This window comes from Pseudodesulfovibrio sp. lm2024 (genome assembly GCF_051175575.1).
Lineage (GTDB): Bacteria > Desulfobacterota > Desulfovibrionia > Desulfovibrionales > Desulfovibrionaceae > Pseudodesulfovibrio > Pseudodesulfovibrio caledoniensis.
On sequence record NZ_CP195092.1, the window covers coordinates 1,702,501 to 1,925,826 of the forward strand.

General features: G+C 62.0%; 219 protein-coding genes, 5 tRNA genes, 2 rRNA genes, 1 other RNA gene and 4 pseudogenes (1 of these 231 only partly in view). 142 read left to right on the plus strand and 89 right to left on the minus strand.

What is annotated here, in order from left to right:
* The 3 genes from ACR42D_RS07795 to ACR42D_RS07805 all read left to right on the plus strand — a co-directional run.
* Window positions 1-694 (plus strand): 23S ribosomal RNA (locus ACR42D_RS07795); it begins 2,247 nt to the left of the window's first position.
* 66 nt (window positions 695-760) lie between these two features.
* A 5S ribosomal RNA gene (gene rrf, locus ACR42D_RS07800) occupies window positions 761-875 on the plus strand.
* A 769-nt stretch (window positions 876-1,644) separates the two neighbouring features.
* A complete protein-coding gene (locus ACR42D_RS07805) occupies window positions 1,645-2,280 on the plus strand; it encodes a TetR/AcrR family transcriptional regulator (protein ID WP_484566261.1) in 636 nt (211 codons plus the stop codon).
* A 319-nt stretch (window positions 2,281-2,599) separates the two neighbouring features.
* Here the strand turns inward: ACR42D_RS07805 and ACR42D_RS07810 are convergent, their stop codons facing one another.
* Window positions 2,600-2,998, minus strand: coding sequence for a Ros/MucR family transcriptional regulator (locus ACR42D_RS07810; protein ID WP_484566262.1), 399 nt, complete (start codon window positions 2,996-2,998; stop codon window positions 2,600-2,602).
* Window positions 2,999-3,340: 342 nt separating this feature from the next.
* Between ACR42D_RS07810 and ACR42D_RS07815 the strand changes: the two genes are divergently transcribed.
* The 11 genes and pseudogenes from ACR42D_RS07815 (at window position 3,341) to ACR42D_RS07865 (ending at window position 14,331) form a co-directional block, all read left to right on the plus strand.
* Window positions 3,341-3,748, plus strand: coding sequence for a hypothetical protein (locus tag ACR42D_RS07815; protein WP_484566263.1), 408 nt, complete (start codon window positions 3,341-3,343; stop codon window positions 3,746-3,748).
* 173 nt (window positions 3,749-3,921) lie between these two features.
* Window positions 3,922-4,080: pseudogene (locus tag ACR42D_RS07820) on the plus strand (MerR family transcriptional regulator); the annotation flags it as partial.
* A 120-nt stretch (window positions 4,081-4,200) separates the two neighbouring features.
* Complete coding sequence (locus ACR42D_RS07825; RefSeq protein ID WP_484568488.1) at window positions 4,201-4,809, plus strand: hypothetical protein; 609 nt, start codon at window positions 4,201-4,203, stop codon at window positions 4,807-4,809.
* 125 nt (window positions 4,810-4,934) lie between these two features.
* Window positions 4,935-5,363, plus strand: a complete 429-nt coding sequence (locus tag ACR42D_RS07830; RefSeq protein WP_071547183.1) for a hypothetical protein — start codon at window positions 4,935-4,937, stop codon at window positions 5,361-5,363.
* A 113-nt stretch (window positions 5,364-5,476) separates the two neighbouring features.
* Window positions 5,477-6,856: a bifunctional hydroxymethylpyrimidine kinase/phosphomethylpyrimidine kinase gene (thiD, locus tag ACR42D_RS07835; protein ID WP_484566264.1), complete on the plus strand. Its 1,380-nt coding sequence runs from the start codon at window positions 5,477-5,479 to the stop codon at window positions 6,854-6,856.
* Window positions 6,857-6,927: 71 nt separating this feature from the next.
* Window positions 6,928-7,012, plus strand: a tRNA-Leu gene (locus ACR42D_RS07840).
* Window positions 7,013-7,063: 51 nt separating this feature from the next.
* Window positions 7,064-8,548 (plus strand): trigger factor, encoded by a 1,485-nt coding sequence (gene tig / locus ACR42D_RS07845; RefSeq protein WP_484566265.1) that lies wholly within the window; start codon window positions 7,064-7,066, stop codon window positions 8,546-8,548.
* Window positions 8,549-8,816: 268 nt separating this feature from the next.
* Window positions 8,817-9,428: an ATP-dependent Clp endopeptidase proteolytic subunit ClpP gene (gene clpP / locus ACR42D_RS07850; protein WP_484566266.1), complete on the plus strand. Its 612-nt coding sequence runs from the start codon at window positions 8,817-8,819 to the stop codon at window positions 9,426-9,428.
* A gap of 2 nt (window positions 9,429-9,430) precedes the next feature.
* The gene (gene clpX, locus ACR42D_RS07855) at window positions 9,431-10,687 is read left to right on the plus strand and encodes an ATP-dependent Clp protease ATP-binding subunit ClpX (protein ID WP_484566267.1); all 1,257 of its coding nucleotides are present in this window, start codon (window positions 9,431-9,433) and stop codon (window positions 10,685-10,687) included.
* 107 nt (window positions 10,688-10,794) lie between these two features.
* Window positions 10,795-13,257, plus strand: coding sequence for an endopeptidase La (gene lon / locus ACR42D_RS07860; RefSeq protein ID WP_484566268.1), 2,463 nt, complete (start codon window positions 10,795-10,797; stop codon window positions 13,255-13,257).
* Window positions 13,258-13,347: 90 nt separating this feature from the next.
* Window positions 13,348-14,331, plus strand: coding sequence for an ADP-ribosylglycohydrolase family protein (locus ACR42D_RS07865; RefSeq protein ID WP_484566269.1), 984 nt, complete (start codon window positions 13,348-13,350; stop codon window positions 14,329-14,331).
* On the opposite strand, the gene ACR42D_RS07870 is transcribed toward ACR42D_RS07865, so the two are convergent.
* The 3 genes from ACR42D_RS07870 to ACR42D_RS07880 form a co-directional block, all read right to left on the minus strand.
* On the minus strand, window positions 14,328-14,870 hold the full coding sequence (locus tag ACR42D_RS07870) for a hypothetical protein (protein WP_484566270.1): 543 nt from the start codon (window positions 14,868-14,870) through the stop codon (window positions 14,328-14,330). The two genes, ACR42D_RS07865 and ACR42D_RS07870, sit on opposite strands and share 4 nt — an antisense overlap.
* 115 nt (window positions 14,871-14,985) lie before the next feature.
* On the minus strand, window positions 14,986-16,338 hold the full coding sequence (locus ACR42D_RS07875) for a M23 family metallopeptidase (protein ID WP_484566271.1): 1,353 nt from the start codon (window positions 16,336-16,338) through the stop codon (window positions 14,986-14,988).
* A gap of 178 nt (window positions 16,339-16,516) precedes the next feature.
* On the minus strand, window positions 16,517-16,948 hold the full coding sequence (locus ACR42D_RS07880; protein WP_484566272.1) for a CBS domain-containing protein: 432 nt from the start codon (window positions 16,946-16,948) through the stop codon (window positions 16,517-16,519).
* Window positions 16,949-17,115: 167 nt separating this feature from the next.
* On the opposite strand from ACR42D_RS07880, the gene ACR42D_RS07885 reads away from it, so the two are divergent.
* The 19 genes from ACR42D_RS07885 to ACR42D_RS07975 all read left to right on the plus strand — a co-directional run bounded on the left by ACR42D_RS07885 (window position 17,116) and on the right by ACR42D_RS07975 (window position 36,247).
* Window positions 17,116-17,757, plus strand: coding sequence for a protein-L-isoaspartate(D-aspartate) O-methyltransferase (locus ACR42D_RS07885; protein ID WP_484566273.1), 642 nt, complete (start codon window positions 17,116-17,118; stop codon window positions 17,755-17,757).
* A gap of 13 nt (window positions 17,758-17,770) precedes the next feature.
* On the plus strand, window positions 17,771-18,742 hold the full coding sequence (locus ACR42D_RS07890; protein ID WP_484566274.1) for a DUF368 domain-containing protein: 972 nt from the start codon (window positions 17,771-17,773) through the stop codon (window positions 18,740-18,742).
* Between the two features lie 47 nt (window positions 18,743-18,789).
* The gene (locus tag ACR42D_RS07895; protein WP_484566275.1) at window positions 18,790-19,677 is read left to right on the plus strand and encodes a P-loop NTPase; all 888 of its coding nucleotides are present in this window, start codon (window positions 18,790-18,792) and stop codon (window positions 19,675-19,677) included.
* Between the two features lie 10 nt (window positions 19,678-19,687).
* Window positions 19,688-20,278, plus strand: coding sequence for a CDP-diacylglycerol--glycerol-3-phosphate 3-phosphatidyltransferase (pgsA, locus tag ACR42D_RS07900; protein WP_484566276.1), 591 nt, complete (start codon window positions 19,688-19,690; stop codon window positions 20,276-20,278).
* 237 nt (window positions 20,279-20,515) lie between these two features.
* A complete protein-coding gene (locus ACR42D_RS07905) occupies window positions 20,516-20,794 on the plus strand; it encodes a hypothetical protein (RefSeq protein ID WP_484566277.1) in 279 nt (92 codons plus the stop codon).
* A gap of 2 nt (window positions 20,795-20,796) precedes the next feature.
* Window positions 20,797-21,120: an FtsB family cell division protein gene (locus tag ACR42D_RS07910; protein ID WP_484566278.1), complete on the plus strand. Its 324-nt coding sequence runs from the start codon at window positions 20,797-20,799 to the stop codon at window positions 21,118-21,120.
* Window positions 21,104-21,895 (plus strand): tetratricopeptide repeat protein, encoded by a 792-nt coding sequence (locus ACR42D_RS07915; protein ID WP_484566279.1) that lies wholly within the window; start codon window positions 21,104-21,106, stop codon window positions 21,893-21,895. Before ACR42D_RS07910 ends, ACR42D_RS07915 begins: the two co-directional genes overlap by 17 nt.
* Before the next feature lie 56 nt (window positions 21,896-21,951).
* Complete coding sequence (locus tag ACR42D_RS07920; protein WP_484566280.1) at window positions 21,952-22,740, plus strand: hypothetical protein; 789 nt, start codon at window positions 21,952-21,954, stop codon at window positions 22,738-22,740.
* 29 nt (window positions 22,741-22,769) lie between these two features.
* Window positions 22,770-23,801 carry a class 1 fructose-bisphosphatase gene (fbp, locus tag ACR42D_RS07925; protein WP_484566281.1) on the plus strand — a complete coding sequence of 344 codons (1,032 nt, stop codon included), beginning with the start codon at window positions 22,770-22,772 and terminating at the stop codon, window positions 23,799-23,801.
* Window positions 23,801-24,883, plus strand: a complete 1,083-nt coding sequence (gene tsaD / locus ACR42D_RS07930; RefSeq protein ID WP_484566282.1) for a tRNA (adenosine(37)-N6)-threonylcarbamoyltransferase complex transferase subunit TsaD — start codon at window positions 23,801-23,803, stop codon at window positions 24,881-24,883. Before fbp ends, tsaD begins: the two co-directional genes overlap by 1 nt.
* A 153-nt stretch (window positions 24,884-25,036) precedes the next feature.
* Window positions 25,037-25,357 (plus strand): thioredoxin, encoded by a 321-nt coding sequence (gene trxA, locus ACR42D_RS07935; protein ID WP_484566283.1) that lies wholly within the window; start codon window positions 25,037-25,039, stop codon window positions 25,355-25,357.
* A gap of 3 nt (window positions 25,358-25,360) precedes the next feature.
* Window positions 25,361-26,278, plus strand: a complete 918-nt coding sequence (trxB, locus tag ACR42D_RS07940; RefSeq protein ID WP_484566284.1) for a thioredoxin-disulfide reductase — start codon at window positions 25,361-25,363, stop codon at window positions 26,276-26,278.
* 8 nt (window positions 26,279-26,286) lie between these two features.
* Window positions 26,287-27,015: an outer membrane protein assembly factor BamD gene (locus ACR42D_RS07945; RefSeq protein ID WP_484566285.1), complete on the plus strand. Its 729-nt coding sequence runs from the start codon at window positions 26,287-26,289 to the stop codon at window positions 27,013-27,015.
* A gap of 34 nt (window positions 27,016-27,049) precedes the next feature.
* Entirely contained in the window at window positions 27,050-27,913 is an 864-nt protein-coding gene (locus ACR42D_RS07950) for a hypothetical protein (RefSeq protein WP_484566286.1), read from the plus strand.
* 2 nt (window positions 27,914-27,915) lie between these two features.
* On the plus strand, window positions 27,916-29,967 hold the full coding sequence (fusA, locus tag ACR42D_RS07955) for an elongation factor G (RefSeq protein ID WP_484566287.1): 2,052 nt from the start codon (window positions 27,916-27,918) through the stop codon (window positions 29,965-29,967).
* A gap of 72 nt (window positions 29,968-30,039) precedes the next feature.
* The gene (locus tag ACR42D_RS07960; protein ID WP_484566288.1) at window positions 30,040-30,510 is read left to right on the plus strand and encodes a DUF2062 domain-containing protein; all 471 of its coding nucleotides are present in this window, start codon (window positions 30,040-30,042) and stop codon (window positions 30,508-30,510) included.
* 262 nt (window positions 30,511-30,772) lie between these two features.
* On the plus strand, window positions 30,773-32,737 hold the full coding sequence (locus tag ACR42D_RS07965) for a methyl-accepting chemotaxis protein (RefSeq protein ID WP_484566289.1): 1,965 nt from the start codon (window positions 30,773-30,775) through the stop codon (window positions 32,735-32,737).
* Window positions 32,738-32,875: 138 nt separating this feature from the next.
* Complete coding sequence (locus ACR42D_RS07970) at window positions 32,876-35,161, plus strand: chemotaxis protein CheA (protein ID WP_484566290.1); 2,286 nt, start codon at window positions 32,876-32,878, stop codon at window positions 35,159-35,161.
* An 18-nt stretch (window positions 35,162-35,179) separates the two neighbouring features.
* The gene (locus tag ACR42D_RS07975; RefSeq protein WP_484566291.1) at window positions 35,180-36,247 is read left to right on the plus strand and encodes a protein-glutamate methylesterase/protein-glutamine glutaminase; all 1,068 of its coding nucleotides are present in this window, start codon (window positions 35,180-35,182) and stop codon (window positions 36,245-36,247) included.
* A gap of 124 nt (window positions 36,248-36,371) precedes the next feature.
* On the opposite strand, the gene ACR42D_RS07980 is transcribed toward ACR42D_RS07975, so the two are convergent.
* A complete protein-coding gene (locus tag ACR42D_RS07980; protein WP_484566292.1) occupies window positions 36,372-36,704 on the minus strand; it encodes a DUF190 domain-containing protein in 333 nt (110 codons plus the stop codon).
* 21 nt (window positions 36,705-36,725) lie between these two features.
* Window positions 36,726-37,100, minus strand: coding sequence for a fluoride efflux transporter CrcB (gene crcB, locus ACR42D_RS07985; RefSeq protein WP_484568451.1), 375 nt, complete (start codon window positions 37,098-37,100; stop codon window positions 36,726-36,728).
* A 49-nt stretch (window positions 37,101-37,149) separates the two neighbouring features.
* On the opposite strand from crcB, the gene ACR42D_RS07990 reads away from it, so the two are divergent.
* The 4 genes from ACR42D_RS07990 (at window position 37,150) to aat (ending at window position 41,204) form a co-directional block, all read left to right on the plus strand.
* Complete coding sequence (locus ACR42D_RS07990) at window positions 37,150-37,746, plus strand: class IV adenylate cyclase (RefSeq protein ID WP_484566293.1); 597 nt, start codon at window positions 37,150-37,152, stop codon at window positions 37,744-37,746.
* 80 nt (window positions 37,747-37,826) lie between these two features.
* Complete coding sequence (gene clpS / locus ACR42D_RS07995) at window positions 37,827-38,141, plus strand: ATP-dependent Clp protease adapter ClpS (protein WP_484566294.1); 315 nt, start codon at window positions 37,827-37,829, stop codon at window positions 38,139-38,141.
* Window positions 38,142-38,144: 3 nt separating this feature from the next.
* Window positions 38,145-40,466: an ATP-dependent Clp protease ATP-binding subunit ClpA gene (gene clpA / locus ACR42D_RS08000; protein ID WP_484566295.1), complete on the plus strand. Its 2,322-nt coding sequence runs from the start codon at window positions 38,145-38,147 to the stop codon at window positions 40,464-40,466.
* A gap of 45 nt (window positions 40,467-40,511) precedes the next feature.
* Window positions 40,512-41,204, plus strand: coding sequence for a leucyl/phenylalanyl-tRNA--protein transferase (gene aat, locus ACR42D_RS08005; protein WP_484566296.1), 693 nt, complete (start codon window positions 40,512-40,514; stop codon window positions 41,202-41,204).
* A 7-nt stretch (window positions 41,205-41,211) separates the two neighbouring features.
* Here aat and ACR42D_RS08010 read toward each other — a convergent pair whose 3' ends face one another.
* Window positions 41,212-41,691 (minus strand): hypothetical protein, encoded by a 480-nt coding sequence (locus ACR42D_RS08010; protein ID WP_484566297.1) that lies wholly within the window; start codon window positions 41,689-41,691, stop codon window positions 41,212-41,214.
* An 84-nt stretch (window positions 41,692-41,775) separates the two neighbouring features.
* Here ACR42D_RS08010 and uvrB point away from each other — a divergent pair, with 84 nt between their 5' ends.
* Genes uvrB through dapB form a run of 4 tightly spaced genes read left to right on the plus strand, consistent with a single transcriptional unit; the run spans window position 41,776 to window position 47,709 of the window.
* Window positions 41,776-43,779, plus strand: coding sequence for an excinuclease ABC subunit UvrB (uvrB, locus tag ACR42D_RS08015; protein WP_484566298.1), 2,004 nt, complete (start codon window positions 41,776-41,778; stop codon window positions 43,777-43,779).
* Between the two features lie 36 nt (window positions 43,780-43,815).
* On the plus strand, window positions 43,816-44,817 hold the full coding sequence (locus tag ACR42D_RS08020; RefSeq protein ID WP_484566299.1) for a potassium channel family protein: 1,002 nt from the start codon (window positions 43,816-43,818) through the stop codon (window positions 44,815-44,817).
* 23 nt (window positions 44,818-44,840) lie between these two features.
* Window positions 44,841-46,895, plus strand: coding sequence for an NAD-dependent DNA ligase LigA (gene ligA, locus ACR42D_RS08025; protein WP_484566300.1), 2,055 nt, complete (start codon window positions 44,841-44,843; stop codon window positions 46,893-46,895).
* Window positions 46,896-46,932: 37 nt separating this feature from the next.
* Window positions 46,933-47,709: a 4-hydroxy-tetrahydrodipicolinate reductase gene (gene dapB / locus ACR42D_RS08030; protein ID WP_484566301.1), complete on the plus strand. Its 777-nt coding sequence runs from the start codon at window positions 46,933-46,935 to the stop codon at window positions 47,707-47,709.
* Between the two features lie 460 nt (window positions 47,710-48,169).
* On the opposite strand, the gene cls is transcribed toward dapB, so the two are convergent.
* Window positions 48,170-49,603 carry a cardiolipin synthase gene (gene cls / locus ACR42D_RS08035; RefSeq protein ID WP_484566302.1) on the minus strand — a complete coding sequence of 478 codons (1,434 nt, stop codon included), beginning with the start codon at window positions 49,601-49,603 and terminating at the stop codon, window positions 48,170-48,172.
* A gap of 249 nt (window positions 49,604-49,852) precedes the next feature.
* On the opposite strand from cls, the pseudogene ACR42D_RS08040 reads away from it, so the two are divergent.
* Both ACR42D_RS08040 and ACR42D_RS08045 read left to right on the plus strand, forming a co-directional pair.
* Window positions 49,853-49,939 (plus strand): annotated as a pseudogene (locus tag ACR42D_RS08040) (hypothetical protein); the annotation flags it as partial.
* Window positions 49,940-49,998: 59 nt separating this feature from the next.
* Entirely contained in the window at window positions 49,999-50,433 is a 435-nt protein-coding gene (locus ACR42D_RS08045) for a hypothetical protein (protein WP_484568489.1), read from the plus strand.
* 72 nt (window positions 50,434-50,505) lie between these two features.
* On the opposite strand, the gene ACR42D_RS08050 is transcribed toward ACR42D_RS08045, so the two are convergent.
* Window positions 50,506-50,790: an Hpt domain-containing protein gene (locus tag ACR42D_RS08050; protein WP_484566303.1), complete on the minus strand. Its 285-nt coding sequence runs from the start codon at window positions 50,788-50,790 to the stop codon at window positions 50,506-50,508.
* A 431-nt stretch (window positions 50,791-51,221) separates the two neighbouring features.
* Here ACR42D_RS08050 and ACR42D_RS08055 point away from each other — a divergent pair, with 431 nt between their 5' ends.
* Window positions 51,222-51,947: a substrate-binding periplasmic protein gene (locus ACR42D_RS08055; RefSeq protein ID WP_484566304.1), complete on the plus strand. Its 726-nt coding sequence runs from the start codon at window positions 51,222-51,224 to the stop codon at window positions 51,945-51,947.
* Window positions 51,948-52,024: 77 nt separating this feature from the next.
* Here ACR42D_RS08055 and ACR42D_RS08060 read toward each other — a convergent pair whose 3' ends face one another.
* Entirely contained in the window at window positions 52,025-52,456 is a 432-nt protein-coding gene (locus ACR42D_RS08060) for an ACT domain-containing protein (protein ID WP_484566305.1), read from the minus strand.
* 26 nt (window positions 52,457-52,482) lie between these two features.
* The gene (locus tag ACR42D_RS08065; RefSeq protein ID WP_484566306.1) at window positions 52,483-53,787 is read right to left on the minus strand and encodes a phenylacetate--CoA ligase family protein; all 1,305 of its coding nucleotides are present in this window, start codon (window positions 53,785-53,787) and stop codon (window positions 52,483-52,485) included.
* Window positions 53,788-54,113: 326 nt separating this feature from the next.
* Here ACR42D_RS08065 and ACR42D_RS08070 point away from each other — a divergent pair, with 326 nt between their 5' ends.
* The 7 genes from ACR42D_RS08070 to ACR42D_RS08100 all read left to right on the plus strand — a co-directional run bounded on the left by ACR42D_RS08070 (window position 54,114) and on the right by ACR42D_RS08100 (window position 60,017).
* Window positions 54,114-54,701, plus strand: a complete 588-nt coding sequence (locus ACR42D_RS08070; RefSeq protein ID WP_484566307.1) for a nitroreductase family protein — start codon at window positions 54,114-54,116, stop codon at window positions 54,699-54,701.
* Window positions 54,702-54,732: 31 nt separating this feature from the next.
* Complete coding sequence (gene rsfS / locus ACR42D_RS08075) at window positions 54,733-55,107, plus strand: ribosome silencing factor (protein WP_484566308.1); 375 nt, start codon at window positions 54,733-54,735, stop codon at window positions 55,105-55,107.
* A 13-nt stretch (window positions 55,108-55,120) separates the two neighbouring features.
* Window positions 55,121-56,650 (plus strand): 2,3-bisphosphoglycerate-independent phosphoglycerate mutase, encoded by a 1,530-nt coding sequence (gene gpmI / locus ACR42D_RS08080; protein ID WP_484566309.1) that lies wholly within the window; start codon window positions 55,121-55,123, stop codon window positions 56,648-56,650.
* 2 nt (window positions 56,651-56,652) lie between these two features.
* Entirely contained in the window at window positions 56,653-56,895 is a 243-nt protein-coding gene (locus ACR42D_RS08085; protein ID WP_014320939.1) for a hypothetical protein, read from the plus strand.
* Between the two features lie 196 nt (window positions 56,896-57,091).
* A complete protein-coding gene (locus ACR42D_RS08090) occupies window positions 57,092-57,652 on the plus strand; it encodes a hypothetical protein (RefSeq protein ID WP_484566310.1) in 561 nt (186 codons plus the stop codon).
* A gap of 92 nt (window positions 57,653-57,744) precedes the next feature.
* Window positions 57,745-59,463, plus strand: coding sequence for a methyl-accepting chemotaxis protein (locus ACR42D_RS08095; protein WP_484566311.1), 1,719 nt, complete (start codon window positions 57,745-57,747; stop codon window positions 59,461-59,463).
* Between the two features lie 170 nt (window positions 59,464-59,633).
* Window positions 59,634-60,017 carry an OsmC family protein gene (locus ACR42D_RS08100; protein WP_484566312.1) on the plus strand — a complete coding sequence of 128 codons (384 nt, stop codon included), beginning with the start codon at window positions 59,634-59,636 and terminating at the stop codon, window positions 60,015-60,017.
* 113 nt (window positions 60,018-60,130) lie between these two features.
* On the opposite strand, the gene ACR42D_RS08105 is transcribed toward ACR42D_RS08100, so the two are convergent.
* Both ACR42D_RS08105 and ACR42D_RS08110 read right to left on the minus strand, forming a co-directional pair.
* A complete protein-coding gene (locus ACR42D_RS08105) occupies window positions 60,131-61,033 on the minus strand; it encodes a DMT family transporter (RefSeq protein ID WP_484566313.1) in 903 nt (300 codons plus the stop codon).
* A gap of 6 nt (window positions 61,034-61,039) precedes the next feature.
* On the minus strand, window positions 61,040-61,699 hold the full coding sequence (locus tag ACR42D_RS08110) for an LOG family protein (protein WP_484566314.1): 660 nt from the start codon (window positions 61,697-61,699) through the stop codon (window positions 61,040-61,042).
* Window positions 61,700-61,869: 170 nt separating this feature from the next.
* On the opposite strand from ACR42D_RS08110, the gene ACR42D_RS08115 reads away from it, so the two are divergent.
* From ACR42D_RS08115 to miaA, 4 genes are read left to right on the plus strand one after another with little or no spacing between them, the layout of a single operon-like run.
* Window positions 61,870-63,477, plus strand: coding sequence for an MBL fold metallo-hydrolase RNA specificity domain-containing protein (locus tag ACR42D_RS08115; protein ID WP_484566315.1), 1,608 nt, complete (start codon window positions 61,870-61,872; stop codon window positions 63,475-63,477).
* 2 nt (window positions 63,478-63,479) lie between these two features.
* Window positions 63,480-64,040 (plus strand): 16S rRNA (guanine(966)-N(2))-methyltransferase RsmD, encoded by a 561-nt coding sequence (gene rsmD / locus ACR42D_RS08120; RefSeq protein WP_484566316.1) that lies wholly within the window; start codon window positions 63,480-63,482, stop codon window positions 64,038-64,040.
* Window positions 64,028-64,555 carry a pantetheine-phosphate adenylyltransferase gene (gene coaD / locus ACR42D_RS08125; protein ID WP_484566317.1) on the plus strand — a complete coding sequence of 176 codons (528 nt, stop codon included), beginning with the start codon at window positions 64,028-64,030 and terminating at the stop codon, window positions 64,553-64,555. The genes rsmD and coaD overlap by 13 nt, the downstream gene beginning before the upstream one ends.
* On the plus strand, window positions 64,555-65,484 hold the full coding sequence (miaA, locus tag ACR42D_RS08130; RefSeq protein WP_484566318.1) for a tRNA (adenosine(37)-N6)-dimethylallyltransferase MiaA: 930 nt from the start codon (window positions 64,555-64,557) through the stop codon (window positions 65,482-65,484). Before coaD ends, miaA begins: the two co-directional genes overlap by 1 nt.
* Here the strand turns inward: miaA and ACR42D_RS08135 are convergent, their stop codons facing one another.
* Window positions 65,485-65,973 (minus strand): SixA phosphatase family protein, encoded by a 489-nt coding sequence (locus ACR42D_RS08135; RefSeq protein WP_484566319.1) that lies wholly within the window; start codon window positions 65,971-65,973, stop codon window positions 65,485-65,487.
* 155 nt (window positions 65,974-66,128) lie between these two features.
* Here ACR42D_RS08135 and ACR42D_RS08140 point away from each other — a divergent pair, with 155 nt between their 5' ends.
* Genes ACR42D_RS08140 through pgsA (ACR42D_RS08150) form a run of 3 tightly spaced genes read left to right on the plus strand, consistent with a single transcriptional unit; the run spans window position 66,129 to window position 68,547 of the window.
* A complete protein-coding gene (locus ACR42D_RS08140; RefSeq protein WP_484566320.1) occupies window positions 66,129-67,067 on the plus strand; it encodes a hypothetical protein in 939 nt (312 codons plus the stop codon).
* A complete protein-coding gene (locus ACR42D_RS08145; protein WP_484566321.1) occupies window positions 67,060-67,962 on the plus strand; it encodes a hypothetical protein in 903 nt (300 codons plus the stop codon). The genes ACR42D_RS08140 and ACR42D_RS08145 overlap by 8 nt, the downstream gene beginning before the upstream one ends.
* An 18-nt stretch (window positions 67,963-67,980) precedes the next feature.
* Window positions 67,981-68,547 carry a CDP-diacylglycerol--glycerol-3-phosphate 3-phosphatidyltransferase gene (gene pgsA / locus ACR42D_RS08150; RefSeq protein WP_484566322.1) on the plus strand — a complete coding sequence of 189 codons (567 nt, stop codon included), beginning with the start codon at window positions 67,981-67,983 and terminating at the stop codon, window positions 68,545-68,547.
* A 348-nt stretch (window positions 68,548-68,895) separates the two neighbouring features.
* On the opposite strand, the gene ACR42D_RS08155 is transcribed toward pgsA (ACR42D_RS08150), so the two are convergent.
* Entirely contained in the window at window positions 68,896-69,096 is a 201-nt protein-coding gene (locus ACR42D_RS08155) for a twin-arginine translocase TatA/TatE family subunit (RefSeq protein WP_371384984.1), read from the minus strand.
* Between the two features lie 242 nt (window positions 69,097-69,338).
* On the opposite strand from ACR42D_RS08155, the gene ACR42D_RS08160 reads away from it, so the two are divergent.
* The 11 genes from ACR42D_RS08160 (at window position 69,339) to ACR42D_RS08210 (ending at window position 76,935) form a co-directional block, all read left to right on the plus strand.
* Entirely contained in the window at window positions 69,339-69,710 is a 372-nt protein-coding gene (locus tag ACR42D_RS08160; protein WP_484566323.1) for a hypothetical protein, read from the plus strand.
* Window positions 69,711-69,726: 16 nt separating this feature from the next.
* Window positions 69,727-70,509: a hypothetical protein gene (locus ACR42D_RS08165; protein ID WP_484566324.1), complete on the plus strand. Its 783-nt coding sequence runs from the start codon at window positions 69,727-69,729 to the stop codon at window positions 70,507-70,509.
* Between the two features lie 16 nt (window positions 70,510-70,525).
* Window positions 70,526-71,206 (plus strand): HAD family hydrolase, encoded by a 681-nt coding sequence (locus ACR42D_RS08170; RefSeq protein ID WP_484566325.1) that lies wholly within the window; start codon window positions 70,526-70,528, stop codon window positions 71,204-71,206.
* 85 nt (window positions 71,207-71,291) lie between these two features.
* Window positions 71,292-71,609, plus strand: coding sequence for a YggT family protein (locus ACR42D_RS08175; RefSeq protein WP_371384988.1), 318 nt, complete (start codon window positions 71,292-71,294; stop codon window positions 71,607-71,609).
* A 23-nt stretch (window positions 71,610-71,632) separates the two neighbouring features.
* Window positions 71,633-72,136: a DivIVA domain-containing protein gene (locus ACR42D_RS08180; RefSeq protein WP_484566326.1), complete on the plus strand. Its 504-nt coding sequence runs from the start codon at window positions 71,633-71,635 to the stop codon at window positions 72,134-72,136.
* A 21-nt stretch (window positions 72,137-72,157) separates the two neighbouring features.
* Window positions 72,158-72,454 (plus strand): DUF167 domain-containing protein, encoded by a 297-nt coding sequence (locus ACR42D_RS08185; protein WP_484566327.1) that lies wholly within the window; start codon window positions 72,158-72,160, stop codon window positions 72,452-72,454.
* A 20-nt stretch (window positions 72,455-72,474) separates the two neighbouring features.
* A complete protein-coding gene (locus ACR42D_RS08190; protein ID WP_484566328.1) occupies window positions 72,475-72,705 on the plus strand; it encodes a DUF465 domain-containing protein in 231 nt (76 codons plus the stop codon).
* Window positions 72,706-72,708: 3 nt separating this feature from the next.
* On the plus strand, window positions 72,709-74,400 hold the full coding sequence (gene ilvB / locus ACR42D_RS08195) for a biosynthetic-type acetolactate synthase large subunit (RefSeq protein WP_484566329.1): 1,692 nt from the start codon (window positions 72,709-72,711) through the stop codon (window positions 74,398-74,400).
* A gap of 9 nt (window positions 74,401-74,409) precedes the next feature.
* Window positions 74,410-74,901, plus strand: a complete 492-nt coding sequence (gene ilvN, locus ACR42D_RS08200; RefSeq protein WP_319584637.1) for an acetolactate synthase small subunit — start codon at window positions 74,410-74,412, stop codon at window positions 74,899-74,901.
* 119 nt (window positions 74,902-75,020) lie between these two features.
* The gene (ilvC, locus tag ACR42D_RS08205) at window positions 75,021-76,010 is read left to right on the plus strand and encodes a ketol-acid reductoisomerase (protein WP_484566330.1); all 990 of its coding nucleotides are present in this window, start codon (window positions 75,021-75,023) and stop codon (window positions 76,008-76,010) included.
* Between the two features lie 352 nt (window positions 76,011-76,362).
* The gene (locus ACR42D_RS08210; protein ID WP_484566331.1) at window positions 76,363-76,935 is read left to right on the plus strand and encodes a DUF2179 domain-containing protein; all 573 of its coding nucleotides are present in this window, start codon (window positions 76,363-76,365) and stop codon (window positions 76,933-76,935) included.
* Window positions 76,936-76,961: 26 nt separating this feature from the next.
* On the opposite strand, the gene ACR42D_RS08215 is transcribed toward ACR42D_RS08210, so the two are convergent.
* Window positions 76,962-77,741 carry an acyl-CoA dehydratase activase gene (locus tag ACR42D_RS08215; protein WP_484566332.1) on the minus strand — a complete coding sequence of 260 codons (780 nt, stop codon included), beginning with the start codon at window positions 77,739-77,741 and terminating at the stop codon, window positions 76,962-76,964.
* Window positions 77,738-79,015, minus strand: coding sequence for a double-cubane-cluster-containing anaerobic reductase (locus tag ACR42D_RS08220; protein ID WP_484566333.1), 1,278 nt, complete (start codon window positions 79,013-79,015; stop codon window positions 77,738-77,740). The genes ACR42D_RS08215 and ACR42D_RS08220 overlap by 4 nt, the downstream gene beginning before the upstream one ends.
* 524 nt (window positions 79,016-79,539) lie before the next feature.
* Between ACR42D_RS08220 and ACR42D_RS08225 the strand changes: the two genes are divergently transcribed.
* From ACR42D_RS08225 to ACR42D_RS08245, 5 genes are all read left to right on the plus strand, one after another.
* Window positions 79,540-79,932, plus strand: a complete 393-nt coding sequence (locus ACR42D_RS08225) for a winged helix-turn-helix domain-containing protein (RefSeq protein ID WP_484566334.1) — start codon at window positions 79,540-79,542, stop codon at window positions 79,930-79,932.
* Window positions 79,933-80,080: 148 nt separating this feature from the next.
* A complete protein-coding gene (fdnG, locus tag ACR42D_RS08230; RefSeq protein ID WP_484566335.1) occupies window positions 80,081-83,122 on the plus strand; it encodes a formate dehydrogenase-N subunit alpha in 3,042 nt (1,013 codons plus the stop codon).
* 11 nt (window positions 83,123-83,133) lie between these two features.
* Window positions 83,134-83,868 (plus strand): 4Fe-4S dicluster domain-containing protein, encoded by a 735-nt coding sequence (locus ACR42D_RS08235; protein WP_484566336.1) that lies wholly within the window; start codon window positions 83,134-83,136, stop codon window positions 83,866-83,868.
* Window positions 83,869-83,942: 74 nt separating this feature from the next.
* The gene (locus tag ACR42D_RS08240) at window positions 83,943-84,857 is read left to right on the plus strand and encodes a formate dehydrogenase accessory protein FdhE (RefSeq protein ID WP_484566337.1); all 915 of its coding nucleotides are present in this window, start codon (window positions 83,943-83,945) and stop codon (window positions 84,855-84,857) included.
* Window positions 84,858-84,860: 3 nt separating this feature from the next.
* Complete coding sequence (locus ACR42D_RS08245) at window positions 84,861-85,649, plus strand: formate dehydrogenase accessory sulfurtransferase FdhD (RefSeq protein WP_484566338.1); 789 nt, start codon at window positions 84,861-84,863, stop codon at window positions 85,647-85,649.
* A 170-nt stretch (window positions 85,650-85,819) separates the two neighbouring features.
* Here the strand turns inward: ACR42D_RS08245 and ACR42D_RS08250 are convergent, their stop codons facing one another.
* From ACR42D_RS08250 to ACR42D_RS08285, 8 genes are read right to left on the minus strand one after another with little or no spacing between them, the layout of a single operon-like run.
* Window positions 85,820-86,380, minus strand: a complete 561-nt coding sequence (locus ACR42D_RS08250; protein ID WP_484566339.1) for a chalcone isomerase family protein — start codon at window positions 86,378-86,380, stop codon at window positions 85,820-85,822.
* A gap of 10 nt (window positions 86,381-86,390) precedes the next feature.
* Window positions 86,391-87,257, minus strand: a complete 867-nt coding sequence (locus ACR42D_RS08255; RefSeq protein ID WP_484566340.1) for an alpha/beta fold hydrolase — start codon at window positions 87,255-87,257, stop codon at window positions 86,391-86,393.
* Window positions 87,258-87,259: 2 nt separating this feature from the next.
* Entirely contained in the window at window positions 87,260-87,664 is a 405-nt protein-coding gene (tsaA, locus tag ACR42D_RS08260) for a tRNA (N6-threonylcarbamoyladenosine(37)-N6)-methyltransferase TrmO (RefSeq protein ID WP_484566341.1), read from the minus strand.
* 11 nt (window positions 87,665-87,675) lie between these two features.
* Window positions 87,676-88,623, minus strand: a complete 948-nt coding sequence (thiL, locus tag ACR42D_RS08265; protein ID WP_484566342.1) for a thiamine-phosphate kinase — start codon at window positions 88,621-88,623, stop codon at window positions 87,676-87,678.
* Between the two features lie 16 nt (window positions 88,624-88,639).
* Window positions 88,640-90,784, minus strand: a complete 2,145-nt coding sequence (locus tag ACR42D_RS08270) for an ATP-dependent helicase (protein WP_484566343.1) — start codon at window positions 90,782-90,784, stop codon at window positions 88,640-88,642.
* Window positions 90,785-92,083, minus strand: coding sequence for an alkaline phosphatase family protein (locus tag ACR42D_RS08275; protein ID WP_484566344.1), 1,299 nt, complete (start codon window positions 92,081-92,083; stop codon window positions 90,785-90,787).
* A 3-nt stretch (window positions 92,084-92,086) separates the two neighbouring features.
* The gene (locus tag ACR42D_RS08280) at window positions 92,087-92,968 is read right to left on the minus strand and encodes a DUF2156 domain-containing protein (RefSeq protein ID WP_484566345.1); all 882 of its coding nucleotides are present in this window, start codon (window positions 92,966-92,968) and stop codon (window positions 92,087-92,089) included.
* Between the two features lie 9 nt (window positions 92,969-92,977).
* Window positions 92,978-94,369, minus strand: a complete 1,392-nt coding sequence (locus ACR42D_RS08285; protein ID WP_484566346.1) for an MATE family efflux transporter — start codon at window positions 94,367-94,369, stop codon at window positions 92,978-92,980.
* A 214-nt stretch (window positions 94,370-94,583) separates the two neighbouring features.
* Here ACR42D_RS08285 and ACR42D_RS08290 point away from each other — a divergent pair, with 214 nt between their 5' ends.
* Window positions 94,584-94,973, plus strand: a complete 390-nt coding sequence (locus ACR42D_RS08290; RefSeq protein ID WP_484568452.1) for a response regulator — start codon at window positions 94,584-94,586, stop codon at window positions 94,971-94,973.
* A gap of 7 nt (window positions 94,974-94,980) precedes the next feature.
* On the opposite strand, the gene ACR42D_RS08295 is transcribed toward ACR42D_RS08290, so the two are convergent.
* The 5 genes from ACR42D_RS08295 to ACR42D_RS08315 all read right to left on the minus strand — a co-directional run bounded on the left by ACR42D_RS08295 (window position 94,981) and on the right by ACR42D_RS08315 (window position 99,147).
* Complete coding sequence (locus ACR42D_RS08295; RefSeq protein ID WP_484566347.1) at window positions 94,981-95,697, minus strand: energy-coupling factor ABC transporter ATP-binding protein; 717 nt, start codon at window positions 95,695-95,697, stop codon at window positions 94,981-94,983.
* Window positions 95,694-96,464, minus strand: coding sequence for a cobalt ECF transporter T component CbiQ (gene cbiQ / locus ACR42D_RS08300; RefSeq protein WP_484566348.1), 771 nt, complete (start codon window positions 96,462-96,464; stop codon window positions 95,694-95,696). The genes ACR42D_RS08295 and cbiQ overlap by 4 nt, the downstream gene beginning before the upstream one ends.
* Before the next feature lie 96 nt (window positions 96,465-96,560).
* Window positions 96,561-97,124: an HDIG domain-containing metalloprotein gene (locus tag ACR42D_RS08305; protein ID WP_484566349.1), complete on the minus strand. Its 564-nt coding sequence runs from the start codon at window positions 97,122-97,124 to the stop codon at window positions 96,561-96,563.
* Window positions 97,125-97,216: 92 nt separating this feature from the next.
* Entirely contained in the window at window positions 97,217-98,176 is a 960-nt protein-coding gene (locus ACR42D_RS08310) for an ABC transporter ATP-binding protein (RefSeq protein WP_484566350.1), read from the minus strand.
* A gap of 2 nt (window positions 98,177-98,178) precedes the next feature.
* A complete protein-coding gene (locus ACR42D_RS08315) occupies window positions 98,179-99,147 on the minus strand; it encodes an ABC transporter ATP-binding protein (protein WP_484566351.1) in 969 nt (322 codons plus the stop codon).
* Window positions 99,148-99,224: 77 nt separating this feature from the next.
* Between ACR42D_RS08315 and trmFO the strand changes: the two genes are divergently transcribed.
* The 4 genes from trmFO to traT all read left to right on the plus strand — a co-directional run bounded on the left by trmFO (window position 99,225) and on the right by traT (window position 105,334).
* Window positions 99,225-100,553: a methylenetetrahydrofolate--tRNA-(uracil(54)-C(5))-methyltransferase (FADH(2)-oxidizing) TrmFO gene (trmFO, locus tag ACR42D_RS08320; RefSeq protein ID WP_484566352.1), complete on the plus strand. Its 1,329-nt coding sequence runs from the start codon at window positions 99,225-99,227 to the stop codon at window positions 100,551-100,553.
* Between the two features lie 266 nt (window positions 100,554-100,819).
* Window positions 100,820-102,124 carry an O-acetylhomoserine aminocarboxypropyltransferase/cysteine synthase family protein gene (locus ACR42D_RS08325; protein ID WP_484566353.1) on the plus strand — a complete coding sequence of 435 codons (1,305 nt, stop codon included), beginning with the start codon at window positions 100,820-100,822 and terminating at the stop codon, window positions 102,122-102,124.
* A 313-nt stretch (window positions 102,125-102,437) separates the two neighbouring features.
* Window positions 102,438-104,576, plus strand: coding sequence for a S1C family serine protease (locus ACR42D_RS08330; protein ID WP_484566354.1), 2,139 nt, complete (start codon window positions 102,438-102,440; stop codon window positions 104,574-104,576).
* Window positions 104,576-105,334 (plus strand): complement resistance protein TraT, encoded by a 759-nt coding sequence (gene traT / locus ACR42D_RS08335; RefSeq protein ID WP_484566355.1) that lies wholly within the window; start codon window positions 104,576-104,578, stop codon window positions 105,332-105,334. The genes ACR42D_RS08330 and traT overlap by 1 nt, the downstream gene beginning before the upstream one ends.
* Before the next feature lie 54 nt (window positions 105,335-105,388).
* Here traT and ACR42D_RS08340 read toward each other — a convergent pair whose 3' ends face one another.
* The 7 genes from ACR42D_RS08340 to ACR42D_RS08370 all read right to left on the minus strand — a co-directional run bounded on the left by ACR42D_RS08340 (window position 105,389) and on the right by ACR42D_RS08370 (window position 110,576).
* Window positions 105,389-105,721 (minus strand): ferredoxin-thioredoxin reductase catalytic domain-containing protein, encoded by a 333-nt coding sequence (locus tag ACR42D_RS08340; protein ID WP_484566356.1) that lies wholly within the window; start codon window positions 105,719-105,721, stop codon window positions 105,389-105,391.
* 3 nt (window positions 105,722-105,724) lie between these two features.
* Entirely contained in the window at window positions 105,725-105,976 is a 252-nt protein-coding gene (locus ACR42D_RS08345; protein ID WP_484566357.1) for a glutaredoxin family protein, read from the minus strand.
* A 102-nt stretch (window positions 105,977-106,078) separates the two neighbouring features.
* The gene (locus tag ACR42D_RS08350) at window positions 106,079-106,963 is read right to left on the minus strand and encodes an amino acid ABC transporter permease (RefSeq protein ID WP_484566358.1); all 885 of its coding nucleotides are present in this window, start codon (window positions 106,961-106,963) and stop codon (window positions 106,079-106,081) included.
* Window positions 106,964-106,976: 13 nt separating this feature from the next.
* Entirely contained in the window at window positions 106,977-107,840 is an 864-nt protein-coding gene (locus tag ACR42D_RS08355) for a transporter substrate-binding domain-containing protein (RefSeq protein ID WP_484566359.1), read from the minus strand.
* Between the two features lie 154 nt (window positions 107,841-107,994).
* Window positions 107,995-108,807, minus strand: coding sequence for an amino acid ABC transporter permease (locus ACR42D_RS08360; RefSeq protein ID WP_484566360.1), 813 nt, complete (start codon window positions 108,805-108,807; stop codon window positions 107,995-107,997).
* Window positions 108,808-108,918: 111 nt separating this feature from the next.
* Window positions 108,919-109,560 (minus strand): dTMP kinase, encoded by a 642-nt coding sequence (tmk, locus tag ACR42D_RS08365; RefSeq protein WP_484566361.1) that lies wholly within the window; start codon window positions 109,558-109,560, stop codon window positions 108,919-108,921.
* Window positions 109,536-110,576 (minus strand): 3'-5' exoribonuclease YhaM family protein, encoded by a 1,041-nt coding sequence (locus ACR42D_RS08370; protein ID WP_484566362.1) that lies wholly within the window; start codon window positions 110,574-110,576, stop codon window positions 109,536-109,538. The genes tmk and ACR42D_RS08370 overlap by 25 nt, the downstream gene beginning before the upstream one ends.
* Window positions 110,577-110,723: 147 nt before the next feature.
* Between ACR42D_RS08370 and surE the strand changes: the two genes are divergently transcribed.
* Together surE and gap are read left to right on the plus strand one after the other, a co-directional pair.
* Window positions 110,724-111,476, plus strand: coding sequence for a 5'/3'-nucleotidase SurE (gene surE, locus ACR42D_RS08375; RefSeq protein ID WP_484566363.1), 753 nt, complete (start codon window positions 110,724-110,726; stop codon window positions 111,474-111,476).
* 91 nt (window positions 111,477-111,567) lie between these two features.
* Window positions 111,568-112,548 (plus strand): type I glyceraldehyde-3-phosphate dehydrogenase, encoded by a 981-nt coding sequence (gene gap, locus ACR42D_RS08380; RefSeq protein ID WP_484566364.1) that lies wholly within the window; start codon window positions 111,568-111,570, stop codon window positions 112,546-112,548.
* Between the two features lie 377 nt (window positions 112,549-112,925).
* Here gap and cimA read toward each other — a convergent pair whose 3' ends face one another.
* The 7 genes from cimA to ACR42D_RS08415 are packed head-to-tail and all read right to left on the minus strand — an operon-like array spanning window position 112,926 to window position 119,402.
* Entirely contained in the window at window positions 112,926-114,524 is a 1,599-nt protein-coding gene (cimA, locus tag ACR42D_RS08385; RefSeq protein WP_484566365.1) for a citramalate synthase, read from the minus strand.
* A 3-nt stretch (window positions 114,525-114,527) separates the two neighbouring features.
* The gene (locus tag ACR42D_RS08390; RefSeq protein ID WP_484566366.1) at window positions 114,528-115,757 is read right to left on the minus strand and encodes an aspartate kinase; all 1,230 of its coding nucleotides are present in this window, start codon (window positions 115,755-115,757) and stop codon (window positions 114,528-114,530) included.
* A 30-nt stretch (window positions 115,758-115,787) separates the two neighbouring features.
* Window positions 115,788-116,261, minus strand: coding sequence for a tRNA (adenosine(37)-N6)-threonylcarbamoyltransferase complex ATPase subunit type 1 TsaE (gene tsaE / locus ACR42D_RS08395; RefSeq protein ID WP_484566367.1), 474 nt, complete (start codon window positions 116,259-116,261; stop codon window positions 115,788-115,790).
* 16 nt (window positions 116,262-116,277) lie between these two features.
* Window positions 116,278-116,727, minus strand: a complete 450-nt coding sequence (locus tag ACR42D_RS08400) for a CBS domain-containing protein (protein ID WP_484566368.1) — start codon at window positions 116,725-116,727, stop codon at window positions 116,278-116,280.
* Window positions 116,721-118,271 carry an NAD(P)H-hydrate dehydratase gene (locus tag ACR42D_RS08405; protein WP_484566369.1) on the minus strand — a complete coding sequence of 517 codons (1,551 nt, stop codon included), beginning with the start codon at window positions 118,269-118,271 and terminating at the stop codon, window positions 116,721-116,723. Before ACR42D_RS08405 ends, ACR42D_RS08400 begins: the two co-directional genes overlap by 7 nt.
* A 25-nt stretch (window positions 118,272-118,296) precedes the next feature.
* Window positions 118,297-118,671 carry a holo-[acyl-carrier-protein] synthase gene (locus ACR42D_RS08410; protein WP_484566370.1) on the minus strand — a complete coding sequence of 125 codons (375 nt, stop codon included), beginning with the start codon at window positions 118,669-118,671 and terminating at the stop codon, window positions 118,297-118,299.
* A 5-nt stretch (window positions 118,672-118,676) separates the two neighbouring features.
* Window positions 118,677-119,402: a pyridoxine 5'-phosphate synthase gene (locus tag ACR42D_RS08415; protein ID WP_484566371.1), complete on the minus strand. Its 726-nt coding sequence runs from the start codon at window positions 119,400-119,402 to the stop codon at window positions 118,677-118,679.
* A gap of 179 nt (window positions 119,403-119,581) precedes the next feature.
* On the opposite strand from ACR42D_RS08415, the gene ACR42D_RS08420 reads away from it, so the two are divergent.
* Window positions 119,582-120,919, plus strand: a complete 1,338-nt coding sequence (locus ACR42D_RS08420; RefSeq protein ID WP_484566372.1) for a UDP-glucose dehydrogenase family protein — start codon at window positions 119,582-119,584, stop codon at window positions 120,917-120,919.
* A 73-nt stretch (window positions 120,920-120,992) separates the two neighbouring features.
* On the opposite strand, the gene ACR42D_RS08425 is transcribed toward ACR42D_RS08420, so the two are convergent.
* Window positions 120,993-121,208, minus strand: coding sequence for a hypothetical protein (locus tag ACR42D_RS08425; RefSeq protein ID WP_319584680.1), 216 nt, complete (start codon window positions 121,206-121,208; stop codon window positions 120,993-120,995).
* On the opposite strand from ACR42D_RS08425, the gene ACR42D_RS08430 reads away from it, so the two are divergent.
* From ACR42D_RS08430 to ACR42D_RS08480, 11 genes and pseudogenes are all read left to right on the plus strand, one after another.
* Window positions 121,185-121,523 carry a hypothetical protein gene (locus ACR42D_RS08430; RefSeq protein WP_484566373.1) on the plus strand — a complete coding sequence of 113 codons (339 nt, stop codon included), beginning with the start codon at window positions 121,185-121,187 and terminating at the stop codon, window positions 121,521-121,523. The genes ACR42D_RS08425 and ACR42D_RS08430 overlap by 24 nt on opposite strands.
* Before the next feature lie 11 nt (window positions 121,524-121,534).
* Window positions 121,535-122,035: a chemotaxis protein CheW gene (locus ACR42D_RS08435; RefSeq protein ID WP_484566374.1), complete on the plus strand. Its 501-nt coding sequence runs from the start codon at window positions 121,535-121,537 to the stop codon at window positions 122,033-122,035.
* Window positions 122,036-122,140: 105 nt separating this feature from the next.
* Window positions 122,141-125,626, plus strand: a complete 3,486-nt coding sequence (mfd, locus tag ACR42D_RS08440; RefSeq protein WP_484566375.1) for a transcription-repair coupling factor — start codon at window positions 122,141-122,143, stop codon at window positions 125,624-125,626.
* 9 nt (window positions 125,627-125,635) lie between these two features.
* Window positions 125,636-126,721 carry a peptidylprolyl isomerase gene (locus tag ACR42D_RS08445; RefSeq protein WP_484566376.1) on the plus strand — a complete coding sequence of 362 codons (1,086 nt, stop codon included), beginning with the start codon at window positions 125,636-125,638 and terminating at the stop codon, window positions 126,719-126,721.
* Window positions 126,722-126,815: 94 nt separating this feature from the next.
* Window positions 126,816-127,790 (plus strand): annotated as a pseudogene (locus tag ACR42D_RS08450) (SurA N-terminal domain-containing protein); the annotation flags it as partial.
* The gene (locus ACR42D_RS08455; protein ID WP_484566377.1) at window positions 127,787-128,755 is read left to right on the plus strand and encodes a RodZ domain-containing protein; all 969 of its coding nucleotides are present in this window, start codon (window positions 127,787-127,789) and stop codon (window positions 128,753-128,755) included. The pseudogene ACR42D_RS08450 and the gene ACR42D_RS08455, both read left to right, overlap by 4 nt.
* A 34-nt stretch (window positions 128,756-128,789) precedes the next feature.
* Window positions 128,790-129,548: a DNA repair protein RecO gene (gene recO, locus ACR42D_RS08460; RefSeq protein WP_484566378.1), complete on the plus strand. Its 759-nt coding sequence runs from the start codon at window positions 128,790-128,792 to the stop codon at window positions 129,546-129,548.
* A 13-nt stretch (window positions 129,549-129,561) separates the two neighbouring features.
* Window positions 129,562-130,431, plus strand: coding sequence for a glycine--tRNA ligase subunit alpha (glyQ, locus tag ACR42D_RS08465; protein ID WP_484566379.1), 870 nt, complete (start codon window positions 129,562-129,564; stop codon window positions 130,429-130,431).
* Between the two features lie 42 nt (window positions 130,432-130,473).
* Window positions 130,474-132,582, plus strand: a complete 2,109-nt coding sequence (gene glyS / locus ACR42D_RS08470) for a glycine--tRNA ligase subunit beta (protein ID WP_484566380.1) — start codon at window positions 130,474-130,476, stop codon at window positions 132,580-132,582.
* Between the two features lie 120 nt (window positions 132,583-132,702).
* Window positions 132,703-132,969, plus strand: coding sequence for a 30S ribosomal protein S20 (rpsT, locus tag ACR42D_RS08475; protein ID WP_484566381.1), 267 nt, complete (start codon window positions 132,703-132,705; stop codon window positions 132,967-132,969).
* 159 nt (window positions 132,970-133,128) lie between these two features.
* Window positions 133,129-133,977: an ABC transporter substrate-binding protein gene (locus ACR42D_RS08480; protein ID WP_484566382.1), complete on the plus strand. Its 849-nt coding sequence runs from the start codon at window positions 133,129-133,131 to the stop codon at window positions 133,975-133,977.
* A gap of 55 nt (window positions 133,978-134,032) precedes the next feature.
* On the opposite strand, the gene ACR42D_RS08485 is transcribed toward ACR42D_RS08480, so the two are convergent.
* Entirely contained in the window at window positions 134,033-134,707 is a 675-nt protein-coding gene (locus tag ACR42D_RS08485; protein ID WP_484566383.1) for a Crp/Fnr family transcriptional regulator, read from the minus strand.
* Between the two features lie 89 nt (window positions 134,708-134,796).
* On the opposite strand from ACR42D_RS08485, the gene ACR42D_RS08490 reads away from it, so the two are divergent.
* The 6 genes from ACR42D_RS08490 (at window position 134,797) to ACR42D_RS08515 (ending at window position 140,919) form a co-directional block, all read left to right on the plus strand.
* On the plus strand, window positions 134,797-136,128 hold the full coding sequence (locus ACR42D_RS08490; protein WP_484568453.1) for a 4Fe-4S binding protein: 1,332 nt from the start codon (window positions 134,797-134,799) through the stop codon (window positions 136,126-136,128).
* Between the two features lie 31 nt (window positions 136,129-136,159).
* On the plus strand, window positions 136,160-136,942 hold the full coding sequence (locus ACR42D_RS08495) for an ATP-binding protein (RefSeq protein WP_484566384.1): 783 nt from the start codon (window positions 136,160-136,162) through the stop codon (window positions 136,940-136,942).
* A 10-nt stretch (window positions 136,943-136,952) separates the two neighbouring features.
* Window positions 136,953-137,270, plus strand: a complete 318-nt coding sequence (locus ACR42D_RS08500; RefSeq protein ID WP_484566385.1) for a cupin domain-containing protein — start codon at window positions 136,953-136,955, stop codon at window positions 137,268-137,270.
* A 1-nt stretch (window position 137,271) separates the two neighbouring features.
* Window positions 137,272-137,934: a nitrite reductase gene (locus ACR42D_RS08505; RefSeq protein WP_484566386.1), complete on the plus strand. Its 663-nt coding sequence runs from the start codon at window positions 137,272-137,274 to the stop codon at window positions 137,932-137,934.
* A gap of 159 nt (window positions 137,935-138,093) precedes the next feature.
* On the plus strand, window positions 138,094-139,461 hold the full coding sequence (gene trkA, locus ACR42D_RS08510; protein WP_484566387.1) for a Trk system potassium transporter TrkA: 1,368 nt from the start codon (window positions 138,094-138,096) through the stop codon (window positions 139,459-139,461).
* Window positions 139,462-140,919 (plus strand): TrkH family potassium uptake protein, encoded by a 1,458-nt coding sequence (locus ACR42D_RS08515; RefSeq protein WP_484566388.1) that lies wholly within the window; start codon window positions 139,462-139,464, stop codon window positions 140,917-140,919.
* Between the two features lie 339 nt (window positions 140,920-141,258).
* Here the strand turns inward: ACR42D_RS08515 and nadB are convergent, their stop codons facing one another.
* From nadB to nadC, 3 genes are read right to left on the minus strand one after another with little or no spacing between them, the layout of a single operon-like run.
* Complete coding sequence (nadB, locus tag ACR42D_RS08520) at window positions 141,259-142,845, minus strand: L-aspartate oxidase (protein ID WP_484568454.1); 1,587 nt, start codon at window positions 142,843-142,845, stop codon at window positions 141,259-141,261.
* A gap of 26 nt (window positions 142,846-142,871) precedes the next feature.
* On the minus strand, window positions 142,872-143,912 hold the full coding sequence (gene nadA, locus ACR42D_RS08525) for a quinolinate synthase NadA (protein ID WP_484566389.1): 1,041 nt from the start codon (window positions 143,910-143,912) through the stop codon (window positions 142,872-142,874).
* A gap of 11 nt (window positions 143,913-143,923) precedes the next feature.
* Window positions 143,924-144,793: a carboxylating nicotinate-nucleotide diphosphorylase gene (gene nadC, locus ACR42D_RS08530; protein WP_484566390.1), complete on the minus strand. Its 870-nt coding sequence runs from the start codon at window positions 144,791-144,793 to the stop codon at window positions 143,924-143,926.
* A 159-nt stretch (window positions 144,794-144,952) separates the two neighbouring features.
* Between nadC and mgtE the strand changes: the two genes are divergently transcribed.
* Window positions 144,953-146,287, plus strand: coding sequence for a magnesium transporter (gene mgtE, locus ACR42D_RS08535; RefSeq protein WP_484566391.1), 1,335 nt, complete (start codon window positions 144,953-144,955; stop codon window positions 146,285-146,287).
* Window positions 146,288-146,355: 68 nt separating this feature from the next.
* Window positions 146,356-147,393, plus strand: a complete 1,038-nt coding sequence (locus ACR42D_RS08540) for an alpha/beta hydrolase family protein (RefSeq protein WP_484566392.1) — start codon at window positions 146,356-146,358, stop codon at window positions 147,391-147,393.
* A gap of 75 nt (window positions 147,394-147,468) precedes the next feature.
* Here ACR42D_RS08540 and ACR42D_RS08545 read toward each other — a convergent pair whose 3' ends face one another.
* The 7 genes from ACR42D_RS08545 to ileS are packed head-to-tail and all read right to left on the minus strand — an operon-like array spanning window position 147,469 to window position 153,768.
* On the minus strand, window positions 147,469-148,206 hold the full coding sequence (locus tag ACR42D_RS08545; RefSeq protein WP_484566393.1) for a protein phosphatase CheZ: 738 nt from the start codon (window positions 148,204-148,206) through the stop codon (window positions 147,469-147,471).
* Window positions 148,207-148,225: 19 nt separating this feature from the next.
* Window positions 148,226-148,744 carry a PilZ domain-containing protein gene (locus ACR42D_RS08550; protein WP_484566394.1) on the minus strand — a complete coding sequence of 173 codons (519 nt, stop codon included), beginning with the start codon at window positions 148,742-148,744 and terminating at the stop codon, window positions 148,226-148,228.
* A 17-nt stretch (window positions 148,745-148,761) separates the two neighbouring features.
* Window positions 148,762-149,205 carry an NIL domain-containing protein gene (locus tag ACR42D_RS08555; RefSeq protein ID WP_484566395.1) on the minus strand — a complete coding sequence of 148 codons (444 nt, stop codon included), beginning with the start codon at window positions 149,203-149,205 and terminating at the stop codon, window positions 148,762-148,764.
* 47 nt (window positions 149,206-149,252) lie between these two features.
* Entirely contained in the window at window positions 149,253-150,209 is a 957-nt protein-coding gene (locus ACR42D_RS08560; RefSeq protein WP_484566396.1) for a tetratricopeptide repeat protein, read from the minus strand.
* A complete protein-coding gene (locus tag ACR42D_RS08565) occupies window positions 150,206-150,430 on the minus strand; it encodes a PLD nuclease N-terminal domain-containing protein (protein WP_484566397.1) in 225 nt (74 codons plus the stop codon). The genes ACR42D_RS08560 and ACR42D_RS08565 overlap by 4 nt, the downstream gene beginning before the upstream one ends.
* Before the next feature lie 22 nt (window positions 150,431-150,452).
* Window positions 150,453-150,944 carry a signal peptidase II gene (lspA, locus tag ACR42D_RS08570; protein ID WP_484566398.1) on the minus strand — a complete coding sequence of 164 codons (492 nt, stop codon included), beginning with the start codon at window positions 150,942-150,944 and terminating at the stop codon, window positions 150,453-150,455.
* Between the two features lie 7 nt (window positions 150,945-150,951).
* Entirely contained in the window at window positions 150,952-153,768 is a 2,817-nt protein-coding gene (ileS, locus tag ACR42D_RS08575) for an isoleucine--tRNA ligase (RefSeq protein WP_484566399.1), read from the minus strand.
* Window positions 153,769-153,979: 211 nt separating this feature from the next.
* On the opposite strand from ileS, the gene ACR42D_RS08580 reads away from it, so the two are divergent.
* The gene (locus ACR42D_RS08580) at window positions 153,980-154,606 is read left to right on the plus strand and encodes a tetratricopeptide repeat protein (protein ID WP_484566400.1); all 627 of its coding nucleotides are present in this window, start codon (window positions 153,980-153,982) and stop codon (window positions 154,604-154,606) included.
* A gap of 85 nt (window positions 154,607-154,691) precedes the next feature.
* Here the strand turns inward: ACR42D_RS08580 and epsC are convergent, their stop codons facing one another.
* The 5 genes from epsC to ACR42D_RS08605 all read right to left on the minus strand — a co-directional run bounded on the left by epsC (window position 154,692) and on the right by ACR42D_RS08605 (window position 158,970).
* A complete protein-coding gene (gene epsC, locus ACR42D_RS08585; protein WP_484566401.1) occupies window positions 154,692-155,612 on the minus strand; it encodes a serine O-acetyltransferase EpsC in 921 nt (306 codons plus the stop codon).
* Window positions 155,613-155,622: 10 nt separating this feature from the next.
* The gene (gene cysK, locus ACR42D_RS08590) at window positions 155,623-156,543 is read right to left on the minus strand and encodes a cysteine synthase A (protein ID WP_484566402.1); all 921 of its coding nucleotides are present in this window, start codon (window positions 156,541-156,543) and stop codon (window positions 155,623-155,625) included.
* A 2-nt stretch (window positions 156,544-156,545) separates the two neighbouring features.
* The gene (nifS, locus tag ACR42D_RS08595) at window positions 156,546-157,742 is read right to left on the minus strand and encodes a cysteine desulfurase NifS (protein ID WP_484566403.1); all 1,197 of its coding nucleotides are present in this window, start codon (window positions 157,740-157,742) and stop codon (window positions 156,546-156,548) included.
* A gap of 3 nt (window positions 157,743-157,745) precedes the next feature.
* Window positions 157,746-158,600: a Fe-S cluster assembly protein NifU gene (gene nifU, locus ACR42D_RS08600; protein WP_484566404.1), complete on the minus strand. Its 855-nt coding sequence runs from the start codon at window positions 158,598-158,600 to the stop codon at window positions 157,746-157,748.
* A gap of 109 nt (window positions 158,601-158,709) precedes the next feature.
* Window positions 158,710-158,970: a DUF493 family protein gene (locus ACR42D_RS08605; RefSeq protein WP_484566405.1), complete on the minus strand. Its 261-nt coding sequence runs from the start codon at window positions 158,968-158,970 to the stop codon at window positions 158,710-158,712.
* A gap of 213 nt (window positions 158,971-159,183) precedes the next feature.
* On the opposite strand from ACR42D_RS08605, the gene ACR42D_RS08610 reads away from it, so the two are divergent.
* The 5 genes from ACR42D_RS08610 (at window position 159,184) to ACR42D_RS08630 (ending at window position 164,877) form a co-directional block, all read left to right on the plus strand.
* Window positions 159,184-161,322: an EAL domain-containing response regulator gene (locus ACR42D_RS08610; protein ID WP_484566406.1), complete on the plus strand. Its 2,139-nt coding sequence runs from the start codon at window positions 159,184-159,186 to the stop codon at window positions 161,320-161,322.
* A gap of 46 nt (window positions 161,323-161,368) precedes the next feature.
* Window positions 161,369-161,551, plus strand: coding sequence for a hypothetical protein (locus tag ACR42D_RS08615; protein WP_484566407.1), 183 nt, complete (start codon window positions 161,369-161,371; stop codon window positions 161,549-161,551).
* 151 nt (window positions 161,552-161,702) lie between these two features.
* A complete protein-coding gene (locus ACR42D_RS08620) occupies window positions 161,703-162,119 on the plus strand; it encodes an Hsp20/alpha crystallin family protein (RefSeq protein WP_484566408.1) in 417 nt (138 codons plus the stop codon).
* A 16-nt stretch (window positions 162,120-162,135) separates the two neighbouring features.
* Entirely contained in the window at window positions 162,136-164,643 is a 2,508-nt protein-coding gene (locus tag ACR42D_RS08625; protein ID WP_484566409.1) for a Lon protease family protein, read from the plus strand.
* Window positions 164,644-164,709: 66 nt separating this feature from the next.
* Window positions 164,710-164,877, plus strand: a complete 168-nt coding sequence (locus ACR42D_RS08630; protein WP_484566410.1) for a hypothetical protein — start codon at window positions 164,710-164,712, stop codon at window positions 164,875-164,877.
* Between the two features lie 54 nt (window positions 164,878-164,931).
* Here the strand turns inward: ACR42D_RS08630 and ACR42D_RS08635 are convergent, their stop codons facing one another.
* A complete protein-coding gene (locus tag ACR42D_RS08635; protein ID WP_484566411.1) occupies window positions 164,932-165,531 on the minus strand; it encodes an NAD(P)H-dependent oxidoreductase in 600 nt (199 codons plus the stop codon).
* A gap of 339 nt (window positions 165,532-165,870) precedes the next feature.
* On the opposite strand from ACR42D_RS08635, the gene ilvB (ACR42D_RS08640) reads away from it, so the two are divergent.
* Window positions 165,871-167,547, plus strand: coding sequence for an acetolactate synthase large subunit (gene ilvB, locus ACR42D_RS08640; protein ID WP_484566412.1), 1,677 nt, complete (start codon window positions 165,871-165,873; stop codon window positions 167,545-167,547).
* On the plus strand, window positions 167,540-167,818 hold the full coding sequence (gene ilvN / locus ACR42D_RS08645) for an acetolactate synthase small subunit (RefSeq protein ID WP_484566413.1): 279 nt from the start codon (window positions 167,540-167,542) through the stop codon (window positions 167,816-167,818). The genes ilvB (ACR42D_RS08640) and ilvN (ACR42D_RS08645) overlap by 8 nt, the downstream gene beginning before the upstream one ends.
* A 36-nt stretch (window positions 167,819-167,854) precedes the next feature.
* On the opposite strand, the gene ACR42D_RS08650 is transcribed toward ilvN (ACR42D_RS08645), so the two are convergent.
* On the minus strand, window positions 167,855-168,880 hold the full coding sequence (locus ACR42D_RS08650) for a glycosyltransferase family protein (RefSeq protein ID WP_484566414.1): 1,026 nt from the start codon (window positions 168,878-168,880) through the stop codon (window positions 167,855-167,857).
* Window positions 168,881-169,042: 162 nt separating this feature from the next.
* Here ACR42D_RS08650 and ACR42D_RS08655 point away from each other — a divergent pair, with 162 nt between their 5' ends.
* On the plus strand, window positions 169,043-169,888 hold the full coding sequence (locus ACR42D_RS08655) for a flagellin (RefSeq protein ID WP_484566415.1): 846 nt from the start codon (window positions 169,043-169,045) through the stop codon (window positions 169,886-169,888).
* Window positions 169,889-169,987: 99 nt separating this feature from the next.
* Here the strand turns inward: ACR42D_RS08655 and ACR42D_RS08660 are convergent.
* The 5 genes from ACR42D_RS08660 to ACR42D_RS08680 form a co-directional block, all read right to left on the minus strand.
* Window positions 169,988-170,063: transfer RNA gene (locus ACR42D_RS08660), tRNA-Thr, on the minus strand.
* A gap of 244 nt (window positions 170,064-170,307) precedes the next feature.
* The gene (locus ACR42D_RS08665; RefSeq protein WP_484566416.1) at window positions 170,308-170,814 is read right to left on the minus strand and encodes a hypothetical protein; all 507 of its coding nucleotides are present in this window, start codon (window positions 170,812-170,814) and stop codon (window positions 170,308-170,310) included.
* 49 nt (window positions 170,815-170,863) lie between these two features.
* Window positions 170,864-172,129, minus strand: a complete 1,266-nt coding sequence (locus tag ACR42D_RS08670; protein ID WP_484566417.1) for an RHS repeat domain-containing protein — start codon at window positions 172,127-172,129, stop codon at window positions 170,864-170,866.
* 237 nt (window positions 172,130-172,366) lie between these two features.
* A tRNA-Thr gene (locus tag ACR42D_RS08675) sits at window positions 172,367-172,442 on the minus strand.
* A 66-nt stretch (window positions 172,443-172,508) separates the two neighbouring features.
* Window positions 172,509-172,585, minus strand: a tRNA-Pro gene (locus tag ACR42D_RS08680).
* Window positions 172,586-172,851: 266 nt separating this feature from the next.
* On the opposite strand from ACR42D_RS08680, the gene ACR42D_RS08685 reads away from it, so the two are divergent.
* Window positions 172,852-173,394, plus strand: coding sequence for a chemotaxis protein CheW (locus tag ACR42D_RS08685; RefSeq protein WP_484566418.1), 543 nt, complete (start codon window positions 172,852-172,854; stop codon window positions 173,392-173,394).
* A gap of 48 nt (window positions 173,395-173,442) precedes the next feature.
* On the opposite strand, the gene ACR42D_RS08690 is transcribed toward ACR42D_RS08685, so the two are convergent.
* Both ACR42D_RS08690 and ACR42D_RS08695 read right to left on the minus strand, forming a co-directional pair.
* The gene (locus tag ACR42D_RS08690; RefSeq protein ID WP_484566419.1) at window positions 173,443-173,925 is read right to left on the minus strand and encodes a DinB family protein; all 483 of its coding nucleotides are present in this window, start codon (window positions 173,923-173,925) and stop codon (window positions 173,443-173,445) included.
* A 22-nt stretch (window positions 173,926-173,947) separates the two neighbouring features.
* Window positions 173,948-174,664, minus strand: coding sequence for a Smr/MutS family protein (locus ACR42D_RS08695; protein WP_484566420.1), 717 nt, complete (start codon window positions 174,662-174,664; stop codon window positions 173,948-173,950).
* Window positions 174,665-174,806: 142 nt separating this feature from the next.
* On the opposite strand from ACR42D_RS08695, the gene ACR42D_RS08700 reads away from it, so the two are divergent.
* From ACR42D_RS08700 to ACR42D_RS08715, 4 genes are all read left to right on the plus strand, one after another.
* Window positions 174,807-175,565: an ABC transporter ATP-binding protein gene (locus ACR42D_RS08700; protein WP_484566421.1), complete on the plus strand. Its 759-nt coding sequence runs from the start codon at window positions 174,807-174,809 to the stop codon at window positions 175,563-175,565.
* 21 nt (window positions 175,566-175,586) lie between these two features.
* Window positions 175,587-176,747, plus strand: coding sequence for a SufB/SufD family protein (locus ACR42D_RS08705; protein ID WP_484566422.1), 1,161 nt, complete (start codon window positions 175,587-175,589; stop codon window positions 176,745-176,747).
* A 151-nt stretch (window positions 176,748-176,898) separates the two neighbouring features.
* A complete protein-coding gene (locus ACR42D_RS08710; RefSeq protein WP_484566423.1) occupies window positions 176,899-177,468 on the plus strand; it encodes a TetR/AcrR family transcriptional regulator in 570 nt (189 codons plus the stop codon).
* Between the two features lie 21 nt (window positions 177,469-177,489).
* On the plus strand, window positions 177,490-177,945 hold the full coding sequence (locus ACR42D_RS08715; protein WP_484566424.1) for a metal-dependent hydrolase: 456 nt from the start codon (window positions 177,490-177,492) through the stop codon (window positions 177,943-177,945).
* A gap of 37 nt (window positions 177,946-177,982) precedes the next feature.
* On the opposite strand, the gene ACR42D_RS08720 is transcribed toward ACR42D_RS08715, so the two are convergent.
* Window positions 177,983-179,041, minus strand: coding sequence for a glycosyltransferase family 4 protein (locus tag ACR42D_RS08720; protein WP_484566425.1), 1,059 nt, complete (start codon window positions 179,039-179,041; stop codon window positions 177,983-177,985).
* A 12-nt stretch (window positions 179,042-179,053) separates the two neighbouring features.
* Window positions 179,054-181,132 (minus strand): succinate--CoA ligase subunit alpha, encoded by a 2,079-nt coding sequence (sucD, locus tag ACR42D_RS08725; RefSeq protein WP_484566426.1) that lies wholly within the window; start codon window positions 181,130-181,132, stop codon window positions 179,054-179,056.
* Window positions 181,133-181,276: 144 nt separating this feature from the next.
* On the opposite strand from sucD, the gene ACR42D_RS08730 reads away from it, so the two are divergent.
* Entirely contained in the window at window positions 181,277-182,050 is a 774-nt protein-coding gene (locus ACR42D_RS08730; protein ID WP_484566427.1) for a hypothetical protein, read from the plus strand.
* Between the two features lie 9 nt (window positions 182,051-182,059).
* Here the strand turns inward: ACR42D_RS08730 and ACR42D_RS08735 are convergent, their stop codons facing one another.
* Both ACR42D_RS08735 and ACR42D_RS08740 read right to left on the minus strand, forming a co-directional pair.
* Window positions 182,060-182,968: an exopolyphosphatase gene (locus tag ACR42D_RS08735; protein ID WP_484566428.1), complete on the minus strand. Its 909-nt coding sequence runs from the start codon at window positions 182,966-182,968 to the stop codon at window positions 182,060-182,062.
* A gap of 110 nt (window positions 182,969-183,078) precedes the next feature.
* Window positions 183,079-184,182 carry a tRNA nucleotidyltransferase/poly(A) polymerase-related protein gene (locus ACR42D_RS08740; RefSeq protein ID WP_484566429.1) on the minus strand — a complete coding sequence of 368 codons (1,104 nt, stop codon included), beginning with the start codon at window positions 184,180-184,182 and terminating at the stop codon, window positions 183,079-183,081.
* 50 nt (window positions 184,183-184,232) lie between these two features.
* Here ACR42D_RS08740 and ACR42D_RS08745 point away from each other — a divergent pair, with 50 nt between their 5' ends.
* The 3 genes from ACR42D_RS08745 (at window position 184,233) to ACR42D_RS08755 (ending at window position 192,833) form a co-directional block, all read left to right on the plus strand.
* Entirely contained in the window at window positions 184,233-185,108 is an 876-nt protein-coding gene (locus ACR42D_RS08745; protein WP_484566430.1) for a biotin--[acetyl-CoA-carboxylase] ligase, read from the plus strand.
* Between the two features lie 72 nt (window positions 185,109-185,180).
* Window positions 185,181-188,882, plus strand: coding sequence for a pyruvate carboxylase (locus tag ACR42D_RS08750; RefSeq protein ID WP_484566431.1), 3,702 nt, complete (start codon window positions 185,181-185,183; stop codon window positions 188,880-188,882).
* Between the two features lie 360 nt (window positions 188,883-189,242).
* A complete protein-coding gene (locus tag ACR42D_RS08755; protein ID WP_484566432.1) occupies window positions 189,243-192,833 on the plus strand; it encodes a PEP/pyruvate-binding domain-containing protein in 3,591 nt (1,196 codons plus the stop codon).
* 71 nt (window positions 192,834-192,904) lie between these two features.
* On the opposite strand, the gene ACR42D_RS08760 is transcribed toward ACR42D_RS08755, so the two are convergent.
* Window positions 192,905-193,204, minus strand: coding sequence for a hypothetical protein (locus ACR42D_RS08760; RefSeq protein WP_484566433.1), 300 nt, complete (start codon window positions 193,202-193,204; stop codon window positions 192,905-192,907).
* A 146-nt stretch (window positions 193,205-193,350) separates the two neighbouring features.
* The gene (locus ACR42D_RS08765; RefSeq protein WP_484566434.1) at window positions 193,351-193,740 is read right to left on the minus strand and encodes a flagellar protein FlaG; all 390 of its coding nucleotides are present in this window, start codon (window positions 193,738-193,740) and stop codon (window positions 193,351-193,353) included.
* A gap of 277 nt (window positions 193,741-194,017) precedes the next feature.
* Between ACR42D_RS08765 and ACR42D_RS08770 the strand changes: the two genes are divergently transcribed.
* From ACR42D_RS08770 to ACR42D_RS08785, 4 genes are read left to right on the plus strand one after another with little or no spacing between them, the layout of a single operon-like run.
* Entirely contained in the window at window positions 194,018-195,136 is a 1,119-nt protein-coding gene (locus ACR42D_RS08770) for a DUF342 domain-containing protein (protein WP_484566435.1), read from the plus strand.
* A gap of 3 nt (window positions 195,137-195,139) precedes the next feature.
* On the plus strand, window positions 195,140-195,892 hold the full coding sequence (locus ACR42D_RS08775) for a motility protein A (protein ID WP_484566436.1): 753 nt from the start codon (window positions 195,140-195,142) through the stop codon (window positions 195,890-195,892).
* 21 nt (window positions 195,893-195,913) lie between these two features.
* Complete coding sequence (locus ACR42D_RS08780) at window positions 195,914-196,678, plus strand: OmpA/MotB family protein (RefSeq protein WP_484566437.1); 765 nt, start codon at window positions 195,914-195,916, stop codon at window positions 196,676-196,678.
* 12 nt (window positions 196,679-196,690) lie between these two features.
* On the plus strand, window positions 196,691-197,443 hold the full coding sequence (locus ACR42D_RS08785; RefSeq protein WP_484566438.1) for a flagellar motor protein MotB: 753 nt from the start codon (window positions 196,691-196,693) through the stop codon (window positions 197,441-197,443).
* Window positions 197,444-197,508: 65 nt separating this feature from the next.
* Here the strand turns inward: ACR42D_RS08785 and ssrA are convergent.
* Window positions 197,509-197,894: a transfer-messenger RNA gene (ssrA, locus tag ACR42D_RS08790) on the minus strand.
* Window positions 197,895-198,336: 442 nt separating this feature from the next.
* Between ssrA and ACR42D_RS08795 the strand changes: the two genes are divergently transcribed.
* The 3 genes from ACR42D_RS08795 to ACR42D_RS08805 all read left to right on the plus strand — a co-directional run bounded on the left by ACR42D_RS08795 (window position 198,337) and on the right by ACR42D_RS08805 (window position 200,418).
* Window positions 198,337-199,170, plus strand: coding sequence for an AraC family ligand binding domain-containing protein (locus ACR42D_RS08795; RefSeq protein ID WP_484566439.1), 834 nt, complete (start codon window positions 198,337-198,339; stop codon window positions 199,168-199,170).
* A 6-nt stretch (window positions 199,171-199,176) separates the two neighbouring features.
* Window positions 199,177-199,782 (plus strand): LysE family translocator, encoded by a 606-nt coding sequence (locus ACR42D_RS08800; protein WP_484566440.1) that lies wholly within the window; start codon window positions 199,177-199,179, stop codon window positions 199,780-199,782.
* A gap of 237 nt (window positions 199,783-200,019) precedes the next feature.
* Window positions 200,020-200,418 (plus strand): desulfoferrodoxin family protein, encoded by a 399-nt coding sequence (locus ACR42D_RS08805; protein WP_484566441.1) that lies wholly within the window; start codon window positions 200,020-200,022, stop codon window positions 200,416-200,418.
* A 279-nt stretch (window positions 200,419-200,697) separates the two neighbouring features.
* Here ACR42D_RS08805 and ACR42D_RS08810 read toward each other — a convergent pair whose 3' ends face one another.
* On the minus strand, window positions 200,698-201,795 hold the full coding sequence (locus tag ACR42D_RS08810) for a hypothetical protein (RefSeq protein WP_484566442.1): 1,098 nt from the start codon (window positions 201,793-201,795) through the stop codon (window positions 200,698-200,700).
* A gap of 149 nt (window positions 201,796-201,944) precedes the next feature.
* Window positions 201,945-202,043 carry a DUF6538 domain-containing protein gene (locus tag ACR42D_RS08815; protein ID WP_484568455.1) on the minus strand — a complete coding sequence of 33 codons (99 nt, stop codon included), beginning with the start codon at window positions 202,041-202,043 and terminating at the stop codon, window positions 201,945-201,947.
* Window positions 202,044-202,489: 446 nt separating this feature from the next.
* Here ACR42D_RS08815 and ACR42D_RS08820 point away from each other — a divergent pair, with 446 nt between their 5' ends.
* Complete coding sequence (locus ACR42D_RS08820; RefSeq protein WP_484566443.1) at window positions 202,490-203,836, plus strand: hypothetical protein; 1,347 nt, start codon at window positions 202,490-202,492, stop codon at window positions 203,834-203,836.
* Between the two features lie 183 nt (window positions 203,837-204,019).
* Here the strand turns inward: ACR42D_RS08820 and ACR42D_RS08825 are convergent, their stop codons facing one another.
* From ACR42D_RS08825 to ACR42D_RS08835, 3 genes are all read right to left on the minus strand, one after another.
* Complete coding sequence (locus tag ACR42D_RS08825; protein WP_484566444.1) at window positions 204,020-204,526, minus strand: hypothetical protein; 507 nt, start codon at window positions 204,524-204,526, stop codon at window positions 204,020-204,022.
* A gap of 3 nt (window positions 204,527-204,529) precedes the next feature.
* Window positions 204,530-205,456, minus strand: a complete 927-nt coding sequence (locus ACR42D_RS08830; RefSeq protein WP_484566445.1) for a DUF4747 family protein — start codon at window positions 205,454-205,456, stop codon at window positions 204,530-204,532.
* Between the two features lie 101 nt (window positions 205,457-205,557).
* Window positions 205,558-206,007, minus strand: a complete 450-nt coding sequence (locus ACR42D_RS08835; protein ID WP_484566446.1) for a hypothetical protein — start codon at window positions 206,005-206,007, stop codon at window positions 205,558-205,560.
* 244 nt (window positions 206,008-206,251) lie between these two features.
* On the opposite strand from ACR42D_RS08835, the gene ACR42D_RS08840 reads away from it, so the two are divergent.
* The 8 genes from ACR42D_RS08840 (at window position 206,252) to ACR42D_RS08875 (ending at window position 211,422) form a co-directional block, all read left to right on the plus strand.
* The gene (locus ACR42D_RS08840; protein ID WP_484566447.1) at window positions 206,252-206,803 is read left to right on the plus strand and encodes a recombinase family protein; all 552 of its coding nucleotides are present in this window, start codon (window positions 206,252-206,254) and stop codon (window positions 206,801-206,803) included.
* Between the two features lie 459 nt (window positions 206,804-207,262).
* Entirely contained in the window at window positions 207,263-207,490 is a 228-nt protein-coding gene (locus tag ACR42D_RS08845) for a hypothetical protein (protein WP_484566448.1), read from the plus strand.
* A 10-nt stretch (window positions 207,491-207,500) separates the two neighbouring features.
* The gene (locus ACR42D_RS08850) at window positions 207,501-207,710 is read left to right on the plus strand and encodes a hypothetical protein (RefSeq protein ID WP_484566449.1); all 210 of its coding nucleotides are present in this window, start codon (window positions 207,501-207,503) and stop codon (window positions 207,708-207,710) included.
* A gap of 191 nt (window positions 207,711-207,901) precedes the next feature.
* Window positions 207,902-208,186, plus strand: coding sequence for a hypothetical protein (locus tag ACR42D_RS08855; protein WP_484566450.1), 285 nt, complete (start codon window positions 207,902-207,904; stop codon window positions 208,184-208,186).
* Window positions 208,131-208,511, plus strand: coding sequence for a hypothetical protein (locus ACR42D_RS08860; protein ID WP_484566451.1), 381 nt, complete (start codon window positions 208,131-208,133; stop codon window positions 208,509-208,511). The genes ACR42D_RS08855 and ACR42D_RS08860 overlap by 56 nt, the downstream gene beginning before the upstream one ends.
* Window positions 208,512-208,955 (plus strand): hypothetical protein, encoded by a 444-nt coding sequence (locus ACR42D_RS08865; RefSeq protein ID WP_484566452.1) that lies wholly within the window; start codon window positions 208,512-208,514, stop codon window positions 208,953-208,955. It begins immediately after the preceding gene.
* A 60-nt stretch (window positions 208,956-209,015) separates the two neighbouring features.
* Complete coding sequence (locus ACR42D_RS08870) at window positions 209,016-209,744, plus strand: hypothetical protein (RefSeq protein ID WP_484566453.1); 729 nt, start codon at window positions 209,016-209,018, stop codon at window positions 209,742-209,744.
* A gap of 535 nt (window positions 209,745-210,279) precedes the next feature.
* On the plus strand, window positions 210,280-211,422 hold the full coding sequence (locus tag ACR42D_RS08875; RefSeq protein WP_484566454.1) for a phage antirepressor N-terminal domain-containing protein: 1,143 nt from the start codon (window positions 210,280-210,282) through the stop codon (window positions 211,420-211,422).
* Between the two features lie 236 nt (window positions 211,423-211,658).
* Here ACR42D_RS08875 and ACR42D_RS08880 read toward each other — a convergent pair whose 3' ends face one another.
* The 4 genes and pseudogenes from ACR42D_RS08880 to ACR42D_RS08895 form a co-directional block, all read right to left on the minus strand.
* The gene (locus ACR42D_RS08880; protein WP_484568456.1) at window positions 211,659-213,134 is read right to left on the minus strand and encodes a site-specific integrase; all 1,476 of its coding nucleotides are present in this window, start codon (window positions 213,132-213,134) and stop codon (window positions 211,659-211,661) included.
* Between the two features lie 21 nt (window positions 213,135-213,155).
* Window positions 213,156-213,344, minus strand: a pseudogene (locus ACR42D_RS08885) (DUF6538 domain-containing protein); the annotation flags it as partial.
* A 145-nt stretch (window positions 213,345-213,489) separates the two neighbouring features.
* Window positions 213,490-213,566: transfer RNA gene (locus ACR42D_RS08890), tRNA-Met, on the minus strand.
* A gap of 93 nt (window positions 213,567-213,659) precedes the next feature.
* On the minus strand, window positions 213,660-214,451 hold the full coding sequence (locus ACR42D_RS08895; RefSeq protein WP_484566455.1) for an undecaprenyl-diphosphate phosphatase: 792 nt from the start codon (window positions 214,449-214,451) through the stop codon (window positions 213,660-213,662).
* Between the two features lie 134 nt (window positions 214,452-214,585).
* Here ACR42D_RS08895 and ACR42D_RS08900 point away from each other — a divergent pair, with 134 nt between their 5' ends.
* From ACR42D_RS08900 to ACR42D_RS08910, 3 genes are read left to right on the plus strand one after another with little or no spacing between them, the layout of a single operon-like run.
* On the plus strand, window positions 214,586-214,768 hold the full coding sequence (locus tag ACR42D_RS08900) for a hypothetical protein (protein WP_484566456.1): 183 nt from the start codon (window positions 214,586-214,588) through the stop codon (window positions 214,766-214,768).
* Window positions 214,769-214,777: 9 nt separating this feature from the next.
* Window positions 214,778-215,953: an LPS export ABC transporter permease LptF gene (gene lptF / locus ACR42D_RS08905; RefSeq protein WP_484566457.1), complete on the plus strand. Its 1,176-nt coding sequence runs from the start codon at window positions 214,778-214,780 to the stop codon at window positions 215,951-215,953.
* Window positions 215,950-217,083 (plus strand): LptF/LptG family permease, encoded by a 1,134-nt coding sequence (locus ACR42D_RS08910; protein ID WP_484566458.1) that lies wholly within the window; start codon window positions 215,950-215,952, stop codon window positions 217,081-217,083. Before lptF ends, ACR42D_RS08910 begins: the two co-directional genes overlap by 4 nt.
* On the opposite strand, the gene yihA is transcribed toward ACR42D_RS08910, so the two are convergent.
* The gene (yihA, locus tag ACR42D_RS08915) at window positions 217,084-217,665 is read right to left on the minus strand and encodes a ribosome biogenesis GTP-binding protein YihA/YsxC (RefSeq protein ID WP_484566459.1); all 582 of its coding nucleotides are present in this window, start codon (window positions 217,663-217,665) and stop codon (window positions 217,084-217,086) included.
* A 112-nt stretch (window positions 217,666-217,777) separates the two neighbouring features.
* On the opposite strand from yihA, the gene ACR42D_RS08920 reads away from it, so the two are divergent.
* From ACR42D_RS08920 to lolA, 4 genes are all read left to right on the plus strand, one after another.
* Window positions 217,778-218,236, plus strand: coding sequence for a type II 3-dehydroquinate dehydratase (locus ACR42D_RS08920; protein WP_484566460.1), 459 nt, complete (start codon window positions 217,778-217,780; stop codon window positions 218,234-218,236).
* Between the two features lie 50 nt (window positions 218,237-218,286).
* The gene (efp, locus tag ACR42D_RS08925) at window positions 218,287-218,844 is read left to right on the plus strand and encodes an elongation factor P (protein ID WP_484566461.1); all 558 of its coding nucleotides are present in this window, start codon (window positions 218,287-218,289) and stop codon (window positions 218,842-218,844) included.
* 86 nt (window positions 218,845-218,930) lie between these two features.
* Window positions 218,931-221,177 carry a DNA translocase FtsK gene (locus ACR42D_RS08930; protein WP_484566462.1) on the plus strand — a complete coding sequence of 749 codons (2,247 nt, stop codon included), beginning with the start codon at window positions 218,931-218,933 and terminating at the stop codon, window positions 221,175-221,177.
* 14 nt (window positions 221,178-221,191) lie between these two features.
* A complete protein-coding gene (gene lolA, locus ACR42D_RS08935; protein WP_484566463.1) occupies window positions 221,192-221,884 on the plus strand; it encodes an outer membrane lipoprotein periplasmic chaperone LolA in 693 nt (230 codons plus the stop codon).
* Here lolA and ACR42D_RS08940 read toward each other — a convergent pair.
* Complete coding sequence (locus ACR42D_RS08940) at window positions 221,881-222,636, minus strand: pseudouridine synthase (protein WP_484566464.1); 756 nt, start codon at window positions 222,634-222,636, stop codon at window positions 221,881-221,883. The two genes, lolA and ACR42D_RS08940, sit on opposite strands and share 4 nt — an antisense overlap.
* Window positions 222,637-222,646: 10 nt before the next feature.
* A complete protein-coding gene (yedF, locus tag ACR42D_RS08945) occupies window positions 222,647-223,261 on the minus strand; it encodes a sulfurtransferase-like selenium metabolism protein YedF (protein WP_484566465.1) in 615 nt (204 codons plus the stop codon).
* Window positions 223,262-223,326 lie beyond the last annotated feature (65 nt).

A 223,326-nucleotide genomic window follows, 5' to 3' on the forward strand; every position in this document is an offset into this window, starting at 1 on the left:
TTATCCGGTGTGGAGACAGTGTCTGGTGGGTAGTTTGACTGGGGCGGTCGCCTCCTAAAATGTAACGGAGGCTTGCAAAGGTTCCCTCAGGCTGATTGGAAACCAGCCGTTGAGTGCAAAGGCATAAGGGAGCTTGACTGTGAGAGAGACATCTCGAGCAGGAACGAAAGTTGGTCTTAGTGATCCGGTGGTTCCGAATGGAAGGGCCATCGCTCATAGGATAAAAGGTACGCCGGGGATAACAGGCTGATCGCGTCCAAGAGTTCACATCGACGACGCGGTTTGGCACCTCGATGTCGGCTCATCACATCCTGGGGCTGAAGCAGGTCCCAAGGGTACGGCTGTTCGCCGTTTAAAGTGGTACGCGAGCTGGGTTTAAAACGTCGTGAGACAGTTTGGTCCCTATCCTCCGTGGGCGTAGGAGAATTGAAGAGGGTCTGCCCCTAGTACGAGAGGACCGGGGTGGACGAACCTATGGTGTTCCTGTTGTCACGCCAGTGGCACTGCAGGGTAGCTAAGTTCGGAACGGATAACCGCTGAAAGCATCTAAGCGGGAAGCCAGCCTTAAGATTAGTTCTCCCTGGACTATATGTCCCTGAAGATCCCTTGAAGACTACAAGGTTGATAGGCTGGAGGTGTAAGCAACGTGAGTTGTTCAGCTGACCAGTACTAATAGATCGTGCGGCTTATTTAACAATTAATGGAATTCTCTCTTCCCCTATTTACTAATATATTCCGAACTCCGGTTCGCCAAAATTTTCTTGGTGGCCAAGGAGGAGGGGGTACACCCGGTCCCATTCCGAACCCGGTAGTTAAGCCCTCCATCGCCGATGATACTGCATGGTAGCGTGTGGGAAAGTAGGTCGCCGCCAAGGAATATTTCAAAAGCCCTCAGTCATAACGACTGAGGGCTTTTTGCGTTTGGGGTGGACGTTCTTTCCGAGGTTGCGGCGAGTGCAGGAGTTCGGGCGCGTTAACTCAATCGATGCCAATTTCCATGTAGTCTACGCCCGGCATATCCAGGTCGCGTACGCATTTATCCCTGGCTGAGGGGCTGGATTCCAGGAGAATGAAATTGCTGTTCCAGACGGTGCAGCGGCTCGTAGGTGGCTCCCCTGCGTGGTCGACCGCCGAGGCGATATCTTCGGCCTGGCCTATGTGTAGTGGATTCACCCGCCAGCCCGCCATGTGTCCTCGCGGACGGGTGTATGCCTGAATGTAGACGCCTGCGGATCGAGGCAGTCCATCGCTCTTGGGACGGATGGAGAAAATGTATGTTGTTCCGGAGGATCCGGTGAAAGACCATTCCTTTTGCCTGAACATGGTCGGCCGCCTTTGAGGTGAGAGTGGATTTGAACGCCGACGAAGTGACATCGTCCAACAAAGCCATGTCTTGCGCCATTCGAACATATTTTCGGTCACAGTCCAAGCGAACGCATGGGGCAGCCGTCATGCAGCTCTTCCTGTTGATGTACCGAAAAACCATGGGGTTCGTTACCTGGTAACTGTGCGGCGCTATATTCTAAAAAGAAGAACAGTCCGGTCGGTGGCTCCCTGGTGAACGGATGTGGAAATATCCTTGCCGGGGCGCCAAGTGTCTGAGATACTGTTTGTAGCCGGATTTTTTTAGCTTAAGGAGGGGTTATGGCGACTTTGAAGGCCGTTCCCAAGGTCATACCCATCCGGAACAAGGAAATTACCAAGGAGAAGCTGGTCAAGGCCGTGGGCAAGGTGCTCGCCAAGGTCGGGTTCCAGCGCTTGGGTGTCAATATGATCGCCCGTGAGGCCGGTGTGGATAAGAAGTTGATCTACCGGTATTACCAGGGATTGGAAGGGCTTGTGGCCGAGTATGGCAGGACCGTGGAGTTTTGGCCCACAGCCGAGGAATTGCTCGGAGAGGACGCCGAACGCATCCGGGCGATGTCCCCGGCCGAGCTGATGTCCCAGTTCTTCAGGCGGTACATGCGGGCCATCCTGCGCAGACCGCAGACCCTCGAGATATTGGCCTGGGAAGGCGTGGTGCGCAACGATCTGACCCGCGCCCTGGAAGAGGTCCGGGTCAAGACCGCTCTGGAGTTCTTCGAGTTGATGCAGACCGATCCGCCCGAAGAGGTGGACCTGACCGCGCTGGTCATGATCCTGGCTGCGTCGGTCAACTTCCTGGCCGTGCGCTCGCGCATGCACCGCAGCCTAGGCGGGATCGACCTGCAGTCCGAAGCCGGTTGGAAGCGGATTGAAGACACTCTGGATTTGATGCTTACTCGAACGCTCAAGCAGTAAAAAAGGCCCGGTTGTATCCTGGCTTTTTTGCTTTTATTAACGTGTAATAATTAAAATCCAGCCATTCGGTGACTGGTCTGCCAGCCCACAATAGCCGTCCACCTTGGTCGGCTTCGGCGAGGTCTGTACCGCCTGCAAGATCAATAGCCTTTGATGCGGGCCGCCGCGTTCATCTCGGGAGGGCCTGGTGTTGATGGCTTGCAGTCTGTTCGCGGCTGACACGCGCATTGCATGAGCCGTTGCGCTGTATCACATAAACAAGGGAGCAGCGGTGTAAGCCGCTACTCCCTTGCATCAATCCGGGATAGAGTGGAATGCTCTACTTTTTCTTGGCGGATGTTCTCTTGGTCCAGAGCTGCATCTCTTTCATCTTCTTGCGACGCTCCCGCTGCAGGGATTTGCAGACCAGGGGAAGTTTCTTCTTATATCCGTACTGCTCCCGGTATTCTTCCGGGGTCATGCCGTGGGTGGCCAGATGCTTCTTGGTCAGCACCTTGAAGGACTTGCCGCAGGCACAGCAGAGAATGGACTTTTCGCGGATGGCCTTCTGAGGATCGACGGCCGCGGGGGCACCGCTCTCGACCACGTCCCCTTCGGCGATGGCTTTGATGCCGGCGGCCAGTTTCTGTACCATGGAGGTGATTTCTTCCTCAGTCATGGTCCGCACACTTGCCTGCGCCTTCACGATCTCCAGTGCCTCTTGCAAGTAATCTTCCATAAGAGTCTCCTTGTTACTCGGACTTTTCGCGATACAGTTCCGAAGCAACTGCATCGGGTCCAATGTTGTAATGCTTAAGTGTCACCGCAGCTAAATCATATTCAACATACGGCGTCGTGTGTCAAGAAAATTGCAGATTGTTGAGTGAAAGAATAACGAATCTGGAGCGTATGGAACCTCAAAAAGGAAAGATCGGTCCTTGAACGTTGCTCACCCTTGATTCCTTTTGCAGGGTGAAGTATATGCTAAAACGTTGAGGCGGTAGTATCCAGTAAAGCACAATCAATGGAGAGTTAAATGGGTTCTGACGGACATAAAATCCATAAATTGGAGGCGGTTCACGTGGATAAACAGACCAACGCAGAGACCGCGCAGCAGGCTGCGCCAGCAGCGGCCGCCAGCGCCACCAGCCGGGACATGAGCAAGGTCGCTGTCATCGTCTCCCTGCTCGTGGTCGTGTTGCTGGTCATCTTCTTTTTCGGCATGAACAGGAACATCGCCGGGCTCACCGAAGAGGTGAAGAGCCTGGGCGCGCTACGTCAGGATGTCTCCCAACTCGACGACCGCATGGTCAAGATGGAGGAGGGCCTTCCGCTCCAGATGAAGCGGCTGCTCGCCTTGGACATGGTCAACGAGATGGCCATGAAGTCCGCCTATCTCGGCAACACCCTCGAGGACCAGGCTCTGCGCGAAAAGATGCAGGGCATTCTGCAGTCCCTCAAGGAAGTTCGCGGCGAACTGGAAAAGTAGCGGATCGCCACCGATTTCGATGCACCAAAGGTGCGGCGCTCAGTGCGCCGCACCTTTTTTCTGTTCACTGTGTTGATCAGTGTTGTTCGGTGTTGTTCGAAAATAGGTTGACATGGCGTTATATCGCCTATAATGTTCAATGAAATGATTAATGATCAACAGGGGCTGACGGGATGAGCAGGAAATTTATCAGTTTGCGCGAAGTGGGGCGGCGGTTGGATATACCGCCTTCTACTATCGTGTATTATAAGGATAAATTTGAAAGGTTCATCCCCTCCGAGGGCGGCGCCGGACGCCGGACGCGGTATCCAGTAGAGGTCTTGGAAATCTTCAGGAGGATTCGAAAGATGTTCAACGACAATTGGTCAACTGAACAAATTGAACAAGAATTAGCATTGAAATTTGGCATGTTAATGAATGATCAACAGTCTGATCAGGCATTTGAACAGCCTGTGTCCCTTGGCGCCATGCAGGACCTGGCGGGCGTGCTGTCGCGGATGTCCGACGTGTTGGACAACCAGTCCCTGTTCCGCAGCGAGATCCGTTCCCTGCGGGACGAAGTGGCCGCGCTGCGAGCCGAGCGCGAGGCCGAGTCGGCCAGGCAGGAGGAGGTCGTCCGCACCCTGCGGGATGAGGTCGCCTCGCTCAAACGCAGGTTGTCGGCAGGGCAGGGCGGCGGCTCAAGCATCGACTTCCCGCCCGCCGAGTTCCTGGCCAGCCCGCTGGTTATCGCCTCCGGGGGCGAGTTCCTCGGCGTGCAGGGCAAGGGCAAGCATTTTTCCCTCAAGGATTTCGTGCAGCTCATCGAGCGCAAGGAGTCGGCCACCGTGGCGGTGGAGACCTCTTGGAAGCGGCAGGACGGGCATTGGGTGCTCGTGGTACGCACCCGGGACGGCGAGGACGGGCGCGAGCAGAACATCGTCCTGGTGGCTAAGAAGACGGTCACGCCCAGCCGGAATACAGTCACGGAGATTATCCGCCTGAACATCGACGGCAACGACGCGCCCGACGCGCTCCTGCTCACTTTGTTCCGCCAATTAAGGACTGTTTTCAACGGGTAACGGCCGTAATTGTTTTAATGTTCTTCTAGAAAAACTCTTGATTGATTTGGCCGTTTCCTTTATATAGCTACTGCCAAATATACTATCAGGTACTAAGTTTCGCCGGTTCATTTGGAGGAGACGGTATGCCCCAGGTCGCTGCTAGAATTACCCATGATCAGGAAAAGTGGCTCAAGGACTATTTCAAGACCAAGAGTGCCGGAGCCGAGTTCATCCTGCCCTGGGCCGTTGACGTCTTTTTCAAATCCATCCGCAACGTGTCGAGCGATTTTTCCGTTGCCGAGCTCAAGACCATCCTCGAATCCCATAAGGAAGTGAAGCTGCTGCCCAACCAGTCCAAGCAGGCGTATCTGCTGCTTCGGGTGGAAGAGGCGTGCGACGAGCACAGCGTCCACATCCAGCATGGCGCGAGCAAGAGCAACCTTGAGGTGAAGCTGCGCCGTCTGACCGACCTGCAGGCCACCGCCCTGATGATCTGGGCCACGGCCTACTGGGTCAGCAAGGCCTGGAACGGCGTCTCCGTCGAAGACTACGTCAAGTTGTCCTGCGGTTGATCGGCGGCCGTGCGGCCGTCTTTGTTTTTCCCTCTGCGATTGTCGGATGCGGGTGTTGCCAGCCTCCGGCGATCGTTGTTTTTTGGCGGTGAGCGTTTTTCTGGAGGAGAACAATGGATAGAAATCCCTGCGTCCTGACCATCGCCGGGTCCGACTCCGGCGGCGGGGCGGGCATCCAGGCCGATCTCAAGACAATAACCATGCTCGGCGGGTACGGGGCCAGCGTCATCACCGCCCTGACCGCCCAGAACACCGCCGCCGTGACCGGCATCCACGCCCCGTCGGCCAAGTTCGTGGCCCTGCAGCTCAAGACCGTGCTCGACGACATCAAGGTCGACGCGGCCAAGACCGGCATGCTTTTTTCCGCCCCGATCATCGAGGCCCTGGCCGCGCTGCTGGAGAAGAAGACCTTCCCCCTGGTGGTCGATCCGGTCTGCGTGGCCACGTCCGGCGGCAAACTGCTGCAGGACGACGCGGTGGAGGCCATGGTGGACCGGATGTTCCCACTGGCCGACCTGCTGACCCCGAACCTGCCCGAGGCCGAGCTGTTCACCGGCATGAGGATCAAGAGCCGGGAGGACGTCTTCCTGGCCGGGAAGCTGCTCCTCAAGATGGGCCCCAAGGCGGTGCTCATCAAGGGCGGGCACACCGACTCCCTGGCCGTGACCGACTGGTACATGACGCCCGGCGCGGACCCGATCCCGTTCATGCAGCGGCGGGTCGACACGGACTGCACCCACGGCACCGGCTGTACCCTGTCCTCGGCCATCGCCACCGGGCTGGCCCGGGGGCTCGACATGGGCGCGGCCATCCTGCGCGGCCAGGAGTACCTGAACCTGGCCCTGCGCGCCGGATACCGGCTCGGGGAGGGGGGCGGCCCGGTCAACCACCTCGCGCCGTGGACCAGGGAACGCGCCCGGGGCGACGTGCTGGCCTCGGTGGACGATTTCGGCAGGCGGCTGGCCGCCAGGCCCGGACTCCAGGACATGCTGCCGCGCGGCCGGGCCAACGTGGCCGTGGCCGTGCCCTTCGCGGAGTCCGTTAAAGACGTGGCCGGATTTTCCGGCGGATTCATCACCACGGTCCGGGGCATGGTCGACGTGGTCGGCTACCCCGAGTTCGGGGCGTCGGTGCGCGCGGCCTCGCTGTTGCTGGCCGCCCGTCGGGTCCGGCCGGAACTGCACTGCGCCATGACCCTGGCCGGGGGCGAACCCGTGCTCCGGGCGCTCTCGGCTCTCAATATGGAAATAGCCTGGATGGATTGGGAAGGGCGGCCTGAATACGTCACCGATGAGGACGGCCGCTTCGAGGAGTGGGGCGGCCTGGAGGTTCTCAAGGCGCATGCGGACCCGGAAACGGTCCGCGCCCTGGGCGATCCAGGCGGCATGGGCCGGGAACCGGCCGTGTACGTGCTGGCCCCGGACATGGGAGAATTGACCGCCATTTTGCGCGGGATAGCCGACGAAATGACGGAAAACCCCGACGATGTGTAGATTTCCGCACCGGCAAGGCCCCTACAGGTTGACATATGCGCGAGAGCTTGCTTAAACAGCACGTTCTTTTTGCGGGCGTGGCGGAATTGGTAAACGCGCCAGATTTAGGATCTGGTACCTCACGGTTTGGGGGTTCGAGTCCCTCCGCCCGCACCACAAAATGCCATATTTACGCGCCTGCCCAGGCGTTTGAGGAGGATACGTCTCATGGAATACAATGTTGAAGAACTCTCCCCGGTGAAACGCAAGATCACCGTTGAGGTCCCCACAGAAGAGGTCAATGCCGCTCTCTCCGCCACCATCGCCCTGTATCGCATGCAGGCCGATGTCAAGGGCTTCCGCAAGGGCAAGGTGCCGTCTTCCATCATCGAGTCGAAGTACCACAAGCAGGTCTACGGCGAAGCGACCACCGATCTGATCAACTACCAGATCAACGAGATCATGAGCGGCTTGTCCATGCAGCCCATGTCGCGCATCGACGTGGATGCCGAGGAACTGGTCCGCGACGAGGACTTCAAGTACTCCATCGAATTCGAGGTTGCGCCCAAGCTCGATCTGCCCGAGTACAAGGGGCTGAAGGTCGAGGAAGTGGACGTGGTCGTCACCGACGAGGAGATCGCCGAGGTCGAGGGACGCATCCTCGAAAACAACGCCGAGGTCAAGGTCATCGAGGACGTCCGTCCGCCCAAGGACGGCGAGGTCGCCTCCGTGAGCTTCGGCGCCTACCGCGACGGCCAGATCGTCGAGGGCATCCAGGCCGAGAACTTCGACCTGGTCCTGGGCCAGAACCAGGCCCTGCCCGAGTTCGAGGACATGATCAAGACCCTGACCTCCGGCGAGTCCGGCGAGACCGACATCACCTTCCCGGCCGACTTCATCAACGAGAACCTGGCCGGCCAGACCGTGACCATGAAGGCCAAGCTGCACGCGGTCAAGGAGCGCATCAAGCCCGAGATGACCGACGCCGTGGCCCAGAAGGCCGGTTTCAAGGACGTCGAGACCATGCGCACCGGCATCCGCGAGTCCTACGCCTCCCAGCGCAAGCAGATGAACAAGGCGGCGGCCCAGAGCGAGCTGCTGAACTCCATCATCGGCAGCATTACGGAATTTCCGCTGCCTCCGGCCATGGTCGAGGATCGCATCGACCGTCTGCTCAAGGACCTGGAGTACCGTCTGGACCGCCAGGGCAAGGGCTTCCAGTCCCTGGGCAAGACCCCGGAGGAACTGCGTGAGGGCTTCCGCCCCGAGGCCGAGGCTTCAGTCAAGTCCGAAATCTTCCTGCTGGCCGTGGCCGCTCAGGAAGGGCTGGAAATCTCCCCCGAGGAGATCGAGGCCACCCTGTCCCAGCTGGCCATGCAGTCCCGCCAGCCCCTGCACGAGCTGAAGAAGTACTACGAGGACAACAACCTCATCGTGCCTCTGAAGGACCGTCTGCTGTGCGACAAGGCGTCCGAGATGATCTACGACGCCGCCGAGGTCAAGCTGATCCCGGCCCCCACCGCTGGCGAGGCCGCCAAGAAGGCTCCGGCCGAGAAGGCCGAGGCCAAGTCCGGCGGAATCCAGTTCAAGGACAAGGCCGAGGCCGTGGAATGGGCCGTGGCCAACCTGGGCCTCAAGGAGACCACCGCCAAGGGATACTCCCTGGCCAAGCTCCAGGAGCGCGCCGACAAGTTCGAGGCTGAACAGGCCTAGCTCTTCGCATCGATTCAAGACAAACGGCGGTCCGGGAGCTTCCGGGCCGCCGTTTTTTTGCACGCGCCCTTGACCTTGCCCCGCGGATGCCTATTTGGTTCCGGCAGCGGGAGAAGTTTCCCTTGTCCTCACAGGGGAAATATCTCATAATGAATGACGTAAAACTGAGTGGATACGGGTGTTGTGCGCCCGATCAAGGGTGCGTGGGGGCTAACGTTTTTCCTCCGGACATCCGATAACCCGCCCAAGAGCCTTCAAGGAGACATATATGGTCGCCATTCCGATGGTCATCGAAACTACCGGTCGTACGGAGCGAGCGTACGACATCTATTCCCGGCTTCTCAAAGACCGGATCATCCTGCTCGGCACCGCCATCGACGATCACGTGGCCAGCCTGATCTGCGCCCAGCTCCTGTTCCTGGAGTCCGAGGACCCGGAAAAGGAAATCTACATGTACATCAACTCGCCCGGCGGCGTAGTCACCGCAGGCATGGCCATCTACGACACCATGCAGTACATCTCCGCGCCGGTGGCGACCCTGTGCATGGGCCAGGCGGCCAGCATGGCCTCCCTGTTGCTCTGCGCGGGCGAGAAGGGCATGCGCTACGCTTTGCCTCACAGCCGTATCCTGATCCACCAGCCGCTGGGCGGCGCGCAGGGCCAGGCCTCGGACATCTCCATCCATGCCAGGGAAATCCTGCGCATGAAGGACGAGCTCAACGGGATCATGTCCCACCACACGGGCCAGTCCATCGAAAAGATCACCGCGGATACCGACCGCGATTATTTCATGTCGTCCGAGGAAGCCCTCGAGTACGGACTCATCGACAAGGTCATGAAGTCGAGAGCGGACGTGGACGAAAGCATCAAGGGTTCATAGCCATGACGACCGACAAGAAGAACAATTCACCCGACCTGTGCTGCTCGTTCTGCAGCAAGACCCAGGCGGAGGTGCAACGGCTCATAGCCGGGCCGGACGTATACATCTGCGATGAATGCGTTGCCCTGTGCAACGACATCATGGCCCAGGAGACCATCAGCGAGGAATTCGAGGATGGCCGCCTGCTCCCTCCGCAGGAGATCAAGGAGCTGCTGGACCAGTACGTCATCGGCCAGGAACAGGCCAAGAAGATCCTGTCCGTGGCCGTGCACAACCACTACAAGCGCGTTTTCTACGCCGCCGCCAACGCGGGCGCGGACGATGTCGAGATCGACAAGTCCAACATCCTGCTCATCGGCCCCACCGGCTCGGGCAAGACGCTCCTGGCCCAGACCCTGGCCCGGGTGCTCAAGGTGCCGTTCGCCATCGCGGACGCCACCACCCTGACCGAGGCCGGCTACGTGGGCGAGGACGTCGAGAACATCCTGGTGCAGCTGCTCCAGAACGCCGACTACGACATCGACGCGGCCTCGCGCGGCATCATCTACATCGACGAGATCGACAAGGTGGCCCGCAAGGGCGATTCGCCGTCCATCACCCGCGACGTGTCCGGCGAGGGCGTGCAGCAGGCCCTGCTCAAGATCATCGAAGGCACCGAGGCCAACATCCCGCCCAAGGGCGGGCGCAAGCACCCCCAGCAGGAGTTCATCCGCATGGATACCTCGAACATCCTGTTCATCCTGGGCGGCGCCTTCATCGGCCTGGACAAGATCGTGCAGCAGCGCAAGCAGGGCTCCGGCATGGGCTTCGGCGCCAAGGTCGAAGCCAAGCGGGAAATGGACCTGGGCGAGTTGTTCGCTTTGTCCGAGCCCATGGACCTGATCAAGTTCGGCCTGATCCCCGAGTTCGTCGGCCGCATCCCGGTGCAGACCGCCCTGGAAGAGCTGACCGAGGACGACTTGGTGCGCATCCTGACCGAGCCCAAGAACGCGCTGATCAAGCAGTACCGCAAGCTTTTCGAGCTGGACAAGGTGGAGCTGACCTTCACCGAGAACGCGCTGCGGGCCATCGCCAAGAAGGCCATCGAGCGCAAGACCGGCGCGCGCGGCCTGCGCAACGTGCTGGAAACCACCATGCTCGAGATCATGTACAAGCTCCCTGCCATGCCCGACGTACGCGAATGCGTGATCAACGCGGCCGTGGTCGAGAAGGACATGGACCCGCTCCTGATGTACCATCAGGAAGTAAAGTCCGCTTAGGGAACTTCTAATTGACATTCCGCCCGCGGGCCTTACTTGTTGTGCATCGGCGGTGTCCATTCCCCCCGCATGGGGGGACCGCCTTATTTTAACCCCCGGAGGAATCAATGCCGACCTTCAGCTTTGACGGCAAGAAATCCCCTGATTCCATGACCCTCCCGATGATGTCGTTGAGGGAAGTGGTCATGTTCCCGAAATCCATCGTCCCGCTCTTCGTGGGACGCGAGGCCTCCATCAAGGCCATAGAAACCGCGGTCGCCGACTACGGCAAGCAGATATTCCTGGTCACCCAGAAGAGCCCGGAGAAAGAGCATCCCGAAGCGGATGATCTCTACCGCATCGGTACGGTCAGCAAGATCCTGCAGATGCTGCGTCTTCCCGACGGCACCATCAAGGTGCTGTTCGAGGGCGTTTCCCGCGCCGCCTGGGACCCGGAAACGGACATGATCCCCTATGCCGACGAGGAGGGGGATTATCCCAAGGCCCGGTTCTCCGTCCTGGACGAGTCCGGCGACGAGACCGCCGAGGGCAAGGCCCTCATCCGCGCGGTCCAGGATTCGCTCGAGGAGTTCGGCAAGGTCAACAAGAAGGTGGCCCCCGAGGCCATCCTGGCCATGTCCACCATCAAGGACGCGGGCCAGCTAGCCGACCAGATCATGCCGCACCTCAAGATCGACTTCTCCCGCAAGCAGGAGATTCTCGAAGAGCTCGATCCCAACCGCCGTCTCGAACGCGTCTACGAGCTGCTGCTCGGCGAGATCGAGATCGTCTCCATCGAGAAGCGCGTCAAGGGGCGCGTCAAGGACCAGATGGAGAAGAACCAGCGGGAGTACTATCTCAACGAGCAGGTCAAGGCCATCAACAAGGAGATGGGCCGCGACGACGACCCGCAGGCCGAGGCGCAGGAGCTGGAGGCCCAGCTGGACGCCAAGCCCATGTCCGAAGAGAATCGCGAGCGTGTCCGCAAGGAAATCAAGAAGATGCGGACCATGCAGTCGTCCAGTGCGGAGTACACCGTGGTCCGCAACTACATCGACTGGGTGCTCGACCTGCCCTGGGACAACATCAAGGACGACAAGGACGTGGACATCGCCAATGCCCGCGCCATTCTCGACGAGGACCACTACGGCCTGGAAAAGCCCAAGGAACGCATCCTCGAATATCTGGCCGTGCAGACCCTGGTGGAGACCATGAAGGGTCCCATCCTCTGCTTCGTCGGCCCTCCGGGCGTGGGCAAGACGTCCATCGCCCGTTCCATCGCCCGTTCCATGGACCGCGAGTTCATCCGGCTGTCCCTGGGCGGCGTGCGCGACGAGGCCGAGATTCGCGGCCACCGGCGAACCTACGTGGGGGCCATGCCCGGCAAGATCATCCAGTCGCTCAAGCGCGTGAAGTTCAACAATCCGGTCATCTGCCTGGACGAGGTGGACAAGATGTCCGCCGACTTCCGTGGCGACCCGTCCGCGGCCCTGCTCGAAGTGCTGGACCCGGAGCAGAACTACGCCTTCAACGACCACTACCTGGACCTGGATTACGACCTGTCCAAGGTGTTCTTCATCACCACGGCCAACAACCTGGAAGGCATTCCGCTGCCGCTGCAGGACCGCATGGAGATCATCCGGCTGCCCGGCTACCTGGAGACCGAAAAGGTGGAGATCGCCAAGGGATTCCTGCTGCCCAAGCAGATCAAGCAGCACGGGCTCAAGCCCGATAACCTGAAGGTCTCGGACAACGCCATCCTGGACGTGGTCCGCTACTACACCAAGGAAGCGGGCGTGCGTAACCTGGAGCGCGAGATCGCCTCCATCTGCCGCAAGTCCGCCATGAAGATCGTGGAGGACCACGACCGCGACAAGTCCATCCAGATATCCAAGCAGAGCCTGCAGAAGATCCTGGGCGTGACCAAGTTCACCTACGGCGAACGTGAGGAAGAGGCCCAGGTGGGCGTGTGCAACGGGTTGGCCTGGACCCAGCTCGGCGGCGAGATGCTGCTGGTCGAAGTGGTCCTCATGCCCGGCAAGGGCAAGGTGGAGATCACCGGCAAGCTCGGCGACGTCATGCAGGAATCCGCGCGGGCGGCCGTGTCCTACATCCGCTCCCGGTCCGACCTGCTGGGCCTCAAGCCCGACTTCTACAAGCTCGTGGACATCCACATCCACGTGCCGGACGGGGCCACTCCCAAGGACGGCCCGTCCGCCGGCGTCACCCTGACCACGGCGCTCATCTCCGCGCTGCTGAACATCCCGGTGCGCAACGACTTGGCCATGACCGGCGAGATCACCCTGCGCGGCCGCGTGCTGCCCATCGGCGGGCTGCGCGAAAAGCTGCTGGCCGCCCATCGCGGGCTGATCAAGACCGTGCTCATCCCGGCCGACAACGAGAAGAACCTGCAGGACGTTCCCAAGGACATCCTCAAGGACCTCGAAGTCATCCCGGTCAAGACCATGGACCAGGTCATCGACAAGGCGCTGGAGGGCAATTCCAGGAACATCTGGGTGCGCAACCACGGCGAGGCCCCTGTGGCCGCCTGCCTCCTCAAGGAAGAGTTCCAGCGGCCCGCCCGCCAGTAGAACCCTGCATACGAATCGGAAACAAAGCCGGACGGTAATCTTGCCGTCCGGCTTTTTTCGTGTACTCTTGAGGGAACCTGGAGGTCACTCATGAGCGAACTGACGAGAAAGGAACGCGCCATGGGCGCGATAGTCGGCATGTACATCGGCGACGCCCTGGGGTTGGGCCCGCACTGGTATTACGACTTGAACGAGCTGCGCGCCGACTACGGCGACTGGATCACGGACTACCGGCCTCCCAAGCCCGGCCGCTACCACGACGGCTGTCAGGCCGGGGACGTGTCCCAGACCGGGCAGGTGTCCATGCTCCTGCTCGGGTCCCTGGCGGAGAAGGGCGGGTACGACGAGGGCGACTTCACGGCCCGGCTGGACGAATTCCTCAAGACCATCGACGGCACGCCGCAGGGTGGGCGGTATACGGACATCGCCATGCGCGAGGTCTGGCAGGCGCGTAAGGACGGCAAGCCCTGGTCCGAAGCCGCCGGGCTGTCCGATTCGGGCGAGGCCGCCGTGCGCGGGGTCATGCTGGCCGCGCGCTACGCCGACGATCCGCGCGGTTTGGCCGCCCACGCCATGGTCAACATCCATCTGACCCACGCCGAGCCGTTCGTGGCCGCGCAGTCCCTGGCCTTCATCCTGGCCGTGTGCCGCCTGATCCGGGGCAAGACCCTGGAGAAGTCCGGCAAGTCGCTCATGGGTTGGGCCCAGAAGGAAGTGGACCGGGCGCTCATCGACGTCTTCCTGCAGCCCGGCCTGGTGCATGAGGCGGCGGTCGACGCGGACATCCTGGTGGACCCGCCGGAGCGCATCGCCCAGATCTACGGCCTGGCCTGCCAGCTCGGCTTCATGGTCCCGGCGGCCTACTGGCTGTCCAGCCGGTATGCCGACTTCGAGACCGCCGTGCTCACGGCGATCAACGGCGGGGGAAACAACATGGCCCGCGCGTGCCTGACCGGGGCCCTTTCCGGGGCGCGGGTCGGCCTGCGGGGCATCCCCAAGCGGTTCGTGGACGGGTTGCGCGACCGGGACGAGATACTGGAGGGCGCGGAAAAGGTGGCTTCGGCCCTGGACTAGAGGCCCATCGTCGAGAGGGTGGAGGACAGGGCCTCGGTGCCGATTGCCGTGAGCAGGGCGTTTTGGCGGAGCATCTTCATGCCCGGATTGTCGCCCTTGCCCGTCAGCGGCTTGTTGTTGTGCACCGCCTCTTCGGGGTCCATGCCCCGGAGCTGGTACTTCTGCTCCCGTTCCTTTTCCTCTTCCTCGTCGGTCTTGCCGGGCATCTTGGCCGTCATCTTCGAGATGCGGGAGCGCATCTTGACGCCGGTGATCTTTTCCAGCTCGTTCTCGATGTCGCGGATGCGCGTCTTCTGTTCGTCCGTGGGATTGCCTTCGGCCATGGCCATGGTCTGGGCCAGGAGGTTCTGCAGGAATTGCACCCGCTGCTCCTCCTCGGGCGAGAGTTCCTTTCGGAAGGAGAAGGGCGAGCCCTCGATGGCGTTCTCTTCGGCCTCCACGGTTTCCTCGTCTACGGGCGAGATGTTCCGTGACCGGCTGAGCAGCCGGGTGGTCGCGGTGGAATCGGGCCAGGTGGTCGGATCGGTGGATATGTTCATGTCTTCTCCCGGGGGAAAGGATTGCCGCCCCCGGTAGCCATGCAGGAATCGGTCCGGAAAAAAGGTGCCCGAAAACGAAGCGGCCCGCTTGAGGCGGGCCGCTTTCTTCTCGGTATTACTGGATTTTCGAGGTGATGTTGTGCTTGATCCAGGTCCCGTCCCACCATTCGATAGGCTGGGTGGGCACGCCGCCCACGGTGATGCCGTAGTGCAGGTGGTCGCCGCCCGCCAGGCCGGTGGCCCCGGTGTGGGCGATGATCTGGCCCTTCTGGACCATGTCGCCGGGGTGCACGGCTATGGACGACAGGTGGGCGTAGAGGGATTGCAGCCCCAGGCCATGGTCCAGGACGACCACGTTGCCGTAGATGCCCAGGAAGTCGGCGAAGACCACCCGGCCGTCGTTGCCCGCCGGGACCGGCGCGTGCTGGATGCTGGCCAGGTCAAGTCCGAGGTGGGTCTGGTGGTCCACCTTCTTGCCTTGGTACATGTAGTCGCGGGCATCGGCGAAGCGGGCGCGGTTGGCCGCGTTGGGCAGACGCACGAACGTGCCGGACCAGAGCATGGTCGGGCTGGTCTGGCGGCTGAACTCCACCAGTTTGGCCCGGTTCTCCTTGCGGATGGTGTTGTTGATGTACAGGTACTGGTCAAGCGGCGAGCCCTGGTTGGGGACCAGCCCCTGGAATTCGGGGATGGTCTGCTCCATGAAGCTGTCGGACAGGTTGATCCTGTCCTGGCGGAAGGCGCGCGGGTTGGTGTGGTAGTTGAAGGACCGCTTGGCGCTGTTCCCGGCGGCGTCCGAGGCCACGATGAACGGCTGGAAGTCCTTGACCGGCACGTCCCACGGATGGGCGAACAGGCAGTAGTAGAGGAACTTGCCCCCGTTGCCGGGCTGCAGGTAGGCCGGGAAGAACCGCTCGCCGACCTGGATGCCGGTTTTGGCCGCCTCTTCGCTCAGGGCGTAGATCATCAGCCCCGCGCCGCCCTGGTTCAGGTTGTTGACCGGGGACTCCACATAGATGCGCGGCGGGGTCAGGTCCAGGGAATAGGTCTTTTCGGCCTTGCTCGTGCCCGCCTGGCCAAAGGGGTAGAGGGAGGCGTCACGGGCCGTGACCTCGATGGTGAACCGGCCCTCCTGCAAGGTTCCGGAGTCCAGGGGGATGTCCTCCTGGACCTGGAGGATGCCGCCCGGGTAGGTCTTGGCGGCCAGGGGGATGCGCTTGTCGCCCTGGACGGCGTAGATCTCCAGGGACTTCAGGCCGCTGCCCGGATCGTCCACCTTGACGGACAGGGTGGACCCCTTGCCCAGCTGGTCCGAGTCCGGGCCGATGGACACCACCGGGGGCGTGGTGTCGCGGAAAATCATGAAGGCCCCGGCGCAGAGGGCCAGGAGAACGATGATGGCCAGAAGGCCGCCCAGGGGCAGCTTGCCGCCGCTTTTCTTTTTAGTCAGGCTTGTGTCTTTGCTCATGGTACTTCCTGTGTGATTAAATCTAGACTATTTCTATAATACTCCCGGATAGGACACAAGAGAAGAAGGGGAAAAGTCCGCGCCCATGCCGTCGGGGCGGGGCAGGGGGAGCGAGAATCCCTGAAAAAAAAGCCGCATCACGAGGATGCGGCTTCGGTTTCGGGTTTGGCTCTCAGGGTCAGCTTTCCTGTTCCAGGCCGTCCATCAGGTTGATGGTCAGACGCAGGAAGTCGGCCTCGGTGACGATGCCGACCAGGCTGCCCCCCTCGACCACGGGCAGGCACCCGTACTTGTTGTTCAACAGGAACCGGGCCGCGTCCCTGAGGGAGGTCTCCGGCGTGACCGACGTGATGTCCGCGCGCATGATCTCGTGGATGGGGATGCCGGAATCGATCTCCTTCTGCGTCTCGGGGTCGAGATCGGCCAGTTTGGAGATGGTCGCGGCCAGGATGTCCCGGTGGGTGATGAGCCCGGTGAAGACATTGTCCACGGTGACGATGGGGATGTGCCGGATGCGTTGCAGGTCCATGAGCTCCCGGGCGCTGTGCAGAGAATCGTTCTCCCTGAGGGAGAAGACGGGGGACGACATGAGGTCTTTCACCTTCAGCATAACTCCTCCTAGGTCTACCTCCACAATCCGCCAACAGGGGAATTGTGTCAAGATTTCTGCTCCCTTTCCGCTTATTTCTTGGTCCCCGAGTTGACTTGGAGGGTAAAATCTGTTCAGCATCCCGCAGGTGTTTTCGTTCATGGAACGCCGTATCCCCAGGAGAGACGATGGTTGACCCGGTAAGGCTCAGGGAGCGCATGGTGCGCGACCAGATTCAGGCGCGCGGCGTGACCGACGAGCGCGTGCTTGCGGCCATGCGCGAACTGCCGCGCCATGTTTTCGTTGAGGAGGCCCTGGCCTACAAGGCCTACAGCGACGGGCCCCTGCCCATAGGCGAGGGGCAGACCATCTCCCAGCCCTACATCGTGGCGCTGATGTCCGAACTGCTCCAGGTGGAGCCGGGCATGAAGGTGCTGGAGATCGGCACCGGGTCCGGCTACCAGGCGGCGGTCCTGGCGCACATGGGGGCCGAGGTCTACACCGTGGAGCGCATCAAGAAACTGTTCCACGCGGCGCGCAAGCGGTTTCTGGACATGCGCATGTTCTCGGTCAAGCTCAAGCTCGACGACGGGACCATGGGCTGGCCCGACGAAGCCCCGTTCGACCGGATCATCGTCACGGCGGGCGGCCCCGAGGTTCCGGCACCGCTGGTGGACCAGCTGGCCGATCCCGGCCGCATGCTCATTCCGGTGGGCGGCTCCCGGCGCAGCCAGAGCCTGATCCTGGTGGAGAAGAAGGACGGCCAGGTCACCCGTGAGGACAAGGGCGGCGTAGCCTTCGTGGACCTCGTGGGCAGCCATGGCTGGTAGCGCGGGAGGCGGCATGGACGGCGACAGGATGAATTTCAGGGCGGCTTTCATGGCCAGCCCCGGTCCGCGGACCGCTCGCGAGGCCGCCATGCTCTGGCTCAAGGGGTTGTGCATGGGCGGGGCGGACATCATCCCCGGCGTATCCGGCGGCACCATCGCCTTCATCACCGGCATCTACTTCCAGCTGGTGGACGCCATCCGCTCCTTTGACGCGCGCTTCGTCAGCAGGCTGCTGCGTCTGGACCTGAAGGGCGCCCTGGCCGGGGTGCACGCCCGCTTCCTGGCCTGCCTGCTCTTCGGCATCCTGACCGCCGTGGTGACCATGGCCGGGGTCATGAATTTCATGCTCAACAACCACCCGGTGGAGATATGGTCGCTGTTCTTCGGGCTCATCGCAGCCTCCATCTTCGTGGTCGGGCGGGAGATCAAGCCGCTGAACTGGGTGAACGCGGGCTTCGTCCTGCTCGGGGCCGTGGGCAGCTATCTTTTGGTGGGCATGATCCCCGTGTCCACCCCCGAGTCCTCGGCCTTCATCTTCCTGTGCGGCTCCATCGCCATCTGCGCCATGATCCTGCCGGGCATCAGCGGGGCGTTCCTCCTGCTCATGCTGGGCAAGTACGAATACGTGACCAGAACCCTCAAGAACCCGTTCTTGTGGGATAATTTCGTGGTCATCGCGACCTTTGCCGCCGGGGCGGCGGTGGGCATCGTCCTGTTCTCCAGGGTGTTGCACTATCTGCTCAGCCGGTGGCACGCGGCCACGGTCAGCGTGTTGACCGGATTCATGATCGGGGCGCTGCGAAAAGTCTGGCCCTGGAAAGAAGTCTTGGAATCGGCGGTCATTCGTGGGAAGATGCATGTGCTGCGAACGCAGAACGTCCTGCCCGACGGCTTCACCGGGGAAGTGGCCCTGGCCGTGGGGCTGTTCGCCGTGGGCGTGCTCGTGGTGGTCGTGTTGGAGCGGTTGTCCAACCGCGTGAAATGAACGGAATCTCCCCCGGCGGGAGAGACAGATAAAGAGAGAATGCGGATATGAGTCAGTGCAGTTCGGGCTCCTGCGGAAGCGGGAGCGGCGGTAAGCCAAGCGCCAAGATGAAGATCCAGGACGAGATGATCAAGTCCACCCTGGAAAAGATCAAGTACAAGCTGTTCATCATGAGCGGCAAGGGCGGGGTGGGCAAAAGCTCGGTCTCGGTCAACGTGGCTGCGGCCCTGGCCGCCAAGGGGTACAAGGTCGGCCTGCTCGACGTGGACATCCACGGCCCTTCGGTGCCGACCCTGCTGGGCATCTCCGGCACCCTGGATATCGATCGCGGGTCGCTGATCATGCCCAAGGAATACAACGAGAATCTCCACGTAGTCTCCATGGAGTCCCTGCTCAAGGACCCGGATCAGGCCGTGCTCTGGCGCGGCCCCATGAAGACCTCGGCCATCCGCCAGTTCATCTCCGACGTGCAGTGGGGCGAACTGGATTTCCTGGTGGTCGATTCCCCTCCGGGCACCGGCGACGAGCCCATGACCGTGCTCAAGACCATCCCGGACGCCCTGTCCGTGGTGGTCACCACGCCCCAGGAAGTGTCCTTGTCCGACGTGCGTAAATCCATCAACTTCCTGCAGTACGCCAAGGCCCCGATCCTCGGGGTGGTGGAGAACATGAGCGGGCTGGTCTGTCCGCACTGCCACCAGGCCATCGACCTGTTCAAGAAGGGCGGCGGCAAGGAGCTGGCCGAGAAGTACGGCCTGGATTTCCTCGGGGCCATCCCCCTGGACCCGGCCACGGTGGTGGCGGGGGACCTGGGCGTCCCGGTGGTCCTGCTGGAAGAGGAATCCTTTGCGAAACGCGCGTTCACCGAGTTGGCGGGCACCATTGCGGCGGCCGCCCAGAGCAGTCTTGAGGCGGCCTCGACCACAAACACGTAAGGCGGGAACGATGGACAAGAAGAAAGTTTTCAATCTTCCCAACTGCCTGACCATGGCTCGGATTCTGGCGGCGCCCTTCATCGTGCTGCTGCTCTATTTCGAGATGTGGTTCCAGTTCAGATTCGGTTCCTATTTCGCCTTCGGCCTGTATTTCCTGGCCTGCATGACCGACTACTTCGACGGCAAGATCGCCCGCGGGCAGAACACCATCACCAACCTGGGCAAGTTTCTCGACCCCCTGGCCGACAAGCTGCTCATAGGCTCGGCCCTGATCATGCTGGTCCGGCTCGGACCGGGGTGGGGCGTGCCCGCCTGGGTGGTGATCATCATCATCTGCCGCGAGCTGGCCGTGACCGGCATGCGCGCCATTGCCGCCGAGATGGGCGAAGTGGTGGCTGCGGACCGTCTGGGTAAGCTCAAGACCCTGACCCAGTCCCTGTCTTTGGGCTTTCTGATCTTCCACTACCCGTTGTTCGGCTGGGACCCGCGCCCCACAGGCATCGTTCTGCTGTACATCGCGCTCGTCCTGACCGTGGTCTCGGGCGGCCACTACCTGTACAACTTCTACAAGAAGTGGATCGGCACCCCCAAGGAGGGCTGATCCGGCGGGCGGCCCCGCCCCTTAAGCGGGGCGAATCGCTCCGGGCGAGTCTAGAAAAAATCGAGACCCGCCCGGCCACAGCTGCCGGAGAGCCGTCGCAACCGTTTGTCTCCGCTGAGGAATTTCAGGGATGACAGGGGGATGCATACATGGTAGTTTTGTGTGCAGCATAACTGTACAAGATCTCGAAAAAAGGGTTAATAAGCGAAGAGAGACAAACATTTCTGAGAGATACCTATGTCGGATTCCAGCTCGGTCAAACATCTTGTCCGCATAACCAACTGCCTCCAGACCATCCTCGATCTCGAGTCACAGCTGGAGCAGTTGGAAAACGGCCACTCCCTTTTGGACGAATTCGCGGTCCTCAAGTCATTCCTCGAAAAGATCGATGAGGTCGAGTTGAGCGAATCGGACGTGGAGCGCATAGAGACGGCGACGTCGAACTTCCTTCGGGAGCTGCAGGGGCCGCTGGCCCGCCGCAAGTCCCGGACGAGGGCGGAGCGCAGGCTTCAGTAACCATGCGTGGCAGATTGATATTCGTGGCGCTGCTCGTCTGCATCAACCTCTTTTTGTTGACTAGGTTGATATGGAGCGACCAGGGCGTGTTCGCCTATCTGGAGCTGAAGAACCGGTACGAGGTCCTGCGCCGGAAGATCGAGACCGTGGACGCCAGGAGCCTGGACCTGAGCCAGGAAATCCGCAAGCTCAAGTCGGACAAGGCGTACCAGGAGAAGGTCATTCGAGAGAAGATGAATTTTGTCAAGAAGGACGAATTGTTATACATATTCCCGGATGAGAAGGACCAACCTCGCGGAGACACCGTCGATGTGCAAGAAAATTGAATGGTATCAGGAAGTTCTCTCCCTGGAACCCGGCTCCCGGGTTTTCTTCCCCCTGGCCAAGCTGTTCGTCGAGAACGGGCAGCCCGAGGACGCGGTCAAGACGCTGCGCCAGGGGCTGGACAGGCATCCCGATTACCTTGAGGCGCGCATGCTCCTGGTGGAGCTGCTGACCGAGCTCGACCGCGAGGCTGAGGTCCACGAGCAGCTGGAGCGGGTCATCAATCCCCTGCGCGACTATCCCGCCTTCTGGCGCGGCTGGGCCCGGAGCCTGCCGCCCGAGCAGCGCGATCTGGCCGTCTTCCTGATGCTGGTGGCCTCCAACCTTTCCGGCGACACCATCAAGTGGACCGACGTGGTCTTCGAGGGCATCGGCACCCTGGCCGGCCGGCTGGTGGGCGCGCCCCTGCCGCCGCCGGTGGATTGCCCGCCTCCCTTCAAGCTGCCCGAGCGCGAGCGGCCCCGTTTCGACGAGGAGGGCGGACGGCCGGACTTCCGGCCCGGCACCGGCTCCTTCCGGACCAAGACCATGGCCGACCTGCTGGCCTCCCAGGGCGACGTGGAGGGCGCACTTGAAATCTACCGGGATTTGTTGCAATCAACCGTGTCCGACGAACGGCGCGCCGAGCTCCAGGACCGGATCGTGCATCTGGAGCGCAACCGCGACGGCAACGGGCCGGACGCGGAAGCGGACGCCTTCAGCGTGCACGCCAAGAACCGGTTGATCAGCACGCTCGAGACCCTGGCCGCGCGATTCGAAGCCCGGGTCCAGGGCTAGCAAAACTGTAAGGGACGGCTCCGCATTGGGGCGCGTCCATGCATGAAAGCGGGAATATGCGATATCTATATTTGATCATCCTGGCCGCCGCCGCGTTGCTCGGCGGCTGCAGCGTGTGGGATTCCACCGCAGACTATACCAAAGAGACCTGGAAGAGCACGCGTGATTTCGTGGATCCGCCGCCGGTCATTGACACCGACAGCTACCAGTTCACCAATCCTAACCAGGAAAAACTGGCCAAGCTCATCTCCCCGGTGGACGGCCCGCTGACCTCCCTGATCCGATTTGTGGACGACACGGACACCATGCCCGGCATCGACTGGCTCGACCTGCTCATGGCCCGCTTCCCGTGGGTCGACCGGGTCCTGGTCACGGACGAGGAGGGGACCATCATCTTCATGCAGCCCGAGCTGCCGGTGAAGCGCATCAGCAAGCCCCTGGTCTTCGAAGGGGTCTGGCGGCAGGTCAGCCTGCTGACCGTGGTGGACTACTCCGATCTCGGCCCGGAGATGTACATCGGGCGGCCGTATTTCGACGACGTCCGTTTCGGCGGGCTCATCGGCGTGGGGTTCGATCCCCGCTCGCTCATGCGTCTGTGCCCGGACCCCAAGGCCCTGATCATCATCCATCCCGGACACAACGTCTGGACCCTGGGCGCGGACGTGGACAAGGACGCCCTGCTGGCCCTGGACTGGGAGGACATCCTCAAGAGCGAGGTCCAGGGGCAGGTCAAGGCTGGCAACCGGTACTACACCTGGTTGACCCGGTACGTTGGAAAGGATCAGTATATTTACGCTACGGAAAGCGTGGACCCCAACGCAGAGGGAAGCTGGTGGCCATTCTAGGGGCGCAAAACAAACGAGGGGGCAGGCAAATGTCGCAACAGGTAACCGTAACCGAGCATATTCTTCTGCATCAGAAGATGGTGCCTGGCGCAACCGGCCAGTTCACGCGACTTTTCAACGAACTCGTCCTCTCCGCCAAGATCATCGGCCGCGCCGTGAACAAGGCGGGGCTGGTCGACATCCTCGGCTTCACGGGCGACGTCAACGTCCAGGGCGAGGAGGTCAAGAAGCTCGACGAGTACGCCAACCGCATCCTCATCCACCGGCTGGCCAGGTCCGGCGTGCTCTGCGCCATGGCCAGCGAGGAGAACGCGGACATCATCGAGGTGCCGGAGTCTTTGCCGCGCGGCGAATACATCATCATTTTCGACCCTCTGGACGGTTCGTCCAACATCGACGTCAACGTCAACATCGGGACCATTTTTTCGATCTTCAAGCGCAAGAGCGACCCGGACGCGGCCCTCATGTCCAGCGACGTGCTGCAGAGGGGCAGCGAGCAAGTGGCCGCGGGCTACGTGCTCTACGGCTCCTCGACCATGCTGGTCTTCACCTGCGGCGACGGCGTGCACGGTTTCACCCTGGACCCGAGCGTGGGCGAATTTCTGCTCTCTCACCCGAACATCCGCATCCCGGAGCAGGGCAAGATCTACTCGGTCAACGAGGGGTACGAGCGGTACTGGGACCGCCACACCAAGAAGGCCCTGGCCTATTTCAAATCGCCCAAGAACGCCCTGCGCAAGCCGTATTCCGGCCGGTACATCGGCTCCCTGGTGGCGGATTTCCACCGCAACCTGCTCTATGGGGGCATCTTCATGTATCCCGCCGACCTGCGCGACCCCAAGAAACCCACGGGCAAGCTGCGGCTGACCTGCGAGTGCAACCCCATGGCCTTCCTCGCCGAACAGGCGGGCGGCATGGCCGTGGACGGCGTCAACCGGGTCATGGACATTGAGCCCGACCACCTGCACCAGCGCATTCCCTTCTTCTGCGGTTCGCGCAACGACGTCCAGGTTGTCCAGGAGATCTTCGAATCCGAGTCCCGGAGAAAGAAGAACCGCTGATGCTCATCCTCGGTATCGAGACCTCCTGCGACGAGACCGCCGTGGCGCTGGTCCGCGACGGCCGCCTGCTGGGTCAGGAACTGGCCACCCAGGTGGACACGCACGCCCTGTTCGGCGGCGTGGTTCCGGAGATCGCGTCCAGGGAGCATCTGCGCGTCCTGCCCCGGCTCTATCGGGAACTCATGCGCAAGACCGGTGTGAGCGCCGACGACCTGGACGGCGTGGCCGTGGCCCGTGGCCCGGGCCTGCTCGGCAGCCTGCTGGTGGGCGTGAGCTTCGCCAAGGGGCTGAGCCTGGCGTGCGATGTGCCGCTGATCGGGGTCAACCACCTCTGGGCGCATCTGCTCGCGCCCGGCCTGGAAGGGGAGCTCAGGTTCCCGGCCCTGGGGGTGCTCGTCTCGGGCGGGCACACCCACACCTACCTGATACAGTCGCCCACGGAGTTCGAGCTGCTCGGGCGCACCCTGGACGACGCGGCTGGTGAGGCGTTTGACAAAACCGCGAAGATGTTGAATTTCCCCTACCCGGGCGGGCGCTATATCGATGAGCTCGCCCAGGAGGCCGAACCGGACACGGGGTTGTTTCCCCGGCCGTACATCGACAACCCGACCCTGGATTTCAGCTTCAGCGGGCTCAAAACCGCCGTGGCCAACTTTGTCGCCGACCATCCGGAGCTGGTCTTCGAGACCATGGCCGATCCGCAGGCCGTGGCCGACCTGCCCGCAGAACGGCGGGAAGCCCTGGCAAGGGTCTGCGCCTCCTTCAACTGGAGCGTGGCCGACACCCTGCGCATAAAGGTGGAGCGCGCCCTGAAGCAGGCGGGCAAGGTCGAGAGTTTGATCGTGGCCGGGGGCGTGGCCGCCAACACGGGCGTACGCCGGGCCATGCGCGGCGTGGCCGAGGCGGGCGGGCTTGAGCTGACCCTGCCGGGCCTGTCCCTGTGCACGGACAACGGGGCCATGATCGCCCATGCCGGTTGGCTGCTGGCCAAAGCGGGCTGTCGGCACGGCCTCGATCTCGAAGCCATACCCCGGGGGCGTATCGTCCCGCTGGACTGGGAGCGGGCGCCTGTAGAGGCGTGACGGGAGTGAAAATTCCCGGCACTCCTTGACAGTAGGGTACATGCGGACCTATTTTAAATAAATTGCGAAAACAATTGCGGCATAGCGTCGCGCCGGCCTCGCCGGACCAAGAGAATACAAAGGCCGTTGGCCGAGCAAAAAAAGGAGAACTTCATGGCGAACCAGATCACCGACGGTAGTTTTGAACAGGACGTTCTGCAGAGCGACATTCCGGTCCTTATTGATTTCTGGGCCCCCTGGTGCGGTCCGTGTCGTGCCATGGGTCCCGTCATCGACGAGCTGGCCGAGGAATTCGACGGCCAGGTCAAGATCGTCAAAATGAACGTTGACGAGAACTCCGCCACCCCCGGAAAATACGGTATTCGCGCCATCCCGACCCTGATCCTGTTCAAGGACGGCGAAGTCGTCGACCAGTCCACCGGTGCCGTTTCCAAAAGCAGCATCAAGGAAATGATCACGAAAAAGGCGCTGTAATCGATGAAATCTTATGACGCCGTAGTCATAGGGGGCGGCCCGGCAGGAATGACGGCTGCCCTTTATCTTTTACGGGCCGGTGTGAAGACCGCCATGGTCGAGAAGCTGGCCCCCGGCGGGCAGGTTCTGATGACCTCGGAGATCGAGAACTACCCCGGTTTTCCCAAGGGTCTCCAGGGGTGGGAGCTGGCGGACAAGTTCGCCAACCATCTCGAGGACTACGACCTTCACCGGATCAACGACGAGGTTCGCGGCATCAAGGTCGGATCCCCCTGGCACACCATCGTGGTGGGCGAAGAGGAGATCCAGGCCAAGACCGTGGTACTGGCCACCGGGTCGCGCTACCGCAAGCTCGGGGTGCCCGGCGAGGACCGTCTGCTCGGGCGGGGCGTGTCCTATTGCGCCCTGTGCGACGGCAACTTCTTCCGTGGCCGCGACGTGGCCGTCATCGGGGGCGGCAATTCCGCCCTCGAGGAGGCCTTGTACCTGGCCCGGCTGGTGAACAAGGTCTACCTCATTCACCGGCGCGAGGACTTCCGCGGCCACCTCTGCTACCAGAACAAGTGCTTCACCCACGAGAAGATCGAGGTCATCCGCAGCAAGGTGGTCGAGGAGATCGTGGGCGACAGCGACGTGGAGGCCCTGGCCCTGCGCGATGCCGGCAACGGCGAGCAGTCCCGGCTCGAGATCGACGGGGTGTTCGTCTTCATCGGGTTCGAGCCGATCATCGACTTCGTCCCCGAGGACATCGAAATGGTCCCCAACGGCGTCGTGACCGACGTGGAGATGCGCACCAACGTGCCCGGCATCTTCGCGGCGGGCGACATCCGGGCCAAGCAGTGCCGCCAGGTGGCTTCCGCCGTGGGCGATGGGGCGACCGCCGCCACCGCCGCCTTTTCCTATCTTGAGACATTGGACTAGGAGTCCCCATGCGTCGAATACTGGCCCCCGTCCTTGTCGTCGTCCTCTTGTCCCTTTCGGGGTGCATCTGGATCGACAGCTATTTCCTGCCTCCGCCCGAGGATACGGCTCAGGAGCTGTACGAAGCGGGCATGGCGGCCATGGATGAGAAGGACTACGGGGACGCCCAGGATTACTTCTCGAAGCTCAAGGACCGCTTCCCGTTCAGTCCGTATTCCCTCAAGGGCGAACTGGCCCTGGGCGACGCGTACTTCCTGGACGAGGATTACATACACGCCCTGGATTCCTACAAGGAATTCGAGGCCCTGCATCCCAGCAACGAGAACATTCCCTACGTGCTCTACCAGATCGCCAACACCAATGTGTCCATGTTCAAGACCATTGACAGGCGGCAGGAGAACGTCAAGGAGGGGCTGGAATACCTCTACCGTTTGGTGGAGACCTATCCCAAGTCCCAGTACGCCGAGGCGGCCAAGGAGATGATTCTCAAGAGCCGCCGCATCCTGGCCGAGCACGAGATATTCGTGGCCGACTTCTTCTGGCGAACGGAGCAGTACGGCCCGGCCTGGCACCGTTACCAATACGTGGTGGAGAACTTTTCGGATATCCCGGAGCTGCGCGACTACGCCGTCAAACGGGCCGAATACTCCTATTTCGAGTACCAGAAGACCTTGTCCGAGGAAGAGCGCGAGCGCATCCAGGGGAGCTGGAAGCGCTGGATCAAGCAGTGGCTTTAGGCCCTGTCCAACCCTTCAACCTCCGGCCGTTCCCATGCCCGATCCCGTATTGCCTTTGTCCGATATGATTGGCGAGTCCCTGGTGGACGACGCCCTGTTCGCGGCGGCCTACGAGGAGTCCTCGGACCGGGAACGCGCCCTGATGAAGACCTGCATCGCCCGGCTGTACGACTGGTACGGCCCGCGCAAGGACACGGCCCGCGAGGTCGCCACGCGCTGGCGCGGCGGCTTTGCTTCGGTGGCCCGGTCCGCGCCCGTGGACTTCGCCCTGGTTCTATTCGGTGACTCCCTCGTCTCTCCGGCCCGGCTGCTGGCCGGGCTGGTGCCCGCAGTGGCCTGCGGCGTGCGCAACGTCCTGGCCATCCGGGTGGACGCTCCGGGAGACTGGGCGCGACCGTTGCTCACGGCCATGGAACTGGCCGGGCAGGAACTGGTGGCCGACCTGACCGGGGAGGGCGTGTCCGCGCTGCTCGACGACCTGGCGCAAGCCGGGGCCAGCGGGGCGGTCGTGGACCTGACCGGACGGCCCGGCCTGTGCGCCGGACGGAGCGGGCTGAGCGTGCATACCCCGTCCTTTGACCGGACGGCCGCGCTTTTCCTGGACGGTCCGGAGACCTTCGACCTCGAAGCCCTGGCCTTCATCCATCCCGACACCGCGTTCACCGCGTTCGGGGCCGACGTCCCTCTGGCCGGCGGATTCGTCCGGGGCGGGGAGGATTTCCGGGCCTTTCTGGACGCGGTTCATGACGTGGCTTTCGTTCCCGCCGACCGGATCGGCGACGCCCTGAATCGCGCCCGGCTCGTCTTCGGGCCCGGCCAGGAAGGGTGCTGGGTCTGGCCGGAGCTGCATCCCGAGTTTTTCCTTCATCACCGCACCGCCTGGACCATCGGAGACTGATCGTGAGCAAGAGCAACGCCCCTTCGGCGAAGGTTCTCGGCAACCTCCGCAATATCGGCATCATCGCGCACATCGATGCCGGAAAGACCACGTTGACCGAGAGAATTCTCTATTATTCCGGAAGGATTCACCGCATCGGCGAGGTTCATGAGGGCACGGCCACCATGGATTACATGCCCGAGGAACAGGAGCGCGGTATCACCATCACCTCGGCCGTGACCTCCTGCCAGTGGGACCCGTGCATGATCAACATCATCGACACGCCGGGCCACGTGGACTTCACCATCGAGGTGGAGCGCTCCCTGCGCGTGCTCGACGGGGCCGTGGGCGTGTTCTGCGCGGTCAGCGGCGTGGAGCCGCAGTCCGAGACCGTCTGGCGGCAGTCCGAGTCCTACCATGTGCCCAAGCTGGCCTTTGTCAACAAGATGGACCGGTTGGGCGCGGACTTCGAGGGCGTGCTCGACGACATGGTCCGCAAGCTGCGGGCCAATCCCGTGGCCGTGCAGTACCCCGACGGCGAGGGGCAGGAATTTTCCGGCGTGTTCGACCTCGCGACCATGGAGCGGCTCGAATTCGACCAGGGGACCAGCGGCGCGAATTACACCCGCACCCCGGTCAGCGAGGATCAGGCCGCCATGCTTTCGCCCTGGCGCGAGAAGCTCATCGAGGCCGCAGCCGATGAGGACGAGGAGATTCTCGACCTGTATCTGTCCGGCGAGGACGTGCCCGCGGCCAAGATTCACGCGGCCCTGCGCAAGGCCACCCTGGCGCGCAAAATCGTGCCCGTGCTGGTCGGCTCCGCGCTCAAGAACATCGGCGTGCAGCCGGTGCTTGACGCGGTCTGCCGCTACCTGCCCAGCCCGCTCGAGGTCCCGCCCGCCACCGGCGTGGACCCGGTTTCGCACAAGAAGAAGCATTTCGAGGTCTCCTCCAAGGAGCCCCTGTCCGCCCTGGTCTTCAAGGTGGCCATGGACTCCGGCCGCAAGCTGGCCATGATGCGCATCTATTCCGGGCGCATCGAGGCGGGCGGTGTCGTGTACAACGTCACCCAGGACCAGGACGAGCGCGTGGCCCGGCTGTTCCGGCTGCACGCGGGCCGCAAGGAGAAGATCGACACGGCGTTCGCGGGCGACATGGTGGCCGCGGCGGGCATGAAGTTCGCCCGCACCGGCGACACCCTGTGCGACAGGGAGTCGCCCGTCATTCTGGAGCAGATCGCGGATTACAAGCCGGTCATTTCCCTGGCCATCGAGCCGCGCAACACCGAGGAGGGCGAAAAGCTCGACGAGGTCCTGGACAAGTACCTCATGGAGGACCCGACCCTGGAGCTGACGCACGACGAGGATACGGGCCAGATCATCCTGTCCGGCATGGGCGAGCTGCATCTGGAGGTCGTCCTGGAGCGCCTCAGCCGCGAGTACAAGCTCGAGCCCCGCGCGGGTAAGCCCCAGGTGGTCTACCAGGAGACCATCGGCGCCAAGGCCAGGGGCAAGGGCGTGTTCAGCCGCGAACTGGGCGAGGTCATGCATTTCGGCGCGGTGGAGCTCTCGGTGGAGCCGCTCGAGCGGGACAAGGAGCGGACCATCTCGTTCGAGGTGGACTCCGAGGCCTGGCCCGCCGCCTGGCTGGAAGCGGTGGAGGACGGCATTACCGACGGGTTGCAGAGCGGCGTGATCCGGGGCTACCCGGTGCAGAACGTCCGCGTCCGGGTCCTCGGCCTGGAGCGGCGCGACGGCGAGTCGAGCCCCGTGGGCTACCGCATGGCCTCTGCCATGGCCCTGAAAGAGGCGCTGGCGCTGGCCGATCCCAAGCTCATGGAGCCGATCATGTGGGTGGAGATTTCCGTGCCCGAGGAGTTCGTCGGCGACGTGGTCGGCCTGCTCGGCTCCAAGGGAGCCAAGATCGAGAACATGATCGACCGGGCCGGGCTCAAGATCGTCCAGGGGCTGGCCCCGCTGGGCAAGCTGTTCGGCTTTTCCACGGACCTGCGTTCGGCCACCCAGGGCCGCGCCGGGTTCCTGATGAAATTCTCACGCTTTGACGTCTTGGAGTAAGTCTTGACCGAAAGGACTCCTCGCAGGTCGCCTTCGGACAAGCCGTCCGGAAGGTCCTTCCGGGATTGGTGGATGGGCAGCAAGCGCTGGATGCGGTACTGGTACCTGCGCCTCATGCGCCAAAACTCGTCGCCCAAGAACCTGGCCGCCGCCTGCGCGCTGGGCATGTTCATCGGCGCGCTGCCGATCATTCCGTTTCAGTCCGTGGTGGTCATCGCCCTGGCCTTTGTCCTGCGGGTCAATAAGCTGGCGGCCTGGCTGGCCACCTGCTACTCCAACGCGGTCACCATGGTCCCGTTCTACTACTTCCTCTTCCAGGTGGGCCAGGCGGTCACCCCCTTTCGGAACGTGGCCTTCGACCCCGACAAGCTGCGCATGGTCGACATGATCCATGCGGGCTGGCAGGTCTTCGGGGTCATGTTCGCGGGCGGCCTGGCCTTCGGCATCCCGGCCACCGTCGTCACCTATTTCATCTCCCTGTTCGCCATTCGCGGCTACCGCAGGAGGCGGGCCGTCCGCATCCTGCGCAAAAGGGAGCAGTAGCCTGCGGTCCGCCCCCTTTCCATTCCCGGCTGGAGGAGACGGACTTTTTCGGCCTATAATTGCCAATACCCCCAAAGAGGGGTAATGGTGGCCCGGTATATGTTTTTCAATTCGCCGTCCACTGCATCGCACGGGAGCCAGATGAATGCCGGTACGTCCAATGGTTAGAATGGTCTTGACGGGATTGGCGATCTGCGCTCTGTTCGCAGCCGCAACCCTCCGGGAAGGTTGGCTGTATTACGGTCTGGCGGCCGGTTGCGCCATGCTCGTCTGCATCGCTGTCGGCTTGCGCGGGGAACGTTCCGAGGCCCGGTTGAAGGCGGCCCTCAAACGGCTGGCCCAAGGCGGGGAGTTGCAGGAAGGGGACGGGAAACCGCTCGGCGGCGCGCTGGGTGCCCTGGCCCGGGACCTGGACGCTCGGCAGGAGGAGGCCGCATATTTTGAACGGGCCCTGCGGGCATTGGGCAGCCCGGCGCTTGTCTGCGACGCCACGGGGCGCGTCCGTCTGGTCACGGAGTCTCTGCTCAAGCTGCTGCGCAAGTCCGAGAAACAGGTGGTCGGCCAGACCGTCGGCCAGGCCCTCTATGACCGGGACCAGGGATCGGAGTCCGAGAAGGCCCTGCGGACCCTGAAGCCCGTGGCCGAGACCCTGGACCTCGAGCTGTGGGACGGACGCACCATTCCGGTCCAGCTTTACGTGAATATCATCTATGACGGCTCGGGCGCGCCCATCGGCGCGGCGGCCTCCTTTCTCGACCTGTCCGAACAGGCGGCCCGCCAGTTGGAGATCAAGGAGCAGCGTGAGCGCATGAAGCAGGCGGGCGAACGCGTCAGCGCCCTGGCCGAACACGTGGCCTCGGCCACGGAGCTGCTGTCCGCTTCGGCCGACGAGCAGGCCCAGGGCGCGCAGAAACAGCGCCGCCAGACCGCCTCGGTGGCCGCCTCCATGGAGGAGATGACCGGCACGGTGCTGGAGGTTGCCCGCAACGCCTCGGTGACCTCTGAGGCCGCGGGCGAGGCCAACACCTCGGCCTCCGAGGGCGTGGCCATGGTCAACGACGCGGTCTCGGCCATCAACCAGGTGGCCGAATCGGCCCGCCAGCTGGGCCATGAGATCGGCGAGCTGGACTCCCAGGCCGGGGCCATCGGCCAGATCATCAACGTCATCAACGACATCGCGGACCAGACCAATCTGCTGGCCCTGAATGCGGCCATCGAGGCCGCCCGGGCCGGAGAGGCGGGGCGCGGTTTTGCGGTGGTGGCCGACGAGGTGCGCAAGCTGGCTGAAAAGACCATGGACGCCACCAAGGAAGTCGAGAACGCCATCATCGCCATCCAGGCGCGCTCCAAGGAGGCCACAAGCTCCATGCAGGCCACCGCCGCCAAGGTGGACGAGAGCACGGCCCTGTCCAACCGCGCGGGCGAGGCCCTGCAGCGGATCATGGACAACATCGGCGACATGGTGAAGCGCGTGGCCCAGATCGCCACCGCAGCCGAGGAGCAGTCCTCGGCCGCCGAGGGCATCATGCGCAGCGTGGAGGACATCGCCGCCATCGCCGAGGACGCGGACGAGGCCGCAGGGCAGGCCGCCGGGGCCACCCGCGAGATGGCCGATCTGGCCCGGGAGCTGCTCGGCGTGTCCCGCGAGTTCGGCAGCGGCAAGGTCGGGGCGGTCGACAGACTGCGCCACTCCGAAGGACGGATGAAGGGCGTCTTGCCCAAGCTGGCCCAAGAATACGTGCACGAGACTTTCGGCGACAAGGTCTACGAAGCCATGCAGGCGGAGATGGGCGATCCGGTCTTTCTGTCCGGCGACAGCTATCCGGACCAGGCCCTGCGTCAGATGGCCGAGTTCGCGGCCGACAAGGCGGGGCAGACGGTCCGTGAATTTTTCATCGGACTGGGCCGGTATACGGTGGTCCGTTTCAACGAGCTCTATCCCGGCTATTTCAAGAAGGACTCGCTCAAGGAGTTCTATCTGCGCATGAACGAAGTCCACGCCCAGCTGACCAAGGCGCAGCCCGGCATCAAGCCGCCCAGATTCGCCTATGAGGACAAGGGCGACGTGCTGTTCATGAACTACCGTTCCAGCCGGGGATTGTTCGAGTATTTCGAGGGAATTTTGCTCGGTGCGGCGGATTTCAAGGGCGAACGGGTGGAGATCGCCGTGAAGCCTTTTGACGAGCAGTCGGCGCGGGCCGAGATCAAATTCCTCGGGCACAAGTAATCGCCGCCGTTTTGGAAAAGATTATAATGGTCTATTCCGCTCTTTCGAGGTGATATACTGTCAGTACGCCGCAAGTGGCCAACCTAATCGATTCATGCTGTCGAATGTTTGTGAATCCGACGTGAGGAGAGTGGCGGAATGTCAGGAGACGACCTGAACAGACAGATATTCAAGGAGGAGGCCTACGACCTCCTTATAGAACTCGAGGGAGCCCTGCTCGAACTCGAGGAAGCTCCGGACGACATGGATCTGGTCAACCAGATCTTCCGGGCCCTGCACACCATCAAGGGATCCGGCTCCATGTTCGGGTTCGAGGAGATAGCCGCGTTCACCCATGAGGTGGAGACGGTCTTCGACATGGTGCGCAACGGCGACGTGCGGGCCACCCCGGTCCTGTGCAGCCTGGCCCTGCGTTCCCGCGACCAGATCCGGGCCATGCTCGACGCCGAGGACGATGAACCCGTGTCCCCGGAGTCCATGCAGGACATCCTCGAGGGCTTGCGGGCCTTTGTCGAGGGGACCAACGAGGCGGCCGGGACCGGTGCCGCACAGGCCGGTCCGGACGAAGAGCCCTTGATCGATCTCGATATGGAAGCCGAACTCGAGCCGGAACCCGAGGCCGAACCCGTTGCCGAACCTGAAGCAGAGCCCGAAGCAGAGCTCGAATCCGCGCTCGACGCGGACCTCCATCAATATGCCATCACCCTCCGGCCTCTGGGCGCTCCCGTCGACGCGGACGCCGTGGAGGCGTTCTTCGAGGAGCTGGAACGGCTCGGCACCCTCCGCATCGAGTCGGGCCATCGCGACACCGGCCAGGGCTGGGAACTGTCCCTGGAGACCGAGGCCGTGCAGGAGAACTTCCAGGACGTGTTCTTTTTCCTGGACGCGGACCTCAAGGTCAATATCGAGGAAAAGGGCGCATCCGCCGTCCCTGCGGCGGTCGAGGAAAAGCCCGCACCGGTCGAGCCCGCACAGGCCGCAGAGACTCCCGAGGAGCGCAAGCCGGCCTCACCGGAGTCCAGCCCTCTGGACGATGACGAAGAGTCCGTGCACATCCCCAAGATCGGCGAGATGCTCGTGGAGAGCGGTGACGCGACCTACGCGGACGTGGCCGAAGCCCTGACCTCCCAGAAGGGCGGCGTGAACAAGCCGCTGGGGCAGATCCTGTCCGAATCGGGCAAGGTTCCGGCGACCAAGATCAACAATGCCGTCAAGCGGCAGGGCGAGGCGCGGGAAAAGGTGGTCCACAAGAAGCGCGAGGAGGCCCTGAGCAGCATCCGCGTGGCCGCCGACAAGCTGGACTACCTGGTGGACCTGGTGGGCGAGCTGGTTATTGTCCAGGCCCAGATCACCCAGGTGGTCAGCGAGAAGCACGATTCGGCGCTGACCCTGCTGGCCGAGGAACTGGAGCGTCTCAGCGACGAGCTGCGCGATTCCACGCTCGGCATCCGCATGCTGCCCATCGGCACCTCCTTCAGCAAGTTCCGCCGACTGGTGCGCGATCTTTCGGCCGACCTGGGCAAGCAGATCACCCTGTCCACCAGCGGCGCCGAGACCGAACTGGACAAGACGGTCATTGAGCGGCTGGGCGACCCCCTGGTCCACCTGTTGCGCAACTCCATAGACCACGGCATCGAGCAGCCCCAGGAGCGCCAGGCCAAGGGCAAGCCGCCGCAGGGCAACATCATGCTGTCCGCCGAGCATTCGGGCGGCGAAGTGCTCATCCGCATCACCGACGACGGCAAGGGCATGAGCAGCGAGATGATCCGCGAGAAGGGCATCGAACGAGGCCTGATCTCCAAGGACGCCGAACTGACCGAGAAGGAGCTGCTCAAGCTCATCTTCGAGCCTGGTTTCTCCACCGCCAAGGCCGTGACCAGCGTGTCCGGCCGGGGCGTGGGCATGGATGTGGTGAAGAGGGCCATCGACTCCCTGCGCGGGACCATCGACATCGACTCCAAGCCGAACGTGGGCACGACCATCACCATCCGCCTGCCCCTGACCCTGGCCATCATCGATGGGCTGCAGGTCCGGGTGGAGGACGAATACTACGTCATTCCGCTGTCCCTGGTGGAGGAGTGCGTGGAGCTGTCCCGCAGCGAGGTGGAGGAGGCCGGGTCCGAACAGCGCATCCTGCATCTGCGCGGCGAGATCGTCCCGTACATCCACATTCGGGAATGGTTCGACATCGAAGGCGAGAATCCGCCCATCGAGCAGATCGTCATCACCGGCGTGGAGGGAAGCCGCGTCGGCATCGTGGTGGACACGGTCATCGGCGAGCATCAGACCGTCATCAAGAGCCTCGGTCGCGTCTACAAGGACGTGGAGGGCATATCGGGAGCGACCATCAAGGGAGACGGTTCCATTGCGCTCATCCTGGACGTACCCAGCCTGGTGCGCCGGGTCGTTGCAGAATCCAGATAGCATTTCAAGAGGTTGCAGATGCGCAAGATTCGAGTTCTCATAGTCGACGATTCGGCCGTTGTGAGGCAGACGCTCGAGGACATCCTGTCATCCGATCCCCAGATCGAGGTCATGGGTACCGCCGTGGACCCTTACGTGGCCGCAGAAAGGCTCAAGAAGGAAGTCCCGGACGTCATCACCCTGGACATCGAAATGCCGCGCATGGACGGACTGACCTTCCTGCGCAAGATCATGAAGCAGCGGCCCATCCCGGTTGTCATCTGTTCGTCCGTGGCCGGGGAGGGCACCAACACGGCGCTCAAGGCCCTGGAATACGGCGCGGTGGAGATCATCACCAAGCCCAAGGTGGGCACCAAGAAGTTTCTCGAAGAGTCGAAGATCCGGCTCATCGACAAGGTTAAGGCCGCGGCCATGGCCGGGACCAGGCGCATCCGCCCCTCGGCTCCGCCCATGCAGGTCAAGCCCAAGCTCAGCGCGGACGCGGTCATCCCCATGGGCAAGCCCACAGCCATGTCTCCAACCGAAAAAATCTGTCTGGTGGGTGCGTCCACCGGCGGCACCGAGGCGCTGCGCGTCTTTCTCGAGGCCCAGCCCGTGAACTGCCCGCCCATCGCCATCGTTCAGCACATGCCCGAACACTTCACGGCGGCGTTCGCCAACCGGCTCAACGGCATCTGCCGGATCAACGTCCGGGAGGCCAAGGACGGCGACGCCCTGATGCGCGGGCTGGCCCTGGTTGCGCCGGGCGACAAGCACATGCTCCTCAAGCGCACGGGGAACAGGTATTACGTGGAGGTCAAGGACGGCCCTCTGGTCTCCCGGCACCGTCCCTCGGTGGACGTGCTGTTCCGCTCCGGGGCGCGCTATGGCGGGCCCAACGTGGTGGCCGCCATCATGACCGGCATGGGCGACGACGGCGCCAAGGGCATGAAGGAGCTCAAGGATACCGGGGCATACACCATCGCCCAGGACGAGGCGAGCTGCGTGGTCTTCGGCATGCCCCAGGAGGCCATCAAGCAGGGCGGCGTGGACAAGGTGCTGTCCCTGGAAAAGATCGCGCCGGAAATTGTCAGGGCCTGCGGCTGAGCCCGCGGTAAGGGATAGGTCCAACGGACGCGCCCCCGGGGAATCTCCTCGGGGGCGCTTTGGTTTGTGTCCGGAAACTCTTGGTTCGGACGCCGGATTGCCGGTGTGTAGGGCCGCCCGCTGCCTAGCTGTGGCGGTAGGCGATGACGTCCACCGGCTCCCGGGTGACCATGCCTTCGTTGAGCATGGCGTCGAGCTTGTCGAGCAGGGGCTTCAGTTTGTCCGGGTGGTCCACGATCTCCACGACCACGGGCAGGTCCTCGGACAGGCGCAGGATTTTGGTGGTGTGGATCAGGCTGTTGGCCCCGAAGCCCATGAGGCCCCGATAGACCGTGGCCCCGGCCAGGTTCATTCCGCGCGCGGCGTGCACGATGGCGTCGGCCAGGGGCTGGCCCTCGAACTTGTCGTCCTCGCCGATGTAGATTCTGATTCGCTCCGCTTTTTCGAGCAGTTTCATGGCGTGCTCCCGATTGGTTGGTTAGATCAGGCGGCCCAGGGCGATGCCCGCCAGGACCAGGATCAGCCCGACCACGGACTGTCCGACGACGTTGGCCATGGCCATGGCCATCTGCCCGGACTTGACCAATGTGGCGGTCTCGAACATGTAGGTGGAGAAGGTGGTGAACGCGCCCATGAACCCGGTCAGGATCAGGAGCCGGGCCCCGCTGCCGGGCAGCAGGCGGTTCTCGAAGAACCCCCAGACCGCGCCGAAGAGCAGGCAGCCGGCCATGTTCACGATAAAGGTGCCCGCAGGGAATTCCCCGCCCGCGATGCGTTGGGCCACGCCGGACAGATAGTATCGGCCCAGCGCTCCGGCGGCGCCGCCCAGGGAGATATAGAGAATTTTGGTCAGCATTTTGATATCCTTGGGCAAGGTATATCAACACAAGGAGAGAAAGCCAATGGCGCTGGAATGCGAATTGAAATATCTGGAGGCCGACCTGGCCGATCTGGCCGACCGGCTGCGTCTGGCCGGGGCAAAGACTTCGGGCCGCTACTTCGAGGCCAACACGGTCTTCGACCGGCCCGACCGCTCCCTGAAGCGCGACGGCATCCTTCTGCGGCTGCGCGAGAAGCAGGGCAGGGCGGTGCTCACGGTCAAGCGTCCGCCCGAGGCCCCGACGCCGTCCGCGCTCAAAATCTTCGAGGAGATCGAGACCGGGGTGGACGACGGCGCGGCGATGGCCGGGGCCCTCGAAACCTTGGGGTTCGCTCCCGCCTTCCGCTACGAGAAGGTCCGGGAGAAATGGCGGTACATGGACTGTTTTATCTGCCTGGATCGCCTGCCCTTCGGGGATTTCGTGGAAATCGAAGGGGATGAGCCGCAGGTTCTGGCTTGCGCCGCAAAACTGGGCCTGAACGCGGCCTGCACCACCAAGGCCACCTACCACGGCCTGAATATCGAATACCGCGTGGCGAAGGGGCTGGAACCGGACGAGAATTTCGTGTTCGAGCCCGGGGAAAGGGCGGCCCTGCTTGACGAACTTGAGAAACTTTGACCGTCGGCCCTCGACAGCCGGGTAAAAGGAATTTATATTGTCAGCTAGGAAATACAAAGGATTGGTGGAGTCAAACCGATATGAGCGACCCTTTTACCGGGGACCGTTTCGATTCGGAACTCCTTGGCCAGCATGAGGTCAAGGAACCGAAAAAGTATAAGGTCCTGTTGCATAATGACGATTACACGACCATGGACTTCGTGGTCGAGGTCCTGGTGCGCGTCTTCCGCCGGACAGAGGCGCAGGCGACGGCCATCATGCTCTCCGTGCACAACGAAGGGTACGGGGTGTGCGGCGTGTACACCGCCGAGGTGGCCGAAACCAAGGTGGACCTGGTGCACCGGCTGGCCAAAAGCGCGGGCTTCCCGCTCAAGTGCAGCATGGAAGGTGAATAGAATATGACGATGCTGAGCAAGGAACTGGAAAGTGCGTTGACCTCTGCGGTCAATGAGGTGAAGCGTCGGAACCACGAGTTCCTGACGCTCGAACACCTGCTGTACGCCATCTCCATAGGCGAACAGGGCGAGGAGATCCTCGAGGCCTGCGGCGCGGAGATGGAACGGCTCAGGGACCAGCTCGGGCGGTTTTTCGTGGAGAACATGGAGGCCCTGCCCGAGGGAACCGAATCCGAGGTCATCCAGACGCTCGGCGTGCGCCGCGTGTTGCAGCGCGCCGTGTGGCAGAAAAAGGCCTCGGGCAAGAACACGGTGGAGGTGGGCGACGTACTGGCCGCCATGTTCGACGAGGAGGATTCCTACGCGGTCTACTTCCTGCGCACCCACGACGTCTCACGGCTCGACATCCTGGAGTTCATCTCGCACGGCATGTCCATGAGCGAGGACTGGAACGATCTGGGCGACGACCAGCCGTCCAAGGCCGATCCTCTGGAGGGGCGGCCCGGCGAGAAGAAGAGCCCGCTCAAGGAGTTCACGGTCAACCTGACCGACCGTGCGGCCCACGGGCTCATCGACCCGCTCATCGGCCGGACTCCGGAACTGGACCGGACCATCCAGGTGCTCTCGCGGCGGCGCAAGAACAACCCCATCTTCGTGGGCGACCCGGGCGTGGGCAAGACCGCCATGGCCGAGGGACTGGCCCTGATGATCGTCGAGGGCAGGGTACCCAAGGAATTCCTCAACGCCGAGGTCTACAGCCTGGACATGGGCTCGCTGTTGGCGGGCACCAAGTACCGGGGCGATTTCGAGGCGCGGCTCAAGGGGGTCCTGGCCGAGCTCAAGCAGAACCGCGACGCCATCCTGTTCGTGGACGAGATCCACACCATAGTGGGCGCGGGGTCCGTCTCGGGCGGGTCCATGGACGCCTCCAACATCCTCAAGCCCCTGTTGCAGTCCGGCGAGATCCGCTGCATCGGCTCGACCACCTTCGAGGAGTACAAGAACCATTTCGAAAAGGACCGCGCCCTGTCGCGCCGGTTCCAGAAGATCGAGATCAACGAGCCCACGGTGGAGGAGACCATCGCCATCCTTAAGGGGCTCAAGCCGCATTACGAGCAGTTCCACGGGGTCAACTACACCCACTTCGCCCTCAAGGCGGCGGCCGAACTGTCCGAGCGGCACATCACCGACCGGTTTCTGCCGGACAAGGCCATCGACGTCATGGACGAGGTCGGGGCGCTGTACAAGCTCTCCGGCCGGCCGCGCAAGGGCGACCGCATCAAGGTGGCCGACGTGGAGAAGGTCGTGGCCCGCATGGCCCGCATTCCGGCCCGCAGACTGACCATGTCCGACCGCGAGCGGCTCAAGAGCCTGGAAAGCGACCTCAAGTCCGTGGTCTTCGGCCAGGACGAGGCCGTGGCGGCCCTGTCCAAGTCCATCAAGCGCTCCCGCGCGGGCATGCGCCAGGTGGGACGTCCCGTGGGCAGCTTCCTGTTGACCGGTCCCACCGGCGTGGGCAAGACCGAACTGGCCCGCCAGCTGGCCAAGGTGCTCGGTATCGGCTTTTTGCGCTTCGACATGTCCGAGTACATGGAAAAGCACGCCGTGGCCCGGCTCATCGGCGCGCCTCCGGGCTACGTGGGCTTCGACCAGGGCGGGTTGCTGACCGAGGGCGTGCGCAAGAAGCCGCACTGCGTGGTCCTGTTCGACGAGATCGAGAAGGCCCACCCCGACGTCTTCAACATCCTGCTCCAGGTCATGGACTACGCCACCCTGACCGACAACAACGGGCGCAAGGCGGACTTCCGGCACGTCATCCTGCTGATGACCTCCAATGCGGGCGCCCGCGAGATGTCCAAGGGGGCCATCGGCTTCAAGCGTGACGGGAACTCCGACCGCAAGGGCGAGGCCATGAAGGCCCTGGAGAACCTCTTCAGCCCCGAGTTCCGCAACCGGCTGGACGCCACCGTGACCTTCCGCTCCCTGGAGCAGCCGGTCATGGAGCGCATTGTGGACAAGTTCATCAAGGAGCTCAACGACCAGCTGCAGGACCGCCGCGTGGTGGTCGCCCTGACCGACGCGGCCCGGGCGCGGCTGGCCGAGCTCGGCCACGACACCGCCATGGGCGCACGGCCCATGGGCCGGGTCATCCAGACCGAGATCAAGGACGTCATCGCGGACGAATTGCTCTTCGGTTCCCTGACCAAGGGCGGGGTGGTCACCGTGGACGTGGCCGGAAAGAAAAAGAAGTCCAAGAAGATTCCGGTGGTCGGCGAGTCAGGGGAATTCGCGTTCTCCTTCGACGCCATCGGAGCCACGCAATAATCAATACACGGAGGGCGGCGCGGGCCGCCCTCCCTTTTGTCGCCCATGACCATCTACCGTCTGTTCGAAGAACCCGTGTTCCCCGATCCGGAAGAGGCCGATCCGGACGGGCTGCTCGCCGTGGGCGGCGATCTCTCCCCGCAGCGGCTGCTCAACGCCTACGCCAACGGCATCTTTCCCTGGTACGCGGAGAATTCTCCCATCCTGTGGTGGTCCACCAGCCCCAGGCTGGCGCTCATCCCGGACGAGCTGCACGTGCCGCGCAGCCTACGCAGGGTGCTCAACAAGGGGACCTTCTCCTTCACCCTGGACACCCGGTTCGAGGCGGTTATCCGCCGTTGCGCCTGCTGCCCCAGGCCCGAGCAGGAGGGCACCTGGATCGTAAACGAGATGGTCGAGGCCTACACCGCGTTGCACCGGCTGGGCTACGCCCACAGCGTGGAGGCGTGGCAGGGGGCCGACCTGGTGGGCGGGCTGTACGGCGTGTCGCTGGGCTCGGTCTTTTTCGGGGAGTCCATGTTCTACAACGTGCCGGACGCCTCCAAAGCGGCCTTCGTCGTGTTCGTGCGGCAGTTGCGGAAGTGGGGATTCACCCTTATCGACTGCCAGCAGACCACCCGGCATCTCCTGCGTTTCGGAGCGCGGGAGTTCCAGCGGTTCCGCTTCCTGTCCATGCTCCGCGAGGGGCTGAACGCGCCCACCCTGGAGGGGATGTGGCGGTTCGACGGCCAGGCGTGAGCCCGGCTCAGTCCTCGTCCGCCAGGGGCAGGTGGCGGCTTAGGTCGAAGTACCCCCTGAGGGGGAAGTCCAGGGGATAACTCGGGATTTTTTCGAACTCGATGAACCCGGCGTCCTTGCCCGGCTGGACCTCGGTGAATCCGGCCAGCCCGGCCGGGACCGGGAAGGCCAGCGGGTTGGACGTGATGGCCGTAAGCCTTGTGGAGTACTGTTCTTTCAGGTAATTGACGATGAGATCGCGCTCGCCCGCGGTAAATGATTCGAGGATGACCTTCCGGCCTTGCGGCAGGACGGTTTCCGGGGCCGAGGCGTCCTGTTCGATCAGTCCGGTGTAATCCGACTCCGCTTCCTCGGTTCTTTTCCAGCGGGAGCGGAACAGGTGCACCTCGACGTCGCGTCGTCCCTTGAAGCTCCTGATGACCATGGACAGGGAGTAGGCTCGCTCGCAGGGCAGGGGGCAGGATGGGGTGTTGATGGAGATATCCATAGCGCTGACTCCGGATCGCGGTTACAGGTTTTTTATAGTTACTTACGTGTTTTGGCGGGCCAGCTCAAGCCCGGGTGCGGAAGAATGCCGAATTTCAAACTAGTCAGCGAATATACCCTCAAGGGCGACCAGCCCCAGGCCGTGGCCGAGCTCATCAACGGGCTGAACTCCGGCGTGCGCGACCAGGTCCTGCTCGGCGCCACGGGCACGGGCAAGACCTTCACCATGGCCAACGTGGTGGCCCAGCTCAACCGCCCGGCCCTGATCCTGGCTCCGAACAAGACCCTGGCCGCCCAGCTCTATACCGAGTTCAAGGGGCTGTTCCCGGACAATGCGGTCGAATACTTCGTTAGTTATTACGACTACTACCAGCCCGAAGCGTACATGCCGCACTCGGACGTGTACATCGAGAAGGACTCGTCCATCAACGACGACATCGACAAGATGCGCCACTCGGCCACCCACGCGCTGTTGACGCGTCGGGACGTGCTCCTGGTGGCCTCGGTGTCGTGCATCTACGGGTTGGGCTCCCCGGATTTCTACGCCAAGATGGTCATTCCCGTGGAAGAGGGGCAGACCATGGCCATGGACTCCCTGCTGGCGCGCCTGGTGGAGATCCACTACGAGCGCAACGACTACGACTTCCACCGCAGCAGCTTCCGGGTGCGCGGCGACGTGGTCGAGATCATTCCGGCCTACAACCGCGAGAAGGCGCTGCGCATCGAGTTCTTCGGCGACGAGATCGACTCCATCACCGAAACCGACCCGCTCACCGGCGAGGTCAAGGACCACCTGCGCAAGACGGTCATCTACCCCGGCTCGCACTTCGTGTCCGACCGCGACAACGTGGACCGGGCCATCAACGACATCCGCGACGAGCTCCAGTCCCGGCTGGCGTACCTCAAGCGCAACAACAAGCTGGTCGAGGCGCAACGGTTGGAGCAGCGGACCATGTACGACCTCGAAACCATCGAGGAGCTGGGCTACTGCAACGGCATCGAGAACTACTCGCGCCACCTGGACGGGCGGTTCGAGGGCCAGCCGCCCGCGACCCTGATCGACTATTTCCCGGACGATTTCATCCTCTTCGTGGACGAGTCGCATATCGCCCTGCCGCAGGTGGGCGGCATGTACCGGGGCGACCGTTCGCGCAAGACCACCCTGGTGGACTTCGGCTTCCGGTTGCCCTCGGCCCTGGACAACCGGCCGCTCAACTACGAGGAGTTCCAGGAGCGCATCCACCAGGCCGTGTACGTCTCGGCCACGCCCGGCCCGCTGGAGCTGGACCTGGCCCAGGGCGTGGTGGTGGAGCAGATCATCCGGCCCACCGGGTTGCTGGACCCGGAGATCGAGGTCCGCAAAACGCAGGGACAGATTGACGATTTGCTGGCGGAGTGTAAGAAAAGGCAGGCGAAGGACGAGCGGGTTCTGGTGACCACGCTGACCAAGCGCATGGCCGAGGACCTGAACGACTATCTGAACCAGATGGGCGTCCAGGCCAAATACCTGCATTCGGACATCGACACCCTGGAGCGCATGGCCATCATCAAGGCGCTTCGGGAAGGCGAGTTTTTCGTTCTGGTGGGCATCAATCTCCTGCGCGAGGGGCTGGACATCCCCGAGGTGTCCCTGGTGGCCATCCTGGATGGCGACAAGGAAGGGTTCCTGCGCTCCACGCGCTCACTCATCCAGACCTTCGGCCGGGCCGCGCGCAACGCGGGCGGACGGGTCATCCTGTACGCGGACAAGGTCACGGACTCCATGGCCGCGGCCATGGAGGAGACCGAGCGCAGGCGGGAGAAACAGCAGGAGTACAACCGGGTCAACGGCATCACGCCGACCACCATCCGCAAGAAGGTGGACAACCTCTTCGGAGAACTTGCGGGCCATGGCGAGAAGGAATCCTCCATGGCCCTGGCCGCCGAGGACGGGGTGGACTACGGCGCGGACCAGAAGACGCTGAACAGGACGGTCAAGCGGCTGGAGCGCGAGATGCGCGAGGCCGCCAAGGAACTGGAATTCGAGCGGGCGGCGGAACTCAGGGACCGCATCGCCCGGATCCGCGAGCGGATGCTGGAGCTGGGGTAAGGGATGAAGGGTACTTTTCATCGACGGATGCTGCGCATGCGCGCCAGGCTGGGCTCCTTCTGGAGCATCGTCCTCGGCGTCATCTATCTCGTCTTGATCTTCCTGCTCGGCATCGGCTTCTACATGATCTACGAGCACTGGGACCTGGCCAGCTCCTTCTACATGGTGGTCATCACCCTCTCCACCGTGGGGTTCATGGAGGTCAACCAGCTCTCTCCGGAAGGACGCATCTTCACGGCCTTTCTGATCATGCTCGGGGTGGGCGGCTTCGTGTACATCGCGGGCGCGTTTGCCCAGGTGCTCATGGACGGGCGACTGCAAATCTTGTGGGGTAAGCACAGAATGATGAAGATGATCAGCAAGTTGAGGAACCATTTTATCGTCTGCGGCCACGGCCGCATCGGCAGCATCGTGGTCCAGGAGATCATGAAGGACGGCCACGACGTGGTGGTCATCGAGAACGATCCCGCCCTCATCGACAAGATGGAGCAGGAGGGCATCCTGTGTCTTGAGGGCGACGCCACCAGCGACGCCGTGCTCCTCAGCGCCGGGCTTCCCTACGCCAAATCCCTGATCTCGGCCGTGACCAGCGAGGCGGCAAACGTCTACGTCACCCTGACCGCCCGCCAGCTCAATCCGACCATCACCATCGTGGCCCGGGCAGGGGACAGGTCGCACATCTCCCGGCTGGAACTGGCCGGGGCGGACCGGGTGGTCCTGCCGCACTTCATCGGCGGCCTGCGCATGGCCCAGAGCGTGCTCCGGCCCACGGTGACCAACTTCATCGACCTGGCCGTGCGCGGCGGCATAGACCTCCAGATGGAGGAGTTGACCGTGTCGACCGGGTCCGAACTGGTGGGCAAGGACCTCATCGAGTCCAAGATCAGGCCTAACTTCAACCTGATTGTCATCGCCATCAAGAAGGAGTCCGGGGAGATGGTCTTCAACCCCGGCCCCAAGGAAGTCATCCAGGCCAACGACACGCTGCTGGCCGTGGGCAAGAAGACCAATCTGGCTGAACTAAGACATATTTTGTAATAATATCCAGGTAGAAAGAATACATGGTTCCTGAAAGCGTCGCCCGACGCGCGGCCGAGCTGCGCGAAAAAATCGAATATCACAACCACCGCTATTACGTTCTGGACGCCCCCGAAATCTCGGACCAGGAGTTCGACGAGCTGTTTCGCGAGCTGGCCGCCATCGAGGCCGAGCATCCCGAGCTCGACGATCCCAATTCCCCGACCAAGCGGGTGGGCGGCGAGCCCGCCGAGGGGTTCACGCCCTACGAGCACGCCCTGCGGTTGTATTCCCTGGACAACGCCATGGACCTGGACGCCTGGTACGCCTTCCACGAACGCGTGGCCAAGGGCGTGGGCACCTCGTCCGTGGCCTACTGGGCCGACCCCAAGATGGACGGCCTGGCCCTGGAGGTCATCTACGAGAACGGGCGGTACGTGCGCGCGGCCACGCGCGGCGACGGGCTGGTGGGCGAGGATGTGACCGGCAACATGCGCACGGTCATGAACCTGCCCATGACCCTGCACGGCGACGATGTTCCCGAGCTTATCGAGGTGCGCGGCGAAGTGATCATGTCCAACAAGGATTTTGCGGCCCTCAATGAACGCCAGCGGGAGAAGGGCGACAAGGTCTTCGCCAACCCGCGCAACGCGGCGGCCGGGACCATCCGCCAGCTCGACCCCAAGGTGGCCGCTTCCCGTCCCCTGCGCTTCATGGCCTACGGCGTGGGGCGCGTACAGTGGGCGGGCCGTGATTCGGATTGGGCCACCCAACAGGAACTCATGGAAGGGCTGCGCGAGCTCGGCTTCGCCATTCCGCCCGAGGTCAAGCTCTGCGCTTCGGCCAAGGAAGTGGCCGATTATTTCCTGGAACTCATGGCCGCGCGCGACACGTTGCCGTTCGAGATCGACGGCATGGTCGCCAAGGTCAACGAACGCGAGATGCAGGACGCGCTGGGCTACACCTCCCGCGCCCCGCGCTGGGCCCTGGCCCTCAAGTTCCCGGCGCACCAGACCAAGACCCGGCTTAACGCCATCCGCATCCAGGTGGGGCGCACCGGCGTGCTCACCCCGGTGGCCGAGCTCGAGCCCGTGGAACTGGCGGGCGTGGTGGTCTCCAACGCCACCCTGCACAACAAGGGATACATCGAGGAACGCGACCTGCGCGTGGGCGACACGGTGCTCATCCAGCGGGCGGGCGACGTCATTCCGCAGGTCCTGTCCGCCGATCTCGATCAGCGGCCCGACAACGCCGAGCCGTTCGAATTTCCCATGGTCTGCCCGGTTTGCGAGAGCCCGGCGGTGGAGGACGGCGAGCGGGTCATCTGTACCAACCCGGCCTGCCCGGCCAAGACCGTGCAGCGGCTCATCCATTTCGTGTCCAAGGCGGGCATGGACATGGAGGGCGTGGGCAAGCAGTGGGTCCGCAAGCTGGCCGAGGACGGCGTTCTGACCACCCCGGCCGACCTCTTCGCCCTGAAGAAGACCGACCTGCTCAAGTACGAGCGCATGGGTGACAAGTCCGCGGAAAATTTCATCAAGGCCATTGAAAAGGCCAAGGAAGAGGCCCCGCTCTGGCGGCTCATCGCCGGACTCGGCATCCGCCATATCGGCGAGCAGGCCGCGCGCACCCTGGCCGCTCGGTTCCGGAATCTTGGAGAGATGTTCGAGGCCTCCATCGACGAACTGACCAAGCTGGACGGGATCGGGGACAAGATGGCCGAGTCCGTCCTGGACTTCCGCGTGGATGCGGCCAACCGCGATATGATCGACCGGTTCCGCGATTTGGGCGTCTGGCCCGAAGGCGGGACCGTGGTCGAGGAGTCGTCCGACGAATTTCCGCTGGCGGGCAAGGTCTTCCTGTTCACCGGAACCCTGCCCGTGACGCGCGACGAGGCCCACGCCATGGTCGAGGCGCACGGCGGCGTGCCGGTCAAGTCCGTCTCCAAGAAGGTGGACTACCTGGTGGCGGGCGAAAAGGCCGGGTCCAAGGTCGCCAAGGCCGAGAAGCTCGGGATCGTAGTCATTGACTTCGACGCCTTCCAGGCATTACTCCAAGGTAAGACCGCAGCTAGGCAAAAGTCTCTTCTGGACTTTTAAGCATACGTTTTTTCAACACGAGACAAGGAGAGATACCATGACTGTCGACATCGTCATCCTGGGAGCCAAGGGCCGGATGGGCAAGACCCTTATCGATATGACCCTGGCCGACGACAAATTGAATCTGGTGGGCGCGTGCGAGCGCAAGGGCCATGCCGACGGCCTGAGCTACGAATGCGCCGTCTCCGACTGCCTCGAAGAGCTGCTGCCCAACGTGCCCGGCGCGGTGGTCATCGATTTCACCGCCCCCGAAGCCTCGGTGGCCATGTCCAAGATCGCCGCCAAATACGGCAATCCCGCGGTCATCGGCACCACCGGCCTGAACCCCGAACAGCAGGCCGAACTGGCCGAGTCCGCCAAGAAAACCCCGATCTTCTGGGCACCGAACATGTCCGTGGGCGTCAACGTGCTGCTCAAGTTCCTGCCCCAGCTCGTCCAGGCCTTGGGCGAGGATTACGATATGGAAATGGTCGAGACCCATCACAAGATGAAGAAGGACTCCCCGAGCGGTACCGCCCTCAAGCTGGCCCAGGTCCTGGCCGAGGCGCGCGGCTGGGATTACGACGAGGTCAAGCAGCACTGCCGTGACGGCATCATCGGCGAACGCCCCAAGAAGCAGATCGGCGTCCAGACCCTGCGCGGCGGCGACGTGGTCGGCGATCACACCATGTACTTCTTCGGGCCCGGCGAACGCATCGAGATCACCCACCGCGCCCACTCCCGCGAAACCTTTGCCGCCGGTGCCCTGCGCGCCGCCAAATGGCTGGCCCGGCAGAAACCCGGTAAGCTCTACGCCATGGCTGACATCTTCTAGGTCCTGGTCTTTACGGAATGTCCAAGGGAGTCTCTCGCGAGGCTCCCTTTTTTTGCGCGTGTGCCTCCGGCGGGCCCTCGCCGGGCGGGCGTCTTCGACGGCCAGGGAACCCTTTGGGAAAAGGGTTCCCTGGACCCTCCCAAACCTTTTGTGTCGCCTGCGGCGAAGAGCGGGGGCGAGGGGGCGGGGGATTTCGCTGAGAGAAGGGCATAGCTCGGCAGTGCGGTGTCCCGAAGAGTTCGCGCCGAACGTCTGCGGTACGCGGGAAGCCGCCCGGCGCGAACTCTTCGGGACGGTTGCCCACCCCGCCAGGAAGGACGAGGGGTAAGAATGGTCGAGAAGGCGGCGTTTTGAACTTTGCTGGAAAGGAACAGACTCATCGCGCTGCCGCCACCCGCGAAGCGGCATAAAAAGTTTAGTAGGGGAGATGGGGATGGGGGGCCGGGGGCGTCTTCCTCCCCTACAAAATGGGCGACAGCAGGCGGGCGAAGCGGATGATGGTTTGGTGGAGGATGTTTTTATCGTCGTATTCGTTGGGTCCGGTTTCGACGCAGTGGTTGAAGTCATCGAGGAACATGGCTTCGACTTCTTCGCAGAAGCCGGGATTTTCGATGAGCATGGTGATCTCGAAGTTGAGGCGGAAGGATCGGTTGTCGAGGTTGGCGGTGCCCACCCCGGCCAGGGTGTTGTCGGCCAGGAAGACCTTTTGGTGCAGGAAGCCGTCCACGTAGCGGAAGACGCGGATGCCGGGCTGGCCGAGTTCCTTGAGGCAGGCGAATCCGGCCAGGTAGACCATCAGGTGGTCGGGCTTCTTGGGCAGCATGATGCGCACGTCCACGCCGCGCATGGCGGCCATCTGCAGCGCCTTCATGACCGAGCTGTCGGGCACGAAGTAGGGGCTGGCGATCCAGAACCGCTTCTTGGCCGAGGCGATGGCCTGGATGAACATGAGCGAACAGTTCTCCAGGGCGTCCACCGGCCCGGTGGGCAGGGCCAGGACCTCGGCATCGCCCTGTTGGGCGGGCATGGACAGGTCCAGGGCCGGGACCTCGCTGGTGGCCCAGTACCAGTCCTTGCCGAAGCAGACCTGGATGGGCAGCACGGCCGGGCCGGAGATCCGGGCGTGGGTGTCGCGCCAGCCGCCGTAGCCGTTGTCCTTGCCGCCGAGGTATTCGGTGCCCACGTTATGGCCGCCGACAAAGGCGGTGTGGCCGTCCACGATCACGATCTTGCGGTGGTTGCGGAAATTGAGCTGGAAGCGGTTGCCCGGCCCGCGCGTGGTATGGAAGGGGTGGGCCTCGACCCCGGCGGCGCGCAGGGCCTCCCAGTAGGCTGTCGGGGTCTTGTAGCTGCCCAGTTCGTCGTAGAGGAAGCGGATGCGCACGCCTTGGCGGGCCTTGCGGACGAGCAGTTCCCCGAGCTCCTTGCCCAGGGCGTCGTCGCGCACGATGTAGAACTGGATGAGCACGTATTTTTCGGCTTTTTCGATGGCGGCGGAGATGCCCTCGAAGGTGGCGGTGCCGTTGATCAGCAGCTGGAGGTCGTTGCCGCCGAGAAAGGGCGATTCGGCCAGGGTCTCGAAGACCGTGCGCGGCAGGTGGGGCGCCTTGCGCTCGGACAGCGGAGGCACGGGCGGCACGTCGTGGCGGTCGCCGATGAGCCGCTGGAACTCTTCCCGGCCGGTGCGCATGGCGTCGACGTAGCCGTGGAACTTGGACCGGCCGAAGATCCAGTACAGGGGCAGGGAGACGATCGGGAAGGTGACCAGGGAGATGGCCCAGGCCACGGCGCCCTGCGGGGTGCGGGTTTCGCGGATGGCGATGAGCGCGGTGAAGATGCCGGTGATCTCCATGGCGGTATAGAACAGGCTGGCGAGGCCGAGCAGAAAGGACATTTCCCAGGATTCCATGGGAGTTATTGGTAACAGAAAACCACTGAAAAGGGAAAGCTTTGCTTGTCTTCGCCAAGGGGATGTGTTCAGGCTTATCCGGCAGGAGATACCACGGTGCAGGACAATCCCAAGCAACCGCCTCAGCGGCACCCCTTTCAGGACCGGCCCAACCGGACGCTGATCCGCATGGCTTTGCCCGTTCTCTTTTCCCTGGTGGCCGAGCCGCTGACCGGGCTGGCCGACACCGCCTTTGTGGCGCGCATTCCGGGCTCCGAGCCCGTGGCCGCCCTGGGTGTGGGCACCATGGCCTTTTCGGCCATATTCTGGGCCTTCACCTTCCTGGGCGTCGCCACCCAGACCGAGGTGGCGCACGGCGTGGGCAGGGGCGAGGAAGTTTCATGGGCGCGGACGACCGGGACAAGGCCCGTGACGTGGCCCGGCTGGTCTGCTGGTGGAGCTTCGGCACGGGCATGGTCCTGTGCGTGGCCATGCTGCTGGGCAGCGACCTGGTGGCCTGGCTACTGGTGCCCCCGGCGGCCTATGCCGTATTCGGACCGGGCTGGATCGTGGTCTCCCTGTCCCAGCCCATAGGCTCCCTGTCGTTCGCCACGGACGGCATCCACTGGGGCACCGGCGACTTCGCCTACCTGCGCAACAGCATGCTGGCCGCCTCTGCCGTGGGCGGGGCGTGCGTGCTGGCCGTGGAGTTCCTCAAGCCGCCGCAGGTGCTGGTTTACATCTGGCTGGCCTCGGCCCTGTGGACCTTCATCCGGGCGGGTTTCGGCCTGGTGCGCATCTGGCCCGGCGTGGGCGACGCCCCGCTCAAGGGGTAGGCGGCCGCAGAGCGCAAAAAAGACCCGGCGGCGGTGCCGACGGGCCATGCATGGTCGCTGTCGCGGGCCGGGTCAGTGCTCGGCCAGATAATTGAACATGAACTCGTAGGCGTTGCGCATCTCCTCTTCGAGATTGTCCATGAGCGTCATGGCCTTGTCCAGTTCGCCCGTCTTGCAGGCGTTTTCCAGCTGAAGGCAGCACTCGCGCACCCGCTCCACGCCGATGGTCGCGGCCCCGCCCTTGAGGGAGTGGGCCAGATGGCGCAGCTTCTCCACGTCCCCGGAGGACAGGGCGTCCTTGATGCTCTGGATTCTCTTGGGCTCCTGGGAGATGAACACGGTAAACATCCGCTTCATGAACGGACGACGATCCGCCATTGATTCCAAGAACTTGCTATCGACTATTTCCTTTCCCACCTAGTCCACCGCCTTTGTACGTACACCGATTTCACCGATCGGATTCTATCTGTATACTTTGATGGTCCGTTTTCGGCAACTGCTTTGCGTACAAAATGGAGAAGTCGATCAGCCGGGGGTGTAGAAGAACCGCCCGAGGCCGACGGTGAAGACGATGCTGATTATCATGTTTTCAACAGATTTTTGCAAAAAGACTTCCTTGTTCGCACAGCCTGTGGAAATACTGTGGAAACAATATAAATCTTCCTCAATGCGGGTTTATCCGCATCTATCTTTCGGATAAGGGTCATCTTCCGCATACAGATATCGACGTACCGGCGTAGGAGGTTCGGTTGTTCACAGTGATCCATAAGCGGCCTTTGGCGGCGGTTGTGTTGCTGGTCCTGGCATGGGCGTGCCTTGCGCGTCCGGTCGCGGCCGGTGATTCGGTCACCTTCGCCCTGTTCACCAGGGGGTGGCCGCCGTTCGAGATGGTCGTGGACGGCCAGGCCCGGGGAGCGGCCCTGGACATCTTCCGCGCCTCCATGCCCAAGGGCGTCGAGACCTTCGTGCTGATGCTGCCGGCCTCGCGCAGCGCGCTCAGGGCCGGGGAGGACACGGTCTACACGCGCCTCGAATGCAGGGACTGGATGGACAACGCCGATCTCTATTTATGGAGCGACCCCGTGCTGCGGCTGCGCACGGTGCTCGTAAGCAGGCGTACAAGCCCCCTGGAGTACCGGGGTGAGTCCAGCCTGTACGGACTGACCGTCGGCTGCATCAAGTCCTACAGCTATCCCAGTGTGGAGCCGCTGTTCGAGAGCGGCAAGGCGTACCGCTATGACGTGAACAGCGATGTGGTCCTGTTGCGCATGCTCAAGGCGGGCAGGGTGGACGTGGCCCTGTTCGACGAATACACGGCCCGCTGGATCATGCGCACCTCCAAGGAGATGAGCGAGGGCGATTTCCATGTCGCCAAACACGAACTGGGCAGCTCGGAGCTTCGTTTCGCGTTCAATCGGCACCCGGTCTGGGAGGCTCGCCTGCCCGAGGTCAACGAGCGCATCCGGGCCAACCTGGAGACCGGTGTCTATGACAGGATCATGGCCCGCTACTGACATCTTTTGGACCTCGGGCCGAAAAAAAGGGTGAGGGCATGACGCCTTCACCCTTTTTTTGCGCGGTTGCCGGAGCGCTACATGGCGTAGAGCTTGTCACCGGGGATGATGTTGATGTTGTTCTTGCTGAGCAGCTCGATGCCCTGGTCCGTGCGGTCGAAGCGGAAGATGAGGACCGCGGAGTCGCCGGACTGCTGGACGAAGGCGTACATGTACTCCACGTTGATGCCCGCGTCCTGGAGCATGGTCAGGATGCTGTTCAGGCCGCCGGGCTGGTCGTTGACCTCCACGGCCACCACCGAGGTGCGGCCCACGGTGAAGCCCGCATCCTTCAGCTTGGCCTTGGCCTTATCGAAGTCGGACACGATCAGGCGCAGGATGCCGAAGTCCGAGGTATCGGCCAGGGACAGGGCGCGGATGTTCACCTCGGCCTCGGAGAGGATGCGGGTGACTTCGGCCAGGCGTCCGGCCCGGTTTTCCAGAAATATGGAGAGTTGATCGACTTTCATGGTGTTCTCCTTGGCTTATTGACTGGTTAGTCCTTGTGGCGGTTGTCGATGATGCGCTTGGCCTTGCCCAGGGAACGCTCGATGCTCTTGGGCTCGACCAGTTTGACCTTGGCGGTGACGCCGAGGAATTCCTTAATGTTCTTCATTACCTTTGATTCCACACGCTGTAAACTCTTGATCTCGTCGGAGAACAGGGACTCGTTGACCTCCACCTGGACTTCCAGGGTGTCGAGGTTGCCCTGGCGTTCGATGATCAGCTGGTAGTGCGGGGTCAGCCCCTCGGTGTCGATGAGGATGGACTCGATCTGGGACGGGAACACGTTGACGCCCCGGATGATGAGCATGTCGTCGGAGCGGCCGGTGACGCGCTTCATGCGCACGGTGGTGCGGCCGCACTTGCACGGCGTGTAGTTCAGGGTGGTCAGGTCGCGGGTGCGGTAGCGGATGAGCGGGATGCCTTCCTTGGTCAGGGTGGTGAAGACCAGCTCGCCTTCCTCGCCCGGGCCCACGGGTTCGCCGCTGACCGGGTCGATGGTCTCGGCCAGGAAGTGGTCCTCCTGGATGTGCAGGCCGTCCTGGGCGTCGGCGCATTCGATGGCCACGCCCGGGCCCATGATCTCGGACAGGCCGTAGATGTCGATGGCTATGATGCCGAGCTTCTTCTCGATGTCGGCGCGCATCTCGTTGGTCCAGGGCTCGGCCCCGAAGATGCCGATGCGCAGGGGCAGCTCGCGGATGTCGATGCCCATTTCCAGGGCGGTCTCGGCCAGGAACAGGGCGTAGGACGGGGTGCAGCAGATGACGTCCGGGGCGAAGTCCTTGAGCAGGGTGACCTGCCTGCGGGTGGAGCCGCCGGACATGGGCACCACGGTGGCGCCCAGGGCCTCGGCCCCGTAGTGCGCGCCCAGCCCGCCGGTGAACAGGCCGTAGCCGTAGGCGTTATGGACCGTGTCAGCGGCGGACGCCCCGGCGGCCATCATGCACCGGGCCACCAGTTCGCCCCAGTTCTCGATATCGCGCTTGGTGTAGCCGACCACGGTGGCCGTGCCGGTGGTGCCGGAGGAGGAGTGGATGCGGACGATCTGGTCCTTGGGCACGGCGAACATGCCGAAGGGGTACTGGTCGCGGAGGTCCTGCTTGACCGTGAACGGCAGCAGGGAGATGTCCTTCAGGGTCTTGATGTCCTGGGGCTTGACGCCTTTCTCGTCAAATTTCTTTTTGTAGAACGGCACGTTGGCGTAAACCCGTTCGCACAGCGATTTGAGCCTGCGCAATTGGAGCGCTTCCATCTCCTCCCTGGGCAGGGTCTCGTTCTTCACGTCGTAGATCATCCCTTCATCCTCCTTGGGCGGCCTTTGATCGGCCAAGCTGTCCATATGAAAAAACCACGGTCTGATACAGCCCGTGGTCCGCTTGAGCGCCTTTCCCGCGCCGTTCCAAAAGCCACGAGCCTCCTAAAGGGAGCCCGTAAACCAGAAAAAGCGCGCAAATAGGTATTTTTGCATAGGCGAAACACTGCCCAATGTTCGAGTTTGCGTCAAGGGGTTTGTGGGCTTGAGGCCGGTCCGCGGGCGTTTGCCGGGCCGGGCGCGATTGTTGCGGACTGGCCCAAAGTGCATTACACAATCGGAGGTTAACAATCGACATCGGAGTTACTATGACATTCAGGGAATTGATGGAACGCAACCGGTCGCGGCGCAAGTTCGACGAGTCCCGGCCTGTGAGCGCGGACGAGCTGGTCGAACTGGTGGACCTGGTCCGGTTCATGCCCTCGGGCAGGAACCTGCAGCCGCTCAAATACATCGTCACCGCCGATCCGGCGCAGTGCGCCGAGATATTTCCGCTTCTGGGCTGGGCCGGCTACCTCGCCGACTGGAAGGGCCCGGCGGAGGGCGAGCGGCCCACGGGGTACATCATCATGCTTCTGGACAAGGACCTGGCCGACACGCCCCATTGCGACCACGGCATCGCCTGCCAGAGCCTCATGCTCGGGGCGGTGGACAAGGGGTACGGCGGGTGCATCATCGCCACGGTCAACCGCAGGAAACTGGCCGCGCTTTTCGACATCCCGGACCGCTATGAGATTCTCATGGTCCTGGCCCTGGGCGTCCCGGCCCAGGAAGTGGTCCTGGAATCGCTTCCCTCGGACGGCAGTATAAAGTATTGGACCGGCGAGGACGGCAAGCACCACGTGCCCAAGCGCGGGCTCGACGAGATCCTGGTGGGACGGTTCCCCAAGGATTGAGAGTGGTTCACGGTAAACATAAGGACATACATTGCTTAACAAAGACAAGAAATTCGCCGAAATGGCGAGCATCGACAAGGCCCGCGACGTGGCCAAATGGCTCGACGACAAGCAGGGCGAGCGGATATCCATCATCGACGTGTCGGGCCTGAGTTCGGTCACGGACATGATCCTGGTGGTCTCGGCCCGTGGCGTGAAGCACGCCCAGGCCCTGGCCTCCCACATCCTGGACAGGGCCGCCGAGGAGAACCTGGAGTTCCTGAGCATGGAGGGCCACAAGACCGGCGAGTGGGTCCTGATCGACCTGAACGACGTGCTCGTGCACGTCTTCCTGGACGAGCTCAGAGAGTTCTACAACATCGAAGGCATGTGGACCGAGGCTCCCCGCGTGGAGTTCGAGGCCTAACGGACTTATGGACATGGCCGAACCAAAGAAGACTCTGCTGCTGATACTGGACGGCTGGGGCATCGCCCCGGAAAGCGCGGGCAACTGCGTGCGCAACGCCGCCACCCCGCATCTCGACCGGCTCCTGGCCGAGTTTCCCTCTACCCGCCTGACCTGTTCGGGCCGCGCCGTGGGGCTGCCCGACGGCTTCATGGGCAACTCCGAGGTGGGCCACATGAACATCGGCGGGGGCCGCGTCATCTACCAGGACATGACCCGCATCGACATGGCCATCGAGGACGGTTCCCTGTTCGGGAACCCCACCCTCAAGGCGCTCATGGACAAGACCAAGGCCGGTTCCGGGCGGCTGCACCTCATGGGGCTGCTCTCGGACGGCGGTGTCCATTCACACCTGCGCCACCTGTTCGCCCTGCTGGACATGGCCAAGGGCGAGGGGGTCCCCGAGGTCCTCATCCACGTCTTCATGGACGGCCGCGACACGGCCCAGAAGGGCGGGCTCGGCTATCTGCGCACCCTGCGGGCCAAGCTCGACGAGCTCGGCCTGGGCACGATCGCCACCGTGTCGGGCCGGTTCTGGGCCATGGACCGCGACAAGCGGTTCGAGCGCGTGGAAAAGGCGTACCGGGCCCTGGTGGACGGCCAGGGCGTGTCCATCGACGATCCCATCGCGGCCGTGGAGGCGCGTTACGCCGAAGGCGAGTTCGACGAGTTCGTCAAGCCGAGCGTGGTGGCGGGCGTGGACGGGCGTATCCAGGACGGCGACGGCCTGTTTTTCTTCAACTTCCGCGCGGACCGCGCCCGGGAGATCAGCCGGGCCATCTTCGAAAAGGATTTCAAGGAGTTTGAACGTCCCCACGTGCCGGACCTGGCCATGTTCGCGACCATGACCCGGTACGAGTCTACCTTCCCCATGGACACGGCCTTCCCGCCCGAGGGCTACGAGGGCACTCTGGGCGAGTTCGCCTCGACCCATGGCATGAAACAGCTGCGCATCGCCGAGACCGAAAAGTACGCCCATGTGACCTATTTCCTCAACTGCGGGCGCGAGGAGCCGTTCCCGGGCGAGGACCGGATCATGATCCCGTCTCCGCGCGAGGTGGCCACCTACGATCTCAAGCCGCAGATGAGCGCCGACGAGGTGGCCGACACCCTGATTTCCAAGTGGGGCGAGTACGACCTGTGCGTCTGCAACCTGGCCAACCTGGACATGGTCGGGCATACCGGCGTCATGGAGGCCGCCCAAAAGGCGTGCGTGGCCGTGGACGGCTGCGTGGGCCGCATCGTGGACACGGTGCTGGCCAGCGGCGGCCGGGTACTGATGACCGCCGACCACGGCAACGCGGAGCAGATGCTTGACGCAAGCGGCGCGCCGCACACGGCCCATTCCACCAATCCGGTGCCCCTGGTCCTCATCGAGGAGGGACGCGAGGACGCGGTCCTGGAAGAGGGCATCCTCGGCGACATCGCAACCACCGTCATCGGCCTGTGGGGCATGGAGCCGCCCGCCGGAATGACCGGCAAGAACCTGGTACACAAGGGATAACAATGGCTGAAAGCAAGAAACCCCTGACCCCGGTAAAACCGGCGGCCATGGAAATGATCTTCCTCTACCCCTGTCCGCACTGCGGCCGGGAGGTCCCGCTCATCGCGCCGTCACGGCCCGCCATGGCCCAGTGCGACGCCTGCCGCGAGAACTTCCCCATCGTGCCGGTGGACGACCGGACCATCCGCTACCTCAAGCTCATACTGGCAGGGGGCAAGGCGGGCATCGACCCGGATTTCCTGTAGCGGGGCAAGCCCCCCAACGTGGAAACCGGGCGAATCGAATGCAACACAATCCCCTATGGCGTAGAGTCGTAGGGGATTTTTATTGCGGCCCCGAACGGGGCGGGCCGCATGGGAGGATGCAGGGATGTATGACGATTTTATGACAAGTGGCCGGATTCTGCGGGGTCGCGGGCAACGGACGTGCGGGTGGTTGTTTATGCTGACCGTCTTGGTCGTGTTCGGAACCCCGGTCTTTTCTTGCGCGGGAGATGTGGCCGCTGATGCGGACCGCTCCTTTACCATGGCCTTTCCGGCCGATTTCACGGTCTCCACCGATCCGAGCCGGTTGGCCGCTAAAAGCTATTTTCCCATGGACGACGGCTCCATGCGCCTGGGCGGCTGCTATGCGGGCGAGGCATACGCGGGCACGAATTTCGGCAGCGCCTGCATCGCGGTCTTTGTCTCGCCGGACGATGGACGGAATAGGGATTGCGCCCGGTTCGACGGGGATACCCTGTGCGGGGAAGAGGACGGGGTCAACGAGGCGGTCGTCAACGGCCTGCGCTTCAAGCGGGCCGACATGGCGGACGCGGCGGTGGGCCACCGCCTGGAGGCGCGGGACTACTGGATCGTCCGCGACGGGCGGCGGTACGACATCCGGCTTTCCGTGAGCTATACGGCCATCGAGATGTACACGCCCGGCGAAAAGCGGGAGTTCTCCCCGGAGGATTGCTGGTCGCGGCTGACCGGCATCCTGAACACCTTCTCCTTCCGGTAGGCGACCATCGACTCGCGGGTCAATTTGTGGCCCGCCTTTTGCTTGGATTCACCATCGTCTTTTATAGTCCGTATTGGGGAAGAAGAGGGATAATGCAGAAAAAAAGTATGTACTTGGCGGTGTTGGTGTGTTTGACAACGGTCTTCGGCTTGGTGTCCGGATCGGAATCCGCCTGGGCGTCGGACGGCGAGGTTACAATTCTGTCAGGGGTTATCGGGGGGGCGACCTGGGGGCTGGTGGTCCCCGGCGTGCTCGCCGTGGCCGCGTGCGCGGTCTGCGTCCTGCTGACCGACAAAGTTATTCACAACAAATATAGCGTGTTGGAAAAAGTTTCCGATCGCATGGCCAAAGGGCTCTCTCCTGTGGAGGTGCCCGAGGGCGGCAGTGACAATTTTGGCAGGATGGCCACGAATCTGAAACAGATCGTGAATTACATCGACGAGTTGGAAGCCAGAGCCGAAAAGAGCGAAAATGTAGCCAAGGAAGCCGAGGCCCGCGTGAAAGAGGCAATGGCCCAGGCGGCCCAGGCGCGCAAGCAGGGCGAGGCCGCCCGCTGCGAGGGGCTGCTGTCCGCCGCCGGGACCCTGGAGCATTCCGTCCAGGCCATCCGCGACCATTCGGCCACCCTCGGGGTGTCCACGGGCAAGGCGCGCGAAGGCGCGGCCGAGCAGCAGCGGCTCATCTCCGAGGCCGCCTCGGCCATGGAGCAGATGAACGCCGCCGTGGGCGAGACCGCGGTCAGCGCGGGAGCGGCCGCCGAGGACGCGGACAAGGTCATGGAGCGGGCCGAATCCGGTTCCGCCGTGGTCACGCGGACCATCGGCTCCATCAGCGCGGTTTCGCAGAATTCCCAGTCCCTGGTCGAGAGCGTGGCCGGACTCGGCTCCCAGGCCGAGGGGGTCGGCGCGATCATGGGCGTGATCTCCGACATCGCGGACCAGACCAACCTTTTGGCACTCAACGCCGCCATTGAGGCCGCCAGGGCGGGCGACGCCGGGCGCGGGTTCGCTGTGGTGGCCGACGAGGTGCGCAAGCTGGCCGAAAAGACCATGGACGCCACCCGCGACGTGGGCGTGGCCATCGAGGGCATTCAGGACCAGGTGGCCCGGACCATCGAAGGGGTCAAGGCCATGTCCGGCCTGGCCGACGAGGCCGCCGGGCTGGCCCGCGAATCCGGGTCCGCCCTGGAGCAGATCGTATCCCACTCCGGGACCAGCGCCGAGCGCATTGGGGCCATTGCAGCGGCCTCCAGCCAGCAGTCAATAGCCAGCGAGGCGGTCACCCGGACCATCACGGCGGTGCACGACATCTCCTCGGATACGGACGAGGGCATGGCCGATGCCGCCCGGGCTGTGGACGAGCTCAGCCGCCGCGTGGAGGAGCTGGCCGTCATGACCGGCGTGTTCCGGCTGGTGGGCAGCGGTCGGGTCCAGGAGATCATCGGCGTCCTGGCCGAATCCGAGGCGGTCCGTTCCGGGCGGCGCGAGCGGCTGGAGCAGGCCATGCGCGACGCCCTCAAGCGCAACGACTTTCTGGAGCTGTTGTACATCACCGACGCCGACGGCAGACAGCTGGTCAGCAACATGGGGGGCAAGGTCTCCGGCTTTGCCGAGGACGCCTCGGCCTTCGGCTCCAACTGGGCCGACCGGCCCTGGTTCAAGGGCGTGGCCGAGACCGGCACCTTCCACATCTCCGACGTTTACACTTCCTCGGCCTCGGGCCAGGAGTGCATCACCGTGTCCGGCCCGTTCTTCGGCCGGGACGGCCGGATGCTCGGCGTGATCGCGGCCGACGTGAGCGTGTCCGCCTAGGTCGGCGTCCGCTTTCCGCCAATATCTCGCTCCGGTTCCGGGAGCGGTGAATAATCGCCCCGGACGCGCGTCGTGTCCGGGGCGTTGCATTGTGCCCCTGACGGCACTATGGTCTGCCTACCGGCGCACGCGCCGACCGGATCAATCGATTGCAAAAACGAGGTACGACAATGATCACGACGAAGAGCAAACAAGACGATTATCTGACGGAATTCACGGACGGCGAACACGCGGGGCAGTGCGACGCCCCGGTGGGCAAGGGCGGCCAGGACGCGGCCTTCACACCGTTCGCCCTGATGGAGGCCTCCCTGGCCGGATGTCTGAATATCACCCTGCGCGCCTTTGCCAAGTCGCACGACATCGACCTGGGCTCCGCCACCGTGGAGACCTCGGTCACCCTGGTGCCGGGCGAGACCGGCTCCACCTTCGAATACAGCGTCAAACTGCCCGACGGACTGAGCGAAAAGGACACCAAGCGGCTGCTCGCGGCCCTGAAGGGCTGCCCCATCCACGGCCTGCTGAGCAAGCCCGTGGCTTTCGAACTCAAGGCGTAACAACCGGCAAGCCCGCGCGTTTCGGCGATCGCCGAAGCGGACGGGGATTATTAACTGCAAAAGGCACGCGATTAGATCGCGTGCCTTTTTTATTTTCGGACGGAGGGACGGCGTCAGGCGCGTTTTTTGGGGGAGTACTGCATCAGGGCGTTGCCCGCGATGATGAAGGCCAGGCCGACCACCGTGGCCGGATGGATGGTTTCGCCCACCAGGAAGTGGATGAAGACCAGGGAGAGGAACGGCGACAGGAAGATCAGGTTGGCCACCCGGGCGGTGCCCCCACCCTCGGGCCGGGCCGCGTATTTCATGGCCGTCAGCCACAGGGCGAAGGTGATGCCCATCTCGAACAGCCCCACGTAGGCGGCGGCCGAAAGCGGTCCGGCGGCGAGGGGCGGTAGCTCGGAGAAGAGCAGGGTGGCCGCCAGGATGAAGGGGAACCCTGTCAAAAAACTCAGGAGCAGTCCAGCCATGGGGTTGGCTTTGCTCCGGGTGTTGAAGATCCAGTACAGGGCCCAGATGACCGTGCTGCCCAGGGCCAGGGCCACACCCGTCAGGCTGGAGAAGCGCATGCCGAGCAGGTCGCCGTGGGTGGAGATGACCACCACCCCGAGATAGCTGAGCAGGATGGCAATAAGCGCCCTGGCCGAGAGCTTCTGGCCGAGCAGGGGCACGGACAGCAGCGACAGGGTCACGGCCCAGGTGTAGTTGATGGGCTGGGCCTCCTGGGCGGGTAACAGGTCATAGGCCTTGAACAGGATGGAGTAGTAGAGGAACGGGTTGAGCAGCCCGAGCAGGGCGCAGCGCAGCGTCTCCTTGCGGCCCATCCTGGTCAACTCGCCGAGCTTGCCTTGGAATAGCAGGATGGCCGCCAGGACCGCGATGGATACGGCGCAGGCGCAGAGCAGTAACTGCAACGGGTCGAGGCCGCGCAGGGCGATCTTGAAGGCCGAGGCCACGGTGGACCAGATGGACACCGTGGCCAGGCCGTAGAGTATGGCTTTCCTGCTGTCGATCACGGCGAGCTACACGATGACGTGCTTGCGGATGTAGCTGACCACCTCGTCCACGTCGTCGGTGACCTTGAACAATTCGAGGTCGCTTTCCTTACAGAAGCCGTTGGGGACCATCTGGTTCTTGAACCATTCGATGAGCCCGGACCAGAACTCGGTGCCGAAGAGGACGATGGGGAACGGCTTGATGCGGTGGGTCTGGATGAGCACCAGCGCCTCGGACAGCTCGTCCAGGGTGCCGTAGCCGCCGGGCAGGGCGACGTAGGCCAGGGCGTACTTGATGAACATGAGCTTGCGGATGAAGAAGTAGCGGAACTCGCTCTTTACATTCAGGAATTCGTTGTGCATCTGCTCCATGGGCAGGTGGATGTGCAGGCCGATGGATTCGCCGCCGTTTTCGAACGCGCCCTTGTTGCCCGCCTCCATAAGGCCGGGGCCGCCGCCGGTGATGACCGAAAATCCCGCCTCGGACAATGCCTTGGACAGCTCCACGGTCTTCTGGTAGAGCGGTTCGTCCTGCTGGACCCGGGCCGATCCGAACACGGACACGGCCGGTCCGATCTCGGACAGGTTCTCGAAACCGTCGACGATTTCGGACATGATCTTGAAGAGCCTCCAGGACTCGTGGATGGACAGATCGTCGATGAGATATTGCTTGGAACGATGAATCATTGCTTCTCCTGTGCGCACTCGGCAGAGGTTGCCTGGACACGGTTTATGGGGCATGTAGTCGGGGCGGCGGATGCAGGATCCCGCCGACTGCTTCATTACACTGATTTTGTTCCGTTCGGAAGGGGATTATATCCCGGCTTTCCACCGGAACCGCAACGCGAGGACAACGTATGAAAGTCACCTTCATGGGGGCGGCCCGCACCGTCAGCGGCTCCTGTTATATACTGGAATGCGGCGGGAAACGGTTCGCCGTGGACTGCGGCATGCACCAGGGCAACCGGGAGATCGAAAAGCGCAACTGGAACATCGACGCCTACGCCCCCAAGAAGCTGGATTTCATCCTGATCACCCACGCCCACATGGACCACACCGGGCTGCTGCCTGCCCTGGTGGCCAAGGGATACCGCAACCCCATCTACTGCACCGCGCCCACCCGCGACCTGCTGGAGATCATGCTCCTGGACTCGGCGCACATCCAGGAGATGGAGGCCGAGTGGGGCAACCGCAAGCAGCGCCGCACCGGCGGCGACATGATCAAGCCGCTGTACACCCTTGCCGACGCCGAGCGGACCTCGCCGCTGTTCGCGACCATCGAGTACTCCAAGACCTTCGAGCCCGTGCCGGGCCTCAAGGTGACCTACAAGGACGCCGGGCACATCCTCGGGTCGGCCTTCATCGAGATCGACTACGAGGAGGACGGCAAGCGGACCAAGGTGGTCTTCTCCGGCGACCTGGGCAGGCCCGAACAGCTCATCGTCAACGACCCCTCGGACATGGAGTGCGCGGACTACCTGTTCATGGAGTCCACCTACGGCAACCGCAACCACGTGGACGAGAAGGGCAGCCTGGACGAATTGGCCGAGGCCATCGCCTACAGCTACGGCAACCGCGAGAAAGTGGTCATCCCGGCCTTTGCGGTGGAGCGTTCGCAGCAGATCATCTATTCCCTGTTCCTGCTCAAGAAACAGGGCAAGCTGCCCGCCGACATGCCCATCTATCTGGACAGCCCGCTGGCCATCCGGGCCACGGAGATTTTCCGCAAGCACCCTGAATATTACGACAGTGAGACGCGGGAGTACATCCGCAACGGGGAGAATCCGCTGGATCTGCCCAATCTCCATTTCACCCAGACGCGCGAGCAGTCCCAGGCCATCAACGAGACCGAGGGCCCGGCCATCGTCATCTCGGCCAGCGGCATGGCCAACGCGGGCAGGGTCAAGCACCATCTCAAGCACAACCTGTGGCGTCCCGGGGCCAGCGTGGTCTTCGTGGGCTGGCAGGGCGTGGGCACGCCGGGCCGCAAGATCGTCAACGGGGCCGACAAGATCACCATTTTCGGCGAGGAGGTCCTGGTCAAGGCCAAGGTCTTCACCATCAACGGATTCTCCGGCCATGCCGGGCGCGACGAGCTCCTGGACTGGCTCGGGACCATGCAGGGCAAGCCGATCAAAATCATGCTCGTACACGGCGAGGCCGAGGTCCAGACAGAGTTCGCCAAGCTGATCACCGAGCGGTTCGGCTTCGAGGTGCATATCCCCGAGTACATGGAAGTCCTGGAGCTCGAACCGGGCAAGGAACTCACGCCCGTGGTGGACCTCGATGTGGCCCGGCCGCGCGTGGACTGGGAGTTCCTTCTGGCCGACTCCGAGACCCTGTACCAGGAGCTGCGCAACCGCATCCGGGACGTGGAGAAGCGCCCGTGGGTGGACCAGGCCGAGCTGCGCGACAAGCTGCTTGACATCAACCGCACCATTGTGGAGCTCGTCTCCGAGATGTAGCCGTGCGCATTGTCGGAGGCCAATACAAGGGGCGCAGGATACTGACCTGCGAAGGCCCCGGATACCGTCCAGCGACCATGAAGGTGCGCGAGTCCGTCTTCTCCATGCTCACGGCGCGGGGCGTGGATTTCCATGACGCGCGGGTTATCGACATGTTCGCGGGAAGCGGCTCGCTGGCCCTGGAGTGCCTCAGTCGGGGCGCGCCCACGGCCTGGTTCGTGGAGAAGAGCCCCAAGGCCGCCGCGCTCATCCGCCGCAATCTGACCGACCTGAAAGTGGATAAGTCCCGATACAGGGTGGTCTGCAAGGACCTTTTTAGTGTATTGTCCAAGGGCCCGGAAAGACCGTTCGACCTGGTCTTCATCGATCCGCCCTACGGCCGCGACCTGCTGGTCCCGGCCCTGACCAAGGCGCTTGAGAACGGCTGGATCGCGCGAGGCGCGCTGGTCCTGGCCGAGGTGGAGAGCGCGGTCGCCCCCCCGCAGGACGGGCCCGTGGGGGATATGGAATTGCTAACTGACCGGGAATACGGTCAAACCAGGATTTTACTATGGCGAAATTGAACCCCAGGCTGGCCGTTTACCCCGGCACGTTCGATCCTCTGACCATGGGCCATGTGAGTCTGACCCGCCGGGGGCTGAAGGTCTTTGACAACATCATCCTGGCCGTGGCCGAGAGCACGCCCAAGAAGACCCTGTTCACCGTGGGCGAGCGGGTGGCCCTGGCCCGGGACGTGTTCCGCGACGAGCCCAGGGTCACGGTGGCCTCCTTCGACTGCCTGCTCATCGACTACGTGGAGAGTCGGGGAGCCGGGGCGATCATGCGCGGCCTGCGCGCGGTCTCGGACTTCGAGTACGAGTTTCAGATGGCGCTCATGAACCGCAAGCTCAAGTGGGAGATCGAGACCGTCTTCATGATGACCGACTTCAAATGGATGTACTTGAGCTCCACCATCGTCAAGGAAGTGGCCCAGTACGGCGGCGACATCCGGGGGCTGGTCCCCGGTCCGGTGGCCACGGCCCTGTCCGTCAAGTACGGCGTCAAGCCCCAGGACTGGGGACACAACCACTACATCTGATGATTTCGCGGCCTCCCATAGTCTGCCTGCTCGGCCCGACCGGCACGGGCAAGACCGCGGCGGCCATCGCCATCGCGGGCCGCCTGCCCGCCAGCGTGATCAATTTCGACTCCCGCCAGGTCTACCGCGACTTCCCGGTCATCACGGCCCAGCCCGACGCCCAAGAGCGCGCCGCCTGCCCGCATCATCTCTACGGGTTCCTGCCCACGGAAGAGAAGATGACCGCGGCCCGGTTCGTGGAGCTGGCCGTGGACAAGATCGAGGAGGTGCGCGGGCAAGGACGGCTGCCCATCCTGGTGGGCGGCACCGGGCTCTATCTCCGCTCGCTGCTGTCCGGCATCGCCCCCATTCCCGAGATCCCCGAGGACGTCCGCAACAAGGTCCTGGAGCGTGTGGCAAAGGAAGGGCCCCAATCCCTGCACGCCGAGCTGGCGCAAACCGATCCGGACTACGCGGCCAAGATCCACCCCAACGATACCCAGCGCAACGCCCGTGCCGCCGAGGTCTACATGGCCACGGGCCGGACCATGACCTGGTGGCACACCGAGAGTGAGCACGCCCCGGCGCCGTACGACGCCCTCAAGGTGGGCATGCGCATCCGTCTGGCCGACCTTGAGCCGCACCTGGCCGCGCGCATCGACGTCATGCTCGAGCGCGGGGCCCTGGACGAGGCCCAGGCCGCCTTCAATCGCTGCCCGGACCCGGACGCGCCCGGCTGGACCGGCATCGGCTGCGCAGAGCTGCTCGGTTTCCTGCGCGGCGAGTTGACCATGGTAGAGGCCCGCGAGAAGTGGGTGAAGAACACCAGGGCGTACGCCAAGCGCCAGATCACCTGGTTCAACAAGGAAGAGGACATCCACTGGTTCGCGCCCGGCGAGAACGGGCCCATAGCGGACCTGACCGAAGGATGGCTCTCGGAGCGGGGCTGATCAGCTTCCGGCCAGAACGGCCAGTTGCGCCGGGGTCATGGACCAGTTCAGGGTCCCGGCGGGCTCGCCGGGTTCCAGGCTCAACTGCATGAGACCGCCGTTTTCCACGCGGACGTCCACCCCTTTTTTCGGCGACAGGATGGTCGAGGCCAGCAGGGCCAGGGAGGGCAGGTGACCGGTGATGAGGATGGAATCCAGCCCCACGTATTCGTTGATGAATCCGAGCGTTTCCGCAGTCGGGGTCATGGCCTTGACCGCATCCGTGATCACGATGCGCTCCACGGGGTAGCCGGTCGTCTCGGCCATGATTTCGGCGGTCTGGACGGAGCGGACCTTGGAGCTGGCAGCCACCAGTTCAAAGCGCAGGCCGAGGATGGCGGCGGCCCGGGCGGTTTTCTCCACCTGTTCGCGGCCCACCGGGCTCAGGGGCTGGTTCGGATTGACTTCCTTGGGCAGGCATGCGCCGTGCTGCATCAGATGGATAAGCATGTTTCGCTCCGGGGTTGTTGGCCGTATCCCGCTAGGCTACCACCGGACCCGCCGGGCGGCAAGCGGCTTGCGGAAATCCTTCAACCACGCTACATGGGTGAGGCCTTGGCCATCCCGGCCGTGCGAGGCCTTGAACACTTCAGGACAGTTATCAGATGTCGCTTCGAATATTTGTTCCCATCATATTGTCGCTTCTCGTTTTTTCTTCGCCCGCACAGGCCTTTGACGGGCTCGTGCAGACCCTCGGGAATGGCGGGACCATCGCCTGGGGCTCCGGCGAGCTGGCCGTGGTCCGGTCCATAGAGGGCGCGGCCACGGACGAATCCGACGCGGCCCTGTCGCCGCTGGCCGTTCGCAAGGCCGTGGTCCAGGCGCGCAAGCAGCTCCTGGACATGGTCCTGTCCGTGCGCATCGACGGCCATCAGACCGTGGGCGCGTTTCTTTCCGGGGACAGCGACCTTGCCGCCCAGGTGCGCGGGCTCATCCAGAACTCCCTGTACCGGGGGCCGGGCCTCTACGAGGAGGCGGGTACGGTCCGGGTGTCCGAGAAGCTTCGCGGGCAGCTGGCCGAGCTCATCCTGCCCAACACCATCCAGTTCCAGAGCACCATCCCGCCCAGGCTCTCCACGGCCACGGGGCAGGGTGTGGACATGCCGGACAACGCTCCCGAGGAAGTGGGCAGCGGCACGCGCGGCTATACCGGCGTCGTCATCGACGCGCGCGGCCTCAAGCTGACTCCGGCCCTGGCTCCGGTGATCTACGGGCAGGACGGATTCGGCGCATACGGGTATTTCCAGGTCGGCCGGACCAACGTGGCCGACAAGGGCATGGTCGCCTACGCCGTCAGCGACAACCCCAAGGTGCTGGCCGAACGGGTCGGCAACCGGCCGCTCATGGTCAAGGCCCTGAGCGCCTACGGCTCCTGGCGGACCGATGTGGTCATCGCCGCCTCCGACGCCCGGCTGGTCCGGGCCGTGGTCAAGACCGGTTCCATTGCGGACGGATGCCGGGTCGTCATCCTGGTGGATGCGCCGGAAAAGTCGCCCGAGAGCGCGGGCGCGGCCGTGAAGGCCGAGGGAGAGAGCGATGCGTAAGTATATATTTCTGCTGACCATTACCTGCTGCCTGCTGGCCGCATTGCCCGCCCTGGCCGGTCAGGTCCAGGTCTTCGAGCCCATGGCCGAAGGCATGTCCCAGCGCGACCTGCGCGACAAGGCGCGCGCCCAGGGATTCGCCCAGGCCGTGCTCGACGAGGCCCGGACCATGCTCGCGGACAAGCTCCCCGAGGCGCGCACCGCGCTGCTCAAGGAGTACCTCCTCGGCCATGCCGAGCCGTTCATCCAGGGCTACAAGGTCGTCTCCTTCCAGGACTTCCCCGAGGGAATGAGCCTGACCATGGACGTTCGGGTGGACCGCAGAACCCTGCGCGACAGCCTTACCGGCATGGGGCTCTTTGCCACCCTGGCCCAGGCCCAGCCCGCCACCGTGGTCTGGCCCGGCGATCTCACCGACGAGGAACTGCAGGCCCTGCATCATCTCATCAACCTGACCGGCATCGCGCCCACCGAGGGCGGTTCCCCGGTCTTCACCCTGGAGCGCGGCAGCGACAAGGGCACCTGGAAGTGCCACCTGTCCTACGACGGCCAGGAGTGGCTGGCCATCAACGGTGACATGGCCACGGCCTGGTTCACCCTCTGGCCGAGGTATTTCGACCGGCCCACGGCCCAGGCCGCCCAGACCGGCGGCGAGTCCCTGACCGTGACCGGCTGGTTCTCGCCCGACGGGGTGCTGGAGTTCGATCGCGTGCTGCACGGCTGGGACGGCGCGGTCCAGAACGCCCAACTGGTGTCCATGGACATGCAGCCCACCGGGACCGGAGCCACCTGGACCGTGTCCGTGATCAACCGCGCCCGGCTGGAGATGCTGCTCAACGCCTTCCTGCCCCAGCGCGGCCTGAGCTTCCATCTGGCCGCCGAGAACAGGGACTAAACCGGCGGGGAGGGGACCGTGTCGCGCGACGCCATATGGACCGTTCCCAATATCCTGACCATTGTCCGCATCCTGCTGACGCCGCTCTTTGTCGTGGCCTACGTGGGCGAGAACTTCAATCTCGCCTGGATACTCTTTCTCGTGGCCGGACTGACCGACGCCTTTGACGGCTTCCTGGCCCGGGTCTGGGACCAGCGCACCCAGCTCGGGGCCGTGCTCGATCCCCTGGCCGACAAGGCTCTGTTGGTCACGTCCTTCATCTGTCTGGCCGCCAAGGGCTGGATCCCGTTCTGGTTCGCCGTGCTCGTGGTCAGCCGCGACCTGATCATCGTCGGCGGCCTGGCCGTGCTCAACTTCCTCGGCGTGGACGTCAAGAACCGCATCCGGCCCATCTGGATCAGCAAGTTCAACACCGCCGCCCAGATCGTCCTCGTGGTCGCGGTCATGATCCACCGCACCTTCGCCCTGGATTACGGCTACCTGCTCGGCACCCTGGTCGCCATAACCGCCCTGTCCACCATCCTGTCCGGCATTGCCTACGTTCGCAGAGGCTTTGAGCTCTTCTCCGAAGAAGTCGAAGGGTAGGGGAGAAGAATGCCTCTCTCCTTCCCCCCTGGACCCCCCAACCCCTCTCTCTCTCTCCCAAACTTTTTGTTTGCGCTTTCGCGCGGTTGGAGGGGGAAGGCAGGGCAGCCACTTTTGAGGAGTGGGGATTGTGGAGGTAGATTGTTAAAGTGGAAGATGAAGAATCAGGGTGAGCGCAATGACCGCGAAGCGGCGCTAAAAAGTTTTGGAGATTCTTAAGAACCTTTCTCAAAAAGGTTCTTAAGCGGGTCCAGGGCAGCGCCCTGGCCGCCGGAGGCGCACACACAAAAAAGACCCGGTCGCAGTGGCAACCGGGTCTGAAGGGTCTCTGGATTGGAAGGCTGGCGGTTAGCTGTCCTTTTTCTCGTCGTCGGAGGGGGAGGATTTGGGGGTCACGTCGATTTCGTCAGGCTCGCTGGTGGCCTTCTTGAAATTGCTGATGGCCTTGCCGATGCCGCCGCCGATTTCCGGGAGCTTTTTAGCGCCGAAAATGACCAATACAATCAAGAGAATGATCAAGAGTTCCCAAACGCCGAATCCGCCAAACATATATAGCCTCCAATTGCGTGAATGACTTCACGATTATTTGTGTTAGAGGCTATACACCCGCCACCATGCCCAGTCAAGGACGGGGGATCATTTGCGTGGAGCGGCCCCGGTCCGAATCCGGCCCGGAAAAGGGCGGTTTGACTTTACAATTGAATGTTCGGGCCTTACATCTGTCCCATCGGCACTGGACGATCGGCCGGAGGAGGTTCGGTCGTTCCGCACGCAATGAACAAAAGGTAGGAATGGGTAAAATTTCCCGGTTGCCCGGCACGGACTGCAGGCACCATATCAACGGCCGCTGCCTGTACGAGGAGTGGCTCAATCCCGGATACACGAAGTCATGGCGCTGCCAGGTCACGGCCCGGTGGGAGTCTTCCTTTGACGACTTTTTGCGCCGCGCCGAGTATTTCGGCGTGGCGGAGGACGCGGTCCCGGACCTCTGGGGCCGCCAGTTCCAGCGTATGGCCCGGGACACGTTCCACTGCGGGATGTATACGTACAGGCAGGGCGCGTCCGCACCCGGCTGCGGCCACCATCTGGACGGGGTCTGCGTCATGGGGCTGCCCCGATGCCACGGGCGTTGCCGCCATTTCGGCCCGGCTACCGACGAATAGAACAAGGAGACCGAGCATGCTGCTGGCTTTTCCCTACATGCACCCCGAGCTGTGGTCCGGCGAGGACCTGGACGGACTGACCTTTTTCGATCCCGGCCTGGCCGTCGAGCCGGACCCGCACGCCTTTCGTCCCGAAGGGCTGCCGCTCGATCCGAAGACGGCCGGGGCGTTGATCAACGACTGCATCCGCTTCGGCGAGCAGTTCAAGGACCCGGGCGAGATGGCCTATTTCGGGGCCGTTACCGCCGACGATTTCTACGAGGGATCGTCCATGTCCATCCAGGCCCAGCTGTCGCGCCAGTTCGACGACGGCCAGGGGACCAAGCAGGAGCGCGAGACCCGCGAGGCCGCGTCCAAGGCGCAGTTCGTGCTGCTTCTGGCCTGGGCCTTCGAGGAGCGCATCCTGGAGCTGGCCGGTCTGGAAGAGGGCATCCGCGACGGCTGGGACGCCATGGACCGGACCATCGGCGTGGACGAGGAGGACAGCCTGGGCGAGCGCGAGACCGCCTTGGGCGAGACCCTCAGCCACACCGGGGGCACGTCCGACGGCCAGGAGGTTCAGCTGCCCTGGCAGCGCGTCATCGAGGCCCTGCCTGCGTTTGTGCCCGAGGACACGGTCCTGGTCTGCGCCGAGCCCGAGATATTCGAGGTCTGGGAAGAGTTCGGCATCGCCTTCGAGGAAGGGGAGGACGGCCTTTTGCGCGCCACGGCCCCGGCCTGGAAGTTCGGCTGCCGCCGCCGGGAGCCCCAGGGCATGCCCGCGGCCCTGAAACGACTGACCGTCGCAATTCTGAAGTAACCCCCGGAGAGGATACATGGCGATCGCCAACCCGTTGATGAATCCCCGTCTTGTCGAGGGCCTCAAGACCATCGTTTTCGACAACGACGGGGTACTGATCGATTCCTACGAGGCCAACATGGTCTATTACGGCACCATCCGCGAGAAGCTGGGCATGCCGCCCATGAACGACGCGGAGCGCTATTTCGTGCACTCGCGCACCCATGACGAGGCCGTGCGCCATATCGTGCCCGAGGACAGGCTGAAAGAGGCCTTCGCCATAGGCTCGACCATGAGCCAGGCGGACCTGGCGCCGTACTTCAAGCGTTCGGACGGCATCCGCGAGTTTCTGTGGTGGCTGCGCGGGGCCGGGTTCAACCTGGCCGTGAACACCAGCCGGGGCGAGTCCATGAGCCTGGTGCTCAAGCTCACGGACCTGGAGGGATTCTTCCACCCGATCGTCACCTCCCGCGTGGTCAGCCAGCCCAAGCCGCACCCCGAGGGGCTGTACCGGATCATGCGCACCCACGGCGTGCGCCCGGACGAGGTGGCCTACATCGGGGATTCCATCGTGGACCAGCGCGCGGCGCGGGCCGCCGGAGTGCGTTTCTGGGCCTATCGCGACCCCGCTCTGGAGTCCGATCTGTTCATCGAGGATTTCTGGGACATCCGGGCGGCCATGCAGCGCTGCTACAAAGGGTGTGCTCCAGCGTTTTAGGACTTGATTCTTGCATTCCTGTATGCGAAATTACCAACATTGATACTAATCTCCAGTGTAATGCACTGGGCTTTTTGGAGGTTTTATGGAATTTTTGGGCTCGTTAGTCCATGCGGCGGCCTTCGTCATCAGCGCCGTTCTTGAAATATATTTTTGGATTGTCATTGTTTCCGCATTACTTTCTTGGGTAAATCCAGACCCTTATAACCCCATTGTCCGTTTCTTGCGCGGCGTCACGGAGCCTGTCTTCTACAAGATCCGTAGCTGGATTCCTTTCGCCGTGGTCGGCGGTTTCGATTTGTCGCCGATCGTTGTCCTGCTCGCTATTCAGGTTTGCAAAATCGTAGTGGTCGCGAATTTAGAGAGATTGGCATTCTCCATGTCTACAGGCATGCCCATGTAGCCCTTTGACCAAGGAGGACCGAGGTGACCGTTTCCAAGATCGATTTGCTCAACAAGCAGTTTTCGCGCGGCCTGCTCGGCTACTCGCGCATGGAGGTCGACCAGTTCATGCTCGAACTGGCCGAAGTTCTGGGCGACGCGGCCGATGTGCAGAAGGGCATGCGCAAGAAGATCAAGCGGTTGGAGAGCGCCCTCAAGGAGTACCGTCGGCGCGACGAGACCCTGCGGGACACCCTCATGTCCACCCAGAAGATGGTCGACGACCTCAAGGTCGCGGCCGGGCGCGAGGCGCAGCTCATCCTGGACGAGGCGCGGGCCAAGGCGGACGACACCGTGCGCAAGGGCCACAACCGGCTCGCCCAGATCCATGAGGAGATCGAATCCCTGAAGCGGTCCCGCACCCAGTTCGAGGTCCAGCTCAAGGGCATGCTCAACGCGCATCTGGAGATGCTCGAACGCAGCGACCCCGAGCGGGAGAAGGTCGAGGAGATCGAGTCCAAGCTCAAGTACCTCAAGAAGGTCGAGTAGGGGGCGCGTATTTCACGGCCGGTGTTCGTCTCAAAGCGGGAGTCGGGGTGGTCCCTCGACGTCTGGGCCCAGCCGGGCGCCAGGAAGGACGAAGTCGCCGGCGAGTACCAGGGGTGTCTGAAGGTTCGCCTCAGGGCACCGGCGGTGGACAACAAGGCCAACAAGGGGTTGGTCGCGTACATCGCCCGGTTGTTGCGGTTGAAAAAAAGCCAGGTGGAAATCACCTCCGGACATACCAGCCGGAAGAAGAACCTGGCACTTAATACAGCGGGAGAGCCGGACTGGGGAAGTCTTCTTTCAGGCATGTCACCGCGTTAACCTGTAAAAAGGAGAAGCACATGGAAGCCAAGGACCTTGAACTCATCGAGAAGTACGGGGCCGAAGATACGCAACTCAAGGCTCTGTGGGATCAACATATCAATTACGAGAAAATGCTGGATAAGCTCGAGTCCAAGTCCTACCTTTCTCCCACGGAGATGCAGGAGATGAAGGAACTCAAGAAGAAGAAGCTGGCGGGGAAGACGACCCTGTCTTCGCTGCTCGAAAAATACCGCCAATTGGAGGCATAGCAAATGAAGTTGACCGGGGCCCAGATTCTGCTCAAGTGTCTGGAAGAGGAAGGTGTTGATGTCATGTTCGGTTTCCCCGGGGGAGCCGTGATTGACATATATGACGAGATACCCAAGTCGTCCGTGGAGCATATCCTGGTGCGCCACGAACAGGGCGCCATTCATGCCGCCGACGGTTATGCCCGGGCCACTGGCCGGGTAGGGGTATGCCTAGTCACCTCCGGCCCCGGTGCCACCAATACCGTAACCGGGATCGCCACGGCCTACGCCGACTCCATTCCGGTCGTCATTTTCACCGGTCAGGTACCCCGGGCCCTGATCGGCAATGACGCCTTCCAGGAAGTGGACATCGTCGGGATCACCCGGCCCTGCACCAAGCACAACTACCTGGTCCAGGACATCAACGACCTGGCCAAGACGGTCAAGCAGGCCTTCTACCTGGCCCGTTCCGGGCGTCCCGGCCCGGTCCTGGTGGACCTGCCCAAGGACATCCAGCAGCAGGTGGCCGAGTTCAGTTATCCCGAAGAAGTGTCCATGCGCAGCTACAAGCCGACCAAGAAGCCGCACATCGGCCAGATCCGCAAGGTGGTCAAGCTCCTCAAGAAGGCCAAGCGGCCGCTGATCTACTCCGGCGGCGGGGTGATCACCTCCGGTTCCCACGAGGAGTTGACCTGGCTCGGGCAGAAGCTGCACATCCCGGTGACCTCCACCCTCATGGGGCTGGGCGCGTTTCCGGGCGACGACGAGCTGTTCCTGGGCATGCTCGGCATGCACGGCACCTACGCCGCCAACATGGCGGTGAACAACTGCGACCTGCTCCTGGCCGTGGGTGCGCGGTTCGACGACCGCGTGACCGGCAAGGTGGACACCTTCGCCCCCAACGCGACCATCGTGCACATCGACGTGGACCCGACCTCCATCCAGAAGAACGTTTCGGTCCAGGTGCCCCTGGTGGCTGACTGCAAGCCCGCCCTGGCCGCGCTCAAGGCCGAGACCGAGTCCACGCTGGGCGAATACGACTGGGGAGCCGACCACAAGGAGTGGGTGGACAAGGTCCAGGGCTGGGCCAAGGAGCATCCGCTGACCTACAAGGACGACTCCGAGGGCATCAAGCCGCAGTACGTGGTCGAGAAGATTTACGAGATCACCAAGGGCGACGCGATCATCGCCACCGAGGTCGGCCAGAACCAGATGTGGGCCGCCCAGTTCTACAAGTACAAACGGCCGAACACGCTGCTGACCTCCGGGGGGTTGGGCACCATGGGCTACGGCTTCCCGGCCGCCATGGGCGCGCAGCGCGCCTTCCCGGACAAGCTGGTCATCGACATCGCGGGCGACGGCTCCATCCAGATGTGCATCCAGGAGATGATGACCGTGGTCTGCAACAAGCTGCCGGTCAAGATCGTCATCCTGAACAACGGCTATCTCGGCATGGTCCGGCAGTGGCAGGAGCTCTTCTACGAGAAGAACTACTGCGCCACCTGCATGGACGCCCAGCCCGACTTCGTCAAACTGGCCGAGGCCTACGGGGCCGCCGGTTTCCGGGTGACCGAGAAGAAGGACGTTGAGAAGACCCTGCGCGAAGCCTTCAAGGTGGACAAGCCGGTCATCGTCGACATTCGCGTGGAAAAGGAAGAAAACGTCTATCCCATGGTCCCGGCCGGAGCGTCGCTGACCGAGATGCTGTTGGTTTAGGAGGCCGTGATGAGCAAGCACACTCTTTCCGTGATGGTTGAAAACGAACCGGGCGTCCTGTCCCGCGTGGCCGGGCTCTTCTCCGGCCGCGGCTTCAACATCTATTCGCTGAACGTGGCCCCGACCCTGGAGAAGGGCGTCTCCCTCATGACCATCGTGGCCGAGGGCGACGACGCCATCGTCGAGCAGATCGTCAAGCAGCTGCGCAAGCTGGTACCCACCATTAAGGTCAAGGATCTCACCGAACTGAAGTCCGTTGAACGCGAAATGGTCCTGCTCAAGGTCAATGCCGAGGATTCAAAACGCGCGGAGATCCTGCGTATTGTTGACATCTTCAGGTGCAAGGTTGTAGACGTGAGCGTCGACGAGCTGACCATTGAGGTTACAGGCGACCAGGGCAAGATCGGCGCCATCGTCAATCTGCTCACCCGCTTCGGCATCAAGGAAGTCGCACGCACCGGCAACGTGGCCATGCGCCGCTCCATGCAGATCGACCTATAATTTGCAATCAGGCGACTCACCGGGCCAGGAGTTTTCTCCTCGCCCGGCTTTTTCGCATGTTTATATAATTCAAGCCGTTGTGTCCCAAGTGGGGCAAACAATATCGAGGAGAAACTCCCATGAAAGTGTATTACGAGAAAGATGCGGACCTGAGCCTTTTGAAGGACAAGACCGTGGCCGTGGTCGGCTACGGCAGCCAGGGCCATGCCCATGCGCAGAACCTGCGTGATTCGGGCGTCAACGTCATCGTGGCCCAGCGCCCCGGTGGCCCCAACTACGACCTGGCCAAGGAGCACGGCTTCGAGCCCATGTCCGTCGCCGATGCCGCCAAGCAGGCCGACATGATCATGATCCTGCTGCCCGACCAGTACCAGGCCGCAGTCTTCAAGAACGAAATTCTCCCGTACCTCGAAGAAGGCAACATCATCGCCTTCGGTCACGGCTTCAACGTCCATTTCCAGCAGATCACCCCGCCCGCGGGCGTGGACTGCGTCATGATCGCCCCCAAGGGCCCCGGTCATCTGGTGCGCCGCACCTTCACCGAGGGCGGCGGCGTGCCCTGCCTGGTGGCCGTGGCCGCCGATGCTTCCGGCAAGGCCACCGACATCGCCCTGGCCTATGCCAAGGGTATCGGCGGCGCTCGCTCCGGCGTGATCAAGACCACCTTCCGGGAAGAGACCGAGACCGACCTGTTCGGTGAGCAGGCCGTGCTCTGCGGCGGCCTGACCGCCCTGTGCAAGGCCGGTTTCGACACCCTGGTCGAGGCCGGTTACCAGCCCGAGATGGCCTACTTCGAGTGCCTGCACGAGCTCAAGCTGATCATCGACCTCATGTACGAGGGCGGCATGTCCATGATGCGCTACTCCATCTCCGAGACCGCCGAGTACGGCGACTACGTCACCGGCCCCCGCATCATCACCGATGAGACCCGCGAGGAAATGCGCCGTGTGCTCAAGGAGATCCAGGACGGCACCTTCGCCCGCAACTTCATCCTGGACAACCAGGCCGGGCAGGTCGGTCTGAAGACCATGCGCCGCATCGGCGCCGAGGCGCAGATCGAGGAAGTCGGCGCTCGCCTGCGCAAGATGATGAGCTGGCTCCAGAAGTAAGCTCGTCTCCCAATGGCTATTCAAAGGCGGTCCCGATCGGGGCCGCCTTTTTTGTGGTTTTTCATAGAAGAAGGGGGATGCCGCTTCGCGGCGGATTACAGGTGATTTCGCCTCCGGCGGGCAAGGGTTCGCACCCTTGCATCCCATGTTGCGCCTGCGGCGCGGCTTTATATGTATTTCCGGGCCGTTGGCGTGTTGGAGGAGATGGGGTGTTCGAGGGGCATTTACATACGTTTTTGTAGGTCGAAAACCGAGGGTGAAATTGTCACATTTTTACCCTCTTTTTTCTCTTGACCCATGGGTCAAAGATGAATAGTCCTCGCTCTCCAAAATCGAATTCGAGGGTGAGATAATGACTTTGGATGTCCTATTTCTCGGCTTGGCCATCTATTTCTTGGAGGTGATGGCCCTGACCATCGGCACTGTGCGGACCATCGTGACCATGCTCGGCGAGTCTCGCGCGGCCTTTCTTCTCGGCTGCCTGGAGATGACTCTGTGGGTTTTCGGGACCTCGGCGGTCATGACCAAGGTGGGCGACGCGCCCGTGCTCGGCCTGTTCTACGCCGTGGGCTTCGCCACGGGCAACGTGGTCGGTATCCTGGCCGAGAAGAAGCTGGCCCTGGGCAACGTGGTGGTGCGCATCATCAGCGCCTGGAAGGGCGGCGAGATCGCCGACGCCGTGCGCCGTGCCGGGTTCATGATCACCACCGTGGCCGGAGAGGGCTCCGAGGGCGCGGTCACGGTTCAGTTCGTGGTCTGCAAGCGCAAGGACATGAAGCTCGTACTGAGCGAGGCCCGGCGGGTCGATCCCGACCTGTTCTACACCTTCGAGACTGCGGGCGGCGCCAGCGAGGTGCCCAGCCCGTCCGAAAGCCGCATGGACAAGGTCCTGCGGCCCATCAGGCGGCTCGTCCCGCAAATCTGATCGTATTTTCCTGTCGGTTGCAGGGACTAGCGGGCGTTGGCCATGTCGCCGTGATGGCGGTGCAGGGCCGCGCCCAGCGCGCCCATGTGGTCGGGGTTGTCCGGGACCAGGATGTCCCGGCCGATCTCTCCGCCCACGCTCTTGGCCAGCAGGTCGAGCACGCACGGGTTGTTGGCCACGCCGCCGGTGAAGACCAGGGGGAAGTTCAGCCCCACCCGGCGGAGCATGTTGGCCGTGCGCTTGACGATGGCCTTGTGCAGCCCCAGCGCTATGGCCTCGGGCCGCTCGCCGCGCGCCATGAGCGAGGTGGCCTCGGTCTCGGCGAAGACCGTGCAGATGGAGCTGATCTCGGGCGGGTTTTCGCCCTTCATGGCGTAGGGCCCGAAGTCCTCAACCGGGATTTGGAAGACCCCGGCCGTGTATTCCAGGAATTTGCCCGTCCCGGCCGCACAGCGGTCGTTCATCTCGAATTTCAGGACCCGTCCGCCCGCCAGGGACATGGCCTTGGTGTCCTGTCCGCCGATATCGAGCACCGTGCGCGCCTCGGGGAAGAGGTGCGCAGCGCCCAATGCGTGGGCCTTGATCTCGGTGATGGTCGAGCACTCGCAGTCCAGGCCAAGCCGCTGGATGAGATTGCGCCCGTAGCCGGTCCCGACCAAGGAGGCGGGGCGCAATCCATCCAGCAGTTTGAAACACTGGGAAACGGGATCGAAGGTGGTGGGGAGCTTTTTCGCCTCCGCCACCACGCCGTCGATCAGGGTGACCAGCTCGATGGAGCGGGACCCTATGTCCAGGCCCGCGATCATGCAAGGGTCTCCACAAAGGCCTCGATGCGCGTCTTGAGCTGCTCCACGTCCTCCATGGAGTAGTCGGTCTCGATGGACAGCATGGGGATGCCTTCCACCTGCAGCGCCTTGTCCACCTTCATGGACTCATGGGTGTACGGCTGGCAGAAGAGCAGGCTGTAGTGGATCACGCCGTCGGCCTTGAGGTCCTTGGCCAGGCTGGTGATGTTGTCCAGCCGCTCCTGGTTGGGGGTGAAGCAGGCGCAGTCGATCTTCATGTAGCGGTCGGCGATGGCGTCGATCATCGCTTCCAGGGTATCGCCCGATTCATCCACCAGATCCCGCGAGTTGCGGGTGCCGATACACGATTCCTCGCCCACGATGACCGCGCCGGAGCTCTCCACCACGTAGGGCAGCTTCCAGTTGGGCACGGCCATGGGACAGCCAGAGAGCATCAGCCGGGGGGTGTTCGCCGGAGCCACGCCGTCGCCCTTGTCGATGCGCGCTTCCAGTTCGTCGCACAACTCGTTGATCTTGGCCGTGAACCGGACCGGGTCGTCGTAGAAGCTGATCTGGTTGACCAGCAGGGCGTCGCGGCCGGAAATGGGAGCCGGGGAGGCGGCTCGCAGGCGGGTCAGCCGCTGCAGGGCGCGGCGCTTGCCGTTGATGATCTTGATGCCTTCCTTCAGCTTCTCGGCGGTGATGGTCACGCCGGTCAGCTCCTCCACGGCCTTCATGTAGCGCATGACCTCGGACTTCCACAGGTCGCGGGCGGCCTCGGACTTGGTCTGGGGCACTTCCATGACGTAGGTGGGCGCGATCTCGTTGAACGCTTCGTAGGCCTTCTTCTTGCCGTCGCAGGTCGTCTCGCCCACGATCATGTCCGAGGACTCGATGTACGGGCAGAGCTTGGCCATCTTGAAACCGATGAAGGACTTGATCAGGGCGCAGGTGTTGCGCGGCACGAGCTGTTCGGCCAGCTCGCTGCCCGCCTCGGCCCCGGCGCACAGCCCGACGTGGATGGCGTCGGCGGCCAGGGTGATCTCCTCGGGCACGAATACGCAGAAGGTGCCCACGACCTTGCGGCCCTGGGCCTTGGCGTCCTGCAGCTCCTTGATGCGCAGGCCGTGCACTTCGGACAGAACGAAGTCGAGGTATTCAGCGCCCTTGAGCCGGTTCTCCTGGGACAGGTAGATGTCCCCGTAAAATTTGCCGAGCACCTCGAGCAGGCCGTCGTGCGCCTCGAGGTCCATATTCAGTTTTTCCCACATTTCATGATGCGTGCTTTCGGACATTCCGTTCTCCCCAGGATAGGACGTTTTGATTGGATCAGCTTTGATATCGATTTGAGCAATAACAATCCAGTCCGTTTTTCTATTTTTAAAACCCTGGCCGCGACAGGAAAACGCACTCTTCAACGATTCGACACTTTTTTTCATTGAAGGAAATATGGAGCGCGGAGACATAACTTCCTGTTTTGGTGTACCAAATTTGGATGACATAAATGTAGGCAAATCATCCGGGCGGGGCTTGGAAAACATATTGTGACGATATTTTGATGGGTTGAGACTGGTTTGGTGTCAAATCATGGTGTTGTTGTGAAAGTGTTGTGGCCCGTCCGGGAGTCCCCTAGGAGATATTTATGTCTATGTGAGCATAATAGAGCGAGGATGACCGAGACCGTTTGTTCGTTTGATTCCGTGCAGCCCGGATACGCTCCTTGCGGAGACGTGCCGGGTGCCGTTCCCCGGCCCGGAGGCGGTCCACGGCCGGCGGGCGGACAAGGTTGAGACCCGCCGCGCTCACGGGGAGGTAGACCATGCTGGATGCGAGATCGACAAAGAACGCCTGCGCCAAGCGACGCAACCCCACCATGCGGATGCACCTGTGGTTCGAGACCGAGGAGGGCGTTCTGTTCGGCCTGGGTCGTTTGCAGTTGCTGAAATCCGTGGAGGAGCATGGTTCGCTCAAGGCGGCGGCCGAGGCCTTGGGCATGTCCTACCGGGGCGCCTGGGGCAAGATCAAGACCACCGAGGAACTTATCGGCCGCAAGCTCATCGAGCGGGCTTCCAACCGGCGCGCCGGGTACCATTTGACCGCCTTCGGTAAATCCATCGCCCAGTGCTACGACAAGTGGTATCAGGAGGTCGAGGCCTTCGCACTCTCCAAGAGCCAAGAATTCTTACCTTTTTCACTTGACCAATATAAATGAGCGGAATCCTGCGCCTTCCAATGTGCTAATAATAACACATTGAATTAATTGAATTAAATGCTATCGTTGCTGGGCCTGGGCATTTCGCCCGGGACAGCAACAGCCGGGCCATGGCCATGGTCCGGCACATAGCAAGGAGGCCATTGGTATGAAACTCGACCGCCGAAGCTTCATGAAGCTCGCAGGCTCCGGAGCGGCGTGTCTCACCCTCGGGCAACTCGGAGTCAGTCTGACTCCGATCAAGGCCTACGCGGCGGAGCTCAAGATCTCCGGCGCCAAAGAGGTTGTGACGGTCTGTCCGTTCTGCTCGGTGAGCTGCCACATCATCGGGTACGTCAAGGACGGCAAGCTCGTGAACACCGAGGGCGACCCGGACTACCCCATCAACGAAGGCTCGCTGTGCGCCAAGGGCGCGGCCATGTTTACCATGACCACCAGCCATCACCGGCTGCAGAAGCCCATGTACCGCGCTCCCTACAGCGACAAGTGGGAAGAGAAGAGCTGGGACTGGATGCTGGACCGCATCGCGCGGCGCATCAAGGACACCCGCGACAAGGACATCATCCTCAAGGATGACAAGGGGAAAACCGTCAACCGTCTCGAATCCATGTTCCTGCTGGGCACCTCCCACGCGGGCAACGAGGAATGTGCCATCGCCCATCAGGCGATGCGCGGCCTGGGTGTCGTCCACATGGACCACCAGGCGCGTATCTGACACAGCGCCACAGTTGCGGCTCTGGGAGAGTCGTTCGGACGCGGTGCGATGACCAACCACTGGGTCGACATTAAGAATGCCGACTCCATCCTTATCATGGGCAGCAATGCTGCCGAACATCATCCGATTTCGTTCAAATGGGTGTTGCAGGCCAAGGACAAGGGAGCCACGGTAATGCACGTGGACCCGAAGTTCTCGCGCACCTCGGCGCGCTCGGATTTCCATGTCCCCCTGCGGTCCGGCACGGACATCGCCTTCCTGGGAGGCATGATCAAGTACATCGTCGACAATGAGAAGTACTTCCACGAATACGTGGCCCAGTACACCAACGCCGCGCTCGTCGTGGGCAAGGATTACGGCTTCAAGGACGGTATCTTCACCGGCTACGACGCCAAGACCCGCTCCTACGACAAGAGCAAGTGGGGCTTCGAGATGGATGCGAACGGCGTTCCCGTGCGCGATCCCAGCCTGAAGAACCCCCGTTGCGTGTTCCAGCTTCTCAAGGAGCACTATTCCCGCTACGACCTGGACACCGTTTCGACCACGACCGGCGTGTCCAAGGAAAACCTGCTCAAGGTGTACGAGACCTTCGCGGCCACGGGCAGGGCGGACAAGGCCGGGACCGTCATGTACGCGCTCGGCTGGACCCAGCACACCGTGGGCGTGCAGAACATCCGTTCCGCGGCCATCATCCAGCTGTTGCTGGGCAACATCGGCGTGGCCGGCGGCGGCATCAACGCCCTGCGCGGCGAGCCCAACGTCCAGGGGTCCACGGACCACACCCTGCTGTACCACATCATCCCTGGTTACATGGCCATGCCGCACAACGGCTGGCAGACCTACGACGAGTACATCAAGGCCAACACCCCGGTCAGCAACGACCCTATGTCCGCCAACTGGTGGCAGCACAAGCCCAAGTACTTCGCCAGCCTGCTCAAGGCCTGGTACGGCGATCACGCCACCAGGGAAAACGGCTTCTGCTACGAACTGCTTCCGAAGATCGAAAAGGGCGAGGACTATTCCTACATGTTCCTCTTCGACCGGATGTACCAGGGCAAGATACGGGGCGGCATCATCATCGGCCTGAACCCTATGAACTCCGTGCCCAACTCCAACAAGGTCCGCAAGGCCCTGGACAATCTGGAGTGGCTGGTCACGTCCGAGCTGCATCACTCGGAGACCACCGACAACTGGCACCGGCCCGGCGTTGATCCCAAAAAGATCAAGACCGAGGTCTTCCTCCTGCCTTCGGCCCACCGGCTGGAGAAGGAGGGCTCGGTGACCAACTCCGGTCGCTGGCTGCTCTGGCACTACAAGGCCGTGGAGCCCGCCTTCGAGGCGCGTCCCTTCGGCGACATGTTCTGCGGGTTCATGAAGCGCGTCCAGGCCCTGTACGCAAAGGAGGGCGGCAAGCTGCCCGAGGCGGTCACCTGGCTTGACTACCCCGATGCCTATGACCCGGACGACCTGTGCGCCCGCATCAACGGCCGCTTCACCAGGGACACCCAGGTCAAGGACAAGCTGTACAAGAAGGGCCAGCAGGTGCCTTCCTTCACCGCGCTCAAGGATGACGGCTCGACCATGAGCCTGAACTGGCTCTACGCGGGCAGCTACACCGAAGAGGACGGCAACAAATGCAAGCGCCGGTCCACCAAGCAGACCGAGATGCAGGCCAACATCGGCCTGTTCCCGAACTGGTCCTGGTGCTGGCCGGTCAACCGCCGCATCCTCTACAACCGCGCCTCGGTCGACCTGAACGGCAAGCCGTACAATCCGGCCAAGGCCGTCATCGAGTGGAAGGACGGCAAGTGGATCGGCGACGTGCCCGACGGCGGCTGGCCGCCCATGGCCACCGGCAAGGGCAAGTACCCGTTCATCATGTCCAAGCACGGTTTCGGCCAGATATTCGGCCCCGGCCGACAGGACGGCCCGTTCTCCGAACACTACGAGCCGGTGGAAACCCCGGTGGATTCGAACAAGTTCTCCAAGCAGCTCAACAGCCCGGTGTACAAGTTCGTATCCTCCAACATGGACAAACTGGCCAAGCCCGCCGATCCCAAGTATCCGATCGTGCTGACCACCTACAGCCTGACCGAACACTGGTGCGGCGGCGGCGAGACCCGGAACATCCCGAACCTGCTCGAGGCCGAGCCTCAGCAGTACGTCGAGATGAGCCCGGAACTGGCTCAGGAGAAGGGCATCAAGAACGGGGACGGCGTGATCATCGAATCCGCCCGCGGCAGGGTCGAGGCGATCGCCATGGTCACGGTCCGCATGCGCCCGCTCAAGGTGCACGGACGCATCATCCATGAAATCGGCATGCCGTTCTGCTTCGGCTGGACGACTCCGGGAACCGGCGACGCCACCAACAGGCTGACGCCTTCGGTGGGCGACCCGAACACCACCATTCCCGAGTACAAAGCCTGTTGCGTGAACGTTCGCAAGGCCGACAAGCTCACCGAGCTGGCAACCTAAGGAGATGCGACATGCCTAAGTCATTCTTGATAGACACCTCCCGCTGCACCGCGTGCCGCGGCTGTCAGATAGCCTGCAAGGAGTGGCATGAACTGCCCGCCAACAAGACGACCCAGTACCAATGGGGCAGCCATCAGAATCCGCAGGACCTGAATCCCAACAACTACAAACTCGTTCGCTTCAGCGAACATCTCGAGGACGGCGTGGTCCGCTGGAACTTCTTCCCGGACCAATGCCGCCACTGCGCAGTCCCCCCGTGCAAGGAACTGGGTGACGTGTACGTCGAGGAGGCCATCGTCCAGGACAACAAGACCGGTGCGGTCATCTTCACCGAGAAGACCACGAAATTCTCCAAGGAAGAGGCCGAAGAGGTCCGCGAGGCGTGCCCGTACAATATCCCGCGGCGCAACGACCAGACCGGACTGATGAGCAAATGCACCATGTGCAACGACCGCGTGCACGCGGGCATGCTGCCCGCCTGCGTCAAGGTCTGTCCTACCGGGACCATGAACTTCGGCGAGCGCGAGGATATGCTGGCCCTGGCCGAAAAGCGCCTCGCCGTCCTGAAGAAGAAGTGGCCCAAGGCCATGCTGGCCGACCCCGACGACGTCAACGTCATCTATCTGCTCATCGATGAGCCCGCGAACTACACCGACAACGCGGTGGCCGAGGCCAATGTCGGCCCCATGTCGAAGAAGCAGTTCCTTGCCACACTGGCAAGACCATTCAAGGCCATGAAGGCATAACCTGAACTGTCTCCGCAGAGGCCGGGGCGCTCCCAAGGGGCGCTCCGGCCCGAAGCGGGGAACCGGAGAACACCATGAAATCGGCTTTTGACCGGAAAACAGTAGTCTCGACCCTCGACGCCATCAAGAAACGCGTTCCTGCCTACGCCGAACTGGCCGAAAAGTTCGGTCCCCTGTTCGAGGAAAAGGCGCGGTTGAGCGACGAATTTGCGGCCAGCGGGCTGGACCTGCCGGACATCGACGCGGCCCGCGCGAACCAGGGCGTGCCCGTCCTGGTGGACACGGACCTCGCTCCCTGGGCCGAGCATCTGAAGACGTCGGCGGTGGCCATGCTGCCCCTGCTTTCGGACGTGCTCGGAATAGACAAGGACGCATGGCGAAAGCTTGAAGCATTCATGGCCGACTCCGACAGCATTGCGGGGCTTGCCCAGGCCCGGATCGAAGGCAACTGGAAACACTTTGAGAACACCTCCGTACAGCTGGGCATCACACCGTACACCACGCTGCTGTATATTTCGGAGACCGTTTTCTCGCCTGTCCTGCGCGTCATGGCCGCAGGCCTGGGCGAGCCTCTCTCCAAGATCGGCTGGGACGAGGGGTATTGCCCGGTGTGCGGGGCCACGCCCTCCATCGCCCAGCTTTCCCCCAAGGAAGTGACCGACCTGGACCAGCTGGTCGGCGGCGGCGGAAAGAAGTTTCTGCACTGTTCCCTGTGCGGACACGACTGGCGTTACAAGCGCAACGCCTGCCCGTCCTGCGGCAACGACGAGAACGATTCACGCGAGGTGTTCTTCCAGGAGAACGCCCGGTATGAGCGCATCGAGGCGTGCCACAAGTGTGGCAAGTACTGTCTGAGCATCGACATGCGGGAGTGCGAGCCGCTGCCGGACCTGGATGTCGCCCAGATCGGGCTGATCCATCTGGACATCTTCGCCCGCGAGCACGATCTCAACCCCATCTCCCCGACCCTCTGGAACAGCCTGGAGTAGGGTATGGCTCCCTCATCGCATCTCAGGGCCGTGGGCGGCCAGACGGAATCCAAGCGGACGGAACGGCAGGCCGAGGTCCGGCCCATGCAACTGGCCTGCCCGGTGACCATCCAGCGCTACTCGGACGGCGAGTTGTCCTTCAAGGACGATCAGATCGCCGAGGAAGCGGACATCCGTCTGACCGTCAACGGCAGGGCCGAGGCCGTCCTGGCCCGGACGCCGGGCGACGACCTGAACCTGGTGGCGGGCTACCTGTTCGCCCAGTCCAGGGTCATGTGCCCGGACGATATCGTCAACATGGCCTTTTCCTACCACGGCCCGTCTCGCGTGGACGTGGACCTCAAGACCCCGGTGGCGGTGCGGCGCATCTATCCCTCGCCCCGGCCGGTGCATATCGCGCCGGAGCTGCTCTTCGACTTGAAGGCGGTCTTCGAGAGGCGGCAGTCGCTGTTCAAGAACACCGGGTCCACCCATGCGGCGGCCCTGTTCTCTGCAAAAGGGGAGTTGATCTCCTACGGGGAGGATGTAGGAAGGCACAACGCCTTTGACAAGGCCGTGGGCCGCGCCCTGCTCGAAGGGACCCTGGAATCGGTGACCATCGCCATGCTCTCGTCGCGCCTTGCCCTGGAACTGGCCACCAAGGCGACCACGGCCAACATCCCGGTCCTGTGCGGGTTCTCGGCCGCGACCAGTTCGGCCATCACCTATGCCGAGCGCAACAACCTGAGCCTGGTCGGGCGTATCAAGGACAATTCCTTCAACGTTTACGCGAACGGCTGGAGGTTCCGGTAGGGGCTTTTTCAGGAAGAAAATCAGGAGTGGAAGCCGCTTCGCGGCGAGTTTAAATGATTTCGCCTCCGGCGGGCAGCACGAACTCTTAGGCGAGTCACCGAGCCTTAGAGATAGCGACAGCAGCGATAGGGGTCGCACCCTTGCATCCCATTTCCGCCTTCGGCGTGGGGCTAGTCGCCCAGGATTTGTTGCTTGAATGTCTTGCCCGGGCCCGGTTTGGGACCGATCCAGGTGGCCAGGATGGCGTCGGCGAAGTCCTTGCCCGGAATGCCGCCCTTGGGCTGACCGGCGACCATGACGTCCGTGCCGGTGGCCGGATCGTAGGTGAAGCCCATCTCCTGCCCGTCCTTGATGTCGGCCATCATGTCGTTGAGCTGGTCGAACTTGTCCCGCAGTTCCGGGGTGATGTTCTCGACGTTGGCCTCGAGCCCGTCGATCCACGCCTCCCGGATGGCCTTGGCGTCCACGTCGCGGACAAAGCGCATGACCATCATGCGCGGCGTTTCTTTTCGCAGGATCACTTCGGGATCGCTGGACTTTTCCGTCAGATACAAGCCCGCCACATAGACGTCGATGATGAATTTTTCGCGCAGGGCGATGCCGTTGAGGGCCAGCTTTTGCGCGCCCACCTCCACGGAGTCGGGCAGGGTCACGCCCGCCAGCTCGGCCGCGCGGGCCGGGGGCAGGCAGAGCAGGGTCAACAGCAGGGCGGCGCAGACAATCCGTTTCACGGCAGCCTCCTCAGGCGTCCAGGGTCTCCAGGAAGCCGGACACGGTCCGGTTGAACTCTTCGGGTTGTTCATAAAACGGCATATGGCCGCTTTTGTCCAGGATGACGAAGCGCGCGTCGGGCAGGGTGGCGGCCACGAACCGGCCGGTGGACGGACCGAAGCACATGTGCAGGGAGCGGCCGTAGACCGCCAGGCAAGGCAGGCCGACCGAGGGCAGCGCCGGCGTGTAGTCGCGCCGGGCGTAGTCTTCGTAGATGGCGGCGGCCGTGTCCGGTTCGGCCTTGAGCTGCTCGGCCACCATCCATTTCAGGGCGTGCTCCGGGGCGTGGCCCGACAGGTACATGGCGTTGACGAACCGCTGGGCGAATCCCCGGCGGTCCGCCTTCATGGCGGCCAGGTCCTTGCGCATGGCCTCCTCGTTGTGGCCGTGGCACTTGTGCACGTTCCACGGGGCCGAGGACATGGGATACGGGCCGGTCTCCACCAGCCCGAGTCCGGCCAGCCGGTCCGCGCCGAACCGTTGCCAGTATTCCAGGACCACGGAGCCGCCCATGGACCAGCCCAGGAGCAGGGCGCGGGTCAACCCCAGCGCGGTGATCACCTCGCGCACATCCAGGGCGTAGCGCGGGACGTTGTGGCCGCGCGGCGTGGTCTGGGAGCGGCCGTGGCCGCGAAAGTCGAAGGTCACCACCTGGCAGGTCTCGGCCAGCTGTGCCTGTCGGCGCCAGAACAGGGAGCTCATGGTCCAACCGTGGAGCAGGATCACGGGCGTGCCCGTGCCGCGAATCTCCACCCACAGACGTACGCCGTCCGTGGTCTGCACCCATCCGCCCACCTGGCTCTCGCCGGAGGTCTCCACGGCTTCGAAGCGGTCCATCCCTACTTTCCCCGAGGCTTGGGCTTGATGTCGATGACCGGGGTGCCGTCGATGGCCTCCAGGGGCTCGACCACCAGGGTCAGGGGTTCCTCCATGGCCACCAGGGTGACGCGGTGCAGGCCGATGGGGTTGGGCCGGGCCGGGGAGCGTGTGGAAAACACGCCGCGAACGGGATTGCTCTTGTTGCCACGTGGGTGGACCTTGAGAACCGTGCGGTCGGACTTGTGGAACCATGTGAAGAGTTCGAGCTTCGCGCCCGGCTCAAGGCCGTCCAGGGCCTCGGCATAGGCCGGGTCCATGACGATGCGGGCGCGCACGGCCCCGGCCTCGTCCTCCATCTTGGGGGCCGAGTCGAGGTCCCTGATCTCCGATTGTATGGTCCCGATGATGACCAGTTCCTTGTCCATGGTCCCTCCCTTTATTGGCTGAAGTGGTCGAATCCGGGGTTGTCGAACGGTTTGCCGTTGAGGATGATGCCGGGCTCCCTGGTGACCGTGCCGATCTCCGTGAAGCCGGGCACGGACCGCGCCTTGCCCGCGTCGAACGGCGAAACCGCGCCGAGCAGGGCGTAGTCCTCGCCGCCGAGCACGGCGAATTCCAGCGGATCGAGGCCCGCCGCCTTGCACCACGTGTGCACGTCGCCGTGCAGGGATTCGGGGTCGATGGTCAGGTTCGCGCCCAGGTCCGGGCCCGTGAAGCGGGGCAGGTCGCGGGCCAGTCCATCGGACAGGTCCATGAGCCCCTTGACGCCGGCGGTGTTGAGCAGCGTGCCGATCATGACCTTGGGCTTGGGCCGAAGGTGGGCCATGACCGCGGCGGGCATGGTTTCGCGCGCCTTGATGCCCTCGGCCTCCAGGGCCATGAGCCCGGTCCGCGCCAGCCCGATGTCGCCCACGGTGAACAGGATGTCGCCGTAGGCGCAGTTGCCGCGACGCAGGAATCCGGTGGAGCCGGGCGCGCCAAAGGCGGAGATGGACACGCCCAGCCGCTTGGAGCGGCTCAGGTCGCCGCCGGCCAGGACCATGTCGTTCTGCCGGGCCAGCCCGGCCATGGACTTGAGAAATTCGTCCCAGAACTCGTCCGGGAGGTCGGTCGGGACCATCAGGTCCATGGTAAAGGCCACGGGCTTGGCTCCCATGGCCGCGATATCGCTGATGTTCACGGCCAGGGCCTTGTAGCCGATGTCGGCCGCCGAGAAATAGTCGCGCCGGAAGTGCTCGTCCTCGAGAAAGAGGTCCGAGGTCACGCAGTAGTCGGTTCCGCCCCGCAGCACGGCGCAGTCGTCGCCCCGGCCGAGGGCCAGGAAGTCGTGCTCGCGGGAAAAGTGGCTGTCGATCAGTTCCAGAAAGTGTGCTTCGCTACGCATACGTATCCATACTCCATCAGAGAAATTCAAGGTAGTCCCCGATGATGACCTTGAGGCCGAAGCCGGGGAAGTTGACCCTGTACTTGTTCGGTTCCAGTTGGGCGACGATCTTGCCCTTGCCGAAAATCTTGTGTTTGCAGAACCCGAGCTTGGAAGGATCGACCTTGGGGCGAGCGGGGGCGGAGCCGTCCGCTTTCTCGTCGTCCGCGAGAGGCACGGCCGGTTCGGGCAGGGTGTACACGGACCGCCGCCGGGTCTCCAGGTTGCCGCCGTAGGACTCGTTCAGCCGCTCGAAGACCGTGTCCGGCAGCTCCAGCACGAACGGGCTGGGCAGGGTCGGGTCGGACATGCCGCTGGCCCGGTTGTAGACCGAGCCGGGCACGAACAGCTTGAGCTCCTCCTTGGCCCGGGTGCAGGCCACGTACATCAGTCGGCGCTCCTCCTCCAGGTCCTCGGCCCGCTGCATGGCCTTGCGCGACGGGAAGCGGTCCTCCACCAGGTCGATGATGATCACCGCCGTCCATTCGAGCCCCTTGGCCGAGTGGACCGTGGACAGCACCACCGCGTTCTCCTTGCGCTTCTCCTCGTCGGGGTCGCCGTCCAGGGACAGGTCGCCGATGAACTGCTCCATGTCCTGGTAGCCCGCCGCGATCTGGCTGAGCTGCTCCAGCCCGGCCTGCCGCTTGGGATAATCGTCCGGGTATTTCTCGATGAGGATGGGCTGGTAGAAGGCGAGCACGGCCTCGAGGATGGTCGACGGCTTCATGGGGCCGGAGCGCAGCCGGTCCAGTTCGGTCAGCAGTTCCTTCAACGGCTCGTGCTTCTTGACCATCTTGGTCATGTACTTCTTGTCGCCCGAGTGCATGGCCTGGTAGATCTTGGCCACGGTCTTGGGGCCCACGCCCTTGATGTGTTCCATGGCCCGCTGCCAGGCGAGCAGGTCGTGGGGATTGAGGATCAGCCGGATGTAGGACAGCACGTCCTTGATGTGGGCGGCCTCGTGGAAGCGGATGCCGCCGAACTTCTGGTAGTCGATGCCGATGCGCGTCAGCGCCACTTCCAGCGGGAAGGACTGGTAGCCCGCGCGGAAGAGCACGGCCACGTCGTGCAGCATGTGCTTGCGGCCCAGCTCCAGAATCTGATCCACCACCAGCCTCGCCTGGGTCTGGTCGCTCAGCGGGTGGACCACCTGGGGCAGCCTGTCGCTCTTGAGGTCCGAATACAGGTGCTTGTCGAACTTGGTGGTCGCGCCTTTCAGGATCTCGTTGGTCAAATCCAGGATGGGCTGCACCGAACGGTAGTTCTTCTCCAGCCGGATGACCTTGGCGCCTTCGAAAAAACTCGGAAATTCCAAAATGTTGGCCACGTTTGCCCCGCGAAAGGCGTAGATGGATTGGGCGTCGTCGCCCACGGCCATGACGTTGCCCTTGGTCCCGGCCAGGTGCTTGACGATGCGCGCCTGGACCAGGTTGGTGTCCTGGTACTCGTCGACCATGATGTAGCGGTAGCGGGCCTGCAATTGATTGCGCAGCGGCTCGTTGCCCGCCAGCAGTTCGTCCAGGAGGAAGAGCAGATCGTCATAGTCCACCAGGGCGTGCTCGCGCTTGAATTTGGCGTAGCCGTCGCTGATGCGCTGGATGTCCTCGAGGTAGGGGCTCAGGTGGTACGCCTCGCGTTCCATGACCGCCTCGATGGTCAGCTCCTTGTTGCGGGACTTGGTGATCATGTCCAGCAGGGTGGCCTTCTTCGGGTAGGAGCGGTCCCCCTTGCCGAGCTTGAGGGTGTCCCGGACCTCCTTGCAGATGTTCTCGCTGTCCGCCCGGTCCATGAGGGTGAAGCCGGAGTCGAAGCCGATGTCCGTGGCGTTGCGCCGCAGGGTGGCGTAGGCGAACGAGTGGAAGGTGCCGCCCGAGGTCCCGTGCAGGGAGCGGCCGAGGATGGTCTCGGCCCGGGCGAGCATCTCCTGGGCGGCCTTGCGGGTGAAGGTCAGCAACAGGATCTGGGCCGGGTCCACGCCTTGGTTCACCAGGTGGGCCAGCCGGTAGACGATGGTCCGGGTCTTGCCCGATCCGGCCCCGGCGATGACCAGCACCGGCCCTTCGGTGGTGGTCACGGCCTCGCGTTGCGCCTCATTCAGTTCGTTCTCGAAGTCGATGCTCATTTATTCCGTGATGTCGAAGTGTTGTAGTATGATGCGCCCGACGTCCCGCATCCGTTCGGGTCGCGCGCCGTCTGAATCGGCGAAAATGGCTCCGTCCACCGTATGTGTCCCGGTGCGTCCATGCAAACCAAAAATTTTCGGGCGGTCGAATTTGGCCTTGAGGTCGAAGCCGGGCCGGGCCTCGACGATCAGGTCCGGGCACTGGTCCGAGGCCGCGTCCGGATAGAGGTCCGCGCCCCGGTGCACGGCCTTCAGGACCGGTTCGCCCTCGTATTCCAGCCCCATGAGCCCGTCCGCGATACGCGAGAGCAGTCCTTCGCGCTCCACCGGCTCCACCTGTCCGCGCGCGAACCGTCCCCGTTCGTGGAGATAGATGCGGCCGGGGTCCAGGGCGAATGCCTTGGACTCCGGGGTGATCCTGGAAGCGTCCCATTCGTCCTGGGGCGGTCCGGACAGGGAGAGCAGCCCGGCCCGCATGAGCCAGGTGTTCAGGCTGACCTCGGTCTTCAGCTCGGTGAAGCCGTGGTCGGCCAGGACCATGAGCCGTTTGGGGCCGGGCAACGCGTCGTACCGGGCCAGGAACCGGCCCAGGGCGTGGTCCCAGTCGGCCAGGAAGCGCATGCAGGCTAGGTGGTCCGGGTGGTCGGCGTGGAGCACCGCGTCCATGTGGAAATGGAAGAGCCGGTCGGTCTCGGTGAAAACGTGTACGAACAGATCCCAGGCCAGATCGGGCCAGAGCATGTCCAGGGCGAGGAGGCGGGACTTGAGCGTGGCGCGCAACTCGCTCAGCAGATAGTCCAGGTCGGCGCGGCCCCGGCTGGTGTCGGCTTCGAGCTTGTAGCCCGCCTCATGGAGCTTGTCGGCCAGAAACGGCGGGTAGGCCGCGCCTTTGAGTTCCGGGGCCACGAATCCGGCTATGATCATGCCGCGCAGGGGGCGGGTCGGGTAGGTGTTGGGCAGGTTGATCACCCGCGAGACCAGGCCGCGCTCGCCGAGCCGGTCGAAGACGGTCGGACAGGAGACGTCCGAGGCCGAGGTGACGCGCAGGGCGTAGGTCCGCGGGTCCAGGTGCGAGAAGCCGAACACGCCGTGCGCCTCCGGGCCTTCCCCGGTGTAAAAGGAGGTCCAGTTCACCGGGGAGAGCTCGGGCATTTCGGCCCGGACCGTGGCCGCGCCGTCGGTCAGCCTGCGCAGGTTGGGCAGGCTGTCGCCCAGGGTGCGGGCGAGGTCGAGCGGCAGGCCGTCCAGGCCGAGGACAACCAGTCTCGGGCGTGGCGCGGAGGGCAGGAGCAGGGACATGGGCTAGAGCAGTTCCGCCTCGAATTTCTTGAGGAAGAATGTGGGGTTGTACGACAGCTTGGCCTTGCGCAGCCCCTCGTCGCCGAGGTCCTGCTCGCGGTTGACGTTGGTGTATTCCGCGCCGTCGTTCTCCAGGAACATCTGGTTGATGGCCTGGTACACGCCCTTGTAGCGGATGTCGCCCTTTTCGAAGTGGATGACCAGGGAGTCCTCGCAAAGCGGCTCGGCCACGGTGTAGGCGATGACCTTGCCGTCCACCCGGATGGTCGCGCCCATCAACCCCTTGATCTGGTCGATGTGCTGGAGCACGCGGGTGATGGCGTGGTTCTCGGCCTTGAGCGCTTCGGAAGGGTTGTTCTCCTCGTACCACTTGTACCATTCGTCCTGCATCTCCAGGACCTCTTCCACGCACTCGGGGGCCATGGATTCGTAGCTGTACAGGTAGTTCTTCTTGAACTGGTTGAGCAGGTTCTTTTTCTTGTGGAAGGCCTTGCCCTTGAGGGCGATGAGCTCCTCCACCGAATAGACGTAGTCCCAGTGCGCACGGCTCTCGGTGATGGTCATCTTGTTGCCGTAGGCGATGGACCACAGCCGGGTCAGGGCCTCGGGCACGCGAACGAACTTTTTGCCTTCGGTCATTGCCCGGCAACCGGCCCAGTCATAGGCTTCCCACGGTCCCACCGGGGCCCAGCAGACCGTTTCGGGCTTGGTCTGGCGGATGAAGCACAGGCCGCTGTGGAAGGCCCATTCCAGGCCGTAGTGGTCCGCCCAGCCGAAGACGTTGGCAAAGGAGAAGTCGCTGGTCAGAAGTTGGGGACAGCCGGTCAGGGCTTCGTGGTATTCGTCCTGCCGGTCCAGCGAAATGGGTTCGAACTTGAGGGTCATGGAGAATCCTTATCCTTTTTGGCCGTTTCGATGTTTGATCATGGCGAAACGCTGCCAGTTTTTGAAAGTGAAGAAATAGAACAGCACGGACGACTGGACCACCTGCGAACAGAACATGGCGATCCAGATGCCCTCGGCCCCGTCCATGACTTCGTGACCCAGGAAGTAGGCCAGGGGCAGTCTCAGGGCCCAGGTGGCGCCGCCCATGATGAGCATGTTGTACAGGGTGGCTCCGGCCCCGTTGAACGCCCCGGCCAGGATCATGCTGGTCAGGGTGAAGGGGATGGCCAGCATGTTCCACTTAAGGTAGCTGACCGCCTGGGCGGCCACGGCCAAATCGCGGGTGAGCAGAGAGACCCACGGATTGATGAACTGCCAGACCACCAGGGCGAACAGGGATATGGACACCAGCCCCAGAGCCAGGATGCGGAAGCCGAACCGTTTGGCTTCCAGGGGCTGCCGCGCCCCGAGGTAGTGGCCGATGAGGATGCTCGCGGTCATGTTGAAAGCCATGGCGGGCATGAACAGCAGGGACTCGATGCGCAGTCCGATGGACATGCCGGCCAGGGCGTTGACCGCGCCGCCGGGCAGGCTGGCGGTGATGGCGTAGAGGACCAGATAGCCGGACTGCCAGACCACTTGCATGAGGCCCGAGGGCCAGGCCACCTTGAACAGGTAGGGCGTGGCCCGCTTCATCCAGCGCCAGGGCGCGAAACATGCGGGATTGAGCTGCCCCTGCCGGGCCAGCAGCGCCAGGTTGAAGAACGCGCCGCAGGTGACCGAGCCGAAGGTGGCCCAGGCCAGCCCCTTGTAGCCGATTTCCGGCAGGCCGAACCAGCCGAGCCCCAGGCCGAGGTCGAGCACGGTGTTCAGGCCGGTGACGATCATCATGCAGTAGAGCGGGTAGAAGACCTGCTTGCGCGCCCGGAAGATGGCGTTGGTTATCAGCAACATGTAGTAGGGCGGCAGCAGGAGCAGGAACACGGTCAGGAAATATTGGGTCACCGGCCGCATGGACTCCGGAACCTGCAGGGCGGCGAGGAGCAGGTTCTTGAGCGGCAGGCCCACCACCAGGAACACGGCTCCGAGCAGGCAGGCCAGGATGAGGCACAGCCCCACGTAGCGCATGGCCCGTTTCTCCAGCCCGGCCCCGATGGACTGGCTGATGGCCGCCACCGCGCCATTGGCCACGGCCATGGCCACCACGAGCAGGAAAAACAGCGACTGGGTGATGATGCCCAGCGACGCCTGGACTTCGCGGGAGATGTATCCGGCCACCCATACGTCCGTCATGCCGATGAGCACGTGGAACATGGTCATGATCAACTGGGGCCATGCCAGCTTCCAGATGGTCCGGGTGGGAGAGTGCGACATCTGCGCGGTGAGATCGTTGTTCGGCATGGTGCGGGGGTTCGTTTCAGGTTGACCGGATTCGGCGGGGTGTGGCTTCATAATAGGTTCTTATTTCAGAATGCCAAGGGTCCTGGCTTTATTTTTTTCCCCCCCCCCGATTATAATCGGGTTGTTGCGTAAACCGAATCACTGTAGGGTGAAATTTCAATTTCAAAGAGGGGGGAGGCGCGCTTTGCGGGGCGGGCCATATTCAATGGGGACGATGCAGCTGAACATGAATATGCGGATTCTGGTGGTGGACGATTCCAGCACCATGCAGCGGATTATAAAGAACGACTTGAAGGAGTTGGGCTTTACGAACGTGATCACGGCCGATGACGGGAAGTCGGCCTTGGAGGTCATCCGGCGGGACGCCATCGAACTGGTCCTGTCCGATCACAGAATGCCCGGCATGACCGGTCTGGAGTTGCTCTCCCTCGTTCGCAATCATCCGGATTACAAGTGCCTGCCTTTCATCATGATCACGGCCGAGGCCTTCCGCGAAAACGTCTTGGAGGCCATCAAGCTCGGGGTCTCCAACTACGTGGTCAAACCCTTCAGCGTCGAGCAGCTTCGCGAAAAGATCGAGAAGGTCTGCGGCGCGGTCTGCTGATCTTGCCTCAATGCTGATGGGGCACGTCCCCTTCCTCGTGCACATGGACATGGCTGTGCGGCTTGAGCTCGCCGGGCTGGATGCGGCCGTCGCGCATGGCCAGCAGCCGGTCGGTTGTCGCGGCCAGGAAGTCCGGGTCGTGGGAGACAACCAGCCGGGCCATGTCCAGCCGCTTCAGGATGTTCACCAACCGGTCCTTGGCCTCGGGCGACAGGCCGGTGGTCGGCTCGTCCAGGACCAGGATCTCCGGGCGCATGGAAAGGATGGTGGCCAGGGCGACCAGCTTCTTCTCGCCGCCTGAGAGGCGGTGCGGCACGCGGTCTTCGAATCCGGCCAGCCCGACGGTCTCGAGCGCCTCGCGGGCGCGTTCCGAAGCCTCCTCGCGGCTCAGTCCCTGGTTGAGCGGACCGAAGGCCACGTCGTCCATGACCGTGGGGCAGAACAGCTGGTCGTCGGAGTGCTGGAACAGAAAGCCTATCTTGAGCCGGGCGGCCTCGAACGCCTTGGGGTCGGACATGGGCGCGCCGAACAGGGTGACCTCGCCCTTGTCCGGGGTGAGCAGCCCCATGAGGATGTGCAGCATGGTGGACTTGCCCGCGCCGTTGGGCCCGAACAGGCCCAGCTTTTCTCCAGGGTGCAGGTGGAAGGTCAGCCCCTTGAGGGTCTCCCTGCGCCCTGGAAAGGCATAGGAGATATTGGACAATTCGATGACGGCGTGGCTCAAAGCGGTCTCCCTTGGATGAAGCCCATGTAGACCAGGTATACGCTCAGCGCGGCGCTGGCCAGCAGGAACAGGTAGTCGGCGGGCCGGGTCCGAAAAGAAGTCAGACTGTAGAAGCGCCCCCTGAATCCCCGGCAGAGCATGGCCCCGTGGACCCGTTCCGCGCGGTCCCAGCTCTTGACCAGGAGCATGCCCACCAGCCAGGCGAAGGCGCGGTATGTGTGCCTGTCCGTGCGCGGCTTGAATCCGCGCGCCCGCATGGCTTGGCGCATGGTCGTGTACTCCTGGTGGATGGAAAAGATGTAGCGGTGGGTGAAGAGCAGGATGTGGCACAGCTTGTCGGGCACGCCGAGCTGTTGCAGGGCCGGGCCCAGGTTCTGGATGGAGATGGTCCCGAGCAGGGCCATCAGGCTGATCACGATGGCGTTGGATTTGACCGTGATGAGCAGGGCGCGGTCCATGCCCTGGGCCGTGGCGTGCAGCGGCCCGAGGTCGAAGACCGGCTCGCCCGGCACGGAAAAGGGCAGGAACAGCCACAAGAAGGCGATGAACAGGTTGACCACCAGGAGCCGGTTGAGCACGACGAGCAGGTTCAGCCGGGCCATCTTGACCAGGATTAGCCCGGCGGCCAGGGCAAGCCAGGCGGGCCTGAGCGCGGGCAGCAGGGCCACGGGCACGGTCAGGACCAGCGCCGCCAGAAGCCGGATGCGCGGGTCCATGCCGTGCAGAAAGGAATCGCCCGAGGCGAACGGCTCGGTCAGTGAGGCCACGCAAACTCCTGTTTCGGATACAGTTCAGGGAAGGTCAATCCGGCTCTCGGGCCGGGTCACAGGAGTAATACAAAACCGGTGGCCGTGCAACCGGGGCTAGCTCGCGGCCAGCCCCACTTCGGCGGCGATGCCGGACACCGAGTCGATGGCGATCTGCAGGAATTCGCCCAGCTCCAGGCCGATCCTGTCGCACTCGCGGATGCAGTCGCGGTTGACCGAGGCTGCGAACGCCTTGTCCTTCATCTTTTTCTTGAGGCTTTTGGGCTGCATGCCCTCTATCTTGGTCGGCCGCACCAATGCGCCCGCATGGACCATGCCGGTGACGGTCTCGCCGCAGCGCAGGGCGAAGTCGAAATCGGTCTGCGGGGCTTCGGCCCCGTTCATCTCGCTCGCATGGCGACGGATGGCGTCCAGGGCCTCGCCGGGCAGCTGGCCTTCGAGCAGTTCCGCGGTGTTCAGGCCGTGGCGTGCCTCGTCCTGCTTGGTCACGGCGTAGTCCAGGTCGTGCAGCAGGCCGGTGAGGCCCCACAGTTCCTCGTCCTTGCCCAGCTTGCGGGCCAGGCCGCGCATGACGGCCTCGGATTCCAGGGCGTGGTGGATCAGGTTGGTTTCGCTGTTGTGTTTCCTGAGCAGGGCAAAGGCTTCGTCTCGGGCTATCATGTTCGCTCCTCGATGTTTTGGTTGAAGGGGGATAATGCCCCAACAGCGCGGCGCGGTCCAGATACAGATGGCGGGCGGGAAGGGCGGTACAGTTATTCCCCGCCGTATAGCCAGCAGGCGGTGAGCATGCCGTCGGGCTGCTCCATGAGCTCGGGACGGCCGTTTCGGCATTTGTCGAAGGCCTCGGGGCAGCGGGGGTGGAAGGGGCAGCCCGCCGGCGGGTTCATGGGGCTGGGCAGGTCGCCGGTCAGGGCGATGCGCTCGGGCCGGTCCGTCGGGTCGGGGCGAAGCACGGCGGACAGCAGGGCCTTGGTGTATGGGTGCTTCGGGTCGGTGAACAGGGTTTTGCTCTCGCCGATCTCCATGATCCGGCCGAGGTACATGACCGCCACCCGGTCGCAGATATGGCTGACCACGGACAGGTCGTGGGAGATGAACACGTAGGTCAGGTTCAGCCTTTTCTGCAGGTCCTTGAGCAGGCCGAGGACCTGGGCCTGGACCGAAACGTCCAGGGCGGAAACCGGCTCGTCGCAGACCACCAGCTTGGGGTCCAGCGCCAGGGACCGGGCCACGGCCACGCGCTGACGCTGGCCGCCGGAAAATTCGTGGGGATAGCGGTTGCCGTGCTCGGGCCGCAGGCCGACCAGCTTGAGCAGGTGCTGGACCTTTTCGCGCCGTTCTTCCCGGGTGCCGATGTTGTGGATGTCCAGCCCTTCGCGGATGATGGACCCGATCTTCTGGCGTGGATTCAGGGAGGAGTAAGGGTCCTGGAAGATCATCTGTATCTTGGAGCGCAGTTTCTTCTCGTCCCAGGCGTTGATGGACCGGTTGCCGAAGATGACCTCGCCGGAGGTGACCGGCAAAAGCCCCATGATGCATTTGGCCAGGGTGGACTTGCCGCATCCGGATTCGCCCACCAGGCCCAGGGTCTGGCCGCGCTCCACGCTCAAGGTCACGCCGTCCACGGCGCGCACCGTGCCGGTGATCAGCCCCAGCAGCCCGCCGGAGACCTTGAAGTGTTTGGTCACGTTGATCAGTTCGAGCAGGGCCATGGCTAGTCCTCGTAGAGCCAGCATCGGACCTTGCGGCCCGGTTCCGGTTCGTACAGCGGGGGGAGCATGAGGGAGCACTTCTTGTACGCCTTGGGGCAGCGCGGATGGAAGCGGCACCCCTGGGGCAGATCGAAGATGGACGGCACGATGCCGGGGATCGGGTTGAGCTCCCGGGTCTCGCCCAAGGACGGCATGGAGGCGAGCAGCCCTTTGGTGTAGGGGGGCAGCGGCTCGGCGTAGAGCTCGTTGGCCCCGGCCAGTTCGACGATCTTGCCCGAGTACATGACCGCCACGCGCTGGGCCATGCGGGCGACAACGCCGAGGTCGTGGGTGATGAGCATGAGCGAGCCGTTCATGCGCTGCTTGAGTTCGTCCATGAGATCGAGAATCTGGGCCTGGATGGTCACGTCGAGCGCGGTGGTCGGCTCGTCCGCGATGAGGATGTCCGGGTTGCAGGCCAGGGCCATGGCGATCATGACCCGCTGACGCATGCCGCCGGACAGTTCGTGCGGATAGGATTTGGCGATCTTGGCCGGGTTGGGGATGCCCACCAGCTTGAGGGCGTCCACGGCCTTGTCCAATGCCTCGTGTCTGCCGAACCCCTGGTGCAGCCTGAGCGGCTCGGCTATCTGGTCGTCGATGCGGAAGACCGGGTTGAGCGCGGTCATGGGCTCCTGGAAGATCATGGAGATGGCGTTGCCCCGGATGTGCATGAGCTCGTTCTCGGACATGTCCAGGAGGTCCTTGTCCCGGTACAGGATGGTCCCGTCCGTGACGCGGCCCGGCGGATCGGGTATGAGCCCGAGGATGGACAGGGCGAGCACGGTCTTGCCGCAGCCGGACTCGCCGACGATGGCCAGGGTTTCTCCTTGCATAAAGGAAAGGCTGACGTTATCCACCGCCTTGGCAATGCCCTGGGCCGAGGAAAAGCAGGTGGTCAGCTCGCGTATATCCAGTAGTGGTTTTGTCATAAGAAATTCCGCAGGTTCGCCATCACGCCACCTATACGGCATATTGCGGCGGACGTAAACGATATCCGGGAGGGGAAATGGCGGATGTAGTGATCGTGGGCGGCGGCCTGGCCGGGTGCGACTGCGCCTGGCAGCTGGCCAACGCCGGGGTGTCGGTGACCCTCTATGAAATGAAGCCGGAAAAGCGCAGCGAGGCGCACACCGAGGACGGGTTGGCCGAGCTGGTCTGCTCCAACTCCTTTCGGGCCACGGGCCCTGCGGCGGCCATCGGGCTGCTCAAGGAGGAAATGGAGAGACTGGGCAGCTTGGTCATGGAGGCGGCCTTCGCCACCCGCGTTCCGGCGGGCGGCGCCCTGGCCGTGGACCGCACCCTGTTCTCCGAATACATTACCCAAAAGATCGAAGATCACGAATTGATCACCGTGATCCGCCGGGAGATAATCTCCCTGGACGACGACGCGCTCAAAGGGTGCGACGCGGTCATCATAGCCGCCGGTCCCCTGGCCAGCCCGGAGCTGACCGAGAGCCTGATGGCTGCTGTGGGTGACGAGCGGCTGTATTTCTACGACGCCATCGCGCCCATCGTGTCCCGCGACTCGGTCGATTTCGACAAGGCGTTCTGGGGCTCGCGCTGGAAGCCCGAGGACGACGATTACCTGAACTGCCCCATGAGCGAGGACGAGTACAAGGCGTTCGTGGCCGCGCTCCTGGCGGGCGAGAAGGTCAAGCCGCGCGAGTTCGAGAAGGAGGTCCACTTCGAGGCCTGCCTGCCCGTGGAGGCCATGGCCGAGCGCGGGGAGATGACCCTCGCCTTCGGCCCGCTCAAGCCCGTGGGGTTCACGGACCCGCGTACCGGCGAGCGGCCCTTCGCCATCGTCCAGCTGCGCACCGAGAACGCGGACAAGACCGCCTTCAACATGGTGGGTTTCCAGACCAAGCTCAAGTATCCGGAGCAAAAGCGCATATTTCGCATGATCCCGGGGTTGGAGAACGCCGAATTCCTGCGTCTGGGGTCCATCCACCGCAACACCTACGTCAACGCGCCCGAGGTCCTGGACGGGACACTGCAGTTGAAGAACCGGCCCGGCGTGTACCTGGCCGGGCAGATCACCGGGGTGGAAGGGTACCTCGAGTCCGCGGCCTGCGGGCTGTGGCTCGGATTGTCCATGGGCCGCAGGCTGCGCGGCGAGACGCTGGCCGAGCCGCCCGTTGAGACGGCCCTGGGCGCGCTCATGAACCACCTGCGGACCAAGCCGGACAAGCGGTTCCAGCCGTCCAACGTCAATTTCGGGCTTATGCCCGGCCTCGAGGGCAGGATCAAGAAAAAGCTCAGAAAGGAAGCGTACGGCAAGCGCGCCCAGGCGGCGTTCGCGGCCTGGCTCGAACAAACTGGCCTGAAGGACTGATCCCCGTTCCACTCTGCTCCGTATCCGGAACGGGGACCTTTCGCTGACCCGCATGTGGGCGAAAGGTAAAACGTTTGTCCGTAGCTTCCGCAAGCCGTGCCGGACAATCGCTTCTGTCCGGAATAACGGCAAGACCAGTTCCATCCCCCGGCGCTTATGGCGCTGATAATGAATCGCTATATGTCGCCCCCTTGCCAAGCCGGGGGTGAAGGCGCATTTTACGGGTCAAACGGGCGTGTTTTTCGCCCTGATCCAGGAGAGAGAATATGCAAGACAATAATTACGGACCCCAGACAGTGGCCCTGCACGCGGGACACACCCCGGACGAGACCGGTGCCCGCGCCGTGCCCATATACCAGACCACCGCCTATCTGTTCCGCGATACCGGGCACGCAGCCAACCTGTTCGCCCTCAAGGAGCCGGGCTACATCTACACCCGGCTGAACAACCCGACCACGGACGTGCTCGAAAAACGGCTGGCCGCCCTGCATGGCGGGGCCGGAGCCGTCGCCACGGCCAGCGGTATGGCCGCCATCTTTTACGCGGTCACGACCATCGCGTCCGCCGGGCAGAACCTCGTTTGCGGCTCCAACCTCTACGGCGGGACCCAGACCCTGTTCGAGCACACCCTGAAGCGGTTCGGCATCGAGGCGCGTTTCGTGGATTCGAGCGACCCGGCCAACTTCGAGGCGGCCATCGACGAGAACACGCGGCTGGTCTATTCCGAGGCCATCGGCAATCCGCGCTGCAATGTGGACGACCTGCTCGGCATCGCCAAGGTGGCCCACGCCCACGGCCTGCCGTTCATCCTGGACGCCACCGTGGCCCCGCCGCCTATCTTCAATCCCTTCGACTTCGGCTGCGACCTCGCGGTCTACTCCCTGACCAAGATCGTGGGCGGCCACGGAACGGCCATGGGTGGGGCCATCGTGGAGAAGGGCGACTTCGACTGGGCGGCCGGGGGCAGGTTCCCGGAACTGACTGAACCGGACCCGACCTACAACAACCTGAACCTGTGGGAGGCTCTGAGCGGCCCCTCGGGCCAGCCGTGCCCCGTGTTCACCACCAAGGTGCGCATCGGCATGCTGCGCGACACGGGCGCGACCATCGCCCCGCAGAACAGCTTCCTGATCCTGCAGGGTATGGAGACGCTGCCCCTGCGCGCCCGCCAGCACTGCGAGAACGCCCGCAAGGTGGCCGAGTTCCTGGAAGGACACTACGCCGTGGAGTGGGTCAACTACGCCGGGCTGCCGAGCCATGCCGATTTCGACAGGGCCAAGAACACCTTTCCCCTCGGACCGGGCGCGGTCTTCGGCTTCGGGGTCAAGGGGGGCCTGGAGGCGGGCCGCAAGTTCATCGAGTCCGTGCAACTCTGCTCGCACCTGGCCAACATTCTGGACGCCAAGACCCTGGTCATCCACCCGGCGTCCACCACCCACGGCCAGTCCACCCCCGAGGAGCAGGCCGCTGCTGGCGTACCCCTGGATCTGGTGCGCATCTCCGTGGGGTTGGAGGACGCCGACGACATCATCGACGACCTGGATCGGGCGCTGACGCTGTCGCAGCGGTAGAGCAAACAACCTTCAGATATCGAAAGCCCTGTCTTTAACAGGGCTTTTTTTTTGCCGAAATACAGATTTTGACAGCCGATATGTTGCGCTTGGTATTGAATTGTCGTATGCCCGAGGAGCCGATGGCGCATGAAATCGGGAGTTGTGCGAGTGCTGTTTTCGGCAGTTATCGAGGTTGACAAGTAGTGAGGTCTGCATGCGCGGTGTTTTTAGTGTCTCTGTTCTGTTGGTCTGTTTCTGTCTTCTCCTTTCTTCCTGCAACGCCAAAATGGGGGGCTCCTCGGCGAGTTCCGACGATTCCCCCGCAGCCAAGGTGACCACGCTCCTCGATCAGGGGCAGGTCGACCAGGCCGCCAAGGTCGTGGTGGACAACGAAGCGTATTTTACCGGGGCCATGGGCGACGCCGACGTCGCTACGGCCATGGACCGCCTGGCCAAGGGGCTGGAGTTCAAATACTCGCCGCAGATAGCCGAACTCGCGGCCGGGGCCGAGGCCGTCAGGTGGCCGGTGGACCGCAGTCGCTGGAGCGAGGTCAAGGCGGAGATGGCGGCCCTGGACGAGCGCGAGCGGTCTTTGACGGGCATGGCCATCTTCAAATATCCCAGTTTCCGGCCCGCCGGATACGATCAGGCCGTCAAGGGGGCGGCCGCCAGGCGGGAAGCCATCCGGGCGGATGCGCCGGGCAATTTCGCCACCTTCCCCCTGGGCGGTGAACGCGATTTCTTCGAGGACTATCCTGTGGAACTCGACAAAGCGGTCTTTCTCGAGGTCAACCAGGACGTCTGGAGCAAGGCCCTGGGCTCCATGACCCTGGCGCAGTCCTCGGCATTTCTGAACCATTACGGTGACTCGCTGCCGTCGTCCGCCAGGGACCGGCTGGCGCAGGAGTATTTCAAGACCCTGTGCCCCAATCCGGCCACGGCGGACCTGAAGGTCATCGTCGCGGCCTATGACAAGTGCCGGAAGGCCGGGCTGGACCTCAAGACCATCCCCGGGGTCAAGATCGCCTTCCTGCAGGTGACCAGCCCGGACCTGATCAGGGACAAGGCCATCGATTTCGGTCTGGACATCAAGCTCGACATGCCGTTCGAGGCCGCCAAGGGCTCCATGCGCACGGCCTTTCAGAGCGAGGCCGTGCAGAAGGCGGACATCCTCGTCCTGGTCTCCATCGCCGTGGCCAAGGCCAGGCGGGTCGTGGAGCGGGAGGAGACCGTCCAGTCCACCTACGTGGCCTCCTTCGTGCGCGAGGACAATCCGGACTACGAAATAGCCAAGGCGGAGATGGAGGCGGCCACCAGGGAACAGCAGGCCGCGGCCAACAAGGAGACCACCCACTGGCTGGTGGACCCGATCCTGCACTACATCGACGAGAACAAGAAGGATGACCTCGTGGCCGACACGGGCAAGCGGCTCCAGGCCGCCAGGGAGAAGCTCAAGGCCACGCCCAAGTACATCCAGGTGGCCGATTACCAGCCCTATCCCGTGACCAAGGCGCACATGGACATCTACAAGGCCGGTACGGTCAACTACTACGTGGTCGACAAGCGCAAGAAGCGCCTCTTCCGGGACACCTTCGACATCAGCGAGAAATCCTTCTTCACCGTGTGCTACGCCCTGAAGGACAGCGACCCCCAGCGGACCAGGTTCCTGCAGGAGTCCGTGCTCGAGGATGACGTGGTCCGCTACGAGCTGGAACCGGCGGTGGTCAATCTGTCGGACCTGCTCGACCAGTACGCCAGCCGTTCCTCGGAGGCAAAGAAGTACAACAACATGGGGGAGGTGCAGCGGGTCTTTACGGCCGATCGCAGCGCCACCCAGCTCAAGCGCAAGAACGAGACCTACGGGTACGACAAGTACTCGGACAAGCGGTTCGACTCCGTGGTGGTCGTGCGCAACACCGGAACCGGCATCGGCACCGGATTCTACGTGACCGACGACATGGTCATCACCAACTACCACGTGGTCGAGGAGTCCAACTACGTCCAGCTCAAGCGGTTCGACGAGCGCGAGACCATGGGCCGGGTCATCGCCCGCGACGCGCGTCTCGACCTGGCCCTGATCCAGGCCGACGTGCGCGGCAAGCCGGTCTGCTTCTACGACAGGCGGAAGCTGCCCCTGGGCGAGACCCTGGAGATCATCGGCCACCCGCAGGGGCTGGAATTCTCCATCACCCGTGGCGTCATCAGCGCCATCCGAAAGATCCCGCCCATCAACTTCATGGAATCCACCAACAGCAAGGTCATGTACATCCAGACGGACGCCTCCTCCAACGGCGGCAATTCCGGCGGGCCGGTCTTCTACGGTAATTACGTGGTCGGCGTGCACGACTGGGGCATCAAGAAGACCGGGTCGAACGCGCCTGCTCAGGGGCTCAATTTTTCCATCCATTACAAGGAAGTTTTCGATTTTCTGGACCATAACGGAATACGCGTCTGCAAGGGGGGCAAGTGATGTTGAAGACGATGAAGAGAGCGGCGGTGTTGGCCGGGGTGTTGTTCCTGCTGGCCTCCTGCGTGGAGCGCCAACAGAACGCGCACCGGCTGGTCAAGGACGAGGCCACCGGCTATTCCTACGGGGCTGCCAAGAGCGGCGAATTCGTGGCCGATCCGGCCATGTTCCGGAACAGCAGGCTCAAGCTCAGGATCCGCAACACCACGGGCGACCCGGCCCTGGACCTCTACGCCTTCCGCGACCAGCTGGAGGCGTCCTATGAGAGCGTCGGCTACACCGTCACCCACGGCGACGACTTCGGCATCCTGCTCGACATCAACATCCGCTATTTCGGCCAGGCCACGGAGATGCTGCCCGCAGAATACACCTTCCTCGGCGCGGCCGCAGGCGGTGTGGCCGGAGCCGCGCCCGGCATCCAGAACGGGCGCGGGGCGGACGCCGTGACCGGGGCCGCCGCGGGCACGGTGATCGGCGCGGCCTTGAGCGAAATCCTGCGCAACTACGCCACCGAGGAGACGTTCATCATCATTTCCTCGGTGACCATGGCCACGGTCATGCCCGAGCACGTGGAGGACGAGAAGACCATCTCCTTCGTGACCGGCAAGAAGATCAGGGAGAAGAAGACCAACTTCAAGGGATTCCGGTCCAGGGAGACCGTGGAGCTGGCGGTCTACGCGGGCGGGTTCCGTGCGGACAAGTCGGACATCATCAACGAGGTCCGGGCCCGCCACCTGCGCATCCTCAAGGACATCATCTAACGCAACGAAAAAGGCCCGCGTGAAGCGGGCCTTTTCCTTTCCTCGGGCAGGAACCTAGAAGAGAATCTTTTCGGGCGGCCTGCGTTCGGGAACCACCTGCTTTTCGATGGTCCCGTCGTTGAACTCCTTGCTGACGTACAGGGCGCAGAAGCAGGCGCCGTATTCCTTGACGTCCTCCTCGCGGTAGACGCAGGGGCACAGGATGTCCTTGTCCGCCTCATAGTCGCCGTTGGCCAGCCTGCAGGGGCAGGCCATGTAGCCGAACCGTTCCTTGTTGGTCAGCAGGCTCTCCAGCAGGGGCATGGTCATGTCCATGTCCGCGTTGAAGTAGTAGCCCTTGGGTTCCTGGACCTTCTTCAGCATTTCGTACAGCTGCTTGGCGTCCATGGGCTAGTCCTCCTTGAGGGCCTTGTCGATCTGGTCCTTGTGGAAGCCGACGATGACCTTGTCCTTGATGACGATGGTCGGGAAGGAGACAGCGGGATTGCGTTCCTTGACTTCCTTGACGATCTGCTTGCGCTCGTCGCCGGTCAACTCGTCCACGTGGACACATTCGTACTTCACGCCGCATTCATCCAGATATTTCTTGGCATTCCTGCAATGGATGCAGGTAGAAAGGGCATAGACTTTGATATCGTTCATGTGAAACGCCTCCATGTCGAACTGTTTGGCGGGTGCATCGGTTTCGGGCATTCCGTCAGGGGTTTTTACAAAAATTTTCTTCAACGATTTGAACATATCACATCACCTGCTCAGCGTCAGTTCCAGTTTACGTACTATCAGGGAGCACAAGAACGTGAGCGCGAAATACATGGCCAGGACCAGAATCCAGATCTCGAAGCTCCGATATGTGGTGGTCATGAGTTGCTGGGCCTGAAACGTCAACTCTTCGATGGAGATGACGGAGACGATTGCCGAGTCCTTGATGATAGATATAAACTGTCCGGCCAGGGCTGGCAACATGCGTTGCAGGGCCTGGGGCAGGATGACGTGGAGCAGGGTCCGGAAACGGGTCATGCCCGTGGACGCCGAGGCCTCCCACTGGCCGGGCTCCACGGAGTCGATGCCCGCGCGGACGATCTCCGCTATGTAGGCGGCCTCGAACAGGGCCAGGGTGATCAGCGCGGACAGGAACCGGGGAAACCGGTTCATGGGCCCGAAGAACCAGCCGAGGACCTCCCGGGCTCCGTCGGACAGGCCGTAGATGAAATGCTCCACGCCGAGCAGCGACATGATCTGGTCGCCGATGAAAAAATAGAAGACGAAGATGAGCACCAGCGGCGGGGTGTTGCGGATGAGCCCCACGTAGATCGCGCCCACCTGGCGCTTGAACAGGCTCGGGCTGACCCGGAACAGGCCGATGAAGATGCCCAGGATGATGGCCATGACGCCGGACCAGACGGACAGGCGGATGGTCGTGAACAACCCCTTGGTCAGCAGGCCGGGCACCCACGATCCGCTTTTCTCGTCGAAGCGCAAGAGGAACTGGGGCAGGACCTCCCAGTTCCAGTGGTAGTTGAGCCCGGTGGCGGCCTTGAAAACGATGTAGCCGAAGGCCCCTGCCAGAGCCGCCAGGATGGCGGCGTCCAGCAGGGTGATCTTCAGGCGCTTTTCGGTGGTTGAAGGCAAGAAGTCGGCTCGGCTACTGGATCTGGTTTTCCCACTCGTTGGTGAAGAACCAGTACTCGTAGCGGTTCTGCAGCCAGCCCTTGCTCATGGTCACGCGGACCCAGTTGTTCAGCCAGTTCAGGAAGTCGGGGTCGCCTTTCTTGACGGCAAAGGCGATGGGCTCCCGGGTGAAGTCGTCCTTGAGCGGCAGGTAGAGCTGGTCCGCGTACTCCTTGGACAGGTTCAGCGGCAGCGGGTTGGAGGCGACCACGGCGTGGACGCGCTCGTTGAGCAGTTCCTGGATGGTCTGGGATTCCTCGTCAAAGAAGAGGATCTTGGCCTTGGGCAGGAAGTTCTTGGCCGCCTCGGCCGCAGTGGTGCCCAACCGCACGGCGATGGTCGTGGCCGGGTTGTTGAAGTCCTGGATGGAGGTGCGTCCCTCGGCGATCTTCCTGCTGGCCACGATGGACATGCCCGAGTACTCGTAGGGCAGGGAGAAGTTCACCTTGAGGTTGCGCTGGGGCGTGACGGACATGCCGCCGATGATGATGTCGAACTTGCCGGTCAGCAGGGCCGGGATGATGCCGGACCACTTGGTGGGCACGAACTCGACCTTGACGCCCATGTCCTCGGCGATCTTGCGGGCGACCTCGATTTCAAAGCCGATATATTCGCCGTTCTTGTCTTTCATGGCCCAGGGCTTGAAGGTGTCGAAACCGACCCGGATGGTGCCGCGCTTGAGGATGGCGTCGAGCTGGCTGCCGGATTCCGGTGCCGCTGCGGTCGCCGCCGGTGCGTTCTTGTCGGTTTTTTTCTGGATGGGTTCCTGGCTGCACCCGAAAGCGGATGCGAGCAGGATGAAAAGTGAGGCGATGGCCAGGATGCGGATGCGTTTCATAGGGCTTCTCCTTGGTCGGCGGCCGGGGCCGGTTCAGAGGGTTATTTACAGGATTCCTGGGCAAAGGTGACGTGCGATACGCCGAGAATGGCGATCATGATCACGCCGCCGATCTTCGTAGCTCTCCAGATGGTCATGCGAGCTCCTTTGCTGTTTAGGCCTTCAGGCCGTTGAATCGTCGCTCCAGCAGCCAGACCACCCAGGACAGGGCCAGGGTGACCACGAGGTAGATGGCGGCGACGGTGAACCATATTTCAAAAGTCAGAAATGTTTCCGCATCGATCATCCGGCCGCGCTGGGTCAGGTCCAGGATGGCGATGGTCGAGACCAGGGCGGAGTCCTTGACCAGGGACACTGCCTGGCTGGTCAGGGGCGGCAGGACGCGGCGCACGGCCTGGGGCAGGATGATGTGCCGGTACATGGCGTACGGCCCCATGCCGAGGCTCTTGGCGGCCTCCCACTGGCCCTTGTCGATGGAGGTGATGCCCGCCCGGAATATCTCCGAGGCGTAGGCGCCCTCGAACAGGCTGAGCGCGACGATCGCCGAGCGGAAGGCGGAGATGTCCAGGATGGGGGCGATGACGAAATAGATGAAGAATATCTGGATGAGCAGGGGGGTGTTGCGGATCAGCTCCATGTACCCCCGGGCCACGCCCTGGGCCGCCCAGGAGCTCGACATGCGCATAAGCGCGGTGGTCATGCCGATGACCAGCATGAGGACCAGGCTGATGCCCGTGATCCGGAAGGTCACCCCGAGCCCCTCCATGAGCGGCCCCCAGGTGAACCCCTGGTCCGTTAACGTCCAGAGATATTGCGGGATGCGGTACCACTGCCAGTTGTAGCCCAGCCGCTGGGAGCCCAGGACGAGCAGCCAGACGACGCCGGTCAGGAGCAGCAGGGTCTTGGCCGTGTCCATCAGGGCGGTGAGGGACAGGGGGCCTTTTTTGTGTAGGAATTCAGCCGACATGCGGTTCCGGTGTTTGGTTGGCGGAAGGGGACCCGCCGCCTTTCTGATTGCACCATAGCACAAAGCCCGGAAGTTTCCAGGAACTATTGTGCAAAAAGAGCCGGATGCGGATCAGGCCGCGTCGGTCCCGCAGGCCTCGATCACGGCCTTGATCTGGGCGAAGACCTCGTCGGGAGTGCCCGAGGCGTTGACCACGCGCATGCGCTCCCGATTGAAGGCGGCCCAGGTCAGGTAGCCCTCCCGGATGCGGTTGTGGAAGGAGAGGTGCTCGGCCTCGAACCGTCCCTCCTCCTTGGCCTTGCCGTCCTCAATGTTGCGCAGGGTGGCCCGCTTCAGGCCGACCTCGGGGTCGATGTCCAGGACGATGGTCAGGTCGGGCCAGAGGCCGTCCACGGCCACTTCATTGAGCTCCCGGAGCATGACGGTGTCCAGGCCGCGCCCGTATCCCTGGTAGACGATGGTCGAGTCCGCGAACCGGTCGCAGAGTACGACCTTGCCCGCCTCGAGTTCGGGCCGGATGACCTGGCCCACGTGCTGGGCGCGGTCGGCCAGGTACAGGAACAGCTCGGTGATGGGCGTGATCTCCTTGTTGTCCACGTGCAGGAGCATCTTGCGCAGGTCCCGGCCGATGCGGCTGCCGCCCGGCTCCAGGGTCTGGAAAACCTCCCGGCCCTTGGCTTCGAAATATTCCCGGACCCTGGCGATCTGGGTGGATTTGCCGGTCCCCTCTATGCCTTCAAAGGTAATAAACATTGATTCTCCGCTTTCCCGTTCTGTTTCTTGGCGTTGTCGGGGGTGGGCTCGGGCCGGAACACGTTGCGTTCCAGGAAGCGCATGTAGGGCGACCAGTCGGCCCCTGTCTTGTCCATGTCGGCGTAGGCCTGGTCGATGATATTCAGCTTGGCGTCCATGTTGTCCGCGAAGTGCAGGACGAACGCCTCCGGGGTCTTGGGCCGTATGGGGGACCCGAATTCGTGCTCGCCGTGGTGGCTGGTGATCAGGTGCTTGAGGTGCATCTTGAGGCCCGCTTCCAGGCGCGGGCTGCGGGCCAGAAACGGCTCCAGCTTCTCCATGCCGATCTGGATGTGGCCGAAGAGCCGCCCCTCGTCCGTGTATTCGTTGGCCAGGCCGCCGGACAGCTCCCACGCCTTGCCCAGGTCGTGGAAGATGGCCCCGGCCAGCAGGGTCTGGCGGTCCAGGTTCGGATAGACGTCGCACAGGGCCATGCACGCCCGGGCCACGCCCAGGGTGTGCTCGAGCAGGCCGCCCACGTAGGCGTGGTGCACGGTCTTGGCGCCGGGCGCGGTCAGCAGCCGGGCGCGGATGTCCTCGTGGGTCAGCACCTTGCGGCAGAACGTCTTCCACGGCTTGTGGCGCATGTGCTCGGTGACCATGTCCTCCAGGGCCTCCATCAGATCCTCGGGCGGGGTCTGGGAGGCGGGCATGAAGTCCGACAGGTCTATGCCCGGCGCCGAGGCATCGAGCAGGTCCATGTGGTCGACCTTGAGCTGGTTCTTGTCGCGGTAGCTCTCCACGAACCCACGGACGCGGACCATGCTGCCCGGCTCCAGGGTAGGGTATTCCAGGCTCTTCGGGCTCCATATCTTGCCGTCGATGGACCCGGTTGCGTCCTGGAACGAGAGGTTCCAGTAAGGTCCGTTCTTGGATTGGGCCTGGTTGGCCCCGGCCAGGAGAAAGAGGTCGTCCACGGTTTGGCCCGGAGACAGAGACTGGATATATTGCGACTTTTTGCCCACTGATCTTGCCATTGGTGAGATGTTGAGGTACCTCGCCCATACGCGTATCACTACGGTATGTGCGGAAAACGGACCGGCGCGGATGTCGCTCGGCCCGCTCAGGGTTATGAACCTGATTTCACACGTATTGTCAAATCCTAGCTTGCAGCCGGAGACGCAATGAACATTCTGCTCGCCAACGACGACGGTATCCAGGCCATCGGCCTTCGCGCACTGTATTTCGCCCTCAAGGAGGCCGGCCACGACGTGCACGTGGTCGCCCCGGTCACGGAACAGTCGGCCGTGGGGCACGCCGTGACCCTGGCTCTGCCCCTCCGGGTCAAGGAGTTCAGGGAGAACGGCTTCGTGGGGCAGGGCGTCTACGGCACGCCGGTGGACTGCGTCAAGCTCGGCCTGTCCACGCTGCTCGACGAAACGCCCGACCTGGTCCTGTCCGGGATCAACGCGGGGGCCAACGTGGGCGTGGACATTCTCTATTCCGGCACCGTGTCCGCGGCCACCGAGGGCGCGCTCATGGAGATTCCTTCCATGGCCGTGTCCATGGACAATTTCAACCCCGTGGACCTGAGCGGCCAGGCCCGCTTCTGCACCGAGCTGCTGCCCAAAATTCCCTGGGCCGAGTTGCCGCGCAAGCGCGTGCTCAACCTCAATTTCCCGGATTGCCCCATCGAAGAGGCCAAGGAGATGGTCCTTTGCCCGCACACCCGGGCGTCGTACGACGACGTCTACGACACCCGGCAGGACCCGCGCGGCAGGCCGTATTACTGGCTCAGCGGAGCCATTCCGCCCAGCCGCATCAGCGCGGACCGCGACCGCGCGCTGCTGACCCGGGGGCACATCACCCTGACCCCGCTGCATTTCGATTTCACGGACCGTGAGACGCTGGACACGCTCAAGCATACGATTTCGTGAACCCCGTTGACGTAAAATCATCGTCACAGTATGGTTGTTGCCCTATAAACACGCATGAGAGAATAATCGCATACCCACAGGAGGACCCGGCATGGCGACGAAAATAGGTTTGAACGGATTTGGACGCATCGGCCGTTATCTGGCCCGGCTGCTGGCGGAGGAGACCGACCTGGAACTGGTGGCCGTCAACGCGCGCGCCTCCAACGAAGACCTCGCCCACCTGCTGAAATACGACTCCGTGCACGGCCGGTTCCCGGACGTGCAGCCCACCGAGGACGGTTTCGTCATGGCCGGAAAGCCGGTCAAGGTGACCCGCAACGCGCCCGGCGAATGGACCTGGGGCGAGCTGGGCTGCGACCTGGTGGTCGAGTCCACCGGCAAATTCACCGACCGCGAGAGCTGCGAGAAGCACCTGGCCTGCGGGGCCAAGAAGGTGATCATCTCCGCGCCCGGCAAGAACGCGGACGTGACCGTGGTCGTGGGCGTCAACGACGGCGAGCTCAAGCCCGAGCACAAGATCATTTCCAACGCCTCCTGCACCACCAACTGCCTGGCCCCGGTGGCCAAGGTCATCAACGACACCTTCGGCATCAAGCACGGCATCATGACCACCGTGCACTCCTACACCATGAGCCAGCGCATCCTGGACGGCTCCCACAAGGACATGCGCCGGGCCCGCGCCTGCGCCGTGAACATGGTGCCCACCACCACCGGCGCGGCCAAGGCCGTGGGCCTGGTCATCCCGGAGCTGAACGGCATCCTGGACGGCATGGCCATCCGCGTGCCCACGCCCAACGTCTCCCTGGTGGACCTGGTCTGCGAACTGAAGAAGGAGACCACCCCCGAGGAAGTCAACGCGGCCCTCAAGGCGGCGGCCGACGAGTCCATGGGCTACACCGAGGAACCGCTGGTGTCCGTGGACTTCATGGGTTCCACCTTCGGCGGCGTGGTCGACAGCTCCCTGACCCGCGTCATGGGCGGCACTCAGCTCAAGGTCATCGTCTGGTACGACAACGAGGCTGGATTTACGAATCAGCTCCTGCGCCTGATTAAGAAGGCTGCGGCGATGTAGTGCGGCTTCCGATAGCGGCGCATCTGCACATTTTTTCCAGGGGGCTTTCGTCCTCATGTAGGCCCACTACACTGCGGCGAAAGCCCCCAGGAAGAAAATGCACAGCTACACCACTCTCGAAAGCCTATCCCGAGAACATTAGGGCGGCAGAAGAGTTAAGCCGCTGTTGGCTGGCTGCCCCTACAGAATCGTTCCCCAAAAAATGAAAAAGCCCTCGGCTCAGTTTGAGCCGGGGGCTTTATCTTGCACTGTTGCCCGCGAAGCGGATATAAAAAGCTTTGGAAAAGGATGGGGATGGGGGGGCCGGGGGAAGGGGAAGGAAAGAACCTTTCTCGAAAGATTTTTCCTTCCCCTTCCCCCGGCCGCCGGAGGCCGCCTTACTTGGCGCCTTCCGTCATTTCATCCTTGAAGAGCTTGTAGTTGATGCCATCGACCACGGCCTGCCAGGAGGCTTCGATGATGTTGTGGGACACGCCCATGGTGGTCCAGTGGTCGGTTCCGTCGCCGGATTCGATCAGGACGCGGACAAAGGAGGCGGTGCCGCCGGTATCGCGTACAGCGCCGGACAGGACGCGGACTTTGAAGTCGAGCAGGCGGATTTCGCCCAGGCGGGGATAGAACCGCTCCAACCCCTTGCGCAAGGCCCTGTCCAGGGCGTTGACCGGGCCCATGCCGGTGGCCGCGGTGTGTTCCTGCTGGCCCTTGACGTCCACGATGACCGTGGCCTCAGACATGGGTTCCGCGTCTTCCTCGCGCTTGGCGTCCACCACGAAGAAGTGGCGAAAGTGGAAGTAGTCGAGCGGCTTGCCCAGGGCCTCGCGGAGCATGAGTTCGAAGGAGGCGTCGGCCACGGAGTATTCATAGCCCATGGACTCCTTGATCTTGAGCTCCTTGAGCAGACGGTCCACGGTCGGGTCGTCCTTGGCCAGCTCGTAGCCCAGTTCGCGGGCCTTGAACAGGATGTTGGACTTGCCCGCCTGGTCGGAGAGGAGCACGCGCCGTTCGTTGCCCACGGTTTCGGGCGGGATGTGCTCGTAGGTGCGCGCGTCCTTGAGGATGGCGCTGACGTGGATGCCGCCCTTGTGCGCGAAGGCCGACGCGCCCACGAAGGGCTGGCGCATGAACGGACGCAGATTGGCGATTTCGCTGACGAAGTTGGATACGGGCTGGAGCCGGGCCAGGTTGTCCCTGCCGATGACCTCGAAGCCCATCTTGAGTTCCAGGTTGGGGATGACCGAGCAGAGGTTGGCGTTGCCGCAGCGCTCGCCGTAGCCGTTGATCGTGCCCTGGACCTGGACCGCGCCGAGGCGGACCGCTTCCAGGGAGTTGGCCACGGCCAGCTCGGAGTCGTTGTGGGCGTGGATGCCCAGGCTCGCCTCGGGCAGTTTCTCGCGGACAGCGGATACGGCCTCGCCGATCTCGCTGGTCAGGGAGCCGCCGTTGGTGTCGCAGAGGACGAGGCGGTCGGCCCCGGCCTCGAAGGCGGCGGTCAATGCCTGGATGGCGTACTCGGAGTTGTGCTTGAACCCGTCGAAGAAGTGTTCGGCGTCGAAGATGACCTCGTCCACCCGCGCCTTGAGATAGGCCACGGAGTTGGCGATGAGTTCGAGGTTGCGCTCGAGCGGCACGCCCAGGGCCACGGTGGCGTGGATGTCCCAGGTTTTGCCGAAGATGGTCACCACCGGGGTCCGGGCCTCGAGCAGCCCGGCCAGGTTCGGGTCCTTTTCGGGCGTGAATTTGGCCATGTGCGTGGACCCGAAGGCGGCCAGCTTGGCGTTTTTGAAGGTGCAGGACCTTATCTCGTCGAAAAATCTCCTGTCGGTGGGATTGGAGCCGGGCCAGCCGCCCTCGATGTAGTGGATGCCCAGGTCGTCCAGCTTCTGCGCTATGCGGACCTTGTCCTGGGTGGTCAGGTTCAGTTCTTCGGCTTGGGCTCCGTCTCTTAACGTCGTGTCATATATCGTGATTTTATGCATCGGCTACTCGATGTGTTTGCCTTCCTCCAAGTTGAAGGCTTTGTGGAGTGTGCGTACGGCCAGTTCGGTGTACTTGTCGTCGATCAAGCAGGTGATCTTGATCTCCGAGGTGCTGATCATCAGGATGTTCACGTTCTCATCGGCAAGCGCCCGGAAGGCCTTGGAGGCCACGCCGGAATGGTTACGCATGCCGACGCCGATAATCGACACCTTGGCGACGTTGAGATTGCTGGATAGCTCTTCGTAGCCGATTTCGTATTTGAGCTCTTCCAGGGTCTTGATGGTCTGTTTCACGTCGGCGCGGGGCACGGTGAAGGTCATGTCGGTCAGGCCGTCCTTGGACGGGTTCTGGACGATCATGTCCACGAGAATTTTCTTTTCAGCCAGGGGGGAGAAAATCTGGGCGGATACGCCGGGGTTGTCCTTGACGTGTATCAGCGTGATGCGAGCCTGATCCTTGTCGTAAGCGATACCCGAGACCATGACGGCTTCCATGTTTTCATCCTCCTGCGTGACTATGGTGCCCGGCTCGTCGGAAAAAGTGGAGCGGACATGAACGGTTACATTATATTTCTTGGCGAACTCGACGCTGCGGATCTGGAGCACCTTGGCTCCCATGCTGGCCATTTCCAGCATCTCGTCATAGGAGATGCGGTCGATCTTGCGGGCGTCGGTGCAGAGGTTCGGGTCCGTGGTGAACACGCCCGTAACGTCGGTGTAGATTTCGCAGACGTCGGCCTTGAGGGCCGCGGCCAGGGCCACGGCCGAGGTGTCGGAGCCGCCGCGCCCCAGCGTGGTGATGCGGCCGCTGTCGTCGCACCCCTGGAATCCGGCCACCACGAGGATGTCGTACTCTTGGAGCATGCTCTTGAGCCGGGACTCGTCGATGGCGGTGATGCGGGCCTTGCCGTAGCAACAGTCGGTCTTGACCGGGGCCTGGAAGCCGAGCACGGAGCGGCATTTGACGCCCTGCTGCTTGAGCAGCATGGCGAAGAGGGCGCAGGAAATCTGTTCACCGGTGGAGACCAGGGAATCCACTTCGGCGGGGTCGGGGTTGTCCGACCACTCCTCGGCTAGTCCCAATAGTCGGTTGGTCTCGCCGGACATGGCCGACAGGACCACGATGACCTTGTTGCCCTCACGGTAGGGGCGCAGGACTTTCTGCATGACCTGGCGTTGGCATTCCAGGTTGCGGACCGATGTGCCTCCGAACTTTTGTACGACGATGTTCATTTTTTCGATTCTGCTCTCTAGAAACGGTTGTCATTCGGGCCGCAGGGCGTCGACGACGTCTTGGGCCGCACCTCCCATCGCATGCAATACGAGGCTTCGTCCAGTGTCCGATGGGGTCCATTCCAGAAAAAGGGCCTGATCCGGCCACATTTCCCTGGGCAGGAACTGTATCCATTCCACCACGGTGATCGTGTCCGGGTCCTCAAGCGAATCGAACAGGGCGTCGTCCGGGGGCATGCCTTCGAGCCGGTAGAGGTCGAAGTGCGCCACGCCGGGCGTGGTCGGATACAGGTTGCAGATGTTGAAGCTCGGGCTCGATACCTCCGCCGCCTCCGCGCCGGGCAGGGATTCCACGAAACCCCTGACCAACGTGGTTTTGCCCGATCCGAGGTCGCCTTGCAAGAGCAAAGCCGGGGGGGCGTCCATTCGGGACAGGATTGAGGCCAGGGCGCGGCCCAGGGCCACGGTGGCGGCGCTGTCGGGAAGGTGTAGTGTCAGGCTCACGTTCGGGGACCGGCAATTAGCCCTGGAGCAGGGTCTTGAGCACGTCTTCCTTGCCGATCACGCCGACCAGCTTGCCGCTCTCGACCACGGGCAGGGTGTAGAGTTTTTCATTGGCCATCATGGTGGCCACGTCCTCGATGGTGGTGTCCGGGTGGACGAAGGTCGGGGCCGGGGTCATGGCGTCGCCGACCTTGAGGGCCGTGATCTTGGTCATCTCGCGCTCCAGCTGGTCGTGGGAGGAGAGGGGGAAGACCCCGTCCAGCAGGGTGAAGAAGGACGGCAGGGTGACCTTCTTCTGCTGGGCCACCAGGTCGGACTGGCAGAGCACGCCGACCACCTGGTCGCCGTCCAGCACGGGTGCGCCGTTGATCTTCTTGTCCAGAAGAAGGGCGGCCGCGGCGGTGATGTCGGTGTCCGGGGTCAGGGTGATGCAGTCGGTGGTCATGATGTCTTTGGCTGTCAGCATGATTCAAGCTCCTTGGTGAAGGATGCCGCCGCGTGGGGCAGCATGTTGGCGATTTCGGACGCGAGGTTGCCGCGTGCGGGAAATTCATCGTTCAGGGCGCGCCCGGCCAGTCCGTGCCAGAAGACTCCGGCGCAGGCCGAATGCAGGGGAGTGAGCCCCGAGGCCAGAAGGGTGCCGATGACGCCGGACAGGACATCGCCCGAGCCGCCCACGGACAGATTGGGCTCGGCGAACGGGGACACGCAGACCGCGTCCGGGTCGGCCACCAAGGTGGCCGCGCCCTTGAGGACCAGGGTTGTGTCGCAGGCCGCCAGGAAACGGTCCGCCGCGTCCAGCCGGTCGGCCTGGATGTCGGCGATGGACACGCCGAGCAGCCGGGCCATCTCGCCCGGATGGGGCGTGAGTACGGTCTTTTCAGGCAATTCCTTGAGATGTTCGGGGAAGGCGGCCAGGGCGAAGAGGGCGTCCGCGTCCAGGACCATGGGCAGATCACAGGAAGCGAGCAGCTCCAGGGCGAAGGCCATGGCCTCGGGCGCGCGGCCCAGGCCGGGACCGAGGACCACGGCGTCGAAGCGGTCGAGGTCGGCCTTGAGTTCGGCGGCCATGTCCTCTGTCCATTCCGTGCCCGAGCCGAGCGGCAGGGTCATGATGTCCGGGGAGCCCGCCTTGACCGCGTTGGCCAGCCCGGCGGGGCAGGCCACGGTGGCCAGTCCGGCTCCGCTGCGCAGCGCGGCCAGCGCGGCCAGATGCGGCGCGCCGGTCAGGCCGAAGCTGCCGCCGACCACCAGGACGTGCCCGGCAATGCCCTTGTGCATGTCGCGGGCAGGTGCGGGCAGGGTGTCCATGACCGCGCCGGTGATGAGATGGTGCCGGACCGGGTTGTCCGTCTGGACCTTCAGCGGGATGCCGATGGGGCAGACGTGCAGCGTGCCGGTGTACTCCATGGCCTCGGGCATGACCAGGCCGAGCTTGGGCGACTGGAAGGTGGCCGTGGCGTCGGCCTCGACCGCCTCGGGCTGGGCGAGGCCGGTCAGTCCGTTCAGCCCGGAGGGGATGTCCACGGCCAGGACGAAGGCGCGTTCGCCCAGCCGGTTGACGGTCCGAACTAAATGCAAAATATCTTCGCGCAGGGTCCCCTGGAAGCCGGTGCCGAGCAAACCGTCCACGACGATGTCGGGCTGGGGCAGGCCTTCGAGGTTGACCCCGGCCAGGTGGACGAGGGGAATGCCGAGCTTCTGCGCCCACAGGAGATTGGTCCGGGTCTCGCCCCGGTACCCCTTCTTGGGGCGGGTGTGGAAGACCGTGACCTCGGCCCCGAGGTCGGCCAGTGACCGGGCCATGGCGAAGGCGTCGCCGCCGTTGTTGCCGGACCCGGCGAAGCAGTAGATGACCGCGCCGTCCACGTCGCCGTACTCATCGAGCAGGACGTTGACGGCCTCGCGGGAGGCGGATTCCATGAGGGTGACGCCGGGGATGCCGATGGTGTGGATGGTTTCCCTGTCCCACACGGACATTTCGGCGGGGGTCGGAAGGGGCAGCAGCATGAGCTCTCCTGGACTGGGGTTTCGTCTATCCTTCCAATATCACGGTGGCGGCGGCGGTGTCACGGGAATGGGTCATGGACACGTGCGCCGCGGTCACGCCCATGCGCTCGCAACGGGCGAGCCCGGCGTCGAGAAAGGCGATTTCCGGCTTGCCGTCCGCGTTGTGCAGGACCTCGACGCACTTGAAGTGCACCCCCTTGGCGAATCCGGTGCCGAGCGCCTTGACCGCCGCCTCCTTGCAGGCGAACAGGGCGGCCAGACGCGGCACGGGGTTGCGCTTCGGCAGCTGGGCGAACTCACGCTCGGTCAGGATCTTGCGGGCGAACCTGTCCCCGAACCGGTCCCAGAGGGCCTGGATGCGGTCCAGTTCCGCCAGGTCGATGCCCGTTCCCTTGATCATGCAGGCTAGTCCGCGAAGGTCCGGATCAGTTCGGCCATGTCCCGGACCGCCCGGTCCAGGCCCACGTAGATGGCCCGGGCCATGATGGCGTGTCCGATGGAGTATTCGCTGACGCCGGGCACGTCCTTGAAGTTCAGGATGTTGCGGTAGTTCAGCCCGTGGCCGAGGTTGACCTTGAGGCCGATGTCCCTGGCCAGGGAGATGGACTTGAGGATCTTTTCCAACTCCGCCCGGCGCTGCTTGTACGCCTTGGCGTCGGCGTAGTGCCCGGTGTGGATTTCAATGAATTCGGTGCCCGTGGCGATGGCCGCCTCGATCTGCTTGGGGTCGGCGTCGATGAACAGGCTGGAGCGGATGCCCTTTTCGTGGATCGGGGTCAGGAAGTCCTTGAGTTCGGCCTCGCGGCCGATGCAGTTCAGGCCGCCCTCGGTGGTCAGTTCCTGCCGTTTCTCCGGCACCAGACATACCATCTCGGGCTCGATGTCCAGGGCGATGGACTGCATCTCGTTCGTGGCGGCCATTTCCAGGTGCAGCCTGGTGTTGCAGGTCTGCTTGATCAGCTCCACGTCCCGGTCCTGGATGTGGCGGCGGTCTTCGCGCAGATGGACGATGATGCCCGTGGCCCCGGCCATTTCCGCCATGTAGGCGGCGGTCACGGGTTCGGGTTCGATGCCCATTCTGGCCTGGCGCAGGGTGGCCACATGATCGACGTTGACAACGAGTACCGGCATTGTATCTTCCTCCGAATGCGTAATTGCGTAATATCCTCATTGATTAAGATACCTGGGGCGGAATGGCAATAGCTGCGGCCCCAGGGGGGGCGTTTTGCATTCGTGTTGACGCGCATGCGCGTACAAGGTATCCGCTTGTCCTGTTAAGGATATAGACACTCAACCCGGAGCAACGAGTTATGAACGTGTGCATTGTCGGCACCGGCTACGTGGGACTGGTTTCCGCGGCCTGTTTTGCCGAAATGGGGAACGATATTTATTGCGTGGACGTCAATCCCAAGGTCGTGAAGACCCTGGAGAGCGGCAAGGTCCACATCTACGAGCCCGGCCTGGAAGACCTGGTCAAGCGCAACACCGAGCAGGGCCGCCTGAACTTCACCACCGACTTGGGCGAGGGGTTGAAGAACGCCGATGTGGTCTTCATCACCGTGGGCACCCCGCAGCGCGAGGACGGCTCCTGCGACCTCAAGTACGTGGACGCCGTGGCCGCCGAGATCGGCCGGAAGATGACCAGCCCCAAGATCGTGGTGGACAAGTCCACCGTGCCCGTGGGCACCGCCGACCGGGTGCGCGGGATCATTGCGGCCGAGCTTGAGAAGCGCGGCGAGTCCATCTACTTCGACGTGGTCTCCAACCCCGAGTTTCTCAAGGAAGGCGACGCGCTCAACGACTTCATGAAGCCGGACCGGGTTATCGTGGGCACCAGCGACGAGAACTCGGCCACGACCATCAAGTCCCTGTACGCGCCGTTCGCCCGCAGCCGCGAGAAGCTCATCGTCATGGGCGTGCGCTCGGCCGAGATGACCAAGTACGCGGCCAACTGCATGCTGGCCACCAAGATTTCCTTCATCAACGAAGTGGCCAACATCTGCGAGCGGGTCGGGGCGGACGTCTCCGAGGTCCGCGCGGGCATCGGTTCGGATTCGCGCATCGGCTATTCCTTCATCTACCCCGGCGTGGGCTACGGCGGGTCCTGCTTCCCCAAGGACGTCAAGGCGCTCATCGACACGGCCGCCGAGTACGGCTATGACGCCAAGCTCATCCGCTCCGTGGACGAGGTCAACAACACCCAGAAGCTGGTCCTGGCCGAGAAGATCAAGGCCTACTTCGAGCCGCAGGGCGGCGTGGCGGGCCGGACCCTGGCCCTGTGGGGGATCGCCTTCAAGGCCAACACCGACGACATCCGCGAGGCCTCGGCCATCCAGGTCATCAAGGCGTTGACCTCTCTGGGCATGAAGATCAGGGCCTTCGACCCGGTGGCCAACACCCGCGCCCGAGAGGAGATCGGCCACATCGAGAACCTCGAGATTTTGGACAGCCAGTACGACGTGCTGGAAGGGGCGGACGCCCTGGCCGTGGTCACGGACTGGAACCAGTTCCGCAACCCGGATTTCGAGCGCATCAAGCAGGCCCTGACCGCGCCGCTGGTCTTTGACGGCCGCAACCTGTACCTGCCCGAGCGCATGGGCAAGGCCGGGTTCGCCTACTTCTCCATCGGCCGCACCCCGGTGGAGTAGGGCTGGAGCAAGGCATGAAAAAAACTCCCCGTCTCGGCAGAGACGGGGAGTTTTTCGTTGGCGTTGCAAGCGGTCAGATGCGACCCTTGAAGCAGGTCCGGTATTGCAGTTCCTGGAGGATGACCCGCTCGTATTCCGGGTTGTACTCAAGGTCGGTCTGTTCGGCCTGGTCCAGCATTCTGGCAAGTTGTTGCGTTTCTTCCCAGAAATCTAGGAGTTCGTCGTCGGCCAGGCTTTTGACCTGAGCCTCCAAGGTGTCGTGGTCATGGAAATTGGCGTACTGACCCATGCGAAGTGGCCTGCCCTTTTTTCAAAAGGTGATAAAAATCAAACATATAGAAACGAAGTGGGACCTACGTTAGCCCTTTATCTCATGAGCGTCAACCACACTTTGCCAACAGAATATGAGGAAAATCGACAACAAGGTATTTTTATTGGCGAAAAAGTGGGGATAGGCCGGGCAGAGGCTTTTGAGGACGAAACGGGCCGGTTCTTTTCAACGATTTCGAGCGGCTGGATATTCTCATTGACAAAAATGGGCTGGGTTGACAGATTCGGACCTTGTAAAACCGGGCGCGCTGTCGGTCGCATCCGGGCATCCTAGACGGGGTAGCCATGAGAACGGAAGTTGAAGACATCATCGACGACGAAGCGGGCGAAGTCGATCAGGAATTGACCCAGCTGGTCACGTTCAGCATCGGCGACGAGGAATTCGGGGTCAATATCCTCCAGGTCCAGGAGATCATCCGGACCATGGAGATCACCCACGTGCCCCGCGCGCCGGAGTTTGTCGAGGGCGTCATCAACCTGCGCGGCAAGGTCATTCCCATCGTGGACATGCGCCGCCGCTTCGGCCTCCGCTCCAAGGAGCACGACAAGTACACACGGATCATCGTCATCGAGATCGACATGATCATCGTCGGGTTCGTAGTGGACTCCGTGTCCGAGGTCCTGCGTATCCCGGCCAACTCCGTGCAGCCGCCGCCGCCCGTGGTGGCCGGCATGGACTCCGACTACATCGATGGCGTGGGCAAGCTCGACGACCGCCTGCTGATCCTGCTCGACCTGGATTCGCTTCTGGACAACGAGGAAAAGGAAGCCCTGGGCACTGTTTAGGTCCGACAGATTCTTGGTGACAAGCCGTCCTGGTCCCGCTAGGGAAGAGGCGGCTTTTCCGTTTTCAATCATGCGAGGCCGAGAAAACCTTTTCACAGCGAATCCATGCCAGCCATCTATCCCAAGGACATAGCCGATTTCATGACGGGGGCCGTTGATTCGGTCCGCGTATTCAAGAGCGGGCCGGGCTCCCAGGCCCTGCTGGCTGGCTCCCTGCTGGCCGGCGGCAGCGACGTGGTCCTGGTGGTCCCAGGCGTGGCCGAATTCAAGGAAATGCAGGCCCTGCTGACCCTGCTGTCGCGCGGCAAGCCCGGCGGCCTGGAACAGCCCGCCTGGGAGCGGGAGTGGGTCTTCCTGCCGCCGTACCATTCGCGCACGCCCGAGCCGCAAGGGTGGAGCGACCGCTGGGCCGCACTGTACGGGCTGGTCTACCGGGACGGTCCGCGCGGCGTGCTCATGACCGCCGACAACCTTTTGCCGCACTGGCCGGACGAGTCGGTCCTGCGCGAGAACTGGGCCACCCTGACCAAGGGCGAGGAGATGTCCCCGGACATCCTCCTGGAACAGCTCGTCTCCTGGGGGTATGTACGCCGCAAGCTGGTGTCCGACCCCGGAGACATGGCCATGCGCGGCGACATCCTGGACATCCACGCGCCCGGCTACGAACTGCCGTTGCGTCTGGAATTTTTCGGCGACGTGCTCGAGGAGATTCGGTTGTTCGACCCGGCTTCCCAGCGGTCCAAGGCGGACCTGGACGAGGCCGTGCTCATGCCCGTGGCCCCGGGCATCACCACCCCGGACCGGGGCTTCCGCGCCCGCGACCAGTGGGAGAAGCTGCGCAAGACCGGCGAGATCACGGCCGCCCAGGAGCAGGCGCTGTCCGAACGGCTGGACGCCAACGACGGGTTCGTCTGGCCCGGCCTGTACTACGACGCGCCCGTGGGGCTCGAGGACTACCTGCCTAAGAACGCGGCCTGGCTGCTCTCCTCGGGCGGCACCCTGCGGGCCCGGCTGGAGGACCGCGAACAGGCGTGGCGCGACTATTTGAAGGATGAGGAGCGCGACAAGGGGATCAGCCTGCCCCGGCGATTCATCATCCGCTCCCATGATGTGGCCCGCAAGGCGTGGAGTTCCGCCCGCCAGCTGGTCTTCGAGGAGCTGACCATCGGCCGGGAAAAGACCGGCATCGACCTGCCCGAGACCCCGTACAGCGATTTCACCGACATCTTCTGGCGGCCCGAGGCCACCAGGCGTCCGTGGGCGGCCCTCATGGCCGGGATCAAGGAATGGCAGAGCGCGGGGGAAACCACCATCCTGAGTTTCCGCACCCAGCGTTCGCGGACCAAGTTCCTGAACCTGGCCGAGCAGGAGAGTCTGCCCATCACCCTGGAATACGTACCGGACCGCCAAGGGCTCTATGCCCTGGTCTCGCCCCTGCGCAAGGGCATGGACATCGGCTGGAACCGGACCCGCATCCTGGGCGAGGAGGTCATCCAGCCACAGGCGGCCAGGGTCCAGGCCGGGCGCGACAAGGCGTTCAAGGGGCTTGAGCGGTACGACGACCTGTCCGAGGGCGACCTGCTGGTCCACCGGGACTACGGGTTGTCCCAGTTCGGCGGTCTGCACCACATGTCCATCGGCGAGGGGGCCAACGACTACCTGCTCCTGTATTTTTCCGGCGAGGACAAGCTCTACCTGCCCGTGGACCGGCTCAATCTGGTCCAGCGGTTCAAGGGGCCCGAGGGGGCCAAGCAGCCGTCCCTGGACAAGCTCGGCGGTTCGCGCTGGGCCAAGACCACGGCCAAGGTCCGCAAGGCCATCGAGAAGATCGCCCACGAACTGGTGGAGATGTACGCCTTCCGCCGGGTGGCCAAGGGATACGGCTACGGCCCGCTGGACGAGATATACGCCGAGTTCGAGGCCACCTTCGGGTTCGAGGAGACCCCGGACCAGGAAAAGGCCGTGAACGACGTGTTCCGCGACATGGAGAAGCCCGAGCCCATGGACCGGCTGGTCTGCGGCGACGTGGGCTTCGGCAAGACCGAGGTGGCCCTGCGCGCCGCCTTCCGCGCCGCGCTCGATGGCCGCCAGACGGCGCTGCTGTGTCCGACCACGGTCCTGGCCGAACAGCACTACCAGACCTTCACCAAGCGCATGGAAGGGTTCCCGGTGCGCGTGGGGCTGCTCAGCCGGTTCGTCACGGCCAAGCGGCAGAAGACCGTGCTCGAGGCCGCGGCCCGGGGCGAGATCGATATCCTCATCGGTACGCACCGTATCCTCTCCAAGGACGTGGAGCTGCCCAATCTCGGCCTGCTCGTCCTGGACGAGGAGCAGCGGTTCGGGGTCAAGCACAAGGAAAAGCTCAAGCATTTCAGACAGAATATCGACGTCCTGACCCTGACGGCCACGCCCATTCCCCGGACCTTGCAGCTGTCCCTCTCGGGCATCCGCGGCCTGTCGGTCATCGAGACCCCGCCCGTGGACCGCAAGCCCGTGGAGACGGGCATCATGGAGCGCGAGGAACTGGAGCTCAAGGCGGTCCTGCGCCGGGAGCTGGACCGGGGCGGCCAGGTGTACTGGGTCTACAACCGGGTCAACGGCCTGGAGCGGGTGGTCGAGTACGTGCGCGGCCTGGTCCCGGACGCCAAGGTGGGCATGGCCCACGGGCGGATGAGCGAGAAGGGGCTGGAGGACGCCATGCGCGACTTCTGGCACGGGGAGATGGACGTGCTCGTCTGCACCTCCATCGTCGAGTCCGGCCTGGACTTCCCCAACGCCAACACCCTGATCGTGGACCAGGCCCAGCTTTTCGGCCTGGGGCAGCTCTACCAGCTGCGGGGCAGGGTGGGGCGCAGCGAGCGGCAGGCCTATGCGTATTTCGTGGTCCCGTCCATCAAGGATATTTCCGAAATCGTCCGCAAACGCTTGCGCATCATTCTGGACATGGATTATCTGGGGGCTGGATTCAAAGTGGCCATGGAGGACTTGCGCCTTCGCGGCGCGGGCAATATCCTGGGCGAGGCCCAGTCCGGGCAGATCGCCAAGATCGGCTTGGAGCTCTTCCTCGAAATGCTCGAGGAGGAGGTCGCCAGGCTGCGCGGCGAGGAGCACGCCGGGGCGTCGGATACGGAGCTCAACTTCGTGTTCGAGGCGCACATTCCCGGCGGGTACATCCCGGATTCGCGGGAGCGGCTGCGCTACTACCGGGCCCTGTCCTCAGCCGTCACGGACATGGAGCTGCGCGAGTACGAGGCCGAGATCCGCGATCGCTTCGGGCCGCTGCCCGAACCGCTGGACGCCTTCTTCGGCGTGCTGCGCATCAAGCGGACCCTGTCCCGGCTCCAGGCGGCCAGGGCCGAGCTCTATCCGGGCCGGATGGTCATCTCCTGGAAGGACAACGCCATCGCGGTCAACCCCGAGAAGCTGATCCGCTGGGTCAATGATCGGGGGGAGGGGACCCGGCTCATCCCTCCGGCCAAGCTGGAAATCCGTTACGACGGCGCGCCCTCCATGCGGGAGGCGCTGGAATCCACCGCCGCAGACCTGGAAGGCATGCTCGATGCGCAAACCGTGCCGCCGGGCGGCCAATAAAGAGCGAATATGAAACGTCACATAGCGATACTCATTGTTTTGGCGGCCCTGCTGGCCGGGTGCACCGGGGACACGGACGACATCGGCATCGTGGCCCGGGTCAACGGCTCGCCCATCTACCTGAGCCAGCTGGAATTCCAGCACGACCAGTTCCAGGAGGACAGCGTCGGCGCGTACGTCCCCAGCGTGGCCAAGCTGCGCAAGGAGTACGGCGAGATCCTGTCCGATCTCATCGTCCAGGAGCTGGTGGTGCAGGAACTGGCCCGCCGCGACCTGTCCGTGACCGACGAGGAACTGCACAAGGCCGAGAACACGGTGCGCGCCGACTACCCCGAGGGGGCCTTCGAACAGGTCCTGGTCGAGGAATACATCGACCTCAAGTCCTGGCGTCGGCAGCTGCGCTACTACCTGGCCCAGAAGAAATTCTATCAGCAGGTCCTCAGGCCGCAGATCAAGATCGACTACAAGGAAGCCGAGAAATACTACCGCGACCACATCTCCGATTTCTACCTGCCCGAGAGCATGCGCATCCTGGTGGTGCGCGGCCCGAGCCGGGAGCTGGTGGTCAAGGCGGTGGAGAAATATCTCAAGGATCACGACCAGATGAATCTGGCCACCGCGTTCGGCGAGGTCGAGACGCGCGAGGTCGTGGTCCGCGAAGGGCGGCTGTCCGCGCCCTGGCGCAACGCCCTGACCGGGCTCAAGCCGGGCCAGGCCAGCGACGTGCTCACCGACCGATTCGGCTTCGAGGCCCTGGTCCTGCTCGAACGCAGCGAGGCCAAGGTCCTGCCACCGGCCCAGGCCTACCCCCTGGTGGAGGAGGCCCTGCTCGAGAAGAAGATGCAGGACGCCTTTGAGAAGTGGCTCTCCGCGGATCTGGCCAAGGTGGACATCAAGGTCAGCGAGCATCTGCTGGAATCCGCCGCCAAGCCCGGTGACGGCGACGCGGCCGGACCGGCCGTCATCACGGAACCCGAGGAACCGGCGGCGGAAGAAACCATGGAACCGGCCCCGGTCGAGGACGACATGAACGGCCAGGAATCGGCCGACGAGGCCATCCCCTTGGACCAGATCGGCACGGATACGGGCATCTGACCGGTCCGTTCGTTGCATAGTCCGCACAAAACGACTAGAATCCGACAACAATTCGGGAGGCAAAGGGTAATCCGTCTCCCGATCAAGGAGTGAATGCGTGGTAAAAGTCTTTTCCGTGCTCATGGGAGCCATGCTCTTGCTATATCCTCTGACGGCGCAGGCCAAGGATGTGGTCGTGGACCGCATCCTGGTCAAGGTCAACGACTCGATCATAACCCAGTACGATCTGGATCAGGAGATGAAGCCCGTCTACGACCAGATTAAGGACCGCACGCTCTCCGCCCGGGAAAAGGCCCAGGTGGCTCAACTGCGCAAGCAGGCCCTGGACAAGCTCGTCAACGACATCCTCATCCAGCAGGAGGTCAAGCGCTTCTCCATCGATGTCTCCGATGAGAACATGGACAAGGAAATCGAGCGGGTCCGCAACGAGCGCGGTCTGACCTTGGAGGAATTCGAGAAGGTGGTGGCCAAGGACGGCCTGAACATGGACGAGTTCCGCGAACGGCTCAAGAAACTGCTCGAAAAGCAGGAGCTCATCGGCCACATGGTCAACAGCAAGGTCGTGGTCACGGATTCGGAGATCCAGCAGGAATACGAATCCCGGAAGGACGATTATTCCATGGGCAAGATGATCGAGCTGGCCATCATTCTTCTGCCGTCGGACGTCTCCCCGGTTGAGGTCCGCGAAATGATCACCAGCGGCGAGATGACCTTTGCCGACGCTGTGGCCAAGTACAGCGTCGGGCCGGGCAAGGAATCCGGCGGTTCCATCGGCGAACTGAACTGGGTGGACCTGGCCGACGACTGGAAGACCGCCCTCGACGGTGTAGACCAGGGCGGCGTGAGCACGCCGCTGACCATCCAGGGGCACGAGGCGCTGCTTTCGCCCATCAAGATCAATGAAGACCGCATGGTCCCGCTCGAAGACGTCCGGGACGACATCTACAAGGAATTGATGCAGAAGAAGCGGGAAACGGTGTTTACGGACTATTTTGATAAATTGAAGCGGAGCGCGGTCATCATCTACATGGATGATTCGCTCAAGCCCGATAATGGAGTATCCCAATGACGTTTCAGGAACTCGGCGAAATTCTGAAAAATGAACGCGAAGCCAAGGGGTTGACCGTCAAGGCGGTCATGGAGGCCACCAAGATCAGCCGCGTCATCATCCTCGCCCTGGAGAGCGGCGACCGCTCGGCCCTGCCGCATCCCGTGTACACCAAGGGGTTCGTCAAGAGCTACGCTCGTCTGCTCGGGCTGGACCCGGACGAGCTGTCCATGGTCGTGGACCGCGAATACCAGATGGAGCCGCCCGAAGCCGGGGATGTCTCTTACGACGTGGCTCCCAACGCGGAAAAGGCTTTCCAGGACAACGACATGAGCGCGGGACGCCGCAAGCGGTCTGTGTGGCCCACCATCCTTATCGTTCTGGCATTGGCCTGCGCGGCAGTGATCCTGGCGCTCAACCTGAATAAGGCCAAGCTGCCGGACGGCTCCGCGCCTACGTCCGCTCCGGCCGAACAGTCGGCGCAGCCCGCCGAGCCCGGCCCGGCGGCTCCCGAGGCCGTGGCCCCCGAGACCATGCCCGCAGACGAGCAGGCCGCTCCCGCCGAAGGGCAGGGTGGTGCGGAGGAGACGGGCCAGGCCCCTGCGGACGAGCCCGCTCCTGCAGCGCCCGTGGAAACCGAATCCGAGGAGCGGGCCGTTGCGCCCGCTCCGGCCCCGGCGGAAAGGATCGATGAGGAGGCCGCCATCACCCAGGAGGGCGCGCCCGACGAGCCCAACTACGACCACGTGCTGATCATCCGCGCCACCACGGACAAGGGGTGCTGGATCGGCGTCTGGCGCGGCGAGGAAACCAAGATGGCCCGCGACTTCGTCCTGCGCAAGGGCGAACCCCTGCGGCTGATGTTCAACAGCCCGCGCCGCATCCGCATCGGCAACGTAGCGGGCGTGACCGTGACCTACAACGGCCAGCCCTACGCCCTGGACGACGCCAAGGGCAACATCCAGACCCTCACCTTCGGCATGTAGCCGGGGCTTTACGGCCCGCGCGCGAACGGACACCATGAGCGCCACCGAGAAAGCCCTCGTACTCAAGACCGGGCGTTTCCGGGAGGCCGACGTCTGGGTCCGGCTGCTGACCCCGACCCGCGGGGTGTTCAACGGGTTCGCCTTCGGCGGCAGCCGCTCCCGCCGCCGCTTCGTGGGTTGCCTCGACCCTCTGAGCCACGTCCTCTTCACCATCGGCACCAACAAGACCGGCACCTACACCGTCCTCGAAGAGGGCAGTCTGCTGCACAATTTTCCCGAGGTCCGCAAGGACCCGGCCAAGACCGGTCTGGCCGTCAACTGCGTCAAGTTCGTGGAGGCGGTGGAGGTAGACCCGGCCGACGCCAGGCCCGCCTACGAGCTGCTCCTGGAGACCCTGTACATGCTCGACGAGAGCGGGGGCCACAGCGACTTCACGCCATGGCTCTTCCGGGCCAAGCTGGCCTTCGAGATGGGCTTCACCCCCGACTTTCTGGCCTGTGGGGTATGCGGCCGTCCGTTGTCCTGCGAATGCGGCCACCGCTTCGGCGTGGAGCGGGGCCAAGTGGCCTGCCGGACTTGTCTTTCGGACGGGAAACCGTTAGAGGGACTTGCTCGGCCGATTTCCGCAGGAGTACTGCGCGCCCTGGACTGGATCCAGCATAGCAGGCCGTCCGATTGGGCCACCGTGACCATGGACGGCGAAGTCCGCCGACAGGTCAGTCAATTGATCGAACTTTTCGTCGCCTACCACCTGGGTCTGTCCTGGGAGGGGGGCATGTATAAAAAGGTATGAGTTGGAGCCAACAATGAATTTTCAGGAAGTCATACTGAAATTGCAGAATTTCTGGGCGGATTACGGGTGCGCCGTGGATCAGGCCATGGACATCGAGTGCGGGGCGGGGACCTTCAATCCCTCCACCTTTTTCCGGGTTATCGGTCCCGAGCCGTGGAAGACCGCCTACGTGGAGCCTTCCCGCCGCCCGACCGACGGCCGCTACGGCGAGAATCCGAACCGTCTGCAGCACTATTTCCAGTTCCAGGTCATTCTGAAGCCTTCCCCGGACAACGTCCAGGAGTTGTATCTCCAGAGTCTGAAGGAGATCGGCATCGACGCGGCCGCCCACGACATCCGATTCGTGGAGGACGACTGGGAATCCCCGACCCTGGGCGCCTGGGGGTTGGGCTGGGAGGTCTGGCTCAACGGCATGGAGGTCACCCAGTTCACCTACTTCCAGCAGGTCGGCGGCATCGACCTGAAGCCCGTGTCCGTGGAGATCACCTACGGCCTCGAACGGCTGTGCATGTATCTGCAGGAGAAGGAATCGGTCTACGATCTCATGTGGAACAACGAGATCACCTACGGCGACATCTACCACCAGAACGAGGTGGAGATGTCCAAGTACAATTTCGAGCTGTCCGACGCGGACATGCTTTTCGACCTGTTCAACAAGTTCGAGGCCGAATGCCTGAAGCTGTGCGAGGAAGGGTTGCCGTGGCCCGCCTACGACTACTGCCTGAAATGCTCTCATTCCTTCAACCTGCTGGACGCCAGAGGGGCCATCTCCATCACCGAGCGCGCCACCTACATCGGCCGCGTGCGCAATGTGGCCTCGAAAGTGGCCAGACTTTACGCGGATCAGCGGGAAGAGATGGGTTACCCCTTGCTCAAGAAATAAGCGACGCCTTCGTCACGCAATAGATTACACAAGAGAAGAACAATGGCCGAATTCATTCTGGAAATCGGAACCGAGGAAATGCCCGCCCGCTTCGTCCCCAAGCTGGCGGCCGAGCTCGAAGAGACCTTTTCCAAGGCGCTCAAAGAGTCCATGGTCGAGAACGAGGGGGTCAAATGTTACGCCACACCGCGCCGCATCACCGCCCACGTGCCGTCCCTGGCCCTGACCCAGCTGCAGGAGGAGGAGACCGTCACCGGGCCTCCGGTGCGCATCGCCTATGACGACGACGGCAACCTGACCAAGGCGGGCCAAGGCTTCGCCAAGACCCAGGGCGTTCCCGAGGACGCGCTGTTTCGGATGGAGACCGGCAAGGGCGAGTACCTGGCCGCCAAGAAGGTGGTCGGCGGCGGCAAGACCGCGGATATTCTGCCCGGCATCTGCATCAAGTGCATCGAGTCCCTGTCCTTCCCCAAGAAGATGCACTGGGGCGACTACGATTTCACCTTCGGCCGTCCCGTGCGCTGGCTTCTGGCCCTGCTCGACGAGGACGTGATCGAATTCACAGTGGAGAACCTGACCTCCGGGCGCGAGACGCGCGGCCATCGGGTCATGGGTCCCGGCCCGTTCTCCGTGGCATCCACGGCCGACTATTTTTCCGTTGTCCGCGACCAGTGCAAGGTGGTCATCGACCCGGTTGAGCGCCGCGAGACCGTCGTGGCCGAAGGCAACCGGCTGGCCGAAGCGCTCGGCGGCAGCATCGTCTGGAGCGACGGGTTGCTGGACGAGGTGGCCAACCTTGTGGAATATCCCAAGCCGATCATCGGCGACATCGACCCGCTGTACCTGGAACTGCCGCGCGAGGTCCTGCTGACCTCCATGCAGTCCCACCAGAAGTCCTTTGGCGTGGAAGGGGCCGACGGCAAGCTGCTGCCCCATTTCCTGACCACCCTGAACCTGGAGCCCCTGGACGTGGCCCTGGTCAAGAAGGGGTGGGAGCGGGTGCTCAAGGCCCGTCTCGAGGATGCCCGCTTCTTCTGGGAGGCGGACTGCAAGGTGGAGTTCGACACCTGGCTCGCGAAGCTGGACAACGTGGTCTTTCTCGGGCCGCTCGGTTCGGTGGGCGACAAGTCCCGGCGTATCGAGATCCTCTGCCGCAAGCTGGCCGAGACCCTGGACCAGTCCAAGTCCATCCTGCCCGGCGAGATCGGGCAGTACGCCCAGGCGGGGCGGCTGGCCAAGGCGGACCTGGTGTCCGAGATGGTCATCGAGTTCGATTCGTTGCAGGGCAAAATGGGCGGCATCTACGCCGAACGCGCCGGCCTGGGCGAGATCGTCTCCAAGGGCATCTACGAACAATACCTGCCCGCCGGTCCCGACACTCCGGTGCCGTCCTCCCTGTCCGGTGCGCTGGTCTCCATGGCCGACAAGGCCGACACCATGGCCGGTTGTTTCGGGCTGGGCAAGGTGCCCACCGGGGCCAATGATCCGTATGCCCTGCGCCGCTGCGCCCTGGGCATCTGCCGGATCATCATGGAGCACGAGCTGGACGTGGACCTGGAAACCTTCCTCAGGGACGCCCAGGAGGCTTACTCCGGCGTGAAGTGGAAGGTGGAGCAGGGCGAGGCCCTGGACAAGCTTATGGATTTCTTCGGCCAGCGGCTGCGCGCCCTGTTCACCGGCCAGGGTTTCGACACCCGCGTGGTGGACGCCGCGCTGGGCGCGGGGTTCAAGGATATCCGCACCTTCAAGGCGCGTCTCGAGGCGTTGGCCGAATTCAGCCGCGAGGGTGACTTCGAGCAGAGCGTCCTGACCTTCAAGCGCGCCGCCAACATCATCCGCAAGCAGGGTGACGAGGCGGGCGAGCCCTTGACCGGCAACTACGACAGCGATCTGTTCGAGGACGAGCACGAGACCGCCTTCGGCGCCAAACTTGACGAGATGGCCCCGCGCTTCGAGGACCTCTGGGAGAGCGGCGATTTCGGCGGTCTGTTCGGTCTGCTCGGGGAGTTGCGCCCGGCCGTGGACGGCTTCTTCGACAACGTCATGGTCATGTGCGATGCCAAGGATGTCCGCCTGAACCGGCTGAATCTGCTCAAGGGGCTGGTGGACCGGCTGGGACGTCTGGCCGACTTCAACGCCCTGCAGGTGTAACGGCAGTTGAGAAAAGTCTTGACATCAGACGGGGAGTCCATATAAAAGGCACTCCCTTCGGGATGAATAGCAAAACAAACGCTTTTTAATGCGATAATAAATCGATCAGGAGAAATTACCTTGGCCAATCACAAATCCGCCCTGAAGAGGCACCGTCAGAGCTTGAAGCGTCGCGCCCGCAACCGCATTTCCAAGACCCGCATCAAGAACACCGTCAAGGCCGTTCGCATCGCCGTCGAGGAAAAGGACACCACCAAGGCCCAGGAGGCCCTGAAGGAAGCCAGCTCCGTGCTGGACCGCGCCGCCCGCAAGAACGTGATCCACGCTCGCCAGGCCCAGCGCCGCATCGCCCGGCTCCAGGCCGCCGTGAACAAGATCGCGGAATAGTCTTTTTTCGCACTGTTTTCTTCAGCCCGCCGCACTCATGTGCGGCGGGCTTTTTGCGTTGGGCGGAGCATTGTTGTCGACAATAGGTCATTATGTCTTGATATACATAATCAATAGTGATAGTCTCGGTCACATTTTACCATACCCAAGGAGTTGATTATGAAGAGATTATTGCTGGCGACCATGATGTCCCTGCTGCTTGTCGGCGGTGCGTACGCCGGGGACGCTCCGTGCAAACAGACCTATGGCGACGGGGGCACGGTCTACAAGCTGGCCACGGGTTCGCCGGGCGAGCTCGGCTTGCTTGAGGTCCTGGCCAACGCCTTCAACGCCAAGCACGGCACGACCATGTGCTGGGTCAAGGCCGGTTCCGGCAAATCCCTGAGCCTGCTCAAGGCCGGTGACGTGGACGCCTGCATGGTCCATGCGCCCGCTGCCGAGAAGCAGGCCGTGGCCGACGGGTGGGCCGTGGACCGCACCCTGATCGGTTCCAACGAATTTTACATCGTCGGTCCGGCGAATGATCCGGCGGGGATCGCCGGAGCCAAGGACGCGGCCGACGCCTACGCCCGCATCGCCAAGGCCGGAGCGCTCTTTCTGTCGCGCGGCGACAACTCCGGGACCCACAAGAAGGAACTGGCCATCTGGAAGAAGGCGGGCATTCAGCCCCAGGGCAAGTGGTACGTGGTCACCAAGGACTTCATGATGGCCACCCTGAAGCGGGCCAACGCCGAGGGCGGGTATTTCATGACCGACAGCTCCACCTGGATCATGGGCAAGAAGGACATGGGCCGCATCAAGGTTCTGTTCCGTGGCGATCCCATGCTCATCAACACCTACCACGCCCTGGCTTCGGCCGAGGGCGCGCCCAACCACGAGCTGGCAGTGGAGTTCATCAAGTTCCTGGGTTCGCCCGAAGGGCAGTCCATCATCGCGGACTACGGCCGCAAGGAATACGGGGAAGGGATGTACAACGACGCGGAATACGCCAAGCAGTATGACCACTAAGGCCTGTCTATAGGATAAAAGGGAAGGGGAGCCGGTTGGCTCCCTTTTTTTGCGTCTAACGCCCTTCGTCGGCCACTTCGCGCAGCCGGTCCATGTCGAGGATGGTGATCTCCCGGCCCTTGATGTCGATCAGCCCTTCGTCCGTGAACCGCTTGAAGATGCGCGACAGGGTCTCCTGGATGGTCCCGAGGTACAGCGCGATCTGGCCCTTGGGCAGGTCCAGGCGGAAGGTGTCTGCGTCGGTGGTCGAGCGCAGGAGCAGGAGATGGGCGGCCACCCGGGCCGGGGTTTCCTTGAGGCTCAGGTCGTCGATCTTGTTGACCAGGATGCGCAGCCTCTGCGAGAGCATGGCCATCATCTTCATGGCCAGGTCCGGGTCGTCGCGCAGGATGTCGCGGAACCCGCTGCGCGGAAAGAACAGGGCCTCGCACGGCTCCACGGCCTCGCACTGGGCCGGGAAGTTTCCGCCCTCGAAGACCGGGACCTCGCCCACGGCCTCGCCCGGGCCGAACACGTGCAGGATCTGCTCCTTGCCCGCCGGGGAGGTCCTGAAGACTTTGACCCGGCCTGTGACCGGCGAATAGAACCCGTCGGCCGGGACATCGGCCAGGAACAGGGTCTCGCCCTTGTCGTACCGCTTGACCACGGCGAGGTCGGCCAGTTTGGCCAGTTGGTCATCGGGCAATCCCCGGAAAAAAGTCGCGTCCCGCACGGCGGCCAGTTTGTCCATACCGTCATTTCTCCCATTTTTTAGTCAGTGCTGCGGATAATTTGATCTAAGTCATGGCCGAGGTCAAAAGGATTGTCCATAGTGGGGCCATGGAAAACGGAACCAAGAAGCCATACCGCCTGATTCTGCCCGTCGCGGCGCTGCTCCTGCTCGGGGCGCACGGCCTGCGCCAGGGCGACTTCGGTCTGGCCGTCTCCATGGCGGCCCTGGCCGGGCTGCTCTGCGCCGGGCGGGCCTGGGCGCGCCCCGTGGCCGTGGCCGCGCTGCTGTGGGGCGGGTTCGTCTGGGCTCGGACCACGGTGGACTTCATCGCCTTCCGCCAGGCCTTCGAGTTGCCGTGGCTGCGGCTGGCCTGGATCATGGGCGGGGTCATCCTCCTGGACGGACTGGCCTTGATGACCTTGTTCGGCCGGGGGCTCGACGGCTGGTTCGACCGCGGCCGGGAATGGGCCGTCCCCCGTGCGGCCATGTTCCTGCTCACCGTCTTCGGCCTGGCCATGGCCCGCGCCAAGGTGGGCTTCCCCATCCTGCTGGCGGACCGCTACCTGCCCGGCTGGGGCTGGCTCGAAATCTTCCTGCTCGGCTGCTACGCCCAGTGGATCGGCTCGATGATGCGCACCCCCAAGGGGCACAGGACGGTCCGTCCGCGCATCTGGGGGTTGTTCTCGGCCGTGTTCTTCCTGCAGCTCGCCCTGGGGCTTCTGGGCATGGACCGCATGCTCATGACCGGGACCCTGCACCTCCCGGTCCCGGCCATGATCGTTGCCGGACCGGTCTTTCGCGGGGGAGGGTATTTCATGCTCGTACTGTTCGGCGTGACCCTGCTTCTGGTCGGCCCGGCATGGTGCAGCCATCTGTGCTACATTGGAGCCTGGGACGACGCCATGAGCCGTCTGGGCCCGAGGCCCGCACCGTCCAACCCCCTGCGCGCACTGAGCCTCTGGGGCCGGGGATTCACCCTGGTCCTGGCCGTGGGCGCGGCCTGGGTATTGCGCATCCTCGGCGTGCCGGGTGCGAGCGCCGTGCTCTTCGGGGCCGCCTTCGGACTCATAGGCGTGGGCGTGATGCTGTTTTTCTCCCGCAGGCGGGGCATGATGGTCCACTGCACCGCCTTTTGCCCCATGGGGCTCGTGGGCAACGTTTTCGGGCGCATCTCGCCCTGGCGCATGCGTATCGACGCCGATTGCACCGGTTGCGGGGCATGCTTCACCCGTTGCCGTTACAATGCCCTGGATGAGGACAGGGTGGCCCTGGGCCGTCCGGCCCTGTCCTGCACCCTGTGCGGTGACTGCGTGTCGGCCTGCGCGCACAAGCGGATCGGCTACGTTTTTCCCGGTCTTTCCCGTGAAACCGCCCGGGCCGCGTTCATTGTCCTGGCGGTCAGTCTCCAGGCCGTGTTTCTCGGTGTGGCCAGAATATAAAATTATATGAAAAAAAAGAGAGGATAGAGAAATGATACACCAGCGCAAGATGATCACCATCAACGAGGAACTGTGCAACGGCTGTGGCCAGTGCGTGCCCGCCTGTGCCGAAGGGGCCCTGGCCATCGTCGACGGCAAGGCCAAGCTGGTCAAGGAAATCTACTGCGACGGCCTGGGCGCGTGCCTGGGAGACTGCCCCACGGGCGCGCTCAAGGTGGAGGTCCGCGAGGCCGCCGACTTCGATCCCGAGGCCGTGACCGAGCACCTCAAGGCCCAGGGGCGCGAGGTCCCGGACCACATGCCCGATCCCGAGTCTTTGCGGATGAACTCGCCGAAGCCCCCGGCGGGCGGTTGCCCCGGCGCGGCGCTCAAGACCATGACCCCGTGCGGCCAGGCCAACATTCCCTCGGCCCAGTCCGGCGGCTCGGCCCTGTCCCACTGGCCCGTGCAACTGCGTCTGGTGCCGCCCAACGCGCCGTTCCTCAGGAACGCGGACCTGCTCCTGACCGCGGACTGCGTGCCCGTGGCCATGCCGAGCTACCACGGCGAGTACGTCCCCAACCGGGTGGTTCTCATGGGCTGCCCCAAGTTCGACAACCAGATGGAGTACGTGGAGAAGTTGGCCGGGATCATTGCGGAAAATGACCTCAATTCCATCACCGTCATGGAGATGGAGGTGCCGTGCTGCTCGTCCATGAGCGTCATCCTGAACGAGGCGATTAAGCGCGCGGGCAAGTCCGTGCCCACCGAGCGCGTGACCGTGAGCCGCTCCGGTTCCGTGCTGCGGACCGTCACCTTGGAATTCGATATTTAAGGAGCCGTCTATGAAGAAGATTGAGTTGCTCGAAGTTCATGGGTTCAAGGATTTGACCTTCTCGAACTATCTGGTACACGAGTCCGAGTTCATGAAGGTGATCAATTTCAACTTCCGCGCCGGGCAGAAGCTGCCCGTGCATTCCCATGACCTGGAAGGGGAGTTGACCTTGACCATCCTCGAAGGCGAGGGCGAGTTCCTGGGCGCGGACGGCGCGTCCATGCCCGCCCGTCCCGGCGACGTGCTGGTCTCCGAGATCGCCGAACCCCACGGCGTGAAGGCGATTACCGACATGCGGGTCCTTGTAACCATAGCCCCCCCGATCTGATATGGATATTAAAGAGTACATCGAATCGCTTCCCATGAAGGCCGTCCGCCCCCGGGCGGACGGCACCTATACTGTTCTCCCGCGCATGCGCCACGGCAAACTGGATGCCGACCGGCTGGCCCTCGTCAGCCAGGTGGTGGCGGCCAACAACCTGCCCGGCATACGGATCACCGCCGGACAGCAGGTGCTGATCGACGGCGTGCCCGAAGATCGGCTCAAGGCCGTGGTCGAGGCGCTGGGGGAAGTCGGCCCCGCCTACAAGCACAACGCTCAGGGGTGCCTGGGCACCGACGGGTGCAAGCTCGGCCAGCAGAATTCCAGAGCAGCGGCCGTGCGGCTGTCCGAACTGCTCGAAACCTTCACCATGCCGTGCAAGGTCAAGGCCGGGGTTTCGGGCTGCCCCATGTGCTGCGCCGAATCCATGGCCCGCGACGTGGGCCTTTTCGGCAAGAAGGGCGGCTGGACCGTAACCTTTGGCGGCAACGCGGGCAAGCGCGTGCGCTGCGGGGACATCCTGGCCGAGAACGTGTCCGAGGACGAGGCATTTGCCATCGTCGCCAAGGCCCTGACCTTCTACGCCGAGAACGCCAAGAAAAAGGAGCGGACCGCACGGTTCGTGGAGCGGATCGGCCTCGACGCGGTCAAGGCGGCCGTCCTCCGATAGCGCCAATCCTGACGAAAGGGCGGGCGGCTGCGGTATATCGCGGTCGTCCGCCCTTTGTTAACGGCCGGATATCATTGAGCCAGCCTGCCGCTGCGGTGTTGCGCTGGCGTAAAAACATGGGTAGATATAAAACGATTTCACTCAAGGAAGGAGCGTCATTTGCGGGTCATCATCATAGGCGCCGGTGAGGTCGGCTATCATCTCGCGCAGCGGCTGGCGGTGGAGAACAAGGAAGTCGTGGTCGTGGACACCAGCGACGAAGCCCTGCGTAAGGTGGCGGAGAGCTCGGACGTCCAGACCATCAAGGGCTCGGGGTCCAGCCCCAAAATCCTTGAAGAGGCAGGCATTGCCGAGGCGGACATCTTCCTGGCCGTGACCGACTCCGACGAGATCAACCTCATCAGCTGCTACTACGCCAACATGCTCAGCGAAGGCGTGACCAAGCTCGCCCGTATCCGCAGCGAAATGTATACGGATTACGGGCACCTGCTTACCGAGCGCGGGGCCAACATCACCAAGATCATCAATCCCGACGAGGAGGTGGTCAACTCGGTGCTGCGGCTCATGAGCGTGCCCGGGGCGGTGGAGATCAACGAGTTCGCGGGCGGCAAGATCCGGCTCATCGGCATCCATCTGCCGGACCAAAGCCCGATCATGGGCAGCCAGCTCATCCATCTGCGCGACAAGATCGGCGACGACCTGGGGCTGGTCATCGCGGCCATCGTGCGCAACGACAAGCTGATCATCCCCAGCGGCCTGGACGTGCTCAAGAAGGGCGATCTGGTCTATTTCGTCTGCGACATCCGCGACCAGGAGGAGATCATGGCCCGCCTGGGCGTGGCCGACGACCCGGTACGCAAGGTCCTGATCATCGGCGGCGGCAACATCGGCTTCCGCCTGGCCAAGGCCCTGGACAACAAATACTACCACACCCGGCTGTTGGAGAACCGCCAGAAGCGGTGCGAGTATCTTTCCGAGCACTTGGACCGGCCCATCGTGCTCATGGGCGATTCTACGGACCAGGAGATTCTGCGCGAGGAGAACATCCAGGACATGGACATGGTCATCGCCGTGACCGGCGACGAGGAGACCAATATCCTGTCCTGCCTGCTGGCCAAGTCCCTCGGAGCCAGACGCACGGTGACGCGCGTCAACAATTTCGGGTACATGCCGCTTATCGAGCCCATCGGCATCGACTACGTGGTCTGTCCCAGGCTGTCGGCCATCAATTCCCTGTTGCATTACATAAGACGGGGCAAGATCATCTCCTCGGTGTCCATCAAGGGCGAGGAGGCCGAGGCGCTCGAGGCCGTGGCCCAGGAGGATTCCCCCATCGTGGGCAAGGCGGTCAAGGATCTCGGGTTTCCCCGGGGGAGCCTGGTTCTCTGCTTCCAGCGAGGCGACGAGGTCGTCATCCCGCGCGGCGATTCCGTGGTCCGGCCCAACGACCGGCTGATCATCATTTCCACCCGCCAGAACATCCCCAAGGTGGAGCGTGTCCTGACCACCAAGGTGGAGCTCTTCTAGATGCGCTGGCGCTATGTCCTGCACGTCATCGGGGCGTTGGTGGCCTGTGTCGGCCTGACCATGATCCTGCCCCTGGCCTGGGGGCTCTATTACCAGGACGGTACGGCCCGGCCGCTGGCCCTGTCCCTGGCCATCACCGTGCTGGTGGGCGGGAGCGCCTTTTTCATCTTCCGTGACCGTTCGCACAAAGCCTCGATCATGACCCACCGCGAGGGTATGGCCATCGTGGCGCTGGGCTGGTTCGCGGCCGGAGCCTTCGGCGGCCTGCCGTTCTGGCTGGGCGGGACCTTCGGGTCCGTGGTGGACTGCGTGTTCGAGTCCCTGTCCGGGTTCAGCACCACCGGGTCGTCGGTGCTGGCCGACATCGAGGCCGTGCCGCGCGGGCTGCTCTTCTGGCGCAGCCTGACCCACTGGTTGGGCGGCATGGGCATCATCGTCCTGTCCCTGGCCATCCTGCCGTTTCTCGGCGTGGGCGGCATGCAGCTGTACAAGGCCGAGGTGCCCGGGCCGTCCCCGGACAAGCTCAAGCCGCGCATCAAGGATACGGCCATGACCCTGTGGAAGGTCTATGTTCTGTTCAGCGCGCTCGAAACCGTGTTGCTCATGTTCGGCGGCATGGACCTGTTCGACGCCCTGTGCCACACCTTCGGGACCATGGCCACGGGCGGCTTCTCCACCAAAAACGCCTCGGTGGCCGGGTTCGATTCCGCCTACATCGACTACGTCATCACCGTGTTCATGCTCATCGCGGGCGTGAACTTCTCCCTGCACTACCTGGTCCTCAAGTGGAAGCCTTCGGCCATGCTCAAGGACCCGGAATTCAGGGTCTTCGCCTGCATGGTCCTGGTCTTCGTGGTCATCCTGACCGCCACCGTCCTGATCTCCGGCAACTACGACAATCCGGCGGACGCGGTGCGCTACACCTCGTTCCAGGTGGCCTCCATCCTGACCACCACCGGGTTCGCCACGGCGGACTACGAGCTGTGGCCCGGCCTGGCCCAGGCCATCCTCCTGTTCTGCATGTTCGTGGGCGGGTGCGCCGGGTCCACGGGCGGCGGCATGAAGGTCATGCGCATCATGCTGCTCTTCAAGCAGTCGTACCAGGAGCTCTTCCGGCTCATCCACCCGCGCTCCGTCAGCCATGTGAAGATGGGCCGCACCGTGGTCAAGGACGACGTCATCAGCGGCGTCTGGGGTTTCGCCTTCCTGTGGGTGGGGCTGCTCGTTCTGGCCGCCTTCGTGGTCGCGGCCACCGGCGTGGACGTGGTCACCTCGTTCGCCGCCTCCCTGGCCTGCATCGGCAATATCGGCCCCGGCATCGGCGGGGTGGGGCCCACGGACAACTTCGCCTGGATGCCGGATGCGGCCAAGTGGGTCCTGACCTTCTGCATGGTCCTGGGACGGCTGGAGATCTACACCGTCATCATTCTCTTTGTGCCCGAGTTCTGGCGCAAATAGACCGGCAAAGACCGCCTCTACCTGCTCTGATTGGCCTCCGTGAAGTCTAGACTTTATCTAGATTTTATCCAGACATGTTGCCGCACAAGGATTTGCGGGTGACAGGCACCTTTTGCCCCTGAGCCGTGTCCAGCATCGCCGTCGAGGCCGGAGCTCACGCCATAGGGCGGAGCAAGGTGACGATAAAAGGGATGAAAGGGCGTGGTAAAGGGTAGTTGAAAGGCCGGGAAGGGAATGCTCTCTATGGTCCGAGGCAGGGGTTGGGATGGATAAAGAGAAACGGCCCGCGCCGTCCATTTCGGACGGCGCGGGCCGTTTTGATTTTGCTGGAAGCCGAGGCTAGTCGATGCGGAAGTGGCACCCCTTGGTCTCTTTGTTGCGCAGGGCGGCCACGGTGATGATGTAGGCCGTCTGGGAGCCGTGGAAGAGATCGATGATGGACTTGCTCAGCGCGGTCTCGCGGTAGAAGTCCTGGAGGTTCTTGGTCAGCTTGCGCAGGTCCACGAAGGCGCGGTTAAGGCGGTTGCCCGATCGGGACACGCCCACGTAGTTCCACATGGTGTTGCGGATGTTGGCCCAGTCCTGGGAGATGAGCGCCGGGTCCTCGTCGCGGATGCCGTGGGGCACCCAGTCCGGGATGGAGTCCAGGAGCTTGCGGGAAAGGCCGGACGTCCGGTTCAGGCGCATGGCCATGTCGTGGCCCGCCGAATGACCCCAGAGCATGCCTTCGAGCAGCGAGGTGCTGGCCAGGCGGTTGGCGCCGTGCACGCCCGTACAGCTGCATTCCCCGGCCGCGTAGAGCTGTTCCAGGGTGGTCCGGCCCCGGTTGTCCACCAGGATGCCGCCGCAGAAATAGTGCGCGGCCGGAACCACGGGGATCGGGTCGCTGGCCATGTTCAGGCCCATCTTGCGGCAGCGGTCGGAGATGGTCGGGAACCGTTTGTCCACGTCCTGCTTGATGCCGGAGCAATCCAGGAACACGGAGTCGTCGCCCGAAGTCAGCATCTCGTCCATGATGGCCCGGGTGACGATGTCGCGGGGCGCGAGGTCGGCGCGCGGGTCATGGCGGGGCATGAAGCGCTCGCCGCGCGAGTTGACCAGGACGGCGCCCTCGCCGCGCACGGCCTCGGAAACCAGGAAACGGCGTTCGCCGCGCTTGTTGCCGCCGAACAGGGCCGTGGGGTGGAACTGCACGTATTCGCAGTTCATCAGTCGGGTGCCCGCGCGGTGGGCCATGGCCAGGCCCGAGCCGATGGAGCCTCGGGTGTTGGTGGTATGCAGGTAGATCTGGCCGATGCCGCCGGTGGCCAGCATGGTGAACTTGGACAAAATGGTCTCGACCTTGCCCACCTGGTCGTTGAAGACGTAGGCCCCCACGCACTGGTTGGACAGGTTGTACTTGAAGTCCAGGTGCCGGGCGTGGTGCTGGGTGGTCAGCAGGTCGATGGCTGTGCGCTGGGTCAGCACGCGGATGTTCGGGTGCTTGTCCACGGCCTCGGCCAGCACCTCCATGATGTTCCGGCCGGTGTGGTCGTCGCAGTAGAGGATGCGGGCCATGGAATGGCCGCCTTCGCGGGTCAGGTACCAGTCGCCGGGTTTGCGCTGGTTGAAGGGAATCTTGTACTTTTCAAGGAAAAGTTCCTTCAGTACTTCCGGTCCCTTGCGGGCGATATGACGGACGGCGCGGGAGTAGTTGTGCTTCCAGCCCGCGGTCATGATGTCCTTTTCCAGGATCTTGGGGTCGTCCTGCTCGTTGCGGTAGACGATGCCCCCCTGGGCAAGGGATGTGTTGCCGGCTTTGAGGTCGGCCCCGGCGGTTATGAGGATGACGTCGCGCCCCTGGTCGGCCAGGGTGAGGGCGGCTACGGAACCGGCGATGCCGGAACCAATGATTAACGCATCGGATTGCAGGCGAAAGTGATTCATGGCCATTGGTGTAGCACCATGTCCGGCTAGGAGCAAACGGCGAGCATGCGTTCCAGGGCCAGCTTGGCGGGTTCCTTCACGGCGTTGCTCACCGTGACGGGCGCGGCGGAGTCGAGGGTTTCAAGGGTGCGGGCGAGGTTCTCCAGGGTGGTCTTGCCCATGTCCTCGCACATGACGCCGAGCAGGGGCTTGATGGTCTTGCAGCCCGCGTACTGGGCGGCCAGGCGGTTGACCAGGTTTTCCTCGGTGCCGATGTACACGGTGGACCCGGCAGGGGCCTCTTCCGCGTATTTGATCAGGAAGGTGGTGGAACCGTTACCGTCGGCCTCGCGCACGATGGCCGGGTCGCACTCGGGATGGACCACGATCTTGGCATCGGGCTCGGTCTCACGGATGCGGCGCACGGCGTCCAGGGTGAATTCCGCGTGGATGGGGCAGTAGCCGGGCCAGAGGATGAGCTTCTTGCCCTCGGCCTCGTCCGGGTTGACGGCCAGGGCCGGGTCGCCGTGGATGACGTCGCGGGGCAGCAGCAGGCGTTCGTCGTCGGGGATACCGAGCACGTCGGCGGTGTTGTTGCCCAGGTGCTGGTCGGGCAGGAACAGAACGGCGTCGCCCTGGGTCAGCGCCCAGTCGAGCATGACCTTGGCGTTGGCCGAGGTGCACACCGAGCCGCCGTGTTCGCCGACCACGCCTTTGACCGCGGCCGAGGAGTTGACGTAGGTCAGGGGCACGATCCTGCGCCCGCCTTCCTCCAGGATGGCCAGGGTCTTGCGCACGCGGCCCGCTTCGGCCATGTCGGCCATGGGGCAGGTGGCGGTGGTGTCCGGGATGTGGATCTTCTGGCCGGGCCGGCTCAGGATGGCGGCGGACTCGGCCATGAAGTAGACCCCGCAGAAGACCACGTGTTCGGCCTCAAGGCCGTTGATCTTGCGGGCCAGCTCCAGGGAGTCGCCGCGGATGTCCGTGCAGTCGATGACCGCGTCGGACTGGTAGTGATGGCCGAGAACGGCCAGGGAGTCGCCCCGTTCGTCCTTTATCCGAAAGATGGTTTCCTTGGCGTTTTCCACAGTGTTCCTCTTTATCGCAACGGCACGAATTGCATGCTGAAATCGGAGCTGGGCGCGGAGTGGGTCAGTTTGCCCACGGAGATGAAGTCCGGCCCGATTTCGGCGATGCCGCGGATGGTGTCCAGGGAGACGTTGCCGCTGATTTCCGTCTCGATGGCGTCGGGGATCATGGACAGGGCGGTCTTGGCCGTCTCGGCGTCCATATTGTCGAGCATGATCCTTTTTATGTCGCACTTGCAAGCCTCTTCGACCTCTTCAAGCGTCCTGCACTCCACCTCGATGGGCGGGCAGGGCGAGTGTACGGTCTGAAGCTGGCGCACGGCCTCGGTGATGGACCCGGCCCGGTCGATGTGGTTGTCCTTGAGCATGAGCATCTCGGACAGGGTCAGCCGGTGGTTTTTGCCGCCCCCGGCCAGGACCGCGTATTTCTCGGGGAAACGCAGGCCGGGCAGGGTCTTGCGCGTGTCGAGCAGGGTGGTCTTGGTGCCTTCAAGCGCCTTGACGTACTGCGCGGTCATGTTCGCGATGCCGGACAGGTGGCAGAGGAAATTGAGCATGACCCGTTCGGCCTTGAGCAGCTGACTGGCCGGGCCCTGTATGGCCGCGACCATGGTCCCCTCGGACACGGTGTCGCCGTCGTCCACGTTGAGGTGCACCTGGCTCTCCTGGCCGCCGAACTCGAGCACGAGCGGGATGATCGGCAGGCCGGCCACCACGGTTTCCTGTTTGGCCACGATCATGGCCTGGGCCATGTCCGAGTCGGTGAACAGCCCCTGGCTGGTCAGGTCCGAGCCGTCCTCGGCCAGGGCGATGCGGATGGTGGCCAGCAGGAACATTCTGGCCTCTGCCTGGAAAAAGTCGTCGAAAAGGTTGGTGGGCATGGTTTCTTCCATATATTTTCAGGGTGAAGTTCGCAAGTAAGACACGGACGGTTTTTCGTCAAGGGGTGCACGGGTTGATGAAATATTTCACATTAATATCACCTTGTCGAAGTCCGATTTCTTTGACCTGAGGCTCGATTTGAGCTAGGTATCCAGCCCATGAGCGTGAAAGAGGAATACACCCCTCGCATCGACGAGGACATTGACGGCCTGACGCCGGTGGACTTCGAACAGCAGCATCCCGCGGATGCCGCCGAGACGATCGAAGGGCTGGACATTGCCGATCAGGTCAAGTTCATCAAGCAGCTGCCCATCAAGGACGCGGCCGAATCCATCGCGGAGATGGACGACCTCGACCAGAAAGCGCTCATCAGCAGTCTGAACCGTGGCCTGGCCGCCCGCATCGTCGAGGAGATGGCCCCGGACGACGCCACCGACCTCCTGGACGGCCTGAGCGACGACCTGCAGAAGGCGCTGCTCAGCCGTGTGGCGGCCGAGGATCGCGCCGAGCTGAAGACGCTGCTGACCTTCGACCCGGACACCGCGGGCGGCGTCATGAACACCGAGGTGGTCATCCTCGACCAGGATCTGTCGGCCGACGAGGCCGTGGCCAAGATCCGCGAGGAGGTCGAGGACAAGGAGATTCCGTACTACGCCTACCTGGTGGACAAGAAGGATCGGCTGGTGGGCGTGCTCTCCCTGCGCGACCTGCTGCTGGCGCGGCGCGGGGCGCAGCTCAAAGACCTGGTCAAGACCCAGAATCTGATCACCGTGGGCTACAACGTGGACAAGGAAGAGGTGGCCCATCTCATCGCCCACTACAATTTTCTGGCCCTGCCCGTGGTCGACTTCGGCAACCGGCTGCTCGGCGTGGTCACGGTCGACGACGTCATCGACATCATCCACGAAGAGGCGTCCGAGGACATGCAGGCCATGGTCGGCGCGGGCGCGGACGAGACCACGGATTCCCCGTGGCTCTATTCCGTGCGCGTTCGTCTGCCCTGGCTGATCCTGAACGTGATTTTCTCCGCCGTGTCGGCCTGGGTGGTCCATCTTTTCGAAGGCAACATCACCCAGATGGCGGTACTGGCCGTGCTCATGCCGGTCGTCGCCAACCAGGCGGGCAACACCGGGCAGCAGGCCCTGGCGGTCATGATCCGCCAGCTGGCCATGGAGCGTTTCGACCGCAAGCGGGCGTGGCTCGCCGTGCTCCGCGAGCTGCGCGTCGGCTTCCTCAACGGGGTGATCATCTCGAGCCTGGTCTTCTGCGTGGTCTTTGCGGGCACGCACAAGATACTGCTCGCCGTGGTCATGGGCTCGGCCCTCTGGCTGGACATGCTCCTCGGAGCCCTGGCCGGTGCGTCCATCCCCTTGCTACTCAAGGAATTGGGGCGCGACCCGGCCCAGGCGTCGAGCATCTTCCTGACGACCATCACGGACTCCATGGGTTTCCTCATCCTGCTCGGCCTGGCCGGACTGGTTCTGCTCCACTGATCTGAAAAGGTTCGTTCCGGTTCGTCGGCAGACATTATTCCCGGAATAGTGTCCCCATGGAGGCTTGCGTGCATAGGTTCTTCTGGATTCTGGCAATCCCTCTGCTTTTCGTTTGTACGGCCCGGGCTCAGGAAACGCCGCCCCCGTACTCGGTCGGCGTGAGCCGGTTTTCGGTGTCTTACGAGCCCACCGGCAGCGAGATACCCGGAGTGGTCTGGTATCCGACGGACGAGAAGGCCACCGAAACCGAGTGGGGCCCGTTTCGGATGCGGGTGGCCCGGGACTCCAGGATCATTCCGGGCAGACATCCCCTGATAGTCATTTCCCACGGTTCCGGCGGCAGCCACATGGCGCACCGGGATACGGCGATGTTTCTGGCCGCGCGCGGATATGTGGTTGTGGCGCTTCTGCACCCGAGGAACAATTTCATGGATGACGCGGACGGGCGGAGCCGGGCCAATTGGATCAATCGTCCGCGCCATGTTTCCGTCGTGTTGGACTGGCTCCTGAAGCAGTCGGCCTACGCTTCCTTTATCGATTCAAACCGGATCGGCGTCATTGGCCATTCCGCAGGCGGGTATACGGCCTTGGCGTTGGCCGGAGGCATCCCCGATCTCGGGGCCATCGGCCGGTACTGCGCCGAGCACAACGATGTGGCCTTCTGCGGTCCCGGAAGCGGTACCGTATCCAGGCTGAGAGGGGTTTTTGCCTCTGACGGGGAATATGACGCACTAGTTGGAGACTTGCGGGACCCCAGAGTGCGGGCCGTGGTCCTGTTGGCCCCCATGGGGGTGATCTTCAATGGAGCGGATTCGCTTTCAGCGGTCACGATACCGGTGATGCTCTTCAGGGCCGGGAAGGACGATGTCCTTCGGTATCCGTATAATGCGGAGGCCGTCAGGGAAAAACTGCCGTCCCCGCCGCAGTACGTCGTCGTTCCCGACGCGGGACATTTTTCCTTTATCGCCGCGTTCCCCGAGGACCGGAGGGCGGCGGTCGGCCCCCCGGCAAAGGACCCCGAAGGCTTTGATCGGGGCCGCTTTCACGAACGGATGAACGCGGCCATAGCGGTTTTCTTCGCCAATGCCCTGGCTTCGGACGAATAGCGGCGGGGGGCCGAACTGCAAAAAAAGGGTGCCCCGGTTGACCGGGGCACCCTTTTATCGTCTGTAGCAGTAAAGCTAGTCCAGGCCGAGGGAGGCGAGCAGGTCGTCCACGTCGCCCTGGTTGGTCCCTTCGGTCGGGCCCTGGAGCTTGGAGGTGGCCTCGTTGCGGGCCTCCTGGGACAGGGCCTCGAAGTCCTTTTCCGGTTCGACCTCGCGCTGGCGGATCATCAGGCCGGTGGAGAGCATGACCTCGCGGACGATCTTCTCGATCTGGCGGATGGAGTTGATGATCTTCTTGATGCGCTGCCCGGTCAAATCCTGGAAGCTCAGGGAGACCATGATGTTGGACAGATCGGTGCCGAGCGTATTGTTGATGTCCTTGAGGCGTTCGCGGTCTTCCTTGGTCACGCCGCCGGACTCGAATCCCTTGACGATGGTGGACACGGACCCCTGGAGGTCCTGGAGTTTCTCGACGATGTCGATGATCTCCACGGCGGCCTTTTCCGTAGTCTTGAGCACGGCGTCCAGCTGGTCCGAGGTCTCGGAGAAGAGTTCCTCGGGGTCGATGTCGGCGGTGATGCACTTGATCTCGGTCCCGCCCCGGGCGGCCTTGACCTCCTGGTAGATCTTCTTGAGCCCGCCCTGCAAATCCTCGTTGACCCTGCGGTAGAACTCGCCTTCCAGCAGCGCCTTGGACAGGTTCCGGGCGATCTCCTTTTCCACGGCGGCCGCGATGCTCCCCTTGAGGGTGCCTACGAGCTCGTCGGAGACCTTTTCCATCAGTTCCTTTACCAATTCTTCGTTGCTGGTCATGCGTGTTCTCCGGGAGGGGCTACATTTTGGAATTGCGGATCTGTTCCCGCTGTTCCTTGAAGACGAATTGCACGATGGCCTCCATGTCCGAACCGCGCAGATCCACGAATTCGAAGCGGTACAGGCCCGTGTCCGGTTCCTGGTCGAGAATGCGCCCCTTGCTGCCTGCCAGGCGCAGGGGAGTCTGGCTGAGATAGATGATCAGTTCCAGGGCGTCGCCTGGCTCGAATTGTTTTGTGGAGCGGAACTTGACCCCGGCCGCAGAGATCTCCATGACCTCCACGGGCAGGGAAAAGTCCATCTTGAAGTTGTCCTGCCCGAGCATGGAGATGATCTGGTCGAGTTTGCGGTCCATCTCCACCAGAAAGCCGGTCACTTCCTCGGGCAGTTTGCTTTTCTTGACGAAGTCCTCGCGAGTGACCGGCTGGGGCATGGAATCGCCGGTGAAGAGCTGGGGGGAGTCCAGGGACTCCATGGCCCGGGCCTGGGCCTTCAGCCTGACCTGTATCCGTGAAAACGAACGTTTCTCTTCACTCATGGGATTCCCTCGGGGTTTTAGGGCCTGCCGTTTTCATCCAGGTCGAGCGTCATGCACTTGACCGGGCAGACGCGTGTGCACATGCCGCAGGCCGAACACTTGTCCACGTCGAAGACGATCATGAGGGTTTCGGTGTCCAGCCGCAGGGCGTCCGTGGGGCACATGGCCGTGCACACGCCGCAGTGGACGCAGGACTCGTCGTCACGGAAGATCTTGTGCGCCACCGGGGTGATGCGCACGCCGTTCTCCTTGAGATAGCCGATGCCCTTGTGGAACTCGTCCTCGCGGCCGGAGACCTCAAGGGTCATGGTTCCTTCGTGACGCGGCGAGATGTCCGCCTTGAGGATGTTGAAGCTCAGGTCGAACTTGCGCAACAGGTTGCAGACCACGGGCCTACCGGAGACCTCGGGCGGGAAGGAGAGGTAGACGATTTTCCTGAAACCATTCTTGACTTCGTTCATGGGGTTTTCCTGAATGCCTTATGGCACGAGCGGCGCGGCGGCCGCAATTATTTCATTTTGTCCAAGGACCGTTTGGCCTGGGTGGCCTCCACGGACTTGGGGAATTTCTTGATGATCTCCTCGAAGCGCATCTTGGCCAGCTCGGGCTTGCCCAGGTGCTCCCAGGAGTAGCCGGAGCGCAGCAGGGCGGCCTTGTACTTGGAGCTCTTCTGGTACTTTTCAATGACGTCTTCGTAGAGGATGACGGCACGGGCGTAGTCCTTGAGCATGTAGTAGCACTGGCCCTGCCAGAACACGGCGCTGGGCGTGAAGGCGTGGCCCTTGAAGGTGTCGGTGAACTCGGCCCAGTAGGACCGGGCGCGCTCGAAGTTGTTTTCCTTGTACAGGGCATAGGCCTTGTCGTAGAGCGCCTTGGCCGGGTCGGTGTCCGCCTGGGGCGCGGCCTGGTTGGTCGCGGCCGCTCCGGGCTTGCCGACCTCGACCGTGCTGGCCGGGGCGGCCGCGTCTTCCTCGGGCGCATCGGCCGGTGCGGTGGCCGCGGTGGTTGCCGTGGCGGCGGAGCCCGCTGCAGCGGCGGACTTTTTGCCCGTTTCGGGCAAATCCACCTGGAGTTCGTTGACCATGGCGAATTCCACCTCGGCCAGACGCTTGGACAGATCCTCCACGGTCACGGCCGAGTCGGCGGTGCCCACCTGGCGATCCATGCGGATATTCAGGCCGTCCACTTCACCGCGCATCTTGGCGATCTCGGAGCGCAGGGACTGGATTTCGGCCCACATATCGGCGGACTTTTCACGCAGGGGATCATTGGATTTTTCGATTTCGGCCTTGAGCTGCTGTTTGGATTCGGCCAGTTCGGCCTCCAACTGGCGAATGCGGTGGAGATCCTGCTGCCGGTCGGACTGCATGGCTTCCACATCGGTTCGGGTGGCGCAGCCGGGCAGGGCCAGCATGCTGAGGAGTATCAAAAGAATGGCGAAAAGACTGGTATTTTTCATCTTCATTGTAAGCTCCCTCTTTTTCTACCGAGGAAAAGATACGTCAGAGCGCCGAGAATGGGAATAAAAATGCAGATCTGCATCCACAGGCTCTTTTCCGTCGGGGATTCGAAGTTCCGCTTCCAGACATCCAGGATCGACCAGGCGCTGAATCCGAAACAGACGCCTACGGCAATCAGCACGATGGCCCACTGCGTAGGGGTCAGGGCCGAGAAGTCTGCGAACATGTCACGTTCTCCTTAATAGGGTTTAAGCCCTTCGGGTGTCCTTGCGGTTGTTGAGTAGCGTGGACACGATGATACAGCCGGCGCCTACCGTCAAAGCGCTGTCGGCCACGTTGAACGCGGGCCAGTGGTAGCTGCCCGCGTAAAAATCCAGAAAATCGATGACCGAGCCGAGCCAGATGCGGTCGATGGCGTTGCCCACGGCGCCGCCCGCGATCATGCCGAGCCCGGCGATCATCCAGCGGTCCCCGTCCTTGGTCAGCCGAATCATGTAGGCGATGATCACCACGGCGGCCAGGGAGATGAGGATGAACAGCGGACGCTGCCAGTCGATGTTGTCGTCGTCCAGGAAGCCCCAGGCCGCGCCCTTGTTCAGGACGTGCACCAGGTTGAACAGGCCGGGAATGATCTCCCGGCCGGTCCACGGCTGCATGAGGTTGTGCACCGTCAGCTTGGTGATTTGGTCGAGCGCCAGCGTGCCCGCGGCCCAGAGTGCTGCCAGTTTGTACCGGTTCATGGGCGTCCTAGGTCAGGGTCTTCAGTACGGCGGTGCAGCGCGGGCAGGCGTCGGGGTATTCCGGGTCGGTGCCCAGGTCCTCGGCGATGCGCCAGCACCGTTCGCACTTCTCGCCGGGCGCGGCGTCCACGGCCACCTTGAGGTCGGCCAGGTCCTCGCCGACATAGGCGTCCGCCGGGGCGTTCTCCGGCTCGTCCAGGATCAGCTTGGAGATGATGAAGAACTCGCGCGGGTCGATGTCCTTTGTGGAGACCAGCTCGCGGATGTCCGCATCGGCATACAGGGTGACCTGGGCGTCCAGGGACTTGCCGATGACGCGGTCCTTGCGCTTGGGCTCGATGGCCTTGTTGACCTCGGCACGGACCAGGGCCAGCTTCTCCCAGCGGGCGCGCTCTTCCTTGGACAGCTCGGGCCGCTCGGGCGCAAAGCGCAAGGCGAAGACCGTGGTGTCCTGGGGCAGGGCGTTCCTGATCGCTTCGGGCAGGGCCTGGAAGGCCTCCTCGGCGGTGAAGGACAGGACCGGGGCCATGTCCTCCAGGAGCATGAGCAGGATCTGCCAGAGCACGGTCTGGGCGGAGCGGCGCTTGAGGCCGTCTTCCTCCTCCACGTACAGGCGGTCCTTGATGATATCGAGGTAGAAGGCGGACAGGTCGACCACGCAGAGGTTGTGCAGGGTGTGGTAGACCTTGTGGAACTCGAAATTGCGGTACGCCTTGCGGATGGCGTCGTGCTGGCGCACGACCATGTCCAGGGCGTAGCGGTCCAGCGGCTGCATGTCGGCCACGTCCACCTTGTTCGCCGGGTCGAAGTCGTTCAGGTTCGACAACAGGTAGCGGCAGGTGTTGCGGATGCGGCGGTACGCGTCCACCAGACGGTTCAGGGTCTCGTCCGAGATGCGGATGTCTTCCTGGTAGTTGGAGGCCGAGACCCACATGCGCAGGATTTCCGCGCCGAACTTGTCGATGATCTCCTGGGGGGCGAGCACGTTGCCGATGGATTTGGACATTTTGCGCCCTTCGGCGTCGACCACGTAGCCGTGTGTCAGGACGGTCTTGTAGGGCGGCTCTTCGCGGGTGCCCACCGAGGCCAGCAGGGAAGAGTGGAACCAGCCGCGATGCTGGTCCGAGCCTTCCAGGTACAGGTCGGCCGGGAAGCGGGTCTCCTTGCGCTGCTCCACCACGGCGGCGTAGCTGGTGCCGGAGTCGAACCAGACGTCCAGGATGTCGGTCTCGCGTTTCCAGTGGGTGCCGCCGCATTTGGCGCAGGTCAGGCCCTCGGGCACGATCTCCTCGAGCGGGGCTTCGAACCAGTAGTCGCAGCCCGTCTCGTGGTTCGCGTACTTGTCGCAGATGTCATAGACCCACTGGGCGTCGAACCAGGTCTCGTCGCAGTCCTCGCAGATCAGCGCGGAGATGGGCACGCCCCAGTTGCGCTGGCGGGAGATGCACCAGTCGGGCCGGTTCTCGACCATGGAGTAGATGCGCTCCTCGCCCCAGGACGGGACCCACTGCACGTCGTTGCGGATTGCCGACAGGGCGCGCTTGCGCAGGTCGTTCTCGTCCATGCCGATGAACCACTGGGTGGTGGCCCGGAAGATGACCGGCTGCTTGCAGCGCCAGCAGTGCGGGTAGGAGTGGGTGATCTTCTCGGAGGCCATCAGGTTGCCGACCTCGGTCAGCTTTTCGATGACCTTGGGGTTGGCCTCCCAGACGTTCAGTCCTGCGAAATGCTCGACCTCGGGCAGGAACTGGCCCCGGTCGTTCATGGGCGAGTAGATCTCCAGCCCGTAGCGCAGGCCGGTCTCGAAGTCCTCGCGGCCGTGGCCCGGTGCGGTGTGCACGCAGCCCGTGCCGGTGTCGAAGGTCACGTAGTCGGCCAGGACCACCTGGGACTCGCGGTCGTAGATGGGGTGCTTGGCCTTCATGCCTTCGAGGTCCGCCCCACGGAAGGTGGCCAGTGTCTCGTAGGACTCCCAGCCGAACTTGGCGGCGCAGGACTCGAGCAGCCCCTGGGCCAGGACGTAGTAGGCGTCGCCGGCTTTGACCAGGACGTAATCAAAGTCCGGATGCACGGCCACGGCCATGTTGTCCGGGATGGTCCACGGGGTGGTGGTCCAGATGAGGATGTACAGTTTGGAGACGTCGATGTCCGCGATCTTCTTGAAATTCTCGTCGGCCATGGGGAAGCGGACGTAAATGGACGGGGAGGTGTGATCCTCGTATTCCACCTCGGCCTCGGCCAGGGCGGTGCGGCAGTCGCAACACCAGTAGATGGGCTTCTTGCCCCGGACCACGCCGTCGCGCTCCATGAACCGGCCCAGTTCGCGGGCGGTGGCCGCCTCGTACTCTGGCTTCATGGTCATGTACGGGTCGTCCCAGGTGCCGAACACGCCGAGGCGCTTGAACTCGCTGCGCTGGGTATCCAGCCACTTGGCGGCGTAGGAACGGCAGATCTTGCGGATGGTCAGGGTATCCAGTTCCTTGTTCTTCTTCTTCAGCTCCTGCTCGACCTTGTGCTCGATGGGCAGGCCGTGGCAGTCCCAGCCGGGAACGTACTCGGCCTTCTGGCCCTGGATGTTGCGGGACTTGACGACGATGTCCTTGAGGATCTTGTTTAGGGCCGTGCCCATGTGGATGTGGCCGTTGGCGTAGGGAGGACCGTCGTGCAGCACGTATCTGTCGTCGGCGTCTCCGGCCGCGACCATTTCGTCATAGGCCTTGATCTCCTCCCAGAATTTGAGCATTTCAGGCTCACGCTGTTTGAGATTGGCCTTCATGGGAAACGTCGTTTGGGGCAGGAGCAAGGTTTTTTTGTAATCGCTCATGGGTTTCAAGTCCTCCGGGAACCGTATATTTCTTTAGCTTAAAGTGTCCGTTTTTATGAGACGGCGTAGATTGGTATAAGCCGGGCCGGAAGTCAAGCCTTGCACGGACTGGGACGGGACTTGCACAATGTTTACAGGGCTTGCGAAACGTGCTTTTGTTACAGACGGACGACAAGGTCCGGTCATAAAAAAACAAGAATCAGGAGATATGATGGGAGTACATAAACGCGAGCGCGAGGCCGCCGAGGCCGAGGGCAAATACGTCAAAAAGAGTTCGGCCGTCATGCTGGCGGTCATCGGGGTCCTGCTGGGCGTCTTTATCGGCAATGCCGTGACCATGCTCTACGTGGGGCAGCGGGAGCAGCGCATGAACGTCTCCAGCCAGGCCACGCCCACCGAATCCCCGGTGCCGCATTCGGCCGATCCCGAGGCCCTGGCCAGCATGGAGAACGCCGCGGCCGCCGACCCGACCAACGCGGACCTGTGGATTCAGCTCGGCAACTTCTGCTTCGACCACAACCTGCCCGCACGGGCGGTCAACGCCTACGAGCGCGCCCTGGAACTCAAGCCCAACGAGGTCAACGTCTGGTCCGACCTGGGAGTCATGTACCGTCGCACCAAGCAGTTCGACAAGGCGGTGGACGCCTTCGGCCATGCCGCCTCCCTGGACAAGAGCCACATCACGTCGCGGTTCAACATGGGCATCGTCTACCTCCACGACCTGCACGACCCGGCGTCCGCGCTCAAGGTCTGGAAGGACGTCCTGGCCATCAATCCCGAGGCCAAATCGCCCACTGGCCAGCCCGTGGCGGACATGGTTCGGGAACTGGAAAAATAGTTAAAGTCTGACATGAAGAAAAGGGAGGCATGGTTTTCCATGTCTCCCTTTTTATTTGCCTTATTTGTGAGCGATTCCTGAAGGATCAGATGCCCGCTCCGTCCTCGAAGGACTGCTCCAGGGCCCTGGTCTGGACGATCTGCGCCCCGGCCGTGACGTCGCGCACGATCCAGACATTGCCGCCGACGACCGCTGCCCGGCCGATGGTGATCCGGCCCAGAATGGTCGCTCCTGCGTAGATGATCACGTCGTCCTCCACGATGGGGTGTCGGGGCAGCCCTTTGATGAGCATCTCGTCCTCCCCCTTGGGGAAGCTCTTGGCCCCCAGGGTCACGCCCTGGTACACGCGCACATTGTCGCCGATGATGCAGGTCTCGCCGATGACCGTGCCGGTGCCGTGGTCGATGAAGAAGGACTTGCCGATGGTCGCGCCCGGGTGGATGTCGATGCCCGTGTCGGAATGGGCCATCTCGCCGATGATCCGGGGGATGATGTCCACGCCGAGCTTGTACAGCTCGTGGGCGATGCGGTGGTTGGTCAGCGCCCGGATGGACGGATAGCAGAATATGGTCTCCCCGTGGGTCTTGGCCGCGGGGTCGCCGATGTAGGCCGCTTCCACGTCGGTGAGCAGGTATTCCCTGATCTCGGGCAGCTTGGTGATGAATTTCTTGGCTATGGTCTTGGCCCGCTGCTCGCAGTCGCTGCACCGCTCGGTGGTGGTGGCGTCGCAGACGAAACAGTAGCCCCGGTTGATCTGGTCCGCCAGCTTGCGTTCCAGCTGATCCAGGGTGGAGCCTATGTAGTAGGGCATGGTGTCCGGGGTGATCTCGGACGGGCCGAAATAGCCGGGGAACAGGACGCAACGCAGGTCTTCCACGATACCGCGCAGGATATCCACCGAGGGCATGGGCGCCTCGCCGGCCCTGCGGTGCGAGCGCGGGCCCTTGTCTCCGGACTCCACGAGGAGCGCGACCACATCCGCCAATGTGTAGTCTTCACTGGTCATGGAATTTCCTCTAGCTGAAGAGCGGGGTGCTCAGGTAGCGTTCGCCGGTGTCGCAGACGATGAACACGATCATCTTGCCCGCGTTTTCCTCGCGCCGGGCCAGTTCCAGGGCCGCGGCGCAGTTGGCTCCGGACGAGATGCCGCAGAGGATGCCTTCCTCGCGCATGAGCCGTTTTGCCGTCGCCATCGCGTCGTCGTTCTTGATGCGGATGATCTCGTCGATGATCTCCGTGTTCAGCGCGCCGGGCACGAAGCCCGCGCCGATGCCCTGGATGGCGTGCGGGCCGGGCTGGCCGCCGGACAGGACCGGGGAGGCGTCGGGCTCCACGGCCACGGCTTTGAGTCCCGGCTTTTTGGCCTTCAGGGTCTCGGCCACGCCGGTCAGGGTGCCGCCGGTGCCCACGCCTGCCACGAAGATGTCCACCTTGCCGTCCGTGTCCTCCCAGATCTCCGGACCCGTGGTCCTGCGATGGGCCTCGGGATTGGCCGGGTTTTCGAACTGCATGGGCATGAAGGCGTTGTCCGTCTCCTCGACGATCTTCTCGGCCCGCGCGATGGCCCCTTTCATGCCCTCGGCCGCCGGGGTCAGGACCAGCTCCGCGCCCAGGCCCTTGAGCAGCTTGCGTCGCTCCATGGACATGGACTCGGGCATGGTCAGGATCAGGCGCATGCCCTTGACCGCGCAGACGAAGGCCAGGCCGATGCCGGTGTTGCCCGAGGTCGGCTCCACCAGAACCGTGTTTTCATCGATGGTCCCGTCCGCCAGGGCGGTCTCGATCATGTTCGCGCCGATGCGGTCCTTGACCGAGCCGCACGGGTTGTAGAATTCCAGCTTGGCCACCACGTCGGCCTTGAGGCCGTCCGAGAGCCTGTTCAGGCGTACCAAGGGCGTCCGGCCGATGAGTTGCGTCATGTTGTCGGCTATTTTCATGGCTACTCCGAGAAGCTTTTGGTGCAGGCCGGTGCCTGCTTTTCCGCCGAAAACGGCGAGAGTTTGCGCAGGTTTTCTATGATGGGCGGCAGGGACTCGACCACGAAGTCGATCTCCTTTTCGGTGTTGAACCGGCTCAAGGAGAAGCGGATGGACCCGTGGGCGAAGGTGAAAGGCACGCCCATGGCGCGGAGCACGTGGGACGGCTCCAGGCTGCCCGAGGTGCAGGCCGAGCCGGAGCTGGCCGCGATGCCCAGCTGGTCCATCATCAGCAGGATGGCCTCGCCCTCGACATATCCGAAGGAGATGTTCGAGGTGTTGGGCAGGCGGTGTTCCGGATCGCCGTTGAGCTTGGTGTCCGGGACCGCCGCAAGCAGCCCGGTTTCCAGCTTGTCGCGCAGCCGCTTGACCTCGGTATTCTCCTCGGCCATGTGCTCGCGGGCCAGTTCGCACGCCTTGCCCAGGGCGATGATGCCCGTGGTGTTCTCGGTGCCCGCGCGGCGGCTGCGTTCCTGGTGCCCGCCGATGAGGAAGGGGCGGAAGGGCAACCGCTTGCGCACGAACAGGGCGCCCACGCCCTTGGGGGCGTGCAGCTTGTGGCCGGACAGGGAGAGCATGTCCACCGGGGCCTTGGACAGGTCGATGTCCACCTTGCCCACGGCCTGGACCGCGTCGGTGTGGAAGAATACGTCGTGCTCCTTGGCGATTCTGGCCATCTCCTCGATGGGATAGATGTTCCCGGTCTCGTTGTTGGCCCACATGACCGAGACGATGGCCGTGTCCGGGCGCAGCGCGGCCTCGTACTCTTCGAGGTCCAGGCGGCCGTACTTGTCGGTGCCGAGGTAGGTGACCTCGTAGCCGTCCTTTTTCTCGAGGTATTTGCACAGGCTCAGGATGGCCGGGTGCTCCACGGCGGTGGTGACGATGTGCCGCCGGTCGGGCCGGGCGTTCAGGGCAGAGCGGATGGCCGTGTTGTCGGACTCGGAGCCGCAGGAGGTGAAGATGATCTCCTCGGGCTCGCAGCCGAGCAGGCCGGCCACCGAGGCGCGGGCCTGTTTGAGCGTGGCCCCCACCTGTCCGCCGAAGCGGTGCATGGACGAGGGGTTGCCGTACAGTTCGGTGAAATAAGGCTTGATGGCCTCGAAGACAGCCGGGTCCACCCGGGTGGTGGCGTTGTTGTCCAGATAAATGGTGTCCATGGATCAGCCCTCCCGGACCTTCAGATTGGGATCGACCTTTTCCTTGAGGCTGGACTCGACCAGGTTGTTGAGGGTCGCCTGGCTGGACGGGCAGCCCGAGCACATGCCCAGGAAGCGGACCACCACGGTATCGCGGTCGATGTCCACCAGTTCGATGTTGCCGCCGTCCGCCTTGAGCCTGGGCCGGATGTCGTCGTCGATGACCGACTCGATGAGGTGCATGCGCTGGATGTTGGTCATGCCCTCGGCCGGGAAGGCGGGCTTGCTCGACGGGGTGGGGCAGACGCCTTGTCCGTGGGCCTCGGCCAGGAGGCGCTCCAGGTCCGGGATGCACTTGCCGCATCCGCCGCCCGCCTTGGTGAAGTTGGTCACGTCCTCCACGGTCTTGAGGTCGTTGGCCTTGATGGCCTCGAGGATCTCCTCGTCGAACACGCCGAAGCATTCGCAGATGAGCTCGCCTTCGTGGGAGTGCTCGGCCTTGGAAGGAGCCTCGCCGCGCATGTTCTTGATGGCCTGCTCCAGGGCCTCCTGGCCCATGACCGAGCAGTGCATCTTTTCCCGAGGCAGGCCGCCCAGGTATTCGGCGATGTCCTTGTTGGTGATCTTTTCCGCCTCTTCCACGGTCTTGCCGATGAGCAACTCGGTCAGGGCGGAACTGGAGGCGATGGCGCTGGCACAACCGAAGGTCTGGAACTTGGCGTCGCTGATTCTTCCTTCGTCGTCGACCTTGATGTACAGGGTCAGGGCGTCGCCGCAGGCCAGCGAGCCGACTTCCCCGATCCCGTCGGCGTCCTCCAGGGTGCCGGCGTTGCGCGGGTTCAGGAAGTGGTCCTTAACTTTGTCGGTATATTCCCACATATTCTCTCCGGGATGGCTGAAGATGTATGAACGGTTGTAACAAGTGTGATACGATCATATTCGTGTACAGTAAGTCCCGCTTCGCCGGCTGTAAAGTCTTGAAGGTGGATTACAGCGACATGATCCCCGGAATCAGGGCCGCTTTTTCGTAAACGGCCATGACCTCGTCCGCCGAACACATGGTCGAAGTCATTGTCACGCTGGTATATTTTCCGGTCCGGGACTGGCGGGTCTCGAGTTTCTCCGAGGCGAAAAGCTCCTGGAAGCGGTCAAGGCTCTCCGCCGGTACGATAAATTTGTAGATATACGGGCACGGCCATTGGTGATGTTCATCAAGAGCCTGCTTGAATTGTTTTGATTTGTCGGACATAAGATTCTCCTGTTTCGATTTTGACGAAACGGTCTATAGGGGGTTTGTTTCCGGCGTGTCAAACCAGTCGGTAGCATAGCTTAAAGAACCAACTATTCCAATAAAATGGTTTTTCCATCACGCAATTTATAACATCAATCAAGAACAAGCTGGGATATGGTCCAATATCGAGAAGGGGAGCGGTCGGCGCTCTGATTTGAACAAGGAAAGGAAATGAGTGATATAGTTGACGTTCTCGTCGTCGACGACGAACGGATCAATCTCAAGCTGGTGGAGGGCATCCTGCGGGGGCAGGACCTCAACCTGAAGATGGCCACGTCCGGAGCGGAGGCCCTGAAGATGATCCCGGACCACGACTTCGCCGTGGCCCTTCTCGACGTCATGATGCCCGGCATGGACGGCTTCGAGCTGGCCGAGAAAATACGCAGCTCGGAAGCCACCCGGAACATCCCCATCATTTTCATCACCGCCATCAGCAAGGAGCAACGGCACGTCTTCCACGGCTACGAGCTGGGCGCGGTGGACTACCTGTTCAAGCCGGTCGAGCCGGAAATTCTGCGCGGCAAGACCAATATTTTCGCCGACCTGCACCGGCACAAGCGGTCCCTGCTGGAGACTACCAAGCGGCTCGAGGCCACGGTGGATGAGCTCAAGGCGTCCCAGGAGGCCCTGGCCCGGTCCGAGCAGCGCTACCGCATGGTGGCCGACTACAACTACGACTGGGAGAGTTGGATCGGACCGGACAACAAGCCCCGGTACATTTCGCCATCCTGCGAGCGGATCAGCGGATATCCGCCCGAACGGTTTCTGGAGGAGCCCGAGCTGATGGAGCGGCTCGTCCACCAGGATGACCTGAGCCGGTGGATCCAGTTCATGCAAGACGACACCGTGGGCGACGAGGAGAGCCTCGACTTCCGCATCAGCGACATCAACGCCAAGACCAAATGGCTGAGCCTGGTCAGGCACTCCATCTTCGCGGACGACGGCGCGCCGCTGGGCATCCGACTGAGCATGCGCGACATCACCAACCGCAAGCTCATCGAGAGCAAGTTGAAGCACAGCGCCTTCCACGACACCCTGACCGGACTGCCCAACCGGGCTCTCTTCCTGGAGCGGCTCAGCCGGGCGGCGGAGCGGTGTTCACGCACGGGCGAACACTTCGCGGTCCTGTTCATCAACATGGACCGCTTCCAGGCGGTCAACGACCACTACGGGCACAGCGTGGGCGACAAGCTCATGGTCCGGCTCGGGGTCAAGCTCCAGCAGACGGTCCGGTCCGTGGACACCGTGGCCCGATTCGGCAGCGACGAGTTCGGCGTGCTCCTCGAGGACATCCCCAGGCGGAGCGAGGTCCGGACCCTTATCCGCAAGATTTTTGACTCGTTCAAGAAGCCGGTGGAGGTGGACGGCATCACCTTCACCCTGTCGGCCAGCATCGGCTACGACATCGGCTCCAGCGCGGACGTGGACTCCGAGGAGATCGTGCACAATGCCCAGGTGGCCATGAACGAGGCCAAGGAGGAGGGCAAGAACCGGATCACCGCCTACGACAAACGCATGCGCGAGGGCATGGTCAACGTCCTGGCCGTGGAAAACGAGCTCAAGCGGGCTTTGGAGGCTCGGGAGTTCACCGCCCATTTCCAGCCCATCGTCAACCTGGCTGACGGCAGCCTGTACGGATTCGAGGCCCTGGCCCGGTGGGATCACCCGGAGCGCGGCCTGGTCAGCCCCGGCGAATTCATCCCCGTGGCCGAGGAGACCGGCCAGATCGTGGACCTCGGCGCCCAGATCCTGGAAAAGGCGTGCACGGCCATGCAGGGGTGGACGAGGCTCTACCCGGCGGCGGAAAAGTTGACCATGGCCGTGAACATCTCGGCCAAGCAGTTCGCGGAAAGCACGCTCGCGGCCAATGTGGAGCGCATCCTGAAAAAATCGGGCCTGCGACCCGGCCGGCTGAAACTCGAGATCACCGAAACCGTGGTCATGCTCGACGCCATGAAATCGGTGAATCAACTGAAGTCACTGAAAAACCTCGGTGTTCTCCTTTCCATCGACGATTTCGGAACCGGGTATTCGTCCATGAGCTATCTGCAGAAATTTCCCACGGACCAGCTCAAGATTGACTTGAGCTTCGTTCAGCGCATGGAATCCACCCCGGAAAACATCGAGATCATCCGGGCCATAGTGAACATGGCCCATTCCCTGCGGCTGCGCGTGGTGGCCGAGGGCATCGAGACGGAGCGCCAAAGGGACTTGCTTTATTCCCTGCAATGCGATTACGGTCAGGGCTACTTGTATTCACGGCCGCTTCCGCAGGAGGAGGCCGAAGAGTTCGTCAAGGATTCCGAGTAGATTTACCGGCATTTCATCTCTCTCTCAATCACTGGAGCTTTTCCCCATGAATCTCAGCGCACCGCAACTGCTCACCTGGATCGTCGGCGTCATCATCGGCCTTCTCGGCATTCTCATACAGATCGACGTCATGTCCATTCCGGCCCTGGAAGACCTGATCCGGCCCTTTTGGCTCGTGTCCACCGGGTTCGTCATCCTGGCCGTCTCCAACCTATTCCGTAGCCTGTAAGGGAGCGGAATCTCGCCGTGCCGTGTCCGGGGCTTGACGAAAAATCGTCAAGCCCCTGTTTTTTTTCGTCCGGATGTTGTAAAGTCTACTGGTAATCAATACTGTTACAGGATCGCTTTGACGGTTGATTCGCAAAGGAGGGTTAGCGTCAATGGCAGATTTGAAACGATGGAGCCGCGACGAGATCTCGCGCATGCGCAGCGACGTGGACCGGCTCTTTGACGATCTGTGTGCCGACTTCAACCTGCCGACTATGTTCTGCCGCATGGCGGGCGATCTCTCCCTGGAGGAAGAGGGAGAGACCCTCGTGGTCAGGCTGGAACTGGGCACCATGGACCCGGACGACGTGCACGTCTCGGTGATGGACCGGCAGCTGTCCATCGTGGCCGAGACCCGCGAGTCCGGACCTGGCCACACCAGCACCCACAGCTTCCACAAGGATCTGCGCCTGCCGTGCCGCATCGACACCGCAGGCGTCAGGGCCGAGTTCACGGACGGCGTGCTCGTAGTCCGGTTGCCCAAATGCTCGCTCCAGTCGGGGCAAAAAATCGCAATTTCCCGGAAATAACCTACGGAGACGGATTATGGCCAAGAAAAGCACCGCATTCGAAGTTCCCGTCAAGAAGCTCAAGTGGACCCCGGGCCCTGATCAACTATCCATCAAGACGACCGATGACCTTGAACCCCAGAAGGACATCATCGGGCAGAAGCGCGGCGTGGAAGCCTTCCGTTTCGGCCTGGGCATGGTCAAGAAGGGGTACAACATCTTTGTCACGGGCCAGCCCGGCACCGGACGCCTGTCCACGGTGCGCAAGCTGCTGGGCGAGATGGGCGACGGACGCGCGACGCCCAGCGACATCTGCTACGTGAACAACTTCAAGCATCCCGAAGCGCCCATCCTGCTCCACTTCGAGCCGGGACAGGGCGACCGCTTCAAGAAGGACATGCAGAAGTTCCTGGAGAACATCAAGCGGGAGGTCCCGCAGCTCTTCGAGAGCGAGGAGTACATCGCCCGCAAGAACTCCATCGCCGAGGCCCATGAAAAAAAGGTCATGGGCTTCTACAAGGCCATTGAAGACCAGGTGAAGGACACCGGTCTGGTGGTGGTCCGCATGCAGATGGGTCCCATCCAGCGGCCCGACGTGGTCCCGCTGGTGGACGGCGAGCCCAAGCGTATGATCGAGCTGGAGGAGCTGGTCGAAAAGGGCCGCTTCCCGCGCGACGAATACGAGAAGCTGCGCGACAAACGGCTGGAACTCAAGGAGCAGATCGACCACATCGTCCAGGAGCTCAAGGAGCTCCAGAAGGAGGTCGGCGAGAAGCACCGCGAGGTGGACCGGCTCATGTTCCTGGCCCTTGCCCAGGAGTTCGTCAAGCCGGTACGCGAGGCGTACTCGGATGACAAGATATCGAAATACCTGGATTCCGTGCTCGACAACATGGTCGAGGACCTGGATTCCATCAAGGCCCTGGGGAGCGGCGGCCAGCCCGGCCCGATCCCCGGCATGATCATGCCCGGCCCCTCGGCTGAGATGGTCTTCCAGCCGTACCAGGTCAACCTGCTGGTGGACAACGCCGAGACGCAGGGGCCGCCGGTCATCGTGGAGTCCTACCCCACATACCGCAACCTGTTCGGCTCCATCGAACGGGTCATGGACCGTATGGGCGGATGGCACACGGACTACACCAAGATCAAGGCGGGCTCCTTCGTCAAGGCCAACGGCGGCTATCTCGTCATCAATCTGATGGACGCCATCATGGAGCCGGGCGTCTGGCAGACCCTGAAGCGCGCGCTCAAGACCGAGAAGATCGAGATCGAGACCTTTGATCCGTACTATTTCATCAGCGCCACCGGGCTCAAACCCGAGCCCATCGAGATGGCGGTCAAGGTCGTCGTGCTCGGCAGTCCGTACCTCTACGCCATACTGCGCAACTACGACGAGGACGTGCCCAAGATCTTCAAGGTCCGGGCCGACTACGAGTCGAGCATGGACGTGACCGACGAGTCGGTCCTTGAAGTGGCCCGGTTCGTCAAGGGCGAGGTGGACCGCAACGGCCTCAAGCCGTTCGACCAGTCCGGCGTGGCCGCCGTGCTGGAGGAGGGGGTCCGCTGGGCGGGTAGGCAGGAGAAGATCACCACCGCCTTCCCGGGGCTGGGCGACCTCCTGAGCGAGGCCGACTTCTTCGCGGGCCTCGCCGACTCCAAGACGGTCACGGGCGAACACGTCACCGAGGCCATCGAGGCCAAGGTCTACCGCTCCAACCAGGTGGAGGAGCGGATCCAGGAGATGATCGACCGGGGCAGCCTGTTCGTGGACACGGACGGCGAGGTCGCGGGCCAGGTCAACGGCCTGGCCGTGTATTCCCTAGGCGACTATATGTTCGGGAAACCTTCAAGGATCACGGCGGTTACCTCGCTGGGCAAGGAAGGGATCATCAACATCGAGCGCGAGGCCGATATGTCCGGGCCGACCCACAACAAGGGCATGCTCATCCTGTCCGGTTTCCTGCGCAGCCGGTTCGCCCAGGACAAGCCCATGTCGCTCGCGGCCAGCATCGCCTTCGAGCAGTCCTACGGCGGCATCGACGGCGACTCGGCCTCGTCGACCGAGCTCTACGCGCTGTTGTCCAGCCTGTCCGGGGTGCCCATCCGCCAGTATATCGCGGTCACCGGCTCGGTGAACCAGTACGGCGAGGTACAGCCCATCGGCGGGGTGAACCAGAAGATCGAAGGGTTCTTCCTGTGCTGCAAGCACGCCGGCCTGACCGGCAAGCAGGGCGTGATGATCCCGTATCCCAACATCAAGGATTTAATGCTCCGCGACGAGGTCATCGAGGCGGTCAAGGACGGCAAGTTCCACATATGGGCCGTGAAGACCATTGACGAGGGCATCGAGATACTGACCGGCATGAAGGCGGGCGTCCGCAAGGCGGACGGCACGTATCCCGCCAAGACCATTAATAAACTGGTGGATGACAAGCTGCGGGGACTCGCCGACAAGCTGGCCGCCTTCGGCAAGGACGAGAAGGACGAAAAGGACGAGAAAAAGTCCTCCAAGAAAACGACCAGGAGCAAGCCCGCCAAGAAGTAGGGCGGCGCGCTCAGTTGATCACAACAAAAGGGTTGCGATACGTCGCAACCCTTTTTCGAGGTTTACATGAATCTGTTGCGTTTGAATATCTGGAGAAAGTGCATCCTGGGCGGCTTTATCGCCGCCGTGGTGCTTATGTTCGCCATTGATTGGGGCTACCACTTCAACGTCGGCCACGTGGTCCGGCTGTTCGTCGGGGCCGTTGCCCTGTGGCTGGTCGTGGACCGGCTCTAGGTCGGGCCGATCAGGGGAGATCGCACGTCATGCGGCTGTTCCCGGCCATTCTGATCATGCCTCGGGCGGGAAGGTGTCGGCCACGATTTGGGCTGCTTCTTCCAGCCACCGGCACCGCTCGTCCAAGGTGGAGGTGCAGACGATCCGGAACATGCGCCGGGTGACGTCCGGTACCCCGCACAGGCCGAAGACGCAGTCCTTCCAGATCCGCTCCAACGGGTCGCCGAAGACCGCGTCCTCGCGTCCTCCCTCGGTGTTCGAGGTGTTGAAGACTATGGCCCTGTCCGCCTTGAGCAGTCCGACGGGCACGCCCTCGCCGCCGTCTTCGCCCACGAACTCGTAGGCCGTGCCGGGCCGCATGACCCGGTCCACCCATCCGGCCAGCACGGCCGGGGGCATGCCCCACCAGTTGGGGTGGACCACGATCAGGCCGTCGGCCGTGGCCGCCTCTTCGCAGTGACGGGCCACGTCCTCGGGCAGCTCCGCTCCGCGCGCGATCTCTCCGGCGGGCAGCAGGGGGTCGAATCCCTCGGCATGGAGGTCATGAAAAAGGACTTCGTGGCCGTTTCTCTCCAGGGTCTGTCGAGCTGCGCCCGCGATGGCGTGGTTGAAGCTGTTCGGGTCCGGGTGGGCCAGGATCAAAAGTATGCGCATTGATTTCTTCCTTTGATTTTGGGCTGAAATAGACCGGAGTGGGGCGAAATGGCAAGTTCTTTTGGGAAAGTACTTGACCTTTCGTTTGGGCCGGACTAATCGAATCGGTAAAGAGAAAAGGAACTTTCCCATGTTGCGTTTCGAAAACACCATTTCCATCATTCCCGCCAGCCTAGCCGTGGCCAGCGTATGCGTCGTCGTGGACGTAGTAGTAGGTGGTGTTCATAGGGACGCGCCATAGCGGGATTGTTGCAAGCGAATTTCATAAACCCCCGTCGGTGCGAACCGGTGGGGGTTTTTTCTTGATTCCTACCGGACACGGGGCAACAGGAGGCTCTCATGAAAATGTCAGGTGCGGAAATAACCATCAAATTGCTGGAACGGCAGGGTGTGCGGACCATTGCCGGCATCCCGGGAGGGGCGAATCTGCCGCTCTACGATGCCCTGGGGCAAAACGGCAATATCAAACACATCCTGACCCGGCACGAGCAGGGGGCCGGGTTCATCGCCCAGGGCATGGCCCGGGTCACGGGCAAGCCCGCGGTCTTTTTCGCCACCTCCGGGCCGGGCGCGACCAACACCCTGACGGCCATAGCCGACGCCAAGCTCGATTCCATCCCGATCATCTGCATCACCGGCCAGGTGCCCCTGTCCATGATCGGCACCGACGCCTTTCAGGAGGTGGACACCTACGGCCTGTCCGTGCCCATCACCAAGCACAATTTTCTGGTCCGGTCCGCCGAGGACCTGCTGCGGGTCATCCCCGAGGCCTTCCGCATCGCGGCCAGCGGCCGTCCCGGCCCGGTGGTCGTCGACGTGCCCAAGGACGTGCAGATGGCCGAGGTCGAATTTGACCAGTGGCCCGAGCCCGGCGTCCCGGACCGGACCCCGGAGTTGTTCAACGGCGAGATAGAGCACGCGGCGGCCATGATCAACCGGGCCGAAAAGCCCATTTTCTACCTGGGCGGCGGCGTGATCCAGTCCGACTCCGCGTCCAAGGCGCTGGCCGTGGCCGAGAAGGGGGCCATCTCGTCCGCCATGACCCTCATGGGGCTGGGGTCCATCCCCACAGGCCATCCGCTGAACCTCGGCATGCTCGGCATGCACGCGGCGCGCTACACCAATCTGGCCCTGGAGGAGTGCGACCTGCTCATCGCCGTGGGGGTGCGCTTCGACGACCGGGCCACGGGCAAGGTCTCTGAATTCTGTCCCAACGCCAAGATCGTCCATATGGACATCGATCCGAGCGAACTGGACAAGATCAAGACCGCCCACGCCTCGGTGCGCGGCGACGTGGCCGACGTGCTCGACGCGCTGCTGCCGCATATCGAGCGCCGGAACCGGACCGGGTGGAACAGCCGGATCGAGGCCCTCAAGACGGCCCATCCCATGATCGTTCCGGGCGCGGACGACCCGACTTCCCCCTACGGCGTCATCCTCAAGGCCGCCGAGCTGGCCGGGGATCAGGCCATTGTCTGCACCGACGTGGGCCAGCACCAGATGCGCACCGCACAGGTCTATCCCTTCACCCAGCCGCGCCACTGGCTGACCTCCGGCGGCCTCGGGACCATGGGGTTCGGCATGCCCGCCGCCCTGGGCGCGGCCCTGGCCGCCCCGGACAAGCCGGTCATCTGCTTCTCGGGTGACGGCTCCATCATGATGAACATCCAGGACCTGGCCACGGCCATGGAGTACGACATCCCGGTCAAGATCATCCTGACCAACAACAACGCCCTGGGGCTTGTCCGCCAGCAGCAAAACCTCTTCTACGGCAAGCGCTACGTCGCCTCCAATTATTGCAAGTGCGTCGATTTCATTAAGATCGCGGACGGCTTCGGGATCAGCACCTATGACCTGGGCTCCTGCGACGACCCCGAGGGCACCCTGGCCGAGGCCCTGGCCGCGCCCGGTCCGGCGTTGATCCACGTGCCCATCAGCCCGGACGAGCCGGTGTACCCCATGGTGGCCCCCGGAGCGGCCAATTCCCAAATGATCGGAGGTGAGAGCCATGTGTAAACAGACCGTCATCGAATTGTCCGTGAACAACCATCCCGGCGTCATGTCCCACATCTGCGGCCTGTTCGCGCGCCGAGCGTACAACGTCGAGGGCATCGCCTGCATGCCGGTCAACGGCGGTCATACCAGCAAGATATGGCTGCTGGTGGACGCGGACGACCGTCTGGACCAGATGATAAAGCAGGTGGACAAGCTCGAGGACGTGCTCATCGTCGAGCGCTACGACAGCGGCCATCCGGTCTTTGCCAAGATGGCCGAATTCGTCCAGTAAGCCTCTCTGCGGGACCGGTGGAAACGCCGGTCCCGTCTAGGATCGGGTCGCTTCCAGGGTGATTGTGGCGATCTGGTGGTAGAAAGCCCGCTGTTCCCGGTTCAGAGGCAGCTGGTCATCGGTCGCCAGGACGTTGTAGGCGTTGGCCATGCGGCGGCGCACCAGCTGCGGCTGTTGTTTCCGCCAGGTGGCCCCTTGGGCGAGCAGCTGTTCGGCACGCCGGATAATGTGCGCGGCCCGAATGGTCGAGGAGTGGCGAGCCAGCACCTCGCGCCGCCCCTTGGCCGCGACCGCTTCCGCGCTGCCGTCAACCAGGGCCCTGCGGGCCCTTTCCGCCGCCCCGGCCGCGTCGCCGCGCGGGTAGAGGAGCACGTTCTCGCCGTCGGCGAATAGGTCGTTCAGGCCGTTGTCCACCTCTTCCGTCAGCAGGGCCGCGCCGCAGGCCATGGCCTCGAACACCCGGAAATTGAGCTCCCCGGCGGCCGACTGGTTGAGCACGATCCGGCTGCGGTTGAAGATGGGCACGTAATTCCCCTGGGTGACAAACAAGGGGTGGCGTTTCCTGAAATCGTCGAGAAAGAGCTTGCGCCCCTTGTTGATGGATCCTTCCACCGTACCCACGAAGGAGACCGGCACGTCCCGCTCCAGCCCCGGGTCCTTGTCCCGCGCAGGATTGCAGAAAAGCGGGAACCATTCCAGCTCGTTGCCCAGCTGTTCCTGCTCGAAGAGCGGCAGGTAGTCCTTTTGGGCCACGAGCATAAGGTCGAAGGCGGCCGCAAAGGCCATGTGCCAGGGATTGCAGTACTGGTCGATGGAAAAGCCCACGGTCACGGCGGGCAGGGCTTCGATGCCGATGACCGAGGGCGGGCGGCAGATGTCGCTCCAGACCACCAGGTCCGGGGTAAAGGCCCGTTCCCTGAGCAGGTCCAGCAGGTCGGCCAGGGAGAGAACGGTCTCCAGGCGGACGTCGCAGTTGGGGTCGGGGCCGAGCCACAGCACCTCGTGTCCCATCTTCCTGAAGGGGGTGATGAAATAGTGGCCGTCGAGGTTGAGAATGCGCATGCCGTATCCTTGTCTTGGGTAGCCAGTCCGGACATATATATACGGATTTGTCCTGCCGGATCAAGTAAGGGGATATCGGCGGGATTCATTGCTCCGGGGTCTAAAGATATTGGCGCGGCGACCGATAAACCATCAGGATCGGTTTAATCTCCGGGAGACGGTATGGCCCTGACCGACATCGAAAAGAGCTTCCTCTACGACTACTCGTTGCAGCTGTTGCAGCAGGATATGCTGACGAATCAGTTGTTCGGGTCGTCCGCGGTGGGGCAGAACCTGCGCAGCCTGGTGCTGGGCGGGCCTGTTCGGGCGGCCACCTTCACCAACCCGTTCGAGGAGGCCATCAGCGGCCAGCTGCGCGGTGATGCTTCGGCCGTGCGCCAGGCCTCGCGCAACGTGGGCGAGGCCGCGTCCATGATGGGCGTGGCGCGCACCGAAATGGCCACGATCATGGACGCCCTGAACGACATGGAGGACATGATCGACAAGATCAACACCGGCGAACTGGACGGCACCAGCGCCGTGGTACAGAGCGACTTCGACGCGCTCCGCGACAAGATCACCGGGACCATCTCCGCCGCCGACTTCAACGGCATCGCGGTTCTCGATTCCTCCCAGTGGGGCACGGACCAGATCGACGCCAACGGCAATGTCTACATTCAGTCCAGCAAGGACGGCGGCTTCAATGTCACCTTCCATTCCGTGGACACCCCGTCCAGCGGCGTGGCCTGGTCCGACCTGGACGGCACGGCCCTGGGCGCGGCGGGCACCCGCGCCACCCAACTGGGGTACGTTCAATCCCTGCAGAGCGAGATGTCAGCCATCCTGGACGTCTACGAGGGCAAGGAGGACAGCCTCCAGTCCCAGCAGCTCAACCTGGAGAGCCAGGCCCAACTCCTGGACCAGGCCGCCCAGCTGCGCAAGCCTTCCGATCCGGACTATTCCCTGGAGCAGCTCCTGGCCGATCTCGTGGCCCGGACCACGGGCACGATCTTCGACAGCAACGGCTGACAACGTCTGGAAGACAGAAGGGAAACAGGCGTTGACGACTTAAACTGAGACACAAAAAGAAATCGCCTCTCGTGAGAGAGGCGATTTCTTTAATATATGTGGAGCTGCTGGGCGGGATTGAACCGCCTACCTCATCCTTACCAAGGATGCGCTCTACCGATTGAGCTACAGCAGCGTTCCGGCTATTTTCGAAGAAATGGCAGGCCGATTTTTCATCGGCCCGCCGGGGTATTTCTTCGTTTGGTCGGGATGAAAGGATTTGAACCTTCGACCCCTTGAACCCCATGACCGGAGTTGAATCTGTATGTTTTGAAATTATTAGATAAATTTTGAAGTGGATAACAGATTTTGGCTAAAAATGGGGATTTAGTGCTGGGGGAGGTATTCTGTCAGGGTATAGGTTATCTGTTGTTATTTTGTCATTTTGGCCAAATAGCAGGTGCTACAACGCCACGAATGCTTCCGCTGAATTGTCGTAACTTAGTGATTGGCGATAGAATAGTTACTTTAAGAGTGACAGTGTTTCCAGATAACGAATTTGGGATTTCCAGCGAAAAGAGGAGAACCTTACAGCCGTCTTGATTATAAACCACAATTGGACGTGAATTTTGCGGAGATATGGTTTCATGTTGGACTGATTTGCCATCAACTTCCAATGAATACTGGATTTTCCCATCTAAGTTTTGAAAAGGTTCGATAGCAGGGCTACTACACGGAAGGACTAAAAAGAAGGCATAGGGTACGTCGAATCTTTTTTTCAAATAGCCGCTGATGGTTGCTCCTTTTTGCAACACGTCGAAATCAGAAACAAAGATAGGTTGGTAAAATGTTCCTGTTCTGAAATTTGCTGCAAAGTAATCCGATCTCCAGATCGACCAACATCCAATAACAACAACCAAACATAGAATCAGTATTTTATTCTTCATTTTGTCATCGTCAGGCGGGGATGATTTCCCCGCCTGATGTGATTACAGGTTAGCGTTGCTTATCGCCTCGGTCCAGCAAGCCATATCGGTTACGCAACTTGTCAGCGTAGTCCTGGCAGTTGTTCGACTTGCTTGTACCTTTGATCAATTTGTATTTTCCGGGATTGATACTATCAATGGCGCGGTGCATTCGCTTGTCGTCGTAGTGTTTATCTTCAAGCCTGAACTTGTTGATATCCTCATTATTCCACGTAACGCCTTCTTTGTAAAATCCAACGTTATTGCCGGTGCCGTCTTCAAAGAAGCCATGTTCATGCTTCAGTTCATAGTTTCTTTGATCAGCAACGGAACCATCTGTGCCGATCCAATGGGCACCATCGGGTAAGAAATCTAGGGGTCTTTTTCCGAATCTAAATAACCCCAACGGGTCTACCCCATTCACCGGATCATCCAAACAATACCCATACCAATCAGGATCGCCACCGTTATCCCCTATGGGATCGGGTGCGGTCCATCTACCGGTATTTATGTCGTAATCCCGCCAGCCGAAGCGGACGAAGCCCAGGGCCCGGTCATGCAGCCCGCCCGCAAAGCCAATGGGTGCGCGGAATACCGGATGGGTGTCCTCGATGATGCCGCCGAATGGATCGTACAGGACCTCCTTTATCACGTCGCCGTGTGGGGCGGCAACAACGCGCAGGGAGCCGACCTGGTCGTAGTGCAGGGTGAACACGGCACCGTCTTCGCGGCGCATGGCTGAAGGTAATCTTTCGCCTTCAGCATATCCGAACTCGTAGCCCATTCGTCCGTCGTGGAAGGCTCCCAGGCGGATGAAGTCGAGCCATTGGTAAGCCTCGACAAGTTGGCCGTTCAGGTACTTGGCAGCCCGCCTGCCGTCCTCGTCATGGCGGAAGGTGTAGACGCGGTTTTGGTCTTCCACCTCCATTTTGAGCAGCCGGTAGTCCGGCGCATACTCGTAGAGATGGTACGTACCGCCGTTTGACCAGATAGACCGGAACCCGTTGTCGTCGTGGGTGTACGTGTTGTTGCCCGCGCGGAGCAGGCGGTTGTCCATGGTGTACTGGTAGTCGCGGTAGTGCGGCCCGGCGGTTGCGGGCAGGTAGTCCCGGATGCGGCGGCCTTGCCTGTCGTAGTGATACTGGCAGATCAGCCTGCCGTCCAGGTGCGCTTCGAAAAGACGGCCTTCCGTGTCATAGGCATATTCCCAGGTGACGGATTTTCCGGCCACGGTTTCCTGTTTTTCGATGATTCGACCATCCCGGTCGTGCCGCAATTGGTATGAATAGGGGGGCATTGTCACCTCGCTGGTTTCGTTCCCGGAGACCCTCTCCGGGAATCCGAATCAGCATACCTCCGGTTTTCGGCAAAGCCCGGTTTTGTGAACGAATGTATAGTAAAAACGGGCTATAGGATTAAATGAGTACTTGACATGCTTACGAAATCGACTGCTTTGGTCAGCGCTCAAGGGTGGCAGGGGAGGGGAGGCAAAAGAAAAAACCGCCGATCTTTCGATCAGCGGTTTTCAAATATATGGAGCTGCTGGGCGGGATTGAACCGCCTACCTCATCCTTACCAAGGATGCGCTCTACCGATTGAGCTACAGCAGCGTTCCGGCTGTTTTCGAAGAAATGGCAGGCCGATTTTTCATCGGCCCGCCGGGGTATTTCTTCGTTTGGTCGGGATGAAAGGATTTGAACCTTCGACCCCTTGAACCCCATTCAAGTGCGCTCCCAGACTGCGCTACATCCCGACGCGAAGTGAGTAACTAGCCGTGCGCGGGTTCGTTGTCAACGCTTTTTTAAGAAAAAAAGTCAACTTGGCGTTTTTTTTGAGGAATGTTTACGACCCGCGCGGCTTTTATCGTTGAGGGACATGGAATTTATAATGGCGTTTTTTCTTGGTCGTGTATAATAACAAGGCAGGAACGCTGGATAACCCCAGGAGGAGAGTCGCGCCGGATGGTGCGGCCGCTTCGGGTGAACCATCACATAATGTAAATTTAATCAGGGGGTTGGCATGGCTGATGAAGCTCTGAAAGACATCAATCAGTTTTTGACCTTCACGTTGGGCAAGGAGATCTTCGCCCTGGATATCGGAACGGTCCGCGAGGTCCTGGAGCTGACTTCCATCACCAAGATCCCGAGGACGCCCAAATTCATGCGCGGCGTCATCAACCTGCGCGGCCACGCCGTGCCCGTGGTGGACATGCGCCTCAAGCTGGGCATGTCCAAGGGCGAGGACACGGTGGACACCTGCATCATCATCGTGGAGATCGAGTACGAAGGCGAGTTTACGATCATGGGCGCGCTGGTCGATTCCGTGCGCGAGGTCTTCGAGATGACCCCGGACACCATCGAGCCCGCTCCCAAGATGGGCGCGGCCATCAACGCCGAGTACATCAAAGGCATGGGCCGCCAGAACGAGCAGTTCATCATCATCATCGACATCAACAAGATCTTCTCCGCCGAGGAACTGGCCATCGCCAAGGATATGGCCAGCCTGGGAGGCGCTGACCGCGCCCCGGCCCCGGAAGAGTCTGCCGCACCGGCGCAGGCCTAGAGTCGAAACAAAACCCCCCGTCCGGAAAGGGCGGGGGTATCTTTTTGCTTATTGGCCGTCGGACAGGGCGTCCGCCTTCACCTGAATGGCTCCCAGGTGATAGGCTGTGTGCGCCAGCACCCCGGCCGCGCCCCAGGCCGCCTCCATGTCCGAAGGGGCCTTGCGCTCGATGGCCTCCAGCAGTCTCTTTGCCTGATCGGCCATTCTTTGGAGGAGCGTCCGCCATTCCTGTTCATTCACCGTGGACACGGCCCAGCTGGAATTCCAATCGTATTCCCTGTCCCGTACCCCCTCGATCCAGTCCGTGAAGGCGTCCAGGCTGAAGGCCACGTGCAGGGCGTGGGTGGCGATGGACGCACCCGCGACCGGGGTCGACGCCTCTGTTGCGGACAATCCTTGCAGCAGGGCGAGCAGGCCGCCCTGGCCGGGTTCCAGAAAAGCGCCACGGTCCTCTGCGCCGTCGAAGCATTCCCGGACCACGCCGATAACGGTCCGGACCAATTCCTGTGCGGAGATGAAAGGCGATTGCATGGTTTCTCCTTTGACGAGAGGGCTATTCCTCCCAGTTCATCATTTTGTCCCAGCGGACCTTGCCTTCGGTTTTTCTCTGCTTGCGTAGCAGCACGTAAAGCGCTCCGGCCCCGCCGTGTTTGGGCTGGGCCGTGCAGAAGGCCAGGACCGCGCGTCTGAGCGGTTCCTTGGTCAGCCAACTCTCGGCCTCGGTGCGCAGGACGGGCTGGCCGCCGGGGGAGTTCCGGCCCCGTCCGGTGACCACCAGCACGCAGCGATGTCCCTGCAGATAGGACTCGCGGATGAAGAAAAGCAGGGAGTCGCGCGCCTGGTCCGAGGTCATGCCGTGCAGGTCCAGGTGGGCGGCCACGCTCAGGGAACCGGCCTTGAGCCGCTGGAAAATCTTGATGTCCAGGCCGCGCACGTAGCCGTACATGAACTCGTCGGTGTACTCGAGCTCGAACTCGATGTCGCCGCGCATGAAGCGGTCCAGGTCGTTGCCGGTCTCGTCCTCGAGGGGCAGGGGCGGCGCGGAAGCGACGGCCGGGGCGACCTTGCGGCCGCTCTTGCCATCCATTGGCCGCACGCCGTGCATGGCGGCCATGAAGATTTCCTCGGCTTGGGGGTCGCTCTCGGGGTTGACTTTTTCTTTTGGAGGCTCATTTTTCTGATACGGAAGCGAATAGATGTCCTCTTTTTCCTTCTTGAATTTGATCTGCTTGAGATCGCCAAGGTTGTTCATGCGTTTCTTGCCCATCATGTAACCTTCCTTTGGTCGAGCCGAGTATATCCGAAACCCTCGAGGGGGTGGTGGCTGGTGCCGCCCGGCGCAGCGAGCGCTGGACTTCCGCGACGTGCTTGAGTAATGAGCCTGTTGCACATCATTCAAAGCGAGGAATTACATGCTGACCATTGAAGACTTGCATGTCAATATCGGCGACAAAGAGGTCCTGCGAGGGATCGATCTACAGATAAACGACGGGGAGACCTTCATCCTGTTCGGACCCAACGGTTCGGGCAAGACCTCCCTGCTCATGACCCTGATGGGCTTCTCCGGCTATGAGGTGACCAAGGGCAGGATCGTCTTCAAGGGGGAGGACATCACCGACGCCCCCATGTACGAGCGCGCCCGCCTGGGCATGGGCATGTCCTTCCAGCGGCCGCCGACCATCCACGGCCTGCGCACCCGCCATCTGGTGCAGATGTGTTCGCGCAAGGGGCAGGTCAACACCGACCTGCTGGCCGAGACCGTGAACATGGGCGAATTCCTCGACCGCGACATCAACGCGGGATTCTCCGGCGGCGAGATCAAGCGCTCCGAACTGCTCCAGCTCATGGCCCAGCAGCCCGACCTGGTGCTCTTTGACGAGCCCGAGTCCGGCGTGGACATGGAGAACATGCAGCTGGTGGGCAAGGTGGCCCGCGACGTTCTGGACGGCAAGTTCAGCGTGGCCCCGGACCTGAGCCTCAAGGAGCGCAAGGAGCGGGTCAAGACCGCCGGCCTGATCATCACCCACACCGGGTACATCCTCGACTACGTGAACGCCGACCGGGGCCAGGTCCTGTACCAGGGCCATCTGTGCTGCGAAGGCCGCCCCAGAGACATTCTGGACCACATCCGGGAGCACGGCTACCAGGAATGTGTCCGCTGCATGAACTAGCCCGGCACGGGAGATATAGATATGAGTAAAGTCGATCTGAAGAATTTCAAGTTTGACGGCCTCAACCAGGAGGCCATCACCGATCTCAGCGCCCTGTCCGACGAGGACAAGGACCAGCTTCTCATGGCGGGCGTGGTCTCCGACCTGTCCACCCGGTCCGCCTCCTACCTGCAGATGGACCAGTCCGCGGTGCACTGTCAGTCCCGGGACGAGGGCGTGGAAATCATGGACATCAAGGACGCCCTGAAGAAGTACGACGGCCTCAAGGAGTACTTCTGGACCCTGGTGGACAAGGACAAGGACGAGTTCACCCGTTCCGCATACGACAACCTGCACGGCGGCTATTTCATCCGCGTCAAGGCCGGGGCCAAGATCAAGGACCCGATCCAGTCCTGTCTGATGCTCAAGTCCGAGAACGTGGGCCAGAACGTCCACAACCTCGTGATCATCGAGGAGGGGGCCGAGGCGCACATCATCACCGGCTGTTCCGTGGCCCACGGCACCAAGTCCGGCGCCCACCTGGGCATCTCCGAGTTTTTCGTCAAGAAGAACGCGTCGCTGACCTTCACCATGGTTCACAACTGGTCCGAATCCGTGGCCGTGCGGCCGCGTTCGGCGGGCGTGGTCGAGGAGGGCGGCAAGTTCCTGAACAACTACGTCCTGCTCAAGCCGGTCAAGGACCTGCAGATGTATCCCGCCATCACCTTGAACGGCAGGGATTCCCTGGCCCGCTTCAACTCCGTTGTGGTGGCCACCGAAGGCTCGCTCCTGGACATGGGCAACCGCGTGATCATGAACGCCCCGGAGACCCGGTGTGAGATCATCGCCCGGACCATTGCGGCGGGCGGGACCATCATCAACCGGGGCCACATCGCCGCCCACCACGTGCCGAGCAAGGGCCACCTGGAATGTCAGGGGCTGATCCTCGGCGGCGGGCGCATCTGGGCCATTCCCGAGCTGGACGGGACGGTGGAGGGCGTGGAGCTCTCCCACGAGGCTTCGGTGGGCAAGATCGCCCAGGAGGAGATCGAGTATCTCATGGCTCGGGGCATGGACGAGGACGAGGCCACCTCAACCATCGTGCGCGGCTTCCTGAACACCGATATCATGGGGTTGCCCGATCGGTTGCAGAAGGAAATCGACAAGCAGATCGAGGAGTTGCAGGCGTCCAACGCCATGTAGTCGACAACAATGCACATCACGGGGGCGGCGGCTTCGGCCACCGCCCCCTTTGTTTTGCCGCTCAGGGTTGAATTTGCCCTTGAACAAACCGTGTTGACGTACTAATCAATGGCATTCATTTTCAAGAAAAGCGTGTGACAGGGAGTGCCGAATGACGAAGAAGGAAGGGATCCTGCTGGCGGCCCAGGAACTGTTCGCCCGCTGCGGCTATGCGGGCACGACCATGAAGATGGTCGCCGAGCAGGCTGGGGTGGCTTCGGGTCTGGTCTTTCATTACTACGAGTCCAAGGAAAACCTGTTCATGGTGGCCGGGGCCGAGTTGATCAACGACATGGTCGCCCACCTTCGCAAGGCCACGGACGAGACGGCCACCGGCTGCGAGGCGCTGGGCACCTTTGTCAAAGCCTACCTGGACTTCACCATCGAGCATGAGAAGACCTTCCCCACGATCATCCGCTGTTCGCCGTTCAGCGACGACAACCCGGACCTGGACCGCGAGAAGATCGCGGCCAAGTTCCTGAACCTCATCCACCTCATCGAGGACATCCTGCGGCGCGGGATCGAGGACGGCTCCATGCGGGACCTGCCGGTTCCCCAGACTGCCTTCATGGTCTACGGCGTCATCGTCGGCGCGGTCCGTACCCGGTTCCTCACGCCCTACGACATCCCCGGCCTGTTCGCCGAGGCCAGGGAATTCGTCCTGCACAGCGTCTGCGCCTAGATTTTCGCACTGTTTTTTTTCATGCCTGATTACAGAGGACATCTGGCCGGAGGGCTCTTTTTCGGCGTCATGGGCCTGGTGGGCGCGATCCTGCTTGGCTGGATGGTCTTTGATCCGCTCATGGCCGCCGCGCTGCTCGGCTTCTGCCTGCTCGGGGCGCTGTTTCCGGACGTGGACACCAACTCCAAGGGACAGAACCTCTATTACGCGGTCTTCGTGCTCGTGGACCTGGGGCTGATCATCAAGGGATTGTACGTCTGGGCCGCCTGGTTCGGGCTTTTCTCCATGCTTCCGGCCGTGGGCTCGCACCGGGGCTGGACCCACACCTGGTGGGCCATGCTCCTGGTTCCGCTGCCTATCGTGGTCATTCCCCTGTTCATGCAGACGCAGGGGCTCGTCCTGCACTTTGCGCCGTTCTACGCCGCCTTTGTGCTGGGCTACTTCTCCCACCTCGTCCTGGACGGGGAATTCAGATAGATTCGGGGTACGGGGCGCGAAAGGCGCGCCCGGCAGGTCAGCCGCGAAGGCCCTTGTACAGGGCCATGTACCGGTCGGCCATCTTCACGTCCGTGTAGCCGGTGACGGATTCCGCACCGCCCTCGACCAGCCGGTCGCGGAGTTCCCGGTCGTTGACCAGGCGGACGATGCACGCGGCCAGGTCGGCGGCGTCGCGGTTCTTGAAGACCAGGCCGTCGCGTTCGTGGGTGACCAGCTCCAGGTTGGAGGGCAGATCCGAGGTGATCACCGGGGTTCGGGTGGCCCAGCCTTCCTTGATGACCGCGTTTGACCCCTCGCCGTCCACGGACGGGACGGTCAGGATGTTGATCTCGGGCAGGACCTCGCGGCTGTCACGGTAGCCCAAAAAGAGGATGGAATCCGCCAGTTTGAGCTTCTCGGCCTGCTTTTTGAGGTCCTGCGCAAGGGGGCCTTCGCCCGCGATCATGCACTGCCAGTCCGGCATGTCAGGGGACTTGCGCAAATGGGCCAGGGCCTCGATGAGGACCTCGAACCCTTTTTGCGAGCTGAGCGCGCCCACGGCGCCGAGTGTCAGCACCGGGTGCTGGCGCGATTCGGTGGAGTACATGGCCGGATCGATGCCGCTGTGGATGACCGTGGTCTTTTCCTCGGGCACGCCGCAATCCACCAGAACCTCCTGGATCTCGCGGCTGACGGCCACCATGACGTCGCCCAGCAGGTACTTGTTTTTGCTCCAGCCCGGCTTGAGCCGGTAGGACACGCGTCGGCTGTGGACCAGTCGGAAGGTGTTGCGCAGCTTTTTGGCCATGGCCCCCAGGGACGCCCCCTTGGCGTCGTTGGTGTGGACCACGTCCGGCTTGAAGGATTTGACGATCCCGAGCACCCGGAGGATGTTCATGGGGTTGTAGTCGGTGTGCCCCGGGAGCTCGGTGAAGGGGATGCCGTCGGCCGTGAGCAGGGGCTTGAGCGGCGAGTCTCCGGGTATGGCGACCAGGGGTTCGAACCGTTCGGCACGGTGCAGCGCCCGCGCCAGATAGTATACCTGGCGCTGTCCGCCACGCATGATCTTGCCCAGGTCGAGTAACAATACCTTCAACGTAAACCTCTTTTATTCCAAAGCCTTTTTCGTCGCCTCGGCAACGGCTTCCAGGCTGGGGCAGACCGCGAATCCGGCCTTGCCCATGGTTTCCAGTTTTTGCTGTATGCCGCCGCCTGCCTCCAGAATGGCTCCGGCGTGGCCCAGTCGTTTGCCCGCGGGGGCGGTCTGTCCGGCGATGAACGAGATGACCGGTTTGGCGAATCCCGTGCGGACGACGTATTCAGCCAGATTCTCTTCCGCCTGTCCACCGATTTCACCAAGGATGATCACGGCCCTGGTCTGGTCGTGATTCCGAATCATTTCGAACATATCAACAAAATCGACCCCGATGAACGGGTCGCCGCCGATGCCCACGCATATGGATTGACCGATTCCGGCCCGGGTCAGGCGGTCGGCCACCTCGTAGGTCAGGGTGCCGCTGCGGGAGAGCACGGCCACCGGTCCGGGCATGAACGGCATGGTCGGCATGATCCCGATCTTGGTCTTTCCCGGGACGATGATGCCCGGCGTGTTCGGGCCCACGATGCGGGTGCGCGACCCTTTGGCCCGTTCGAAGGCGGCCAGCATCTCGTGCTGGGTGATGCCCTCGGTGATGCACACGGTCCAGGGGATTTCGTTGCTCACGGCCTCGGATACCGCGTCGGCGGCCATGCGCGGCGGCACGAAGATGATGGACGCCCCGATGTCGTGGCGGCGTTTGGCCTGGGCTATGGAGTCGTAGACCGGGACGCCGAGGGTTTCCTGGCCGCCCTTGAACGGGGTCACGCCCGCCACCACGTTGGCTCCGTACTCCTGCATGAGCCGGGTGTGCAGCTGGCCCTCGCGGCCGGTGATGCCCTGGACCAGGATGGGGGTGTCCGCGTCGATGGCGAAGAGTGCGTTGCTGCGCCAGTCCGTGGGCGCGGGGCGCGGGCCGAGCGGGATGTCCAGGGGAGCGGGATGGTCCGTCGGCGTACCGTTCTCGGGCCGGATGGTGTCCAGTATGGCGATGGCCGCCTGCATGTCCCCGGCCATGTGCAGGTTGTCCACGTTCAGTTCGCGCAGGATTCTCAATCCGGATTCGGCGTCCTTGCCGGACATGCGGACCACGATGGGTTTTTGGGGGGATTTGCCCCCGAGGGCTCCCCGCATGGCCAGGGCGACCTTTTCGCAGGAGAGTATCCCGCCGAAGAGATTGATGAAGATCGCTTTGACCTGGTGGTCGCCGAAAAGCAGCTCCAGGGCGGTCTCCATGCGCTTCTGGTCGGCTGCGCCGCCCAGGTCCAGGAAGTTGCTGGCGGGCAGGCCGGAGAAATTGAGCAGGTCCATGGTGGCCATGGCCAACCCCGCGCCGTTGACCATCAGCCCGACCCAGCCGGGCAGGCGGACGAAGGACAGCCCGGCGTCGCGGGCCATGTTCTCTTCGGGCGCGGCGTGTTCGCGCTGGTAGTACGTCTCGGCCTCGGGGTGCAGGTCCGCGAAGTTGTCGTCCATCTCCACTTTGCCGTCCAGGGCCACCAGCCGATTGTCCGGGGTCAGGACCAGTGGGTTGATCTCGGTCAGAAGTAGGCCGTTGTCGAGCAGGCAGCGGAACAGAGTGTCCAGGAACAAAGCGAATTCCTTGAACAGTTCCTTGCCCAGGCCGAGGTGGAAGAAGGCCGCCCGGACCTGGTGCGGGGCCGGACCTTCGGGCAGGCGTATCTTCTGGACCAGGAGGTTGTCCTCGCCCTGTTTTTCGACCTCCACGCCTCCCTGGCGGCCGCAGGTCAAGAGAATGCAGCGTTGTTGCCGCGAGACGGACAGGGAGAGGTAGAACTCATGGGCGATGTCTTCGCCCGGCTCCACGCGGATGAACGGCACGGACTCGCCCTTGATTTCTCGGGCGAACAACTTGCGGGCCTTGGCCGGGAACTCGGCCGGGTCGTCGATGCGCAGGATGCCCCCGGCCTTGCCTCGGCCGCCGGACAGGACCTGGGCCTTCAGGAACCAGGGCAGGGGGAAGGCGGCGGCGAATGCGTCTTCCTCCCCGGGGAAGACCGCCACGCCTAGCGGGACGGGGATGGAGGCCGTTGCGAAGAGGAGTTTGCTATTGTGCTCATTGAGTAACATGAATGGCTCCTGGGCTTGGCTTATGGGACGCTGGAACCTTAGTGGGTTTGAGCGCTTGAATCAATGTAAATATATTGACCATGGCGTAGTTTGGGGAGAAAATGGGATCTTAGGGGCGATAAAAGCCCTGAAAGCGGAGGAATCGTGTCAGACATCAGTGATTTTGCCGACCAGCTGCAGGCGGATGTGATCTCGGACATGGCCGAGAGCTTCTTCGGCGACAGGAAGGAACTGGACAATGCGCTCGAGGCCTTCGCGCTCATGGTCAAGGAGTTCATGCCGGTCATCGAGACATTGTTCCGGGCGGCGGCGACCCTGCGGCTGCTGCTCCTGGACGAGACCACCGCCGACGCCTTCTGCAATGAGCTCGGCCTCGATTCGGGCCGCATCCCTCCGTCCGAAGGGGCTCCCATCCTGGTCCGCGAATCCCTGCCTTTCGCCCTGACCGCCAAAGGGCGGTACGTGGCCTGCGTGGAAGCGGCCTACCAGGGGCTCTTCGACGCCATCCGGGATTACCTTCACGGGCACAGCTACAACGACCCCAAGCGGCCCGGCCGCAAACGGATGACCATGCACTACAAGCGACTGGAAGAGATCGCCGGCATCATCAACGAGAAGATCCACAAGGCCAACAACGACCGGTCCGTGTCGTCCGTGCTTCGGGAAGTGAAGAACATGAACCCGGATCAGATGGAGCGCGAGGACCTGCTCGGCGACGTCAGCTACTGCAGGGGGGAAGGGCTCGACAGGGACATGTGCTTCATGCCCATCGATTTTGACGGCTACCGCTTCCCCGAGGTGGAGGAACTGCCTCCGGTGAACGAGATCAGACCCGCCATGAAGCGGTTTGCCAAGCGCGTCTATGGCCTGCGCCGGGACGAGGCGGTCAAGGCCGTGCGTGCGTTCGGGGGGCGATGATTTCCGCCGCTAGGCCTCGTTGATCCGGGCGAGGATCTTTTCCAGGGTCTCGGGCACTTCGGCCTCGGAGACCTGGCAGGTTCCCACGGCCCGGTGCCCGCCGCCGCCCAGGGCGAGCATCAGAGAGCCCACATCCACCTTGCTCGTTCGGTTGACGATGGAGTGGCCCACGGTCAGGACCACGTTCTGCTTCTTGAATCCCCAGATGACGCGCACGCTGATGGAGCACTCCGGGAACAGGGTGTAGACCATGAACCGGTTGCCGCAGTAGATGGTCTCCTGGCGGCGCAGGTCCATGACCACCGCATCGCCGTGGACCACGGCGTTGTCCCGCAGCATCTTGACGAAATCATCGCTGTCCCCGAAATACTTGTCCACGCGTTCCCTGACGTCGTTGATCTCGAGAATCTCCTGTGCCGTCATGGTCCGGCAGTATTCGATCATGTCGAGCATGAGCTGGTAGTTGCTGATGCGGTAATTCCGGTAGCGGCCGAGTCCGGTCCGGGGGTCCATGATGAAGCCGAGCAGGATCCAGCCGGTGGGGTTGGTGATCTCCTCGACGGTCAGGTTCGCGGAATCCACCTTGTCCACTGCCTTGACGAAATCGTGGCAGGCGGCCGGGAACTTGTCCGCGCCGTAGTATTCGTAGACCACCCGCGCGCAGCTGGGCAGCGGCTTGCTTTCGCCTTCGAACTCGATGTCGTCCAGCCTGTCTTTTTCACTGGTGTGGTGGTCGAACCACAGGCCGCAACCCTTCACATAGGGCACGTTGGCCAGAACGTCGTCGGGGCCCACCTCCACCCGGCCGTCCTGTAGGTCCTTGGGGTGGGCGAACAGGTAGTCGTCGATGATGCCGAGGTGTTTGAGCAGGGTGGCGCAGGCCAGGCCGTCGAAGTCGGATCGGGTCACGAGTCTCATGCGGATTCTCCATGTATCGCAGATGATTGCCGGTTGGCTTCGCCTGTCTTATGCAGGATGGCGCATTATTAGACGGTTGAGGAATAATTGTCAAAACCGTTGTCCGGCGGTCAGCCGTTGCGCAAGACCTGGGCCCGGAGCAAGCGCAGCTTTTCGCCGGACTCGGCCCCGTGGTTCATGTCCTGCGGAGCGAGCCGGACCGGCAGGATGGCCGCCAGTTCCGCCCGTGCGCGCTCGAAATGGTCCTCGCCGTGATCGGCCAGGACGAGCTTGAACAGGGGGGCGAGGGTGCCGGACAGGTGTAGGTCCATGAGCAGGTCAACCCGAGTGCCCGGGCGCAGGTGGCCGTAGCGTGCGGCGGTCATGTGCCAGCGCGCGGCCTTCATGCCCGCGCTCTTGTATTCGTTGGGCATGCGCAGGCGCAGGGCGGCGGCCTCGGCCAGGGGCACGCCCGACAGGTCGTGGCCGTAGTGGCGGGGCCACCGTTCACGGGGCGTCAGGGTCTTGCCCAGGTCGTGGGTCAACCCCATCCAGACGGCCACCGGGTCGCCCGCCAGGTCGTCCATGATCCGGCAGGTGTGGGTCAGCATGTCGCTGTTATGGTAGGGAAGGGGGCCCGCCGGGACGGTCCGGCCGGTCTCGAACTCCGGAAACCACGGCAGCAGGCAGTCCGCATCGGCCAGCAGCCGCAGGAAGTTGCCGGGCTTCGGGCTCTCCAGGGCCTTGCGCAGTTCAGGCACCACCCGGTCGGCGGAGATGTCCGCGAGGCGTCCCGAGGCGCCGATCGCGCGCATGGCCTCGATCAACTCGGCATGAGCCGTGAAATCCGGCAGCTGGGCGGAAAATCGGGCCGCGCGCAGGACGCGCAGGGGGTCGTCGGCCAGGGAATGGTCCGAGGCCGGGCGCAGGATACGCGCCGCCAGATCGTCGAATCCTTGCGGGTGGCAGACGAGCTCGCCGTCATCGTCGAGCAATTGCGCGTTGACAGTCAGGTCGCGGGATTTTAATTCTTCATCAAGGGAACCGGCCCTGGGAAAGGAAAACTCCAGGCTGTCCACCAGGAAGACCGGAAAGGTCCGGCCCACCTCGCGGGCGTTCGGAAAGGCCTGGCGGAACTCCTCGCGGGTGGCTCCCGTGACCAGGTAATCCCTGTCGTGCAGGGGCCTGCCGAGCAGGAGGTCGCGGACCGCGCCGCCAGCCAGATAAATTTTCATTGCCCACCTGTAGCACAAGGTAACCCATGCTTCCACAAGGAATTTTTCTCATGGACGGGGCGACGGCCCACGAGCCGCCGGTCCATCGGCTCTGGCAGGAAGATCTGCGCCAATACGGTCCCTGGGAACCGGCCCGCCCCGAAGGGGACGCGGTCCCGGCGGGCTGGCTCAGGGGCGGCGGGCTGGCGCACGGCACCGTGGTCGTGGCCCGGACATGCGCCAGCACCATGGAGCTGGCCTCGCGGCTGGCCGCCGACGGGCTGCTCGGCCCGTGGGGCGCGGTGATCTGCGCCCGGCAGACGCAGGGCAGGGGGCAGCTTCGGCGGCCGTGGGCGTCTTTTGCCGGAAACCTGCACGCCTCCATCGTGCTCCCGCCCGCACCCGCGAAAGGGGCGTGGGCCAAGGCGTTGTCCGATCTCCTGCCCCTGGTCGTCGGGCATGTGTTCTCCGAGGTCCTGGGCGGCCTGGGCGCGGATCTCAAGGTCAAGTGGCCGAACGATATTCTTCAGGAAGACCGCAAGGTTGGCGGAATGCTCATCGAAGAGCGAAATGGTACGTCCATCGTCGGTGTAGGGCTGAATCTCGCCGACTGTCCGGATGACTCGCAAATGCGCGAAGATCGTTCGGTGCCCGCGGCGAAAATCAGGCTTCCGTTCTTTTCTTCCGGCCCCGTGGCCCTCCTCGATCAGCTTGTAAACCATGGGAAAACCGTGTATGCAGTAATGCTCGACGAGATTCCACCCCCTCGATTCATCTCTATGTTCGAGAGCAACCTCGCCTGGTTCGGACGAACTATCTTGGTCAAGGAAGGAGACGATAGCTCCTATGAGGCTCTTTTGGCGGGCCTTTCCTTGGATGGTGGACTTGTTCTTCGTCGAGACGGGGGGGAGTCGGTGCTGTATTCGGGGTCGATATTTCCTCTCTAGTTCCCGCATGGGGCGGGACGGGCCGACAAGGGTTTTTTCAGTCATTTCTGTCGTAGGAGACCAGTGAGATTCATGCAGCCGAAGTCCTTTGAACAGGTACTTGAAGAGGTCAAGGGGAAGCGGATACTGGTGGCCAACCGGGGCATCCCGGCCAGGCGCATCTGCCGTTCCATAACCGAAATGTTCAACGCCAAGGCGATAATGACCGCCACCGACGTTGATAAAACCTCTCCGGCATCCTCCGGAGCCAACGAGCTGTTGATGCTCGGCTCCGACCCCCGGGCGTATCTGGATCAGGACAGAATCATCCACGAGGCCAAAGCCAACAACGTGGTCGCCATCCATCCCGGCTGGGGATTCTGTTCCGAAGATGACTCTTTCCCGGCCCGTTGCGCCAAGGAGGGGATCATCTTCATCGGTCCCGAACAGGAACCCATGCGCATCCTGGGCAACAAGGTAGCCGTGCGCAAGCTGGCCATCGAGCAGGGCGTGCCGGTCGTTCCCGGCTCCGAAGGGGCCGTTTCCATCCCCGAGGCGCGTCAGATCGCCCAGGAGATCGGCTTCCCGGTGATGCTCAAGGCCGAGGGCGGCGGAGGCGGCCGCGGCATCTACGAGGTCTACCAGGAAGAGGACCTGGAAAACGCCTTCTCCAAGGCTTCGGCCCTGGCCCAGGCCTCCTTCGGCAACCCGCGCCTGTACGTGGAGAAGCTGCTGACCTCGGTGCGCCACATAGAGATCCAGGTCATCGCCGACCAGTACGGCAACGTCTTCTGTCTGGATGAGCGCGACTGCACGGTCCAGCGCAACCACCAGAAGCTCATCGAGATCACCCCGTCCCCGTGGCCCAAGTTCACCCCCGAGCTGCGCGAACAGCTCAAGGACTACGCCAGACGGCTGGTCTCGGCCGTGGGCTATTATTCCCTGGCCACCGTCGAATTCCTGGTGGACGCCGACGGCGTGCCGTACCTCATCGAGGTCAATACCCGGCTCCAGGTGGAGCACGGCATCACCGAGTGCCGTTACGGCATCGATCTGGTCGAGGAGCAGATCGCCATCGCCTTCGGGGCCAAGCTGCGCCTGAACGAGGAGAACACCAAGCCGTTCCAGTGGGCCATGCAGTGCCGCATCAACTGCGAGGACCCGCAGAAGCATTTCGAACCCAATTCCGGGCGCATCACCCGGTACGTCTCGCCCGGCGGGCAGGGCATCCGCATCGACTCCTGCGTGGGCGACGGCTACCGCTTCCCGTCCAACTACGACTCGGCGGCCTCCCTGCTGATCGCCTACGGCAATTCCTGGAAAAAGGTCGTGGCCCTGATGACCCGGGCCCTGCGCGAGTACATGATCGGCGGAGTGAAGACGACCATTCCCTTCCACCGCAAGATCATCGACCATCAGATGTTCATCGACGCGGACTACGACACCAATTTCGTGCGCCAGAACTACGCCGAACTCATGGACTACTCCGACCGCGAGCCGGATTCCCTGCGCCTGACCCGGCTGGTGGCCGAGATTTCGGCCCAGGGTTACAACAAGTACGTCCAGCTCGGCGAATACCGTGGCCGCGAGGACAAGCGGGTGGGCCGGTTCCATCTGGCCGAGCCGCCCGAGGTTTCCTCCTGGTTCGAGCCGCGCTTTTCGCGCAAGATGGATCGCGACGCCATCCTGGACACCCTGCGCACGGACCGTGAGGCCGGGATCATTCACATGACGGACACCACGACCCGCGACATCACCCAGTCCAACAGCGGCAACCGGTTCCGTCTGGCCGAGGACCGCATCATCGGTCCCTCCCTCGACAAATGCGGCTTCTTCTCCCTGGAGAACGGCGGCGGGGCGCACTTCCACGTGGCCATGCTCGCCAACATGACCTATCCGTTCACCGAGGCGGCCGAGTGGAACAAGTTCGCGCCCAACACCCTCAAGCAGATTCTCATCCGGTCGACCAACATCCTGGGCTACAAACCGCAGCCCAAGAACGTCATGCGGCTGACCGGCGAGATGATCAACGAGCACTACGAAATCATCCGCTGTTTCGACTTCCTGAACCATGTCGATAACATGCGGCCGTTCGCCGAGGTGGCCATGAACTCGAAGAGGAACATCTTCGAGCCCGCCATCTCCCTGTCCTGGGCCAAGGGCTTCACGGTCGAGCGCTACATGACCGTGACCGATGAGATCATCCGCATGTGCTCCGAGGCGGCTGGCGTGACCCCCAAGCAGGCCGAGAAGATGATCATCCTCGGCCTCAAGGACATGGGCGGCGTGTGCCCCCCGAGGTTCATGCGCGAACTGATCAAGTCCATTACCGAAAAATATCCCGAACTGGTCATCCACAGCCACCGGCATTACACCGACGGCCTCTTCGTCCCGACCATGGGCGCGGCCGCCGAGGCCGGCGCGCACATCGTGGACGTGGCCATCGGCGCGAGCGTGCGCTGGTACGGCCAGGGCGAGGTCCTGTCCACTGCTTCCTATATTGAGGACGAGATCGGCCTGAAGACCCATCTCGACAAGGACATGATCCGGGCCACCAACTTCCGGCTCAAGCAGATCATGCCGTACTACGACCGCTACACGGCCCCGTATTTCCAGGGCATCGACCACGATGTGGTCCGCCACGGCATGCCCGGCGGCGCGACGTCCTCCTCCCAGGAGGGGGCGCTCAAGCAGGGCTACATCAAGCTGCTGCCGTACATGCTCAAGTTCCTGGAAGGGACCCGCAAGGTGGTCCGTTACCACGACGTCACCCCGGGCTCGCAGATCACCTGGAACACCGCCTTCCTGGCCGTGACCGGTGCTTACAAGCGCGGCGGCGAGCGCGAAGTGCGCCGCCTGCTGAACATGCTCGACGTGGTCACCCTGTGCCGCGAGGACGAACTGACCAATCTCGAGCGCGAGGCGCGCCTGGACCTGTACCGCGACTCCAACGACGCCTTCCGCAACCTGCTGCTGGGCAAGTTTGGCAAGCTGCCCCTGGGCTTCCCGGCTGACTGGGTCTACCAGTCCGCCTTCGGCTCCGGCTGGGAGACGGCCATCAAGGAACGCACCGAGGCCTCGCCGCTGACCACCCTCAAGGACGTGGATCTGGTGGCCGAGAAGAAAGCGCTCCAGTCCCGTCTGCATCGCCAGCCCACCGAGGAAGAGTTCATCATGTATCTCAACCATCCGGGCGACGCGATCAAGACCATCGAGTTCTGCGACAAGTTCGGCAACATCAACAACCTGCCCGTGGACATCTGGTTCGAGGGGCTGGAGAAGGGCGAGGTCCTGGACTTCCAGGGCAACTGCAAGAAGCCGCACCTCATGCGCATCCTCGACATCTCCGAGCCGGACGAAAACGGCATGGCCGTTGTCCGCTACGTGCTCGACTCCGAGATCATGAGCCACCAGGTCAAGGTGGCCGAGGCCGAAGCCGGCGGCAAGGACGCCACCGAGATGGCCGATCCGGCCAACATCTATCACGTGGGCTCGCCCAGCAACGGCGACCTGTGGGTCACCCATGTGCGCCCCGGCGACCGCGTCAAGGCGGGCGAGGAACTGTTCAACATCTCCATCATGAAACAGGAGAAGGCGGTCCTTGCCCCGGTCTCCGGCATGATTCGCCGGGTCATCAAGTCCGCCAACTACACCGAGGACAAGAAGATGATCCCGGTGGTGGAAGGGGAGCTGCTCATGGAGCTCGGCCCCGAGGCGGGCACCTGTCCCACCTGCAAGGTCGACGTGCCCACGGAGGATTGCAACTTCTGCCCCAACTGCGGCCAGAAGTTGTAAAAAAATAACACGACCGATCAAATTGGTCTGAATTGGCGTCCCGCTGACCACCGGCTGGAAGACTCTGAGAATACATTGGCCGACGCGTTCTAATAGCGCGTCGGCCTTTATTTTTCTTGCTAGGTTAAATCTATCGGCTAACAATTCCAGACGATTTTTGGAGTTTTTGTTACAGATAATTGGCATAGTGGTTGGACCAATTGTTTCGTTGACGAAGCGGTAAATAACCCTGTAAGCGAAAACTCGAACCTTGGATTTTGATTGTTCTTTTTTGATGATTCAAAATAGAAAGCGCCGTGATTACAGGGGCGGGACCAGATGAAAAATGGCCGCCCGGCACGGTTATACCAGGAGGAAGAGATGGCCAAAGCCAAAAATGACGCAACGGATAACGCACCGGCGGCCAAAGCCAAGAAGCCCGATGCCAAGGTGGAGAGTCTCAAGCAGAAGCTCGTCCTGAACGGCGCCGAAATCAAGAAGATCGGCGAGGACGCCGAACTGCTGGTCGGCGGCAAGAACTACAACACGGCCATCATCAGCCAGGTGCCGGGCATCCGCGCTCCGGAGTTCCGGGCCATTTCCTCCCACGCATTTCATATCCTCCTGGACGAGACCAAGGTGAACGCCGCCGTGGTCCGGGCCACGGTGGACAAGGAGTACAACAAGATCGACTGGTACTCCGACGCGGTCAACGAGGACTCCGACTACCTGCAGCACTTCGTCCGCGAGGTGGGCAAGAAGATCCGCGAGGAATCCAAGAAGCAGTCCGGCACGCCCATCCGCCTGCGCACCTTCATCAACAACGTGGTCGAGGGCTTCGCCACCTCCCCGGAGGGTATCGACCAGTTGCGCATGCGGTCGGTCCTGGTCCAGTCGGCCATCCTGTCCGTGGAGATGCCCGAAGGTGTCGGCAAGGAAGTGAAGGCCGCCTACCAGTCCATCTGCAAGGAAGCCGGCCTGGACGACGTGCCCGTGGCCGTGCGTTCCTCCGCGGCGGGCGAGGACAGCCGCAAGAAGGCCTTTGCCGGTCTGCAAGATACCTACCTTAATATAGTGGGCGAGGAAGAGTGCCTCGAGGCCTACCATTGGGACTGCGCCTCGGCCTACAACCTGCGTTCCATGACCTACCGCCGCGAGGCCATTCTCGACGCCATCACCCTGGCCGAGAAGACCGGCGACGACTCCATAGCCGAGACCGCCAAGAAGGAGTGGGCCATTGAGCACACCTCCCTGTCGGTCTGCATCATGCGGATGATCAACCCGGTCATCTCGGGCACGGCGTTCAGCGCGGACACGGCCACCGGCTGCCGGGGCACCGAGCGCAACGACCTCGTGTCCATCGACGCCAGCTACGGTCTGGGCGAGGCGGTCGTCGGCGGCATGGTCACTCCGGACAAGTTCTACGTCTTCCAGCGCGACGGCGGCCGCGAGGTGGTCATCCGTTACATGGGCTGCAAGGAGAAGAAGATTGTCTACAAGGAGGACGGCAGCGGCACCCACGTGGTCAAGGTCGCCGACAACGAGGTCTTCCGCTGGGCCCTGTCCATTGCCCAGGCCGAGACCGTGGCCCAGGGCGTGCGCAACATCTCCCGGGCCTACGGCGGCATGATCATGGACACCGAGTTCTGCATCGACAAGACCGACCGGTTGTGGTTCGTCCAGGCGCGCCCGGAGACCCGCTGGAACGAGGACTTCGAACTCCATCCGCACACCATTTTCATGCGCCGCCTCGAGGTGGACAAGAAGGCCATCGACTCGGCCGAAGTCATCCTCGAAGGCAACGGCGCATCCCGAGGCGCGGGCCAGGGCACGGTCAAGTACCTGCGCTCCGCCCTGGAACTGAACAAGATCAACAAGGGCGACATCCTGGCCGCCGAGCGCACCGACCCGGACATGGTTCCGGGCATGCGCATCGCCTCGGCCATCCTGGCCGACGTGGGCGGCGACACCAGCCACGCGGCCATCACCTCGCGCGAGCTGGGCATCCCGGCCATCATCGGTATCCAGCGCCTCGAGGCACTGCGCTCCATGGACGGCCAGCAGGTCACGGTCGACGGCTCCCGAGGCAAGGTCTACCGGGGTGAGCTGCCCCTGGTGGAGGTCGGTGGCGAGATCGACGTCGCCGGGCTGCCCGCCACCAAGACCAAGGTCGGCTTGATCCTGGCCGATGTGGGCCAGGCCCTGTTCCTGTCCCGCCTGCGCAACGTGCCCGACTTCGAGGTCGGCCTGCTGCGCGCCGAGTTCATGCTCGGCAACATCGGCGTCCATCCCATGGCGCTCGAGGCCTACGACAAGGATGTCCTTAACGATCTGGTGGAGGGCAAGCTCCAGGAGATGGACCACCACCTGACCAAGGTCATGAAGGAGCAGTTGGATTCCGGCCTGATCACCATGCCGCTGAAGCTGCGTGAGTACGTCGGCCTGATCACCGGCCTGACCCGCAAGATGGAGTCCCTGGCCGAGCAGGAGGGCGCACGCAGCACGGACGAGGTCCTGGCCATGCACCGCCGTCTGCGTGAGATGGACCACAAGCTCGACGAGCACATCTCCCACGCCACCGAGCGCCTGGACGTGCTCAAGACCTCCATCGACCCCGAGGCCCACGTGGCCGTGGTCCTGGGCTACCACGACATGCTCGAGCCGACCCCGTCGGTCCGCACCGAGGCGTGGAAGATCCGCCAGCAGCATGAGAAGGTCGTGTCCGAGTACGTGGCCCGTCTCCAGGAAGATCCCGATTTCGTGGCCCATCTGGACAAGATCACCCGCCTGCGCGAGGAAGTGGCCCTCAAGATGGGCCTCAAGTCCGAGATGGACGAAGTGGCGACCCTTCCCGATCGTATCCGCCGCCTGCTCGAATCGCGCGGCTACACCACCGGCAAGGAGAACTACATCCAGACCCTGTCCCAGGGGCTGGCCTTGTTCGCCATGGCCTTCTACGGCTCCAACATCGTCTACCGGACCACCGACTTCAAATCCAACGAATACCGCAACCTGCTGGGCGGCTCCCTGTTCGAGGCCCACGAGGACAACCCCATGATCGGCTACCGGGGCGTCTCGCGGAACATCCACGACTGGGAACTAGAGGCCTTCAAGCTGGCCCGGGGCATTTACGGCGGCCGGAACCTGTCCATCATGTTCCCGTTCGTGCGCACCCTGGAAGAGGCCCGCTCCATGAAGCGCTACCTCAAGCAGGTCCACAACTTGGAATCCGGCAAGGACGATCTCAAGGTCATCCTCATGGCCGAGATCCCGAGCAACGCCATCCTGTGCAAGGAATTCCTCAAGGAAGTGGACGGGTTCTCCATCGGTTCCAACGACATGACCCAGATGGTCCTGGCCACGGACCGCGACAACGCCAGCCTGCAGCACATCTACGACGAGGAGGACCCGGCCGTGGTCTGGGCCATCCTGTCCGCCATCTTCGCGGGCCAGAAGGTCGGCAAGAAGGTCGGCTTCTGCGGCCAGGGCGTGTCCAACTCCGTGATCCTGCGCGGCCTGGTGGCCATCGCGGGCATCGTGTCCGCCTCGGTGGTGCCCGACACCTACCACCAGACCAAGCTGGACATGGCTGAGATCGAGTCCGAGAACATCAAGACCAGCGAACTGGGCGCCTGGCTCAAGAAGCAGCACATGGTCAAGCTGCAGGAGCTGCTTGAGGCCAACAGCTACGGCCACATCCTCAAGAAGTACAAGTCCCCCGAGGACTTCATGGAATGGTACGAGGGCGAGCTCGACCGCTTCAGCGAACAGCTCCGCGACCATATGGAGACCCCCAAGGAGGAGTTCTACCGCCAGGAGATGGAGCAGTTCCGCGCCACCTTCCACAAGCCGGTCATCTACGCCAGCTGGGATTGGCACAACACCGTTGAGGACGCCATGCACCACGCCGGTTTCGCCACCTTCGAGGAGCAGGAAGCGGCCCTGGAAAAGCAGCGCAAGAAGCAGTGGTAGCCACTGCGCCAAGGCAATAAAAAAGGCCCCGACCGCTCAGGTCGGGGCCTTTTCCTTTGTGTGGTCAAAGGTCAGGCGATCTTGTCGGCGATGGTCCCGATGCCGGTCTCGGACGCCAACTGGTGCATGGTCTGCTGAATGTCGATGTCCGTGCCGGTGGAGGAGAAGTCCGTTCCCGTGCCGAGGTAGTCTTCGGTCCGGGAGGCCACCTCCAGCCCGGCCACGGTCTGTTCGCGGTTGTCCATGCCCCCCGTGGGGTTGATGCCCGAGCCGATCTCGTTGCTGTAGTCGCTGATGGACTCCGGGCCGAGCAGCTGGTTGTCCATGCTCATGCTCTGGATCGTGTCCATGGATATGCTGATGTCCGACATGGGCGCCTCCGTTGTTGGGCATTGTACCCATCAACTATGCCCGAGCCCGACCGGGTTGGCAACCCCGTGAGAAAAGGGGGCACCAGCGCCAAAAACGCCCCCGGCCGGAGGGCTGGGGCGCGGTCCATGGCTGCGTGCTGGTCGGCTCAGGACATCTTGTCCAGGAACCCCTGTCCGAGAGTCTTCAGGGACTTGGTTAACTTGAGCAGGTCGTCATCCGGAATCTTGCGGATGGTCTTCCCGTCGGAGTCGACGATTTCCACCTGAATCGTGTCGTTGTTTTCCAGGACATTGAACTTCAGCTTGATGTTCTTGGACTCGAGGTGTGCCTCTGCCTCGGCGATCAAGGTGTTCAGTTCATCCCGGGTGGGGGTGCCGGATTGCCTGTCCGACTGCGCCTCGTCCTGCGCCATGACAACGTCATCGCGCCGGATCGAGCCGTCCGATACGGGCGGCTTCTGCACGGCCTTGGCCGGAACAACGCTCTCCGAGCGCAGCTCTTGCTTCATGTCGATGTTCATCACGGGGATATTCATGGTCTCCCTCCCTGGTGTTGCACGAATCATCCCAACCAATATGCCTCTTACGTTCAATATCGGCGCAATCCACGTTTTCTTTAGGGGTAGGCGATATTCGATGGTCAGTATTACGGCGGATGCGTAACAGCCGATAACCATTGACGCAAAGTCGATAATTCACTACGATCCCATAGTATCGAATCAGGCTTGTAACAGGTCGGCATGTTTGAGTCTTCATGGCTGATCAATACGTCCTCGGGCGGCCGGCCTTCCCATCAAACCCTCCAGAGGGGCAATGCCTTTTTTCCTGAAACATTACTTCGACCCCGACTGGGACCCGGCCAAACTCAAACCGGAAGAGCAGGCGGACGGTAGCGTGAACCATCATGAACGCCAGTTCGTCGTGAACGTGACCGCCGGTGAGCTCATCGCGGAATGGATACCGGTGGAAGAGGCGGGCGCAGACCTGGACCAACGGTTCGTCTCCGAGGAGAAATCCTTTCCTGCGGGCAAGGGGACCGGCATCAAGCGGGATGCACCGGACAAGCTTTTTGCGGCGGTGGACGGGTACGTTTGTTACAAGGAAGGCAGGATTCTCGTTCGCAATCCGCTTACGGTGCACTCGGATATCGACTACCACACCGGCAACGTGGACTTCGTGGGCAACGTGGTGGTCGAGGGGTCGGTGCGCAGCGGTTTCACCATCGAGGCTACGGACGTGCGGGTCAACGACCAGGTGGAAGGGGCGACCATCAAGGCCCGGGGCAGCCTGGACTGCCGGGGCGGGGTCAAGGGCGGCAAGCAGGGGCTGCTCAAGACCGGAAAGGATATGAAGCTCGCTTTTTGCGAGTACGCGACCCTGCTGTCGGGCGGCGACATCATGGTCAAGGGCGCGCTGATGCACAGCGATGTCTATGCGGGCAAGCGGCTGGCCGTGGGCGGACGCCTCACCGGCGGAAACATCTGCGCCTACGGCTATGTCTACGTGGGCGAACAGCTGGGGGGCGGCATGGGTACCGACACCTCACTCGTTTTGGGATACAAGCCGTCGCTGCTTTTTGTCGACCAGCGGTACAACGTGCGGATCAAGGGGCTGCATGAGGACATCGCCTCTTTCGAGAAGGCCTTGAACAAGGGCGAGGAGTTCAGGGCGGAATACGAGCCCCGGCTCGAGTCGGCCCGTAAGGAGCTGGACCTGCTCAAGACCATGAAGGCCAAACTGTGGGACGGCATCTACGCCACCGAACGATTGGACGACTGCCGGGTTCTTGTACCGGGCGTGGTCAAGCCGGGCGTGGAAATATGCATCGGTTCGGCGTATTACAAGGTGGATGATTTTCTGGAAGATGTCTTTTTCTATTATGACAATGGTGAAGTGAAAATCGGCGCTTCAGCTGCAAAAAGCAAGAAATAACATATGGATATAGCAACTCTTATCGGTTTGGCCGGTGCCTTCGGCCTTGTCATCACGACCATCTTCATGGGTGGCAACGCGGCGGGGTTCATTGATATTCCCTCCGTGGTGGTGGTCATCGGCGGCACCTTCGCCGTCATCTTCGTCATGTTTCCCATGGGCGTGGTCATCAACGCCTTCAAGGTCGGCATGAAAACCCTTCTGTTCAAGTCCACCGACCCGCGGGAAATCATCAAGCTGATAACCTCCCTGTCCGACAAGGCCCGCAAGGAGAGCCTGGTCGCGCTGGAAAAGGTCAACATCGACGACCCGTTCCTGAAAAAGGGCGTGATGCTGGTGGTGGACGGTTCCAGCGAGGCGCTGGTCCGTTCGGTCATGGAGATCGAGCTGGAGTTCATGAAGCAACGCCACCGGCAGGGGCAGGCCGTTTTTAAGGGCATGGGCACCATGGCTCCGGCCTTCGGCATGATCGGCACCCTCATCGGCTTGGTCAACATGCTCTCCAACCTGTCCGACCCCTCGTCCATCGGCCCGGCCATGGCCGTGGCACTGCTGACCACCTTCTACGGGGCCATCATGGCCAACGTCATGTTCCTGCCCATGGCCACCAAGCTGGAGGAGCGGTCCGCCGAAGATGTCCTGTTCATGCAGATCATGATCGAGGGCGTCTCCTCCCTGCAGCGCGGCGACCACCCGTCGGTGGTCAAGGAAAAGCTGCAGGCCTTCCTGTCCCCGGCCCTGCGCGAAACGACTTAATTTTCTGTACGCGGAGAACCCATGGCCAAGGCCGAAGAAGTCATACGCAGGAAGCCGCCGGAAGACCCGCCGGGCGACGAGGGATTGCCGCCGTGGATGGCCACGTTTGCCGACATGGTCACGCTTTTGTTATGTTTTTTCGTGTTGCTGCTGTCCTTTGCCCAGCAGAGCGAGGAGAAGTTCCGCGACGCGCTGGGCTCGCTCAAGGGAGCCTTCGGCGTCAAGGAGGTTCGCGCGGTCTCCGAAGAAATGGCCCAGTTCAACACCAGCTCAGAGGCGATCGAGAAGATGGCCTCGTCCATCTCTCATGACCAGCGGCTGCTCCTGTCCGTGGTCATGCGCGTCAAGTCCATGCTCGAGGAGATGGACGTGAAGCTCAAGGAGGGGGCTGGGGTGAGCGCCGACCGCGACGGCGTGGTCTTCCGCGCCAGCTCGGCCGCGCTGTTTGAGCCCGATACCGCCCAATTGCGGCCCGAGGCCGGGAAGATGCTGGACGCGGTCATCAAGGTTCTGAAGGATTACAAGCTGAATCTCGTGGTACGGGGGCACACGGACGACCGGCCCATCCATACGGCCAAGTTTCCGTCCAACTGGGAGCTCTCTGCGGCGCGCGCCGCCGTGGCCCTGGATTACATCGTCAACAAGGGCGGCATCGAGATCAATCGGGCCAAGGCTGTTGGCTATGCGGACACCCGGCCCGAGGTGCCCAACGACACCGAGGCGGACCGGCTGAAGAACCAGCGGGTCGAATTCTACATGCACATGCCCCAGCGGGACGCCTGGTAGGGACAAGAAAAAATGGCTGAACAGGAAGCGATGGAACAGCAGGGCGGAGGACCCAAGTCCGACCCGCCCAAGCCCGAAGAGGGGATCCCGCCGTGGATGGCGACCTTTGCCGACATGGTCACCTTGCTGCTGTGCTTTTTCGTCCTGCTCCTGTCCTTCACCAACCAGGATATAACCAACTTCCGCAAGCTGATGGGCTCCATCCAGGAGGCCCTGGGCGTCCAGTACGAGGACAGCTCGGCCCTGTCCACGCCGTATGCGGACACGACCTTCAAGGAACGGCAGAGCGTCAAGGAAAACCGGCAGATAGTCGAACTCGGCGTGATCCTGAAAAAGGCCATCCGGGCCAAGGACCTGACCCACATGGCCAAGGTCAGCTCCGACAAGGCGGGCGTCATGCTCAGGATGAGCAGCCCGGTGCTTTTCGACAGGGGGTCGGTGGAACTGACCGCCGAGGCCAGGCAGGCATTGGAAATCGTCATTGAATCCATGAAGAAGACCGACTTCAACCTGGTCATCCGGGGGCATACCGACGGCGAGGCACCCGAGTCCCGGCAGTACGGCTCCAACTGGGCCCTGTCCGCCGCCCGCGCGGCCCGCTGCCTGCGCTACATCCTCGACCACTCGGACATCCCGGCCACCCGCATGAAGGCCGTGGGCTACGGCGGTTCCAAGCCGCTTCTGCCGAGCACCTCCGAGGAGAACCGCCAGGCCAACCGCCGCGTGGAATTCTTCTACCTCCCGCCCGGCCGCTCCAAGTGGTAGCCTCATGCTCGTGAAAACCAAAAAGGCCCCGCCGATGTCGGCAGGGCCTTTTTTCCTCGAGAAAATGGTGGAGGCGGGGAGAGTCGAACTCCCGTCCGAGAACGATCCGCGAAAGCGTCTACAGGTTTAGGTCCGGAATAAAGGTTCGCCCGTCGGATTGCTCCGGGCCAGACGGCCGGCGGGCTAGTTTCTGTTAAAGTTTCACATCCCAGGCAAGAAACCAGCTTGTGATGCTAGCCCTATGATTTTGACGATCCAGACCGCTTATAAGGCGTCGGCGGGTGAATCGTGACAAGCTGTGTTGTCAGGTGCAACTCTGCAATTAAGCAGCCATTGCGTAGTCGTAATTGTCGTTGGCAATTATCTTTGTGGTCGATTTTTACGAGGCCATCGACCAACCTCGACCTGCGGCTTCGGCTTCAACTATCCCCGTCGAAACCAGTGCGCCCCCATGTCAAAGAACCGTTCGGGACAAGACCTATATAAGTTCTTGGGGCCGTTTGGCAACCAAAACCGGTGTTTTTTCCGTATCTGGAATCGAACGGCGCACTTTAATAAAAAAGTCTATGTTATCAGGTAAATGTATTAAATCTAGAGAAAATCTAGTTTAAGTCTAGATAATAATATCCCGGAAAGTGCTTCGCTGTCAGCCGTAAAACGGATCGATAATGAGTCCAGCTGGTTGGAAAGTCTATTCTCGTGTCCCTGTTTCTAGACTCCGAGAAACACGGGGTTGGCCGGAGTGGCGAGCCATGCTTGACGGTTGCCGCGCAGTGGCTACTTCATGGGTATCCTGTCACTTGGGTTATTTCGCATGGGAACGGGATTGCGCAATTTTATCCAAGCCAGCCGAGTGGGGAGCGGGGTATCAAGGGCGGAACAGAGGGCAAGGGATGTCGACAGCCAAAGACAATACGTTTCAATTCGTCAACAGTGGGCGGGACCTGGGCGTGACCGTGCTCAATGCGGTCATGTCGGATTTCTCCTACGGCAGGCACGCCCACGAGGAAGTGGCCATGGGCGTGACCCTGGACGGCGTGCAGGAATTCTCCTGCAAGGGGGAGCGGTTCAGCAGCTCGCCCGGCGACATCATCCTGTTCAACCCTGACGACGCGCACAACGGCAATCCCGGAGACAAGACCGCCCTGAAGTACACGATGCTGTATCTCGATCCGGTCATGTTCAACGGGTTCGCCCGGAGCGCGGCCGATGGCGGCCGGACAGAGTATCGCGCCAGGGAGATCAACTTCTCGGACCCGGTCCTGCGCGGGCTCATCCTACGCGCGGCCCGGCTGGTGGAGGCCCCGAACCGCAGCGGGCTCGAGATCGAGTCCTGCCTGTACGGCCTGGCCCGGCGGCTGACGAGCCGGATGGGCGTGTACCGGCCGGACGGCTGGACCGACAGCAAGGATGCGCTCCTGCTCCGGGCCCGGGACTACATCCACGACAACATCGAGGCCGACGTCTCCATCGACGACCTGAGCCGCGCCGCCCATCTGTCCAAATTCCACTTCATCCGTTTGTTCCGAAGCCAGTTCGGGCTCACGCCGCACCAGTACGTCATCAACCACAGGATCAACAGGGTGCGGGAGGAGCTCGCCAAGGGCACGCCGTCCACGGACGTGGCCGCCCGGTTCGGCTTCTTCGACGTCAGCCACATGAACCGGCACTTCAAGCGCGCCTATGGCCTCACGCCCCGCCAGTACCAGATCCAATTCACCAAGTAGGTTCCCATGCTCGGCATCCTCCTGTTTTGTATCGGGGTCATGTACACCCCCGGTCCGGTCAATATCCTTAGCCTGAATTGCGGCATGCAGCGCAGGCCGTCCCGGCACCTCCCGTTCTGCCTCGGCGTGGGTACGGCCCTGGTCATCTATTTTTCCTTGGTGGGCTACGCCGGGTCCGCCGTGGTCAGCGGCGGGGTGCTTCCGGTCATCGCCGGGCTCGGCACCTGTTTCATCCTCTACCTCGGCTGGAAGGTCGTGTCTTCGAAGGTGGACCTGTCCGGTACCGAGGAGTCGGTGGCCGCCCTGGACTTCAAGGACGGACTGCTCATGCAGCTGCTCAATCCCAAGGCGTTCATGGTGGTCCTGCCCGTGACCACGATACAGTTCCCGGCCGCCGGGATCGAAGGAGCGGCCGTGGCGGTATGGGCCCTGGGTCTCGGCATTCTGAGCGTCGGTGCGCCTATGTTCTATGCTGTCGTCGGGGCCTTGATCTCCAGGCGAATTGAAAGCGCAAGGTATTTTAAATACATGAATTACATCATGGGGGGCATGCTCTTTCTCGTGGCTGGAGATATGGCCTACGAGCACGTCTATCTCGCGCTTGTCGGCTGACGGTGGCCCCGGGGGAGGGTGATCTTGCCCCAATAACCGCCGAACCTTCTTGCGGGTATGCTCGAGTCCTTGGAATCAGGAAGATTTCAAGGACTTTTTCACGGGGCGCCTGCTCTGGGATGGTCGGCTTGGGTTTGCGGCAAAACTGCGACAAGCCAATTCTGTCCTGAAAATTGATTGCATATCGGCTGGATGCTGCTAAGATGGCGACAATAATCATTTCCACATGGAGGCATCATGAGCAACAGACGTGTTTTCCTCAAATCGGCCCTGGCCCTGGCGGCCGGGCTTTCCCTTGGCGTTCACAAGGCTTCGGCCGAAACCGGGCCGTTTCCTTCGAACATCGTCTATACGGCCGACGATCCCGGCCAGTGGGCGAAAAAGGTCGGTCTCCATGCGCCCCAGGTGACCATGGCGGACGGCAAGGTGACCGTGCAGACCAAGCATCCCATGAGTTCGGCCCATTACATCGTCCGCCACACTTTGGTCAGTGCCGACGGCAAGGTCCTCGGCGCGCAGGTCTTCACGCCCGAGGACAAGCCCATTTCCACCTACGACCTGCCGACCAAGGGCGAATACTACGCCACGAGCTTCTGTAACCTGCATGATTTCTGGGTAACCAAGTTCACGGTCTAGCGAGGGATCAACGAAAAAGCCCGCACGGTTGTCCGTGCGGGCTTTTTTGCGGCCCAGGCTCCGTCCCAGGACGGGCCCGGTGGATGAAACCATCGACATCTGATCTGCCGGGGTGTGTTCGGGGGCATCCCACACGTTGGAAACGAAGAAAGCCCCTCGGTTGTGGAGCTTTGTTTTAATCGGAAGGAGAGGATTCCAACTTCCGTTGGAGTGCCTCTGCCATGCTTTGACCCCATCCCAACCTAATGAATAAGGCGTCTTCGTTTTTTTACCGAAAGGTTAGGCTCTCATCATCTTCAGGGCGGCGCGCATGCGGTCGGCGGTGCCTCCGTCGCCGCGGGAGAGCGCATCCTCAAGGCCTGCGCGAGCCATGGCTATGAAGTCGCACCGTTCCTTGTCCGTCTCGATGTTCACGGGCTGTCCCGTTTCATCGGAAATCTTCACGGTCAACGCCGCTAAAGGCTTGCTTTCATCCACCGTCATGTATCCGAGATGGATTTCGGTCCTGATCCAGTCGCGCAATTCCTTGCGGGTCAATTTCATGAAGTTGATCCCGCCGTGGACCTGCTTGTTCGGGGAATTGAAGTCGAGCTTGTCGGGTATTTGGAGATCGGGCACTTCCACCGGAAGCACCGAGGACCACGGCACCCCCGGGGATGGACCGTCGCCAGCCGAAGCCTCGAACGCAGAGGCCGCTTCGGGGGACATGGCCACGACAGAGCCGTCGTCTTCCCACTGGGAAACGTCCCGCTCCAGCAATGCTTGCGCATCAACTCGCTGCTCGATTCCGGCTTCGGTCTCAACTTCCGCCGAGGCGGTTGATTCACCGATGGCCATTACGAAGTCATTCTGGTCCTTGAGGCCTTCAAATAGGTGGCCGTACTTGACCATGGCGGCTTCGGGGTCCTGCCGGTAGAACGCGGCAAAGCCTTCATGTTCCCTGGCCGCATCCACATGGGACGAGAGTCCGGACACGGCCCGAAAGTCGTTGGTCAGTTCTGCATTATTCTCGAACAAGGCCTCGATCTCGTCCTTTTGCGAATGGTCGCCCAGGACGCGCACCTTGCCCGCGCCGTCGGTGGTCAGCTTGACCTCGGACGAAAGCGATACGCCTGTTTTCAGGAGCATGGATCGGACGTCGCCCTCCAGCTTGTCGCGTTTACGTCCCAGCGCGGCCTCGGCCTCGGCCACGGTGATCGCCCCACCTCCCGGTTTGCCGATGCCGAACCCGGAAAAGAAGGAGGACAGCAGCCGTCCGACATTGGACAAACTGACTTTGTCGCCTTGCGCGGAGGGCCTGGCCGCTTCCGGATTCGATGTCCTGGGGCAATTTCGAACCGCCTGTGCCTGATAACCGCTTTGCACTGACTCGATCATACGCACTCCCCGGAAAATAATTCCTTCCGTCCGGAGAGTGCAAAGACCGTTCCGTCGTCCGGCGATTCAATATAGCATGAACTCGCACACAGAATTGGAATTATTACAGGTCATTAAGCGGGAAGTCCCTTGCCTGGTCATCGATCGTATTATGTACGGAGTGGGGGGAGGAATTCGCGCCGGTTGAAAATATCCTTCAGATCGTCGGGCACGACCAAACGGAAATGATAGACAGAGCCTCTACGCAGAACGTTGGGAGGGAGGCCGTTTCAGGGCAAAATTCTTGAAATTAGCAGGGCAAAAGTTTGGTGATTTGTACCACCAGTTTGTACCAGTTCGCGAAGACTGATCCAAAACCCCGAAAAAAGGCAAAAAGAAAGCCCTTAAAAACCGTAATGGTTTTAAGGGCTTTCAATGTTAGTCGTGGTAGCGAGGAGAGGAGAGCGTCTCTCCGGGGTCTCGGAAGTCGATTCGCATTGATTTTTAGAGAACGATTTTAATGGGTTGCCGATGCCGCTCTCTCGGACAACATCTTTGAATTTGTAGCCCTAACTTGGACCAGAGGTCAAGGACGGAATCCAAATATCATCGAGATACAAAAGCATGCATGCGGCTACGACTATTCGACTATTGATAACAGTGTCTTGAGGTGCTACAAACAACTGTTTACAACTGCCAACTCGCAGAGGTTATTATGAAAAAAGTCCCTTTCCTACTTGTTGCGATCCTATTCCTCTCTATGCTGCAAGGCTGCGGAGCTATCGTCAGGCAGAAAAGATTAAGTGAGATTGGCAATTTAAGGCCGGGGATGGACTATGACTATGTTGTTGATATCATGCAAACAACAAATGTTGGTTATGAGGTGATGGAAGATGGTCACAAAATCCGACTGCTACCAACAGATGTCAACAATGAAGGCTCAACTTGGATTGGACTTTGCTTCGATGACAACAAATTGGTAAGTTGGAAGGATGATTTTTATGTGCCGGGCTTTATTTTGGGTGCGAGAGTTTCAAATCCCGGTGCCGCATGCCGTGGACATGTCGCAGGAGTAGAACAAAATGCTATATCCACAACTAAAAATATTGCCTCTGCTGAGGCTGTTGAATCAACAGAAAGCACCAAACCACCAGTGTGGTACTCTCCTGACGGCAAGCCAGAAATAATCTTTACGCACAATCCGAGCGACAACTATACATTTTATTTTGAATACTCTCCGGGGAGTTATAAAAATATCTCCAACTGGGGTAAGTACTCAATGATGCGTGGCTACTTTGTCAGTGAAATCCCAGTTGAAAAGAATCTACAAAATTACTATGAAGTCAAACTTCAATCTGGAGAGACTATTTTTTACAAGACAGATACAGATGAAGGGCTAGATCAGAATTTTTGGATTGCACACATAATGTGGTATAAAGACTACCTTAAAAAAGAAAACAGCAAGGGAGATCCAATAGTCGAAGGCTCTTCCGTAACGCTGACTTCATATGATAAGACATACGATAGATATGTGACAAGCACAGGGAAGGAGGTATACGCAACACACCTCGATAACATAAGAAATTTTGTATCAACGCTCTCAAAAAATAAAGTTGAAATTGCTGAACTGCTGATTGACTACAATATAGAATACAAAGATTTTGATAATAAATATTTCATCAACAACTATGATGGATACAAAACATCTGTCTCGATATACATTGGGAGAATCGATAAAGAGGTTTGGGGACGCTTTCAATTGACCTACCACGCTTCAGATTGGCTCTTTGCGTATAAATATGGTGTCGTTGCTGACGGATATCGCTATGAATCTCCTCAGCTAAAATTCGATCACGACAATTCAGACGTTATCTGGGAAATTTCCGATGAACGTCTTACGGACGCCCTCTACACGCTCGGAACCAAAATCAGCACCTCAAACAAGGCGATTGTCCGTTTTTATGGGAAGAGTGGGACGAGTGACTTCACGGTTCCTCAATCTCAAAAAAAGGAACTCGAAGACATCCTTAAGCTATACAAGCTCATTAAATCCTCTGTCTAAGCCCGTATTGATCTTAACAAAGAATGGCCCATTCCAAGATAAGTCGGAATGGGCCATTTCTAACTGTTGCGTTAACATTCTTGTTTGGTCGTTTATCTCTCAAGGAACCTGTGTGAATTGGTAGTCCGAACTTTGAGTTTGCATGAGGATGAAGGGCATGTCTTCAACAACAAGCAAGTATGTCTATTTGGGCTTCTGGTCATACCAGTCGGACACATTGAGCACATTGAAGATTGCTGCGAATAAAGTCCCAACCGTGTAGAATAATAGAAACATACCAATGAATGTCGTGATAATGTCTGATAGCCCAAGAGAACCACACACAATCGCCCAAAACAAGGTGACTGTTTGGACAACCAAGAAGTGGACGAAAGCTGCATTCATTTTCATATATGTGGAGGGGCCGTTGCCCGTCCGGCCACGTAACGCTTCAAGGAACTCCACATCCCCAAAGCCAACCATAAGAACATAGCCTCCAAGGGAAAAGCCTAAAAGGCTCGGCAAAATTGAGATAGCCACTTCATGCCATGAAAATTTCTCTGTCATGAATTTGGTACATACAAGTGCCACACACAGCGAACCCCAGAAGTAGCCTGATCGAAAGAGGGCAGACCATCCGCCATAGGCTTCCCAGTAAATTCTCAGTGGAACAATAGGCCAATCAAGCAAAGGGCGTTTTTTCTCTTTCATCGATTATTGACGGTTGATCGGGGCCGTTCGCTTTATCTTTTTCTTGGTGAATTTGTCTATGTTGCTCTTGGCAACTTCTAGTACGCAGGAGAGAGCACTTTTACCTTTTGAGTAAATGCCTTTTAGCTGAACTGGATGCTCGGATGTCTTTTTCTCGATCTTCTGTTCTTCCGCATCATAACCTTCCGCTTTCACGTACCCGTTTGAGAGGGATAGCTGCATGAAACCTTTAGTGTCAGCGTCAGGTTCAATCCCTTGGTCTTTGCTTCCAGTCCACACTGTGTGCATTTTCCTCGCATGCTGATCCTGCATTCTCTTCAAAGCTTCAGCTTTTTCACCGGAAAGCTCGTCAGGGTTCGGCAAATTCACATCCAGTATGAGTTTTGTCAAAGAAGGGATTCGTAGGATTTCTTCTATTGATTCTTCACTGCTTTCAACGGTTACAGTCACTTCCCCATATTTTTCACGGATTGACTCATGAGCAAAGAGGTTCATCAGTGCGTTGGCGATCAATGCCGATGAAAACGTAATCCTGATCCCTTTTTCCATGTGATTGGTAGGGAAAAAGAACCTGTGCCCACTAGGGAAAAAGACGTAGGGAGCAGTTCTACAATTCGGTTTCATTTCTTCAGGGATGCTGACAACAGGCTCACCGTCTTCAGATTCAACAGTTTCCAACTTGTCAAGGTTCATCCACGGTGCGCGTAGGTCAATTTCGGTGAATTTGTGAAAGAAGCCTGAGAGACCTTCTAAAGGCTTCTCCTTAGTGATGGCGATTGGCTTGTTGAGTATGAATTTTTCAACGCCTCGGTAATCCGTAGGGTGTTTCAACGCAAATGCATCATTTAACAAGTCCACATATCCCGTGGGAGAGTGAGGGTGTGTGACAATGTTAATAACCGCAACATCCATCTTCTTTTCGGTGCCCACTTGCAATCTCCTATTTCGCAATAACAGTATGTGTATTTAAGAACTCAATACGCAACTTGATATCGCTTTGCACTGAAAAAATATATAAATTCGATAATCGGCTAGGGTGCCTGGTTTTGGGTGGGGCCTGGGTTTTGGTTATTCCGAGTACTGAGCCAAGATATTAGCTCTAGGAGTTTACATCCTATGGCGAGGCTAGAACCCACAAGGAAAAGCCATAATCTTATTGAAACAAACCATGGGTACTGACCATTTTCCATGGCACTTCTTCTGTTTTGTGTTTCCTTGATGAGCCTTAACCGACTCTCTGAAATGAATGTGGTGAGTCTCTCCTTGCTAAGGGTTTTTTCGTTGGGGTTTTCAGCTGCTACTATCTCAGCAAGAATTGAAATCGCCTCTAACGTAGCATGGTCAGCCTCCCTATCGATAATAATCCCCCATTCAGTCAGTTGTGTCTCCCACCAATCTGTGGCGTATATCTGCCAGATTGAAGCCATAAGAATTATAACTAGACCTAGGATTTCGAGACCCATTAACACTTTCTTAAGCATGTGGAATTTACCTCAATACATCTTTCAAGGACTTCAGGGTTGAGGCCTGACTCAGACAATTTTTTATACCAATCAGCAACTTTGCTCAACCCAAACTAATCCATCTAGAGTATACCCCAAATGGACAAAACGGCCTGACGGCGAAATGCGACTTTGATTGTCAATCTAGAGCCTCATTATTTTTGTTTGACATATTGTCAAGCATGGTCTAAGGTGTTTTCTAGACAAACAAGGAGATCGCACCATGACCCCGCACTTTGGATATGTTCGTGTCAGCAGCTTCGACCAGAACGAAGAACGCCAGCTAGAAGGGCTGGAACTGTCCAAGGTCTTCACGGACAAGTGTTCCGGCAAGGATCGCAATCGCCCAGAGCTTCAACGCGCTCTTGAACACCTGCGAGAGGGCGACACGCTTCATATCCATTCCATTGACCGTCTGGCCCGAAATCTGGTGGACCTCCAGCAGATCGTGGAAGACTTGAACTCGCGTGGTGTGGTCGTTGTCTTCCACAAGGAGAATTTGACCTTTTCCGGCGAATCAGACGCCATGCACAAGCTCATGTTCCAGATGATGGGCGCATTTGCCGAATTTGAACGCTCCATGATCCGTGAACGGCAGCGCGAGGGCATTGAAGCTGCCAAGCGCAAGGGCAAGTACAAAGGTAGGAAGGCCGCTTTGTCCTCGGAGCAGGTCGAGGAGATCAAGGAAAGAGTCGCCCAGCGTGAGAAGGTCACTGATTTGGCCCACGAATACGGCGTGTCCCGGCAAACGGTCTACACCGCTTTGAAGGGGTAAGGTTTCAACGGGCGAGAGTCTGAAAATTACAATACAAAATTTCTTTTAGCCCTAGAGCCGCAATGGTTCTAGGGCTTTTTGCTTTTGCGGTCCGTGAAAAAAAGTGGTTGCTCGTGCGTTATATACAGTAGGGGCGCGTTAATGCCTCCACCTCGATCAATGTCCGAAGCCGGTACTGTGATGAGGTCGAGCAAGGTGTGGATTGTGGGCTGAAATCGCGTCTCGAAAAAATAAATATGTCGTCTCAAAAGCCACGCCAGCACAGGGATAACTCCAATCGGCAAGAATTCTCCGTGAAAAAATCTGTCGCTCGATTGTATACGTATTATAGGCGCGATACTCCTTTTTCTCGATCGGGTGATTCGGGATTCCGGGTTGGAAGGGCGTAGTCCATTGAAGGCTGCGCCCTTCTTCATTTGGCCCACCATATTTAACCCATAAATACGCAAGGAGGTTCACATGACCAGTGAACACAAATCCAAGCCACGGACATACGTCCTCAGGCCAGACACGATTTCGTTTCTCGACGGTTTCTCGGAGACCTACGGCATCTCCCGATCCGCTCTCCTGAATCTGATCGTCATGGATTTTCAACACACGCTCGATTCCATCACACAGAGCGACCCGGCAAGAGGTGCCAAGGTCGCCTTAGCGTTCGGAATGAAAGCACAACAGATCAACCTCTAGGAGGAACAAAATGGCCATTCGCAATCCACACAAATCTGAATCCAAACATGTGTCTATGCCTCGTTGGATGTTTGTCCGTACCGGCAACATCGCAGAGCAGCTTGGTTGTACATTCTCCAAGCTCGTGCAAGCCGCTCTTCGCGAGAAACTGCCTCAGTGGGAAGAAGAGGTCGGTTCTTTCCAGATCGACCCGCTGATGGCGTTTGAAGAGGAATACTAGTCGCGCTGGTCGGGCTGGAGTTTGGTTGTCATCCCGCATGGTTCGCTCGACTGAGGAGCCTAGAGCCATCAGACAATCATACCTGACTCCCCCCTGTGGAATGAGGGCCATCAAGGAGCGGCATCGCTTGTCGCCAAAATATTTCGACCCCCTACCCCGGTAAAGCCACGATCCAGCGACAGGAGCAATATATGACTACGAAGAAAACGCGCTACAGGCCCGACCTGTCCACTTTGGACAACGTAGCGGCAGAGGTCGGGAAAATCTATCGCCTCATGCGAAACAGTGAAATCCCCGTGAACGATGGGAGCAAGTATTGCTACGTCCTGCGCGAGATGTTCTCGATGATGGAGAAGATCAAAAGCACCGCCGCAATCGAAAAACTGGAAGCTGACATTCAGGCTCTCAAGGAGGGACGCGTTGTCGGAGACGACACAGACGTTGAAGCGGCTGCAAAGGCAATTCACGGAGATTAACGAGAACCTCCGTCCCCCTCAATTCGTGTGGCAGGTAGTTCACAAAGAAAGTGACTTCTTCCAGAGCATCGATGATTTCGACCCCGTCGATATCCACCGCAACTCGCTGAAAGCCCACCTCCCAGACGATGAGGCAACCCTCATAACCCAAATCAACACCGGCAGAGTCCTTTTGCTGGGTGGAATCCTCAGATTGATACTCGTCCCCGATGAAATGGACCTCGGCAAAGTCGAGGCTCTCATGAATGCGCTCTTGCGCAAACACCCCGAAAACCGATCCGCCATGTACGAAGAGGCGGTCAAACTCATATTTAAGGAGTCGTAAATGGAAACTCAAATCGCCGAACTGAAGGCAATGATCACCAAACTCGCCGCCGAAGTCTCCAAGATCAAACTGGATGCAGCGGATATCCGGATTCATCTCAAATCAACCATGGGAGACGTGAACAGGCTCTCCGGTCAAATCCAGACCATTGATAAACTCATGGAGGCTGGACACCATAAGGCCCAAGCCAAAGAGCAAAAGGCCACGGTTGAGGCCGAGAACATGAACCTGACTCAATTGGGACAACTCTACAAACAAGACCCGGCCAAGGCCTTCGAAGTCATGCGCAAAAGGGGTATGAAGACCTCCAGCGCATTTGGAGGTATTAACCCGTGGATTGTGATCAATCCCACCGAACAGGAACGCATTGAACGTCTTGACCCTGAGCATGCCAAGCACCTCAAAGCTGAAGCTGCGAAAATCCGCAACGTTCCGACCAACTAACCAACTCCACAAGCCCCGGCATGTTACCCGGCGTGCCGGGGCTTTTCTCAAGGAATCCCCATGATCGACAATGTGAAACAACATTTCATGTTGGCAGTACAGCACAGCCTCGAAAAGGTATTTGACGCCGAAGAACTGGCCGAGGAGACCACGCTGGAAGCCAACGTTGGGCCTATCCATCGGGCCTTCATACTCGTGTACGACGAATCAGCCCAACCGACTCAGCCCTGTGTGCCTGTGCCGACCATCAAACTCCACGACGATGGAGAGGTGTACTTCGTGTATCTGCTGGCAGAAGTCGAAGCACGAGGCGGTGAAGTTGCCGGTGAGATTGTCTTGCAGCATCCCCTTGAAATTGCCCAGAATCGCCCTGTAGAGGCCTCGGCGCACTGGGATCAGTACGATCGGTGCCGAGACAATTTTCGAAGGCTTACAGGGGCAAAGAGGCTGACGGACTCGTTTCCGAATCCACTGCTGGGATATGCCGATGTGCTTGGTGGATGTAACCGTTCGTTCTACCCCGGAGACTTAGTCTCGGCTTACTGCGCGATCGCCAATTTCAACAAGATGTCTTCCCCGGCAAAAGCTGGCAAGGCCAGAGGGGCGCAACGGAAACGGGAAGTCGAACACGGCACGATCCCAGACATGGAACTGGCGATTGAATCCCTCCGAGAGGAAGGCAGGAAGCCGACACAGAAGGCAGTTGCCGAGCATTCTGGGTTTGGGATTGCCACAGTGAAACGGCACTGGAACCATGCTCGGATCGTGAAAGCAAGAACCTGCGATTAAGGTGCGTTAAAGAGGGTATCACAAGCGTCTATATAATAGTTATTTATAATACTAAAATAATATCTTGAATATAAAATGAAAAAGTAAATGAAAATGAAAAAGAAATTATAAGAAGAAAAAAAGACGCTTGTGATACCTTTTGGGAATGCTGGAGTGATTTTGTGAACGAAGGCAGATACTTGTCGGCACTTCGTGCCGACGGTGCTTCGCACCGTTCGTCTTCGACAGTTTTTCTTGGAATAGAAAACAGACAAGACCCAGCGCACAAAATGTCTTCCACACAAAAAGACAGATCATCCCAGCCACAGAATAAGTTGCTCCCAGAGAAGCACAACAGACCCAGATCAACATCCCAGTACAAAAATGGATTCAGTGCTGCCGCCAGCATGCTCGGAATTCGCTCAGAATTGCCCCGTAAACGATTCCGTAGCACGAAGACGATGAATCGTGCCACCAGGCTTCGAAAACGCCTTAGAATCGGAATCTGAGCGACAGGCGATCGCCCCGGCCATGCACATCTCACGAAGGCGCATCCGTGCGCATCGTCAACGTGAACGACGAGCCGTGGTTCGTGGCCAAGGATGTGTGCGAGATGCTGGGGATGAAGATGTCCAGCACCGGACCCATGCGCTACCTGCAAGGCTTGGATGCTTCGGAAAAACGGCTGGTTAAGCGCGCTGAAATCTCTAACCTCGAAGTCTCCGAGGCTAAGGGTGATGTGGTCACCCTTAGCATTCCCAACCGTGGCCTCACCATGATCTCCGAATCCGGCCTCTACAAGCTGGTCATGAAGTCCAACAAGCCCGACGCCAAGCCGTTTCAGGACTGGGTCACCAAGTCCGTTCTCCCGGCGATTCGCAAGGACGGCGTTTACGAAGGCACCGTCATCAAGGTGGACGGCGGCATGGTCAACATGACCAACATGTGGAGGGCGTGTGGTGGCGATGAAAACATGCGCCCCGTTCTTTGGCTTCGCAATCTGGAAGCCAAAAAGATCATGGTCGCGCTCGAAGAAAAGATGCTCAAAGGTGATGAAAAATCACCTTTGAGTGTGACCAAACTTGGCCGTTACGGCGGCACGTTCGCCCACCCGGTCATCGGCCTCGCCTACGCCCAGTACCTCAGCCCCGATTTCCACATCTGGTGCAACGAGCGGTTGCTGGAATCCGTATTCGTTTTGAACACGGACGGGGGAGCGGCGGTGATCCGCCACGAAGAGGTAGAGGTTTTCGGTTCCCCGATTCTGGTGGCTGTGCTGGAAAGCGAGGAGAAGTATGTGTCCCCTCGGCACATCAGCGAGGCAATCGGAATCAATACCCAGATGCAGCAGAAGCGGCTCAAGAAGGATGACTCCTTTTCCGACCTGCTCATTGATATCAATGTGCAGCACACAAGCGGAGCCAAAGCAACCATCATGCTCCCGCTCAACATGATGGCGAGTTGGCTCTCCATGATCAGCCCCAACCGCGTCAAGCCCGAAGTCAAACCGGCTCTCCTCAAGTACCGTGCCGAAGCCGCCGCCGTCCTTGACGCATGGTTCCGGCAGAACGCCCGTGCGGCCACCGACCCGAACGACATGAGCAAAACGAAGTCATATGACTCCCCCTCCGCAAATCGCTTCCATCTCACGCCACCTCCGCCCCGCATAAAAAATCAGAAACCCCGGTACCCACTATGAGGCACCGGGGCAACACTTCCAGCCAGAATCATGGCTAATTCTTCACAACAGAGCAAGTCTTCCCGTCTTCGTTCAGGGTGATCGTCTCGCCCAGAGAGGCCGAGTAATACACGTTCCGTTCGGGGTCGATCAGAGTGCAGTCAACAAGGCCAATGTACATTGCAGATTCAGTGCGAAATTCCAAGTGCATGAGATTTCATCCTTTGGTTGAAGAGTTGATTTATGTCCACGGCTAGTTACTTGCAATATTTTGATTTCTTGAGGTGTCCCAGATCAACGGGGAACTCCAGCTTGCTTGCAATGGCCTCGTAAAGCTCCTTCGCGTGGAACCGCTCCGCATAGTAATCGTAGGTCATGGAGAATTTGCCCGAAGAGTGACCGTGAAACTGTTCAGCCATGCGGTCTTCGATTCCCATATGTTTGCAGATGCTGGCGAGAGTGGCGCGGAAGGAGTGAAAGACCTTGCGGCGTTTGGAGTTTTCCGGCTTAAGTCCCCACTCATTTTTCCGGGCCGAAAACCAGTCACTGGCCTTCTTCCCGTATTTGAGCTGGTCGTCTCCATTGGGGTTCTTGATCGTGACCGGGGACAGGTCCGGGAATAGGCGTGTTTCTCCTTTTCTGCGGAGGCGTTCAACATACTCAGGGAAGTTCAATTCCTCTGTCACGAACGGCCACAGCGGAATAGGGCGGATGCTTGATTCCGTCTTTGCGTCTTGTCCTTCGCCTTCGTCAGTGATCATGATGTACCAGACGCCTTCGTGGAATTTCACATCATCCAGATTCAACTGGGCTAACTCCTCAATCCGTGCGCCGGTGGCGAGTCCGAGAATGGGCATCCAGAACTGATAGGGCTTGGGCCAACTGTCGTTAACATACTGGCGGCAATGGAAAATCGTGTGCAAGTCGTCAGGCGTAAACGGTTCTGTTGCGGCCCGTTTGGTCTTCGTGAGCTTGAACTTCCGTCTGGTGACGTTCGGAACCACTTCATATCCCTGATCTTCACACCAGTTGAAGAACGTCCCTGTGTTGACCATGTAGTTCTGGATCGTCCCATCTGTTACGAGGTCTTGCGAGGGAACGTCACAGGCAAGGCGTTGATCCCAACTCATTTTATTGTAAGGCTTTTTGTTGCGCTTCGGAAGAGTTCTCAATTTTGCAACATACGTCCTCATGGCCTCATGATCGACTTGAGACACAGGCATGTCTCCAAGGATCGCCGGGAGAAGCTCGGCAACCGTCTTATATTCCTTGTAGGACGTGGCTTTCCACTGGTTATTGCCCTCAAGGAATGCTGCCAGAGCTTCGGAGAGCAGGGGGCCAGTTGGACCAGTGGATGGAACAGGGACTTGCGGCGTTGTAAAATCGCGAAAGTAGTCCTTTTCGTACTGGTAATTCCCTTGGTCTCGCTGCTGGTAGATGCGCCACAATTCAATGTCTCGTTTCAGGACTTCCCGGAGAAGCTTATTGTAGTCGAAGGATTCCGGTTCAACGTCCAGTCCGGCCCACTCAATGAATTCATCCGTGCTGCCCTCAGAAATCGTGTATTCTCCTCGTGCGAGGCTTTTTTGCAGCTTGCCGATGATTTCATCATGATATTCTGGCGGGTAGTCGTGGCGATGCGTCGAGATTCTTGTTTTCTCCTCAATATCAAGCCGTTCCCGCATGCTTCCAATCAGAAGACGTTGTAATTCCTCGTCGGTCAAATGTCCCATGGTTCCAGACCTTACCTTGTTGAAGTATTCCCATGCGGTAGCGGCCAAGGACTGGGCCTTGGCCTTGGCGTCTCGCAGGTAGCATGTACGGAGGGAGTAGCGGAATTCGCGCCGGTTGAAAACGTCCCTCAGGTCATCGGGCACGACCAAACGGAAGTAGTAGACGGAGCCTCTACGCAGGACGTTTTGAGGGAGGCCGTTTCGGGGCAAAATTCTTGAACTCCGCAGGGCACAAGCTTGGCGATTTGTACCACCAATTTGTACCAGTTCGCGAAGACTGATCCAAAACCCCGAAAAAAGGCAAAAAGAAAGTCCTTAAAACCGTAATGATTTTAAGGACTTCCAAGAGTTACCGTGGTAGCGAGGAGAGGACTTGAACCTCCGACTCTGCGGATATGAGCCGCATGCTCTAACCAACTGAGCTACCTCGCCACGTTTGTTCCGTCGAAGCGGTCACAGTCTATAGACCGTCTTTTCGGGCTTGGCAAGTGTAAATTTCCCGTTAGGGCCAAAAAATGGAACATATTACAAAAACAGGAGAATCAGGGTGGCCAGGATGATGCGGTATACGGCGAAGGGGCGCAGGGTCAGGCGTCCCAGGAGGACGATGAAACCCTTTACGGCCAGCCAGGCCGCGATGAAGGAGACCACGAAGCCGATGAGCAGGAAGATCAGGTCGCCGCTCTCGAACAATTCGTAGTTCTTGAGGAAATCGTAGCCGGTGGCGGCGAACATGATGGGCACGGCCGCGATGAACGAGTATTCGGCGGCCACGGTGCGCTTGGCGCCCAGGAGCATGCCGCCCATGATGGTGGAGGCGGATCGGGAAAAGCCGGGCCACAGGGCCAGGCACTGGAACAGGCCGATACCCAGGGCCGTCTTCGGGGTGATCTCGTCCAGGGTCAGGGTGGTGCTGCGCTTGTCCATGCCCTCGACCACGAAGATGAGCACCGCGCCCACGGCCAGGGCCACGGCCACGGTGTAGGGCGAGAACAGGTATTCCTTGATGTAGTGGTGGGTCAGCAGGCCGAGTACCGATGCGGGCAGGGATGTCAGGAACAGGAGCCACAACCCGTAGACGCCCGAGAACTTGCGCGCCTTGTCCGGGAAAATCAGCCCCATGAAACGGTCCCAATACAGGACCACCACGGCCAGGATGGCCCCGAGCTGGATGACGATCTCGAAGGTCTCGGCCTTGGGGCCGGTGAAATCGAGGAGGTGCCCGGCGATGATCAGGTGGCCGGTGCTGGAGATGGGCAGGAATTCGGTCAGGCCTTCGACGATGCCGAGAATGATCGCAACATACCAGGGTGCCATGTGATCCTCATGAACGGAATAGGGTTGGGATGAACAATACGCTAGGGTCTAGCCCAGCTAATGCCGTCTTGCAACCCTGCGGAAGCTGGTGTATTTCCCTTCGCTGGAACCATGTTCAACAACAGGAGCGATCCATGACGACCATAATGCCGCAGAGCGAGTTGACCCGCAAAGCCGTGGCCTGGATCTGCGAGATGCGTGACAACGGCGACCAGAGGGCGCTCCCCGCGCTCATCGAAGAGGCCTGCGTGCGCTTCAACCTCGGTCCCAAGGACATGGAGTTCCTCCTGCGTTTCTTCAAGGAAAACAAGGGCTGATTCCACCCTGTGAAACTGCTTCAACGCCAGATTTTCTTCGAACTGCTCAAGCTCTTCGGCTTGACCGTGTCCTGCCTGCTGGGCCTCATCCTGGTGGGAAGGATGCTGCAGCTGCGTTCCCTGTTCCTGTCCCAGAACATCGGCGTGCTGAACATCCTGCAGCTCTTCTTCTTCCTGACCCCCTTTTTCCTGCTGCTGATCACGCCCATCGCCACCATGCTCAGCGTCTTCCTGACCTTCCTGCGCATGAGCACGGACAACGAGTTGGTGGCGCTCAAGGCCAGCGGGGTCAGCCTGTACCGCATGCTCCCCGCGCCCGTGCTCTTTTGCAGCCTGTGCACGCTGTTCGCCTTCTTCATTTCCTTCTGGGGGCTGGCCTGGGGCATGGACATGTTCAAGACCAAGCTCTATTACTTTGCCAAGACCAACTCGAAATTTGCCTTGCAACCTGGTGTATTTAATAAGGAATTTCCTGGTATCACCTTCTACGCCCATCAGGTGGACAACGAGAAGGGCGAGTTGAAGTTCGCCTTTGTCCGCGACGATTCCATCAAGGGGACCTCTGTGGTCGTGGTCGCCCCCGAGGCGGAGGTGGTCTCCAATCCGCGCCAGGCCGAAATCCACGTGGTCTTCCACAACGGACGCATCTTCCGCAAGAGCGGAGACGAGTTGAACATCCTCAAGTTCGGCACCTATTCCATCAAGCTCGACCTGGGCAAATTGCTGACCGGCTTCAACTTCGTGGAGCAGAAGGCCAAGGACATGCCGTTTTTCCGCCTCAGGGAAATCCGCAACGACCACAGCCTGATGCAGCACGAGAACGATCGTTTCTTCCGCAAGGTGGACACCGAATTCTACAAGCGCCTGACCCTGCCGCTGGGCTGCTTCATACTGGGCCTGTTCGCCATCCCCATCGCCTCGGTCTTCCGAGGGCTGAAGCAGCAGTACGGCCTGCTCCTGGCCATGGGGCTGTTCATGGTCTACTACACCATGTTCTCCGTCGGCGTGAGCATGGGTGAATCGGGAACCATCCCGCCGCAGTACGGCATGTGGGCCCCGAACATACTGTTTGTTTTCGTGGCCTTCTTCGGCATGCGCTACGCCAACCTGGAGCGCACGCCCACGGTGGTCCACTGGCTCATGAACATGCGCCTGCCCGGGCGCAAAGGGGAGGCCGGGGCATGAAGATCATCGGCGTCCTGAGCCGGTATCTGATCCGGCAGAATCTCTATCTCATGGCCATCTGCCTGACCGTGGGCACCAGCCTGTATCTGTTGTCGGACATCTTCGACCGGCTGGACGACTTCATCCGGGCCGAGTTGAGCGCGCAGACCATCCTATTCTATTTCATCGTCAAGATCCCGCTCATCGTCTCGCAGCTCATGCCGGCGGTCTTTCTTCTGGCCATGGTCGTCCAGCTCGGGGTGCTCAGCCGGTCACGGGAGATGCTCGCCCTGCGCGCCGGGGGCGTGTCCTTCGCGTGGTTCATCCGCTTTTTCATCGTCTACGCCCTGATCTGGAGCGCGGGACAGCTGGTGTTCTCCCAGTTTCTCGGGGTGTTCGGCGAGCAGGAGGCCAACCGCATCTGGAAGGAGGACGTCCGCAAGAGACAGCTGGACGAGTTGACCATCCGCGACCTGTGGTTCCGGGACGGACCGTTCATCGTCCTGGCCAAGGAGGCCCAGCCGAGCAAGAGCAGGGCGAGCGACATCACGGTCTACGAGTTCACCACGGACAACCAGGAGCTCATCCGCATCCTGAACGCCAAGAAGGCGCTCATCGACGATCACGGCTGGGGGCTTCTGGACGTGCACGAGCTGGACACCCGGACGTTCGTCACCGTGGACCGGCCGTCCCAGTTCCTGTCCGTGCGCCAGAACCTGAGCGCCTACGCCGCCGTGGAGCTCAAGGGCGACACCGCGCAGCTGCCGCTGTTCGAGCTGTCCAGGGCGATAAAAAGGCTTCAGGAATCGGGCTCAAACGTGGAGATATTGCAGACCGTCTGGCACAGCAAGCTGTCCTACGCCTTCTCCATCGTGGTCATGGCCCTGCTGGCCCTGACGCTGGTGACTTTTTCGGAGAACGTCTACGCCAACATCGGCCTGTCGCTCATCCTCATATTCATTCAGTACGGAGTCCATGTGGTCGGGGCGACCGCAGGGGAGAAGGGCGTGTTGCCGCCGATCATGGCGGCCTGGCTCGGCAACGGGATCATGGGGGCGCTGGCCTGCATGCGCCTGGCCTGGGTGGCCATGCCGGGATTCAAGGCCGCGATCCGGACCGCGGTCCATGGCCTGATTCCCGGCCGGGCGTGATCACAGCCCGGCGTATTCGCCGAGACGATCCCACAGCTTTTCCTCGCCCTTGCCGGTCTTGCTGGAAAAGAGCACCGGGGCGCGGTCCTGCTGCAGGATGTCCTGCCATTGTTTCTGGAGCTGGGCCAGTTCTCGCTGCTTGGGCTTGTCCGCCTTGGTCAGCACGGGGATGACCGGAATGCCCAGGCCGCGCACGTAGGCGGTCAGCTCCAGGTCGATCTTCTGCGGGGAGAGGCGTGAATCCAGGAGCACGGCCACGGCCTTGAGGCTCCGGTTGTCCTTCATGTAGGCCTCGATGAGCTTGGCCCATTTGAGCCGCTCCTGCTTGGAGCATTTGGCGTAGCCGTAGCCGGGCAGATCAACCAGAAAGTAGCCGTCCGGCTGGACGCGGTAGTAGTTGAGGCTGCGCGTCTTTCCCGGCTTGGAGCTGATTTTGGCCAGGGACTTGCGACCGGCCAGGCGGTTGACCAGCGAGGACTTGCCCACGTTGGACCGGCCCGCCAGGGCGATCTGCGGCTCGGCAAAGTCCTCAAGCTGCTTGATTTCGTATATTGTTTTGACTAACTCGATGGTTCGGTTCATAAAGAGGTACCGTTTCGGCAGTTGGTTTTCGAACGCCCCCAATGTTCTTTTTTTTGCGGGGCGCGTCAAGGAAAGCGGGGAATACACCATCCCGCCGCACAAGGGAAGACGCATGGACAAGCTCAAAATTCTAATCATGAACGGCCCCAATCTCGGCCACATAGGCACCCGCCAGCCCGAGATTTATGGATCACAAACCATGGACGACATGCCCGAGCTTCTTTCGCAGGTCATGGGCTCCAAGGGCGGAGAGGTCGCGCTGGAGCATTTTCAGTCCAACTCCGAGGGCGCGCTCATCGACCGGTTGGAGCAGGCCCGTGAACAGGGCGTGGACGGCGTGGTCTTCAACGCCGGGGCCTACACTCACTCCTCGCTCGCCCTGGCCGACTGCTTGGCCTGGATCGGCATCCCCTGTGTGGAGGTGCACATCAGCAACATCTGGGCGCGTACGGACCAGCCCCTGCGCCAGCAGTCCCTGATGGGCGAGAGGTGCGTCGGCGTGATTGCCGGATTCGGGATTCTGGGTTATGCCCTCGGTGTCCAGGCGCTGTACCAGCGGCTTAGGGGCTGATTCCAACGAAAAATACCCGGGGAATCCCGGAAACCATTTGGAGACAATATATGATTTCAACCAAGGATTTCAGGACCGGCCTGAAAATCGAGATTGACGGCAAGCCTTTCGAAATTATCGAGTTCCAGCACTTCAAGCCCGGCAAGGGCGGGGCAATGGTGCGCACCAAGCTGCGTCAGATGATGACCGGCCAGGTACTGGACAAGACCTTCCGCTCCGGCGAAAAGGTCGACAAGCCGGACATGTCCGTGACCGAGATGCAGTACATCTTCCGCGAAGGCGAGAATTTCGTGTTCATGGATCTCGAGACCTACGAGCAGATGCACGTGCCCGGCTCCAACGTGGGCCCGCAGGGCGGCTTCATCAAGGAAGGCGACACCGTCAAGGTCCTGCTGTACAATGGTGAACTCATCGGCGTGGACCTGCCCGCCAACGTCAGCCTGAAGGTGGCCCAGACCGATCCCGGCATCCAGGGCGACCGCGTTTCCAACGCCACCAAGCCCGCCACCATGGAGACGGGGTTGAAGGTCAACGTCCCGCTGTTCATCAACGAGGGCGACGTCATCAAGGTGGACACCCGAAGCGGAGAGTACCTTGGTCGCGAATAAAGCGGACTTGCAACACCTTGTGTAAATTGCGTAAAAAGGTCGTGGGCGGGTTGCCGTCCAGGACCTTTTTTATCAAGTGAGGCTCAATGGCGAGACGACGGAAAACCACGGTCAGGACGGAGAAGAGAAAAGGGCGCGGCAACGAGTTCATCGGGCTGTTCTTCCTTTTTCTCTCCGCTTTCCTTTTCTTAAGCATCCTATCCTTCAGCCCCGGCGACCCGAGCTTCAACCAGGCCGTCACCTCCGGGCGGAAGGTCCAGAACGTGGTTGGCTACGCGGGGTCCTATTGCGTCGGCTTCCTGGTGGAGATGTTCGGCATGGGGGCCGTGTTCTGGCCCCTGTACTTCCTCTACCTGGGCCTGATCCGGTTCGTGGCCCGGCTGAAACTCTCGCCCCTGCGCTGGCTGGGCATAGTCGGCCTGTTCGTGGCCTTCGAGGCCTGGGCCATGCATCCGTGGTTCTTCAGCGTGCCCGAGGACGCCTACGGGCTCATCGGCTCAGGGTTCTTCGGCCGGTCCATCATCACTAAATATACCATGCCGTACCTGCGGCCCGTGGGCACGTTCCTGCTCTGGCTGTTCGTGACCATCATCTCCCTGCAGGCCGTGGTCGGCTTCACCTGGGCCTCGGTCTGGGCGTTGGTTGTCCGCTGGTGGGGAGTCTTCCGCGAGCGGGCAGCCGTGCGGGCCGAAAATTGGGCCGAGAAGCGGGCCGAGCGCCGCGCCGCCAAGGAACTGGCCAAGGAACAGGAGCCGGAAGCCGAGGAAGAGAACATGGGCCTCCAGTTCGTGGATCTCGACGCCGGGGAAGAGGATCGGCCGGTCAAGGCGCCCAAACCGGCCAAGCCCGCCAAGCCCAAGCCCGCCCCGGCCAAACCGGCTGTGGCCAAGGCCCCGGCCGGACCGGGCGGCCTGCCCAGCACCGAGCTGCTCACCGCGCCGCCCGCCCAGAAGACCTCCCAGACTCCGGCCGTTTTGCAGCCCCTGGCCGACCGGCTGAAGGAATGCCTGAACGATTTCAATGTCCAGGGCGAGATGCAGCGGGTGGTCCCCGGCCCGGTGGTGACCATGTTCGAGTTCAAGCCCGCGCCCGGCATCAAGGTCTCCAAGATCGAGGGGCTGACCGACGACATCGCCCTGGCCCTGCGCGCCGAATCCGTGCGTATCGAGGCCCCCATCCCGGGCAAGGACAGCGTGGGCGTGGAGATTCCGAACATCGAGCGGGAGATGGTCTACCTGCGCGAGATCCTGGAATCCAAGGAATTCACCGGTTCCAAGTCGCCCCTGACCTTGGCGCTCGGCAAGGACATCCAGGGCGCCACCAAGGTGGCCGACCTGGCGCGCATGCCGCACCTGCTGGTGGCGGGCGCAACCGGCGCGGGCAAGTCCGTGGGCATCAACGGGTTCCTCCTCTCCCTGCTGTACAAGGCCGGGCCCGAGGACGTGAAGCTCCTGCTGGTGGACCCCAAACGCATCGAGCTGGCCCCGTACGCGGACCTGCCGCACTTGGTTCACCCCGTGGTCACGGACATGAATATGGCCAAGAGCGCGCTCGAATGGGCGGTCTTCGAGATGGACTGCCGGTACGAGAAAATGGCCCAGCTCGGTGTGCGCAACATCGAAGGATACAATAAGAAACTCGAGGAGTTCGGCGACAATGTGCCCGAGGAATTCGCGCACATGACGCACATGCCGTATCTGGTCATCATCATCGACGAACTCGCCGACCTGATGATGACCGCGGCCAAGGACGTGGAGCAGTGCATCGTGCGCCTGGCCCAGCTGGCCCGGGCCGCCGGCATCCACCTGATCCTGGCCACCCAGCGGCCCAGCGTGGACGTGGTCACCGGCCTGATCAAGGCCAACTTCCCCACGCGCATCTCTTTTTTCGTGACCTCCAAGTTCGACTCCCGGACCATCCTCGACGCCGTGGGCGCGGAGCGGCTGCTGGGCAAGGGCGACATGCTCTTCAAGCCGAGCGGCGGCAAGCTCCAGCGGATGCACGGCGCGTACGTGGACGAGACGGAAATTGCGCATGTGGTCGATTTCTGGAAGGACGCCGTGCCCCAGGAGTTCGATCTCGATTTCAGCGACTGGAGCCCCAACGCGGGCAATGACGCGGGTCCCGGCGGAGTCGGCAACTCGGGCGACCCGGTTTACGACGAAGCGGTACAGTTCGTGCTCTCCCAGGGCAAGGCGTCCATCTCCCTGTTGCAGCGCAGACTGCGCATCGGATTCAACCGCGCGGCCCGGTTCATCGAGCAGATGGAGATGGACGGCATTCTCGGTCCCCAGGAGGGGAGCAAGCCGCGCAAGGTCATCAAGCCGGAATAATTGGAGTAAATAATATGTCTAGAAAGTTCGTTGCTGTTTTCGTCATGGCTTCCCTGCTTCTACTCCCGGCTCTTGCCGGAGCGGCCGAAGCGGTCCCGGCGCAGGATTTGCCGGACCTGATTCAGAAACGATATGAGACCCTTAAAACTTTTCGAGCCGCCTTTTCCCAGGAGTTGACCAACGTGGCCAGCGGCGAAGTGGAGAAGCGCGAGGGTAAGATATGGTTCCGCCAACCCTCCCAAGTGCGCTGGGAGACCACGGCCCCGGAAAGGGAGTTGCTCGTTGTCGGGCCCAAGTTCGCCTGGGACTACATCCCGGACGAGGAACTGGCCATCAAGTACGGCGTCACCGCGCTGCTCGATTCCAAGACCATTCTGCGCTTCCTCTCGGGCCAGGCCAACATCAAGGAAGACTTTGTGGTCCGGACCGAATGGCCGGGCGCGGACGAGGTTCGGGCCCGTTGGGGCAAGGATCTGACCGTGTTGCAGCTGGTGCCCAAGGAGGCAGAACCGGGCATGGTCCTGGCCTTTGTCGGCGTGGAGCCCGCCACCGGCCTGCTCAGGCAGGTGATGATCGTGGATTTCTACGGCAACGGCAACGAGGTCAAGCTGACCAACGTGGAGACCGACGTGGACCTGGCCAAGGACATGTTCACCTTCACTCCGCCCGAGGGCACGCAGGTGGAGGACAACACCCAGGGATTCTAGAGGCCGACCTCTTTCTTCAGGGCCGCGGTTTCCTCAGCGGTCAGCTCACGCCATGCGCCGGGCTTGAGGTCGCCCAGGGCGACCGGGCCCTGTTGTACGCGCCTGAGGCGCAGGATGGTCAGCCCGAACTCGTCGCACATTCGGCGGATCTGCCGGTTCACTCCCTGAATCAGAGTGATTTCAAGCTGTTGTGTTCCGGCAATGGGCTTTTTCAATCGCACCTTGGCCGGGGCGAGCTTCTCGCCTTCCTTGAGGGTCATGCCGTTGCGCATGGCCTGGACCGCCTTTTGCGGCACCGAGCCCCGGATGGTCACGACATAGACCTTGGGCAGGTGGTATTTGGGGTGTGTCAGTCGGTAGCACAGATCGCCGTCCGTGGTCAGCAGGAGCAGCCCTTCTGAAAAGAAGTCCAGCCTGCCCACCGGGAAAGGGCGCTTCCTGCGGATTTCGAGCGGCAGGAGGTCGAGGACGGTCTTGCGGCCCTGGGGGTCGCTGGCCGTGGTCACGGTCTCCACCGGCTTGTGCAGCATGAGGGTCAGTTCGCCCGCGCTCGCCTTCAACCCGATGATCTTGCCGTCCACGGCCACCTTGTCGGCGGCCGGGTCGACCTGGAGCCCGGGTGAGTCTGCGGTCTCGCCGTTGACGGTCACCCGTCCGGCAAAGACCATGTCGTCGGCGCCGCGCCGGGACGCGACGCCGCATTGGGCGATGAATTTGTTCAGCCGTATGGTTTCGGAAGGGGCGTTGGACATGCCCCGTCTTCTAGACCTGAATGGACTTGGTGGCAAGCTGGAAGCTGGTGACCACGTCGAGCATGTTGGTCACGTCGCCCACGGCGCGCTGACTGGTCAGGCCGAAGAACTCCAGGCAGGTTCCGCAGACCAGGATGGACACGCCGCTCGCCTCGAGTTTCTGGAGCTCCTCCAGGCAGCGGCTGCCGGGCACGGCCAGCTTCACGCCGCCGTTGACCAGGATGATGCGCCACAGCTCGTCGCCCAGCTCCTTGAGGGTGACCATGAAATTGTACATCAGGTTGCCGCCCAGGGTGTCGTCGCCCGAGCCGATGACGTCCGTGGGCACGAAGACCAGGATCTTGTCCTTGTCCACGTTCTCCAGTTCGGCCTCGGTCATGACCGCGCATTCCTCGCATTCGGCCCCGTTCTCGCGCAGGCCGGTGACGATGAAATCCGGGCCGGACTGCTCGGTCCGCACGGCGTAGCCCTGCATGGTCAGGAAACGGGAGACGTTCTCCTTGGCCGGTTCGTTGTCGACGATGATCACCAGCTGGGCCGGGCCGTTCTTTTCCACGGCCTCCTTGCAACGGAGCACGGGCTGGGGGCAGGGGAGTCCTTTGCAATCGAGGGAAATGTCAGTCATATCTACTCCTTGATTTTGGAATGCTGCACAGAATGCGGCGGTTGGTCAAATCGATATGGTACATT

What these genes read in the sequence shown, in the direction of transcription:
- ACR42D_RS08800 (WP_484566440.1), top strand. Translation starts at nt 199,177, where the DNA reads ATGCTCGGCATCCTCCTGTTTTGTATCGGGGTCATGTACACCCCCGGT.
- glyQ (WP_484566379.1), top strand. Translation starts at nt 129,562, where the DNA reads ATGAATTTTCAGGAAGTCATACTGAAATTGCAGAATTTCTGGGCGGAT.
- ACR42D_RS08110 (WP_484566314.1), bottom strand. Translation starts at nt 61,699, where the DNA reads ATGATTCATCGTTCCAAGCAATATCTCATCGACGATCTGTCCATCCAC.
- tmk (WP_484566361.1), bottom strand. Translation starts at nt 109,560, where the DNA reads ATGTTTATTACCTTTGAAGGCATAGAGGGGACCGGCAAATCCACCCAG.
- pgsA (WP_484566276.1), top strand. Translation starts at nt 19,688, where the DNA reads ATGGACAAGAAGAAAGTTTTCAATCTTCCCAACTGCCTGACCATGGCT.
- ACR42D_RS08425 (WP_319584680.1), bottom strand. Translation starts at nt 121,208, where the DNA reads ATGGGTCAGTACGCCAATTTCCATGACCACGACACCTTGGAGGCTCAG.
- ACR42D_RS08095 (WP_484566311.1), top strand. Translation starts at nt 57,745, where the DNA reads ATGCAGAAAAAAAGTATGTACTTGGCGGTGTTGGTGTGTTTGACAACG.
- ACR42D_RS07990 (WP_484566293.1), top strand. Translation starts at nt 37,150, where the DNA reads ATGGCGCTGGAATGCGAATTGAAATATCTGGAGGCCGACCTGGCCGAT.
- ACR42D_RS08290 (WP_484568452.1), top strand. Translation starts at nt 94,584, where the DNA reads ATGCAGCTGAACATGAATATGCGGATTCTGGTGGTGGACGATTCCAGC.
- ACR42D_RS07885 (WP_484566273.1), top strand. Translation starts at nt 17,116, where the DNA reads ATGGTTGACCCGGTAAGGCTCAGGGAGCGCATGGTGCGCGACCAGATT.
- ACR42D_RS08090 (WP_484566310.1), top strand. Translation starts at nt 57,092, where the DNA reads ATGCTGACCGTCTTGGTCGTGTTCGGAACCCCGGTCTTTTCTTGCGCG.
- lolA (WP_484566463.1), top strand. Translation starts at nt 221,192, where the DNA reads ATGTCTAGAAAGTTCGTTGCTGTTTTCGTCATGGCTTCCCTGCTTCTA.
- nifS (WP_484566403.1), bottom strand. Translation starts at nt 157,742, where the DNA reads ATGGACACCATTTATCTGGACAACAACGCCACCACCCGGGTGGACCCG.
- ACR42D_RS08255 (WP_484566340.1), bottom strand. Translation starts at nt 87,257, where the DNA reads ATGGACCGCTTCGAAGCCGTGGAGACCTCCGGCGAGAGCCAGGTGGGC.
- ACR42D_RS08305 (WP_484566349.1), bottom strand. Translation starts at nt 97,124, where the DNA reads ATGATAGCCCGAGACGAAGCCTTTGCCCTGCTCAGGAAACACAACAGC.
- ACR42D_RS08175 (WP_371384988.1), top strand. Translation starts at nt 71,292, where the DNA reads ATGGAATTTTTGGGCTCGTTAGTCCATGCGGCGGCCTTCGTCATCAGC.
- yedF (WP_484566465.1), bottom strand. Translation starts at nt 223,261, where the DNA reads ATGACTGACATTTCCCTCGATTGCAAAGGACTCCCCTGCCCCCAGCCC.
- ACR42D_RS08605 (WP_484566405.1), bottom strand. Translation starts at nt 158,970, where the DNA reads ATGTCCGACAAATCAAAACAATTCAAGCAGGCTCTTGATGAACATCAC.
- ACR42D_RS08285 (WP_484566346.1), bottom strand. Translation starts at nt 94,369, where the DNA reads ATGCCGAACAACGATCTCACCGCGCAGATGTCGCACTCTCCCACCCGG.
- glyS (WP_484566380.1), top strand. Translation starts at nt 130,474, where the DNA reads ATGGCCGAATTCATTCTGGAAATCGGAACCGAGGAAATGCCCGCCCGC.
- yihA (WP_484566459.1), bottom strand. Translation starts at nt 217,665, where the DNA reads ATGAACCGAACCATCGAGTTAGTCAAAACAATATACGAAATCAAGCAG.
- ACR42D_RS08850 (WP_484566449.1), top strand. Translation starts at nt 207,501, where the DNA reads ATGGCCATTCGCAATCCACACAAATCTGAATCCAAACATGTGTCTATG.
- ACR42D_RS08855 (WP_484566450.1), top strand. Translation starts at nt 207,902, where the DNA reads ATGACTACGAAGAAAACGCGCTACAGGCCCGACCTGTCCACTTTGGAC.
- cimA (WP_484566365.1), bottom strand. Translation starts at nt 114,524, where the DNA reads ATGCATAAAATCACGATATATGACACGACGTTAAGAGACGGAGCCCAA.
- ACR42D_RS07915 (WP_484566279.1), top strand. Translation starts at nt 21,104, where the DNA reads ATGTGCAAGAAAATTGAATGGTATCAGGAAGTTCTCTCCCTGGAACCC.
- ACR42D_RS08275 (WP_484566344.1), bottom strand. Translation starts at nt 92,083, where the DNA reads ATGTCCCTGCTCCTGCCCTCCGCGCCACGCCCGAGACTGGTTGTCCTC.
- ACR42D_RS08805 (WP_484566441.1), top strand. Translation starts at nt 200,020, where the DNA reads ATGAGCAACAGACGTGTTTTCCTCAAATCGGCCCTGGCCCTGGCGGCC.
- ACR42D_RS07920 (WP_484566280.1), top strand. Translation starts at nt 21,952, where the DNA reads ATGCGATATCTATATTTGATCATCCTGGCCGCCGCCGCGTTGCTCGGC.
- ACR42D_RS08430 (WP_484566373.1), top strand. Translation starts at nt 121,185, where the DNA reads ATGGAAATTGGCGTACTGACCCATGCGAAGTGGCCTGCCCTTTTTTCA.
- ACR42D_RS08045 (WP_484568489.1), top strand. Translation starts at nt 49,999, where the DNA reads ATGGGCGCGGACGACCGGGACAAGGCCCGTGACGTGGCCCGGCTGGTC.
- ACR42D_RS08695 (WP_484566420.1), bottom strand. Translation starts at nt 174,664, where the DNA reads ATGATGGGCAAGAAACGCATGAACAACCTTGGCGATCTCAAGCAGATC.
- ACR42D_RS08065 (WP_484566306.1), bottom strand. Translation starts at nt 53,787, where the DNA reads ATGATCTACGACGTGAAGAACGAGACCCTGCCCAGGGAGGAGATGGAA.
- ACR42D_RS08085 (WP_014320939.1), top strand. Translation starts at nt 56,653, where the DNA reads ATGGCTGAAAGCAAGAAACCCCTGACCCCGGTAAAACCGGCGGCCATG.
- ACR42D_RS08245 (WP_484566338.1), top strand. Translation starts at nt 84,861, where the DNA reads ATGGCTCCCTCATCGCATCTCAGGGCCGTGGGCGGCCAGACGGAATCC.
- ACR42D_RS08705 (WP_484566422.1), top strand. Translation starts at nt 175,587, where the DNA reads ATGAGTAAAGTCGATCTGAAGAATTTCAAGTTTGACGGCCTCAACCAG.
- ACR42D_RS08220 (WP_484566333.1), bottom strand. Translation starts at nt 79,015, where the DNA reads ATGTCCGAAAGCACGCATCATGAAATGTGGGAAAAACTGAATATGGAC.
- ACR42D_RS07980 (WP_484566292.1), bottom strand. Translation starts at nt 36,704, where the DNA reads ATGAAACTGCTCGAAAAAGCGGAGCGAATCAGAATCTACATCGGCGAG.
- ACR42D_RS08115 (WP_484566315.1), top strand. Translation starts at nt 61,870, where the DNA reads ATGAAAGTCACCTTCATGGGGGCGGCCCGCACCGTCAGCGGCTCCTGT.
- surE (WP_484566363.1), top strand. Translation starts at nt 110,724, where the DNA reads ATGAACATTCTGCTCGCCAACGACGACGGTATCCAGGCCATCGGCCTT.
- ACR42D_RS08630 (WP_484566410.1), top strand. Translation starts at nt 164,710, where the DNA reads ATGAATCTGTTGCGTTTGAATATCTGGAGAAAGTGCATCCTGGGCGGC.
- aat (WP_484566296.1), top strand. Translation starts at nt 40,512, where the DNA reads ATGACCATCTACCGTCTGTTCGAAGAACCCGTGTTCCCCGATCCGGAA.
- ACR42D_RS07890 (WP_484566274.1), top strand. Translation starts at nt 17,771, where the DNA reads ATGGACGGCGACAGGATGAATTTCAGGGCGGCTTTCATGGCCAGCCCC.
- ACR42D_RS08620 (WP_484566408.1), top strand. Translation starts at nt 161,703, where the DNA reads ATGGCAGATTTGAAACGATGGAGCCGCGACGAGATCTCGCGCATGCGC.
- ACR42D_RS08135 (WP_484566319.1), bottom strand. Translation starts at nt 65,973, where the DNA reads ATGCTTATCCATCTGATGCAGCACGGCGCATGCCTGCCCAAGGAAGTC.
- cls (WP_484566302.1), bottom strand. Translation starts at nt 49,603, where the DNA reads ATGTCCTTTCTGCTCGGCCTCGCCAGCCTGTTCTATACCGCCATGGAG.
- trxA (WP_484566283.1), top strand. Translation starts at nt 25,037, where the DNA reads ATGGCGAACCAGATCACCGACGGTAGTTTTGAACAGGACGTTCTGCAG.
- fbp (WP_484566281.1), top strand. Translation starts at nt 22,770, where the DNA reads ATGTCGCAACAGGTAACCGTAACCGAGCATATTCTTCTGCATCAGAAG.
- thiL (WP_484566342.1), bottom strand. Translation starts at nt 88,623, where the DNA reads ATGCGTAGCGAAGCACACTTTCTGGAACTGATCGACAGCCACTTTTCC.
- lspA (WP_484566398.1), bottom strand. Translation starts at nt 150,944, where the DNA reads ATGAACCGGTACAAACTGGCAGCACTCTGGGCCGCGGGCACGCTGGCG.
- ACR42D_RS08555 (WP_484566395.1), bottom strand. Translation starts at nt 149,205, where the DNA reads ATGAACGAAGTCAAGAATGGTTTCAGGAAAATCGTCTACCTCTCCTTC.
- ACR42D_RS07870 (WP_484566270.1), bottom strand. Translation starts at nt 14,870, where the DNA reads ATGAACATATCCACCGATCCGACCACCTGGCCCGATTCCACCGCGACC.
- ACR42D_RS08795 (WP_484566439.1), top strand. Translation starts at nt 198,337, where the DNA reads ATGTCGACAGCCAAAGACAATACGTTTCAATTCGTCAACAGTGGGCGG.
- ACR42D_RS08560 (WP_484566396.1), bottom strand. Translation starts at nt 150,209, where the DNA reads ATGAAGATGAAAAATACCAGTCTTTTCGCCATTCTTTTGATACTCCTC.
- ACR42D_RS07875 (WP_484566271.1), bottom strand. Translation starts at nt 16,338, where the DNA reads ATGAGCAAAGACACAAGCCTGACTAAAAAGAAAAGCGGCGGCAAGCTG.
- ACR42D_RS08490 (WP_484568453.1), top strand. Translation starts at nt 134,797, where the DNA reads ATGGAAAACGGAACCAAGAAGCCATACCGCCTGATTCTGCCCGTCGCG.
- ACR42D_RS08625 (WP_484566409.1), top strand. Translation starts at nt 162,136, where the DNA reads ATGGCCAAGAAAAGCACCGCATTCGAAGTTCCCGTCAAGAAGCTCAAG.
- ACR42D_RS08415 (WP_484566371.1), bottom strand. Translation starts at nt 119,402, where the DNA reads ATGCCGGTACTCGTTGTCAACGTCGATCATGTGGCCACCCTGCGCCAG.
- ACR42D_RS08155 (WP_371384984.1), bottom strand. Translation starts at nt 69,096, where the DNA reads ATGTTTGGCGGATTCGGCGTTTGGGAACTCTTGATCATTCTCTTGATT.
- ACR42D_RS08310 (WP_484566350.1), bottom strand. Translation starts at nt 98,176, where the DNA reads ATGGCCCTGCTCGAACTGATCAACGTGACCAAACACTTCAAGGTCTCC.
- ACR42D_RS08480 (WP_484566382.1), top strand. Translation starts at nt 133,129, where the DNA reads ATGAAGAGATTATTGCTGGCGACCATGATGTCCCTGCTGCTTGTCGGC.
- ACR42D_RS08670 (WP_484566417.1), bottom strand. Translation starts at nt 172,129, where the DNA reads ATGCCCCCCTATTCATACCAATTGCGGCACGACCGGGATGGTCGAATC.
- dapB (WP_484566301.1), top strand. Translation starts at nt 46,933, where the DNA reads ATGACTGTCGACATCGTCATCCTGGGAGCCAAGGGCCGGATGGGCAAG.
- nifU (WP_484566404.1), bottom strand. Translation starts at nt 158,600, where the DNA reads ATGTGGGAATATACCGACAAAGTTAAGGACCACTTCCTGAACCCGCGC.
- ACR42D_RS08325 (WP_484566353.1), top strand. Translation starts at nt 100,820, where the DNA reads ATGCAAGACAATAATTACGGACCCCAGACAGTGGCCCTGCACGCGGGA.
- ACR42D_RS07895 (WP_484566275.1), top strand. Translation starts at nt 18,790, where the DNA reads ATGAGTCAGTGCAGTTCGGGCTCCTGCGGAAGCGGGAGCGGCGGTAAG.
- ACR42D_RS08940 (WP_484566464.1), bottom strand. Translation starts at nt 222,636, where the DNA reads ATGTCCAACGCCCCTTCCGAAACCATACGGCTGAACAAATTCATCGCC.
- ACR42D_RS07880 (WP_484566272.1), bottom strand. Translation starts at nt 16,948, where the DNA reads ATGCTGAAGGTGAAAGACCTCATGTCGTCCCCCGTCTTCTCCCTCAGG.
- ACR42D_RS08435 (WP_484566374.1), top strand. Translation starts at nt 121,535, where the DNA reads ATGAGAACGGAAGTTGAAGACATCATCGACGACGAAGCGGGCGAAGTC.
- recO (WP_484566378.1), top strand. Translation starts at nt 128,790, where the DNA reads ATGAGCGCCACCGAGAAAGCCCTCGTACTCAAGACCGGGCGTTTCCGG.
- ACR42D_RS08755 (WP_484566432.1), top strand. Translation starts at nt 189,243, where the DNA reads ATGGCCAAAGCCAAAAATGACGCAACGGATAACGCACCGGCGGCCAAA.
- ACR42D_RS08845 (WP_484566448.1), top strand. Translation starts at nt 207,263, where the DNA reads ATGACCAGTGAACACAAATCCAAGCCACGGACATACGTCCTCAGGCCA.
- thiD (WP_484566264.1), top strand. Translation starts at nt 5,477, where the DNA reads ATGGATAGAAATCCCTGCGTCCTGACCATCGCCGGGTCCGACTCCGGC.
- ACR42D_RS07810 (WP_484566262.1), bottom strand. Translation starts at nt 2,998, where the DNA reads ATGGAAGATTACTTGCAAGAGGCACTGGAGATCGTGAAGGCGCAGGCA.
- ileS (WP_484566399.1), bottom strand. Translation starts at nt 153,768, where the DNA reads ATGAGCGATTACAAAAAAACCTTGCTCCTGCCCCAAACGACGTTTCCC.
- ACR42D_RS08280 (WP_484566345.1), bottom strand. Translation starts at nt 92,968, where the DNA reads ATGACCCTCAAGTTCGAACCCATTTCGCTGGACCGGCAGGACGAATAC.
- ACR42D_RS08810 (WP_484566442.1), bottom strand. Translation starts at nt 201,795, where the DNA reads ATGATCGAGTCAGTGCAAAGCGGTTATCAGGCACAGGCGGTTCGAAAT.
- ilvB (WP_484566329.1), top strand. Translation starts at nt 72,709, where the DNA reads ATGAAGTTGACCGGGGCCCAGATTCTGCTCAAGTGTCTGGAAGAGGAA.
- ACR42D_RS08345 (WP_484566357.1), bottom strand. Translation starts at nt 105,976, where the DNA reads ATGAACGATATCAAAGTCTATGCCCTTTCTACCTGCATCCATTGCAGG.
- ACR42D_RS07960 (WP_484566288.1), top strand. Translation starts at nt 30,040, where the DNA reads ATGGGCAGCAAGCGCTGGATGCGGTACTGGTACCTGCGCCTCATGCGC.
- ACR42D_RS08545 (WP_484566393.1), bottom strand. Translation starts at nt 148,206, where the DNA reads ATGACCAGCAACGAAGAATTGGTAAAGGAACTGATGGAAAAGGTCTCC.
- ACR42D_RS08665 (WP_484566416.1), bottom strand. Translation starts at nt 170,814, where the DNA reads ATGAAGAATAAAATACTGATTCTATGTTTGGTTGTTGTTATTGGATGT.
- tig (WP_484566265.1), top strand. Translation starts at nt 7,064, where the DNA reads ATGGAATACAATGTTGAAGAACTCTCCCCGGTGAAACGCAAGATCACC.
- ACR42D_RS08760 (WP_484566433.1), bottom strand. Translation starts at nt 193,204, where the DNA reads ATGTCGGACATCAGCATATCCATGGACACGATCCAGAGCATGAGCATG.
- clpP (WP_484566266.1), top strand. Translation starts at nt 8,817, where the DNA reads ATGGTCGCCATTCCGATGGTCATCGAAACTACCGGTCGTACGGAGCGA.
- efp (WP_484566461.1), top strand. Translation starts at nt 218,287, where the DNA reads ATGATTTCAACCAAGGATTTCAGGACCGGCCTGAAAATCGAGATTGAC.
- uvrB (WP_484566298.1), top strand. Translation starts at nt 41,776, where the DNA reads ATGCCGAATTTCAAACTAGTCAGCGAATATACCCTCAAGGGCGACCAG.
- ACR42D_RS08360 (WP_484566360.1), bottom strand. Translation starts at nt 108,807, where the DNA reads ATGTCGGCTGAATTCCTACACAAAAAAGGCCCCCTGTCCCTCACCGCC.
- ACR42D_RS08515 (WP_484566388.1), top strand. Translation starts at nt 139,462, where the DNA reads ATGCGCTGGCGCTATGTCCTGCACGTCATCGGGGCGTTGGTGGCCTGT.
- ACR42D_RS08835 (WP_484566446.1), bottom strand. Translation starts at nt 206,007, where the DNA reads ATGCTTAAGAAAGTGTTAATGGGTCTCGAAATCCTAGGTCTAGTTATA.
- ACR42D_RS08635 (WP_484566411.1), bottom strand. Translation starts at nt 165,531, where the DNA reads ATGCGCATACTTTTGATCCTGGCCCACCCGGACCCGAACAGCTTCAAC.
- mgtE (WP_484566391.1), top strand. Translation starts at nt 144,953, where the DNA reads ATGAGCGTGAAAGAGGAATACACCCCTCGCATCGACGAGGACATTGAC.
- ACR42D_RS08580 (WP_484566400.1), top strand. Translation starts at nt 153,980, where the DNA reads ATGGGAGTACATAAACGCGAGCGCGAGGCCGCCGAGGCCGAGGGCAAA.
- ACR42D_RS08785 (WP_484566438.1), top strand. Translation starts at nt 196,691, where the DNA reads ATGGCTGAACAGGAAGCGATGGAACAGCAGGGCGGAGGACCCAAGTCC.
- clpA (WP_484566295.1), top strand. Translation starts at nt 38,145, where the DNA reads ATGACGATGCTGAGCAAGGAACTGGAAAGTGCGTTGACCTCTGCGGTC.
- trmFO (WP_484566352.1), top strand. Translation starts at nt 99,225, where the DNA reads ATGGCGGATGTAGTGATCGTGGGCGGCGGCCTGGCCGGGTGCGACTGC.
- ACR42D_RS08870 (WP_484566453.1), top strand. Translation starts at nt 209,016, where the DNA reads ATGATCGACAATGTGAAACAACATTTCATGTTGGCAGTACAGCACAGC.
- ilvC (WP_484566330.1), top strand. Translation starts at nt 75,021, where the DNA reads ATGAAAGTGTATTACGAGAAAGATGCGGACCTGAGCCTTTTGAAGGAC.
- ACR42D_RS08160 (WP_484566323.1), top strand. Translation starts at nt 69,339, where the DNA reads ATGGGTAAAATTTCCCGGTTGCCCGGCACGGACTGCAGGCACCATATC.
- ilvN (WP_484566413.1), top strand. Translation starts at nt 167,540, where the DNA reads ATGTGTAAACAGACCGTCATCGAATTGTCCGTGAACAACCATCCCGGC.
- mfd (WP_484566375.1), top strand. Translation starts at nt 122,141, where the DNA reads ATGCCAGCCATCTATCCCAAGGACATAGCCGATTTCATGACGGGGGCC.
- ACR42D_RS08270 (WP_484566343.1), bottom strand. Translation starts at nt 90,784, where the DNA reads ATGAGCATCGACTTCGAGAACGAACTGAATGAGGCGCAACGCGAGGCC.
- ACR42D_RS08770 (WP_484566435.1), top strand. Translation starts at nt 194,018, where the DNA reads ATGCCTTTTTTCCTGAAACATTACTTCGACCCCGACTGGGACCCGGCC.
- ACR42D_RS08820 (WP_484566443.1), top strand. Translation starts at nt 202,490, where the DNA reads ATGAAAAAAGTCCCTTTCCTACTTGTTGCGATCCTATTCCTCTCTATG.
- coaD (WP_484566317.1), top strand. Translation starts at nt 64,028, where the DNA reads ATGGCGAAATTGAACCCCAGGCTGGCCGTTTACCCCGGCACGTTCGAT.
- ACR42D_RS08685 (WP_484566418.1), top strand. Translation starts at nt 172,852, where the DNA reads ATGGCTGATGAAGCTCTGAAAGACATCAATCAGTTTTTGACCTTCACG.
- ACR42D_RS07970 (WP_484566290.1), top strand. Translation starts at nt 32,876, where the DNA reads ATGTCAGGAGACGACCTGAACAGACAGATATTCAAGGAGGAGGCCTAC.
- ACR42D_RS08880 (WP_484568456.1), bottom strand. Translation starts at nt 213,134, where the DNA reads ATGGGACATTTGACCGACGAGGAATTACAACGTCTTCTGATTGGAAGC.
- trxB (WP_484566284.1), top strand. Translation starts at nt 25,361, where the DNA reads ATGAAATCTTATGACGCCGTAGTCATAGGGGGCGGCCCGGCAGGAATG.
- ACR42D_RS08920 (WP_484566460.1), top strand. Translation starts at nt 217,778, where the DNA reads ATGGACAAGCTCAAAATTCTAATCATGAACGGCCCCAATCTCGGCCAC.
- ACR42D_RS08210 (WP_484566331.1), top strand. Translation starts at nt 76,363, where the DNA reads ATGACTTTGGATGTCCTATTTCTCGGCTTGGCCATCTATTTCTTGGAG.
- ACR42D_RS08485 (WP_484566383.1), bottom strand. Translation starts at nt 134,707, where the DNA reads ATGGACAAACTGGCCGCCGTGCGGGACGCGACTTTTTTCCGGGGATTG.
- ACR42D_RS08715 (WP_484566424.1), top strand. Translation starts at nt 177,490, where the DNA reads ATGCCTGATTACAGAGGACATCTGGCCGGAGGGCTCTTTTTCGGCGTC.
- epsC (WP_484566401.1), bottom strand. Translation starts at nt 155,612, where the DNA reads ATGACCAGTGAAGACTACACATTGGCGGATGTGGTCGCGCTCCTCGTG.
- ACR42D_RS07865 (WP_484566269.1), top strand. Translation starts at nt 13,348, where the DNA reads ATGAGCGAACTGACGAGAAAGGAACGCGCCATGGGCGCGATAGTCGGC.
- ligA (WP_484566300.1), top strand. Translation starts at nt 44,841, where the DNA reads ATGGTTCCTGAAAGCGTCGCCCGACGCGCGGCCGAGCTGCGCGAAAAA.
- ACR42D_RS07975 (WP_484566291.1), top strand. Translation starts at nt 35,180, where the DNA reads ATGCGCAAGATTCGAGTTCTCATAGTCGACGATTCGGCCGTTGTGAGG.
- ACR42D_RS08215 (WP_484566332.1), bottom strand. Translation starts at nt 77,741, where the DNA reads ATGATCGCGGGCCTGGACATAGGGTCCCGCTCCATCGAGCTGGTCACC.
- sucD (WP_484566426.1), bottom strand. Translation starts at nt 181,132, where the DNA reads ATGTTACTCAATGAGCACAATAGCAAACTCCTCTTCGCAACGGCCTCC.
- ACR42D_RS08780 (WP_484566437.1), top strand. Translation starts at nt 195,914, where the DNA reads ATGGCCAAGGCCGAAGAAGTCATACGCAGGAAGCCGCCGGAAGACCCG.
- ACR42D_RS08690 (WP_484566419.1), bottom strand. Translation starts at nt 173,925, where the DNA reads ATGCAATCGCCTTTCATCTCCGCACAGGAATTGGTCCGGACCGTTATC.
- nadB (WP_484568454.1), bottom strand. Translation starts at nt 142,845, where the DNA reads ATGAATCACTTTCGCCTGCAATCCGATGCGTTAATCATTGGTTCCGGC.
- ACR42D_RS07950 (WP_484566286.1), top strand. Translation starts at nt 27,050, where the DNA reads ATGCCCGATCCCGTATTGCCTTTGTCCGATATGATTGGCGAGTCCCTG.
- ACR42D_RS08910 (WP_484566458.1), top strand. Translation starts at nt 215,950, where the DNA reads ATGAAGATCATCGGCGTCCTGAGCCGGTATCTGATCCGGCAGAATCTC.
- ACR42D_RS08455 (WP_484566377.1), top strand. Translation starts at nt 127,787, where the DNA reads ATGACGTTTCAGGAACTCGGCGAAATTCTGAAAAATGAACGCGAAGCC.
- ACR42D_RS08775 (WP_484566436.1), top strand. Translation starts at nt 195,140, where the DNA reads ATGGATATAGCAACTCTTATCGGTTTGGCCGGTGCCTTCGGCCTTGTC.
- ACR42D_RS08500 (WP_484566385.1), top strand. Translation starts at nt 136,953, where the DNA reads ATGAAGAAGATTGAGTTGCTCGAAGTTCATGGGTTCAAGGATTTGACC.
- ACR42D_RS08895 (WP_484566455.1), bottom strand. Translation starts at nt 214,451, where the DNA reads ATGGCACCCTGGTATGTTGCGATCATTCTCGGCATCGTCGAAGGCCTG.
- ACR42D_RS08020 (WP_484566299.1), top strand. Translation starts at nt 43,816, where the DNA reads ATGCGCGCCAGGCTGGGCTCCTTCTGGAGCATCGTCCTCGGCGTCATC.
- ACR42D_RS08240 (WP_484566337.1), top strand. Translation starts at nt 83,943, where the DNA reads ATGAAATCGGCTTTTGACCGGAAAACAGTAGTCTCGACCCTCGACGCC.
- ACR42D_RS08235 (WP_484566336.1), top strand. Translation starts at nt 83,134, where the DNA reads ATGCCTAAGTCATTCTTGATAGACACCTCCCGCTGCACCGCGTGCCGC.
- ACR42D_RS08745 (WP_484566430.1), top strand. Translation starts at nt 184,233, where the DNA reads ATGGACGGGGCGACGGCCCACGAGCCGCCGGTCCATCGGCTCTGGCAG.
- gpmI (WP_484566309.1), top strand. Translation starts at nt 55,121, where the DNA reads ATGGCCGAACCAAAGAAGACTCTGCTGCTGATACTGGACGGCTGGGGC.
- ACR42D_RS08370 (WP_484566362.1), bottom strand. Translation starts at nt 110,576, where the DNA reads ATGGCAAGATCAGTGGGCAAAAAGTCGCAATATATCCAGTCTCTGTCT.
- ACR42D_RS08825 (WP_484566444.1), bottom strand. Translation starts at nt 204,526, where the DNA reads ATGAAAGAGAAAAAACGCCCTTTGCTTGATTGGCCTATTGTTCCACTG.
- ACR42D_RS08750 (WP_484566431.1), top strand. Translation starts at nt 185,181, where the DNA reads ATGCAGCCGAAGTCCTTTGAACAGGTACTTGAAGAGGTCAAGGGGAAG.
- ACR42D_RS08840 (WP_484566447.1), top strand. Translation starts at nt 206,252, where the DNA reads ATGACCCCGCACTTTGGATATGTTCGTGTCAGCAGCTTCGACCAGAAC.
- ACR42D_RS08550 (WP_484566394.1), bottom strand. Translation starts at nt 148,744, where the DNA reads ATGAGTGAAGAGAAACGTTCGTTTTCACGGATACAGGTCAGGCTGAAG.
- ACR42D_RS07905 (WP_484566277.1), top strand. Translation starts at nt 20,516, where the DNA reads ATGTCGGATTCCAGCTCGGTCAAACATCTTGTCCGCATAACCAACTGC.
- ACR42D_RS08165 (WP_484566324.1), top strand. Translation starts at nt 69,727, where the DNA reads ATGCTGCTGGCTTTTCCCTACATGCACCCCGAGCTGTGGTCCGGCGAG.
- ACR42D_RS08140 (WP_484566320.1), top strand. Translation starts at nt 66,129, where the DNA reads ATGTCGCTTCGAATATTTGTTCCCATCATATTGTCGCTTCTCGTTTTT.
- ACR42D_RS08700 (WP_484566421.1), top strand. Translation starts at nt 174,807, where the DNA reads ATGCTGACCATTGAAGACTTGCATGTCAATATCGGCGACAAAGAGGTC.
- ACR42D_RS08410 (WP_484566370.1), bottom strand. Translation starts at nt 118,671, where the DNA reads ATGATCAAGGGAACGGGCATCGACCTGGCGGAACTGGACCGCATCCAG.
- ACR42D_RS08100 (WP_484566312.1), top strand. Translation starts at nt 59,634, where the DNA reads ATGATCACGACGAAGAGCAAACAAGACGATTATCTGACGGAATTCACG.
- ACR42D_RS07945 (WP_484566285.1), top strand. Translation starts at nt 26,287, where the DNA reads ATGCGTCGAATACTGGCCCCCGTCCTTGTCGTCGTCCTCTTGTCCCTT.
- ACR42D_RS08420 (WP_484566372.1), top strand. Translation starts at nt 119,582, where the DNA reads ATGAACGTGTGCATTGTCGGCACCGGCTACGTGGGACTGGTTTCCGCG.
- miaA (WP_484566318.1), top strand. Translation starts at nt 64,555, where the DNA reads ATGATTTCGCGGCCTCCCATAGTCTGCCTGCTCGGCCCGACCGGCACG.
- cysK (WP_484566402.1), bottom strand. Translation starts at nt 156,543, where the DNA reads ATGAAAATAGCCGACAACATGACGCAACTCATCGGCCGGACGCCCTTG.
- ACR42D_RS08765 (WP_484566434.1), bottom strand. Translation starts at nt 193,740, where the DNA reads ATGAATATCCCCGTGATGAACATCGACATGAAGCAAGAGCTGCGCTCG.
- ACR42D_RS07910 (WP_484566278.1), top strand. Translation starts at nt 20,797, where the DNA reads ATGCGTGGCAGATTGATATTCGTGGCGCTGCTCGTCTGCATCAACCTC.
- ACR42D_RS07830 (WP_071547183.1), top strand. Translation starts at nt 4,935, where the DNA reads ATGCCCCAGGTCGCTGCTAGAATTACCCATGATCAGGAAAAGTGGCTC.
- lon (WP_484566268.1), top strand. Translation starts at nt 10,795, where the DNA reads ATGCCGACCTTCAGCTTTGACGGCAAGAAATCCCCTGATTCCATGACC.
- ACR42D_RS08405 (WP_484566369.1), bottom strand. Translation starts at nt 118,271, where the DNA reads ATGCTGCTGCCCCTTCCGACCCCCGCCGAAATGTCCGTGTGGGACAGG.
- ACR42D_RS08930 (WP_484566462.1), top strand. Translation starts at nt 218,931, where the DNA reads ATGGCGAGACGACGGAAAACCACGGTCAGGACGGAGAAGAGAAAAGGG.
- ACR42D_RS08565 (WP_484566397.1), bottom strand. Translation starts at nt 150,430, where the DNA reads ATGTTCGCAGACTTCTCGGCCCTGACCCCTACGCAGTGGGCCATCGTG.
- ACR42D_RS08400 (WP_484566368.1), bottom strand. Translation starts at nt 116,727, where the DNA reads ATGCTGACAGCCAAAGACATCATGACCACCGACTGCATCACCCTGACC.
- ACR42D_RS08355 (WP_484566359.1), bottom strand. Translation starts at nt 107,840, where the DNA reads ATGAAACGCATCCGCATCCTGGCCATCGCCTCACTTTTCATCCTGCTC.
- ACR42D_RS08650 (WP_484566414.1), bottom strand. Translation starts at nt 168,880, where the DNA reads ATGCGCATTCTCAACCTCGACGGCCACTATTTCATCACCCCCTTCAGG.
- ACR42D_RS08495 (WP_484566384.1), top strand. Translation starts at nt 136,160, where the DNA reads ATGATACACCAGCGCAAGATGATCACCATCAACGAGGAACTGTGCAAC.
- clpX (WP_484566267.1), top strand. Translation starts at nt 9,431, where the DNA reads ATGACGACCGACAAGAAGAACAATTCACCCGACCTGTGCTGCTCGTTC.
- ACR42D_RS08710 (WP_484566423.1), top strand. Translation starts at nt 176,899, where the DNA reads ATGACGAAGAAGGAAGGGATCCTGCTGGCGGCCCAGGAACTGTTCGCC.
- traT (WP_484566355.1), top strand. Translation starts at nt 104,576, where the DNA reads ATGTTGAAGACGATGAAGAGAGCGGCGGTGTTGGCCGGGGTGTTGTTC.
- ACR42D_RS08340 (WP_484566356.1), bottom strand. Translation starts at nt 105,721, where the DNA reads ATGGACGCCAAGCAGCTGTACGAAATGCTGAAGAAGGTCCAGGAACCC.
- ACR42D_RS08735 (WP_484566428.1), bottom strand. Translation starts at nt 182,968, where the DNA reads ATGAGACTCGTGACCCGATCCGACTTCGACGGCCTGGCCTGCGCCACC.
- ACR42D_RS08050 (WP_484566303.1), bottom strand. Translation starts at nt 50,790, where the DNA reads ATGAAGCGGATGTTTACCGTGTTCATCTCCCAGGAGCCCAAGAGAATC.
- ACR42D_RS08070 (WP_484566307.1), top strand. Translation starts at nt 54,114, where the DNA reads ATGACATTCAGGGAATTGATGGAACGCAACCGGTCGCGGCGCAAGTTC.
- ilvB (WP_484566412.1), top strand. Translation starts at nt 165,871, where the DNA reads ATGAAAATGTCAGGTGCGGAAATAACCATCAAATTGCTGGAACGGCAG.
- ACR42D_RS08610 (WP_484566406.1), top strand. Translation starts at nt 159,184, where the DNA reads ATGAGTGATATAGTTGACGTTCTCGTCGTCGACGACGAACGGATCAAT.
- ilvN (WP_319584637.1), top strand. Translation starts at nt 74,410, where the DNA reads ATGAGCAAGCACACTCTTTCCGTGATGGTTGAAAACGAACCGGGCGTC.
- tsaA (WP_484566341.1), bottom strand. Translation starts at nt 87,664, where the DNA reads ATGGACAAGGAACTGGTCATCATCGGGACCATACAATCGGAGATCAGG.
- ACR42D_RS08170 (WP_484566325.1), top strand. Translation starts at nt 70,526, where the DNA reads ATGGCGATCGCCAACCCGTTGATGAATCCCCGTCTTGTCGAGGGCCTC.
- nadC (WP_484566390.1), bottom strand. Translation starts at nt 144,793, where the DNA reads ATGCCCACCAACCTTTTCGACGACTTTTTCCAGGCAGAGGCCAGAATG.
- ACR42D_RS08655 (WP_484566415.1), top strand. Translation starts at nt 169,043, where the DNA reads ATGGCCCTGACCGACATCGAAAAGAGCTTCCTCTACGACTACTCGTTG.
- ACR42D_RS08145 (WP_484566321.1), top strand. Translation starts at nt 67,060, where the DNA reads ATGCGTAAGTATATATTTCTGCTGACCATTACCTGCTGCCTGCTGGCC.
- ACR42D_RS08615 (WP_484566407.1), top strand. Translation starts at nt 161,369, where the DNA reads ATGAATCTCAGCGCACCGCAACTGCTCACCTGGATCGTCGGCGTCATC.
- ACR42D_RS08060 (WP_484566305.1), bottom strand. Translation starts at nt 52,456, where the DNA reads ATGAAAGTCGATCAACTCTCCATATTTCTGGAAAACCGGGCCGGACGC.
- ACR42D_RS07805 (WP_484566261.1), top strand. Translation starts at nt 1,645, where the DNA reads ATGGCGACTTTGAAGGCCGTTCCCAAGGTCATACCCATCCGGAACAAG.
- ACR42D_RS08445 (WP_484566376.1), top strand. Translation starts at nt 125,636, where the DNA reads ATGAAACGTCACATAGCGATACTCATTGTTTTGGCGGCCCTGCTGGCC.
- ACR42D_RS08900 (WP_484566456.1), top strand. Translation starts at nt 214,586, where the DNA reads ATGACGACCATAATGCCGCAGAGCGAGTTGACCCGCAAAGCCGTGGCC.
- ACR42D_RS08505 (WP_484566386.1), top strand. Translation starts at nt 137,272, where the DNA reads ATGGATATTAAAGAGTACATCGAATCGCTTCCCATGAAGGCCGTCCGC.
- ACR42D_RS08010 (WP_484566297.1), bottom strand. Translation starts at nt 41,691, where the DNA reads ATGGATATCTCCATCAACACCCCATCCTGCCCCCTGCCCTGCGAGCGA.
- tsaD (WP_484566282.1), top strand. Translation starts at nt 23,801, where the DNA reads ATGCTCATCCTCGGTATCGAGACCTCCTGCGACGAGACCGCCGTGGCG.
- ACR42D_RS07965 (WP_484566289.1), top strand. Translation starts at nt 30,773, where the DNA reads ATGCTCGTCTGCATCGCTGTCGGCTTGCGCGGGGAACGTTCCGAGGCC.
- ACR42D_RS08390 (WP_484566366.1), bottom strand. Translation starts at nt 115,757, where the DNA reads ATGAACATCGTCGTACAAAAGTTCGGAGGCACATCGGTCCGCAACCTG.
- gap (WP_484566364.1), top strand. Translation starts at nt 111,568, where the DNA reads ATGGCGACGAAAATAGGTTTGAACGGATTTGGACGCATCGGCCGTTAT.
- ACR42D_RS08315 (WP_484566351.1), bottom strand. Translation starts at nt 99,147, where the DNA reads ATGACAAAACCACTACTGGATATACGCGAGCTGACCACCTGCTTTTCC.
- ACR42D_RS08225 (WP_484566334.1), top strand. Translation starts at nt 79,540, where the DNA reads ATGCTGGATGCGAGATCGACAAAGAACGCCTGCGCCAAGCGACGCAAC.
- ACR42D_RS08865 (WP_484566452.1), top strand. Translation starts at nt 208,512, where the DNA reads ATGGAAACTCAAATCGCCGAACTGAAGGCAATGATCACCAAACTCGCC.
- clpS (WP_484566294.1), top strand. Translation starts at nt 37,827, where the DNA reads ATGAGCGACCCTTTTACCGGGGACCGTTTCGATTCGGAACTCCTTGGC.
- ACR42D_RS08190 (WP_484566328.1), top strand. Translation starts at nt 72,475, where the DNA reads ATGGAAGCCAAGGACCTTGAACTCATCGAGAAGTACGGGGCCGAAGAT.
- ACR42D_RS08740 (WP_484566429.1), bottom strand. Translation starts at nt 184,182, where the DNA reads ATGAAAATTTATCTGGCTGGCGGCGCGGTCCGCGACCTCCTGCTCGGC.